The sequence below is a fragment of the Streptococcus sp. oral taxon 431 genome, from assembly GCF_023110115.1.
In the GTDB taxonomy this organism is placed as follows: domain Bacteria; phylum Bacillota; class Bacilli; order Lactobacillales; family Streptococcaceae; genus Streptococcus.
In genome coordinates, this window is the sequence record NZ_JALDVP010000001.1 from 1 (window position 1) to 230,686 (window position 230,686).

Genomic DNA, 230,686 nt, shown 5'->3' on the forward strand with positions numbered 1-230,686 from the left:
GTGTGGTAATCATGTCAGGAACAGTTGTTATGAAACGTAAATTTACTAAATAATAATTTTTAGAAAATCTACACTATATTAAAGAGAGCCGAAAGGCTCTCTTTTCAATTTAATGAGTGTATATAAATCTCCTTACTTAATTAATTATTTTTATAAAAAAGTGATAATAGCAAGTTTGAAATTAATAGTTAAAATTCATGGAATAAAGCATTTTAGTCTTGACAAATAGCTCTTATCCATGTAAAATAGAATAAATCTTGAACTTGAAGGGAGTGAAAAAAATGTCTAAAACAGTAGTACGTAAGAATGAATCTCTTGACGATGCACTTCGTCGTTTCAAACGTGCGGTTACTAAAGCTGGTACTCTTCAAGAAACACGCAAACGTGAATTCTATGAAAAACCTTCTGTAAAACGTAAACGTAAATCAGAAGCAGCTCGTAAACGTAAAAAATTCTAATTTGAAATGAAAGGCTAGACTTGTCTAGTCTTTTTTTGCACATTGTTTTAGAGATATAAGGAACTTATGAAAGAGTATATAAAAGAATATCAAAAGATGCGCGAAGAACGTTTTAAGGATTGGGGTTATTATTCAACTCCTATAAACTGGCAGGAATTTGAAGAGTCTAATCAGAGGATTTTTCAAAAGTATTTGAAGGATTCGAAAGTATTGTCCGATAATGTTTTAAGGACAAAGTTGTACAGTAGCTTATTGCTAGATGATATCAAGTATTTTGCATACTATATAGCTTTTTTAGACGGGGATTATAAACAATTAAATAATGCTCTGTGGCAAACAGGAAGAGAAGAATTGATTAGAGGAGGTTTGCTTGCAAGTGGAACAATCTATACTGATGGTATTTTGAGGGGCTTATTTACCTCTTTTGCATGTAACGATTTTTCAGTCATTTCATCTTATATACCAAAAGACTTGCCTTTACTGAAAGGAACCTATTATCCCCAAAATGTCATCAATCTTTTGCACGCTCTTTATTATCAGGATGAAGACAGATTATCAGAGTCTATCATATTGGCACAACAGTTTCTAGAGAAGAAAAAACGAACAGGTATGGAAGAATTTTCTGTTCGTTACTTTATAAACTTGGCAAGAAAAGAAGCAGCTGGGATAAGCCAAAACTTACAAAACCTATGCCTAGCTTATCAGAGACGGGGTTATCCCTTTGAGAAGATAGATAAATGCTTCGCTGATGAAGTTCATGGTCTTTATCGCTTGGTGAAATATTTTGATGATTACATGTTTGAAGAGGTTAGTATGCCATCTCATAAGACTTTTCTGCAGAAATTTGAAAAATGGCAAGTTCAAAATCAGTTTCCACAAGGAAAACAGTTCTATATCTATCCAAAAGATATGGCTGATGCAAACAAAATACTAAAAAATGAACTTCCGAGAATTCATATAGAAAAATCAGGAAGGGATTTGGTAATAGATATTGATCGGTTTGCAGTAGATTTGTCTCAACTGATTTGAGAAAGTACGAGAAGACTCACATGCTAAATCATTTTTAAGGCAACTTTAAATAAATACTGTAAATCTTGCAAAAAAAGGAAACTTCCAGCTACAATCTGATATAATAGTAAGAGAACTCGATTTAAGGAGAAATATATGTCGGTTTCAGTAAAAGAAGTTATTGAGAAGCTTAGATTAGACATTGTCTATGGGGAGCCTGAATTACTTGAAAAGGAAATTAATACTGCGGATATTACGCGACCTGGTCTTGAAATGACAGGCTATTTTGATTACTATACTCCAGAGCGTATTCAATTGTTGGGGATGAAGGAATGGTCTTACCTAGTTTCTATGCCTTCTCAAAATCGTTACGATGTCTTGAAAAAAATGTTTCAACCGGAGACACCTGCGGTCATTGTTGCCCGTGGTTTGGTAGTTCCAGAGGAAATGTTAAAGGCTGCTAGAGAATGTAAAATTGCAATTTTAACTAGTCGTACAGCAACCAGTCGTTTGTCTGGAGAACTTTCTAGCTATCTTGATTCTCGTCTAGCAGAACGTACTAGTGTACACGGTGTCCTAATGGATATCTATGGTATGGGTGTTTTGATTCAAGGTGATAGTGGAATCGGTAAGAGTGAGACAGGTTTAGAACTAGTTAAACGTGGTCACCGTTTGGTAGCAGACGATCGGGTAGATATCTATTCTAAGGATGAAATGACTCTCTGGGGTGAACCTGCTGAAATCTTGAAACATCTGATCGAAATTCGTGGAGTAGGGATCATTGATGTCATGAGTCTATACGGTGCTAGTGCAGTTAAGGATTCTTCACAAGTTCAGCTAGCTGTTTATTTGGAAAATTACGATACACATAAGACCTTTGACCGCTTGGGGAACAATGCTGAAGAGTTGGAAATTTCAGGTGTTTCTATTCCGCGTATTCGGATTCCTGTAAAAACAGGTCGCAATATTTCTGTGGTCATCGAAGCTGCTGCCATGAACTATCGCGCTAAGGAAATGGGCTTTGATGCGACACGTCTCTTTGAAGAAAGATTGACGAAATTAATTGAAAAGAACGAGGTGCAAAATGATTGATCCAGTTGCTTTTCAAATAGGTCCATTTGCTGTTCGCTGGTATGCTATCTGCATTGTATCTGGATTAATACTAGCAGTTCTTCTTGCAATGAGAGAAGCACCCAAAAAGAAGATTTTATCTGATGATATTATTGACTTTATACTAGTAGCCTTTCCTCTGTCCATTATTGGTGCAAGACTCTACTATGTCATCTTTAAGTTTGACTATTATAGTCAACATATTGGAGAAATCTTTGCTATATGGAATGGTGGTCTCGCTATTTATGGTGGTTTAATTACAGGTGCTATTGTTCTATACATCTTTGCGGATCGCAAGCTGATTAATACCTGGGATTTCTTGGATATTGCAGCTCCGAGTGTAATGATTGCTCAGAGTCTAGGACGTTGGGGGAACTTCTTTAACCAAGAAGCTTACGGAGCAGTTGTAGAAAACCTTGATTATTTACCTGGTTTTATTAAGAATCAGATGTATATTGATGGTTCTTATCGTCAACCAACCTTCTTATACGAATCTATCTGGAATCTGATTGGGTTTGCTTTAATTGTTATTTTTAGACGTCGATTAAAAGGTATTCGTCGTGGTCATATCACAGCTTTTTATCTAATTTGGTATGGATTTGGGCGTATGATTATTGAGGGTATGCGTACAGATAGTCTCATGTTCTTTGGACTTCGAGTATCTCAGTGGTTGTCTGTTCTATTAATTGGACTTGGTATTTATATTATTGTTTATCAAAATCGGAAAAAAGCACCATTTTATAATGTAAAAAAGGAGAATTAAAATGTTAGAAGTTGCTTATATTTTTGTGGCTATTGCCTTGATTGTATTTATTGTTTATTTGATTATTACCCTTCAAAAAGTTGGACGTGTAATTGATGAAACAGAAAATACTGTTAAAACGCTAACTTCAGATGTAAATGTTACTCTACATCACACAAACGAACTTCTTGCCAAGGTCAATGTTCTTGCTGATGATATCAATATCAAAGTTGCAACCATTGATCCACTCTTTACAGCAGTTGCAGACCTTTCTGTTTCTGTTTCTGATTTAAATGAGCAGGCTCGTGTCTTGAGTAAAAAAGCATCATCTGCAGGTTCAAAAACATTAAAGACTAGTGCAGGCTTATCTGCCGTTCGTATTGCAAGTAAATTTTTAAAAAAATAAAAAGGAGATAACTCATGGGTAAATTATCATCAATCCTTTTAGGAACTGTTTCAGGTGTGGCTGTTGCCTTGTTTCTAACAAGTGAAAAAGGAAAACGCGTTACTAGTCAGGCACAAGACTTTATTGAAGATTTGAGAGAAGATCCAGAATATGCTAAGGAACAAGCTCTTGAAAAATTGACAGAAGTCAAAGAACAAACCAGAGATTTTGTTCTAAAGACAAAAGAACAAGTAGAATCTGGTGAAATTACCTTGGATTCAGTTCTTGAAAAATCTAAATCTTTAGCTCAACAAGCGACTGAAGCTTCAAAAGAGACCTTGAACAGTCTCAAGGAACAATTGGAAGAAAAAGTAGTTGTTGAAGACCCAGAAGACGGTCAAGAAATCATCATCGAAATCGAAGAAGATTAAAATAGAAATCACCATTTTTGATTCCATTAGAGTCGGAGATGGTGATTTTTTTCTTGAGTGAAGTCTTTGTGGTATAATAAATACTATGCAGAAGAAACCAACATCAGCTTACGTGCACATTCCATTTTGCACACAAATCTGTTATTATTGTGACTTTTCTAAGGTCTTTATTAAAAATCAACCAGTAGACAGCTATCTAGAACATCTACTGCAAGAATTTCATTCTTATGACATTCAGAAGTTGCGTACTCTCTATATTGGTGGAGGAACACCGACAGCCTTGTCTGCGCCACAGTTAGAGGGGCTTCTGGATGGATTGACTAAAAACTTAGATTTGTCAGTCTTAGAAGAATTAACCATTGAGGCTAATCCTGGTGATTTGGATGAGGATAAGATTGCAGTTTTAAAGAATTCAGCTGTCAATCGTGTTTCGTTGGGTGTCCAAACCTTTGATGATAAAATGCTGAAGAAAATTGGTCGAAGTCACTTGGAGAAGGATATTTATGAAAACATTGATCGTCTAAAGTCAGCAGGGTTTGATAATATTTCCATTGACTTGATCTACGCTCTTCCAGGTCAAACCATGGAACAAGTCAAGGATAATGTTGCCAAGGCCATCGCTTTGGACATTCCCCACATGAGTCTCTATAGCTTGATTTTGGAAAACCATACGGTCTTTATGAATCGTATGCGTCGTGGGAAGTTACCACTTCCTAAAGAAGAAGTAGAAGCTGAAATGTTCGAATATATCATTGCTGAATTAGAGCGTGCTGGTTTTGAGCATTATGAAATTTCAAATTTTTCAAAACCTGGCTTTGAAAGTCGTCACAATCTTATGTACTGGGATAATGCTGAGTATTATGGTATAGGAGCAGGTGCGTCTGGTTATGTAAACGGTGTTCGCTATAAAAACCATGGCCCCATCCGCCATTATCTAAAGGCAGTAGAAGAAGGCAATGCTCGCATCAATGAGGAACACCTGAGTCTAAGGGAACAAATGGAAGAAGAGATGTTTCTTGGACTTCGCAAGAAGACAGGAGTTTCAAAAGCAAGATTCGAAGAAAAATTTGGCACATCTTTTGAAAATTTATATGGTCAAGTTGTAAGAGATTTATGTCATCAAGGTCTTTTACAAGTAGAAGGTCAACAAATACGAATGACAAAAAGAGGTCTCTTTTTAGGAGATACAGTAGCAGAACGATTTATATTGGAGTAGAATTATGGGCTTAACTTATCAAATGAAGATGAAAATTCCTTTTGATATGGCTGATATGAATGGCCATATCAAGTTGCCGGATGTTATTTTGTTGTCCCTGCAAGTATCAGGAATGCAATCAATTAATCTAGGAGTGAGTGACAAGGATGTTTTAGAACAGTATAATCTAGTCTGGATTATCACTGATTATGATATCGATGTTGTACGTTTACCTCAATTTGCTGAGGAAATTACCATCGAAACAGAGGCATTGACCTACAATCGTCTATTTTGCTACCGCCGATTTACTATTTATGATGAAGATGGTCAAGAAATCATTCGCATGGTGGCTACCTTTGTCCTTATGGATCGTGAGACTCGTAAGGTTCATCCTGTAGAACCTGAAATTGTCGCTCCTTATCAATCTGAGTTTTCTAAGAAACTCCTTCGCGGGCCAAAATACGCAGAGCTGGAAGAAGCGATTAGCAAAGATTACCATGTTCGTTTTTATGACTTGGATATGAATGGCCACGTCAATAACAGCAAATATCTGGATTGGGTTTTTGAAGTTATGGGGGCAGATTTCCTAACCAATCATATCCCTAAAAAAATCAACCTTAAGTATGTCAAGGAAGTTAGACCAGGTGGTATGATTACTTCTAGTTACGAATTGAATCAACTAGAAAGCAATCACCAAGTCACAAGTGATGGCGATATCAATGCTCAGGCAAAGATAATTTGGCAAGAAATTAACACAGATTAGAAAGTAATATATGACTTATAAAGGCTATTTAATTGATTTAGACGGTACAATTTATAAAGGAAAAGATAGAATTCCAGCGGGAGAAACTTTTGTACATGAGCTGCAGAAAAGGGATATTCCTTATCTTTTTGTAACAAACAACACTACTCGTACACCTGAAAGTGTTCAAGAGATGTTGGCAAATCAGTTTAATATTGACACGCCTGTATCGACAATCTATACTGCAACCTTAGCGACCATTGATTACATGAATGACCTGGGACTAGAAAAGACCGTTTATGTGATTGGAGAAGCAGGGCTCAAGGAAGCTATTCAAGCAGCTGGTTATGTTGAAGATAAAGAAAACCCAGCCTATGTGGTTGTAGGTTTGGACTGGCAAGTTGACTATGAAAAATTTGCTACTGCAACCCTAGCTATCCATAAAGGTGCTCATTTTATCGGTACCAATCCAGATTTAAATATTCCAACAGAACGTGGACTTTTACCTGGTGCTGGTTCTCTGATTACTCTTCTTGAGGCAGCAACTCGCGTAAAACCAGTTTATATTGGAAAACCAAACGCGATTATTATGGATAAGGCTGTTGAACACCTAGGACTTGAACGCCAAGAAATCGTCATGGTGGGAGATAATTACCTGACTGATATTCGCGCTGGTATTGACAATGGGATCCCTAGTCTTTTGGTGACGACAGGATTTACAAAACCTGAAGAAGTAGCAGACCTACCAATTGCGCCCACCCATGTCCTCTCAAGTCTAGCGGAGTGGAATTTCGATGAAAACTAAATTTACTTTTGTAGGAAGTCTTCTCTTTCTCCTCTCGCTTGCGATTTTATTGACTATCTACCTGGCTTGGTTGGTTTACCCTCTGGAGATTTCTTGGTTAAATCTGACAAATCGTGTTCATGTCCAACCTCAGACCATCCAACATAACTTTAATGTTTTGATGGATTATTTGACCAATCCATTGAGTCAAGTATTAGCAATGCCAGATTTTCCTTCGTCTGCCTCTGGAATTCACCACTTTGTGGTTGTAAAGGGACTCTTTCACCTAGCGCAAGGAGTAGCAATTGTAACTCTTCCGATTTTCTACCTTTTTTGGAAGCAAGTCATTAAGAAGGGTTTTCTGTCTCTATATCGCAGAGGTCTCTTGATTATGCTGTCTTTACCTTTGGTTCTTGGTTTAGTTGGCGTCTTCGTTGGTTTTGAACAATTCTTTACCTTGTTTCATCAAATTCTATTTGTAGGTGATGATACCTGGCTTTTTGATCCCGCTAAAGATCCAGTCATTCTCATCCTACCAGAGGATTTTTTCCTGCATGCTTTTCTCCTATTTTTCTGCTTGTATGAACTGCTTTTTGGCTTTATTTATCTACTAAGTTGGAAAAAATTACCAAAAATATCATAAATGCATAAAAATGTTTTAAAAATTGTACTAAAAACCTATTTTTCTTTAAAAAGTAGGTTTTTTTTACGGAAATAACTAGTCAAGCGCTTTATTTTTTTGTATAATAGAGTTAGAAAAGTATGCAAAGAAGAGAATAGCATGATTACACTATTTTTATCACCGAGTTGTACATCATGTCGTAAGGCAAAGGCCTGGCTTGATAATCATAAAGTGCCTTTCCAAGAGCACAACATTATGACCAGTCCTTTATCAAGAAAAGAATTGCAACACATTCTTTCCTTGACCGAAAACGGTACCGATGACATTATTTCAACTCGTTCAAAAATTTTCCAAAAGTTAAATATCGATGTGGAAAGTATCTCGGTGACAGAGTTGCTTAATTTAATTGAGCAATATCCTAGTCTTTTGCGTCGTCCAATCATCATTGATGATAAACGTATGCAGATTGGCTTTAATGAAGATGAGATTCGTGCATTTCTTCCTCGTAGTTATCGTAAGCAAGAATTGAAAGAAGCTACATTAAGAGCTGGTATTAATTAGATGAATAAACAGTATAGTTACCCACTAGATTTGTCGTGGAGCACTGAAGAACTTGCTTCAGTGCTTTCTTTTTTTAATGATGTTGAAGCTGCCTATGAAACACAGGTAGATGCTAAGAAACTATTAGATTCCTACAAGGTATTCAAGTCAGTTGTGCCTAGCAAGAGCGAAGAAAAACGTTTGGGACGTGAGTTTGAATCAGTTAGTGGATACTCTTTCTACCGTGCAGTACAGTTGGCCAAAGAAAAAGGAGAAGGGAAGATTTCACTTGGAAAATAAATTTACATTTGCCAAAGAAATTGTCAGGGAAGCTGGGAAATACATTCTCCAGCATATGAAAGAAGATCTCCATGTTGAGAGAAAGTCTTCCCCTACAGATTTGGTAACTAAGTTAGATAAAGAAGTTCAAGACTTACTTATTAAAAAAATCCGTTCTCGCTATCCAGATGATCTATTTTGTGCAGAAGAAGGCTGCATGCGTGCAGCAGTAGGACAAGGTTCTGTATGGATTATTGATCCTATTGATGGAACCAACAACTTCGTAGCACAAGGTGAAGATTTTGCTGTTATGCTGGCCTATTTTGAGGATGGTATTGGCAAGTTTGGTATTATTTATGATGTCATGAAAGGTGATTGTTACCATGGTGGAGGAGACTTCCCGCCCTGTCGCAATGACGAACCTTTGCCACTCTTTAAAAAGAGACCCTTGAGAGAATTTTTGGTAGCTGGTAATTCTGGAATGTTAGCGACTAACGAATGGGGCTTAGCGGATTTGGGAAATGCTGCACTTGGGACACGAGTTTATGGCAGTGCCGCTATTAGTTTTGCCAAGGTGCTATCAGGTCGACTTTTAACTTATATCACTTATTTACAACCTTGGGATTATGCGGCTGCAAGTATCCTAGGTGAGAGTTTAGGTTATAAGGTTTTTACGATTGCTGGTGAGGAAGTCGATTTTCAAACACGGCAGGCCGTTATGATGGTGCCAGTCGAGATGAAAGATGTGATTCAATCCTATATCTATGAAAGGAAATAAACCTACATGCAATTTCCAGATGGATTTGTAAAAAAATACGAAACAATATTGGGAGATGAGGCAAGAGCTTTTCTTGCCTCTTTTGATGATGAGGCCATCTCAGCCTTTCGCAGCAATCCCTTAAAAGAAGCTCAAGGCACTTTCTCTGACCCTATTCCTAACACACCCTGGGGCTACTATGGCAAGGTTTCAGGGAAATCACCAGAACATGTAACTGGCTTGGTCTATTCCCAAGAACCAGCTGCACAAATGGTCGCTCAAGTAGCTCAGCCAAAGCCAGGTATGAAGATCTTAGACTTGGCAGCGGCTCCCGGTGGGAAATCCACTCAACTGGCAGCTTATCTAGCTGGTGAGGGTATTTTAATTTCTAACGAAATTTCAAACAAACGAGCGAAAGTCTTGGTTGAAAATATGGAACGTTTTGGTGCGACTAATGTCGTTGTAACCAATGAATCTGCAGACCGTTTAGCAAAGGTTTTTAAAGGCTATTTTGACCTGATCGTTTTAGATGCACCTTGCTCAGGAGAAGGGATGTTTCGTAAACAACCTGACGCTATGGATTATTGGAGTGTCGATTATCCTAGTCAGTGCGCTAGTTTACAACGTGAAATTTTATCAGATGCTGTTACCATGCTGGCTGATGGTGGTCGACTAGTCTATTCAACCTGTACCTGGGCGCCAGAAGAAAACGAAGAAATCGTCCAATGGTTACTGGATAGCTATCATTTTGAATTGATTCCAATCCAACATATCAATGGAATGGTACCTGGAATTGAGTTACCTGAAACAGCTAGAATGTACCCTCACCACTTTAAGGGAGAAGGTCAGTTCGTGGCCCATCTTCAGTTTAAAGGTCAAAACAAGGCTGGGAAGTTCAAACCTTCTAAATCCAACCTATCTCGTGAACAGATTTCCTTATGGCAGGATTTTGAGAAAAAACACCTTAAAGAAAAACTGACCGGTGTCCTACAAGTTTTTGGAGACCAGCTTTATCTCTTGCCAGAAGTCCTACCCGATATAGGAAAACTCAAGATAGCTCGTAATGGTCTTCATCTTGGAACTTTTAAGAAAAAACGTTTTGAACCAAGTTTTGCTCTTGGCTTAGCTTTAAAACCAAGCCAAGTCAAGCAAGGAATCGAAATTCATCAAGAAGACTTTGTCAAATATGTGGCTGGTGAAACGGTCCAATTAGCTGAAACTCTTCCAAATGGTTGGTACCAAGTTTTGCTTGGTGGAAATGGTCTAGGTTTTGCAAAAGTAACCGGAAATACCTTGAAGAATTATTTTCCCAAGGGCTTGAGGTTTCAGGTGAAAAACTAGTCAAAAACTGTATTCTATGTTATAGTGGAAGTATGGATTTTCCCTGAAAACAATAGAAAATATGGGCAAAGATTCAAACTATTCATCATTATTTTCAAGGAGACAAATAGTGAAAAAATTTAAAAAACTCACCATCTCTCTTGCAACTCTTTTACTTGCTGGTTCGCTAGCAGGATGTGCAAGTTGGATTGATCGTGGGGAATCTATGACAGCTGTAGGTTCAACTGCCCTTCAACCTTTAGTCGAGGCGGCAGCAGATGAATTTGCGTCCGCACACGTTGGTAAAACAGTCAATGTTCAAGGTGGTGGATCTGGTACTGGACTATCTCAAGTTCAGTCAGGTGCAGTTGATGTTGGGAACTCTGATGTGTTCGCTGAAGAGAAAGATGGTATCGATGCGTCCGCGCTAGTTGACCATAAGGTTGCTGTTGCTGGATTAGCTGTCATTATTAATAAAGAAGTAGATGTCGATAATCTTACGACAGACCAGCTCCGACAAATCTTTACAGGAGAAATTACCAACTGGAAAGAAGTTGGTGGTAAAGATTTAGCTATTTCTATTATCAACCGTGCTGCGAGCTCAGGTTCTCGTGCGACTTTTGACAGTGTGATTATGAATGGTCAGTCAGCGGTTCAAAGTCAGGAGCAGGACTCTAACGGTATGGTGAAGTCCATTGTTTCCCAAACACCGGGTGCTATTTCTTACCTAGCTTTCGCCTATGTTGATGATTCGGTTGGGACTATTAAACTTAATGGTTATGAGCCAATCTCAGAGAATGTAACCACGAATAACTGGCCCTTGTGGTCTTATGAACATATGTATACACTTGGTGAGCCAAATGAATTGGTTGCCGAATTCTTAAACTTTGTCCTTTCAGATGAAGCTCAGAATGGAATCGTAAAAGGAATGGGCTATATTTCTGTCAAGGAAATGAAGGTCGAAAAAGATGCTGCAGGTACTGTGACAGCCATAGAAGGGAGCCAATAATGAATCAAGAAGAATTATCAAAAAAATTGCTCTCTCCTTCAAAAAACTCTCGTCTTGAGAAATTAGGAAAAGGGCTAACCTTTGCCTGCCTATCTTTGATTGTTATCATTGTTGCTATGATTTTGATTTTCGTGGCTCAGAAAGGCTTATCGACCTTCTTTGTTAATGGTGTGAATATCTTTGATTTTCTTTTTGGTGCAACCTGGAATCCGTCAGGTAAACAATTTGGTGCCCTTCCAATGATTTTAGGCTCCTTTATTGTTACCATCCTGTCAGCTCTTATTGCAACACCATTTGCCATTGGTGCAGCAGTCTTTATGACAGAGGTGTCTCCAAAAGGAGCTAAGATTTTGCAACCTGCTATTGAACTCTTAGTTGGGATTCCTTCAGTAGTTTATGGATTTATTGGTTTGCAGGTCGTTGTACCATTTGTACGTACTGTCTTTGGTGGAACAGGTTTCGGTATTTTATCAGGAATTTTCGTTCTCTTTGTTATGATTTTGCCGACTGTAACCTTCATGACAACAGATAGCCTACGTGCGGTTCCTCGTCACTACCGTGAAGCAAGTTTAGCCATGGGAGCGACTCGTTGGCAAACCATCTGGCGTGTAACCTTGAAGGCTGCTCGTTCAGGTATTTTTACGGCAGTAGTCTTCGGAATGGCGCGTGCCTTTGGTGAAGCCCTGGCTATTCAGATGGTTGTAGGTAACTCAGCAGTTGTTCCAACTTCATTGACGACACCAGCAGCGACTCTCACATCTGTATTGACCATGGGAATCGGTAATACCGTTATGGGAACTGTTGATAACAATGTTCTTTGGTCACTGGCCTTAGTATTGCTTTTGATGAGCTTGGCCTTTAACAGTGTTATTAAATTGATTACAAAAGAGAGAGGAAAGAAAAACTATGCACGCTAAGAAATTAGATAAACTTGCAACAGCTGTTCTCTACACCATCGCAGGAATCATTGTGACCATTCTAGCTTCCTTGATTCTTTATATCTTGGTTCGAGGCTTGCCACATGTTTCTTGGTCTTTCTTGACAGGAAAATCATCCTCCTATCAAGCAGGTGGTGGTATTGGGATTCAGCTCTATAATTCCTTTTTCCTTTTGGTGATTACCTTATTCATCTCAGTACCTCTATCAATGGGAGCTGGAATTTTCCTAGCAGAGTATGCTAAAAAAGGTCGTGTTACCAATTTCGTTCGTACTTGTATTGAAATCTTGTCTTCTCTACCATCCGTAGTTGTGGGTCTCTTTGGTTACCTCATCTTTGTAGTCCAGTTTGAGTATGGATTTTCTATTATTTCTGGTGCCTTGGCTTTGACCGTCTTTAACCTACCTCAGATGACTCGTAACGTTGAAGACAGTTTGAAGCACGTTCACCATACGCAACGTGAAGCTGGTTTGGCGCTTGGAATCTCTCGTTGGGAAACTGTCCTTCATGTCGTGATTCCTGAAGCCCTTCCAGGTATTGTAACTGGGATCGTGCTTGCATCAGGTCGTATCTTTGGTGAAGCTGCAGCCCTTATCTACACAGCAGGTCAATCTGCGCCAGCTCTTGACTGGTCTAACTGGAATGTTCTCAGCGTAAGTAGTCCAATCTCAATCTTCCGTCAAGCAGAAACCTTGGCTGTTCATATCTGGAAAGTCAACAGTGAAGGAACTATTCCTGATGGAACTTTAGTTTCAGCAGGTTCTGCAGCGGTGCTCCTCATCTTTATCTTGATCTTTAACTTCGGAGCACGTAAACTCGGAAGCTACCTACATAAGAAATTAACCGCTGCCTAAAGGAGAAGCCATGTCAAAATATAATTGGGATGAAAGGCATATCATTACTTTTCCAGAAGAAAAAGTGGCCCTCTCTACGAAGGATTTACATGTTTACTATGGTAAGAATGAATCCATCAAGGGCGTGGATATGCAATTCGAAAAAAATAAAATTACTGCCTTGATCGGTCCATCAGGATCTGGAAAATCAACCTACCTACGCAGTCTCAATCGTATGAATGATACTATTGACATTGCTAAGGTTACAGGACAAATTCTCTATCAAGGAATTGATGTTAACCGTCCTGAAATCAATGTTTATGAAATGCGTAAACACATCGGAATGGTTTTTCAACGTCCAAACCCATTTGCTAAATCAATCTACCGCAACATCACCTTTGCACATGAACGTGCAGGAGTTAAGGACAAGAAAGTTCTTGATGAAATTGTAGAAACCTCTCTTCGTCAGGCCGCTCTCTGGGATCAGGTCAAAGATGACCTTCACAAGTCAGCCTTGATGCTTTCAGGTGGTCAACAGCAACGTCTCTGTATCGCTCGTGCTATTTCTGTAAAACCAGACATCCTCTTAATGGATGAGCCGGCATCAGCCTTGGATCCGATTGCGACAGCTCAGCTAGAGGAAACTATGCTTGAGTTAAAGAAGGATTTTACCATTATTATCGTGACCCACAGTATGCAACAGGCTGCACGTGCAAGTGACTACACTGGATTTTTCTACTTGGGTGATTTAATCGAGTATGATAAAACTGCTAATATTTTCCAAAATGCTAAGCTACAGTCAACCAATGACTATGTAACTGGACACTTTGGTTAGAAAGGAAACAGTATGACAGAACCGATTTTGCAGGTTAAAGACCTGTCTGTTTATTACAATAAAAAGAAGGCTTTGAATAGTGTTTCCTTATCCTTCCAACCCAAGGAAATCACAGCTCTTATTGGACCATCAGGATCAGGGAAGTCAACCCTACTCAAGGCTATTAACCGTATGGGTGACCTTAATCCTGAAGTGACCACTACTGGATCAGTGGTTTATAATGGGCACAATATCTATAGTCCACGCACTGATACAGTTGAATTACGTAAGGAAATCGGAATGGTCTTCCAACAACCTAATCCATTCCCAATGTCAATCTACGAAAATGTTGTTTATGGTCTCCGCATTAATGGGGAGAAAGATAAGAACGTTTTGGATGAAGCTGTAGAGAAATCTCTACAGGGTGCTTCTATTTGGGATGAGGTCAAGGACCGCTTGCATGATTCAGCAATTGGTCTGTCGGGTGGTCAGCAACAACGTGTTTGTGTAGCCCGTGTTTTAGCAACCAGTCCAAAGATTATCCTCTTGGATGAGCCGACCTCAGCCTTAGACCCTATCTCGGCTGGAAAAATCGAAGAAACCCTATATAGTCTCAAGGACAAGTACACCATGCTATTGGTTACTCGTTCCATGCAGCAAGCATCTCGAATCTCTGATAAAACAGGCTTTTTCCTTAATGGAGATTTGATTGAATTTAACGATACCAAGGAAATGTTCCTCTATCCACAACATAAGGAAACAGAAGATTACATTTCAGGTAAATTTGGATAAGGAGAAAAAGATGTTACGATCTCAATTTGAAGAAGATTTAGAGAAATTGCACAACCAATTCTACGCCATGGGACAGGAAGTTCTTTCCCAAATCAATCGTACTGTACGTGCTTTTGTCACCCATGACCGTGACTTGGCAAAAGAAGTCATCGAAGAAGACGCAGAAGTCAATGAATACGAAGTGAAACTTGAAAAGAAATCATTTGAAATCATTGCCCTTCAACAGCCTGTTTCACAAGACTTGCGTACAGTTTTGACAGTACTTAAGGCTGTTTCAGACTTGGAACGTATGGGGGACCACGCAGTATCCATTGCTGAGGCAACCATTCGTATGAAGGGGGAACAACGTATCCCAGCAGTTGAGGAAGAAATCAAAAACATGGGACGTGATGTGAAAGCCTTCGTGGAAACAACTCTCGAACTTTACCTTAACGGATCAGTTGATAAGGCATACGAAGTTGCAACCATGGATGAAAAAATCAACCATTATTTCGAAAATATTCGTGATTTGGCAACTGAAGAAATTAGAAAGAATCCAGATGCTATTGTCACAGGTCGTGATTACTTCCAAGTGATTTCATACTTGGAGCGCATCGGTGACTATGCAAAAAATATCTGTGAATGGGTTGTTTACTTTGAAACAGGTAAGATTGTCGAATTGTAAAATTGATTAAATATACAAAAAAGGAGCAGAATAATGAATAAAAGCTTCTTTTTTTGTTTAAGAAAATAAATAAATATTAAATTTATACTTGACAAACAAGGTTTGCTGAGTTATAATTATACAAAATTGACAGAGAGGTTGTTTATTTATGAAATTAAAAAAATGGATATTTGTCTTATGTAGTTTTCTTGCAAGTTTCTTTTTAGTTGCTTGCCAATCGTCTAGCTCAAGTTCACAGTCTGCAGTAGAGGCAATCAAACAAAAAGCTAAATTAGTGGTCGCAACTAGTCCTGACTATGCCCCCTTTGAGTTTCAAGCACTTGTAGATGGGAAAAATCAAGTTGTAGGTGCTGATATTGATATGGCTCAAGCAATAGCAGATGAACTTGGAGTGAAATTGGAAGTTTCCAGCATGAGTTTTGATAATGTCTTGACCAGTCTTCAAACAGGGAAAGCTGATTTGGCTATTGCGGGAATCAGTGCCACTGAAGAAAGAAAAGAAGTTTTTGATTTCTCAATTCCTTACTATGAAAATAAAATTAGCTTCCTAATCAGAAAATCTGACCTTGAAAAATACAAGGATTTGGATTCTCTAGCAAGTGCTAATATTGCAGCTCAAAAAGGAACTGTTCCAGAATCAATGGTTAAAGAACAACTTCCAAAAGCCCAGTTGACTTCTTTGACAAATATGGGAGAAGCAGTTAATGAGCTTCAATCAGGTAAAGTTGATGCAGTTCATATGGACGAGCCAGTAGCCCTAAGTTATGCAACTAAAAACTCTGATTTAGCTGTTGCTACAGTCAGCTTGACCATGAAAGAGGGCGAAGAAAATGCAGTAGCTATCAAGAAAGGAAATTCTGACTTGAAGGAAGTGGTTGATAAGGTCATTAAAAAACTCAAAGATGACGGTACTTATCAAACATATCTTGAAAAAGCTGCCAAGCTAACAGAAGTAGAGCAATAAAAAATAACAGAGGCTGGGACAAAAGTCCTAGCCTCTCAATTGTCATTGGATTATCAAGCAAGACGCAGTGGTTGAGTGGGCTCTACTACGCTGATTTCATCAGCTTTTACAGCCTTACTCAACTGTGCGGAGGTGGGATGACGAAATCGAATTCTAACGAATTACCGATTTCTGTCCCACTCTCTGTTTTTAAGTAATTTAATGTTGCTTCAAGATTTTCTAAAGGAACCTTAGCAAATTGATAAGGGCAACTCTCAATGTAGGACGATTCGAAAAAGTCTAGATTTAAAGAGCTATGTTTGAGGCTTGCAATCTTAGGATAGTTCCTGAGATCAAGCAAAAGCCCATCATGGAGAGGATAGTTTGGTAGGGAAAGGGGATAAGATTTTAATAGCTTATGAATGAAGTCTTGACTTTTCTCTTGCAGTACCAATCTCGCTACTCTATTTTTTTCAAAGAGTTGACTATCAATATAGAGTGATAAAGCCTTTTGCATAATGAGGTTGTTATCATAGTCCAGAATGTTTTTATAAGAGACAAAAGCTTCTTTCATAACATTTGGAAGTATGAGAGCAGTGATTCGAAGTGCAGGGAAAATACTTGTTGAAAAAGACTTGATGTAGATGACCAAATCATTTTGGTCCAAATAATGAAAGGTTTGTCCCATTTTAGGATCTAGATCTCCCAGATAATCATCTTCAACGATATAAATTTGATATTTGGCTGCTAGATCAAGGATAGCGCGTTTCTCCTCTTCAGAATATGAATGACCCAGCGGATAGTGGAATCGAGGAATGGTGTAGAAAAATTTAATGTTACCACTTTTAAAATGTTTCTCAAGTTCTTTCAGGTCAATGCCATCCACCCGACGTTCAATGGTTTGATAGGGAATATTTTGAGCCAGCAGAAGTTGGTTCATTCGGTGATAGGTTGGTTGTTCGACCAGTATTTCTTGGCCCTTACCTGGAAAGTCAATTTGAGAAAGAATAAACAGTGCTTGCTGGGTTCCAGTTGTCATGACTAATTGATCGGGTTTACTATAGATAGCTTGGTCAAACAGTAGTTTCTGAACAGACTTTCGTAATTCTTCTAACCCCTCTTGGTGTTCATAGTAGTTGTAGAGATAGTTTTCTCGACCAATCAAACTTTCGTTTACACAAAGGCGAAAATCATCATAGGCAGCAGCATGTTCGTCATTGACCGAGATAACGAGGTCTTCGTGGCTAGCTTGTTGTTCTAAAACATAATAGCCACTTTGAGGTTTGGAGTAAATGTATTTCTCGTATCGGAGTTCCAAAAGTGCACGCTGCACAGTATCTTTACTGCAGTGGAAGTCTTGACTGAGTTTTCGGATAGAAGGTAGACGACTTCCTGTTTGAAGTTTTCCTGATTCAATCTCTTCTTTTAGATAGTGAACAACTTGTTCGTACTTACTTTCTTGCTTCATTCCAGACCTCTCTTGATTTTGTTACATTGTACCTTTTTTTTAGACGTTTGGCAATGTTATACTCTTCGAAAATCTCTTCAAACCGCGTCAACGTCGCCTTGCCGTATATATGTTACTGACTTCGTCAGTTCTATCCACAACCTCAAAACAGTGTTTTGAGCTGACTTCGTCTGTTCCATCTACAACCTCAAAACGGTGTTTTGAGCAAACTGCGGCTGATTTCCTAGTTTGCTCTTTGATTTTCATTGAGTTTTAAACGGCAGTCTAGCGTTCAATTCTAAGAAGAAATGTGATATACTTAGTAAGTAAAATTTTCAAAGAATAGTGAGATGATGAAGGTGCAAGAACCAGTGAAATTATTCCAATACAATACTTTGGGAGCTTTGATGGCAGGACTTTACGGCGGGACCATGACAGTTGGTGAGTTACTTGAACATGGAGATTTAGGGCTAGGAACCTTGGACTCTATTGATGGGGAGTTAATTGTCTTAGATGGTAAAGCCTATCAAGCTAAGGGTTCAGGTGAGAAGCCTGAAATCGTTGAAGTATCAACAAATGCCTTGATTCCTTATGCGGCAGTCGTACCCCATCAGGCAGAAGTTATTTTTCGCCAGCGTTTTGAAATGACTGATCAGGAACTAGAAAAACGTATCGAGTCCTATTATGATGGAGAAAATCTCTTCCGCTCTATCAAAATTCATGGTGACTTTAAACACATGCATGTTCGCATGATTCCAAAATCGACAAGCGAAACAAAATTTGCTGAGGTTGCGACTCATCAGCCTGAATATAGTTGCGAAAATGTCTCTGGAACTATCGTTGGATTCTGGACACCTGAAATTTTCCATGGCGTCAGTGTCGCAGGCTATCATTTGCACTTTATTTCAGATGACCTAACCTTTGGTGGTCACGTCATGGACTTTGTCATCAAGGAAGGAATCGTAGAGGTTGGAGCTGTCGATCAGTTGGATCAACGTTTCCCTGTCCAGGATCGTCAGTACCTCTTTGCTAAGTTCAATGTTGATGAGATGAAAAAAGATATCGATCAGGCTGAATAAAAGGAGAAAAGTATGAAAATTCATGTAATAATCACAATGATAGCTTTATTTGTAATTCTCATAGCTGCCATTTGGTTCTCAAAAAAGAAGTACAAGATTAACCTTTCAGTTTTAGGACTTGGGGCAGTTGCATTTTTTGTCTCATCTCAAGTACTGGAGAAAATTGTTCACCTTATAGTTCTTCATCCACAAAAGGATGGGACAGTTCCACTCATGACGGAAAGTCCCCTTCTCTATGTGATTTATGGGATCTGTATGACTGCTTTGTTTGAAGAAACAGCTCGCCTTGTCTTCTTTAAATGGTTGGAGAAGAAGAGAGCTTTGGAAGATTCGGATGCCCTCGCCTATGGACTTGGTCATGGTGGCTTGGAATTGCTCTACCTCGGAATGGGAAGCTTGATTAGTCTTTTGATCCTCTTTTCATTATTAGAGTCTTCAAATCCAGATTTGGCAAATCTCCTTCCCAAAAATACACTTGAAACAGTACAATCTCTATCTGGATGGCAGGTTTATTTACTTGGTGTTGAGCGTGTGCTTGCTCTTGTTATGCAAATTGGTCTCTCTTTCTGGGTTTATCAAGCAGTCCGTCAAAAGAATTGGATTTATCTAGTAACTGCTTATGGTTTACATGCCTTCTTTGATCTGGCTCCGAGTCTATCACAGGTTGGATGGATTTCAAATCCGCTTCTTGTTGAAGGATTGTTAGCAGTGGAAGTTGTTCTATTTGTATACTTTACAAAAACTATCTTGTATAAAAAATAATCATGCAAAAGAGGTCTGACCTCTTTTTTACTTGTGTGAATAAAAAAGCTTTTCAAATCGTCGAAAAAAATCGCTAAAAATGGTATAATGGAATGAATTTTATAAAAGGATAAGAAAGATGACTGTATTAGATAAATTAAAAGAAACCTTAGAAGGAATTGATATTCGATTCGATGAGCCATTAAAAACTTATACCTATACCAAAGTCGGAGGGAAGGCGGATTACTTAGCTTTTCCTCGCAATTATTATGAGATGGCCCGTGTGGTTAAGTTTGCTAATCAAGAAAATATCCCATGGATGGTTCTTGGAAATGCCAGTAATATTATCGTCCGAGAAGGCGGAATTCGTGGCTTTGTCATTATGTGTGACAAGCTCAACAATGTTTCAGTCGATGGTTACACCATTGAAGCAGAAGCGGGAGCTAACTTGATTGAGACAACTCGAATCGCTCTACGCCATAGTTTGACAGGATTTGAATTTGCCTGTGGAATTCCAGGAAACGTCGGTGGAGCTGTCTTTATGAATGCTGGAGCCTATGGAGGTGAGATTGCTCATATTTTGCAGTCTTGCAAAGTATTGACCAAGGATGGGGAAATCGAGACTTTATCAGCCAAGGACTTAGCCTTTGGTTACCGTCATTCAGCTATTCAAGATTCTGGAGCAGTAGTCTTATCAGCTAAATTTGCACTATCTCCAGGGAATTATGAGACTATTAATCAAGAAATGGATCGCTTAACTCATTTGCGTGAACTTAAGCAACCTTTGGAATATCCTTCATGTGGTTCTGTCTTTAAACGTCCAGTCGGGCATTTTGCAGGACAATTGATCTCAGAAGCTGGTTTAAAAGGTTACCGTATCGGTGGTGTAGAAGTCTCAGAAAAACATGCAGGCTTTATGATTAATGTAGCCGATGGGACTGCTCGAGATTATGAAGACTTAATTGAGTCTGTTATCGAAAAAGTTAAAGAACATTCAGGTGTTACCCTAGAGCGAGAAGTTCGTATCTTGGGTGAACACGAATAACATTATTATTAAACATTATACAAAGATTGGGATTTTATCGCTAGATATGGTTTGGGTCAATTCCTTACAGTTATTGCTAGCATTTAACAAGGTCCCAATCTGTTAATTTACGAAGAAAAAGGAATTTAGAGGAATTGAAAAAACCAATTATCGAATTCAGAAACGTTTCTAAAGTTTTTGAAGATAGTGACACTAAGGTTCTCAAGGATATTAACTTTGAGTTGGAAGAAGGAAAATTTTATACACTGTTAGGAGCTTCTGGTTCAGGAAAATCAACCATCCTAAATATCATTGCAGGTTTGCTAGACGCAACGACGGGTGATATTTTGCTAGACGGTGTTCGTATCAATGACATCCCGACCAATAAGCGCGATGTTCACACGGTCTTTCAATCTTATGCCTTGTTCCCGCACATGAATGTCTTTGAAAATGTTGCCTTTCCATTGCGATTACGCAAGGTCGATAAAAAAGAAATCGAAAAACGTGTCTTAGAAGTTCTCAAGATGGTACAGCTTGAAGGCTATGAAAAACGTTCTATCCGTAGGTTATCTGGAGGACAACGTCAGCGTGTAGCTATTGCGCGTGCGATTATCAACCAGCCACGTGTGGTACTTTTGGATGAGCCCTTGTCAGCCCTTGACTTGAAGTTGCGAACAGACATGCAGTACGAACTACGTGAACTGCAACAACGCTTGGGCGTCACCTTTGTCTTTGTTACTCACGATCAGGAAGAAGCCTTGGCCATGAGTGACTGGATTTTTGTCATGAATGACGGTGAGATTGTTCAGTCTGGGACACCAGTTGATATCTATGATGAGCCCATTAATCACTTTGTTGCAACCTTCATCGGTGAGTCAAATATCTTGCCAGGAACTATGATTGAAGACTACTTGGTCGAGTTCAACGGCAAACGATTTGAAGCGGTCGACGGTGGGATGAAGCCAAATGAACCGGTCGAAGTCGTCATTCGTCCAGAGGACTTGCGCATTACTCTGCCAGAAGAAGGAAAACTTCAAGTGAAGGTCGATACGCAGCTCTTCCGTGGGGTTCACTATGAGATTATCGCCTATGACGAACTTGGTAATGAATGGATGATCCACTCAACTCGTAAGGCCATCGTTGGTGAGGAAATCGGTCTGGACTTTGAGCCAGAAGACATCCACATCATGCGTCTCAATGAAACAGAAGAAGAGTTCGATGCTCGTATCGAAGAGTACGTAGAAATCGAAGAGCATGAAGCAGGTTTAATTAACGCTATCGAGGAGGAAAGAGATGAAGAAAACAACCTCTAAACTCTTTGTAGTGCCCTACATGCTTTGGATTGCACTCTTTGTATTGGCACCCCTGGTCTTGATTTTTGGACAATCATTTTTCAACATCGAAGGCCAGTTCAGTTTAGAAAACTATAAATCCTATTTTGCGTCGCAAAACTTAACCTATCTCAAAATGAGCTTCAACTCTGTTCTCTATGCAGGGATTGTAACTCTAGTGACGCTTCTTGTCAGTTATCCAACAGCCCTCTTTTTGACTCGTCTCAAACACCGTCAACTCTGGCTCATGCTGATTATCTTGCCAACCTGGATCAATCTTCTCCTTAAGGCCTATGCCTTTATCGGGATTTTTGGTCAAAATGGCTCTATTAATCAATTTCTAGAATTTATCGGAATTGGTTCTCAGCAGTTGCTATTTACAGATTTCTCGTTTATCTTTGTTGCAAGCTACATCGAGCTTCCATTTATGATTTTGCCCATCTTCAATGTCTTGGATGATATGGATAATAATCTCATCAATGCCAGCTATGACCTCGGTGCAACCAAGTGGGAAACCTTCCGCCATGTCATCTTCCCTCTGTCTATGAACGGGGTGCGAAGCGGAGTTCAATCTGTCTTTATCCCAAGTTTGAGTCTTTTCATGTTGACCCGTTTAATTGGGGGGAACCGAGTGATTACCTTGGGAACTGCCATCGAGCAGAACTTCTTGACCAATGACAACTACGGTATGGGTTCAACTATCGGTGTTGTTCTTATCCTGACTATGTTTATCACTATGTGGGTGACTAAGGAAAGGAGAGAACGATGAAAAAAATTGCCAATCTCTACCTAGCCTTTGTCTTTATCGTCCTTTATTTGCCAATCTTTTACTTGATCGGCTATGCCTTTAATGCAGGCGATGATATGAATAGCTTTACAGGCTTTAGTTTGTCTCACTTTGAAACCATGTTTGGTGATGGAAGGCTCATGCTTATCTTGGTTCAAACCTTTTTACTAGCTTTTTTATCAGCCTTGATTGCGACAGTGATTGGTACCTTTGGTGCTATCTACATCTATCAATCACGTAAAAAGTACCAAGAAGCCTTTCTATCTCTCAATAACATTTTGATGGTTGCACCCGACGTTATGATTGGTGCTAGCTTCTTGATTCTCTTTACCCAACTCAAGTTTTCACTTGGTTTTCTGACAGTCTTGTCCAGTCACGTGGCCTTCTCGATTCCTATCGTAGTACTCATGGTTTTACCTCGATTGAAAGAGATGAATGGAGATATGATCCATGCGGCCTATGACCTTGGAGCTAGCCAGTTCCAAATGTTCAAGGAAATTATGCTTCCTTACTTAACGCCGTCTATCATTGCAGGTTACTTTATGGCTTTTACCTATTCCCTAGATGACTTTGCCGTGACCTTCTTTGTAACGGGGAATGGTTTTTCAACCCTCTCAGTCGAGATTTACTCTCGGGCTCGTAAGGGAATTTCGCTTGAAATCAATGCTCTTTCAGCCTTGGTCTTTCTCTTTAGTATTATCCTAGTTGTCGGATATTACTTCATTTCACGTGAGAAGGAGGAGAAAGCATGAAACGACTCTATTCATTTTTAGCAGGAATTTTAGCCATTATCCTTGTCTTGTGGGGAATTTCCTATCATCTCGATAGTAAAATTAATAGTCGGGATAGTCAAAAACTGGTCATCTACAACTGGGGAGACTATATCGATCCTGAACTTCTGGAGAAATTTACAGAAGAAACAGGAATCCAAGTTCAATATGAGACCTTTGACTCCAACGAAGCTATGTACACCAAAATCAAGCAGGGTGGGACAACCTATGATATTGCCATCCCAAGTGAGTACATGATCAACAAGATGAAGGACGAAGACCTCTTAGTTCCATTAGATTATAGTAAGATTGAGGGAATTGAGAATATTGGTCCAGAATTTCTCAACCAGTCCTTTGACCCAAACAATCAGTACTCTATCCCATACTTCTGGGGAACTTTGGGTATTGTCTACAATGAAACCATGGTGGAAGAAGCGCCTGAACATTGGGACGACCTCTGGAAACCAGAATACAAGGATTCTATCATGCTCTTTGATGGGGCGCGTGAAGTGCTTGGTTTAGGTCTTAACTCACTAGGCTATAGCCTCAACTCAAAAGATCCACAGCAACTATCACAAACGGTTGATAAACTGTATGAGCTTACTCTTAATATCAAGGCTATTGTAGCCGATGAGATGAAGGGTTACATGATTCAGAACAATGCTGCTATTGGTGTGACCTTCTCAGGGGAAGCTAGCCAGATGTTGGAAAAGAATCCTAACCTCAAATATGTTGTGCCGACAGAAGCAAGTAACCTCTGGTTTGACAACATGGTTATTCCTAAAACTGTCAAGAACCAGGATGCGGCCTATGCCTTTATCAACTTCATGTTGAAGCCTGAAAATGCTCTCAAGAATGCAGAGTATGTCGGCTATTCAACACCAAACAATGCTGCTAAGGAAATGCTCCCAGAGGAGACAAAAGAGGACAAGTCTTTCTATCCAGATGCAGACACTATGAAACACCTAGAAGTTTATGAAAAATTTGACCATAAATGGACAGGAATCTACAGCGACCTCTTCCTACAATTTAAGATGTATCGGAAGTAGTGGCTTTCCAACTGTCGTAAATAATTTCAATTAAAACAAAACAAAACCTAGCTATGAGTAACTAGTAAAGTTTCTATAGCTAGGTTTTATTATTGTTCCAAGTGCTAAGTAGTAATAATTTGTGAATCGTGTTATAATTTTTCTAATTATAAGGAATTTATCTTTTCATAAAAAAGTGATTTGGAAAGTATTTGTAGGAGTATTATGTCTATTTCGTTTACTTATTGTGGAGTTGCTTGCGGAGTCATTTCTTTAGATGATAAATTTTATATCGGAATCGATCCAGATTTATCGCCAAAAGGTACTTTGGTCCAGTTCAAAGGTTTTCTATCTGAGAAAAAAACCGATGTTTATCATGATATGACTCTTTTTAACAAAGTTGATTTATGGTTAATAACTCATGGTCACCAAGATCATTTAGATGAAGTTGGCAAAGGATACCTGAAGTATAAAACTGTAATTTCTCCTAACAGAAAAATCACAAAAGGTTTATCATGTTTAAATAGTATAGTTTTAAATTGGGGAGAAGAGCAGTTGTTTTCAGTTGATGAATATCAAATTGCTATTAAAGCTGTACCGGCTTATCATGCTAGTAATTATATAATGCAAAAAATAGTTGGAAGGGTTAATGGATATCAAATAACTATCACAAGTCCTTTGCAAACTAAAATAATCTACTTTACAGGTGACACGATTTTATATCCAAGGGTAACAGATTTTGTTCCCCAAAAAATTGATGCTATTTTTGCAAATCTTGGAGCCGTTAAATCTGATTCATTTGGTGGTCCATTTACAATGAATTTAAAGATGTTACAGCAATTGGAATCTATACTTCAGCCCCAAAATATCTATCCAATTCATATTGATGATTATAGTCATTACCAGACGACAAAAACAGAAGTTGAAGTTTCCAATTATACAGTCCTATCTGTAGGAGAAACGATTAGTATTTAATTTTCAGAATTTATTACTTGATGTAGTATTAGTAAAATTATAAACCTTGACTAATTTCTATCAAAACGATATAATACTAGAGTTGAGAATTGATTTTCTCCCCATCTTAGTCCAGAGAAATGGCGGTGCTGCGAGCCATCTAAGATAGAAGATCATGCTACTCGATTGTAACAATTGCATAAGAATCAAGAATGACAAGTTCATTGAATGAAGGTGGTACCGCGGTTTTTCGCCCTTCGTGATATGGATTTGTCTTTTATTTTTGGAGGTGCTTATGAGAAGTTTTCTTGTCAAACAAAAATTTCGCCTAGGTGGTGAACGCTTTGATATCAAGGATGAGATTGGTAATGTCGCCTATCAGGTTGAAGGTTCATTTTTTAAGATTCCTAAGACCTTTACCATTTTTGATAATTCTGGTGAACAGGTTAGTGAGATTAGTAAAGAAATGTTGACCTTCATGCCACGCTTTGAGATTCAACTCAGTAATGGAGATAGTTTTTATATCCGAAAGAAGTTGACTTTCTTTAGAGATAAGTATGAATTTGACAACCTCGGTCTGCGCATTGAGGGAAATATCTGGGATTTAAACTTTAAACTTCTGTATGACCGTGATCAAGTGATTGCGGAAATCGCCAAGGAACTCTTCCATTTAACCTCCACCTATACCGTAACCGTCTATGACGAATCTTATGCAGACCTAGTCATTTCCCTCTGTGTCGCTATCGACTATGTAGAGATGCTAGAAAGCCAATCAAATTAAAAAAGGAGATTTTTATGAAACAATTATCTAGTGCACAAGTCCGCCAAATGTGGCTTGATTTCTGGGCAAGTAAAGGCCACTCTGTAGAACCATCTGTTAGCTTAGTTCCTGTCAATGACCCAACCCTTTTGTGGATTAACTCAGGGGTTGCCACTCTTAAAAAATACTTTGACGGAACTATTATTCCTGAGAACCCACGTATTACCAATGCGCAAAAGGCTATCCGTACCAACGATATTGAAAACGTAGGGAAGACGGCGCGTCACCATACCATGTTTGAAATGTTGGGAAACTTCTCCATCGGGGATTACTTCCGTGACGAAGCCATTACTTGGGCTTATGAACTTTTGACAAGTCCTGAATGGTTTGACTTCCCAGCTGAAAAACTTTACATGACCTACTACCCAGCTGATACAGATTCTTACAACCGCTGGATTGAAGTGGGCGTGGATCCAAGTCACTTGATTCCAATCGAAGACAACTTCTGGGAAATTGGTGCAGGACCTTCTGGACCAGATACAGAAATCTTCTTTGATCGTGGGGAAGCTTTTGACCCGGAAAATATCGGTATTCGACTTCTCGCAGAAGATATCGAAAACGACCGTTATATCGAGATCTGGAACATCGTTTTGTCACAATTTAACGCTGACCCTGCTGTCCCTCGTAGCGAGTACAAGGAATTGCCACACAAAAACATTGATACGGGCGCCGGTTTGGAACGTTTGGTAGCGGTGATTCAAGGGGCTAAGACTAACTTTGAAACAGATCTCTTCATGCCAATTATCCGTGAAGTTGAGAAATTGTCTGGTAAAGTTTACGACCAAGATGGAGACAACATGAGCTTCAAGGTTATTGCCGACCATATCCGTTCTCTTTCATTCGCTATCGGTGATGGTGCCCTTCCAGGAAATGAAGGTCGTGGTTATGTCCTTCGTCGTCTCCTCCGTCGTGCTTCAATGCACGGTCAAAAATTGGGTATCAACGAGCCTTTCCTTTTCAAACTGGTTCCAACTGTTGGAAAAATCATGGAAAGCTACTACCCAGAAGTTCTTGAAAAACGTGACTTTATTGAAAAGATCGTTAAAAGCGAGGAAGAGTCATTTGCCCGTACTCTTCACTCAGGTCAGCACTTTGCCCAGGGTATCGTAGCAGACTTGAAAGAAAAAGGCCAAACGGTTATCGCTGGACAAGATGTCTTCAAACTCTACGATACTTATGGATTCCCAGTAGAGTTGACAGAAGAAATCGCTGAAGAAGCTGGTATGACTGTAGACCGTGAAGGCTTCGAAGCAGCCATGAAGGAACAACAAGAACGTGCGCGTGCATCTGCTGTCAAAGGTGGATCTATGGGTATGCAAAACGAAACCCTTCAAAACATCACTGTTGAGAGTGTCTTCAACTACAATGCTAGTCAATTGTCTTCTAAGTTGGTTGCTATCGTAGCTGACAATGCCGAAGTAGAAGCTGTATCAGAAGGAACTGCGTCACTTATCTTTGCAGAAACTCCATTCTACGCTGAAATGGGTGGACAAGTTGCGGACCATGGTCAAATCTTGGATGCTGCAGGAAATGTCGTAGCTACAGTAACAGACGTTCAAAAAGCACCAAACGGACAAGCATTGCATACCGTTGAAGTTCTTGCTCCTCTTGCTTTGAACCAAGAATACACTTTGACCATCGATAGAAATCGTCGTCACCGTGTCATGAAGAACCACACAGCCACTCACTTGCTCCATGCAGCTCTTCACAATATTCTTGGCCACCATGCCACTCAAGCAGGATCACTTAATGAAGTGGAATTCCTTCGCTTTGACTTCACTCACTTCCAAGCTGTCACTCCTGAAGAATTGCGTGCTATTGAGCAACAAGTCAATGAGAAGATTTGGGAAGCCATTGCAGTGGAAACAGTTGAGACTGATATTGACACAGCTAAAGAAATGGGAGCTATGGCCCTCTTTGGTGAGAAATACGGTAAGGAAGTTCGCGTAGTCACTATCGGGGACTATTCAGTAGAGCTTTGTGGTGGTACTCACGTAGGTAACACTTCTGAAATCGGTCTCTTCAAGATTGTCAAGGAAGAAGGGATCGGATCAGGAACTCGTCGTATCTTAGCAGTGACTGGTAAGGAAGCCTTTGAAGCTTATCGTGAGCAAGAAGATGCTCTGAAAGCAGTCGCAGCAACCTTGAAAGCGCCTCAACTCAAGGAAGTACCTCACAAGGTGGAAGGACTTCAAGAACAACTCCGTCAATTACAAAAAGAAAATGCAGAATTGAAGGAAAAAGCTGCAGCAGCAGCGGCAGGTGATGTCTTCAAAGACGTTAAGGAAGCAAATGGCCACCGTTACATTGCGAGTCAAGTTTCTGTTTCAGATGCAGGTGCTCTTCGTACCTTTGCAGATAACTGGAAGCAAAAAGACTACTCTGATGTGCTTGTTCTTGTCGCAGCCATCGGTGACAAGGTTAACCTTCTTGTAGCCAGCAAGACAAAAGATATCCACGCAGGTAACTTGGTTAAAGAATTAGCTCCAATCGTTGATGGACGTGGTGGTGGAAAACCAGATATGGCCATGGCAGGAGGAAGCAACCAAGCGAAAATCCAAGAATTATTGGATGCAGTAGCAGGTAAATTGTAATATATAGAATCTACCAAAATTGGTAGATTCTTTTATTTGTTAGAGGTTATTAGAAATATTCTCTTCATAACTATTTAGAAAATAACGGTTATTTCTTTAGTAGTAGACGAATCCAATCTATCCTATGGTGAAACAATTACTAAAAATATGATGATTCCAAAACACAGAAATATAAAAAAAATGTACATAGGGAGAAAAAATGTATAAATTCGTAGATTATTTTTATAAGTTGTGATAAAATTAATTTGAGCCATTGTGTTTCAATTAATATAAAGGAGAAGAAAAATGAAAAGGAGAACGTCCTTATGGAAAACCTTTTTGAGGAAAGGTTTTGCCCTATTCACCATATTGATGATGCTAGGACAAATGAGCCAAGGAACTGTATCGGTTCTGGCTAAAGAGCTAGCAGTAGGAGATAATGGTGCCTTAGATGTTAGCCTCTTGTATGGTGATAAACAAGACCATCCTGGTGGGATGGCCTATAGTACGGGTGACACTATGTCTGGGTACATCCAGATTACACCTAAAAATTTGACAACAGACCTTGATGATGTTGCTGTGAATCTAGTGTTACCAGGGAAATACTTGGATGATGTTAATATTCCCGATTTTAATAGTAGCTCACAACATGATGCACCAGTTGTGACCAAAGTAGGTGATGATTACCATGTAACTCTGCATTTTACGAACTACCAAAAATCTGAGGTCTTGACCCTACCATTCATCGCCAAGTTTAAGTTAGGATTTCCTCCGACCAACTACTCGATGGATATTACAGGGACGCTCAATATCAACGGTGCTGAGACTGCTTTAAATAGTATCACATGGAAACCTCAATACAAGGATTATATCTTAACCAAGTTTGTCAATCAGAACTATGATGCGACCATGTCCAGAGACTATGCGGAAGCATCTCCAGGGATTGTAACTGGAGCAGATGGCAAAAAGTACATCGAAAAAGCTACTTCCGTTCCTTTCGCCTTCTTGTTAGATGGGATGCGTGGACAGTACAACGGTAGCTATCGTCAATTGGAATCTGCAACGATCACAGATAAACTACCAACCTATACAGACAAAGATGGAAAAACTCGTACAGCGGTTCTAGATACAGAAAAATCAGAAGGCTGGGTTGATAACGGAGACGGGACTGTATCTAAAACTTTTGTAGCTGATGAAAATAAAAATGTTCAAAGTTATCACTCAGATTTGATGCAAAAGATTCAAGACAAGAGCTTCTTGTACTTGAAATTCCCAGATTTGGTCATGGAAAAAGACCAAACTTTAGAGGATGTCTTGGTTAAAGATTTGACCAACACTGCGTCTGTCGTGGGGATTCCTGCAGAACGTGGGGAGGGAGAACCGGATGTAACGGCTGAAGATTCTCTCATCTTCCGACTCACTTCACGTGATTTGGAAGGTAAAGGAGCTTTTGCCAAACAAGCAGATGGCAATGTCTACGATTCGACAGACTACAAGTCAGCCAACTATAAGTGGCTCTTGAAATACAATAACATTACACCATTTGCTCAAAAGAATGTTGTCTTTTATGATGAGCAAGTAGACTCTCGCTTGAAGTTTACTAAGATAGAATATACTCGTATGATGATTGGGAACTATGGAAATGGACCACTGATCAATCAATACGTGAAACGCATCATCCTTACAATGGAAGATGGCTCGACTAAAGAAATCCAACCAGAGGCAGACAAGGATGGATTTGGAAGCACTGATTTGACCAAATATGGTACTGTTGTCGGCTGGATACTGGAGATGAAAGACGACTTCGAGCTTCCATCGGGTCAAGGGATTTATATTTCTACCTATACAGCCTTCAAGGATCCAGAAAAGACTCATATTGATGAGAACGATGAGGCTAAGAATGCCTATGAAAATACTGGACGGATTACATACAAAACTCAATCAGGGGCAGACAGAGACCAATCTGCTAAATGGCAGTTCAAACTTCTTCCATTGACAGAAAATGTTAATCTGACCAAGAACACAGATTACAACAATGTCCAATTCACAGATGGAAGAACCATTCGTTTTGCCCTATCTACCGATAATGTTCGCTTGGATCCAGGTAAGGACTACAAGGATTTGCGGGTCATTGACCTCTTTGATCCAAATACCTTGGACATTGACTTCAATTACCTAGATCAATATTTTGATAAGAATAACACTCGTCTTTATGCCCCTTGGTACAAATCCTATGAGGTCATCGAAAACTACCACAACTCTGGACGTTCTGCCTTGATTATTCACTTGGATCAAAAGGAATTCATCAAACGCTCTTTAGAGACTGGTGGTCAAGTTCGTTTGCCATTTATCTATACCAAACTAAAAGGGAAGGCAGATGGCGGAACCTTTACCAACCATATCTATATGGCGGGAGAAGGACTTTGGGATTTAGAAACTGCTAACCCGAATAAGGTTGCAGTAGATAGCTATGATTTAAATAACAATGGTTCTACAACGGATAAAATCCCTCATGCGGAATCCAACTATACCATTGTTGCTGCTGAAGGTGTTTATTCTCGTAAGTTCATTGCTAAGAATGACGACTTATCTGATGCATCAACAGTAACTCGTACCTTCAAACCTGGTGAAACCTTTAATTACAAGTTAACGATTAAGAACAACACAGATAAACCAGTTGAAAATACAGTTATCTATGATGTCCTTCCTAAAGTAGGAGATGTCAATACACTTGATGCTTCAGCCCGTAAGACAGAATACACTGTAAGTCTTCGCGGTCCTATCACTGCGCCAGAAGGATGGACAGCATACTACACAACAGATACCACAGTTACAGCTAGCACTATGGCACAAGCTGCAGATAAAGATATTTGGTCAGCAGATATCACAGACTTTAGTAAAGTAACAGGAATTAAGATTGTTGCTAACGAAGGAACCACTATTGGTGCTCGTAGTCAAGTAGATATTGCTGTACCTGTTGTCAATCCAAGTGAATTGACAGACCAAGTTAAGCAATTGATGCTAGACCGTACAGAAGATAACAAGGATAATGGTGGTCGTTCAGGTGTCGTACAAGCTCATAACCAATTTGGTTACAAGGCTAAAGGCCATGAAGGAAACCGTGAGTCAAATACAGTAACTTCTCAAATTTTTGGCGCTAGCTTCCATGTGAAGAAGGTTGATAAAGACGATACTAGCAAAGGATTAGCTGGTGCTGAGTTCAATTTATTGGATGCTAGTGGTGCAGTCCTTGCGACCCAAGTTTCTGATAAGGATGGAAATGTTGCTTTTACAACCTTAACAGAAGGAACTTATACTCTTAAAGAAACTAAAGCACCAACTAATTATAAGTTGGATGAGACTGAACATGCAGTCGTGGTGACCTACGATGCAGATCAACAAATATATCATGTCACAATTGACGGAGAAGCTATTGGTTCAAAAGCTTCACCAAAACTAATCACAAATGAGAATGATATCAAATATCTCAATCTAGAAGCGACTAAAGTTTGGGATGACCAAGACAACGTAGAAGGTCTTCGTCCTGAATCCATTGAGTTCCAATTGTACAAAAATGGAAAAGCAGAAGGGAAACCAGTAGCACTTTCAGCAGGAAGTGACTGGAAAGTAACCTTTAGCAATCTTCCAGATAAAGATAGCAATGGTAACCTTATCAGCTATACAGTAAAAGAAGTTAAAGTACCAACTTATTACACAGTTGATAAAGAAGAAGCTCAGTTTGTAGATGGAAAAGCAACAATTACCAATAAGCGTACTCCTGAAACAACAGAAGTAACTGTGAAAAAAGTTTGGGATGATGCTAAAAATCAAGACGGTCTCCGTCCTGCTAGCATTACAGTTCATCTATTAGCTAATGGTGAGAAAGTTCAAACAGCAACAGTTTCTGGTGAGAGTGAAACATGGAGTCATACCTTCACAAACCTACCAGTCTATAAAAACGGTCAGAAAATCATCTACACTGTGACAGAAGATACTGTAGCAAACTACACAACAACTATCGACGCTACAACTATCACAAACACTTACAAACCAGGTAAAACTAGTTTAACAGTGACTAAGAAATGGGATGATGCAGAAAACCAAGACGGCCTTCGTCCAAAGACTATCAAGGTTCAACTCTATGCAGATGGTCAAGAATTAGGTAAAGTAGTAGAGCTTTCTGAAGATAATAAATGGACTTACACCTTCTCTGAGTTGGATGAGAAAAAAGATGACAAAGCTGTTCAATATACAGTGAAAGAAACAGAAGTGCCAGAAGGTTATACTCAAACGGTTGAAGCAACCAATCCAGGTCAGGTAGTGATTACGAATAGCCACACTCCTTCTAAGACTAAAGTTCAAGTAACTAAGAAATGGGATGACGCCAATAACCAAGATGGCCTACGTCCAAAAGAAATTCGCGTCCAATTGTATGCGGGTGATCAAAAGCTAGGCAAGGAAGTTGTCTTGTCTGCAGACAATAAATGGACTCATACCTTTGAGAAACTTGCTGAAAAAGCAAACGGACAAGACATTCACTATTCTGTGAAAGAAGTGGACGTTCCGGAAGGTTACACCGTAACAGAAGAGAGCAAGGAGAAGGGCGATGTCGTCTTGACCAACACGCACACTCCAAGTACGGTGGATATTCCAGTCACTAAGATCTGGGTGGACAATGACAACCAAGATGGTCTTCGTCCGGCTAAAATCACTGTGAAGCTTCTGGCTAATGGTGGAGAAGTGGCTCGCAAAGATATTACAAGCGAGACCGATTGGAAAGATACCTTTACTGGCCTTCCTAAGTTTAAGGATGGCAAGGAAATAGTCTACACCCTTCAAGAAGAAAAGGTTGAAAATTATTCACCAAGCATTGACCAAGAAAGCTATACTATTACCAATACGCACACTCCAGGTAAGACTACCCTCTCTGTAACCAAACAGTGGGATGACCAAGAGGACAAAGATGGCCTTCGTCCGAAGAGTGTGAAAGTGCAACTTTATGCGGATGGTAAGAAATCTGGTGAAGTCATTGAGTTGTCAGCTGAGAACAAGTGGACTCATACCTTTGCGGATTCGGACAAAAATGTCAAGGGCAAAGCTATCACCTACACGGTGGAAGAAGTCGATGTTCCAACAGGTTACCAAGTGACGAAAACCGATGACGGTCAAGGTAATGTTGTTCTGACAAATAAACATGAACCAAGTATTCCTCCAACTACAACAACTGAAGAACCGAAAAAGAAAGTTGAGTTGCCAAATACTGGTTCAACTGAATCTATTCTTAGCCTAATCTTAGCTCTTACTGGAGTTAGCCTTGCAGCTTATCTGCTTAAAAAGAAGAAAAATTAAGAGTAGGCTTCAATAAAATCTTGTTTAAGAATCCAAAAAAATAAGAGGTCCATAGGGCCTTTTATTTTTATTATGTAAAGCTCTTAAATGCGAAACTAAAAACCCCAGTCGGAGTGATTGGGGTTTTTAGTTATTCATTTTAAACGATACCTTGGGCAATCATAGCATTTGCTACGTTTTCAAAGGCTGCAATATTTGCACCTGCAAGGTAATCAGTACCAAGACCGTATGTTTCTGCAGTTGTTTTAGCTGTGTTGAAGATGTTAGTCATAATATCTTTCAAGCGACCGTCAACTTCTTCACGTGTCCATGAAAGGCGAAGGCTGTTTTGGCTCATTTCAAGCGCTGATACAGCTACACCACCAGCATTAGCAGCTTTAGCGGGTCCGTAAAGGATTCCGTTTTCTTTGTAGACTTTGATAGCTTCAAGGTCGCTAGGCATGTTAGCACCTTCAGACACACAGATAACACCTTGAGCAACCAAGCGTTTTGCAGCTTCACCGTTGATCTCGTTTTGAGTCGCACATGGAAGAGCGATATCGTAGTTACCAGTGTAAGTCCATACAGAACCTTCATAGTAAGTAGCAGTAGCTTTTTCTGCAGCGTACTCAGTTAAACGAGCACGACGGTTGTTTTTAACATCTGACAAAAGGTCGAAGTCGATACCATTTTCATCAATGACATAACCATTTGAGTCAGATACAGAAATAACTGTAGCACCAAGTTCAGTTGCTTTTTGAAGCGCGTATTGAGCTACGTTACCAGAACCTGAAATCACCACTTTCTTACCAGCAAAGCTGTTTCCGTTAGCTTTAAGCATTTCTTCAGTGTAGTAAACCAAACCGTAACCAGTTGCTTCTGGACGAATCAGGCTACCACCAAATCCAAGAGGTTTACCAGTCAAGACACCAGCATCAAATTGGTTGAGGCGTTTGTATTGTCCGTAAAGGTAACCAATTTCACGTCCACCGACACCGATATCACCAGCAGGTACGTCAAGAGATGGTCCGATGTATTTTTGCAATTCAGTCATGAAGCTTTGGCAGAAGCGCATCACTTCAGCATCAGTTTTGCCTTTAGGATCGAAGTCTGATCCACCTTTACCTCCACCGATTGGAAGTCCAGTCAAAACGTTTTTAAAGATTTGTTCGAAGCCGAGGAATTTCAAGATCCCTTGATTTACAGTTGGGTGGAAACGAAGTCCGCCTTTATATGGTCCAACAGCAGAGTTAAATTGAACACGGTAACCACGGTTAACTTGAACTTTTCCATCACGGTCAACCCAAGGAACACGGAAAGAAATTACGCGCTCAGGTTCAGTGATACGTGCCAAGATGTTTTCTTCAATATACTCAGGGTGTTTTTCAAAGACAGGTTCCAAAGTACTGAAGAATTCTTCAACCGCCTGGAGAAATTCAGCCTCATGCCCGTTACGAGCTTTTACAGTTTCAAACACGCTTTGGATATATTCTTTAGCAGATGTCATATCGTTCTCCTTTTTTTGTTGTCATATTTTATTACATGAGACATTATAGCAGAAAAAATTTTCAGTGTAAAGAAAAAAACATAAATTTTCTAAAAATTCTTTCAATTTGAATAAGCTAGTTTTATTAGCTGAATTAGAAACCTTTTTATAGGGTTAGTTTTATTAAAAGGCTCCTTGCAAAGTATGGTATAATATAATAAAGAAATAATGGATTTTGGAGGAATAGAATCATGGTATCAACGAAAACGCAGATTGCTGGTTTTGAGTTTGATAATTGCTTGATGAATGCAGCAGGTGTTGCTTGTATGACAATTGAGGAATTGGAAGGTGTCAAAAATTCAGCAGCTGGAACCTTTGTCACTAAGACTGCAACCTTGGAATTTCGTCAGGGAAATCCTGAACCACGCTATCAAGATGTTCCACTTGGTTCTATTAACTCTATGGGTCTACCGAATAATGGTTTAGACTATTATTTGAACTACCTTTTGGAATTGCAAGAAAAGGAACCAAATCGTACCTTCTTCCTATCTTTAGTTGGAATGTCTCCAGAGGAAACTCATACTATCTTAAAAAAGGTGCAAGAAAGTGATTTTCGTGGTTTAACCGAACTCAATCTCTCATGCCCAAATGTTCCAGGTAAGCCTCAGATTGCCTATGATTTTGAAACAACAGACCGTATCTTGTCAGAAGTTTTTGAGTATTTTACAAAACCCCTAGGGATTAAGCTTCCACCTTATTTTGATATTGTACATTTTGATCAAGCTGCAGAAATTTTCAACAAATACCCACTCAAGTTTGTCAATTGTGTCAACTCTATTGGAAATGGTCTTTATATAGAAGACGAGTCTGTCGTGATTCGTCCTAAGAACGGCTTTGGTGGAATTGGTGGAGAATACATTAAACCAACTGCCCTTGCCAACGTTCATGCCTTTTATCAACGCTTAAATCCTCAGATTCAAATCATCGGAACTGGTGGAGTATTAACGGGGCGTGATGCCTTTGAACATATCCTATGTGGTGCCAGCATGGTACAAGTAGGAACTACCCTACACAAAGAAGGTGTGGGTGCTTTTGAGCGTATTACAAAGGAACTCAAAGAAATTATGACGGAAAAAGGATACCAAAGCCTAGAGGATTTCCGTGGAAAATTGAATTATATGGATTAAACAGAAGCTAAATTAAAAAGAAAGGAGAATAAATGCTAGCCATAGAAGAAAGTCGAAAGCTATCCTTAGCGAACCTTCCTAGTTTGACCCTGTTTACAGGGGCTGATCAAGGACAGTACGACATCATGAAAACTCAGGTTCTAAAGCAAATCGGATACGATCCTGCAGATTTGAATTTTGCTTATTTTGACATGAAAGAAGTAGACTACAAAAGCTTTGAGCTAGAGTTGGTCAGTCTTCCTTTCTTTGCGGATGAAAAAATTGTTATTTTAGATCATTTTCTCGATATTACAACTGCTAAAAAACGCTATCTAACTGATGATGAGCTAAAGGCCTTTGAAGACTATCTGGAAAATCCTGTACCCTCAAGTAAATTAGTAATCTTTGCTGAAGGCAAGTTAGATAGCAAGAGACGTTTGGTCAAATTACTTAAGCGTGATGCGACAGTATTTGAGGCTCTTGAACCTAAAGAGCAAGAGTTGCGAGCCTATTTTCAAAAGTGGGCTCAGGAACAGGGACTTACTTTTGATGGAAATTCCTTTGAACAGTTGCTTATCAAATCTAGTTTTCAATTCAGTGAAATTCAGAAAAACTTGCTCTTCTTACGGTCTTATAAGGATAGTGGTCTGATAACAGAAGAGGATATTGTTGAAGCAATTCCAAAGACTTTGCAGGATAATATTTTTGATTTGACCCAATTAATATTAACTAAGAAAATTGATCAAGCACGAGATTTAGTTAAAGATTTGACCTTACAGGGTGAAGATGAGATTAAACTGATTGCCATCATGTTGGGGCAGTTTAGACTCTATACACAGGTAAAAATATTGCAAGAGTCTGGTCAGACAGAATCACAGATGGTTAGCAGTTTGGGTCATTATCTTGGTCGCAATCCGAATCCCTATCAAATCAAATTTGCTCTTCGTGACACGCGAGGATTGTCCCTGAAGTTCCTGCAAGATTCTATTCGTTATCTCATTCAGGCAGATTATCAAATTAAGACTGGTGTTTACGAAAAAGGGTACTTGTTTGAGAAAGCTTTATTGCAGATTGCGAGCCAGTCAAATTGAGCAAATAACTTGAAAAAACAGGTTGTTTGCGTTATAATTTTTATATAAAAAGAAAAAGAGGTATTACAGATGGCTATTATCTTACCAGATCTTCCATACGCTTACGATGCATTGGAACCATACATCGATGCTGAAACAATGCACTTGCACCATGACAAACATCACCAAACATATGTCAACAACGCAAACGCAGCTCTTGAAAAACACCCTGAAATTGGTGAAAACCTTGAAGCATTGCTTGCTGACGTAGAATCTATCCCGGCTGATATCCGTCAAGCGCTTATCAACAACGGTGGTGGACACTTGAACCATGCTCTTTTCTGGGAATTAATGACTCCTGAAAAAACAGCTCCTTCAGCAGAACTTGCAGCAGCAATCGATGCAACATTTGGTTCATTCGAAGAATTCCAAGCAGCATTCACTGCAGCAGCAACAACTCGTTTCGGTTCTGGATGGGCATGGTTGGTTGTTAACAAAGAAGGTAAGCTTGAAGTGACTTCAACAGCAAACCAAGATACACCAATCTCAGAAGGTAAAAAACCAATCTTGGGCTTGGACGTTTGGGAACATGCCTACTACGTGAAATACCGCAACGTTCGTCCTGACTACATCAAAGCTTTCTTCTCAGTTATCAACTGGAACAAAGTAGACGAGCTTTACGCAGCAGCTAAATAATCGCATTTGATAACACCCCTTTTTAGTTGGATTTTGGGTCTAGCTTTAAAGGTGTTTTTTTGTTTCCTTTTTTAGAAGTAACTGTCTCATGATTTTCCTTTGTTGGATAGGCTTTATTTATGGTATAATGATAAGATAGAAAACGAAGGAGAAATCATGAATATTCAACAATTACGCTACGTTGTTGCTATTGCAAATAGTGGTACTTTTCGTGAAGCTGCTGAGAAAATGTACGTTAGCCAACCCAGTCTATCTATTTCTGTAAGAGATCTGGAGAAAGAGCTAGGATTCAAGATTTTCCGCAGAACTAGTTCGGGTACCTTTCTTACTCGCCGAGGAATGGAATTTTATGAAAAGGCACAAGAGTTAGTAAAAGGGTTTGATGTATTTCAAAATCAGTATGCTAATCCTGAAGAGGAGAAGGATGAGTTTTCAATAGCCAGCCAGCACTATGATTTCTTGCCACCGACTATCACAACTTTTTCTCAAAGGTATCCAGACTATAAAAATTTCCGTATTTTTGAATCTACAACTGTTCAGATTTTGGATGAAGTAGCCCAAGGTCATAGTGAGATTGGGATTATTTACCTTAACAATCAAAACCAAAAGGGTATCATGCAACGGGTTGAAAAATTAGGCCTTGAAGTGATTGAGTTGATCTCTTTCCAGACGCATATCTATCTGCGTGAAGGACATCCTTTAGCCAAGAAAAAAGAGTTGGTTATGGAGGATTTGGCAGATTTACCAACAGTTCGATTCACACAGGAGAAGGATGAATATCTCTATTACTCAGAAAACTTTGTGGATACCAGTGCTAGCTCTCAAATGTTTAATGTAACTGACCGTGCTACCTTAAATGGGATTCTTGAAAGAACAAATGCTTATGCGACTGGTTCTGGGTTCTTAGATAGCGATAGCGTCAACGGAATCACCGTTATTCCACTAAATGATAATCTCAATAATCGCATGGTTTATGTGAAACGTGAAGAAGTAGACTTGAGTCAAGCAGGGACTTTATTTGTAGAGGTCATGCAAGAGTATTTTGATCAGAAGAGGAAAGCATGAAAAAAAGAGGAATAGTAGCAGGGATTATAGCAGCCTTGATTGTATTAGATCAATTGGTAAAGGCTTATGTCGTTCAGAATATTGCTCTTGGTGAAATCAAATCATGGATCCCAAATCTAGTTAGTTTAACCTATCTGCAAAATAGGGGGGCAGCTTTTTCTATGCTTCAAGATCAACAGTGGTTTTTTGCGGTGATTACTTTAGTGGTCATGGTAGGAGCTATCTGGTATTTACATAAGCATATAGAGGATTCCATCTGGACAGTCTTTGGATTGGTTCTGATTATTGCAGGTGGTCTGGGAAACTTCATTGATCGCATTAGCCAAGGATTTGTCGTGGATATGTTTCACTTAGACTTTATCAATTTTGCCATTTTTAATGTGGCTGATAGTTATCTGACAGTAGGGGTCGTTGTGTTATTGCTTGCAATGCTAAAAGAGGAAATGAATGGAAATTAAAATTGAAAGAGGCGGGGTACGTTTAGATAAGGCTTTGTCAGATTTGACAGAATTGTCTCGTAGTCTCGCCAATGAACAAATCAAGTCAGGTCAAGTCTTGGTTAACGGCCGGGTCAAGAAAGCCAAGTATACGGTCCAAGAGGGGGATGTCATCACTTACCAAATTCCCGAACCAGAGGTTTTGGAGTATGTAGCTGAGAACATTCCTTTAGAAATCATTTATCAAGATGAGGATGTAGCAGTAGTCAACAAACCTCAAGGTATGGTTGTTCATCCAAGCGCTGGCCATACCAGTGGTACCTTGGTGAATGCCCTCATGTATCATATCAAAGACTTATCAGGGATCAATGGTGTGCTGCGTCCAGGGATTGTCCATCGTATTGACAAAGATACATCTGGACTCTTGATGATTGCTAAAAACGATGAAGCTCACATGGCACTGGCTCAAGAATTGAAAGACAAGAAATCTCTTCGAAAATATTGGGCTATTGTTCATGGTAATCTTCCAAATGACCGAGGTGTCATTGAGGCGCCGATTGGTCGTAGTGAAAAAGACCGTAAGAAACAAGCTGTGACTGCTAAAGGAAAACCAGCAGTGACACGTTTCCAAGTCTTGGAACGCTTTGGTGACTATTCTTTATTAGAGTTGCAACTGGAAACAGGACGAACTCATCAAATCCGTGTGCACATGGCTTATATCGGTCATCCTGTCGCTGGTGATGAGGTATACGGTCCTCGTAAAACCCTAAAGGGACATGGGCAATTTCTCCATGCCAAGACGCTAGGTTTTACCCATCCAAGAACTGATGAAACTATGGAATTTACTGCTGATATTCCCGCTATCTTTAAAGAGACTTTAGAGAAACTTAGAAATGAACAATAAAAAGGACTCAATTGAGTCCTTTTTATTTGCGTTTTTTCTTAGCTTTTTTCATTTTGTTGGCCATACGTTTCATGGATTGCTTCATAGCAAATTCACCGATTTTACCTTTGAGACCTCCACCGAGCATCTGGCTCATATCAGGCATTCCGGCTCCTCCAAGAGCAGACATATCCGGCATACCACCTTGTCCCATCATACCTTCAAGGGCTGACATATCCATGCCGCCAGGCATGTTTTTAGGAAGGTTATTAGGGTTGATGCCCATTTGCTTCATCATCTTGTTCATGTCACCAGACATGACACCTTGCATGAGTTGTTTGGCTTGGTTAAAGTCTTTGATGAACTTGTTGACATCGATAAAGGTATTACCAGAACCAGCAGCGATACGACGACGACGGCTTGGAGTAAGCAAATCTGGATTTTCACGTTCTTCTGGAGTCATAGAAGACACGATAGCGCGTTTGCGAGCGATTTGTTTTTCATCCACCTTCATATTTTGAAGGGCAGGATTGTTGGCCATACCAGGAATCATCTTGAGCAAATCTTCCATCGGCCCCATATTTTGCACCTGATCCAACTGATCGATGAAATCGTTGAAATCAAAGGTGTTTTCCCGCATCTTTTCAGCCATTTCAAGGGCTTTTTGCTCATCGTACTCTTGGGAAGCTTTCTCAATCAGAGTCAGCATATCTCCCATACCGAGAATACGGCTGGCCATACGGTCAGGGTGGAAGGTTTCAATGTCGGTAATCTTTTCACCAGTACCAGTGAACTTGATTGGTTTTCCTGTGATATGACGAACAGAAAGTGCCGCACCACCACGAGTATCCCCATCAATCTTGGTAAGGATGACACCGGTAACTTCTAATTGAGCGTTAAATTCTCTCGCAACGTTAGCAGCTTCTTGACCAATCATGGCATCGATGACGAGAAGGATTTCATTTGGTTGAGCAAGAGCTTTAACATCACGGAGCTCGTTCATGAGGAGTTCATCGATTTGTAAACGACCGGCCGTATCAATCAAAACATAGTCGTTATGGTTGGCTTTAGCTTGCTCCAAACCTTGGCGAACAATCTCAACCGCAGGAACTTCAGTCCCAAGAGCAAAGACAGGAACATCAATTTGTTGTCCTAGTGTTTTAAGCTGGTCAATAGCTGCAGGACGATAGATGTCGGCCGCAATCATCAGAGGACGAGCATCCTCTTCCTTTTTGAGTTTGTTAGCAAGTTTTCCAGCGAAGGTTGTTTTACCAGCCCCTTGCAAACCGACCATCATGATAATGGTTGGGATTTTTGGAGACTTGATAATCTCAGCTGTATCAGAACCAAGAACTTCCGTCAACTCTTCATTAACAATCTTGATGATTTGTTGAGCTGGGTTGAGGGTATCAATGACTTCGTGCCCAATGGCACGTTCACGAACTTTCTTGATAAAGTCCTTAACCACTGGCAAAGCAACGTCGGCTTCTAAAAGAGCCAGACGAATTTCCTTGGTTGCTTCTTGGATATCGCTCTCGGTAATTTTTCCTTTTTTACGTAGATTTTTAAAGACGTTCTGCAAACGTTCTGTTAAATTTTCAAATGCCATATTTATTCCTCTTATTCTCTATTGTCAATACTTGTTAAAATCTCAACTTGCTCTTGTAGAAAAGTATCCTCTGGATAGCGCTCAATGATCTGGTCAAAAATCTGACTGCGGACAATGTAGTCAGAGTACATATGAAGCTTCATCTCATAATCTTCCAGAATTTTTTCCGTTCGTTTGATATTATCATAAACAGCCTGACGACTGACACCGAACTCTTCAGCGATTTCAGCTAAACTATAGTCGTCTGCATAGTAGAGTTCGATATAGTTCATCTGCTTATCAGTCAAAAGGGCTGCATAAAATTCAAACAGAGCATTCATTCGATTGGTTTTTTCAATTTCCATAAGATTTATTATACCAAAAAATAGCTTGAACTGCTAGTAATGGATTGATTTTAAACACAAGTCAGAAAAAGGACTTTTAACGGTTATTTTCTGACTATGACTCTATTTTTTGGTATAATGGAGTGTATTATGATGTTTTAGAAAGAGGTTCTTATGAAAGAATTAGAAACCGTGTTAGAGCAACGTTTTGGGCTTGTTTTTTCAGATAAACAATTACTTGAAACTGCTTTTACTCACACTAGTTACGCCAATGAGCACCGCCTCTTAAAAATTTCACACAATGAACGCTTGGAATTTTTAGGAGACGCTGTTCTGCAATTATTGATTTCAGAATATCTGTACCAAAAATATCCAAAAAAACCAGAAGGTGACCTGTCTAAACTCCGTGCCATGATTGTACGTGAAGAGAGTTTGGCTGGTTTTGCCCGTGACTGCCAGTTTGACCAGTTTATCAAGCTAGGAAAGGGAGAGGAAAAATCTGGAGGCCGTAATCGAGATACCATCTTGGGAGATGCTTTCGAAGCCTTCTTGGGTGCCCTGCTTTTAGATAAGGATCTACTTACAGTAAAAGAGTTTATCTACCAGGTCATGATACCGAAGGTTGAGGCTGGTGATTTTGAGATGATTAAAGACTACAAGACCCACCTCCAAGAATTACTCCAAGTCAATGGTGATGTTGATATTCGTTATCAGGTCATTTCAGAAATCGGACCTGCCCACGATAAGATGTTCGAGGTTGAAGTCCTTGTAGAGGGTCAAAGTTTAGGTAGGGGTCAAGGACGATCTAAAAAATTGGCCGAACAAGAAGCCGCTAAAAATGCAGTTGAGGAAGGACTGGATTCATGTATTTAAAAGAAATTGAGATTCAGGGGTTTAAGTCCTTTGCTGATAAGACCAAGGTTGTTTTTGACCAAGGAGTAACAGCAGTTGTAGGACCCAATGGTTCTGGAAAATCTAACATCACAGAAAGTTTACGCTGGGCTCTTGGGGAATCCAGTGTCAAAAGTCTTCGTGGTGGGAAGATGCCTGATGTTATCTTTGCAGGAACAGAAAGTAGAAAACCATTAAACTATGCTTCTGTAGTTGTTACTCTAGATAATCAGGACGGTTTCATCAAGGATGCAGGACAGGAAATCAAGGTGGAGCGTCATATCTATCGTACCGGGGATAGTGAATACAAGATTGATGGGAAAAAAGTCCGTCTTCGTGATATTCATGATCTTTTCTTAGATACCGGACTTGGACGTGATTCCTTCTCCATTATTTCCCAAGGGAAGGTCGAAGAAATCTTTAACTCCAAACCTGAGGAACGTCGCGCTATTTTTGAAGAAGCGGCGGGAGTCTTGAAATATAAAACTCGTCGCAAAGAAACAGAAAGTAAGCTGCAACAAACTCAAGACAATTTAGACCGCTTGGAAGATATCATCTATGAGTTAGATAATCAAATCAAGCCTTTAGAAAAGCAAGCAGCAACAGCTCGTAAATTTATGGACTTAGACAGTCAGCGTAAAGGCATCTACTTGGACGTTTTGGTTGCACAAATTCAAGCCAATAAGGCTGAATTGGATCTAACAGAAGAAGAATTAAACCAAGTCCAAGAACTGTTGACTAGTTATTATCAAAAACGCGAGTCACTAGAACTTGAAAATCAATCTCTCAAGAAGCAGAGACAAGATTTACAAGCGGAGATGGCTAAAGATCAAACTAGTTTGATGGATTTGACTGCTCTAATCAGTGATTTAGAACGGAAATTGGCCTTGTCTAAACTGGAGACAGAGCAGGTTGCTCTCAATCAACAAGAGGCTCAAGCTCGTTTATCTAGTTTGGATGAAAAGAGAAATGCTCTTATTCAAGAGAAGGAAGAAAAAGAAGCAAATCTCAGTCAGTTAGAAGAAAATCTAGCAGTCAATACCAAGGAGCTCAATCGTTTAGAAGCTGAGTTGTTAGCTTTTTCTGATGATCCTGATCAGATGATTGAGCAACTGCGTGAGCGCTTTGTTGCTTTCTTGCAGGAAGAAGCGGATGTCTCTAACCAGTTGACACGGATTGAAAATGATCTTGATAATAGTCGCCAACAGACTCAAAAGCAAGAAGAACAATTGGAGTCCTTGAAGGAACAATTAGCTTCTGCCAAATCTAAGGCAAGTGAGCAAGAAACTGCTCTTAAATCAGCAAAAGAAAAAGTACAGACCTTGCTTGCTGACTATCAGACGCATGCTAAACAGGAAGAAGAACAAAAGCAGGCTTATCAAAGTCAGCAAATTCAACTCTTTGACCGTTTGGATAGTCTGAAAAACAAGCAGGCCAAGGCGCAAAGTCTGGAAAACATTCTTAAAAATCATAGTAATTTCTATGCGGGTGTTAAGAGTGTTCTACAAGAAAAAAATTGCATGGGTGGTATTATCGGAGCAGTCAGTGAACATTTAACCTTTGATGTTCGTTATCAAACAGCTCTTGAAATTGCTCTTGGTGCAAGTAGCCAACACATCATCGTTGAAGATGAACAGGCTGCGACTAAGGCTATCGACTTCCTTAAACGAAATCGAGCTGGTCGTGCGACCTTCCTACCTTTGACAACCATTAAGGCTCGTAGTATTTCTGGTCAGAATCAAGATGTGATTGCTTCAAGTCCAGGTTTTCTTGGTATGGCAGATGAACTGGTTACTTTTGATGCCAAGCTTGAAGCTATCTTTAAAAATCTGCTAGCTACCACAGCTATCTTTGATACTGTCGAGCATGCGCGTGATGCTGCTCGTAAGGTGCACTATCAAGTTCGAATGGTAACGCTAGATGGTACAGAATTGCGAACAGGTGGTTCTTATGCTGGTGGTGCCAATCGTCAAAATAACAGTATTTTCATCAAGCCTGAATTGGAGCAATTGCAAAAAGAAATTGCTCAAGAAGAAAAGCTTCTTCGTCAAGAGGAAGAAAATCTGAAATCACTTCAAGAAAACTTGACTGTTCTCGCTCAAACTTTGGAGACTATTAAGTCTCAAGGAGAGCAAGCTCGTATAGAGGAGCAGGGCTTATATCTGGCTTATCAACAAACTTGCCAACAAGTCGAAGAACTCGAAACACTGTTAGAACTTCAGGAAAAAGAATTAAACAATCTCAGAGGTGGAGATTGGCAAATTGAAAAAGAAAAATGCCAAGAACGTCTTGCAGTTATTTCAACTGAAAAGCAAAAGCTGGAGTCTGAGATTGAAGAAATCAAGTCCAATAAAAATGTGATTCAAGAACGTTACCAAAACTTACAGGAAAAACTGTCCCAAGAACGTCTTCTCAAAACAGAAATGATAGGGCGAAAACGTTACGAAGTTGCAGATATTGAACGGATTAACAAAGAGCTTGAATATCTTGATATGGAGCAAGATGAAATCGAACGCCTCCTCCAAGAAAAGGTAGACAATCTTGAAAAGGTTGATACGGAACTTTTGGCCAAGCAGGAAGCAGAAGCCAAGAGTCAGAAGGAAGAAATTCAACAAGGACTCATTCGTAAGCAGTTTGAACTGGATGATATTGAAGGTCAATTGGATGATATTGCCAGTCATTTGGATCAAGCTCGTCAGCAAAATGAAGAATGGATTCGTAAGCAAACACGTGCAGAAGCAACAAAAGAGAAGATTACGGACCGCCTTCGCTATCTTCAAGGCCAACTGACAGAAGAATATCAGATTAGTTATACAGAAGCTTTAGAACAAGCCAATCCATTAGAAGATTTGGCTGTCGCTGAACAAGAGGTCAAGGATTTAGAAAAATCTATCCGTTCACTTGGTCCAGTCAATTTGGATGCTATTGAACAGTTTGACGAAGTTCACGAACGCTTGGAATTCTTAAATAGTCAGCGTGATGACATTCTTTCTGCCAAAAATCTTCTTCTTGAAACCATTACAGAGATGAACGATGAAGTGAAGGAACGATTTAAATCAACCTTTGAAGCTATTCGTGAATCCTTCAAAGTAACCTTTAAGCAGATGTTTGGTGGTGGTCAAGCGGACCTAATCCTGACCGAGGGAGATTTATTGACAGCGGGTGTTGAAATCTCTGTTCAACCACCGGGCAAGAAAATCCAATCTCTCAACCTCATGAGTGGTGGAGAGAAGGCCTTGTCAGCTCTTGCTTTGCTCTTCTCAATCATTCGTGTCAAGACCATTCCATTTGTTATTTTGGATGAAGTAGAAGCTGCACTCGATGAAGCTAACGTTAAACGCTTTGGGGATTATCTTAACCGATTTGACAAGGATAGCCAGTTTATCGTTGTTACCCACCGTAAGGGAACCATGGCAGCCGCAGACTCTATTTATGGAGTAACCATGCAAGAATCTGGTGTTTCTAAGATTGTCTCTGTTAAACTAAAAGATTTAGAAAATATGGATGCTTAGTTTGTTTTCAATATAACATTTCAAACTAGAGCATGTAGAATGACCTTCAAGAAGTCAGAAAGGTTACAAAAATAAATTGAGGAGCATACATGGATTTTGACCTATTCCTAATGATTTGTAATTATATTGGGACTATAGCCTTTGCGGCGTCAGGAGCCATCAAAGGATTTGGTAAACGTTTAGATATTTTTGGAATTAGTTTATTGGCAATTGTAACAGCAGTAGGCGGGGGTATTTTAAGAGATTCTATTATCAGTCGTTTTCCCTCCGCTCTCGCAGATCCTGGACCGATTTATGTCTCTATTCTTGTAGCTGTTATTATGTATGCCTTTGTGACATCAAAACAAGCCAATGCTAGTCAAGAAAAAAAATTCTATAAGTGGCTGAGAGAAGCCTATCTCATCTTTGATTCGATTGGCTTAATCATCTTTTCCTTGATTGGAGCTACCGCCTTAGCTGATAGTAAATTGAACTTAATGTCTGCAGGGATTTTGGCCTGTTTAACGGGAGCAGGTGGTGGTATTATCCGAGATCTCTTGATTAATGAAGTTCCAAGTGTTCTAAAAGAGGACATCTATGCCCTTCTATCTTTTGTAATTGGCGTTATTTATTACTGGTTGGCCTTTGTCCTTCACTTTCCAAGAATCACTGCTTTTATCATTCTCTCAATTGTCGGTTTTGTGATTCGACTCTGTATTATTAAGTTTAAGCTCTCTTTGCCAAATATGGATAAAAAGACTTGGAATTGATTGATGGTAGGAAAGTTCAATCACTCGATTGATAAATATTTTTAAATTACAAGTTTAATCAAGCGTCTAATCTCATATGGATTAGGCGCTGTTTCCTTTTTCTATGGTATAATAGAAGATAGATTTACAACTGGAGAATAGAAGTATTTATGATTAAACTAGTCGCAACTGATATGGACGGGACTTTTTTGGATGAAGCTGGCCAATTTGATATGGAGCGCTTAAAAGCTCTTCTCTCATCCTACAAAGAGAGAGGAATCTATTTTGCTGTAGCTTCTGGCCGTGGTCTCTTGTCGCTTGAAAAGCATTTTTCGGATGTCAAAGATGAGATTATTTTTATCGCCGAAAATGGGAGTCTCGTTCGTTTTCATGGACAAGACCTCTATGAAGCAACCATGCCACGCGATTTTTACTTATCAACATTTGAAAAGCTAAAGACTTCACCCTATTTCGATGAGAAGAAGATGCTCTTGACTGGTAAGAAAGCTTGCTATGTTTTAGATACTGTAGATGAAACATATCTCATGTTTAGTCATCATTACAATGAAAACATCCAAAAAGTAGCCAGTCTAGAAGATATCACCGATGAAATTTTCAAATTCACAACCAACTTTACAGAAGAGACAGTAGAAGCTGGCGAAGCTTGGGTCAATGAACATGTTCCTGGTGTTAAGGCAATGACGACAGGTTTTGAATCCATTGATATTGTTCTTGATTATGTGGACAAGGGAGTTGCGATTGTCGAATTAGCTAAGAAGTTAAATCTGAATATGGATCAAGTGATGGCCTTCGGTGACAATCTCAATGACCTTCACATGATGCAAGTTGTAGGGCACCCAGTCGCACCTGAAAATGCTCGCCCAGAGATTTTGGAACTAGCCGAAACAGTTATCGGTTACCATAAGGACCAATCAGTTATCGCTTATATGGAGGGATTATAATGGCAGATATTAAATTAATTGCCCTAGATTTAGATGGAACCTTGCTGACGACAGACAAGAAATTGACTGATCGTACCAAGGCAACTTTAAAGGCTGCGCGTGAACAGGGAGTCAAAGTGGTACTGACAACTGGACGTCCCCTTAAGGCTATGGATTTCTTCCTTAAAGAGCTTGGAACAGACGGCCATGATGACGAATATACTATCACATTCAACGGTGGATTGGTTCAGAAAAATACAGGTAAGATTCTTGATAAGACAGTCTTTTCAATTGATGATGTGACACGTATTTATGAAGAAACTGAAAAATTAGGAATCCCCTTAGATGCAATTTCAGAAGGAACAGTATACCAGATTCAGTCTGACCAAGAAAGTTTATATGCTCAGTTTAACCCGGCTCTAACTTTTGTTCCAACTGCTTTTGAAGATTTGTCTAGTCAGGTAACGTACAATAAATGTGTGTCTGCCTTTCCTCAGGAACCTTTGGATGCGGCTATTCAAAAGATTTCACCAGAATTATACGACCAGTATGAGATTTTTAAATCACGTGAACTCTTGCTAGAATGGTCACCAAAGAATGTTCATAAGGCGACAGGATTATCTAAACTAATTGAACACCTGGGAATTGACCGAAGTCAAGTTATGGCCTGCGGAGATGAAGCTAATGATCTTTCGATGATTGAGTGGGCCGGTCTCGGTGTCGCTATGCAAAATGCTGTGCCAGCAGTTAAGGCTGTGGCAAATGTAGTAACACCAATGACCAATGACGAAGAAGCAGTCGCCTGGGCAATTGAAAAATATGTACTGAAGGAGAACTAAAGAATGGGATTATTTGACCGTTTATTTGGAAAAATAGAAGAACCGAAAATTGAAGATGTTGTCAAAGAAGCATTAGAAAACATTGACTTATCGGATGATAGCGAGCAAACTGAGGCGCTAAAATCTGAAAATATCGAAGTCAAAGAGCAAGATGGGACTGTCGTAGCCGAAGAAAATGGTGAAGACTTATTTGAAGCAGATTTTGAAGAAGAAACTATTGTCGAATCAGTTGACGAAGTTGAGATTTCTCAAGAAGAGTTAAATCAAGTACAAGAGGCAGATAGTCCTCAAGAGAAAGCGACTCATGTTGAAGAAGCAACTTCAAATGATAGTGACGAGGAAGAAATTGTTCAGCCTCAATCAGACGAAGCAGAAACAGAGTTTTTTGAAGAAGAGGAAGCAAAACAAACAATCGAAGAAACTCCTCAAGTCCAAGAGACTGTACAAGATAAATATGACCGTAGTCTTAAGAAAACGCGTACTGGATTCGGTGCCCGTTTGAATGCTTTCTTTGCAAATTTCCGCTCTGTAGATGAAGATTTCTTTGAGGAACTAGAAGAACTGCTTATCATGAGTGACGTTGGTGTGCAGGTGGCTTCAAATCTTACGGAAGAATTGCGTTATGAAGCCAAGCTTGAGAATGCTAAGAAACCTGATGCCCTTCGCCGTGTTATCATCGAAAAATTGGTGGAGCTATACGAAAAGGATGGCATTTATAATGAAAATATTAACTTCCAAGATGGATTAACAGTTATGCTTTTTGTTGGAGTTAATGGGGTCGGGAAAACAACTTCAATTGGTAAATTAGCTAATCGATACAAACAAGCTGGTAAAAAGGTTATGCTTGTTGCTGCTGATACCTTCCGTGCGGGTGCGGTTGCTCAGTTAGCAGAATGGGGACGTCGTGTGGATGTTCCTGTCGTTACTGGTCCTGAGAAAGCAGATCCAGCTAGCGTTGTCTTTGATGGGATGGAACGAGCAGTAGCAGAAGGTATTGATATTCTCATGATTGATACAGCTGGTCGTCTGCAAAACAAAGAAAACTTGATGGCAGAGTTGGAAAAGATTGGTCGTATCATTAAACGTGTTGTACCAGAAGCACCACATGAAACTTTCCTAGCTCTTGATGCGTCAACAGGTCAAAATGCTCTTGTACAAGCAAAAGAGTTTTCAAAAATCACTCCATTGACAGGTATTGTATTGACCAAGATTGATGGAACAGCTCGAGGTGGTGTCGTTCTTGCTATTCGTGAAGAGCTGAATATCCCTGTTAAGTTGATTGGTTTTGGTGAAAAAATCGATGATATCGGTGAGTTCAATTCTGAGAACTTTATGAAAGGCCTTCTAGAAGGTTTGCTATAAAAGAAAATCCTGCAAGAATTCTTGCAGGATTGTTTTTGATTATTCTAGACGACCATCTTTACGATAGGCGATATCCGGTTGCCAGGTCCACTCAGCTCCGTATTTTTCAAGTAAATCAAAGCTAGCTTGAGGTCCCATGCTACCAGCCTTATAGTCATGGAGTGGAGCACCGTTTTCAGCCCAAAGCTTCTCAATACGGTCAATCAATTTCCATGAGGCACTCACTTCATCCCAGTGGCTAAAGTTTGTTGAGTTATTGTTCAAAACATCATAGATCAGTTTTTCATATGGGTCTGGTGAAGCACCTGTAGCAGTCGCATCTGTTCGATAGTCAAGAGAATTTGGCGCAAGGCTAAACTCTTCTCCTACCTTTTTACCGTTAAGACTGAGAGAGAAACCTTCAGTTGGTTGGATGTAGATGGTAAGCACATTCGGTGCTAGGGGTTCACCGAAAATGGAATCCATTTGTTTGAAGACGATGTTTACGTGTGTTCCTTTTTCAGTTAGGCGTTTACCTGTACGGAAGAAGAAAGGTACACCACGGAAGCGATCAGTATCTACAAAGAAGGCACCTGAAGCAAATGTTTCTGTCATAGATTCAGGGTTGACATTTGGTTCGCTACGGTAAGAGATGTATTTCATGCCATCGACTTTACCCGAACGATATTGACCACGGATGAATTGTTCCTTGAGTTCCTCATCTGTAGGTTGGTAGAGGTTCTTGAAGACCTTGATTTTTTCAGCTCGAATATCATCCTTTGTAAAGCTTGCAGGTTTGTCCATAGCAAGGAGTGATAGAAGCTGTAGGGTATGGTTTTGAACCATATCACGAAGGGCACCAGACTCATCATAGTAGCCACCACGTTCTTCAACACCTAGACGCTCTGCAAAGGTAATCTGAACATTATCGATGTGCTCACGATTCCAAACATTTTCAAAAATCATATTGGCAAAGCGAATGGCAAAAATGCTTTGAATCATTTCCTTACCAAGATAATGGTCGATACGATAGATTTGCTCTTCGTTAAAAGTAGCAAGGAGTTCTTCGTTTAGTTTGCTTGCAGTTTCATAGTCTGTTCCAAAAGGTTTCTCAACAATCAAACGTTCAAAGCCTTTACCGTCAACGATTTGCTCTGACTTGAGGTGTTTGGCGATGGTACCAAAGAACTGAGGTGCCATTGAGAGGAAGAAGAGTTTGTTGTGCTTAGTCTGATATTTTTCGTTTAATTCAGCCTGAAGCTTACGTAATTCAATATAGTGCTCAGTGTCATTAACATCGTGACTTTGGTAGTAAAAATGACTAGCAAATGCTTGAGCCTCTTCTGCGCTATCTGCCAAGTCCAAAATAGATTCGACAACAACAGATTCGAAATACTCTTTACTCCAAGGACGACGAGCAGTTCCAATCACTGCAAAATGATCAGATAGATTACCACATTTGTAAAGTCTAAAAAGTGAAGGGTAGAGCTTGCGTTTAGCCAAATCTCCACTTGCACCGAAAATTGTAACAATAACTTTAGATGACATCCAGCTACCTAATTTCTATTTACTTTCCTAGATATCCTAGGCATGAGGAATCCCCATTTTCATACCCTTTATTTTATCATAATTTTCTAAAAAATCCAAAATTCAAATACAAGTGAGAAAAAAACTGCAAGGTTTACCTTGCAGTTTTTTAAGCATTGAGGACCTTGTCCAAAAATTCTTTTAGACGAGGGTGTTGTGGGTTATCAAAGATTTGATCAGGTGTCCCATCTTCTAGGAATTCACCGTCGGCTGTAAAGATAACTCGATTGGCAACCTTACGAGCAAATCCCATTTCGTGGGTTACAATAATCATGGTCATGCCTTGTTCAGCCAACTCTTTCATAACGTTTAGAACGTCACCAACCATCTCAGGGTCAAGGGCGGAAGTTGGTTCGTCAAAGAGCATAATATCAGGGTTCATTGCTAAACCTCGAGCGATAGCCACACGTTGTTTTTGACCACCGGATAGACTTTCAGGATTGGCATTGGCCTTGTCAGCAAGCCCAACTTTTTCAAGGAGTTCCATACCCAATTTTTCAGCTTCAGCCTTGGTCATTAACTTGTGCTCTACAGGAGCAAATGTAATATTTTCCAAAACTGTCATATGAGGAAAGAGATTGAAGTGCTGGAACACCATTCCGATATTTTCACGAACATGGTCTACGTTGGTAGATTTATCCGTCAAATCATAGCCATTAACTGTGATGCTTCCTTTTGTTCCTTCTTCGAGGAGATTTAAGCTACGCAAGAAAGTTGACTTACCTGAACCAGAAGGTCCAATGATACAAACAACATCTCCTTCATAGAATTTCGCTGAAATTCCTTTAAGGACTTTGTTTTTACCATATTGTTTATGTAAGTTATGAACGTCAATTTTTAATTTTGCCATTATTGAATCCTCTTTTCTAAGCGTTTGGCTAATCTAGTTAGAAGAGTGATAATCACAAGGTAGAAGACTGCGAGAATTGCATACATTTTGAAACTTTGATAGTTACGAGCAATGATAATCTTACCAGTCTGGAAGAGTTCTACCAAACCGATTGCAGATACGATTGTTGTATCTTTAAGAGCGATAACAAATTGGTTGACGAAGTTTGGAAGCATGAGCTTGGTCGCTTGTGGCAAGACAATCTTACGCATGGTTTTTCCATATGAGATACCAAGACTTCGACTGGCTTCCATTTGTCCAACAGGAACGGCCTTGATACCACCACGAACAATCTCAGCAATGTAGGCAGCTGAGTTTAGGGAGAGGGCAATTGTACCAGCGACAAAGTCGTTGATTGGACTTTGTTGACCTGTGAGGGATTCGATAAAGTTAGGAATACCCCAGAAAATAAATGCTGCAAGAATCATTAGTGGAATACCACGGATAACGTCAACGAAAATCTCTGAAATCAAACGGAGTGATTTATAAGGGCTGACACTAAAAATACCGAAGATAATTCCGATGAAAATCGCAATTACAAATGAAATCAGTGCTAATGAGAGAGTAATTCCGAGTCCGCTGAGAAGTTGTTTGTAGTTGTTTTTCAACAATCCCCAAATAGTTGTTTCATCAGCGCTTGAACTTGTAGTAGTAGAATCGCTAGCTAGATACTTATCCAGGATTTTTTGGAATTCTCCATTTGCCTTAAGGTTTGCTAGCCCTTTGTTGAATTTCTCTAGCAATTCTGGATTGCTTCCTTTTTTTACAGCAAAGGCAGTTTCACCAATTGGTGTACCTGCGATTGGGGTTTTTAACTTTTGTCCTTGACTAATAGAGTATTTAATAACAGGTTCGTCGTCCATAACGGCATCAATTGAACCAGTGTTTAAACTATCATACATAGATGCAGCATCGGAAAAAGTTTTGATCTTGTAACCGTACTTACTTTGATTTTCTGTTAGGAAGGTTTGTGAAGCAGTACCATTTTTCACACCTACAGTCTTACCGTTCAAATCTTCATAAGAAGAAATGGTACTTGATTCTTTAACACCAAGAATAGTATTTGCTGTATAGTAAGAATCAGAGAAATCAAAAGTTTCTTTACGAGCATCAGTTACTGACATACCTGCAATGATACCGTCTGCTTGTCCAGATTGGACTGCGTTAATAGCAGCATCAAAACCTGGATTGGTAATCTCGATTTCAAAACCTTGGTCTTCAGCGATTGCCTTGATTAGATCCATATCGATACCAGTGTATTGATTGCTTGAGTCCTGGAAAACAAATGGCGCAAAAGATGAGTCACTGGCGATAACATACTTTGTTTTCTCAGTATCAGCTTTTACTAATCCTAATGAAAAAATAGGAAATAAAATAAGCAAACAAGCTAGAATTTTTTTCTTCATGTTATGTCTCCTTTCAAGATATTTTCAAATTATACCAAAAAAGTTGAAGTAAGGCAAATATTTTGTATATCTATGTTATAAGATATAACATAAAGTTTCTTATGATACTGTTTTTTTGATGTGAAAATTAAAAGAAGCCGAACACATATTGATGAGTTCGGTTTGTTCTATATAATGGGAATGATTAGTTTGACTTGTGCACCATTATTACTATTTTCTAAGTGCATAGTTCCATTATGAAGTTTCATGACGCGTTTGACGAAAGATAAACCAAGTCCATAGTGGCTTTCTTGAGAGGGGGTTCTTGCTTGGTCATCTTTATAGAAAAGATTTCCAGCATTTTGTAATATATTTTTTGAAAAACTAGATTGGTTATTCCATATAGTTAGAACTAATTGACTATTTACTTGTGAAATTGTTAGGTGGATTTGTGCATCATCTTCTTTTTGATGTTGTATAGCATTGTTAATAATATTTGTGATTGCTCGGAAAAATAGATTGGAATGAATTGCAATTTGTGTCGATGGATTTATTGTGTTTGTAAAAATAAAGTGTGTATTTTTAGGAACTAAAGGTCTGATATGTTCCTTTAATTGACGAGTTAATTGTTGAATTGATATCTTTTCAAGTTGAATATCTTGGTCATAAAAAGTTTTGGAGTATTGGATGAAGTGATTAAAATAATCGTTTAACTGAATACTTGCTTGCTCCAGATCTTTTAGACATTCCATTACTTGGGGTGTTTGTTTGGTAGATTGTAGGAATTCAGCATTTCCTCTTATGACAGTTAGAGGAGTTCGAAGATCATGGGCAGCACTTGATACTTGAAACATGAGTTCTTTTTTTTGTTCCTTTTCATTTTCAATTCTATTTTTTATATCAGATTGCATTTTTTCTATTAGATCATTTGTTTCAATAAACTCTTTAATCTGTAAATGATGATCTTCATTTTTTGTGAAATATATACCACTATGATAAACCATGTTCATTTCTTTTTGAATCTTGGTCAATAATTGTCTAATATTTGTCACAATGATAAGAATTAAAATGATGCAAAGATAAATCCAAGAACTAACGCTAAAAAATAAAGCAAAGAGATTGGCATTTTTCTCATTGATTCCAGATACAGAAGATAGAAGAGCAGGAACTATGTAAAAAAGTAAAAGACATAAAAGAAATTGCCAAATGATTTTAAGGTAGGTATGCTGAATGAGTTGCTTGATTGTCATTTCTTTTGCCATTTGTACCCTCCTCCCCAAACCGTTTTGATAGGATCAATTTGATGAGCCTTAAATTTTTGTCTGATTTGATAGATGTATTCGGTGATTGAACGTAGCTGTACATCAGAGCTTACAGGATAGAGGTAATCGTAAAGTTCCTCTGCGCTAAATACTCGGTTCTCATTTTTAGCTAAAAGATAAAGTAAATCAAATTCACGCTTAGTTAGAGAAATGCTCTTTGATTGATAATAAACTTCTTGACTATCTCGATAAAAAGTTATATCTGAAATCAATTCTTCTTTAGAGGTTTGGTATAATCTTTCCTCTCTACGAAGATGCATTTGAATTCTTGCAATCAATTCCTTAATGCTAAATGGTTTTGTGATGTAGTCATCTGCTCCAGCTTGTATCCCCTTTAGTAAATCTTCTTCAAAATCTTTAGCGGTTAGAAACAGGATTGGAGTAGTAATTTGTGAACGAATGGAGCGACAAATCTCTAAACCAGAAATAGGCATCATGACGTCAAGTAAAATCAGATCGAATCCAGTAAAGTCACAGATATCGATCTCTTCTATATTTGACCGAGTTTCTACGTTAAAGTTGTTTGCTTCTAATGCATTCCCTATTAATCGTAAGATTTTTTCATCATCGTCAATTGCTAAAATTTTATACTTCATAATCCCTCCAATTACTTGTGTATATTATAGCAAACATAGAAAGTAATTTGTTAGAAATGAAAAAATAATTATAAAAATATTTATTCTGATTTTTTACTGATATTCTCCTGATATACTTGCTCCAAGTGAAGGTGAAATTTCACAAAAAGTCAGAAGGGAAAAAGAATGAATGATAACAATTCAAAATCTACATAAGAAATATAATAATAAAATTGTTCTACAAAATGTAACTTTCAAAGCTAAGAAAGGTGAGGTCACTGGATTGATTGGACCAAATGGTTCTGGGAAATCAACTCTAATCAGAATTTTACTCGGTCTAGAAAATAGTCAAATAGGAATGGCATTGATAAATGGCAAAAAATACTCTCAATTGGGAGATAATCCTTTTTGTGTTGTTGGATCATTCCTTGACAGTTGCCAACCTTACCCAACAAGAACAGGATTCCAGCATCTTCGGTGGATTGGCTTGGCTTGTGGTGTTAACAGAAATAGGTGCAACGAATGTTTAGACTTGGTGGGGTTAAGTGAAGCTAGAAATAAAAAGGTAAAGGACTATTCATTAGGGATGAAGCAACGTCTTGGTTTAGCAACAGCCTTATTAGCAAATCCTGACATTTTAATTTTAGATGAGCCAATCAATGGACTAGATCCAGAAGGAATACGCTGGGTACGTAATTTTTTACAATCTTTTGTCAGTGAAGGTAAAACAGTCTTAATGACAAGTCATTATATGAGTGAGTTAGAATTAACTGTAGATCATTTGGTCGGGATTTCTAATGGGAAGATTGTTATTGATGGTCCTACCAAAGACATTTTGAAACAGTTTGGATCTTTTGAGGAAGCATATTTTAAGGCGCTCGAAGGGAAAGAAGGTGAATAATATGTTAAAGCGTTCCTTTTTTAGTGACCTTTATAAATATAGTAGTTTACCTACTTTTAAAATTACTTTTTTTCTTATTTTGGGAGTCAGCATATTTTTTACAATTCAAAATATCCAGGTGATAAATGCCTTAGTAGAAGGAAATGGCCAAGCAGTTAATCTTGATCCGTCTATGTTATCATCGAATCCAGTCTATACAATCAGGGATGCTCTCTTATCTTCACCCTACCAAGCAAGTGTTATTTTCTTGCCAATCTTGGTTTCACTAGTTTATTCAACCCATTATCAATTTGGTGATGATTATTTTAGCCAATTATTGATTCCTAGCTGGAAAGCTCGTCTTACTGGTTTTATTGCAAGTTCGATTGTCTTATCATTACTTGCTACTGTAATATTTTCGATAGTAAATGCTATTGTCTTACTCATTTTTCTAGATTCAACTTTAAAAAACTATTTAGAATTCACATTGTTTGTAGATGTTACGGCAAGAGTTGTGATATTTGCAATCGTCCTCACTTTATTAGCTATATTTTTAGTAAGAGTCACAAAAAAATCAATTTCTTCATTAATTGCAATCTTTTTATTATTAGTAATCACTTTATCAGGTATTCTAAGAGGACTTTCTTCTAACATAGAGAATCTATTACCTTTGATTGGAGCAAAGTCATTTGCTTTTGGCCGAATTGAAGGGATTCAAACGAGCCAATTGTATGGATTTACTCTTTTAGTAGTTGAAGGTGTTGTATTCTTAGTATTAATAATTATTGTAGAAAAGGTACGAATGGGGAGGAAGAATGGCAAGAATATTTATCAGTCTTATCGTTAAAAAATATAGCTTAAAACCCGTAAAGTACCAGATAGCTATACAGTCGCTTCTGATAGGTTTTGTGTGCCTACTAAGTGTGTTACCAGTTGCAATCAATGGTAGAATTGTAGAATTATCTTTAAAGCAAGCTCTTGTTTTTACATCAATGCTCTCTGTTGCTATTGGGTGTGTTAATGCATTTGTAGACTTACAATCACACGAAACAAAATTAGTTTATTTGGTTAGTGGAAAAAGGACCTTAAGTTCAATGAGTATCCTGTTCGTAGAGTTATGTGATGTAGTACTACAATCAACTTTATATTGCATTGTACTGCATATATGGTTCCATTTTTTAAGTAGCGAAAATGTTGTCAGTTTAGCAGTTTTCAGTTTCTATTTGATTGGCTCCATCCAATACTTTTTAGTTTCTTATTTTTTAAGTTATTTTTTCAAAAGTCCCATGGGGAGTTTAGCTATTTTGTTGCTATTTCCTATTTTGTTACAACCGTTCATAGAAAGAGTAGCAGAACCAATGACTAGTTATCTATTTTATAATATTATTACGGATACAATACTAGGGAGAGCATCCTACTTGCAACTCTGTGTTTACCCTATGGAATTGGTGTTTTCACTTGGAGCCACTCTTTACCTTTTGATAAGAAATCAAGAAGTTCAGTAGTAAATAAAAATGATACTAATGAGCAAGCCATGCTAATTTTGTAAATCAATGACGTTGATGTTTATTACGTATTGCATTGTTTCAAATAAAAGACAAGACTTTCGAAGTAATATCGAGAGTCTTGTTTAGTCTTCACTTCTAATATGAGTCCATTTAATTATATTGTCATTTAAACATGTACTGATTTACGGGATTATTTTGTTACATCTTGTATTTCCCTTTTATTCCTCAACTCAGAGAATTCTGGCGATTTATGGTAAAATAAGGTCTATATATGTGAGGACAAAGAGATGATCAATAGAATTACAGACAACAAATTTAAACTTGTATCTAAATACCAACCTTCTGGGGATCAACCGCAGGCTATTGAGCAGTTGGTAGATAACATCGAGGGTGGTGAGAAGGCGCAAATCCTGATGGGAGCGACTGGTACAGGGAAAACCTATACCATGAGTCAGGTGATTTCCAAAGTTAATAAACCAACTCTAGTCATTGCCCATAATAAGACACTGGCAGGTCAGCTTTATGGGGAGTTCAAAGAATTTTTCCCAGAGAATGCTGTTGAGTACTTCGTTTCTTACTATGATTACTACCAGCCAGAAGCTTATGTGCCCTCTAGCGATACCTATATCGAAAAAGATAGCTCGGTCAATGACGAGATTGATAAACTACGTCACTCCGCTACATCAGCTTTGTTGGAGCGTAATGATGTCATCATTGTGGCATCAGTTTCTTGTATCTATGGTTTGGGTTCTCCTAAGGAATATGCTGATAGTGTAGTAAGTCTGCGCCCAGGACTTGAAATTTCTCGTGATAAACTTTTGAATGACTTAGTTGACATTCAGTTTGAACGCAATGATATCGACTTTCAACGGGGGAGATTCCGAGTCCGTGGGGATGTGGTGGAGATTTTCCCAGCCTCTCGGGATGAGCATGCTTTTCGGGTAGAGTTTTTCGGCGATGAGATCGATCGCATCCGTGAAGTCGAAGCTCTAACTGGTCAAGTTCTGGGCGAAGTGGATCATTTGGCGATTTTCCCAGCCACTCACTTTATGACCAATGACGACCACATGGAAGTAGCTATTGCTAAGATTGAGGCTGAGTTGGAGGAGCAGTTAGCTCTCTTTGAGAAGGAAGGTAAGCTCCTTGAAGCCCAGCGTTTGAAACAGCGTACGGAGTATGATATTGAGATGCTCCGTGAAATGGGTTATACAAATGGTGTCGAAAACTACTCACGCCACATGGATGGACGAAGCGAAGGAGAGCCTCCGTACACGCTTCTTGATTTTTTCCCTGATGATTTTTTGATTATGATTGATGAGAGCCACATGACCATGGGACAAATCAAGGGGATGTATAATGGAGACCGTTCGCGCAAGGAAATGTTAGTTAACTACGGTTTCCGTTTGCCGTCTGCCTTGGATAACCGTCCTCTTCGTCGTGAAGAATTTGAAAGTCATGTTCATCAGATTGTCTACGTTTCAGCGACGCCAGGTGATTACGAGATGGAGCAAACAGACACTGTGATTGAACAAATCATCCGTCCCACTGGTCTTTTGGATCCAGAAGTGGAAGTTCGCCCAACAATGGGACAGATTGATGACCTCTTAGGTGAAATCAATGCCCGTGTTGAAAAGAACGAGCGTACCTTTATTACAACCTTGACCAAGAAAATGGCAGAAGACTTGACGGATTACTTCAAGGAAATGGGGATCAAAGTCAAGTACATGCACTCGGATATCAAGACTTTAGAGCGGACAGAGATTATTAGAGATTTACGATTAGGAGTCTTTGATGTCTTGGTTGGAATCAACCTCCTTCGCGAAGGGATTGACGTACCAGAGGTAAGTTTGGTTGCCATTCTTGATGCTGACAAGGAAGGTTTCCTCCGTAATGAACGTGGTCTGATCCAAACCATTGGTCGTGCAGCCCGTAATAGTGAAGGGCATGTCATTATGTATGCTGATACTATGACTCAATCTATGCAAAAAGCCATCGATGAAACGGCTCGTCGTCGTAAGATTCAAATGGCCTATAATGAAGAGCATGGTATTGTTCCCCAAACCATCAAGAAGGAAATCCGTGACCTGATTTCTGTTACAAAAGCTGTGGCTAAGGAAGAAGATAAAGAAGTCGACATCAATAGCCTTAACAAACAAGAACGCAAAGAATTGGTTAAGAAACTAGAAAAACAAATGCAAGAAGCCGTCGAAGTGCTTGATTTCGAGTTGGCAGCGCAAATACGTGATATGATGTTGGAAGTCAAGGCGTTAGATTAGGGGAAATGAATTTTAAATATGTTTAACTAGGAGAATTTAGTAATGAAAAAAGCATTAGTGTTGAATTTCAGTTTTATCGCGATTATCCTCTCAGCCTGTTTTATAAGTTTTATAGTCATTTTAGTAGTTATTTTTAATAATACTTTTTCTGGACCAAATCAAAAAGATATTGAGGTGGCAGCAAGCAGAACACTGAATTTATATGGTTTTAAAGGTGATGTGAAGGTTACGAAGTTTTCTAGACATAGATGGCCTTCTGAAGATTATGAAATTGAATATGATTACACTGAAGAGGTTAATGGTAGGAAAATCACTGTAAGTGACAGTCTAATTTATTTTCCTAAATCTCCAGGAAGGTCTAAACGGACGAGTGAAGAACTAGCCTACGACGGAACTACTAAAACGATGTTACGAGAATTCTCTGGGATAGCTGATCAATTACTCAATCAACATCCATATAGTGTGTCTAACAAAGAAAAGGTAGAGAGTTTTTTCGAGCAATATGAAAATCCCAACTTGGAATTCGTAAATAGTTACTGGAGTGTCGATGAGAGTGCCCAAAATATAGAAGAATATTACGCTCTAATAGAAAAGAATCGTAAAGATGGGAAAGCTTTTCAGGGGTTATATGATATTCCTATTGATGAATTTCTAGAAAAAGGAATTATTAAAGGAAGTATTAGATACAAAGACACGGTTTTAGAAGAGGGTGAAAAAGATTATTTTGATAGTGAAGGTGGACTGACAGAATTTATTTCAAATGGGATTGATAGTGCAGAGTTGCCAGATGCCATTTATACTGTCTCTTACTACTATGGTGCTAAAGGTTATCGTTCAGGAAGCAGTGTCTCTTTAAAAATTCAGAATCATAAACTTATAAGTTACGAAAAAAACAGAACTGGTAGGATTTAGCTGATAAAATTAAACTTATCAGATTGTATCTCAAAAATGAGATTATAATATAAATATCTTTGAACTGTTATTAACACGAAAGATTAAGAAACGATGAGTAAGAATGACAGTACACAGAAAACATCAAAAAAATACCATAAGCAAAATCAAAAAATAAGCTGGCTGGATAAAGTTAAATTGTGGTTGCTACAGCATTCAAAAATAGCTTTTCTATTAGATAGTAGTATATTTTTCTTATCAGCTTGTGGGATAATCTATTTGTTACTTGGGACAACTATTCTTCCAAAACCATATCAAAACCTCAATTATGTCTTTCCACTTTATATGAATCTTGTATTTTTAGTAAATATACTTTATCAGGGTATTTTTAGAGATAATTTCGATGGAATGACTAGAGTCCAAGATTTTGCAAATCCATTCTTGTACCTAAATGGAGTAGGTTTGTTGTTTCACTTATTTTTTGGAATAATGGGTCGAAATAGAAAGCCTATTCCTCCCTTGCTTTCGTTAGATCCCCGTTATATCTGGTTTCCAATAGTTACCTATTTAATCTTTTTCCTAGTGCCTGCTTTAATCATTTTAATTTGCAAGCATCTTGATAACAAAAAGAGAGAAGAAGAAAATGGGGAAAATCCACACAAATGAAAAAGAATAAAAGAAATTCAAATACAAAAAAGAATCTATCAAGGAAAGAAAGTTTTCAGTCCTGGCTAGATTCTCATAAAATTATAGGCTTTTTCCTGATCCTTGGTCTCATCTTAGGAATAGGAATAGGTATCAATCTTATTTTTAATAGTCTTCCTATTCCGTCGCCCTATAGAGATATCAACTATAGTTTTCCAATATATATAAATATTTTTTGTCTGGTATATCAATTATTTGACTATTGGTTCCTAGACTTATCTGGGTCAAGGATGACAATAAAAAGATATGCAGATTTATTTATTTATCTTAATAGTATCGGTTTAGTGGCCCATCTCTTTATCGGGGTTGGTGGAAAAAATAGTAAAGGGATTTTGCCATCTCTCTTATCCCTAGATCACCGCTATATTTGGTTTCCTATTGCAACCTATCTGATCTTTTTCAGTTTGGCATTTATTATAACTCTAGTAATGAAATATATTGAAAAGAAAAGGAGTTAATCATGACGAAACATCTAACTGTTTTTAGAATTATTTACCTTTTGTTCCTGGTATTTGTACTGATTCATTTTATCTTAGGTTTGTTCGGTTTAGCTTTTACACCTATCGTGTGGAATATCTGGTTTTTTGCCCTTGGCTTAACCTTGTTTATTCATCCCTGGACAATCTTCTATAAAACTAGAATTTTTCAATGGCATCATCTTATTTTTCAGGCTCTCAGTGGTTTTTTTGCACTTTTAATCTGGTTTGTGATATTTTTCTTTTTTTCCATGGTTCCAGATTCATCTATGCCTATCAATATAGATTATCAGGTGAATAGTAAAGATAAGGAAATTAGAATCATCAGAGGTTCCTTACTCCATGAAATTCATGAATATCATGACTTAGTTAACCCTTTGATTATGAAGTCTAAAGCTAAGTATATAGAAAATTAAACATTAGAAAGTGAATCCTATGTCTCGAGCACAATTAACCATTCTTACCAATATTTGTATGATTGAAGATCTTGAAAAGCAGCGCGTGGTCATGCAGTATCGTTCACCCGAAAGCAATCGCTGGTCTGGCTATGCCTTTCCAGGAGGACATGTCGAAGACGGAGAGGCTTTTGCCGAGTCAGTTATTCGTGAAATATACGAGGAAACAGGTCTGACGATTCAAAAACCTCAACTTGTCGGCATTAAAAATTGGCCACTGGATACAGGTGAGCGTTATATTGTCTTTTGTTACAAGGCGACTGAGTTTACTGGTACTCTACAATCATCTGAAGAAGGAGAAGTGTCCTGGGTACAAAAAGACCAGATTCCAAATTTGGATCTGGCTTATGATATGTTACCTTTGATGGAGATGATGGAAGCTCCAGACAAGTCTGAATTTTTCTACCGTCACCGTACAGAGGACGGGTGGGAAAAGAAGATCTTTTAATCTTTTACTAAATAACCAAGCTGGTCCAAGGCCTTCTCAATATAGAGGAGGTCTTGTTCGTTTTCAGCTTCGACTAGGTGATAATGGACGCCATCTGTTAATTCAGAAAGTGGTCTAAAGTCAGACCGTTCGACTTGCTCTAAAAAATGCTGAACGTCACGGCGACAAGAGAGTTTGAGCAAGGTTTCAATTTCCCCGTAGACAGGATGATCAATTAAGGTATTCTGAACACGTCCCCCATTATCGACGATAGCTAGAAGTTCTTGACCTATTTCTTCCATCTCGTGCTTTACTTTAAACAGCTTGTGAACATACGGATTGGTTTTGCTTTCTTTATAAATATAGCCACGATTGGTTGATAAGATAGGAGCACCGTCTGCACGAAGAACTGCAATGTCCTGAACGATAATCTGGCGAGTGACATGAAAATGTTCTGCTAAGCTTTTTCCGTTTTGAGGTTTTTGAGCTTCTTTTAAGAGTTGTAGAAGTGCTTCTTTTCGATTTTTTGTCATATTCTTCTTTCTTAACGCTTAACGACGTTTTTTCAATGCTTTATAAACAGCTAATGCTAAGTAATAGTCTACCATACTATGAACAATAGTTCCAAAACCAACCAATACAAAGAGAACATAGAACATATTTTTTAGGTCTGTTCCTGTACTAGCATAGAAGATAATACAAGCAAAGACTTCGGCAATAGCGTGTACTAAACCAAGTACAAAGTTAAAAATCAAAGAAGATTTTGGATTATCTAAGATTTGAGGATGTTTTTGCAAATAGAAGGCTCCCAAAGTGCCGAAAAAGATATGGGAGAAAGCTCGAAGTACAATGACAATTGGATAACCAGCCATGAGGAATCCTAGGCTAGAAGCTATAATGACAAAGATTGCCATCCAAGGAGAAAGGAACATAGCAATAAAGATTGCAACGTGGCTTCCTAGAGTGTAAGAAGCGGGCGGAATAACAATCTTGAAGGGCATTGCCAAGGGAATCAAAATAGCGATAGCGGTTAGCAATGCGGTTAAAGTCATGAATTGGGTTTTCTTTTGTGTATTCATAATAACTCCTTTTTAAGTGTATATACAGTTGTATAGTACACTAAATAATATTATCCGTCAAGAGAGAAATTGAATTTTGAAGGAAAAATAGGTAAAATAAATTAGAGTAAAGTATCTTAGAAAGAGGAGAGAGTCAAGATGATAGATATTCTTTATCCGATTTTTATCATTCATTATTTATCCAAGCAGAAAAAAACAGGATTCCAAGTATCAAAATTTACCACATTTTCAGCCTATAGTTTCTTAATGATTTCGATAATAAGAATCGCATTTGGTTCCTTAGCTCTGATTGTTTTCTCGACACCCATATTCGGTTTCCTCTATTTCAGTATCATAGGGCTCATTCTTTATCACATTAGCATTATTTATGGCATAATCCTACTTTTCTTGTCATTAACTTTTTTCTTAGACAGTCAAAAATCTAATCAGGATATCCAAATAACGGAAAATACTCCATTTATATTACATGTGTTAATGTTAGTCTTTCATGCGCTCTTAATCTATAATACCTTGGTACCAATCTTTTCCATTTACTGAGAAAATATTTAAATATTCTTCTCTAAGTGGCAGTAGAATTGAGAAAAAACTCAATTTTTTTTAAAAAATACTTGCTTTGATAGAATTCTTGTGATATACTTATAAACGGTTTGAAAAAACTGCCTAAGACAGTAGGGGAGCAAGACTCATAAATATCCTACCGAGGACAAAACGTATCATGTAAAAAGAAGCGTATTGTACTTTCGTGTCTAGGTTTGGGCGCGTTTTTCTTTTGGAAAAATTCCCCAAGCAAAATAATTACGGAGGTGAACACACTAATGAGTGAAGCAATTATTGCTAAGAAAGCGGAACTAGTTGACGTAGTAGCTGAGAAAATGAAAGCTGCTGCATCAATCGTCGTTGTAGACGCTCGTGGTTTGACAGTTGAACAAGATACAGTTCTTCGTCGTGAGCTTCGTGGAAGCGAAGTTGAGTATAAAGTTATCAAAAACTCAATCTTACGTCGTGCAGCTGAAAAAGCTGGTCTTGAAGATCTTGCATCTGTTTTTGTTGGACCATCTGCAGTAGCATTTTCTAACGAAGATGTTATCGCACCAGCGAAAATCTTGAACGACTTTGCTAAAAACGCTGACGCACTTGAAATCAAAGGTGGTGCAATCGAAGGCGCTGTCGCATCAAAAGAAGAAATCGTTGCTCTTGCAACTCTTCCAAGTCGCGAAGGACTTCTTTCTATGCTCCTTTCTGTACTTCAAGCGCCAGTGCGCAACGTTGCTCTTGCAGTCAAAGCGGTTGCAGACAACAAAGAAGACGCAGCTTAATTATAAGCTACGCAGCGTAGCCTAGCTACAAAAAAATAACAAAATTAAATTTAAACTTATTTGGAGGAAATAACAATGGCATTGAACATTGAAAACATTATTGCTGAAATTAAAGAAGCTTCAATCCTTGAATTGAACGACCTTGTAAAAGCTATCGAAGAAGAATTTGGTGTAACTGCAGCTGCTCCTGTAGCTGTTGCTGCAGCTGGTGCTGCTGACGCTGGTGCTGCTAAAGACTCATTTGACGTTGAATTGACAGCTGCTGGTGACAAAAAAGTTGGCGTTATCAAAGTTGTACGTGAAATCACTGGTCTTGGACTTAAAGAAGCTAAAGAACTTGTTGATGGTGCACCAGGTGTTATCAAAGAAGGCGTTCCAACTGCAGAAGCTGAAGAAATCAAAGCTAAATTGGAAGAAGCTGGAGCTTCAGTTACTCTTAAATAAGAGGCATATACCAATTAGAATTCGGAATACTATAGTATCAGCCTTTTAGAATCGTGAACACATTTTAGAAACTGATAAATTAATTTAGTTTCCTGCCAAAAACCCTACCAAAAATTAATTTGGCAGGGTTTTTCTTTTTAATAAAATTATTTTGGAGAACAGTTGAATATTGTTCTCCTTTTTTTATTTTCTGGAGGGAAAATGACAAAAGAATTACAATCATCACGCTATATTGTCATTTCATTTTTAGTACGTGAAATGGGAATTGACATTGTTGAAGCCATATCTCTTATGGCTGAATTAGAAAAAAGTGGCTTGGTTCGATTGGAATCAAGTGGAGATTTAATACTCAAAGAACTTGGAGGAGCGCTATGAAACGAATTACCGCAAATCAATACCAAACTTCAGAACGGTATTATAAATTACCTAAAATTCTTTTTGAGGATGAGAAATATATGGATATGAAACTAGAAGTAAAGGTGGCTTATTCTATTTTAAAAGATCGTTTAGAATTATCTCTCAATCGTGGTTGGATAGATGAAGAAGGCGCGGTTTATTTAGTATTTTCTAATTCTAAACTGATGAGGCTGTTAGGTTGTTCGAAGTCAAAATTACTGTCCATCAAAAAAACTCTTAAAGAATATGACTTAATTGATGAAGTTCAACAGTCTTCAAGTGAGAAAGGAAGACTAGCTAATAAGATTTATTTAGGAGAATTATCTTCTACCCCAGTAGATAATTCAAACAGGCCTAGTGTTAATAAAAGACTAGGGCAGGTTGAAAATGAAACGGCCCCCGTCTCATATTCAGCCCCTAGTGAGACTGAAGTTAGTGAGACTAAATATAGTGAGACTGATTCTTTATTTACTGAGGATGAGGAGGATAGGAATACTCATCCTATCTTGAAAAGAAAAGTAGAAAAGGTCACAAAATATGATCGAGATTATATTTGGGGATTGGTACAAGATCAATTTAGACGAGAAGGTTTTTCTGAAACAGCCAGTGAAATTGCTATGACTGATTTTGAGAGAATCTATCAGTATGCTCTTGACAATGTTCGCTTTGTTAGACGAGCGGAAGCACTTGCTGAATTTGTGTTTAACGGCTTGTATTCTGTTTGGAATAACCGTGTTAGAAAAGGAGGTGGTTAAATGTCGCAAATCGAGTGGATTTTAGTTATGCTCATTTTAATTTCAAGTGGTATAACTCTTTGGACATTGATTGTGGATCAGAAAGGGGTGATCAAGAAATGAGATTTATTGATTTATTTTCAGGTATAGGTGGATTTCGGCTTGGAATGGAAAGTGTTGGACACGAGTGTATTGGATTTTGTGAGATTGATAAATTTGCTAGAGAATCTTATAAGTCCATTTTTCAAACGGAAGGAGAAATTGAATTTCATGACATACGAGATGTTTCAGATGACGAATTTAAAAAACTTAGAGGGAAAGTCGATATCATCTGTGGGGGATTCCCTTGTCAAGCATTTTCAATCGCAGGAAGACGATTGGGATTTGAAGATACTAGAGGAACTTTGTTCTTTGAAATTGCTCGGGCGGCCAAACAAATCCAACCACGTTTTCTTTTTCTTGAAAATGTTAAAGGCCTACTCAATCACGATAAGGGACGGACGTTCACCACAATCCTTACCACACTTGATGAGTTGGGGTTTGATGTTGAGTGGCAGGTGCTTAACAGTAAGAATTTTGGCGTTCCCCAAAACAGAGAGAGGGTGTTTATTATCGGACATTCTAGAAAGAAAGGTACCCGACTCTTATTTCCTTTCAGACGAGAAGGTCAAGCAACTAACTCTGAGATTTTAAAAACATTAGGGAATTTGAATCCATCAAAAAGTGGAATGAGCGGTAAAGTCTATTATTCAGAAGGTCTTGCGCCAACCTTAGTTCGTGGAAAAGGAGAAGGATTTAAGATTGCGATTCCTTGCATTACACCAGATAGATTAGACAAGAGACAAAATGGTAGACGCTTTAAGGATAATCAAGAGCCAATGTTTACTTTAAATACTCAGGATCGCCATGGTATTGTCGTTGTTGGAGATTTACCAACTAGCTTTAAGGAAACTGGTCGAGTTTATGGAAGTGAGGGCTTATCTCCAACACTGACTACAATGCAAGGTGGAGATAAAATTCCCAAAATACTAATTCCAGAACCAATCAAATTTCTAAAAGTACGGGAAGCAACGAAAAAAGGATACGCTCAAGCAGAAATAGGAGATTCAATCAATTTGGAAAGACCAAATTCTCAGTATCGTCGTGGTAGAGTTGGAAAGGGTATAGCTAATACGTTAACAACTAGTGGACAAATGGGAGTAGTAGTTGCTAGTTATGAAGGAGAAGATAAACAAGTTTATCATGTAGCCGGTGTATTAATAGATGGACAATTTTACCGTCTGAGGATACGACGAATCACTCCTAAAGAGTGTTTTCGCTTGCAGGGCTTTCCTGATTGGGCTTTTGAAGCTGCTAGAAAAGTCTCTAGTAATAGTCAGCTCTATAAACAAGCTGGTAATAGTGTAACCGTTCCTGTGATTGCCGCAATCGCAAAGAAATTAAAAGAAATAGAGGAAAAAGATGAAAGCATTAAATAAAGAATCAATACTAGATTGTGATGAATTAGAAACAGAATTACATGATGCAGAAATCAAACAGCTGGATGAACAATTATTTTTGATACCCAATTATCCATGTGAGTTTGAAGTAACATTTTTAGATGATTACCATAAAAAACACAACTACCCACTATTTTACGAGTCCTATCTTCAAAACGTGATGGAATTCCTTGAAAGTCAAGACATAAAGAATGGGGTTGATGCCTTTGTAGATGATCATCAAAATCTTGTTTTTGTTTTATATGGACAAGGCTATCGAGCCGAGGGAAAAGAGGGAATACTTACAACCCAAGTAACTGTAAAAGCTTATGATGAAGAGAAGAAACCGATTAACTTCTCAAATTTATTAGATTCCTTAATCGTCTCAGAATATCAAATGGAACCGAATCTTTGGGAGGTCTCCCATGATTGATCTCTATCTAAGTAAAAATTGTCATAGAAATCAACTTCTTTTGGATTTCTTTCAAAAGTATGGCATAGAGGTCACTCCTCATTCTATTTCTGAAATGACAAAGGATAAATTAATTGAGATGATGAGCTATTCTTCAGATTGTTTCGAGTTTTTATCTCCCAATTTATTACGTTTTAAGAATCGAGATAACCTAAAATTAACAGATTTCATCGAAATGATATTAAAAAATCCTGAACTAACCATCAGACTTCCTCTTGCGGTTTCAAATAAGCGAGTTTATCCAAATTTGAATCTGGAGGAGGCTAGAGCTTTATTGCCAAGAGATACGAAACAATTGATTTACATGGCACAAACACATTATTTATCTAACTAAAGGAGAATCAATATGGCAGAACGATTTTGGGAGAACTTGTCCATTATTTTGGCTGAAAGGAATATCAGCTGGATTGAGTTAACCAGAAAAATGTTTGCGGGAGAGTTTCACTATCCAAGTGAATTGAATCGTTTGTATCAAAAGATACGCCACTACAAGATGGAACAACGAATGCCTCAAAGTCCATGGGTAGAAAGGATTGTGCAGGTATTAGATTTAGATTATGAAGATTTATTTCGGAGGTAACTATGAAAAGAATAATTCCAGTTTATATATTCCAACAAGTAAATGTCTTATTGGTATCCCTATACTTACTGAAATTGCTTTGTATTAGTGAGTTAACCATACTACAGATTCTCTATTGTGCGTCGCTCATTTCTTTTTTATGGATGTATGGTCAACGAAAACAAGTTGTCAAGGTCAATATCAAAACTAGGATGAAATGGCTTGGTATTGGATTCGTTATCCTACTGATTATAAATCTATGTTTTAGCCTAATCCATGCTCAAGGAACTACGAATCAAGCAAACTTAATTGGCCTTCAACATCAAGTCCCTTGGTTTTCATTTTTATTGTTATTAATCAATGCGAGTATGGTAGAAGAATTTCTGTATCGAGAAATTTTATGGAACTTGGTTAGAAAATTAGATATTCGAGTTGCTTTGACAAGTATTTTATTTGCCTTAGCTCATCATCCAGGAACCATTTTAGCTTGGTGTTTGTATGTTTCACTTGGGATGTTTTTAGGGCTTGTGCGATACAAATCGGACTTATGGGGCAGTATGGGGCTACATTTGGTGTGGAACCTATCAGTCTATGTCTTATTTTTTCTTTAATAATAGCTGGTCTGTCTTAAGCATGGATTAATTTTGAAATAAGAAAAATAAATGAATTGATTTTAAAGAAATAAAATGCTAACATATATAGTAGGTGTTAGCATTTTATTTCTAAGAAAGGAGAATGATATGGTTGATAAAAGAGAGAAACTGATGAACTCTTTCAATCAGTATGGTTTTTTAACTTTTAAACAAGTAATAGATGAAAATTTACACTACAAAACCTTATTAAAAATGGTTGCAGAAGGAAAAATCGATGCTGAAGAAAAAGGGTTATATCGCTTACCTGATATTTATTTAGATGAGTGGTTTGTCCTTCAGTATCGATTTCCAAAGGGAATCTTTTCTTTGGAGACAGCACTTTGGTTACATGGTTTATCTTTGACTATCCCTTTTAATATGACGATGAGTTTTCCTTATGGTACGAATACCAAAAACATTAAGGAAGCAGATATATGTCCTATTATTTTACGCTCTCACTATAGTGAAGGAATTATTGAAATAGAGCGCCTTCCTGGTCAATTTATTAAAGTTTATGAAGTTGAACGAGTTTTGGTTGAATGTCTAAGACCAGTTCATCAGGTGGATCTTCAAATTATTGCACCAGCGTTTAAAAAATATTTTCAACAAAATAAAATTCATTTACACAAATTATTTTATTATGCCCAGCTATTTAAAGTAACTGATAAGTTACAATCTTATACGGAGGTACTATCTTAATGTTTTCAAATGCGAATAGCTTTAAAGCAAAAATCAAAAACATTTCAAAAGATAAGGGAATTCCAGCTCAACAAGTACAACAACATTATTTAATTGAGCAAGTATTAAAGCTGATTTCTACTAGTTCTTATAGAGATTCCTTCATTGTAAAAGGAGGGTATCTAATAGGTCAAATGATTGGACTAGATAAGCGAACCACAATGGATTTAGATGTCACTCTGAAGGGAACCGAAATGAGCAGAGAAAATTTGATTCATATCTTTGAAGAGATTCTTTGTTCTAAAACTGATGGATTTTCATTTTCAGTAGATAAGCTAGAACCTATTCGCCAAGATGATGAATATGGAGGATTTTCATTAAAATTAAATGCAACTTTTGATACATTAAAGGAAGTTGTTTTTATTGATATTACTACTGGTGATAAGATCACACCAAGAGAAATTACATATTCAATGACTTCTATCTTTACTAATGAAAGCATCAAGATATGGACATATAATCTAGAGACTGTACTTGCTGAAAAGTTAGAAACGATCATCAGTAGGGGATTAGCTTCGACACGCCCACGTGATCGATATGATCTTTTCACCTTGTATAAACTTAGAAAAGAAGAGATTAATCTAGAAGTATTAAAAAATGCACTTGAGAATACGGCAGAAAAACGTAAAAGTAAAGATACTATTTATAATTGGGAAGAACAAGTGAGAGGAATTGAAATTTCTGATTATCAGAAAGAGCTATGGATTCGTTATCAACGCCAATTTAAGTATGCTAAAGATATCTCATTTGATAACTCTGTTCAGGTCATTAGGGAAATTATGCAACAAATATTTTAGTACAAAAGCAACTCATTCGTAAAGCAGTGAGTTGCTTTTTTTATTCCAACAACCCCAAAAATGTGATAAAAATTTCAACTACTCTTATCTATAATAAAGCTACCTGTTCTTTGAAAATTGAATCCACTCCGTCTTGATTAGCGTGCCTGTGTAAGTAGGGACTGAGAGTATTTCCCTGTGAAGGGCAACTGGCACAAGACGTGTGTGAGAATTTTCTAACAGACACGGAGTTTATCGTTACCAGACTTAAACGATGCGACAAACTAGATAAAGGAGTTAATCATGAAGGTAGTAAACTTGTATGATTTGAAACAAATGGGAAATAAAGGTGGTTGTACCATCCAATTGATTCATCACTTTCCTTTTGGTATGGGCTTAGGACATCTCAAAAAAGACTACATTGAATTTAAACGTGTTGGTATCGTTGATGGGAAAGCAGTAGAAGTTACTCTTCGAGAACCTTATTCTAGAGATCTACTGCAGGTTGTCAAGTCGATTAAGCAACGTCAGAAATTGATAGCTTATCGTTATAAAGAAGGAAAGCTGCTATTTGTTAAGGAGGAGGCATCAGATGTCCTCTGAACAACAGGAACGAATGGCGGTTCAATATGCAGAGCGTAGTCTTTTATTTACTGTAAAAAGTCTCTTAAAGATTCTAGAATGGTCTAGACGACAGGCTTTAGAACAGGATTTCGCCTATAAGATAGGGGTGCAGAAATTAGAAGAATTGCTACAATCTCCCTATGCGATTGATACGATTAATCTGAAAAAAGATTTTTTAGACAAACCAATTGATATAGAGAAATTTAAAGCTTTTTTAGAAAAAGAAGAGATTCCTTTAGCCATCGCTTGGCAAGGGGATTCTCTGCATTTCTACACGAAAGACCGTTCGATTTTAGACAATCATTTAGACCATCTGTTAGAAAAAATGGTCAATGATCCGGAGAAATTAGCTGATTTTACCATGGATAAGTCATTAGACGATGCAATTGATGAGGCTAAATCTCAAATTACCTTTAGACAAGAAGGGGCCGTCAAACAGAAAGAGATGGTGAGATGATGTACAGTGGAAAGAAATTCCTACTATTCTCACTGTTAGGTATCTTACTAGGCTATCTTTTTCATCGTTTGACGCTTTTGTATGATTCCTATGCTGGAAATACCTTAGATAAATGGACTCATCTTCTGATGGAAGGTCAAGATGAAGTTCTTCAGTCGCCATGGAATGTTTCCTTTACTGGAAAATCAAGTGCTTTTTTTCTACTAGGCTTTGTGATGATGTTACTAGTTTATCTCTATCTAGAGACTGGTAAAAAACAATACCGAGAAGGGGTAGAATACGGGAGCGCCCGTTTTGGAACTCTAAAAGAAAAGAAGCTCTTTTACGGTAAGGAATTTTCTCATGATACGATTTTAGCACAAGATGTTCGTTTGACATTATTAGATAAAAAACCACCTCAATATGATAGAAATAAGAATATTGCGGTGATCGGTGGTTCAGGAAGTGGGAAGACATTTCGCTTTGTGAAACCCAATCTGATTCAAATGAATAGTTCTAATATTGTAGTGGATCCTAAAGATCACTTGGCCGAAAAAACAGGCAAACTCTTTTTAGAACATGGCTACCAAGTAAAGGTGCTAGATTTAGTCAATATGAAGAACTCAGATGGCTTCAATCCTTTTCGCTATATAGAGACAGAAAATGATTTGAATCGCATGCTGACGGTTTATTTCAATAACACTAAAGGCTCTGGCTCCCGTAGTGACCCATTTTGGGATGAAGCTTCTATGACTTTGGTACGAGCTTTAGCCTCTTACTTGGTCGATTTCTATAACCCACCTAAAACAAGAGAACAGCTCATAGAAGAAAGTCGTTTAAGTCAAAAGGAATATCAAAACTTGTTGAAACGTCAAAAAAAAGAAGTGGAAGAGCGAAAAAAACGAGGGCGTTATCCAAGTTTTGCTGAAATCTCAAAACTCATTAAACACTTATCCAAGGGTGAAAACCAAGAAAAAAGTGTCTTAGAAATTCTATTTGAAAATTATGCTAAAAAGTATGGCAATGAAAATTTTACCATGCGAAATTGGGCAGATTTCCAAAATTATAAGGATAAGACTCTGGATTCTGTTATAGCTGTAACCACTGCTAAATTTGCCCTCTTCAATATTCAAAGTGTCATGGATTTGACCAAAAGAGATACCCTTGATATGAAGACATGGGGCAAGGAAAAATCAATGGTTTACTTAGTTATCCCAGATAACGATAGTACCTTTCGCTTTCTTTCAGCCCTCTTTTTTTCAACCGTATTTCAAACCCTAACAAGACAAGCAGATATTGATTTTAAGGGTCAATTGCCTCTTCATGTGAGAGTTTATTTAGATGAGTTCGCAAATATCGGAGAAATTCCAGATTTTGCTGAACAAACCTCAACAGTCCGTTCTCGGAATATGAGTCTCGTTCCTATTCTACAAAATATTGCCCAACTTCAAGGGCTCTATAAAGAAAAAGAAGCTTGGAAAACCATTTTGGGGAACTGTGATAGCTTAGTCTACTTAGGTGGTAATGATGAAGATACCTTTAAATTTATGAGTGGCTTACTCGGTAAACAAACCATTGATGTTCGAAATACTAGTCGTTCTTTTGGCCAGACAGGTTCAGGATCCCTTTCTCATCAAAAGATTGCTCGTGATTTAATGACACCTGATGAAGTCGGAAATATGAAACGGCATGAATGCTTGATCCGAATTGCCAATATGCCTGTCTTTAAAAGCAAAAAATACAATTCCACTAAGCATCCAAACTGGAAGTACCTAGCCAATCAAGAAACCGATGAACGGTGGTGGAACTATCAAATCAATCCTTTAAATCAAAGACAAGAAAATCATCTTGAAGGCCTTAGAATTCGTGATTTAACTTTTGAATCTAGTTTAAAATAAAAATAGAAAAGAGGAAATAGATGATTACGCATTTTAAAGGTTTTGTTTATGGAGTAGACGCAAGCGCTATGTTTGCACAAGCTATGTCTTTGTTACAGAAGGGATTGATTGCAGTTGGTGCCTTTCTCGTTGTTGTGGGGATTGTCAACCTTGCAACCAATATTAAAGATGGTGGACCAGGTGTTCGGAATGCTATTCTTGAAATTGTCGGTGGTGTTATGGTAGGGGCTGCTGGAGCCTTTGTAACCCAGATTTCAATTTAGGAGGATAAACAATGACATGAATCTTAGTTTAGTCTCACCCTTTGTTTACCTTGCATCTGAAAAAATATCAGCTGAAAATTTATTTGAAGGATTTAATGTGGATTTACAATCTACGGTAGATCTGATTAAATCTCTATCTAGCTACAATCCAACAGTTTGGACTTATATGTCTAGTATTACTAAAAGTGTCATGCAGCCTCTTGGAGTTGCGATTTTATCAGTTGTTCTCATCTTAGAATTTTCGAAGATGGCAAAGAAAATTGCTAACTCTGGTGGAGCGATGACCTTTGAAGCATTAGCGCCGATGTTGATTAGTTATATTATGGTCGCAGTTGTAATTACCAACACTACCGTGATTGTAGAAGCCATCATCGGGATTGCGAGTCATGCCATTGAACAAGTGGCATCTATTGTGGCTCACGGTGGGGCAAAGTATGATACCATCTCTGGATTAAAAGGGTCAGGATTTATTGGCCGGATGATTGTGGGATTTTTCGCCCTCCTCATTTGGCTTGTTCGGATAGTAAGTGCAGCCATGGTTAATCTTTTGGTATCTATTCGATTTATTCAACTCTACCTTATGATCCCATTTGCCCCTCTTACGATTCCAACATTTTTAAGTGATGAATGGAAGTCTATTGGTATTGGCTATTTAAAAAATATTATGGTCTATGCGGTACAAGGGGTTCTTATTTTTCTGATTGTTTCTCTTGTTCCTTTGTTTGAATCTGCTGGGAAAATAGCTGTTTCAAATGGTGCAGGAGTCCTGCAATCTCTTGCGATTATGTTTGGTGGTTTAATACAAGCTATCTTACTGATTATTGCCCTCGTTGGTTCTCAACGTACGGCTCGCTCAATCTTAGGTATGTAATTAGATAAAGGCTAGGAAGTGATTGCTTCTTAGCCTTTTTAGAAAGGAAAGTCATGAATACACGTGTCTTTAAAGACATCTCAAAATACCAACACAGGGCTTGGTTAGGTTTCACCACAAGACAAATCATCTTTGTTTTACCAGCCTTTATTGTCACAATTATTGTTTTGGGCTTGAATCTCTTTTTCTGGCAATTTGGAGATTGGTTTGTTTACGGTTTTGTGTTTGCCTTTACCATTCCCCTCATGCTTTTTGGAGTCTATAAACCCAATGATTTATATTTTGAACATTATTTGAAATACCGTCTTCATTTTGAATTAACGGTTCCCCTACGCACAATTACAGGAAAGAAAGGACCTGAACATGAAAAGAAAATCAAATACATTAAAGAAACAAAAAACTTCAATGACTAATAAAAAGGAAAAAGTTAAAGGAAAAAAAGAGGAAGTGTTACCTTCTACGGCTAATACTCTTTCCTATCAAGCCCTGTATCAAAATGGTCTGATGCAGGTAAAAGAAGATTATTTCTCACAAAGCTATTTACTTGGTGATGTCAATTATCAGACCGTTGGTTTGGAAGATAAGGGCGCAATCATTGAGAAGTATTCTGATTTGATTAACTCCTTAGATGACCAAACCAACTTCCAATTGACTATCTTTAATAAAAGATTGAATTTAGAAAAGTTTAGACAGAGTGTTCTGTATGAGGAAAAGGAGGATGGGTATGATAGCTATCGTAAAGAATTGAATCGGATTATGAATCAGAATTTAGACAGTGGGGAAAATAATTTTTCAGCTGTGAAACTGATTAGCTTTGGAAGAAAGGATACTAATCCCAAACAAGCCTATCGTTCCTTGTCTCAAATTGGAGAATATTTCAAGAGTGGTTTCTCAGAAATTGATGCACGATTTGAATCCTTGGCTGGAGAAGAACGGGTGAACTTGTTGGCAGATATGCTTAGAGGAGAACACCATCTTCCTTTTTCTTACCGTGATTTAACGAGATCTGGTCAGACAACTCGCCACTTCATAGCGCCTAATCTCTTGGATTTTAAAAACAAGAATTACCTTCAAATCAATGACCGCTTATTGCAGATTGTCTATGTGAGAGACTACGGTATGGAATTAGGTGATCAGTTTATCCGAGACCTCATGCAAGGAGATTTGGAATTGATTGTGAGCCTCCATGCCCAAAGTTCGACTAAGGCAGATGCCATGAAGAAACTACGAACGAAGAAAACCTTGATGGAATCTCAAAAGATTGGGGAACAACAAAAACTAGCTCGTACAGGTATCTATTTGGAAAAAGTAGGTCATGTATTAGAAAGCAATATCGATGAAGCTGAGGAACTATTAAAAACCATGACCGAGACAGGAGATAAACTATTTCAAACGGTCTTCTTGATTGGTGTTTTTGGTCAGGATGAAGAAGAACTCAAACAAGCTCTAGACACTATCCAACAAGTGGCCGGTTCAAATGATCTAATGATTGATAAACTTCCATATATGCAAGAAGCAGCCTTTAATAGTTTGCTACCATTTGGTTGTGATTTTGTAGAGGGAGTATCACGGAGTTTATTAACGTCCAATATAGCAGTGAACTCTCCATGGACTTCAGTAGATTTACAAGACCGTAGTGGGAAATATTACGGTATCAATCAAATCTCAAGCAATATTATTACCATTGATCGCAGCCTATTAAATACACCGTCTGGTCTGATTTTAGGAACATCTGGAGCTGGGAAAGGGATGGCAACCAAGCATGAAATTATCACGACCAAAATCAAGGAATCTGGTGAAAATACTGAAATTATCATCGTGGATCCAGAAGCAGAATACAGTGTCATTGGACGAGCTTTTGGGGGAGAAATGATTGATATTGCGCCCGATTCCCAAACTTATCTCAATGTCCTTGACTTGTCTGAGGAAAATATGGATGAGGATCCTGTAAAGGTAAAATCAGAATTTCTTTTATCCTTTATCGGCAAATTATTGGATAGGAAAATGGATGGGAGAGAAAAATCGATTATCGACCGAGTTACCAGACTCACCTATCAGTCATTTAAAGAGCCTTCTTTGGAAGAATGGGTTTTTGTCTTGAGTCAACAACCAGAAGAAGAAGCGCAGAATTTGGCACTTGATATGGAACTGTATGTCGAAGGTTCTCTTGATATTTTTTCTCATAAGACCAATATTCAGACAGGATCTAATTTCTTGATTTATAACGTTAAGAAGTTAGGAGATGAGCTGAAACAAATCGCTCTTATGGTAGTGTTTGATCAGATATGGAATCGTGTTGTTCGGAACCAAAAATTAGGGAAGAAGACCTGGATTTATTTTGATGAAATGCAGCTTCTCTTATTAGATAAATATGCCAGTGACTTCTTCTTTAAATTGTGGAGTCGTGTCAGAAAATATGGAGCCAGTCCGACTGGAATAACACAAAATGTCGAAACTTTATTGTTAGATCCAAATGGTAGACGGATTATTGCCAATAGTGAATTTATGATTCTCCTCAAGCAAGCAAAAAATGACCGAGAAGAACTGGTTCAACTCTTAGGCTTGTCAAAAGAACTCGAAAAATACCTTGTCAATCCAGAAAAAGGGGCAGGACTGATAAAAGCTGGTTCAGTTGTCGTACCCTTTAAAAATAAGATTCCTCAAGGTACTCAATTGTTTGATATTATGAGTACGGATCCTGATAAAATGGCTTCTAACTAAGGGGAAGGTAAATGAAGGATAAAAGAGAAATCATACGTGCACGAAAGGCATTTAGAAGAAGTCTAAAAGATGAGAAGAAATTGTTGAAACAAGGAAAGAAGGAGGTGAGGAAACAGAAAAAAGATTCCTCTGTACTGGATGAAAAAGCTTGGAAAAAAGAGATAAAAGAAAAGCTAGAGGAGATGAGAGAAGCTTCAAAGGAGAGAGTAAAACAAGCAAATGAAGACTACAATCATATTCTTCAAAATAGTCCTCCATCTCTTTTGAATCGCAAAGAATTAAGAGACAGACGGTTGCCTCATGCTAGGAAACGAATGAAAATAGCCAAGAAGCAATTTAAGGAAGCAAAAGTAGAAGCAAAAGAAGAAAGAAAAGAGAGTCGTAAAGAAAGAAAAACCAATCAAAAATTTCTCTACGGTCAGGAATCGAAACAAAAATCTAATTTTTCCTTTCAAGGGAAGAGTTTAGAAGAATTAAAAGCTAAGAAAGAAGTCAAGGCCGCCAAAGAAAATTTAAAATCTACTAAACAAGCCTATAAATCCAAAAAGGTTAATAGGAAAGCCAAAACTTTCCTTTATGTCCTTGGACGTGAAGGTGGAGAGTTAGCTTCAGAAAATGAAGATTTAGAAGGCTATCGCACACTTCAAGAGACCATTAGAAAAGGAAAACGCTACAGTCGGCTTTCTTATAATCTTGGAAAAGCTAGTGTCAAAACAGGACAAGCAACAGGTCGTTTTACCAAGAAAAGACTGACCAACACAAAAGAGCGATACCATCATTTTAAGGATGGGAAAGGATGGAAACTAGCGAAAGATAATCCAAGTTCCTTTAAAAATCGGTATCGAAAATTAAAGAAACAAGGCCTTACAAGTGTTCGAAACATCTATCAAAAACTAAAAGCAGCCTTTTCCTTCTTTACATTTGCGGCTGGAAATCCTGTAACCTGGATAGTTGGAGGAATAGTCTTTCTTCTTTTACTTATGATGAGCTTCTTTTTAGGATTTTCATCTGCTAGTTTGATTCAACAAGATGAATTTGAATTAACAAAAGCTTATACCCACCTAACTTGGGAAGACGCAGAACATACCCGAACCAATGACAAAGGCATTACCTATTACACAAAAGTTGATGATGTGATGGGGTATATGAACTTTAAATTCCATGACTATGAGTTACACAAACCAGTTCACTTATTTAGTTCAGAAACTTACAAGGATTATCTATCTACTTTGTGGCATGATTTAAACGATGGGGAAGATTTGAAATCCATGCAAGACCTTTATGAAACTCCTAAGTATAAACTCTCGAAAGACGATCAAGAGGAAATGAAGGAACTAAAAGAAGAAGGTGTGTATGCTTCCATGCAGGAATTAGACAATCCATTTGAGGGACAAAGCAACGAAGATAGTCTAACCATGACTTATCGTTATGGATACTATGATTTAGACGGAAAACCTACCCTTCAGGAGTACATTCTACTAGAAGCGAAGGCTCACCAAACGATTGTCGCACCAATGGATGGAGTTGTATCTCTAGATGGTGACAATGTTATTCTCACTAACGGAAAAGGAGAGAATGAGAGTCGATTGACCTTGTATTCTATTCATAATGGCCGTGCGATTGAGGGGACAAAAGTCCTAACGGGTGATATTATTGGTGAAACACCAGACGATACAGGCTTGAAAGTTTCCTATCAAAAGTATAAGAACAAGAAAGAAAAATTGGTGTATGTCAATCCGCAATTTTATTTCCCAAAAGTCATTCAACTTCAGACTACTATCTTACCTGCCATTGGTCAGTTTGGTGGGGATGAGTTTGAACGAGCGAAACATATTTATGAGTTTTTGAAATCTCAAGGGGCAAGTCCCCAAGCCATTGCGGCAATTTTAGGAAATTGGTCGGTAGAGTCTTCTATCAATCCTAAACGAGCTGAAGGAGATTATTTATCTCCTCCTGTTGGCGCTACCGATTCCTCATGGGATGATGAAACCTGGTTAGCGATAGGAGGGCCAGCCATTTATAGTGGTGCTTATCCTAATATCCTTCATAGAGGTTTGGGGTTAGGTCAATGGACGGATACTGCAGATGGTTCAACACGTCATACAGCTTTGTTAAATTATGCACGTAGCAAAAATAAGAAGTGGTATGATTTAGACCTCCAACTTGATTTTATGCTTCATGGGGATAGTCCTTACTATCAAAGTTGGTTAAAGGATTTCTTTAAAAATACGGGCAGTGCAGCCAATCTCGCCCAACTCTTCCTTACCTATTGGGAGGGAAATTCTGGTGACAAACTACTGGAAAGACAAACTAGAGCAACGGAATGGTATTACCAAATTGAAAAAGGCTTTAGTCAAACAAATGGAGGACAGGCAAAAAGTGACCCACAATCCCTTGAAGGGGTTCGTGGGGACTTGTATGATCATTCTGTTCCTGGTGGTGGAGATGGTATGGCCTATGCCTATGGACAATGTACATGGGGTGTTGCGGCTCGTATGAATCAGTTAGGATTAAAGCTAAAAGGTAGAAATGGAGAGAAGATTTCAATCATTAATACCATGGGAAATGGTCAGGACTGGGTTGCGACAGCTTCAAGTCTTGGTGGGGAAACTGGCTCTACACCAAGAGCAGGTGCCATTGTTTCTTTTGTGGGAGGTACACATGGTACACCAGCCATCTACGGTCATGTGGCTTTTGTCGAGAAAGTATATGATGACGGTTCTTTCCTTGTGTCTGAAACTAACTATGGTGGCAACCCTAACTATACCTTTAGAAAAATCTCTCAAGCAGATAGTGCCATCAGTTTTGCCTATACGGTGAAATAAAAGAATCATGTCATCAGTTTAGGTGACATGATTCTTATTTTTTATAGAGTGACATATTTAATGCCATAGGCTGATAACTTACTTGATTATCGTCTTTAATCAATTGACTGTAAGTAACAAATCCGAACTGTTCATAAAATTGAATGACTTTAGGATGATTGATACTATCTAAAAATACCATCTGAGTTCCTACAATTGCTCGAAATTCTTCAATTTTTTGAATTACAATTTCAAATAATTCTTGTCCTGATAGTTTATTTAGCTTTGTGTTTTTGCCGAATTGACCGATAAGTAACACAGGGAGATAATCAATATTTTTGGGACTTTTCCCTTTTAGGACGAGTTTCTTTTTTAAGGATTCCTCTAAATCAGAAATATCAACAACTTTGAGAGATAAACTAAAGAATCCTATGATGTTATTTGTTTCAGTTTCTTCAACGATAAAATTACGAGAACGATGTTGTTTTTCAAAATTGGGAGCTTTATCAGATAGATAAGTCAACATCTCTTCATTATCTTTGAAATTAACATTTTCTAAAATGATAGTTTTAAATAGCTCCTGAACTTGTTTCTCAGTTTTATCAGGAGCCAGCACTTGAATATTTTCAAGATATTGCTTAAGTGGTGTTACTTGAATTGTCATCTTACAGATACTTTAAAATGAGTTTATTTTTCGTTGGAGCGGTAGCGTCTTGTGATTCAATAGATTTCAAGACTGCTTGTAGCTTTTTAGATGGTTCATGATTAAGAATTTTTAGAGCATCTTCGTTTGTTAGTTTTATATCACGTGTTAAACTGATTGTAGCCATTTGTTCTACCTCCTGTTTCTACTTAAATTCATTATAGCTTATTTTGAACAAAAGTTCAATCTAAAGATAGTGTATGTTTTCTATAGTGTATAAATCCAAAATAAGTTTTTCTCTTGCGTTTGTAGCTCATATTCGTTAGAATAATGGTGTAGATGAGTGGTCGGCTCATGGTCAATCTGATAGTAATCTTGGACATAAGGGCCAAGCGGTGGCGGACACCAGAACAAAATCCGATAGCAATCTTGGACGTAAGGGCCAAGCGGTGGCAGACACCAGAATAAACCGACTGACTAGGTGGCTTACAGGTTCAGTAAGTCATCTTTTTACTTTGATAATAATGTTTTATCATTTTAAGGAGAACGTAGTTTTGGCTCGTTCTCTTTTTTTGTTGTGATACTTCTTTCAAGGAATATTTGGTAGGATTGGAGTGAAAAAAGATTAACTAGGAAAGAAGGAAGTATATGGAAGCCATTTATCAACGTGATTCGGATCAAGATGGATTAACTGATGCTCAAGAATTGGCGCTAGGAACCAATCCTCTTAGCGCAGATTCTGATGGTGATGGACGTTCAGATTTAGTGGAAATAGAAGAAGGAACCAATCCCTTAGAAAAGGATTTACAAGACATAGACCAAACAAGTATCACTGAACCGTCCTCAGTATTTATGGAAATGAAACAAAAGATTTCAGATATGATGGAGAGTCACTACAAGGAATTTATACAGGCTCTGATTAGTATTGAAACAGGGATTGAAAACGAACAAGACCTTGAAGACTTATATACTTACTACATGAGAACAGATGCCGTTTCTCTTTTGTCTAGTGATTTAGAAACCAGTTCTCAAGAGGTGGAAATGGAGATAGAGTTGTAGGGGAATCATATGATTCTCCTATTTTCGTATAGATGAAAGGAGCAATAATGGAAGTAATACAATTATTGGCTATGTTTCGTGGAACAATTCCAAAAGATAGAGAGAAAATGGACTTATTTCTTCGTTATCAAGCACAACATTTTGATGAGAAATGGCAGGACTTAGTAGAGAGTTTTTTGACTGAAGAGGGAAAGATAAAAGAGATACCTCATGTCTATTCTTTTCATCAAGATATTGTTTCTTTCCTAGAGGCCAGTTCTGAAAATAATGACCAAGATTTAGAAAGTTACACAAGAAATTTTGGACAAGCAGGTCTAAGTAAATTATCTCAATTAAGCAATTGGGAGAAAAACTTGGTTCTAGAAGTCGCAACCTATAACCTTTCCACTCGATTTCACATTCAATCTGAAAAAGAAGAACTAGAACAACTAAGTGAGCTTGTATTTTATCAGAATCAGGATGTCAATTTAGTCAATGTCTATCGGGTTGCGAATAATCTATCTGATCGCATTAGTAGAGATATAGAGAAGTTTCTTCTAATGGTTGATTCCAAAGAACTAAAAAAAGAGGTTCTTGAGATTCATTTTGAAGAAAAAGAGGGAGATGTTCTAGCCTATTTGGGTTCAGAATTGATGGCTACTTTAGATACCGTTACGGATCTTGTCCATCATGAAGAAAACTACACACAACTCCCACTGACACAAAAGCTGAAGATTATTACTCATTTTGATGAAGTGAAAGCTATAAGAGAAAAGTCTAATCAAGTAGAGGAATCTTTATCTCCTTCAAGTGATATTGAACAGGAAACGGAAGAAACGAACTCTTTTTCTAATGTCGATAAAATTGTAGAAGAAGCTTTGAGGGAATATCCAATTGGTTCACAAGTAAGTTATAAAGGACAAGTATTTCAGTTGGTTTCGATTGAAAATGCTCAGTTAAATGACTTGGTTCGCCTAGAACTATTCAGTGATTCCAACCAGTTATTTGAAGAGAATCCTATCTTATACTTGAACAGTTTGGAAGAGTTTGAACAAGTGTTGTCTCATGTAGAATTTGAAAAAGAAGATTCAGAGATTGAGATTGATCCATCAAGTGAAAGTCAGGAAATAGATTTGTTTTCCTACCTGGAAGAAGATAATGAAAAGGAAAAGGACAAGGAAACAAAACCTTTAATTTCAGGTATAGAAGAGACGGATGTTACTGTTCAAGATTTTGTTTTTCCAGATGACTTAGAGGACTTTTATCCTAAGACAAATCGAGAAAAGATTGAAACGAATATCGCCGCAATTGAACTTGTTAAAAGATTAGAAAAAGAGGGACGACAAGCGAATCCAGAAGAACAAGAACTACTAGCCAAGTATGTCGGCTGGGGCGGTCTTGCCAATGAATTTTTCGATGAACTCAATCCAAAGTATGAAACAGAACGTTTAACTCTTAAGAGTTTAGTAAGTAAATCAGAATACTCCACTATGAAACAAAGTTCTCTCACAGCCTATTATACAGACCCAATGATTATTCGCCAGATTTGGCAAAAGTTACTAGATGATGGTTTTGAGGGAGGAAGGATATTAGATCCTTCTATGGGGACTGGGAACTTCTTTGCGGCTATGCCTAGAAGTATACGAGAGAGGTCAGAACTCTATGGAGTTGAATTAGACAGTGTGACAGGCGCAATCACAAAACAACTACATCCTAATGCTTATATTGAAGTTCGAGGATTTGAAGAAGTTCCCTTTCAAAATAATAGTTTTGATTTAGTCTTAACGAATGTTCCTTTTGGAAATTTTCGCATTGCCGATAAAAACTATGATAAACCTTATATGATTCATGACTACTTTGTCAAACACTCACTTGATTTAGTAAGAGACGGGGGACAAGTTTCGATTATCTCATCTATCGGGACAATGGATAAGCGGACAGATAATGTCTTACAAGAGATTAAAACCAACACTCATTTTTTAGGGGGAGTTCGTTTGCCGGATACGGCTTTTAAAAAGATTGCAGGTACTCGAGTGACCACAGATCTCCTATTCTTTCAAAAGGATCAATCAAAGAATCTTAATGAGGAGGAACTTGTCTTTAGTGGCTCTATTCCCTTTGAGGAGGATAAGCGTGTCTGGATCAATCCTTATTTTGATGGGAAATACAATACACAAGTTTTGGGTGAATATGAGGTACGTAATTTTAATGGAGGAACCCTCAATGTTAAGGGGGAATCAGAAACATTAGCTACTGACATAATGAAAGCATTAGAGAATGTAGAAGCACCTAAACAAATTGACAATTCTTTGAAAGCACCTGTTTTTATCCAAGAAGAAGTGGATAATTCTATCCCAAGTCATATACGTGAGAACTTAGCGCTATATTCTTTTGGATATGAGGGAAATCAAATTTATTATCGAGATACGCATGGCATTCGGAAAAGTTCAAAAGTAGACGAAATTAGTTATTATGTAGATGAGAAGGGAGATTTTAAAGCTTGGGACAGTTCCTTGTCTGAACATAAAATAGATCGATTCGTTCAACTTCATTTGACAGATGAGGAAGCACTAGATGTATACAAGTCAGAAGAAGCGAGTAAAAGAGGGAAATATAAGGGCTTGTTCAAAAAAACGGTCTTTTATGAAAGCCCCTTATCGGATAAGGATATTAGTCGCATTAAGGGTATGGTTGATTTGAGAGAGACATATCAAGCCTTAATTGAAATTCAACGCCATCCAGATTATAGTCGGACAGATTTTCAGGTATTACTTAGTAAACTCAATCGTGACTATGATCGGTTTGTAAGCCAATTTGGATACTTGAATGTCTCAGTCAATCGGAACTTATTTGATAGTGACGATAAGTATTCTTTACTAGCAAGTTTAGAAGATGAATACATTGATTCTAAAGATCAGAAAGTAAAATATAAAAAATCTTTAGCCTTTGAGAAAGCATTGGTTAGGCCGGAGAGAGTGATTACAAGAGTTTCAACGGCTTTAGATGCCTTAAACTCCAGTTTATCAGATGGTAGAGGGGTTGATATAGACTATATGGTATCAATTTACCCTGAACATAGCCAAGCAGCTATTTTAGATGAGTTGGGTGACCAGATCTTAATGGATCCAGAAAGCTATTTAAGAGGGGAAAGAAAATATCTTTCTAAGAACCAGTTTTTGTCAGGAGATATTCTCAACAAGATAGAAGTAGTTCAACTATTAGTAGAGGAAAACAATCAAGAATGTGACTGGTCTCATGCTTTAGATTTGTTAGAATCTGTTCGCCCTCCAAGGATTCATCTGGCAGATATTGAGTTTAAAATAGGGTCACGTTGGATTCCTCAATCCGTTTATGGTAAATTTGCCTTTGAATGTTTTACCAACCGTGAATTTGAATTGTCTTCGCCTGATGTTGAACAAGTCATTGAAGTGAATCCTGTCGATGGGCAGGTTCATTTAAGGACATCATTTGCTTATCGCTATCCAAGTGCCAAAGATAGTAGTCTTGGAGTCAGTGGCTCACGTTATGATACAGGAAGAAAGATTTTTGAGAATTTACTTAATTCGAACCAACCGACTATTACTATGACTGTTACGGAAGGGGAAAAGAAAAAGACCATCACAGATTTGGAAAAAACCTCTGTTCTAAGAGCAAAAGAGCAGCATTTACAAGACCTCTTTCAAGAATTTGTCTCACGGTATCCAGAAGTCCAACAAGTCATTGAAGAAAGTTACAATCGTCTTTATAATCGAACGGTTAGTCGAGAGTATGATGGTAGCCATCTAGTCATTGATGGCTTGGCACAAAACATCAGTCTTCGCCCTCATCAAGAGAATGCCATTCAAAGAATCGTAGAAGAAAAAAGAGCTTTATTAGCTCATGAGGTAGGTTCAGGAAAGACCTTGACCATGCTTGGTGCTGGGTTTAAATTAAAAGAGTTGGGGATGGTTCATAAGCCCTTGTATGTGGTGCCCTCTAGTTTGTCTGCTCAATTTGGCCAAGAAATCATGAAATTTTTCCCTACTAAAAAAGTCTTTGTGACCACTAAGAAAGATTTTGTGAAGGCGAGAAGAAAACAATTTGTGTCACGTATTATTACAGGAGATTACGATGCCATTGTCATTGGGGATTCTCAATTTGAAAAAATCCCTGTCAGTAAAGAAAGACAGATGAATTATATCGAGGATAAACTCAATGAACTACGAGAGATTAAAACACATTCTGAAAATAAGTATACCGTTAAAGAAGCAGAACAATCAATAAGTGGTCTAGAGAAACAATTGGAAGAACTCCAACGTTTCAATCGTGATAGTTTTATTGATTTTGAGAACTTAGGAATTGATTTTCTCTTTGTGGATGAAGCACATCACTTTAAAAATATTCGTCCAATTACTGGACTTGGAAATGTAGCAGGGATTACCAATACAACCTCTAAGAAGAACGTGGATATGGAAATGAAGGTTCGACAGATTCAGGAAGAACATGATTTTAAAAATATTGTCTTTGCGACAGGAACACCTGTTTCCAATTCTATTAGTGAGTTGTATACTATGATGAACTACATTCAACCGGATATCTTAAAACGCTATCAAGTTGATTATTTTGACTCTTGGGTAGGTGCTTTTGGAGAAATTCAAAACTCTATGGAATTAGCTCCTACAGGGGATAAGTACCAACCTAAGAAACGATTTAAAAAGTTTGTCAATCTACCTGAGTTGATGAAAATCTATAAAGAAACAGCCGACATTCAAACACAAGATATGTTGGATTTACCTGTTCCAGAAGCTCGTATTATACCTATTGAGAGTGAGTTAACTGAAAACCAGAAACTCTATTTAGAAGAATTAGTTATGAGGTCAGATGCGGTTAAATGTGGAACAGTTGATCCAAGCCAGGATAACATGTTAAAGATAACAGGTGAGGCACGGAAACTAGCTATTGATATGCGTTTATTAGACTCTAGTTATAGTCTAGCAGACAATCATAAACTGCTTCAGGTAGTGGATAATGTTGAAAGAATTTATCGTGAAGGAATGGAAAATAAGGCTACTCAGATGATTTTTTCAGATATTGGAACACCTAAGAAAAAGGACAATGGCTTTGATGTTTATTCTGAGATTAAGGCTTTATTAGTTGATAGAGGAGTCCCTAGTAAGGAAATTGCCTTTGTACATGATGCCAATAGTGATGAAAAGAAGAATAGTTTGTCTCGAAAGGTCAATGCAGGAGAGGTGCGGATCTTACTTGCCTCAACTGAAAAAGGAGGAACAGGTTTAAATGTTCAGAGCAAGATGAAAGCAGTTCATCACCTGGATGTACCGTGGAGACCAAGTGACATTCAGCAACGCAATGGACGGATTATCCGACAGGGAAATGAAAACAAGGAAGTGGATATTTACCACTACATTACCAAAGGTTCATTTGATAATTATCTATGGGCAACTCAGGAGAACAAACTTCGTTATATTAAGCAGATTATGACTTCTAAGGAGCCGATTCGTGCTGCGGAAGACATTGATGAACAGACCATGACAGCTTCTGATTTTAAAGCACTAGCAACAGGTAATCCATATCTCAAATATAAGATGGAACTAGAGAATGATCTAACTCTATTAGAAAATCAAAGACGCGCCTTTCAACGCAGCAAGGATCACTATCGTCATACAATCTCTTACTGTGAAGAAAATATTCCCATTCTTGAGAAACGATTAAGCAAGTATGAAGGCGACATTCAACAGTCTGAAATGTCGAAAGACCAATCATTTTCTATGACAGTAGGTAAGCAAGCTTTTGAGCAACGAGCTGAAGCAGGTGAATCCCTACACCGTCTTATCCGTCATAATCAATCTGACAGCAAAGAATTTCGTACCCTAGCAAGTTATCGAGGATTTGACATTAAAATGCTTAGTCTTCCAACAAATCAACCTCTTCCTGAAACCTTCTCTGTTAAGATTGTAGGAGAAAATCAATATTCTGTCAGTTTAGATTTGTACTCTCCTTTGGGGACAATTCAAAGGCTTCAGCATACGATTGATCACATTAAAGAGGACCAAGTGAAAACTCAGAACTTATTGGATGAATTAAAGGATAAATGGAATACTGCTAAGGTAGAAATTGAGAAAAACTTTCCAAAGGAAGAGGATTATCAAACTAAAAAGGCCGAATACGATGTACTCGCGCCATTGATTGAAACGGAAACGGATTTAGATATTATTGATCAGGCCTTAAGACAATTCCATGAAAAAGGAAAAGAAAAGCAAGAACAACTTTCTTTTGAATTGGAGTAAAAAATAGATACAAATAGCGGACAAGAAAAGAAAAGCGCGGTAGAATAAAGATAGAAAGAAACGAGGTAACAATTATGATGGAAGATACCTATTATCAATTAGAAGAGGCTTTGGTACAGGGATTTCAAACACCTGAAGAATACCATGCCTACAAGGAACTAAAGGAACATTTTGAGGAAGTGACGGGGGATTACAGTTTTTCTAAACGAGAGCTCACTAGTCAATTGGAAATCGCTCTTCAGAATCATCGAGGTGTGGACTTTGAAGAACATGAGAAAGAGGAGTATTTGGACTTAGTTCAAAAGCTAGAGGTATTTGATTCCTCTCTTGCCACCCATTATTGTCAATTGATTGACTAGAAAGGAGAAAGTCATGAATGATTTACTCCTTATCCCAGTAATTTTTTTATCAGTAGGAGGAATTCTCATTCTTTTATGGAGACTCTTTCTTATTGCCAGTGGACTTTTCCTTATTGGTTTTGTCAGTTTTCTTATTTTCGTGGAGGGATATGGAATTTATCTGTTCTTTACAGAGACTGAACTTTACACGGAAGATTTGGCACAGAATGGATTATTTAGTTTTACGATTTTCTTTATCATCTTTAATTTAGTTTTACTTGTATTAGTAAGTTTGGCGGGATACAAATGGAAGAGGGGATATTAACAAAAGTGGAGAAAACTATATTAGTTCCTCTCCACTTTTACGTTTCTAGCTAATTGGTAATTATAACTTATTACGATTGAAGTCACCTATCCTTATCTTTTAAAAAATGATCAATCTTAGCCATCATGAGCTTGTGCTCGTATATTTTACAGATATCACGAGCCTGTAAATAATAGTCAAGAATTTCATCGTGCTTTAAAAAATCTTTTCCGGCATTTGCAACGATAGTTAAAAGAGGCGCCAGCTGATAGCTGGTCTCTTTTTGTTTACAAAAGTCAATGGTTTCTAAGGCTTCTTGGACGGCTTCTAATTCCTTACCTTTAGAGTGTAAATAATAGGCGAAATTATGTTTAACTCGAATATAACCAAATAAATACTCTTGGTGGTTTAAATCTTTTTCCTGATACAAACTGATAAGAAGTGAGTTATTTTCTTCGTATTCTGCATCACGCCCTACAGAAAAATAAAAATTAGATAAAGTATTGAGGAGTTTAAAATACACAGATGAGCTGACCGAAAGCTTTGGCAAAGTGTTTTCTAGACTGGCGATAGCTTCATCTTTGGAACTATGTAAGTAGAAAAGGATAATCGCTTGAATCCATAGAAGATAAAATTCATCCTCAGTAGACAGATACTGATACTTTTCTTTTTCTAAGTTTAAGAGGTATTTTAAATCCTCGTAATTACGATCTTCAAGTAATTTTTCTGCTAATTTCTTAAACGGTGCTATATTGGAAGTCATTTCAATCTGTTCATCGAAAAAATAATCTAAGGGAACTTGAAGCCGATTTGCAAGTTTATAGAGTAAATCAGCAGCAGGCATATAGTTACCACGTTCTATTTTGCTGATTTGGCTTTGCTCACAAATTTCTTCGGAAAGTGTTTTTTGTGAGAATCCTTTTTCTTTTCTCTTGGCTTTTAGTTTATCAGATAATATGCTCATCTTTAAACCTTCTTTAAATAAATTTACGATTAATTATATACTTTAAAAACTAAAAGTTTATGTACAATTGACTTAACATGAGCTAAACCATTGATAAAACTGAATTAGAAGGATAAAGTACACTCATTAAGCAGTGTACTTTATTTTTGTTTTGTACATTATTTGTTGATTGCTTAATCAATACTACATCTCTATCAGGCAATTCAGACTTCATTTAGTCCTCTAAAACCCACGTTGAGGCGGTATCACTGCTTGTAAAAGATTAGAAACCTTTGAACGAAAGGGAGAATGAAAAGCGTGAAGGTAGCTTCTCTAATCGAATAGAGGGTAAGAATCAGAGTAATAGTTCAAGTATGGCTTCTGGATACTATAGTCTGACATGCTATCAATCTATTTCAGAAACTGGACAAATTGTAGTAACTTTCCTTGAAGGAACTGAAGTGGATTTATAAGAGACTGTGACCGAGAAGTTCCAGTCTTTTTTTGGGTTTTAATGATATAATGAGATTATAAATGTGGATATTGTTTAAATTCTCTGGAGGACACATAATGTTGAATTTAGTAAAAGGTCACCGAGTTAGCTTGGTAGAAAACCTGTTTGAATCATTTACAAAGTTAACTGAACATCATTTGACGGCGAATGTACATGCAGAAAAAATATTAGAGGTTTTTCAACACTTTATTGCGATTCATGACGAGCCCTTGTTTTTTATTTTGGAATTGCCTGTCAGTATTGATAGAGAAAAAGTGATAGCAAAGAATATTATGAAGGAATCCCATAAGGATGTTTATTATATTGATGGTTGTTCAAGAGAGGAATGCCTAGCACTGTTGAGTAGATACGGTGATTTGCTTGTTAATGATGGACTAAGTAAGTTTGGTTTTGGTGGGCATAAAAGTCATGATGAGATCATGCTTGATAGCTATAATGTTGTGACAATTTATAGTAAAGAACTTTCGAAATTTAATGACTTTTTTGAATCTCATAATATTCAATTTGTAGAAGAACTAGTGACAGCTTGGAAAACTTTTTCTAAGACCTCACCAGGAATCTCTGAAATCTATGAAAGTAACGGAAAAACTGTTTATAATTTGCCCGAAGAATTAGCTGAATGGGGAATATATTTAGCTGAAACTCGAACAGAATAGGCATATCTATAGGATTAGAAAGAGAATATTTCTATTCCTCTAATACCCCAAATTTAACTTTAGTAAATTTATAGAAGGAAAAGCTAGATGTAAGCACACGTTGATGTGTGAGTATTTCTCGTGAATGATAAAGGATAGGGTATAATTCATTACACTGTTTTTGGATAAATATTGTTAGACTGTAACTTTTATGTTGCAGTTTTTCAATTTATACATGGTATAATTAAAATAATAAAATAAAGAGGATTTTTTATGAGTAAAGAACTAGTATTTCAAAGTGTAGAATCACTACAACAAGTTGTAAACGTAATTAATGAGGCTGCGGCAGCTCTTAATGATAAAACACGTACAATAAGAGAGAGTCCAATCCCAGAAGTGTTAGCTGGAGCATTGGGAGCAGGTATTGGTGGCAAATGACTAAATTTATATCAACAGGTAGTACTTATTGGATTTCAGATGAAGAAATTCAAATTCTCGAAAAGAACGCCACTAATGGAGATAAAAACTCAGCATTCAAATTATATCAATACCATATGTTTGTATCTTTAGATCAAGATTTGGAATTTAAATGGCTAGAGATAGCGGCAAAAAATGGACATCCAATTGCCCAATCCAATTTAGCCGATTTATTTTTCACACTAGGCAATAAAGAAAAAGCCATATTTTGGGCTACAAAGGCATATAGAAATGGTGCCAAACTACCAGACGAATTAAAAATATTGATAAATATCAATTAATTAATAAGATTTAGCGGATTATCGTTACAAACCTAAAACTTCTGGAGGGAAATCAGTAACATTAGTTGCTTGTCAAACAGGGAAAGGGGACGATTCATTTGCTCAAAAATTGGCTAATGAATTAAAAGTACCTGTACGTGGTGCAACAGAAAATATTAGTGCAGTTATAGGAGAAGGATTAAATGAAGGTAAATATGTTACAATTAAGCCATAAAATCCTTAAATTTATTTTTTAAGTATTTTTCTAACGTCTTATAATAACTCATACAGTAAGGATAGAGACATGAAATCTAATGCCAACATTTCAATAAATGACAGTATGTATATTTCTAAAACTGAACTGGAAAAGTTAAAAATTGATGCTTCCTCTGGCAATAGTCAAGCAGCATCAAAATTAGCTAATTATTTTGCTTTTTATGAATTTAACAATGATAAATTTATATTTTGGTTAATTCGATCAGCCGAATTAGGTAATACTCGAGCACAATATGATTTGGCCTATATATTCTTTGATCATTACCAAGACAGTAACGACAAAAACAAATTAGACGAGGCGGAAAAATGGGCTCTACTTGCTCAAAAAAATGGGATGTCTATTACTAACCTACTCACTGATATACATAATGAAAAGCAGAATTCCAAACATAAACATGAAAACAAATAGTTAAAATAAAAAACTAACCAAGCTAGCGTATAAATCCCTGAGTAAACATGGGGTGAATCAAGCACGCCGTAGCCTGCATCAAATTTTTAAGTAGAAAGGATTTAAATAATGGACCTGCCAAAACAAGCAATTGATTCAATTATTAAATTATCAGCTAGAGAAAGATTGGATTATTCTATTAAAACTATATGCGGTATTGAAACTTTATACCTACTAGATGGAAAGGATGACTGGATATATTTGCAAGATGATGAAGGAAAAGAATATCTAATGATCTTTCCAGAATCTGAGTTTGCGGAGTTAGCTCTCCAATGGAATCCTCAAGCATTGAGAATAGATGAAATGGAACTAGAGAACTTCTTAGAAGATACCGTTCCTTTAATGTCTGAAAGTAATATTAGATTAGCTATTTTTCCTATTGATGAAAAAACAGAAACTATTATTTTTGATCCAATTGAATTTGCTAAGATGATTAATGATTATTTTTATGAGTGGTATGGGGAAGAATTTGATTTACCTTATTTATTAGGAGGTTAACAATGGGTTTACATAAAAAAGCAATAAATGCAATTCTTAATTTGTCCAGTCAAGAACGTTATGAGCATACTTTAAAAAGGATAACTGACTCTGGAGTTTTATATGTTTTAGCAGACAAAGACGGAGATTGGATATTATGGGGAGATGAGAAAAATTCATCTTTAGCCATATGGCCTGAATTAGAATTCGCAAGAATTATGGCACAGTCTGAGGATAAGAATTCTGATATTTATGAAATTGAGATAGAAGAATTTTTAGAGGATGGGATACCATGGTTAATAGAAAATAATATAGGTATAGCTGTCTTTCCGATTCCTAATAATCCTGAAACTATTGATATGAAAGCTATTCAGTTTGCTGCCTCAGTCAATAAAATCTTAGATGAAAGTTATGATGAGGCCTTAGATTTGCCTTATCTTTAAACGAATAGTCAGTTCAAGATCTAACCAAACCGTAAGGTCGCCTGAAAAAGGACGAGCGGGTTTACAATAACTCGCATCAACCGTTCAGACTGCAAAACCAATACTTCGATGAAGAGACGGGACTGCATTACAACTTCTTCAGGTATTATGAGCCTGTTGCGGGTCGGTTTGTGAATCAGGATCCGATTCGGCTGGTGGGGGGGATAATCTGTATGAGTTTGCACCAAATGCTCAAGATTGGCTTTATCTATTAGGTCTTTGCTCTAATTTGAAATTACCTAATGCAGATAAGGCTATCATTGACCCTAGAAAAATCACGGGATATGCCTTAAATACAGAACACCCTGTAGGTGGAAAAAGCAAAGGTTTTTCAATCTGCATTAGGATTTAATCAATCAAATGTAGATGAGTTGATTAAAAAAAATCAACAAGGTATTTGTGAAAACCCAGAAACTTCAGGTAAATGTGATGAACATGGGCAACGCTATACTGTTGATATTCCAATGACTGGTCCAATTGGACAGACCGCCACAGTTAGAACTGGTTGGATAATCGATAGCGGACAATCAATTCCACGATTGGCAACTACATATGTTTTATGGTTAATTATTAAGGAGTTTATAGTGAAATATTCACTTTTAGAAGTAGTCAAATTGCAACAAGATCTTCCTGGTTTTAATTTACAAAAGGGAGACATCGGTGCTATTGTAGAAGTTTATTCAAATCCTTATGAAGCATATGAGGTTGAATTCTGCGATACTAAAGGAAAAACAATCGCACTACTAACTTTAAAGCCAGAACAATTAATGCTATTTCTTGATACATAATATTATTCTTATGAATCTTATAAGCAAGCCGTAGCCTACATGAAACTTTCAATTCCGCCGTAGCATGGGAGCGGTAATCATGCTGTTTCTGCCTTTCAGACAACCTCAATTCTTTTTCGAGGTCGTCTGAAATATTTGTTCTTTAACAATCTCATTACCATTAGCAATGGCATTCTATCTAGAGGTCATTTTTCCTGATGGCTGAGAAGCTAATTGACATAGACAAATACAGGAAAGGATATGTATTATGTTGAAAATATTAAATAATTCTTTGGATGGAATTGTATTGGGTCAAAAAAAGGCTGACTTTGATGATGTTATTTTAAATAATCCTAATTATTCATTAGAGTTTGATAGAAAACACAAGACACAATCTGATTCAGAATTGATTACTGTATCCTCCTTGAGGAATTGTGATGAATTTTGCTTAAATGGAAAAGTTATTAACTTTTCAAATCTTGAAAAATTTTTAGAAGAGGAGGATCCTCTAATAGAAGTTTCAGATGAAGAAAATTATTTTTATTTTTTTCCAAAATATAATTTAGTTTTATATGTTGACTATAAGGATAATTTGTTTCTGCAGATATTAATTTACGATGAGAGTATAAGAGATTTATATGATAATAAAGGTAAAAAGTACTCAGACTTTCAAAAAAGTAAACTTAAAAACCCAACTTTAAATCATGATAAATTAATATTTATTCCTTATAAGAGTATAGGCGATTTTGAATTAAATTGTTCTCTATCAGATGTTATAAGAAAATATGACATATCAAACAATGTTATCCCGAAGGTAAAAAATATTATAGAGATAAACAATTTTGTACTAAGGTTTGATAATGAAAAGTTAACTGAGGTTACAATTTTCAATGATAAGAAAGTAGAGCTTGCAATATACTATAATGAAATAGATATATCATCAAAAAAAGGGCTTACTGAGTTATTAAGTCGATATGATGTTATCGAGAGAACGAAATCTAAATATCTTTTCAAAGAATTAGGTCTAGTTGTAGAAAAAGATCTGTCCGAATTTCGTTTTTTTGAACAATCATTATTAAAATTTTGGGTAAATTTGCATAGACCTATTACTAGCTGGTAATCACAAGTAAGCCATAGCAAACCGTAGCCCACACAAAACCTTTAGTCCTGACGTAGGGTGTGTGCAGTACGCATGCGGTTTCTGTTTTTCAGACGACCTCTGTCAAATCGCCTAACCCGAATGCGACGCACAGCCTCACTTCAGTCACCTTCAGATGAATTATTTGAAATTATTCGATTACCTTAGGAGATTATCATGGATATAACACTATTTAATTTTCGGACATTTTGGGAAGCAAATGCTGATGAAGATTATCGTGAAGATACTATCAAAATGTCTATTGCACTTATGACGTTTCTCAAAAACCATAACTTACTTGTTGATATTGACCCATTTAATGAGGATGGCTCTATCAAAGAAGATTTGATCATCCGAAAATCCAATGTAACCGATGAAGGATTCCAATTATTTGTTAAACCAGTAAATAACTGGTGGAATGCTTTGGATAGGGGAACTCATCCCGAGAAAGTTACTATTTTGGAGAATGGGTTGAAAAAAATTCGTGCTGCGAAAAAGTAATTTTATATTCTCAGACGGCCTCAATATCTTCTTTGAGGTCTTCTAAAAATAAGGAATGCACATATGAGACATAATCCTGAAGATGCCGTTTCTTATTGGAATCGTTGCGGTCGTTATTATGGAGCCAAGTCTCAGGCAGTACGAAAAAGGATGCTTGATTCTAATAATTATCGATTAGAATATGGACCATGAAACTGTTCCCGTGGAGCAAAGAGCAAAGAACGTTATAAGAAACCCCGCAAGCCTAAAAATGGAAAATTACCTAAAGGCTGTTAATCTAAGAAGGATAAATTATGTATTTAGATCAAGTAAATTATGAATTAAATAAGAAAATCAATGATTTTGTATGTAACTCAAATGACGCGCCCACACCGGAGGAAAGAATTGATATTCTAAAGCAGGCATGGGAACTTTTGCCTAAACCAGCCACTCAATTCGTCGAGCCAACTTCGGCAATCGCCTGTGGTATTTCAGAAAATTATAAAAAATTAGGCGATTATCAAAAAGCCCTTGAGTGGATGTTAATTGCACTTGAGGCACGAAAAGATGAACCTGCAGCAGGTGTGTTCATATGGACAGGAATCGTTTATTATGAATTGGGCGATATGGAGAATGCCTATAAATATTTTGACCTAACTTATAATGAGTTACGCTACACGCCGTTCTCTATGGAGGATAAAAAATATTGGCAATTTTATAAACAACGTAAAGAAGAATTATATCCTAAGAAAAAAACCAAAAAGTAAGATTCGATATTTTCAGACGACCTCTACCAAATTGCCGCCCCCGACAGCGGTGCACGGCTGCTGTTTGCCAAAGTCGATTCTGGCAAACCGAAATCTGATTATGGTCATGATTGACATAGAAAATTTACATTTAATATCGTTTAACTTTATTGAGGAGTTGTATGCTATGAATTTAGATGCAGTTAACCCAGAATTAGAATCAAAAATTAATGATTTAGTTTGCGAAGCTTATAATAAATCTTTTTTGGAACAAGAAAAATTACTAAAAGAAGCATTTGAGCTAATACCTAAGCCAGTAACTCAATGGGCGCATCCAACTACAATGGTTGCGATTGCCCTATTCGACTTTTATTATAAAAATCAGAAATATGAACAGGCTGAAGAATGGCTGACTATTGCTTTAAGTGTTGCTGATTTAGGAACAACTAATGCAGGAACATATCTATTAGGCGGTCTTTTTTATTATGATATTGAAAAATATGATGATGCTTATAAATATTTCGATATTGCTTATAATGATGCCGGGTATTATCCATTTAGCATAGAAGACAAAAAATATTGGCAATTTTATAAGCAACGTAAAGAAGAATTAAATCCTAAGAAAAAAACCAAAAAGTAAGATTCGATATTTTCAGACGACCTTTTTTGTACCGTACTTAACCGCCGCTACGCCTACGACCCGTTCGGCATCTCAAGAGAGATGATCGACATCCACGGAAACCTCTTGTGGTTTGGCAACTACACCGGCTGGGGGCGTCTGAAAGATGAAACCAAGGTAACGGATAGCTCGTACCAGCACTTCTGCCTGCAAAACCAGTACGCTGACCGTGAGACGGGGCTGCATTACAATTTATTCAGGTATTACGCGCCGGATGCAGGGCGGTTTGTGAATTAGGAAAAGATTATGCTATGGGTAAAGCAACAGGATGTTGAAAAGGACATGATGATCCACAAGGAAAAGGACATGAAAAGTACCCGCACATAAGTATTAGACATCTGGATGGAAAAAAAGTGCGTATTGATATTATAGGAAAATAGATATGTTAAATTTAACTAATTTACAAACAAAAGGATATGATGAACTTATTGAAATTGATGGAGAAGTTGTTTATCAAGTATTTGCTATTAAGAAAAATAATGGAACTTATAGCACATATTACTATACAGTACCAAAAAATAAATTGGATCAGGCTGAAGATTATGAGATAGAAGAATTTAATGAATTTAATGAACTTGAATTAGCTATAAAACATATTCAATCAAAAGGAGCTAATCTATCAAGATTTAATATATTTAAAGGTAACAAGCCTCTTTAAGACCTTTTTTAGATCATAGGTTGGTCGAGATCCAACAAAATATCAAAGTCCTCTGAAATAACCTTCAGACGACCTTCCCTATGATTTTTATCCAAAAAATACTGACAAAGGTATGCCTGGGAAAATCTATTTTATTGAGGTAAAATATAATACAGGACGATTAACGAAAGGTCAAAAGAGATCAGGGTTATTCAATTTGAAAAAACCGCACAATGCTGGAGGAAAATATCCGAAGGCTGCATATATGGTTTCAACAAAAAATAAGGATAAGCAAACGGATGTGGGTTCCTCCAAAGGCGTTGCTCGCTTTATGACTTTAGTATTCAAAGATTGATTTTAAGGACGATAATTATGAAAAGTAAAGAATTTATTCAAGGTCTTATTGAATATTTAAAAAATAATTTAAATATTCCTGATGCTAATTTTCTAAAAGATAGGATTAAATTTAAAAAAGGAAAATATGTTTATGGTGAAATATCCTTTAGCAATTCTCGTACTTTCGAGGGGGTCATACTTCACCTATATGCATACAATTCTGAAATGGGAAATTTTTTCTCCCAAAATGTTCCTCCTTATGATAAATCGTCAAACCCATATGATTTAGTATTTGTACAACCATCTATCTCGCAGGCGCATTTTTTTAAAGCTCCCCCTATTACCTCATTTCCTTATGGAGATACCATTAAATTACCTGAATCTGAGAATGATGCAAAAAACATCTATCCAGATGTATTAAAGCATTTGCAGCAAAATCATATTCCAATCATTATGGCCTTCCATTCTGGTAGCAAAGAAGTTTTAAAATATTTAGCACTTTATCCAGAGGCTTTTCGTTTTAAAGCATTAACCGCTATTTTTATTATAAATAAGAATGAATTACCACTAAATGATCCTTTAATACAGAATATTTTATTGTTTGATAAAAAAGTATTAGAAAATGATAATGGATTGTTTAGCAAGCATGATTTGATCTTCCTGGAAAATTCTTTTGACCAAAAATTAAAACAACAAATTATGCAATAATTAGTCCTTGTAACAAGCCGTAGCCTGCACAAAACCTCCAATCTCGACGTAGGGTGTGTGCAGCTCGCACGCACGCGGTTTCTGCTTTTCAGGCGGCCTCACAATCTCCTTTGAGGTCGTCTGAAAGAAGAAACTAGAGTAACGGATAGCGCATACTAGCCCTTCCGCCTGCAAAACCAGTACGCCGACCGTGAAACCGGGCTGCACTACAACCTGATGCGTTATTACGATTCTGATGCCGGTTGGTTTGTGAACCAAGATCCGATTAGATATTTGGGGGATGCAAATTTTTATACTTATGCATTTAATATGACGAGTTGGTAGATTATTTAGGATCAAATCCCTTTAAAATTTATTCTCGTTTACGACAAATATTTAACAAAGCAAATAAAAAAGTAAATAAATGATTGGAAAAACAGATTAAATGTTTTAAAAGAAAAAGCAAAAGCTGAATGTTCTAGATAGAATTGTTTGGAGAGTAAATATGAATAATCTTTTAACAAAACTTTTTTTGAAATACCAAGACTACCCTAGTTTTTTTAGTAGTAATCCAATCACTTCAGTACATGACTTAGGTTCTATGGGAGAAACATTATTAAATTTAGCCGTTAATTCTCAAGCTAAAAAAGATGTTATCTTACTAATAGAAAATGGTGCTAATATCAATCAACAAGGCGAATTAAATTTTGCTCCTATTCAAAATGCTTGCCTTCACGGAAATATTGATATTATTAAAATTCTTTTAGAGAATGGTGCTAAAACAAATATAAAAAATGAGTTCGGATATGATGCAAAGCATTATGCAACGGAAGAATATCATGATAAAAAAAAGTCTAAAGAGATAATGAATTTATTGAGAAATTATAAGTAATTGAATCATATTATTGGCTAGCCAACAAAACTGTAATAAGGTCGCTGCATTACAACTTCTCCAGGTATTATGAGCCTGATGTAGGTCGGTTTGTGAATCAGGATCCGATCAAATTAAAGGGTGGGCTGGGGAGTTGCACTTACTTTAGCAGTCGTATCTGATGCAGGAATATGGGTATAATTAATGGAAAAAGAATTATTATGTATTTTAAAAAAATATGAAACGCATCCTGACTTTTTGGGTGACATTATTGAAGATGTAAATCAAGTAGGAGGTATGGATGATACAGTTTTACATATTGCAGCCAGAAATAATTCTTTAAATGATGCTCTTGTATTTCTTCAAAATGGGGCATTGATTGATCTTAAAGGGGACTTAGGATATACCCCCCTACATTATGCATGCATGTTTGGAAATATAGAAATGGTGAAATTACTCCTTGATAATGGATCTGATAAAAATATACAAAATGAATTTGGAGAAAATGCCGTTAGTATTGCAATTAACTCATCCAGCGAAAATAAAGAGAAGATAGTAAAACTATTAAATAATTTTAAAAAACGTAAATAAAAAATAGATAATAAATCAATCAAATGCTGCCATATCTTAAAATGGAGAAAGTAAGACATGATAAAAAACAATCTAATTTTATTAATTAAAAATCAAATGTCAGATAAACAAAAAAATGAAGATGCCTTACATTTAAATAGACTTTTACTAAGCTCAATAGAAAACCCTAGTATAGCTAATGATTGTTTCATAGAATTATTTAGCTATTATTCTAATATATCCCAAGGAGAAGTAAGTGAACTATTTAATATACTGCAATCTTTAACAAAAGATGAAATCAATATCATTTATGATTTTTTAGAATATATTTCAAAGTTTGTCAAAGACTTAGGAGTATATTGTGAATTTGAAAAATTCCTTATGGAGGTAAAATATATACAAGAACGAAATTATCTAGAGGAAAAAATCGAGTCTACTTTTCCAGTTTTCAAGGTTGATAAAAACAACATCATAAGTTTTGATGATAGTGATGACTCTTATATATATTCTATAATGCAACTATCTACTAAAACTTGGATTGAGATAACATACGACGATTTTCTCTCAATACTGGAATCACTAGAGTGGCAAGCCTTTACTAATAAGGCTATATTATATTTTACTCCTTGCTGTTTAAAATATATTTTTTCTAATTTGTCTAAATTTCATTTATATGGTTACGTTGTTGAATTTTTATATATTGCCCTAAGAAACCAAAGTACGATATTTAACACTACTCAATTCAACTTAATTATTGATTTTTTAAAATTAATCCAAAATTTTAACCAGGAAATTAGTGTTGAAACACAAAAAAGAATAACAAGTACGATTCAACTTTATTTATAACTTCCCAGTCGCAAAGGGGTATAGAGCCGTAACTATTATTCCGACCAAGACCCGATTAGGTTGCTAGGGGGCTTTAACCTTTATCAACTTACATCGATTACGCATTGAACATTTTACATAATTAAGAGAAACTCAAGCTTCAAATGATAAAATTCTTAAAGCGGATTTAGAGTTTTATTTAAAACAATCTATTTTAAAAATTGTATTCAGCCTACTTTTAAAGTAAAATATTCTTGTATACGATAATAACGATAAAATAGTTTTAGAGTTATTTATAAATCGAGAGAATTCAAAAGGAATGGTTGACATATCTGAGTCAAAAGGATATTCTTTCTTCAAAGACAAAGAAATAAATATTAGTTATTTCGAAGAATTAAAATGCGAGTTGTTAAATTAAGTTCCTACAGTAGGTAGCAAGGTTATTTAAGGTAATTAAAATGAAAAAACTTTTTTTAAATCTAGAAGTAATTGATGGTTATCCTCCAGTATCTATGGAAAGTATTTGGGCAGAAGTGACTGAAGAAGGCTATCTTAAAGTTAATAATATTCCTTTTTATAGCAAAGAAATCTCTTTAGGTGATATTGTTAGTGGAATACAAACGGAAGAAAATTACTTATTATATGATAAAACGATAATTCATAGTAAAAATAGTACGTTGCGGATTGTTTTCTTTAATGAACATCAGAAATTTAAAGATAAAATATTAACGAAACTAAAAGATCTTGGATGTGAGTTTGAAGCATTTAATGTAAATTTCTATGCAATCAACATACCCATTCAAGTAGATATAGAAGAAATATATCTTTTCTTAGATGAGTTTGTGGAAACTGACGATTTAGATTATGACACAGGGTATTTGGCACAATAGCTATAACTTGCGTAATATCGCAATATGTAGAAAATTCTAGCATTGTTTACGTAGTAGAAATTTTAAGGCTATGTGAAGGCAGACATCTATTACAGGAGACCCAATATGAAAAAAAATGATTATTTTTGGTTTAAAGAATGTCCTATATGTGATGGACAAGGAAGATTAATTATTAAAAAAAACATTAACTTTAATAAGTTATTTTTCTGTTGCGATGAGTGTATGAGTTGCTGGGAAAATGAAAATGACTTAAATCAACAAAGAAATAAATTTATGGAATATTCTATTGGATCAAAGATAGTTAATGCTTCAGAAGAGGATATTATCAATCTGCATTGGGAAAAATATAAATTACATAAAATTTCTGATGCAGTAGTCTCATTTTAAACAAAATAGGAAATTAACTATACTATGGCGATTTGACTGCCGTTTATGGACGTGACAGCAAAGAACTAGCGGTTTCGCCTACCGCAACCATATCATGGTCGAACACAGCCAGCCCAACGGCGTGTACGAGATTTACAAGAAAGGTTAAAAAAACGTTTGAGTAAGTCCATATCTGTTGGAGGATGTACCTCTACCAACTCACCAAAACGATTAGATTAGGAGGATATTATGAAAAAATTACTAGTATGGGGATATGCCCTGCAAAGCATGGATAAAGCAGCAAAAATGGGGTTGCCACGTGTAAGTAGTGGTGTTCTAGGTATATCAGAGAAGTTTAACCCTAAAAAAACGCATCCTGATTTTGACTTTCCATGGAGTTGGTTCGTAAAGGGACAAGAAATTCCTCCAATGCCTGAAAAGGTTTATGTCTGCTTAAAGAAAGCAAGAGGTGTTACTTTTGATTTTCTTCCATATAATGATTTCTTTATCATGTCAGCGCATTTTTTGGAATTTATTAAAAAATACGGATTTGATCATGATTATGGAATGAGTAAAGCAATTATTGTCAATACAAAAGGGGAGTTATTGACGAACGAAGCCTATTATTTAGTAAGAATAGTTGATTGGGAAATTCAGGATGAAATTGTTTACCCAGATTTAGCATTAGATGAAGATAATTTTTCACTGGAGGCATTTACTAATTCAGATAAGGATATTTTATTGTCTACCAATTATAATTATTCAGGAGCATTCATGGTGTCAGAAAATTTAAAAGAAAAAATATTGGAAAACTTTTCTTTGCCTTTTCTTTATTCTTTAGAAGAGTGGAAGGAATTAAATAATTCAGACTTTTTTTGGGATTAATATAAATTAAAGAAGTGTTGGATATACTTTTTCCATCCCAACATCTACTCCCTCTCCCGTTGGAGAAGGCTGATAAGAGGGTAACAAGATGGATGAAATTATGTCTAATGAACAAAGCTCAAGCAGATAGATATATGAGCAAGCAATTAACTAGAATTGGTGGTAAGTTTTTTGGAAAATACAGGTCACGTAGAAAATGTTAATAGAGAATGATTGATGTCAAAAATGTCTATGAAAGGAAAATCAAAATGAATATTTTAAGTAATTCTATAATTCAAGATTTAATTCAAAATGTATATAAAGGAGTTACAGATACATTTAACTATGTATTAGAGAGATATAATTCTAATGATGTTTTTGCTTACTCATTATATGTTGATGACTATTGCTCATATCTAGGTTGGGCTGCAAATACTATTTCTCACTATGACAAAGAAAAATTAAACTATCCGAGAGAGGAATATCCTTTTATTAAATGGTATTATCCTCAATTTGCAATAGGACTTGGAGAGGTTCCTGAGAAAATAGATAGTGTATTCAATAATGAGATTCAAAATATTCTTAATGATGCAAATACATTAATATCAGAAGATAATTTTGAGCAATATCAGGCGGAAGTATATGATTCAATTATAGAAGGATTTAAAAAAGCAATAGAAAATATAGATAAGAAAAAAACAAAGAATGTCATATTTTTTGTTTCTATTGTAGATAGTGATAATGCTGAAATTATGGAAAATTATTCTGCTGAACAACTAAATTCATATGATAAATTTCTTACGTTCAAAAATAGATTTCAAAGCAAGCCGTAGCCCGTATGAAACCTCCAATCTCGATGTAAAGTGTGCGCGGAACGTACGCACGAATGCGGTTTAGCTGTCTAAACTACATCAACGAAGAAGGCGAAAGCCACCAACAAACCCACCACTTCCACTGCGACCAAATCATCATCCCGAGGGAGATGACGGACATCCACAGTAATCTCTTATGGTACGGCGAATACACCGCATGGAAAAATCACTATAAATGTAAAAGTTATCTAACATAATGGAGATAAATATGCCCTTCATGAATATTCCCTATAGAGATTTTCCTAAAGAAGGATTGTTCAAAAAACTTTATCGAGAAAACATCTATAGAATAGAGGAATTTAAGGATGAATTTAATTATTACGAATATACCCCAATAGAGAAAATTATTATTGATGAACATAATTTAGTACCATTCATCTTTTTTTCACCAGAAGGAATAAATTATTTAATGCCTAAAATTTTTGATAGTATCAGCAATGGCATTAGAAATGATGATATTCCAGTAAATATAGAAGAATTTATTATAAATATACCTACAGCAGAAAACATCACTCATGCTTTAAATCTCTTAAAAAAAGATGAGCTTATAATTCTAAAAAAGTATTTAGAAAAAATATTATTTGGGGACTCATCAAATTTGATACAGCAAATAGGTGAACATTATTTATTCAGAAGTATTGAATATCTCGAAAAATTAATAAATAATTCCTAAATCTACTTATTATTTTGTTAATCGAATACATAAGCCAAGGTTTCTAGAAAAGTAGCCGTAGCCCGTACGAAATCTCCAATCCTGACGTAGGGTGTGCGCAGTACTGCATTACCTACACAAGCACAATCGATTTTTAAATTTTGGTATTAAGAAAATAATGATGAACAAAATCCGTCTCATTACTATATTAGTATTTCTTTGTTTTACTTCAGCTTTTGCAAAAGGTTTTTTAGACAAAAAGGAGAGCAATATGTTAGTCAGTTCAAAAAATATGGCGCTTGAGCTTGCTGAAATATACATAAAAAACGTATATGGAAATACCGTTTCAATAAATCAAAAACCATACCGTATTATTGAAGAGAAAGATGTCTGGATCATTAATGGAACCCCTCCAAAAGCACTAGGTGGTAATTTCCATATAGTTATTTCTAAAAAAGATGGGAGAATAGAAAAAATAACCCATTCAAAATAGCAAGCTGTAGCCCTCATGAAACCTTCAATATTAAAGTGAGGGTGTGTGCGTTATGCACGCGGTTTTTGCTTTTCAGACGGCCTCGAAGAAGAAACCGGATTCGTTTGGTACGGTAGCCACCTCTTGCAAGAAGTCCAACCGGACGGCAGGTATACATATATCCACACCGATACCGCGCGAGAAGACCGACATACTCGGCAATCTGTTGTGGTACGGCGAATACACCGCTTGGGGTCGTCTAAAAAAAGATGATCGGCTTTACAAGAATGCGCACCAGCCCTTCCGATTGCAAAACATCCTTGTCCACACTGGCATGTAGCTACTTCCAAAATGGATGGAATTCTTATTCAAAAAAGAAATAATGGGAATGGTGCATTTTCTTGGAAGTCCTACAAAGATAATGTAACCGTACCACATAGGAAATAGTATCATGACAACTTTAGAAGATAAGATCTTTACTTTAAAACAGAATCATTTAATGAAAAAAATGAAAGAAATTCATTTTTTAAATAATTTAATTTCAGATTCTGAAAAAATTATTCCATATCCACTCTCATGTGAAATAATAAATCGTACTTTTACCCCATATAGAAATATAGAATTATTAAAAGAGAATTTTAGTTTATCGATAAAAAATGAAATATTAAATTTTTTTTCACCAGAGGAAAATGATATTGCTTATGTATACTTTTATGGAGGAATAAATGATTCGGCCGAAACACCAATAGAATTATTCCCATTGTTTATGATCAAAATAAAAAATATTAGCAATTGGCTAGAATTAATAAACAAACCTAATTTTTATTGTTTAAAATTATTTAGTAATAAAATAGATAAAGTTATCGATATATCTCTACTCGACAATGAGGAAGATGTGTTATCTATTTCTATTGGACTGAATGCTTAACTTTAAAAATAAATAAACTATTCCAGAAGAAGCAATTCTTTGCTTTGTATAACTTAAAGGAGTTTGCCATGCTCAATTTTTATGATTGTGATAAAAATTTATCTGAAAACGATTTTAATGAAGTTGAAAAAAAACTAGAAGTATCTTTTCCATCTTCATTCAAGTCACATTACTTCAAATGGAATGGAGGTACTCCCAATCTTTCTTGTTTTGTCAATGATAATATTGATTATGACTATATTGAAATTCGCGACTTCATTCCAATGAAATATTCTAAGCAGTTTGAGGATGATCCAGATTTTACATTAGAAGGAAGAGCGATAAATGAATGGGAACTTAATGAGTTACCTATAAATCTGATTCCTTTTGCTTTTGATTGGGGAGGGAATTACCTCTGTTTAGAAAAAAATAGTTGGCAAATTATTTATTATGTAAGGGACGTATGGAGTGAAAATATATCAAGGGAAGCTAATTTTAAAAAAAATTCAATTATTATTGCGAAATCATTTGAGGAATTTTTAAATTATTTAGAAGAAAATCCTGATGATTAATAAACTGGCGTAGCGTCGTGTATATATAGTAAGCGTAGCAAGCCGTAGTAAGTATGAAATCTTCAATCCTGACGTGGGCTGCGGTACGCACGTACACGGTTTCCGCTTTTTAGACGGCCTCGAATAAGAAAAAAGTCAATAAACGGAGAAGAGAAAGTTTAAAATGCCATATGGAAGTGTATTTATGAATAAATTAATTAGTATTTATATTAATAATGGAGTCAGTTTACTTGAACAAGGAGAAAATACTGTAATTATACCTATAGAATTATCTAATGATATTATAGATATTTTAGAAAATTTAAATTTCTTTATTTTAGGAGGAGATTTATATAAAAAAAATAATAATAAATTTGAACATACCTATGATAATTGGTATTACGAAGGAAATATTCAAAGTGATAGTATTATAAAAACTAGAGAATATCTAGATAACTTTAAAAATAATCAAAATTTATATGTATCATTTGTTTTCAAATAAAACTGTCAGCAAGCGTAGGTTGGATCGAGACCCAAAAACAAGTCGTGGCAAGCCGTAGCCTTGGCAAAACCTCCAATCCCGACGCTGTGTGGTCAATTGCTACCCCCGCACCCTTCAGGCAACCTGACCCACAGCACCGACAAACTGGGCAGGATTACCCAAGCGGGCAACGAAGTGTTCGCCTTCGCCCCCGCGCACAACATCCAGAAAGGGATAAGAAAATGACTAATTGCATATCAACAGGTAGTATTTATTGGATTTCAGATGAAGAGATTCATATTCTCGAAGAGAAGGCCACTAATGGAGATAAAAACTCAGCATTCAAATTATATCAATATCATATGTTTGTATCTTTAGATCAAGATTTGGAATTTAAATGGCTAAAGATCGCGGCAAAAAATGGACATCCAATTGCCCAATTCAATTTAGCTGATTTATTTTTCAAACAAGACAATAAAGAAAAAGCCATATTTTGGGCTAAGAAGGCACATAGAAATGGTGCAAAACTACCAGAAGAATTAAAAATACTAATAAATATCGATTAATTAATAAGTTTGAGCAGATTATCGTTACGAACCTGCTGTGGGTCAATTTGTGAATCAGGATTCGATTAGGTCGTTATTTATTTGAAACATTCCATGCTACCAGAAGTAGCTTCGCAGTCAAACCAAAATGAAACCACATGACTAATATTGCTCAATTTATAGTGAAACCAGGAACAACTATTATTGAAGGCAAAGCTGCACCTCAAGGTTTGGGTTTTCTTGGCGGATAAACACAAATATATTAATGCCTTAGAAAGGTTAATACGACAATGAATCAGGAGCAATTTATAAAAAAGACTAATATAGTTTTAGTCGAAATTGATAAAATGATTAATAATTGTGATGAATATAGTTATACAAATAAACAGCAGTTGATTTCTATAAAAAATGAACTATATGACATGATTAATTATCTAAATTCAGAAACTATTTTTCAACAAAAAAAAGGAAAAGAATTTTTATTGTCTCGAATAGTAATTGATTCTTGGCCATTTAACAATGAGGTTGGTAAACTCCTTGTAGAAATAGAAGAAGATTTCAATTCTTTGACTATAAAAATGTCTAAGTTAAAAATTTTGAATGAAACTCCTTTAGACTTTCAAGAAAAAAATATTTTTGACCAATGGGAAGTCAGTTACCTTGATTTGATGGAAGTTAATCAAGGTTCTCCCTTAGTTGGAAGTCTATCCATAAACGGTCAAGTTATTATTAAAGAACAGGGATTTGGAGGGCCTTTGTTGTATTCCAATAGAAAAATATATATTCCAGTTTTCATTAGACGATTTTGGGTTGTTGGATTTAGGCTTGCAACATTAAATTTAGATGATTTATCAATTGAGTATATTGGGGGTATCGAAGACTTAGTTTATCTGAAAGAGATAAAAGGTAATAGAATTTATTTCTATACAGACATATATAAAAGCACAGAAAAGAATTTAACATTATATGAACAAATATAACTCAAGAATATGCTGTAAACATCATAGCCTAAGGAGGACTTCCATGTTAATTAAAGTCAAAGAATTTATTCAAAAGTATTGGATTAGTATTCTAATTTCATGGATTTGTTTTTGGTTATGGATGGCCTATTATGGAGATAACACAATAGTTAAGTTGGTCGTGTTTCCGATCATCTCTTTCTTTCTAGTTATTTTATTTCATTTAGAATTAGAAAGAAAAAATATTAAACATCTATCTATAATTCAAATGTTAATTGGGATGCTGCTGGGATTAGCTATACAAATCGAAAGTGAGAGTTTTATGCTCCTTGAAGGATTGATATTCGGAGGAATTTTGGGATTAACAACACCCTTTTGGATTAAAATATTTTTATTTTTAAGAAAAAAGATAGGAAATTATGTATAACAAAGCATAAGTTAGGGTAGTTATCAACAAACAACCTAAAGGCCGTCTGAAAAACGAAGAAGCTTCATACGGCCTAGAAGATGCCACCAGATTCGTTTGGGATGGCAAGTATACCTATATCTACACCCCCGGATTCCTACGAGTCTTTGGCACGAATTCGAGACTGGAGCAACGATTAGAAAGATTGGCTACCATTGCTAAAAATAAAAATGGAGTAAAAAGAAAATCTCAGAAAAAATATTAAAAATGCAAAACGAATTAGGAGAAGCTTTTAGAACTGGCAAATATATTTGTGCTGCACCAATTTCTAAAAGTAATAGTAAGAAAGGAAAAAATGATGACTCTTTATCAAATATACTCTGCTGTTGATAATGAAGAAGCGTATGTGGACTTAAAACAGGATGATAGAAAGATTGTAGAATTTATTAATTACAATAAAGGTAATTATACAGATGAAGCAGTTTTTATAGCTCAGAGTGGATATACCTCCAAAAATATTTCTAATACAGATTATATTCAAACAATTCCTAAGATGTTATTGTTCTCTGAAACTTTCATTAATAAATTGGCTGATAAATTAAAAGATGAATTAGATTTTTTTCCGGCTAAACTTAGAATCAAGAATGATGAATTTAAATTTTTCCTTGGAAAAATTAAATTAACTGCTAAATTAGTAGATATGGAAAAATCAAATTTTTATGAAATAGATGGAGAGAAGTTTATTGATTATCCACCTGTATTTTTAGGAAATATATCTGGTTTTGAGTTTTGTGCAAAAGATATAAATGATGATTTAATTTGGGCTTTTTCTGATAAATTCAAAGAATTAGTTATTAGTAATAATTTGAAGATGGAATTTCTTCCTCTAACATGAAATACTCTGTAAGTAAGTTATAGCAAACCGTAGCCCGCACAAAACCTTCAGTTTTGACGTAGGGTATGTGCAGTACGCACGTACGCGGTTTCGCCTATCTACACCACATCATCGAAGACGGAGAAAGCCACCAACAAACCCACTACTTCCACTGCGACCAAATCGGTATCCCGAGAGAGATGACCGATAAGGACGGGAATCTGTTGTGGTACGGAGAATACACCGGCAAGGGTCGTCTGAAAGAGGAAACCAAGGTTGCGGATAGCGCATACCAGCCCTTCCGCTTACAGAACCAACCGCAAAAAATATAAAGGAAAATAACCCTTCCCAATGGAAAAAAATCGTAGAAGCTGTTGATGATTTAGTACAAAATCCAAAAAATAAAACCAAATTGAAAGATGTTACTGAAGCAGCTGTCCAAAATTTTCCAAATAACACGAGAGATTTCTCTACTACTTTAAAAGCATTAGGAGGATAAGATGACAGCTAAAATTTTTAAAATAAGAGATTTTTTAAAAAACGGTAGTTTTTTAAAGAATTTCTTAACTGAAAATATATCATGCTTCCTAAAAGAGAACAGTAATGAGTCATTCGGAAAGGATATTGTAATGTATTACTTTTATTTTAAGGGATATGATATATCTTTTATATACGATGAAAGTTAAGGAATACTTAAGGGAGAGCAAATAGAAATCTCTAACTATAAAAAAATTAAGAGTAAAAGAATATCTTCTATATTGACATTTGAAAAATTAAGATTAAGTGAATTAAATGGGGTTATACATTCTATCTATCAAGATGATGATGAGCTTGTTGTTTTTCTTCAAAATGGATTAAATCTTTACTACAACAAATTTAATAAGAAAAAATTTCTACTCACAAAAATAATTAGCCCAGACGAAAATTCTAGAAAGTTAGTAAAATCTACTATGAATATATATTCTGAATATGAAACGTTATAAACTAAGCGTAGCAAGCCATCTACGTATGAATGCAGCTTATGTTCGGCATGCACATACTTTCTACTTTTCAGGCGACCTAAATCATTTTTTCTAGGTCGTCTGAAAAAAGAAAAAGTTTCAGGCAGCCTCGAAAACCAAACCTACTTCGTCTGGGACGGTAGCACCCTCTTATGGTTCAGCAACTACACCAGCTGGGGCCGTCTGAAAAAGGACGGGCGGGTTTATAAGGATGCGCATCAGCCGTTTAGATTGCAGAACCAATACTTCGATGAAGAGACTGGGCTGCACTATAACCCGATACGCTATTACGAGCCTAATTCGGGTCGGTTTGTGAATCAGGAGCCGATTGGATTGTGGGGAGGGGAGAATTTATATGCTTTTGCGCCGAATACGCAGAAGTAGTTTGATCCGCTCGGATTATCTAATGCTCCAGGTGCCTGTAATAATCCATGTGATAATGATTCCTTAGATTGGACTTCTCATGGAGGAAAACATGTTCCCTCCAAAAATTCTGGTCTAAAATCCGAAAAGCTACAAAAAATGGTGAACCTGCAAAATATAAACCTAAAATTCATAGTGAATCATTAGAAAGAATAGCTTGAACAAAAGGAACTCCAGTTTCACCATTTGGAAAAAACGTACATTATAAAGTATATGATTCCGGAAAAATTATTGGTGCATCAGAAGGGTTAGATACAACATACATACGAGTTGAATGCTCTCAAAAAAGAAAAGTTGAAAAGATTAGGAGCAATTTGAAATGGTACCTAAAATTGATTTTAAAGATGGCATTATTACTTATGATAATTTATTTTGGTTATTCAATAACACTAATGGATTAATCAATAAACTTGAATTTGAAGAAGATTTATTACAAGTACAGTTCTTTAATGAAAAATATATTTTAGATGTTGGGTGGTATCCCCATATCGGTAGAAATGGAAAATTCAAAGTTTACGTAGTTAAAAATTGTGATTGGCAAAATCCATTATTTATAAAATCTGATAACACAATTAATGATTTAATTACCACTATAAAACAAGGAATTAAATGTATATATGCTCATGAGCATATACAACAATAATGGCAGGTGAGGTAGGAAGTCTCAACAATTCCACAAAGTTATCCAACCTGATCCACCGCGAACTGGCCGACTGCAGAGTGCTGAACTATTTCTACGATTTGCACGACCAACTGGTTAAAGCGAAAATCTTCAAAAAAGAACTCGTAAAGCACCTCGCCCAGCTGGAAAAAAACGACAAACACCTCCACCTGGAAAATGTTAAGAAACAATATGATAAGGAATTGTTTATGGAAATTATTTCAATAAATACGTATTACAAAATAGAAGATGATATTCTTACTATTGCATTTGCAGATAGTGACAAACCTAACCCTGATAATTACTTAATCTTGCAAAGAGAAGTTGATGACTTAGAATACTATTATTATGAAATTAATAGTCAACAATATTCAGGGGTAGGTGGTTTTAAAAGGGTAGAAATTTATTCCAATAAATTAGTTATTTATTTTCAAGAGAAACAAAAAATTTATCAAAATAGTATTGAAAATCTAATTATTACTTATAAACCTGATAAAAGATTAAATGAATTTATTGAGTATATTTTTGGAGAATCAGATTGTGAGGTTGTAGTTTGCTAATGAAAAATAAATCTATGTGGAACCCAGTAGCAATTTCATTTGATGAGTCCGATGATGAAGGTTTGTCATATATCTACTTTGATTTGGGAAATTTTCATTATTTCACCCTAACCTTCAATCAAGATGAAGATGATCAAATATACCTTGAATTCAATGAACAAACGTTTTCAATTGAAAGCAATAACGTTGCTTATGATTTAAAAGGTAATATCTTATCATTCGATTTCGGAGAAGATATTCAGAAATCTTTGAAAATCGAGAAACATATTGATATTGAAATAAATATAGACACTGATATGGTTTCGTTTAGGAAAACACTAGAAAATATTTTTTTAGCAAAAAACAGAATATAACTTGTATAGGTAAGCTAGCTGTAGCCTAAACAAAAACTTTCAGTCCTAAGGAGTATTTTATGAAAATCAAAGAATTAATTGAAAAATTAGAACAAAAAGGTAGCCATCAATTTTTGAAGGCAGTATCAAAACCAAAATTTGCTTTTCCTTTGCCAAAAGATTTAGAATTCTTTTATGAAAATTATGAATATGCTATTCTCAATATTGATACTTCTTGTGAAATAAGAATCAGTTCACTTTCAGAATTGCAACCAACAAACCAAATTCTATATCCAGCTGATGATGTTATTTGGGAGGAGTTGGCAGATGATATCAGTAATGATTGGTTCATGATTGCATCTTCTCAAGAGCTTGGTCAATTTATCAGTATAGACTTAAACAAAAAAAGATTTGGTTTTTGTTATGATAGTTTTATAGAAACTCATGCCACACCTGATGAGTCTCCCATTATTGCTAAGTCATTTACAGAACTACTGGAAAAATTGGTTTCAAATGAAAAAGAATGGTTTTGGTTAGATTCTTCTTTTCAAAGCTATGGTGATGCTTATGAAAATGAATGAGTAGGTTGTAGCCCTTATGTAACTCTCTATCACAACGGAGAGTATGTTTGGAGCGCACGTAAGTAGTTTCTAAATTTCAACCCTAGGAAGGATTTAATCCATGATTAAAAATTTAAAAATTAATGACGGTAAAGCTACTGCTTTAATATCTTTATCGCCTAGTGATATGCAACTGTATGATATACCCATTTTTATTGATGATGAATCAGGAGATATACAAAGAGAAAGCCAAATTTATCCAATTCTTGATAGGGTAGAGAGCTTTTTTAAACGAATAAACATTGATGATTTAATAAGAGACATTTCAATAGAGATTAATCAAGCTTGTTATGAGCAAAGTGATTATGAACCAATAGAATTAGATAATAAAGAATTAGCAAATGATTTAAAAATTGTCAATACTACAGCATATTTTGATGATTTAGTATTTATATACTATTCTGGTTCGTTTCTTCCTGATATGGAAATATCTGCTCAAATAACTTATGAAGGTGAATTAGAAAATTTGGAAATATATGATAAATAGCAAGCCGTAGCCCGCATGAAACCTCAAATCCCGACGTAGGGAAGCACGCGGTTTCTGTTTTCAGACGGCCTCTGTAATGAAATAAATTTTAAATTAAATTTTCGATAATTGAGAAAGGACGATTAAAATGCTTGATTCAGATACAAAAAATATGATTTCTGTATGGATAGGAACATCAAATAAGACGTTAGATGAATTTAATAAATACACTGAAGGAATGGAAGATTCAGATTCTCAATGTCCAGCATTTGCAGATTTTGGGGTTTCATTTATTGATTCAGACTTTTTTGTAGCTTTTCGTACCAAAAACGGAGAGATTGTTCCAATTGAAATTTTAGCTGAAGAAATTGGTACGCATTCGAAAAAAGCCACAGAAGAAATTATAAGAGCTTCTAAAGAAAAAGGTGTGAATGAAGGGAATTCTTTGTATTATTATGCAAACGCTACTTTTAAACCCGATAATCCAGAAAAACTTTATAATGACTTAAAATTTATAGGAACGTTTAAAGATCCTAGAAAAAAGTTTCGTTAAATTGGTTGCCTAGCCAGCTGTAACTTGCATAAATTTTTAAATTCACAGGTAGAGTGCGTGCCTCAAAGCATGCACGCAGTTTCTGCCTTTCAGACAACCTCAATTCTTTTTCGAGGTCGTCTGAAATATTTGTTCTTTAACAATCTCATTACCATTAGCAATAGCATTCTATCTAGAGGTCATTTTTCCTGATGGCTGATAAACTGGAGATAGCGGGGAAGCTTAGTAAAGAAGAAATTGATTGGATTATATCCAAAGCTGTCTGGATTGACCCAATAGTTTCTTCAACAGACGAATTACTAGGAATTAGAAATCATGAAAATTCTAGAGAACAAAAAGAACAATATCTGAGTGAGAAAAGGTACTATTGGTAATTTTGTGTTTTTAGTTTTACAGAGTGTAGTGTTATTGGAGTAAATTATTAACTAATTTAGTAATAAATTAGTTTACCTTTTTTAAAATAGGAATTTGGTACAAGACAGTATATTCTTTCGTTCTAAAGTGTTATTTAAATGTTGATTCTATCCCTTTCGTTCTATAATATAGATGCTTGCTAGCACCACATGAGGAGAAATCATGAGGGATATTATCAGTTGAATAAGTAAGAGTATAATCTACATCTCCAAAGTAGGAGTGGCTAGTTCCAGCAGAAAGACCTTCATAGGTTTTATAACTGAATAGATCGACTTACTTTGTTGTCGAATTTTTCCTGTTCTTCAAGTAATTCTAAGGAATAGACGACAACTTTAAAATCAAATAAGCTAAAAACGCTCTAAAATCATTAAATTAACATAAAAGTGTTTTTTATTGTCAAAATATACAATTGAAAAAATTTCCAGTTTTTTTAAAATCACTTTCTTAGATGACAATTTAATCAAAATATGATATAATACAGAAAAAGTAAAAATAACAAAAGTAACTTACAGAAGTAAAAGAAAAAAAGTAAATTGATAGCCACGGCGGATATTCCTTGCATCGTTTAGAAGGAGTTGCTGTGGTTATCGTTGTTGCTGAGCTAATTAATTGCTCTTATTACTTAGATGAAGTTACTTTTATTATTGAATTAATTTGAATAATAATAACGATCAATGAAAGTACTCATCGATATTCCCTTTATGCAGTTTAGAGCACAAAGGAAAATAGTACTGATTTGATCGTTTTTTTGTGTATTGACATCATAAAACACAGTAAGAACCTTCAGTCATAATAAACAAGGAGATAACATGAGATTTGTTGTCAAAAGACTTTATCTGAATCTAAATTCGGATAAGGTTTTTATTAGCCTTGATTCTTTCATATACTTCATAACTAAATTGGAGTAATAATTTATGAAAATCGTTATCCTCACTATTATTACTTGTATTTATGGCTTGTTTATGTCGTTCAATATGAGAAAGAGCTCTTCTCAAATTTTCTTCTTTTAATTTGTTCATATTTATATTATAAACTGAAGACAGCTAATTTTGATATTTTTCTCTGAACTGTACGATTTTGCGCCTGAAATGTAGGAATTACCTTTCGTTGTGATGTGATAAAACTTACAAGTTCTTTTTGTTATTCTTGACCTAGTTTTTATAGAAAGAAGGTCTAAGATGTTAAATAAAGTCAAAACTAAAGCCTTAATTAGTTTTGGAGCAGTGGCTGCGACTAGCTTTATTCTCATGATGGGATATACTGCTGGTCAACATTCTACTGCTAAACAAAGTCGCAAAGAAATCGAATTGGCTGCAGCTAAACTTGTAGAGGACAAACAAGCAGAAGATAAAGCCAGCATTTTGTCATCAGATACTGTAAAAGAATTTTTGACACAGTACTATACGAAAGAAAAGCTCGGAGAAAATAATACACGTATTCAACCTTATATGACTGAATCAGCTTATTCTCAAGAATTGTCAAGTCAAAATGATGCCATGAACCAAGTTTATAAGGACTATATTTTGGATTATCATTTTGAAAAAGCAGATATCTTTGTCAATCAGACTACGAATCAAGCCATTGCTATGGTCTCTTATAATGTAACCTATGTATCTGATTTAAAGAATGCCAACCAATCAAAGACAAATCAAACAGAAACCAGAACTGTTAAATTGTCCTATTCTAAACTACCTGGTAAGTTATTGGTCAACCAAGTACAGGTTTGGAAATCTGGGTTAGATGATTTAGATAAGGCAACTCCCAAAACTTTAGAAGAATCCTCATCTGTTCCATCATTACCAAATACTACAACAAAATGATGATATTGCATGGAAATAGAAGAATGTAAGCAAATTTCAATTCTTGATGTAGCCAATCGTTTAGGTATCTCCTTTAAACAAGTTTCGAGCAGTGTCTATGAACATCCTGAACACGATTCATTTCGGATTTTTTCAACTACCAATACTTTTAAATGGTTTTCAAGAGATATTCAAGGTGATGTCATTGATTTTGTTCGACTTGTTCAGGGAATTTCCTTTAAAGAAGCTCTAGCCTTTCTTTCTGAAGAACCTTTTCAAAAAGAAGCTGTTCAAGAAAAAAGAGAGAGACCTTTTTATTATCCTTTAAAGAGAATAGAAGATTCTAACTGTAGTCTGGCCAGATATTACTTAACAGAATGTAGAGGAATTTCAGAAGAAATCGTACAAAGGATGATTCAACAAGGTTTAATAGCACAAGCCAGCTGGAAAACAAATGAAACAGTTGAACCTGTTATTGTTTTTAAAATCTTTGATCATCGTCACAAGCTGCAGGCAGCAAGCTTACAGGGGATTTATAAGAATCACTCTCTTCCTAGAGAGAGGCTGAAAACGATTCTAAAAGGAAGCCATGGATATATTGGAATATCCTTTGATATTGGTAAACCAAATAGACTGGTCTTTTGTGAATCGTTCGTCGATTTGATGAGCTATTACGAACTTCATCAACAAAATCTATCTGATGTTCGTTTGGTATCTATGGAGGGATTAAAAAGGTCTGTTGTCGCTTATCAAACTTTACGACTGATAGCTGAAGAAAATCAGAAGTTGGAATTCTTGGATACAATAACACCTTCAAAGTTATTGCCTTTGATCAATACAATTCGTGATACCACTACCTATTTTGATAATCATCCTGATTTACTGACACTGGCGGTAGATTGTGATGATGCAGGAAAAGCTTTTTCTGATAAGTTATCTCAATCAGGATTGCCTGTTTTACTGGATTTACCTAATAATGAATCTAGGAAAGAAAAAATAGACTGGAACGATATTCTTAGAGAAAAGAAATCAGATTTTCAATCTATGATTGAGAATTCAAAAGAGACATTTGGAAATCCACCAGTAAGACAAACCTCTCAATGTTTAGAATTGTGATAACAAAATCAAGATGTTTTAGCTAATATTAGAATGAAGGAGGATCGTATATGACCATAATCGAACGCTTAGAAGAAAAGGTCACTAGGCAAGAAAGCAAGGTAGCAAGAGAGTCAGAAAAACTCGCTGCTTACAAAGAGCAACTGGAGACAGCGATGTTTGCGACGTTCAAAAGGCGTCAAAGCATTAGTCACATGAGTTTTGAAGAAGCTCTTGACCATGCCTTTGGTAAAGAAAGACAATTCGATGATTCTGAATTTAGAAAGGATGAAATGAGTGAATGACAAAAGATTGGAATTTTAATCAACCATTAGAAAGTAAATCAGAAAATCAAGAAGATCCAGATAAAATTGCGGCCTTATTTGGAAATCATCAAGGAGGTAATGATGTAAATTATGAGGCAGCTTTTCAAAAGCGCAAACAAGCACCTGTGACGGAATCAAATTCTAGTTCTAAACCCAAAGTTACAGAGGTTAGAACAGGAAAAGAGACAGATATCACTACAAGTTATCAGCAACATCTTAAAAGACTGATTGCGGATAACAATAGCGATATTGAAAGTAGTCAAAAGAAAATTGAAGAGCTACATACGCTGATTGACACAAAGAATAAAGACAATAAGAAATTGCAGTCAATTTATGATGCGATTTCCGAATTACACTAAGCAGTCCTGATAGGCTGCTTTTTTTGAGAGGTTATAGATGTTTACAAAACTTTTTAAGAAAAATCACGACAATAGTGATGTATTTAAAAAGCTGATTCATAGACTATCTGATATGTCTGTCCAAGATCTTGAAAAAATAGACCGACTGCTAGATATCATTTTCACTCCAGATCAAGGATCAGAACAACTAAAAACAGAAGCAACTTATAGAGAAGAAACTTTGGACGACACATTAAAGGAAGCTAAGAATCAACTTCATAAGGAACAATTGGAGAAGAATTTAGAGAGATTTAGGAAAAATAGTCAATAATGCACCAAATTTGGTGCATTATTCTTTTTTATGCTATAATTGAATTATAAAAATAAAGGAGTTTGCCATGATTGGAAAGAACATAAAATCCTTACGTAAAACACATGACTTAACACAAACCGAATTTGCACGGATTGTAGGTATTTCACGAAATAGTCTTAGTCGTTATGAAAATGGAACGAGTTCAGTCTCTACGGAACTAATAGACATCATTTGTCAGAAGTTTAATGTATCTTATGTCGATATTGTAGGAGAAGATAAAATGCTCAATCCTGTTGAAGATTATGAATTGACTTTAAAAATTGAAATTGTGAAAGAAAGAGGTGCTAATCTATTATCTCGACTCTATCGTTATCAAGATAGTCAGGGAATTAGCATTGATGATGAATCTAATCCTTGGATTTTAATGAGTGATGATCTTTCTGATTTGATTCATACGAATATCTATCTAGTTGAAACTTTTGATGAAATAGAGAGGTATAGCGGCTATTTGGATGGAATTGAACGTATGTTAGAGATATCTGAAAAACGGATGGTAGCCTAATGGGAATCCAAGATTATACTGATAGTGAATTCAAACATGCTCTAGCACGGAATCTTCGTTCACTGACAAGAGGAAAAAAGTCCAGTAAGCAACCTATAGCGATTTTGCTTGGAGGGCAAAGTGGTGCCGGTAAGACTACAATTCATCGTATTAAACAGAAAGAATTTCAAGGAAATATTGTTATCATAGATGGTGATAGTTTTCGTTCTCAGCATCCACGCTATATAGAACTGCAGCAAGAATATGGCAAAGATAGTGTAGAATACACCAAAGATTTTGCAGGTAAAATGGTAGAGTCTTTAGTAACAGAATTGAGTCATTTGGGATACAATCTTTTGATAGAGGGAACTTTACGAACGATTGATGTTCCAAAGAAAACAGCACAACTCTTGAAAAGTAGGGGATATGAAGTACAATTAGCCTTGATTGCGACAAAGCCTAAGCTGTCCTATCTGAGCACCCTTATCCGATACGAAGAACTATACGCTATCAATCCAAATCAAGCACGTGCAACTCCAAAAGAACATCATGATTTCATTGTAAATCATCTAGTTGATAATACACGGCAATTGGAAGAACTAGCTATCTTTGAAAGAATTCAAATTTACCAACGAGATAGAAGTTGTGTATATGATTCAAAAGAAAATACAACTTCAGCAGCAACCGTTCTACATGATTTACTATTTGGAGAATGGAATCAAGTTGAGAAAGAGATGCTTAAATCTGGAGAAGAAAGATTGAAAGATTTAACTAATCGAAAAGGTTTGTAGAGTTAGATTTTTAAAATAAAGTCTATTGGATCGTTAATTAAAAAATAACGATCCTTTTTTATATTCTCTATTTTCTTCTTCATATTTTTTCAAAAGTTTTAGCATTTTTCAGTGATGATTTCTTAACAATATAAGTACGAATAAAGCATAGTTTATGATTAATTTAAATATTGGTGCTTATTAAACACTTGATTTTTTCAATTAGCTATGGTATTCTTTTTGTTAGTTAATAAACTTACAAAGGAGAAAAGATGTTTTCACCTACTAAATTAAAAGAAAAAAGAGAAAGCCAGGGCTTGTCTCAATCTCAACTTGCCTCTAGTTTGGGAATTAGTAGAGCTTCGTACTTTAATTGGGAATCAGGTAAAACAAAACCGAATCAAAATAATCTAAGCAAATTGAGTGAGATTTTGAATGTAGACCCTCGATATTTTGAATCAGAGTATGAAATAGTAGAAACCTATCTCAAGCTAACTAAAAAGAATCAAAAAGCAACACTTCATTATGCTACAGAACTGTTGAACAAACAGAATGCGAAGGTTGTAGAAATTCCTGAGCGTTTTGCTTATAAAGTTTACGAAAAATTATCAGCTGGTACAGGAACAGCTTATTTTGATGATGGTAATTACGATACAGTTTATTTTAATCATCAATTTGATTATGACTTCGCATCATGGGTGTTTGGTAATTCAATGGAACCGACATATGAAAATGGTTCTGTAGCCCTTATTAAGCAAACGGGATTTGATTATGACGGGGCTATCTATGCCATAGATTGGGATGGTCAAACCTATATTAAGAAAGTGTATCGTGAAGAAAATGGGCTTCGTTTAGTTTCACTCAATCGGAACTATTCAGATAAGTTTGCGCCTTATGATGAGAATCCTCGCATTATAGGGAAAATAGTTGGGAACTTTATGCCTTTAGAGGACTAAGTATGAGTTGGTTTGATTATAGTCTCGAACCTAAAAGTGACATTGCCTTTATTGATATGAAATCTTTTTACGCAAGTGTAGAATGTGTAGATAGAGGATTACACCCACTTAAGACTTCGCTTTGTGTTATGAGTCGTGCAGATAATTCTGCGGGTTTAATTCTTGCTTCCTCTCCTATGTTTAAAAAGGTCTTTGGAAAATCAAACGTTGGACGTTCCTATGATTTACCATTTGATGTAAAAACTAGGAAGTTCTCTTACTATAATGCTAAGAAGCAAGGTTTACCGACAACGATAGATTATGTTCGTTATATTGAGGAATGGGCAAAATCAACCGTGATTGTTCCTCCGAGAATGGATATTTATATAGCAGTCAATATGGAAATTCAAAAAATCTTTCAAGATTTTGCGGCACTAGGCGATATTTATCCTTACTCAATTGATGAAGGATTTATTGATTTAACAAGTTCGTTAAATTATTTTGTGCCAGATAAAAGTATTAGTAGGAAAGATAAATTAGATATTATCTCGGCTGCTATTCAAAAAAAGATTTGGAGAAAAACAGGAATTTATTCAACGGTAGGTATGTCTAATGCCAATCCTTTATTAGCTAAGTTAGCACTAGATAATGAGGCTAAAAAAAATCCGACAATGAGAGCTAATTGGTCCTATGAGGATGTAGAAAAGAAAGTATGGGCTATTCCTAAAATGACAGATTTCTGGGGAATTGGAAATCGAATGGAGAAGAGATTACATAATCTAAGTATCTTTTCGATTAAAGAATTGGCACAGGCTAATCCAGACTTGATTAAAAAAGAGCTTGGGATTATGGGACTAGAGTTATGGTTTCACGCTAATGGTATTGACGAAAGTAATGTTCATAAACCTTATAAGCCGAAGTCAAAAGGGATAGGGAACTCACAAGTTTTACCTAGAGATTATGTCAAACAAAGAGATATTGAAATTATACTTCGTGAAATGGCAGAACAAGTAGCGGTTAGATTGAGAAGAGCTGGTAAAAAAGCAACAGTAGTTTATATACACTTAGGTTATTCGAAAGTGGAACAGAAACGATCTATTCATACTCAAATGAAGATTGAGCCGACCAATCAAACAGCACAACTGACAAACTACGTTTTAAAGTTATTTCATACTAAATATACTTCAGGTGCTATCAGGAATGTTGCAGTTAACTATTCAGGTTTAGTAGACGAATCTTTTGGATTGATTTCATTGTTTGATGATATTGAGAAAATAGAAAAAGAAGAAAGGCTCCAGTCCGCAATCGATGCTATTCGAACAGAATTTGGTTTTACTTCATTATTGAAAGGAAATGCCCTAGACCAGGCTTCTAGAACAATTGCAAGGAGTAAACTCATCGGAGGACATTCAGCTGGAGGATTAGATGGGCTAAAATGATAAATCGTTCTTATTTACCTTTTTTGTCTGCAAGAGAGTATCAAGATCGTGGAATGGCTAAGTGGATGGGATTCTTTTTGTCAGAGCATTCAAGTTCTCTTTGGGAAGAAAAAAATAAAGATGATATCTCCATTTCCCTATCAATGGAAGAGAAAGTTCTATTTGTTCGTCAACTTTATACGAATGTATTCCCTGCAACTTTTGTTTTTAAGCATTCAAATAGAAGAAAAGTAGTATCAGGTATTGTAAAAGAAATTAGAAAAGAGTCTATATCTATTAAAACAGACACTGGTTTTCTACGATTAAAATGGGAAGATATACTCGATATTCAGATAGAAGGAGAGAGTCTAGATGAATCGGAAAGAATTATATGATGATAAATTGCAACTAGATTATTTTTCGGATTCTTATTTACGGTTTGAATCAGATTTTTACAAGTATTCAGCTTTAGATATACCATTAACATTTATCACTGATGACATTTTACGCACAATGGCTATGTCTCAAAAACATTATTTTAAACTTAATAAAAGCAAATCTTTAGACGGTCGTGATCATTACTTTGTTTTTTCTATCAAGATGAACAAAGACAGTAGTGGCATTAGACAGTATGAATATCAGAGACATTGTTTTAATTTGTAAGAGTCCGACAGGGCTCTTTTTCTGTGATAATTTTATCAAAAAGTATTTGTTATACTTTTTTTTAATTTAGATTTATCTTGGGGGTTTGGGGGCGTGCCACCACATTGTCATATCGTTTGTTTTTTTTGAACCGTGAGGTTTGAAATGGCAGGCGATATGATATTTGGGATATTGTGGACACAATATCTGAGCTCGCAAAGCCTTACAAAAATGTTGAATCTATTTTGTAAAACGTACTGACAGTGTCTGTAAGCTTACATTGTCAGTACAGGTATCAATGAAGGAGGAAAAATCATATGAAAAGAGATATACGTAGTATTCGGAAACAATTTCGCTTAACAGAAACGGAAGAAAAACAAATACTAGATTTAATGAGAGAGAAAGGAGAGGATAATTTTTCTGATTTTCTCCGTAAAAGCTTACTATTGTCTAATGGACAAAAACAGATAGAAAAATGGTTCAACCTTTGGAAAAAACAAAAGTTGGAACAAATTAGCCGTGATGTTCATGAAGTATTCATAATTGCTAAAACAAATCATCAGGTTACTCACGAACATGTTTCTATTTTGTTAACTTGTATTCAGGAATTAATTAAAGAGGTAGAAAAAACAGGTCCTCTTAGTGAAGATTTTCGTAACAAATACATGAGGTAGTAGAGTGGAGCACCGATATAGAACAAATTTAAAAAAAGTCTTTTTATCTGACCTAGAATTAGTCAAATTAAATGAAAATATCTCAAAAAGTAACTGCTTATCATTCTCAGAATATGCTAGACGAACTCTACTAGATCCTGGTATAAATTTTATCACCATTGATACAAATAGTTATCAAGATTTGATTTTTGAATTAAAACGAATCGGAAATAATATTAATCAAATAGCTAGAAGCATAAATTATTCGAATTTAATAACGGAAGTTGAATTAAATGAGTTGAGAAAAGGTATAGAAGAGTTAATAGTAGAAGTGGAGAAAGATTTTCTTATTCGATCTGAAAAATTGAGGAAATTTTATGGTCATCACTAAACACTTTGCGATTCATGGAAAAAATTATCGTAGTAAACTAATCAAATATATTTTGAATCCAAGTAAAACAAAAAATCTAACACTAGTTTCAGATTTTGGTATGAGAAATTATTTAGTTTTTCCTAGTTATAAAGAACTAGTGAAGATGTACAATGATAATTTTTTAAGTAATGATACTCTTTATGAATTTCGTCATGATAGGCAAGAAGTAAATCAACGAAAAATTCATTCTCATCACATCATTCAGTCCTTTTCTCCAGATGACCATCTCACTCCTGAACAAATCAATCGAATTGGTTATGAGACAGCTAAAGAGTTGACAGCAGGTAGATTTCGTTTTATTGTAGCAACTCATGTCGATAAAGATCATATCCACAATCACATCATCCTAAATTCAATTGATCAGAATTCTGATAAAAAATTTCTATGGGATTATAAAGCAGAACGTAATCTAAGAATGGTTTCAGATCGTCTTTCAAAAATTGTAGGCGCAAAAATTATAGAAAATCGTTATTCTCATCATCAGTATGAAGTTTATCGCAAAACAAATTACAAATATGAAATAAAACAGCGAGTATATTTTCTAATCGAGAACTCGAAAAATTTTGAAGATTTCAAGAAAAAAGCAAAAGCTTTACATTTAAAAATTGATTTTAGACACAAGCATGTTACTTTTTTTATGACTGATTCAAATATGAAACAAGTCGTACGTGATAATAAATTGAATAGAAAACAACCTTATAATGAAACATATTTTAAGAAAAAGTTTGTTCAAAGGGAAATCATAAACATCTTAGAATTTTTGCTTCCAAAAATGAAGAATATGAATGAATTGATTCAACAAGCAGAATTTTTTGGCTTAAAAATAATTCCGAAAGCAAAACATGTTCTATTTGAGTTTGATGGGATTAAGCTTTCAGAGCAGGAATTGGTAAAATCGAATCAGTATAGTGTTAGTTATTTTCAAGACTATTTTAATAACAAAAATGAAACTTTTGTCTTAGATAATAAAAATTTAGTTGAGCTTTACAATGAAGAAAAGCTAATTAAAGAAAAAAAGTTGCCGACAGAAAAGGTGGTATGGAAATCCTATCAAGATTTCAAGAGAAATAGGGATGCTGTTCATGAGTTTGAAGTAGAGTTGAATCTTAATCAAATAGAAGAAGTAGTAGACGATGGAATTTACATTAAGGTACAGTTTGGTATCCGACAAGAAGGATTTATTTTTGTACCAAATATTCAAATCACTATGGAAGAAGAAAAAGTTAAAGTATTTCTCAGAGAAACTAGTTCTTACTATGTATATCATAAAGATTCAGCAGAAAAAAATCGCTTTATGAAAGGTAAAACTTTGATTAGACAATTTAATCTTCAGTATGAAACGCAGTATATGTATAGAAGAATTTCTCTTAGCAAAATTAAAGAAAAAATAGAACAATTAGATTTTCTTATATCTGCGGAAAATAGTTCGAATGATTTTGAAGATATAACAAATGATTTCATTGCCCAAATATCATATCTAGAGAATATGATTGAACAAGTCCAAAATAAAATTGATGATTTAACTAATTTAGAGGAAGTATTGTTGAATAATACGACAAATAGTTCTAGCAATTTAGAAAATAGTATTCAAGGTAAAAGTTCAGTAGATACAATAGAGAAGGATTTATGCATATATAAAGGAAAGATTGAAACACTGAAGGAACAACATAGAGAAGCAATAAATTTATTTGAAATGTTTAATAAAACAATAAAGAAATATAAGAAAAAACAAAATATGAAATCTAACAAGGAAAAAGAGATACATATAGAGTAAATACTTTCCTAATAAGTATGTATAAAAGACTTTCGTGTGCCAATTTGTCACATTTCATAAAATAAGAAATCAACTATACTATACTTATTTTAGGAGACATTAGATGTTGAAAAGGATTAGAGATTTACGCGAGGATACTGATTTGACACAAGAGTATGTTGCAAAAACAATCTTAAATTGTACAAGATCAGCGTATTCTAAAATGGAATCAGGTACCAGATTAATCTCTATAGATGACCTTATCAAACTTGCAGATTTTTATAATGTAAGTTTAGATTACCTTGTAGGTCGAGTGGATAATAAAGAAGACCATTACTCCAAAAAGTATTAGGTTAAGAAAGCACATTGACAATTAAATAGTCCAAAATGGTACTTTCCTCATTTGTGGAGCAGTTTTGAATGGCTCGCCATGATAAGAGCGACATTAAAACCATCAATAAAATAGAGCGATACTTTATATGCCATGATACAAATGATATACAATGATACTTCTGACCGTTCAGGCTGCCACCGTAAAAGAGCAGCAAGTGAAATTCTTATGATGACTTCATCAGTCATGCCATGGAGGTGAAAAAATCTAAGAAAGGAAGTAGTAAAATCATGGAAACAGTAAACTATAAAGATTTAGTTGCGATTGGTTTTCCAGAGCACACATCGAGGAATATTATTAGACAAGCAAAAAAGATTGCTGTAAAAAAGTTTGAAGAAGCTAGAAAAAATGATAAGAATGCGGTACAATTAGGATGTTCACCTTTCGATAATAAAAGGTTAGGTATTGCTCCTAAAAATATTGTAGAAAATTTAATTGGTATTTCTTTTTCAGATATAGAAGGTGAGAAAAATGGTTATATCAAAGACAAAGAAATATAAAGGTGTATACAAAGATTCAAAAGGAAAAATTTATTTTCAAATTGAATTAGGAGTTGATCCAATAACTGGGAAAAGAATTCAAAAGAAAGGAAGGAAAAATCAACAAGGACTACCGTTTAATTCTTTTAAGGAAGCATATGAAGAGATACTTCGTTTAAAACATGAATTTGTGAACTCTACTATTAATAATAGTTTTCTAACTTTTAGAGAGTTTATGGAAGAGATTTATTTAAAATATTATCAACAAAAAGTTCAATTTGTAACTTATCAGACCGCTTTACCACATCATCAGTTTTTTATTAAGCAATTTGGTAGTAAAAAATTATCAGATATTAGTACTATTGACTGTGAAAGATTTCGCTTAGCTATTATAGACAAGTATTCTAGTAACTATGCTAAAAATATGTGGTCTAGATTTAAAGCATGTCTGGGCTATGCAGAAAGATTGGGTTATATTGATAGAGTTCCTTTTAAAGGATTAGATAATCCTAGAGGAAAACACCCTGATACAAAATTTTGGACATTTGATGAATTTAAGAAGGTAATAAACTCTTTTGATATTAGTGAGTATGAGGGACTCCATAATTACATGACGATCTGGTTATATTTTATGACTGGTTTAAGAGTTAGTGAGGGTATTGCTCTTAAATGGGAAGATATTGATTTTGAACGTAAATGGATTCATGTTCATTCTACAATTGAGAAAGACAAAAACGGTGTATGGTATGCTAAACAACAAACAAAGACAGTAGCAGGGAATCGTAAAATTGATTTAGATGATTTTACGATTACAATACTTAAAAAATGGCGAGAAGTTCAAATCAAGAATGATGATAAAGATTATGTAATATCACGTTTTGGTGCCCCCTTGTGTAAGTCTACAATTTCTAGGATAATAAAAAGGCATGCTAAGATTACTGGTGTACCAGAAATTACGGGGAAAGGATTAAGACATAGTCATGCATCTTATCTTATAAATGTGTTACATAAGGATACTTTATATGTTTCATATCGATTAGGACACGCTGATAAGTCAACCACGTTGAATACATATAGTCATTGGTATTATTCAGGTGATTCAACAATTTCAGAAGAGATTACAAACAGTTTAGATAATCTTGGATTATCAATTTACCTACCAAATTCCTGCCAGAGTTGAAAATTGAGGAATTAACCCACTAATACTGGGAGAAAATAGGATTTGCAAATTGTTACTCTTAAATAATAGAGCGACTACATTTGTAGCTTAAAAACATGATTAAACCGCTATTCTTAGGAGTAGCGGTTTTTCTTTTTGTTCTAGAAGGGGCAAAAAAGGGAATGACGTTAGATTAGTATTTCTATTTTAGGTGAATTATTGGAGATTCCTTATGAAAAAAATTTACTTTTTAATTGCATTTTGTTATAATAGACGAAAGAAAGAATATCTTATCGGTAGATCTTAAGCGAGCCTGAGATAGTGAGAGTCAGGTGATTGAGTGATAAGTGTGGCGCTTTTGGTATTTTAATAAAGATAATGAAGTAATAAATTAGGGTGGAACCGCGTTTTTGACGCCCCTAGGTCACTTGACTTAGGAGCAAAGACACGGTTTTTTTGTATCCTGAGTCAGACTCAATCATATAGAAAAAAGGAGAAAACAATGTCTAAAAAATTGACTTTCCAGGAAATCATCCTTACTTTGCAACAATACTGGAATGATCAGGGTTGTATGCTTATGCAGGCTTATGATAACGAAAAAGGTGCGGGAACCATGAGTCCTTATACTTTCCTTCGTGCCATTGGTCCTGAGCCATGGAATGCGGCTTATGTAGAACCATCTCGTCGTCCTGCTGACGGTCGTTACGGAGAAAACCCAAATCGTCTCTACCAACACCACCAATTCCAAGTAGTTATGAAACCATCTCCATCAAATATCCAAGAACTCTACCTTGAGTCTTTGGAAAAATTGGGCATCAACCCATTGGAACACGATATTCGTTTCGTTGAAGACAACTGGGAAAACCCATCAACTGGTTCAGCTGGTCTTGGATGGGAAGTGTGGCTTGATGGGATGGAAATCACTCAGTTCACTTACTTCCAACAAGTCGGTGGTTTAGCAACTGGTCCTGTTACTGCTGAGGTTACCTACGGATTGGAACGCTTAGCTTCCTATATCCAGGAAGTAGACTCAGTTTATGATATCGAATGGGCTCCAGGAGTTAAATACGGAGAAATCTTCCTTCAGCCAGAATATGAGCATTCAAAATACAGCTTTGAAGTTTCTGACCAAGATATGCTTCTTGAAAACTTCGAAAAATTTGAAAAAGAAGCTGGACGTGCTTTGGAATTGGGTCTTGTACACCCAGCCTATGACTATGTTTTGAAATGTTCACATACCTTCAATTTGCTTGATGCTCGTGGAGCGGTATCCGTTACAGAACGTGCTGGTTACATTGCCCGCATCCGTAACTTGGCCCGTGTAGTAGCCAAAACTTTCGTTGCAGAACGTAAGAAACTCGGATACCCACTTCTCGACGAAGCAACCCGTGCCAAACTCCTCGCAGAAGAGGAAGAATAGACAGAATTACGGGAATAAATGACTGAAAGTCGACCGTAGGTCGCTAAATAAAACAAGACCGCTGTAGTGAAAGTCGGATAAGAAGTTTCTTATCCGATTGGGGAACTGACGAGACTTAAGGCTTGGCAGTTAGCAATGAAACCGAAGGTTTGCTTGCGTCCCCCACTACTAAAGGTCTTGTTGAAGAAAATTAATTGATTGTGTAAAGGAAAAAACATGACAAAAAACTTATTAGTAGAACTAGGACTCGAAGAGTTACCAGCCTACGTTGTCACACCAAGTGAAAAACAACTCGGCGAAAAAATGGCAGCCTTCTTGGATGACAACCGCCTTTCATATGAAGGGATTCAAACATTTTCAACTCCACGTCGTTTAGCTGTTCGTGTACTTGGGTTAGCAGACCAACAAACAGATTTGACTGAAGATTTTAAAGGACCTTCTAAGAAAATTGCTTTGGATGCAGAAGGAAATTTCTCTAAAGCAGCACAAGGTTTTGTCCGTGGGAAAGGCTTGACTGTAGATGACATTGAATTCCGTGAAATCAAAGGTGAAGAATACGTCTATGTAACTAAGCATGAAGCTGGAAAACCAGCGGAAGAAGTTCTGACTGGAATTCCAGAAGTCTTGGCTAGCTTAAATTTCCCTGTTAGCATGCGTTGGGCAAACAATACTTTTGAATATATCCGTCCAGTCCACACTTTGACAGTGCTTTTGGATGATGAAGCTCTTGAACTAGATTTCTTAGATATTCATTCAGGCAGAGTGAGTCGAGGACATCGCTTCCTTGGACATGAAGTTGAAATCCGTCATGCTGATAGTTACGAAGAAGACTTACGAAAAGTCTATGTCATTGCTGATAGTATTGAACGTGAAAATATGATTCGTGAACAAATTAAGGAAATTGAAGCAGAACAAGGCGTTCAAGTACAGATTGATGAAGGACTTTTAAACGAAGTCTTAAACTTGGTCGAATATCCAACCGCTTTTATGGGTAATTTTGATCCTAAATACCTAGAAGTTCCAGAAGAAGTTTTGGTTACTTCAATGGAAACTCATCAACGTTATTTTGTTGTCCGTGATCTTGATGGAAACCTAAGACCAAACTTCATTTCAGTTCGTAACGGAAATGCTGAACACTTGGAAAATGTCATTCGAGGAAATGAGAAAGTTTTGGTTGCCCGCTTGGAAGATGGAGAATTCTTCTGGCGTGAAGACCAAAAACTCAAGATTGAAGATTTAGTTGCTAAACTTTCACACGTTACCTTCCATGAAAAGATTGGATCACTTCGTGAACACATGATTCGTACAGGGCAAATTGCTATCCTGCTGGCAGAAAAAGCTGGTCTATCAGTTGATGAATCTATTGATCTTGCTCGTGCTGCAGCCATTTATAAATTTGACCTCTTAACCGGTATGGTTGGTGAATTTGATGAGCTTCAAGGAATCATGGGTGAGAAGTATGCGCTTCTTGCAGGTGAAAATGCTGCAGTGGCACAAGCAATCCGTGAACACTACCTTCCAGACTCAGCAGACGGTGCTCTTCCTGAATCTAAAGTTGGAGCAATACTTGCATTAGCCGATAAATTAGATACTCTCTTATCTTTCTTCTCTGTTGGTTTGATTCCATCTGGTTCAAACGACCCTTATGCCCTTCGTCGTGCAACACAAGGGATTGTTCGAATCTTAGAAGACTTTGGATGGAATATTCCAATGGATGAGTTGATTGCCAGTCTTTATGCTTTATCGTTTGATAGTTTAACCTACGATAACCAAGAAGAAGTGCTTAACTTCATCAAAGCTCGTGTTGATAAGATGATGGGTTCTACTGCAAAAGATATTAAAGAGGCTGTTCTAGCAAGTTCAAACTTTGTTGTCTCTGATATGATTGAAGCAACAGAAGCTCTTTCAGAAGCTGCGAAAACTGAAGATTACAAATCATCAGTTGAGTCATTATCTCGCGCCTTTAACCTAGCAGAAAAGGCAGAAGGTTCAGTCAAAGTTGATGCAAGTCTCTTTGAAAATGAACAGGAAAAAGAACTAGCTCAAGCTGTAGAAAGCTTAGAATTGAAAGGTTCAGCTAGTGATAAATTAACGCAACTATTTGCTCTTAGTCCTGTAATTGATGCATTCTTTGACAATACCATGGTTATGGCAGAGGATGTTGATGTGAAGAACAACCGTTTAGCTATCCTTACTGAACTTGTTAATAAAGCAAAAACAGTGGCTGCTTTCAATCTCCTCAATACAAAATAAAAAATAATTGGAGGTCTTAATATGACACCAGAAAAAATTGCTCGTATTAATGAGCTTGCTAAAAAGAAAAAAACAGAAGGTTTGACTGCGGAAGAAAAAGTAGAACAAGCCAAACTTCGTGAAGAGTATATCGAAGGCTATCGTCGTGCGGTTCGTCACCACGTTGAAGGAATTAAAATCGTGGATGAGGAAGGAAATGATGTGACACCGGAAAAGCTTCGTCAAGTGCAACGCGAAAAAGGTTTACATGGCCGTAGTCTTGATGATCCGAATTCATAAATAAAAAGATTCTCGGTTTGTGTGTGCGAACCGAGATTTCTATTATAAAAAAAGGAACCCAAAATGGTTCCTTTTTGTTAGTTATTAGTTACTTGCACCAGAAGTAGCATCAGCAGCTCCGTGGCCACCATCACCATGTCCTCCAGCGTCAGATGCACCAGAAGTAGCATCGGCATCTCCGTGACCTCCAGCAGCAGGAGCAAAAGGTCCGCTACCGCCTACCAAACGTTGACCAGTTTCTTTCAAATACCAGTCAAGCCATGGTTGGAAGTTAAAGACAATTTCATTAATACCAGCATATGATCCATCAGGATAGTACATAGCTTGGTAGTTGTGAGTATTGATAACACCTGCTGGAGAACCAGGAACAATTGTACGTACGTATTCTTGGTTTCCATTACGAAGCGTACCGATAACCCACTCAACGTTCTTCATACGTGCAGGTGGAAGTGATCCGTGAACTGTTGACATACGGCTACCAGATTGAGGTGGTACACGTTTCGCAAACATTGTTTCTGGATCTTGATGAGCGTTGTTGTAGTATAGGAATTGGTTGTTATCGTCAGCATATGTCAATTCAAAAGGCATAGCTTTCAAGAACATATCGATTTGGTTAACTGTAAGGATACCATGGTCAAGTTTAACGTATGTATCACCAGATACAGCTCCTGTGATTTCTGCAACTTTTTCTACCCATTCTGGATCGTCAGGGTCAACTTCTGTAATAGTTGTGGCAATTGGTTTTCCACAATCCAAGTCTTCTGGTTCAATTGGTTTTGGTTTTTTCAAATTAGATACGACTCCTACGTATTTGACAAAGTTATCTAAGCAAGTTTCAAGGAATTTAACAGTTCCTTCATTAATAATATTTCCGTTTGCATCAAAAGCTTCTTTGGCTTTTCCAAGAAGGAATTCATTACCTGGTAATGTGTAGGCATTTACTCCTGGTGCATCAAGAATTTTACGAAGGTGAACTTGAGCACGTGAAGTACCTTGGTCATAGTATGACGCACCCACAATCATAACTGGTTTGTTTTCAAATGGATGAACTTCAAATGAAAGCCATTCAAGGACTGACTTAAGTGAAGCAGAAATAGTGTGGTTGTGCTCTGGAGTAGCAATAATCACACCATCAGCTCGAGTAATTTTGTTGTAAAGAAGGCGCAACTGGAAGCTCTCGTCCCATTTTTCGTCTTGGTTAAACATTGGAACTTCATCGATTTCCAAAACTTCTAGTTCAAATTTAAATTTAAACTGACGGCGGATGAACTCCAAGAGTTTGCGGTTATATGATTGATCATAGTTTGATCCAACAAGTCCAACAAATTTCATTCTTTCGATCTCCTATCTTACAAATTTTCCCAATCAAAATCTTCAGCATCTTTGCGAAGAAGTTCTTGTGCGTTACGCAATTTCTCAGTAACTTTAACAAAGATACGGAAGTCATCAAAGATGGCATCCAATTTCTTGATGACATCAAGATCTACCAAGTCACCATTTTGATCAAATGCTTGAAGAGAATGTGAAAGCAAGAATTCATCTGGGAGAACATTAGCTTTGATTTCAGGAGCATTAAGAATTTGACGAAGTTGCAATTGAGCACGTGATGAACCGAGTGTACCATATGAAGCACCTGTAATCATGACAGGTTTGTTCAAAAGCGGGAATACACCATATGAAATCCAAGCAAGAGCGCTCATAAGAACAGCTGGGATTGAGTGATCGTATTCAGGTGTACCGATAATAACTCCATCAGCAGCTTCGATTTTAGCAGCGATTTCCGTAGCTTCAGCTGGGATTTGTTTGTCAGCTGGTTTGTTAAATACAGGCAGATCTTTAATTTCTACCAATTCGATTTCTGCTTTGTCAGCAAAGTGTTTCTGCATATATTGAAGCAGTTGGCGGTTTGTGGAACGTTTTGAGTTTGTTCCTACAATAGCAATAAGTTTAAGCATGGGCTTTCCTTTCTCTTTTGCATTATTAATTAATTACCGTTGGATACCAGATGAACAAGCGACATGTCCATCTTTGTCAATGAGGATGGCTTCGATACCATCAATATTTTCGACTTGCCACATAATAGAGGCGCTACGTTCGCCAAATAATCGTGTGGTCCATATCTCGCCGTCAACAGAGCGGTCAGATATTATGGTTAAACTAGCTAAATCCGTTTCAATAGGATAGCCTGTTTCACTATCGAAAATGTGGTGATAATCCTTGCCATTGATTTCAAGATGCCGTTCATAAATCCCAGATGTAACCACTGATTTTCCAGTAATGGATAAGGTCATCAGGTGATTACCGCGTGGATTACTTGGATCTTGAATACCAATTTGCCACGGACGTCCATCTTTTGCTTGGTTGTTCCCAATTGTGAGGATGTTTCCTCCAAGATTGATAAGAGCAGAAGTGACGCCGTTTTCTTTTAAGAAAGCTGCAACCTTATCTGCACTGTACCCCTTTGCTAAACACCCTAAGTCAATTTTCATTCCCTTTTTTTCTAGGAAAACCGTAGAATTGACTGAATCGAGTTTAATAAAATGAGGGTCTATTAGTGGTAAAGCTTGAGCAATTTCTTCAGAGCTTGCAACCTTTGCATCGGAAAAACCAATACGCCAGGTTTGAACCAAAGGCCCTATACTAATATTGAGATGACTTTTAGGTGCTAGACTGTGTTCTAGACCTAATGAAATCAGCTCAAACAAATCAGGGTGGACTTTAACTGGGGCAATACCTGCCTGATAGTTAATTTCCATTAATTCAGATTCAGTACTGTTAGCATTGAAGCGGAATTCAAGTTCCTTGAGCAAATCAAAAGCTTGACGGAGAAGATTATCGGCTTGTTCATGTACTAAGGAAATAGTAATCGTAGTTCCCATTAATCGCTCAGATGATGAACTAAGAGGCAAAGAATCAACTCCCTTCGAATCACTCAGAAATAGCTACAAATCTTGAATTAATAAGAAATTTAAAATTCATAATCTATTTCCATATAAATAGAATATCATAAAGTCAGCGTTTTCACAAATCATTTTTTACAAAAAGTCAAGAAATATGCTTAAAAAATTAAAAACAGCTCCAAATAAATAAGAACTCTTTGAAAACAAATTGATATATCTTTCAAAAACTTTCTTAAATAACATCAAACGGGTCAAAAGTCTTGAAAACGTTAACAGATAATGGTATACTTGAGAGGTAAATAAAAAAATAAAGGTAGGATTTATCTTATGAGTAAAATCGTAGTCGTGGGTGCTAACCACGCTGGAACTGCATGTATCAACACTATGTTGGACAACTTTGGAAACGAAAACGAAATCGTTGTATTTGACCAAAACTCAAACATTTCATTCCTTGGATGTGGAATGGCTCTTTGGATTGGTGAACAAATCGACGGCGCTGAAGGATTGTTCTACTCTGATAAAGAAAAATTGGAAGCAAAAGGTGCTAAAGTTTACATGAACTCACCTGTTCTTTCAATCGACTATGACAATAAAGTTGTGACAGCAGAAGTTGAAGGTCAAGAACACAAAGAGTCTTATGACAAATTGATCTTTGCGACTGGTTCAACTCCAATCTTGCCACCGATTGAAGGCGTTGAAATTGTTAAAGGTAACCGTGAGTTCAAAGCAACTCTTGAAAACGTACAATTCGTTAAATTGTACCAAAACGCAGAAGAAGTTATCAACAAACTTGCTGACAAGAGCAAACACCTTGAGCGTATCGCTGTTGTAGGTGGTGGTTACATCGGTGTTGAGCTTGCTGAAGCTTTCGAACGTCTTGGAAAAGAAGTTGTCCTTGTTGATATCGTTGACACTGTATTGAACGGATACTATGACAAAGACTTCACACAAATGATGGCTAAAAACTTGGAAGACCACAACATCCGTTTGGCACTTGGTCAAACTGTTAAAGCTATCGAAGGTGAAGGAAAAGTTGAACGCTTGATCACTGACAAAGAAACATTTGATGTGGATATGGTTGTTCTTGCAGTTGGTTTCCGTCCAAATACTGCACTTGCTGATGGTAAGATCGAACTCTTCCGTAACGGTGCTTTCCTTGTTGACAAGAAACAAGAAACATCTATCCCAGGTGTATATGCTGTTGGTGACTGTGCAACTGTTTATGACAACGCTCGTAAAGACACTAGCTACATCGCTCTTGCATCAAACGCTGTTCGTACTGGTATCGTTGGTGCTTACAACGCTTGTGGACATGAGCTTGAAGGAATCGGTGTTCAAGGATCAAACGGTATCTCAATCTATGGTCTTCACATGGTTTCAACTGGTTTGACACTTGAAAAAGCAAAAGCTGCAGGTTACAATGCAACTGAAACTGGATTCAACGATCTTCAAAAACCAGAATTTATGAAACATGACAACTATGAAGTAGCTATCAAGATCGTCTTTGATAAAGATAGCCGTGAAATCCTTGGTGCTCAAATGGTATCTCGTGATTCAGCAATTAGCATGGGAATTCACATGTTCTCACTTGCTATTCAAGAACACGTTACAATTGATAAATTAGCATTGACAGACCTATTCTTCTTGCCACACTTCAATAAACCATACAACTACATCACAATGGCTGCACTTACAGCAGAAAAATAATTGATGATATGACAAAAAAAGGTAACTTCAACTATTGAAGTTACTTTTTTATTTTAAGGTTAAGAAACCTCGTCTCTTGCTGGGAAAGTAAACCCTTCTCCAAGGATTTCGTGAGCTTCCGTGATAGTGATAAAGGCCATCGGATCAACTGTATGAATCATTTCTTTCATCTTCACGATTTCATTTCTTGCGACAATACAGTAAATAATCTTTAAGTCCTTTTGGCTATAGTAGCCTTGTCCTGAGATAAAGGTAACACCACGACCGAGTTCTTCGTTAATTCTATCGGCTAATTCCATCGGTTTTTGAGTGATAATCATAAATCCTTTTCCAGCATATCCACCCTCACCGATTAAGTCAATAACTCTTGAAACGATGAAGTCAAATAAGAGAGTATAGGTTACAAGACGTAGGTCTTGGAAGATGATTAAAATCAACATTAGAATCAGAAAATCAAGTCCGAAAAGCAATTTTCCAACAGAGATATTGGTGTATTTATTAAGGATACGAGCTACGATATCAGTACCACCGGTTGTTCCACCCGCGTTTAAAATAACACCGAGTCCAACACCTAGGAGGACACCAGCTACTAGAGCGACAACAACCAAATCACCTTCAAGGTTAAACTGAAGAGGAATCTTCTCAAAGATAGCTAACCAGACGGAGACGGCAATGGTTCCAAGTAGACTGGAATACAGTGATCTTAGTCCAAATATTTTCCAAGCTAGTAGGAAGAGAGGGATATTAATTAAGATATTCATCAGCGAAATAGGGATATTAAAGAGATAGTAGGTAATCAAGGTTATCCCTGTTGCTCCACCTTCGAACAAGTGATGTGGAACAACAAAATAAGTAAGTCCGAAGGCGAAGATAGCAGCTCCGAATATAATAGTTATAGTTGGTTTAATATGCCGTAGCATTGAGCTCCCCTCCTATTTTTGTGTAAAAGTGAAGTAATAATATTATTAAAATAAGACTGATATTACAACTTCATGGATTCAATTTTCTCGGAATCAGGTGTAACACGAAGAGTTTTTTGACCGGTATAGGTAACAAAACCAGGTTTTCCACCAGTCGGTTTATTGAGTTTTTTAACCTCAATCATATCCACTTGAACGAGATTAGAAAGACGTCCTTTCGAATAGTAGGCTGCGAGTTCTGCAGCATCCGTCTTGACTTCGTCAGAAGGATTGAGGTTTCCTGAGATGACCACGTGGCTTCCTGGGATATCCTTAGCATGGAACCAAAGTTCCTCTTTGCGTGCAATCTTAAAGGTTAATTCCTCGTTTTGAAGATTGTTTCGTCCAACGAGAATAATGGTTTTACCATCGCTAGCCAGATATTTCTCTGGCTTTTTACGCTTTTGAATTTTTTCGCGTTGGCGTCTTCTAATAAAACCAGTTTGAATTAATTCTTCACGAATTTCAGCAATTTCATCTAGCCCAGCTTGGTTGAGGACTGTTTCGACGCTTTCCAGATAGAGAATAGTAGCCTTTGTTTCTTCGATTAATTCAGTCAGATATTTAACAGCCTCTTTTAACTTCTGATAACGTTTAAAGTATTTTTGAGCATTTTGACTAGGTGTTAAGGCCTTATCAAGCGCGATTGTAATTGGCTGATTGGTGTAATAATTGTCTAAGACAACTTGGTCTTGGTCATTTGGAACTTGATGAAGAAAAGTCGTTAGTAACTCACCTTTTTGTCGGAATTCCTCAGCATTTTCAGTAGCAAGCAGTTCTTTTTCTTGCTTCTTGAGCTTTTGACGATTTTTTTGAAGTTCATTTTCAACTCGGCGAATGAGTTCGCTAGCCTGTTGCTTCACACGATCGCGTTCAGCTTTGTCTTTATAATAGACATCAAGTAGTTGAGAAAGGCTTGAAAAATGATCGTCTAATTTATTGGAAAATGGCACACAAGAGAAAGATTTATCAGTTAAGCATGGGTTGGTTTCTTGCTTAAAAAAGTCACGAAAATTAGAAAGCCTATCATCAGTTAATAAATTCTCTAATTCAATTGCTGTATCACGGCCTAAACCTTGAAAGAGGCTTTGAAGGTTTTTAGCAGACAATTCTTGTGTTTGTAGGATTTCAAACAATTTTTCATCCTTGGTGGTAAAAGGATTGAGAGACTCTGTATTTGGTGGTGCGATGTAAGTAGCTCCCGGTAATAAGGTCCTATAGCTATTTTGAGAAAAACCAATGTGCTTGATAACTTCAAGAACTTTGTTGCTAGACTTATCTACGAGGAGGATATTACTATGTTTACCCATAATCTCAATGATGAGGGTGGCTTGAATATCGTCTCCAATCTCATTCTTGTTAGAAACAGTGATTTCAACGATTCGATCGTTTTCAATCTGCTCGATAGACTCGATAACAGCACCCTGTAAATATTTCCTTAAAACCATGATAAAGGTAGAAGGTTGAGCAGGGTTTTCAAAGGTCGTTTCTGTCAACTGGATGCGTCCAAAAACAGGATGAGCAGAAAGGAGCAGACGATGACTTTGGCGATTGCTACGGATTTGTAAGACCAATTCTTGATCAAAAGGTTGATTAATTTTTTGAATGCGACCGTTTAGTAGTTCAGCTCGCAATTCCTCAACCATGTGGTGTAAAAAAAATCCATCAAATGACATGGTTCTCTCCTTATGAATGTATTCCATAGTATTATATCAAAAAGGTAGAATAAAATCATAGAAATATGGTATAATAAAGCCAAGTAAAGAGAATCGAGAAACGCATGTATATTGAAATGGTAGATGAAACTGGTCAGGTTTCTAAAGAAATTCTACAACAAACTCAAGAAATTTTAGAGTTTGCTGCCAAAAAGTTAGGAAAAGAAGACAAGGAGATGGCAGTCACTTTTGTGACCAATGAACGCAGTCATGAACTCAATTTAGAGTTTCGTGCTACTGACCGTCCAACAGATGTTATTAGCCTTGAATATAAACCTGAATTAGAGATTACCTTTGACGAAGAGGATTTGGCAGAAGATCCTGACTTAGCAGAAATGATGTCAGAATTTGATTCTTATATCGGCGAGTTATTCATTTCAATTGATAAAGCGCATGAGCAAGCTGAAGAGTACGGTCATAGTTTTGAACGTGAAATGGGCTTTTTAGCTGTGCACGGTTTTTTACACATAAACGGTTATGATCACTACACTCCGGAAGAAGAAGCGGAGATGTTCGGTTTACAAGAAGAAATTTTAACAGCCTATGGACTCACAAGACAATAAACGAAAATGGAAGAATCGCGACTTGCTTTCAAGTTTAGATTTTGCCCTGACAGGTATTTTTACTGCCATAAAAGAAGAGCGTAATATGAGAAAGCATGCAGTGACTTCTCTCTTAGTTCTAATTGCAGGCATTGTTTTTCAAGTTTCCAGAATTGAATGGCTCTTTCTCCTATTAAGCATTTTTTTAGTAATTGCTTTTGAGATTTTGAATTCTGCTATTGAAAATGTAGTGGATTTGGCTAGCCATTATCACTTCGATATGCTTGCAAAGAAGGCTAAAGACATGGCTGCAGGTGCAGTTCTTGTTGTGTCTTTATTTGCTGCAGTGACTGGACTTATCATTTTCATCCCTAGGATTTGGGATTTGCTATTTTAAACATTATAGAGGTAACTATGACATTTAAATCAGGCTTCGTAGCCATTTTAGGACGTCCTAACGTCGGGAAGTCAACTTTTTTGAATCATGTCATGGGGCAAAAGATTGCCATCATGAGTGATAAGGCGCAAACAACGCGTAATAAAATCATGGGAATTTATACCACTGATAAAGAACAAATTGTCTTTATCGATACTCCAGGAATTCACAAACCAAAGACAGCCCTTGGAGACTTCATGGTGGAGTCAGCCTATAGCACTCTTCGTGAAGTGGATACCGTGCTTTTTATGGTTCCTGCAGATGAGCCACGTGGCAAGGGTGACGATATGATCATCGAACGTCTCAAGGCCGCTAAAGTACCAGTCATTCTCGTGGTAAACAAGATTGACAAGGTGCACCCAGACCAACTTTTGGCTCAAATCGATGATTTCCGTAATCAGATGGACTTTAAGGAAATTGTACCGATTTCAGCTCTACAAGGAAATAATGTTTCGCATTTGATCGATATTTTGAGCGAAAACTTAGAAGAAGGTTTCCAATATTTCCCGTCAGATCAAATCACCGATCACCCAGAACGTTTTCTAGTATCAGAGATGATTCGTGAAAAAGTGTTACACTTAACGCGTGAGGAAATTCCACACTCAGTTGCAGTAGTGGTTGATTCTATGAAACGAGACGAAGAGACCGACAAGGTTCATATCCGAGCAACCATTATGGTCGAGCGTGACAGCCAAAAAGGGATTATCATCGGTAAAGGCGGTGCCATGCTCAAGAAAATTGGAACCATGGCTCGTAAAGATATCGAACTCATGTTAGGAGACAAGGTCTTCCTAGAAACATGGGTCAAGGTTAAGAAAAATTGGCGCGATAAGAAATTAGATCTTGCCGATTTTGGTTACAACGAAAAAGAATATTAAGAAGAGGTGGGCAGGAGCCTGCTTCTTGTTTTTAGAGAAGGAGAAGCTATGCCTGAATTACCAGAAGTTGAGACTGTCCGACGTGGTCTGGAAAAATTAATTCTGGGGAAGAAGATTTCAAACATTGACATTCGTTACTCCAAGATGATTAAAACTGATTTGGATGAATTTCAAAAGGAAATGCCTGGTCAAGTCATTCAAACAATGGGACGTCGTGGCAAGTATCTGCTTTTCTATTTATCCGACAAAGTTCTAATCTCTCATTTGAGAATGGAAGGTAAGTATTTTTATTACCCAGACCAAGTTCCAGAACGTAAACACGCCCATGTGTTGATTCATTTTGAGGATGGCGGGACTTTAGTCTATGAGGATGTCCGTAAATTTGGTACCTTGGAACTGTTAGCACCCGAACTCTTGGATTCTTACTTTATTTCAAAAAAACTTGGTCCGGAACCGACTGAGAAGGATTTTGATTTAGGGAGTTTTAAACTAGCCTTGAAAAAATCTAAAAAACCAATCAAATCGCATCTTCTCGACCAGACTTTGGTTGCAGGATTGGGAAATATCTATGTTGATGAAGTTCTTTGGAGAGCGAAAGTCCATCCTTCTAGAACCTCTAATAGTTTAACAGCACAAGAGGCTAGAAAAGTACATGATGAAACGATCAATGTTTTAGGTCAGGCGGTTGAAAAGGGTGGTTCAACAATTCGCACTTATACCAATGCATTTGGAGAAGATGGCACCATGCAGGAATTCCATCAGGTATACGACAAGGCAGGTCAAGCTTGTTCGCGTTGTGAAACCATCATCGAAAAAATTCAATTAGGTGGTCGTGGGACCCACTTTTGTCCTAAGTGTCAAAGGAGGAAGTGATGGGAAAAATAATCGGAATCACTGGGGGTATTGCGTCAGGTAAGTCCACTGTCACAGAATTTTTAAGACAAAAAGGGTTTCAAGTTGTAGATGCAGATGCAGTCGTCCACCAACTACAAAAACCTGGTGGACGATTATTTCAGATTTTAGTGGAGCATTTTGGGGAGAAAATCCTTCTTGAAAATGGTGAACTGAATCGCCCCTTACTTGCTAGCCTTATTTTCTCAAATCTTGAAGAGCAAGAATGGTCTAAGAGAACCCAAGGTGAGATTATTCGTGAGGAGTTAGCTGCATTACGAAATCAGTTTGCTCAGACAGAAGCTCTCTTTTTCATGGATATTCCCCTGCTTTTTGAGCAGAACTATGCTTCATGGTTCGACGAAACTTGGCTAATCTATGTAAATCGCGATATTCAATTAGAGCGATTAATGAAACGGGACCAAATTTCAAAAGAAGCAGCCGAATCCCGTTTAAACTCTCAATGGCCTTTAGAAAGAAAAATTAGTCTGGCTAGTCACAGTCTAGACAATAATGGAAATCAAGAACAGTTGATAGCTCAAGTAGTTCAGTTGTTTGAAGAAATGTGTCTATAAATTAACATTGTTAGGAAGGAGAATTTTGGTATTGTTTGCTCAAATCATCTTAGATTGAAATAGTATCAAATACAAAAAATCTAGTGCGTGTAAAAATTAATCTAAAATGCTCCTCTTGTGGCAGCATGAATTATCTAACCAGTAAGAACTCCAAAACACATCCAGATAAGATTGAAGTCTTAAAGTATTGTCCCAAAGAAAGAAAAGTGACTCTACATCTTGAATCTAAGTAGAAATTATGGTAGAATAATAGGGATTTTAAGGAGTTTGATATGTATAACCTATTATTAACCATTTTATTAGTATTATCTGTTGTGATTGTGATTGCAATTTTTATGCAACCAACTAAAAATCAATCTAGCAATGTATTCGATGCCAGTTCAGGTGATTTGTTTGAACGTAGCAAAGCGCGTGGTTTTGAAGCCGTAATGCAACGTTTGACAGGAATCTTGGTCTTTTTCTGGCTAGCTATTGCCTTAGCATTGACGGTATTATCAAGTAGATAAGAAAATAATGGGCGAGACTAGGTCTTAGCCTATTTTTGTTTTTAAAGACATAAGGTTTTACACCGAAAATAATTTAACAATGTAGAAAGAAAACATGAAAGATAGAATAAAAGAATATTTAAAAGAAAAGGGACGAGTCACTGTAAATGACTTGGCTCAAGCTCTTGGAAAGGATGGTTCCAAGGACTTTCGAGAGCTCATTAAAACCTTGTCCCTAATGGAGAGAAAGCACCAAATTCGCTTTGAAGAAGATGGTAGTCTCACCTTGGACCAAAAGAAGAAACACGAGATTACTCTTAAAGGAACTTTTCATGCCCATAAAAATGGCTTCGGCTTTGTTAGTCTCGAAGGTGAGGAAGACGATCTTTTTGTAGGAAAAAATGATGTGAACTATGCCATTGATGGCGATACTGTTGAAATTGTAATCAAGAAGGTTGCGGATCGCCAAAGAGGAACTGCAGCTGAAGCAAAGATTATCGATATTTTAGAACACAGTTTGACGACGGTTGTTGGTCAAATCGTTCTTGATGAGGAAAAACCCAAGTATGCAGGTTACATCCGTTCAAAAAATCAAAAGATTAGTCAACCAATCTACGTTAAGAAGCCAGCTATTCAATTAGACGGTACAGAAGTTCTCAAGGTCTTTATCGATAAGTACCCAAGTAAGAAACACGATTTTTTTGTCGCTAGTGTGCTAGATGTGGTTGGACATTCTACAGATGCAGGGATTGATGTTCTTGAGGTCTTGGAATCAATGGACATTGTATCTGAGTTTCCAGAGACTGTTCTCAAAGAGGCAGAAAATGTGCCAGACGCTCCATCAGAGAAAGATCTGGAAGGTCGTCTAGACTTAAGAGATGAAATTACCTTTACCATTGATGGGGCTGATGCCAAGGACTTGGACGACGCTGTTCACATCAAACCATTGAAAAATGGAAATATCGAACTAGGTGTTCATATTGCCGATGTCTCCTACTATGTGACCGAGGGATCTGCTCTAGACAAGGAAGCTCTTAATCGTGCGACCTCTGTCTATGTGACAGACCGTGTAGTTCCAATGCTACCAGAGCGCCTCTCAAACGGTATCTGTTCTCTTAACCCTCAAGTGGACCGCTTGACTCAATCTGCTATTATGGAGATTGATAAAAATGGTCGTGTTCGTAATTATACGATTACTCAGACTGTTATCAAGACAAGTTTCCGTATGACCTATAGTGATGTCAATGACATTCTAGCTGGTGACGAGGAGAAGAGTCAAGACTATAAGAAAATTGTTCCTAGTATCGAACTTATGGCCAAGCTCCATGAGACTTTGGAAAGTATGCGAATCAAGCGTGGTGCTTTAAATTTTGATACCAATGAAGCTAAGATTTTGGTAGATAAAAAAGGGAAACCTGTCGATATCGTACTTCGTCATCGTGGTGTTGCTGAACGTATGATTGAGTCCTTTATGTTGATTGCCAACGAAACAGTTGCCGAGCACTTCAGCAAGCTTGATTTACCTTTTATCTATCGTATCCATGAGGAACCTAAAGCTGAAAAAGTTCAGAAATTTATTGATTACGCTTCAAGTTTTGGATTGCGTATCTATGGAACTGCCAGTGAGATAAGCCAGGAAGCCCTTCAAGACATCATGAGTGCTGTTGAAGGCGAGCCATATGCGGATGTATTGTCCATGATGCTTCTGCGTTCGATGCAGCAGGCTCGTTATTCTGAGCATAATCACGGTCACTATGGATTAGCTGCAGACTACTACACTCACTTTACCAGCCCCATTCGTCGTTATCCTGACCTTCTTGTTCATCGTATGATTCGTGACTATGGACGTTCTAAGGATGTAGCAGAGCATTTTGAACAGGTCATTCCTGAGATTGCCACCCAGTCTTCCAACCGGGAGCGCCGTGCTATCGAGGCAGAGCGTGAAGTCGAAGCCATGAAAAAAGCTGAATACATGGAAGAGTACGTTGGTGAAGAATATGATGCAGTTGTTTCAAGTATTGTTAAATTTGGTCTTTTTGTTGAATTGCCAAATACAGTCGAAGGGTTAATTCACATCACAAATCTGCCTGAGTTTTATCATTTTAACGAACGTGATTTAACTCTTCGTGGGGAGAAATCAGGAATTACTTTCCGAGTGGGACAACAGATACGTATTCGTGTCGAAAGAGCCGATAAGATGACTGGTGAGATCGATTTCTCCTTTATTCCAAGTGAATTTGATGTCATTGAAAAAGGTTTGAAAGACTCTGGTCGTAAGGATAGAGGGCGTCGTTCGGATAAGAAAGAAGATAAGAGAAAATCTAGTCGCTTAGGTGATAAGCGCAAGCATTCTCTAAAAGACAAGAAGAAAAAGAGCAAGAAACCTTTTTATAAGGAAGTAGCAAAGAAAGGAGCTAAGCATGGCAAAGGGCGAGGGAAAGGTCGTCGCGCAAAATAAAAAAGCGCACCACGACTATACAATCGTAGATACGCTAGAAGCAGGAATGGTACTGACAGGAACTGAAATTAAAAGTGTTCGAGCTGCTCGCATCAATCTTAAGGATGGATTTGCCCAAGTAAAAAATGGGGAAGTTTGGCTGAGCAACGTGCATATTGCACCCTATGAAGAAGGAAATATCTGGAATCAGGAACCCGAACGTCGTCGTAAACTTCTCCTTCATAAAAAACAAATCCAGAAATTGGAGCAAGAAACCAAAGGGACAGGGATGACCTTGGTTCCTCTTAAAGTTTATATTAAAGATGGCTATGCCAAGTTACTTTTAGGATTAGCAAAAGGGAAACACGACTATGACAAACGTGAATCAATTAAACGTCGTGAGCAAGATCGTGATATTGCGCGTGTTATGAAAGCTGTTAACCATCGATAGAAAGAGTGAAGAATATGGAAAAACTAGTTGCCTACAAACGCATGCCTGTCTGGAATAAAGACACCATGCCAGAGGCTGTTCAAAGAAAACACAATACTAAGGTCGGAACCTGGGGCAAGATTACCGTATTAAAAGGGACTCTAAAGTTTATTGAGTTGACTGAAGACGGGGAAGTTTTAGCCGAGCACTTTTTTGAAGCAGGTGCTGATAATCCTATGGCACAACCTCAAGCTTGGCACAGAGTAGAAGCTGCCACAGAAGATGTGGAATGGTACTTGGAATTTTATTGTAAAGCAGAGGATTATTTTCCAAAGAAATACAATACTAATCCAGTCCATTCGGAAGTTTTAGAAGCTATGGATACAGTAAAACCATGTAAGACACTAGACCTAGGATGTGGTCAAGGAAGAAATGCACTCTTTCTAGCTCAACATGGCTTTGATGTCACAGCTGTAGATCAAAATGAGCTATCTCTTGAAATCTTGCAAAGCATTGTGGAGCAAGAAGACCTAGAAATGCCTGTAGGTCTCTACGATATCAATTCAGCTAGCATTGGACAAACTTACGATTTTATCGTATCAACGGTTGTTCTGATGTTTTTACAAGCAGATCGCATTCCAGCTATTATCCGAAACATGCAAGAACAAACCTCAATTGGAGGTTACAATTTGATTGTGTGTGCTATGGATACAGAGGATTATCCTTGCTCAGTGAACTTCCCATTTACCTTTAAAGAAGGGGAATTGGCAGACTACTACAAGGATTGGGAGTTGGTCAAGTACAATGAAAATACTGGCCATCTCCACCGTCGTGATGAGAATGGCAATCGTATCCAACTACGTTTTGCGACCATGTTGGCTAAAAAAGTAAAATAAATGAATAAAAGGGATAGAGAGCAGTCGTTTTCTATTCCTTATTTGTTACCCTAATAAGAAAGGAAAATCTCAATTTATGCTATACTAGAAGTAGGAGAAGTCGATGAAATTAAACAGAATTGTGATAATTTTAAAACGATTCTGATCGACCACTATTCTTTCAGACTTTTTTGTCTAGGAGGTCTTAAGATGACTAGTCTTTTAATTGAACTATACGACCGTCAAACCATTGAGAAAAATGTCTACCAAGCTTTTGTCAGTGATTGTGATGAGATTTTATACCTTTCTACAAGAAAAATTGCTGAGGAAGAAAAGCTATCCTTGAAGCATTTTCTAATGGAACAAGTTCTACACTTAAAACAAGTACATTTTCGACAATTTCACCTAGAAAAAATCTGCCAGGAATTAGACGTGTTTACCAATGATTTTGAGTCAGTGACCATCGATGTTTTTGGTGGAGATAATCTATTAGCAATAGTTCTATATCAGTATGGTTTGGAGAAAGGTATTCCCATTATTGCTATGGATGTTGAACAAGGAAGGCGGTATTCCTGGGATAAGGGTAACATAAAGGATAAAGATTTAGCTATCCCAAGTTTATCCATTGAACAATTGATAGCTTTACGTGGTGGAAAAGTCCTTAAATCAAGAAGGCCTCAGCATTCTAATAAGCAAGTGCTAGCTATAAAAAAATTGGCCAAATATGCTATCGAAAATCCTGAAAAATGGTATCAGATTACCCAATTCTTTGCACTGGCAAAAACAAATGATTTTCACGCTGAAACAGCAAAAATTTTGGAGAGTAATGGAAAAATTTATTCTTACCCCAGTAGCTTAATTCCTTTGTTCACAAAAGCTAATTTATTGAAAGTAGAAGAGGAAACAACAGATACTGTCACTTATACATTCCCAACACCAGAAGCACATCTGTTATGTCGGACTAAAGGGCATATTTTAGAATTGTTTATCTATTTACTAGCCCTTGAGTCGGAGTATTTTGATGAATGTATGATTGGTACTGAAATTGACTGGAATGGGATTTTCCCTGAGGCTGACAATGTTCAAAATGAGATTGATGTTATTCTTCGTAAAGGTCACTCTGTAGTTTTCATTTCTTGTAAAATGACGGATCTAGCAGTTGAAGCTATTAACGAACTTGAAGTATATGCCAATCATTTTGCAGGTGATAATTGTTTGAAAATGATTGTTTGCTCTGGAAAAATCAATCCTGTTTATAGTCATCGTTGTCAGGAATATGGTGTAATGGTGATAAAGCAGGATCAAATACAGAATCTTATTCCCATTTTACGGAAATATATGAAGAACAAACGTAAATGATACTAGATGTTATAGTGAAGAAGAGTCTGGGATAATAGTTCTAGCCTCTCAATTGTCTTTGGATTGTCGAGCAAGACGCAGTGGTTGAGTGGGCTCTACTACGCTGATTTCATCAGCTTTTACAGCCCTACTCAACTGTGCGGAGGTGGGACGACGAAATCGAATTCTAACAAATTACTGATTTCTGTCCCACTCTCTTTTCTTATCCTTTTCGAATGAATTAGAAAAGGAGAGTTTATGTTTTTAGCTAGAGATAAAAAAGGTCATTTAATCAACGCGTTAGAGAATGAAGTAAAGAAACAAGCTTATTATTGTCCAGCTTGCGGAACGAGTGTTCGCTTGAAAAAAGGAAAAAATGTAAGAACTCATTTTGCGCATGAAAGTTTAAAAAGTTGTGATTTTTATCATGAGAACGAAGGTCCAGAGCATTTGGAGAATAAGGTGGCACTTTTTAATTGGGCTAAGAAAGATGCTGAAGTAGAAATGGAATATCCGATTCCTGAACTTAAGCAAATCGCAGATATCCTCATCAACAAACAATTAGCACTAGAAGTTCAGTGTAGTCCTATTTCTTGCGAACTTTTACGGGAGAGAAGCAATGGTTATCGAAGTTTGGGAATTCAAGTTCTTTGGCTACTGGGAGAAAAGCTCTGGCCTAAAGATCGACTAACTAAACTTCAAAGAGATTTTCTTTACTTTAGTAATAATATGGGATTTTATTTTTGGGAGTTAGACCATAAAAGACAAGTTTTGAGGCTCAAGTACCTCATTCACCAAGATTTGAAAGGGAAACTCCATTATCAGCTCAAGGAATTTTCTTATGGCAAAGGAAATCTCCTAGAAATTTTACGTAGTCCTTATCAGCAACAAGAGCTAACTGCTTTTTCGGTCGAACAGGACAAGAATATTTGTCATTACATTCAAAAACAACTCTATTATCAAAATCCCTATTGGATGAAACAACAAGCCCAAGCTTATTTAAGAGGAGAAAATCTTTTAAATCTAAAAATACAGGACTGGTATCCCCAAGTAAGGCCGATAGAACATGGTCATTTTTGTCAGATAAGTCAAAATCTATATGATTATTACCGCAACTTTCAGGCTTATTATGAACTGAATCCACAAAATCAGCAACAAAAGCTCTATCCACCTGCCTTTTATCAGCATTATTTCTCGAAAAATATGGTAAAATAGAAAGGATGGAGGAAATTTATGGTATTACAACGAAATGAAATCAATGAAAAAGATACATGGGATCTATCAACGATCTTTGAAACAGACCAAAAATGGGAAGAAGAATTAGCCCTATTAACTGAGGATACAAAAGAAGCAGCTAGTCTTGAGGGACATCTTTTGGATAGCGCAAAAAGCCTTCTTAATATTACAGAGCGTTATTTGGATTTGAGTCGTCGTCTTGAAAAACTCTATGTCTACGCTCATATGAAAAACGACCAGGATACACGAGTTGCTAAATATCAAGAATACTATGCAAAAGCAATGACTCTTTATAGTCAACTCGACCAGGTATTCTCTTTCTATGAGCCAGAATTTATGGCAATTACTGAAGAGCAGTATCAAAACTTTTTAGCAGAAGAACCAAAACTCCAGCCTTATAAACACTTCTTTGATAAACTCTTGCAAAATAAGGAACATGTCCTTTCACAACGTGAAGAAGAGTTGTTAGCAGGTGCTGGTGAAATCTTCGGGGCAGCTAGTGAAACCTTTGCTATCTTAGATAATGCAGATATCGTCTTTCCATTTGTTAAAGATGAAGATGGAAATGAAGTGCAGTTGTCACATGGTGTCTATATGCGCTTAGTAGAATCTAAGAACCGTGAAGTTCGTCGTGGTGCATATGAAGCACTATACTCTACCTATGAGCAATATCAACATACCTACGCTAAAACCTTGCAGACAAATGTAAAAGTACAAAACTACCGTGCAAAAGTTCGGAACTACAAGAGTGCGCGTGAAGCTGCTCTTGCGGCCAACTTTGTTCCAGAAAGTGTCTATGACAACTTAGTATCTGCTGTTCGTAAGCATTTGCCATTATTGCATCGTTATCTCTCACTTCGTTCAAAAATATTGGGTATTCCAGACCTTAAAATGTACGATGTCTATACACCACTGTCTTCAGTAGAATACAGCTTTACTTATGAGGAAGCCTTGAAGAAGGCAGAGGAAGCTTTGGCTGTTCTTGGTGAGGATTACTTGAGTCGTGTTAAACGCGCCTTTAGCGAACGTTGGATTGATGTGTATGAAAACCAAGGCAAGCGTTCAGGTGCATACTCTGGTGGTTCTTATGATACCAACGCCTTCATGCTTCTTAACTGGCAAGATAACTTAGACAATCTCTTTACTCTTGTACATGAGACAGGTCATAGTATGCATTCTAGCTACACGCGTGAAACCCAGCCTTATGTATATGGAGATTACTCAATCTTCTTGGCAGAAATTGCTTCAACAACCAATGAAAATATCCTAACTGAAAAATTATTGCAAGAAGTTCAAGATGACGCAACACGCTTCGCTATTCTCAATAACTTCTTGGATGGTTTCCGTGGAACAGTGTTCCGCCAAACTCAATTTGCTGAATTTGAACATGCTATTCATCAAGCCGATCAAAATGGTGAAGTCTTGACAAGCGAGTTCTTAAACAATCTCTATGCTGACTTGAACCAAGAATATTATGGTTTGAGCAAGGAAGACAATCCTCAAATTCAGTACGAGTGGACTCGTATCCCTCATTTCTACTATAATTACTATGTATATCAATATTCAACAGGCTTTGCAGCAGCTTCGGCCTTGGCTGAAAAGATTGTTCACGGTAGTCAAGATGATCGTGACCGTTATATTGATTACCTCAAGGCTGGGAAGTCAGACTATCCTCTAAATATCATGCGAAAAGCTGGTGTTGATATGGAAAAAGAAGACTATCTTAATGATGCCTTTGCAGTCTTTGAACGCCGTTTGGATGAGTTCGAAGCCCTTGTTGAAAAATTAGGATTAGCATAAAATGGTTGAGTCATACAGTAAAAATGCTAACCATAACATGCGACGGCCTGTTGTTAAGGACGAGATTGTGGAATTTATGCGCCACAGACAAGAGCAGGTGACTGGTTCTTTAAAAGAACTAGAAAACTTTGCTCGCAAGGAGAATATTCCTATCATTCCTCATGAAACAGTCGCTTATTTCCGTTTCCTAATGGAAACAATTCAACCAAAGAATATTTTAGAAATTGGAACGGCAATTGGATTTTCAGCTCTTTTAATGGCAAATCATGCTCCAAATGCAAAAATAACAACCATTGACAGAAATCCTGAAATGATTGGTTTTGCCAAGGAAAATTTCGCCAAGTTTGATAATCGCCAACAAATCACTCTTTTGGAAGGCGATGCGGTAGACGTTTTGTCAATATTGACAGAGACCTATGATTTTGTTTTTATGGATTCTGCTAAGTCCAAATACATCATCTTTCTACCAGAAATACTCAAACACCTTGAGGTTGGTGGAGTAGTTGTCTTGGATGATATTTTCCAAGGTGGAGATATTGCTAAGGATATTATGGAAGTCCGACGTGGACAACGGACGATTTATCGGGGCTTGCAACGACTCTTTGATGCGACTTTGGACAATCCAGGATTAACAGCTAGTCTAGTTCCTCTTGGAGATGGAATCTTGATGCTAAGAAAGAATCAAGCAGAAATAGAACTGCCTGATGTTGATTAATTTCAGATATTTTTAAGACAATTTAGTAAAATAGATAAGGTAAACATTTATCTAGTGTATAAAAAGGAGTAAACATGAAGAAAAAATTATTGGCTGGTGCCATCACTTTGTTATCAGTAGCTACATTGGCTGCTTGTTCAAATAGCTCTCAAGGAGCTGACCTCATCAGTATGAAGGGTGATGTCATCACTGAGCACCAATTTTATGAAGAAGTGAAAAACAACCCAACTGCTCAACAAATTTTGCTCAATATGACAATCCAAAAAGTTTTTGAAAAACAATATGGATCTGAAGTAAGTGACAAAGAAGTAGAAGATGCGGTAGCAGAAGAGCAAAAAAGATATGGTGATAGCTATCAAATCGTTCTTTCTCGTGCTGGTATGACAGCAGAAAGCCGTAAAGCTCAAATTCGTACAAGTAAACTAGTTGAATATGCTGTTAAGAAAGCTGCAGAAGCTGAATTGACAGATGAGAACTACAAAAAAGCTTACGATGAGTACACACCAGAAGTAACTGCTCAAGTGATTAAACTTGACAGTGAAGATAAGGCTAAAGAAGTACTTGCTAAAGCACAAGAATCTGGAGCTGATTTTGCACAATTGGCTAAGGATAATTCAACTGACGAAAAGACAAAAGCAAATGGTGGTGAAATCACCTTCGACTCTGCATCAACAGAATTGCCAGACGTTGTTAAAAAAGCAGCCTTTGCCCTTAATGTTGATGGAATCTCAGATGTGATCACAGCTCCAGGTACACAAGCTTATTCAAACAGTTTCTATATTGTGAAATTGATCAAGAAAACAGAAAAATCTTCTAACTGGGAAGATTATAAAGAAAAATTGAAGACAGTTATCTTGACTCAAAAACAAAATGATGCTACTTTTGTTCAAGGTGTAATTAGTAAAGAGTTGCAGGCGGCAAATATCAAGGTTAAAGATCAAGCCTTCCAAAATATCTTTACTCAGTACATTCAAAGTGATACAACAACTCAAACGACAACTACATCAGCAGCAACTGAAACGACCACAACTGCAGCTGAAACGACAACAACATCTTCAAACTAAAGATGAAAACTCTATCTTTCTACTCTTGAAAGGTAGAGTTTTTTTGGAGTTTTCTTAGCTAAAAGCCCAAAATATAAATAAATGTTTGTGAATTCTAAAAGCTTAAATTCTAGGCTTTAACGGATAAGAGTTTTTTTCTAGTCTAAAAAGTGGTATAATAGCATGTAAAACTAGAATTAATAGAAAATTAAAAATTTAGTAGATGGTGAAATATGAAAATTAGTAAAAGGCACCTGTTGAATTACTCTATTTTAGTGCCCTATATTCTCTTATCCGTTCTGGGATTGATAGTGGTATATTCGACAACGAGTGCATCCTTGATTCAGGAGGGTAAGAGCGCCTTTCAATTGGTTCGAAATCAGGGCTTATTTTGGATCGTTAGTTTGTTGCTTATTGCAGTAATCTATAAGCTGAAACTTGGTTTTCTTCGAAACGAACGTTTGTTATTTATCGTTATGTTTGCTGAGTTAGTGTTACTAGCTTTAGCACGTTTGATTGGGATTCCCATCAATGGTGCTTACGGTTGGATCAAAGTAGGACCTATTACTGTTCAGCCTGCGGAATACTTGAAAATTATCATCATTTGGTACTTGGCTCAACGCTTTTCAAAACAACAAGAAGAAATTGCCGTTTATGATTTCCAAGTATTAACTCAAAACCAATGGTTTCCTAGAGCGTTTAACGATTGGCGATTTGTCCTTCTAGTCATGATTGGTAGTTTGGCTATTTTCCCTGACCTTGGAAATGCTACAATTCTCTTTTTGGTAGCATTGTTGATGTACTCAATTAGTGGGATAGCTCACCGATGGTTTGCAACTATTCTTGGAGTATTGACCAGTTTATCCTTTGTTTCTCTAACAACCATTAAGCTTGTTGGTGTTGATAAGTTTTCTAAGATTCCAGTATTTGGATACGTAGCTAAACGATTCAGTGCTTTCTTTAATCCATTTGATGATGTCGCTGGTGCAGGACACCAGTTGGCAAATTCATACTATGCTATGGTAAATGGAGGATGGTTTGGGCTAGGATTAGGAAACTCTATCGAAAAACGAGGCTATCTACCTGAGGCACACACGGACTTTGTTTTCTCTATTGTGATTGAAGAGTTTGGATTTGTCGGTGCCAGTCTTATTTTAGCTCTATTATTCTTCCTAATTCTTCGTATTATTTTAGTGGGGGTACGAGCAAAAGATCCGTTCAACTCTATGGTAGCAATCGGTATTGGTGGAATGATTTTAATTCAGGTATTCGTTAATATCGGAGGGATTTCAGGATTGATCCCTTCAACAGGTGTAACCTTCCCATTCCTTTCACAAGGGGGGAATAGTCTCCTGGTTCTATCAGTAGCTATCGCCTTTGTGTTAAATATCGATGCTAGTGAAAAACGTGCAAAACTCTACAGCGAATATGAAGCACAACTCTAAGAAAATGTGACAAGGAGAAAAATATGTCTCTTCAAAAACTAGAAAATAACAGAAACAAAACTGTAGTCCAAGAAGAAGTTCAAATCTTGACAGATTTACTTGAAGATATCACGAAAAATATGCTTCCTGCTGAGACTTTTGACAAGATTATGCAGTTGAAGAAGCTATCATCAAATCTAGACTATCAAGGACTAGATAAGGTAGTGAGAAGTCTTTCAAATGATGAAATGGTCTACATCTCCAGATATTTCTCTATTTTACCACTTTTGATTAACATCTCCGAAGACGTAGACTTAGCTTATGAGATTAACCATCTAAACAATATTGATCAAGATTATCTTGGTAAATTGTCAACAACCATTGAAATGGTTGCTGAAAAAGAAAATGCGGCTGAAATTCTAGAACATCTGAACGTGGTGCCAGTATTAACAGCCCATCCAACTCAGGTTCAACGTAAGAGTATGCTGGACTTGACTAATCATATCCATAATCTCTTGCGTAAATACCGTGACGTGAGAATGGGGCTTATTAACAAAGAAAAATGGCACAATGATCTTCGTCGCTACATTGAGATTATCATGCAGACGGATATGATTCGTGAGAAGAAACTAAAAGTAACGAATGAAATCACAAACGTGATGGAATATTACAATAGTTCTTTCCTACAAGCTGTACCAAATCTAATGTTAGAGTATAAGCGTCTTGCAAAAGAGCAGGGAATTGACCTAAAACAAGCAAAACCTATCACCATGGGAATGTGGATTGGTGGAGACCGTGATGGCAATCCATTTGTAACTGCTGAAACACTCATGCGTTCGGCTACCATTCAAAGTGAAGTGATCTTAAACTACTACATCAGTAAGATTTCTAGTCTCTACCGTACTTTCTCTCTTTCTACTAATTTATCTAAGACAAGCAAGGCTGTTGAAGAAATGGCTGCTCAATCTAGTGATACATCTGTTTTCCGTGAGAAAGAACCTTATCGTCGGGCTTTTCACTTTATTCAATCAAAATTAATTCAAACTCTCTTAAATTTGAAAGAGTGGGCTCTTGTCGGCTCATCAGCAGATGAACGCCATCATATTGAACGACTCTTTGGAACTCAAGGACATCAACAAGGAGTGGTTACTGACTATATTAGTAATCGTCTCTCAGGAGCCATTCAAGAATTGGCTGAAGATCGTCCTCCTTACTACGAAACAATTGAAGAATTTAAACAAGACTTAGCTATCATTAAAGATTCATTGCTTGAAAATAAGGCAGAAGCCTTGCTTACTGGAGAGTTTGCTGAGCTTTTGGAGGCTGTTGAAGTCTTTGGTTTCTTCTTGGCATCTATCGATATGCGCCAAGACTCAAGTGTTCATGAAGCCTGTGTTGCTGAATTGTTAGCATCTGCTGGAATTAATGACCATTATAGCGATCTTTCAGAAGATGAGAAGTGCGAGTTGCTTTTACATGAACTATTAGAAGACCCTCGAATCTTGTCAGCTACTCATGCTGAAAAGTCTGAACTTCTTGAAAAAGAATTAGCCATTTTCCAAACTGCACGTGAATTAAAAGATCGTTTGGGAGAAGACGTCATTCGTCAAACGATTATTTCTCATGCCACCAGCGTGTCTGATATGTTAGAATTGGCGATTATGCTGAAAGAAGTCGGTCTTGTAGATGCTGAAAAAGCACGTGTTCAAATCGTTCCTCTCTTTGAAACAATTGAGGATTTGGATCATTCCGAAGAGACTATGAGAAAGTATTTCTCTTTACCGCTTGCTAAGAAGTGGATTACTTCAAAAGATAATTATCAAGAAATCATGCTAGGTTACTCTGATAGTAACAAGGATGGTGGTTATCTATCATCTTGTTGGACTCTATACAAAGCTCAACAACAATTAACCGCTATCGGTGATGAATTTGGAGTCAAAGTAACCTTCTTCCACGGTCGTGGTGGGACTGTTGGTCGTGGTGGTGGCCCTACTTATGACGCCATTGCTTCTCAACCACTCAAATCAATCAAGGACCGGATTCGATTAACTGAACAAGGTGAAGTTATCGGAAATAAATACGGAAACAAGGATGCAGCCTACTATAACTTGGAAATGTTGGTATCAGCGGCTATCAACCGTATGATTACACAGAAGAAGAGTGACACTAATACTTCAAACCGTTACGAAGCCATCATGGACCATGTAGTCAGTCGTAGCTATAATATCTACCGTGAACTAGTATTTGGAAATGATCATTTCTACGATTATTTCTTTGAATCTAGTCCAATCAAGAATATCTCAAGCTTTAATATTGGTTCTCGTCCAGCAGCACGTAAAACAATCACTGAAATTGGTGGTCTACGTGCCATTCCTTGGGTATTCTCATGGTCACAAAGTCGTGTCATGTTCCCAGGTTGGTATGGTGTTGGTTCAAGCTTCAAGGAATTTATTGATCAAGATCCAAAAAATATTGAATACCTTCGTGACATGTATCAGAACTGGCCTTTCTTCCAGTCGCTACTATCAAACGTTGACATGGTTCTATCAAAATCAAATATGAATATTGCTTTTGAATATGCTAAACTTTGTGAAAGTGAAGAAGTACAAGCAATCTACTATACTATTTTGGATGAATGGCAATTGACTAAGAATGTTATCCTGGCTATCGAAGGTCATGAAGAACTCTTGGCAGAAAACACTTATTTGAAAGATAGTCTGAATTACCGCATGCCTTATTTCAATGTTCTTAACTATATTCAGTTAGAGTTGATTAAGCGTCAACGTCGCGGAGAGTTGTCCTCACATGAGGAAAGATTGATTCATACGACCATTAACGGAATTGCTACAGGATTACGTAATTCAGGTTAATACAAGCAATATTTTCCAAAAACCGTAGGAATTTTCATAATTTTTTAAAAGAATTCATGAAAATCCTTGACAAGTTTTAGTAAAATGATATAATTTAAGCATTCAGAAAGTAATCATCGAATTTTTTTAGCGAGTCTGTGGTTGGTGGAAACAGATAGAAGAAGATGATGAAATTGGGCTGGATGTTATTAAGAATTTGAAATCATAAGAATTCGGTGAGCACACCTTATAGTGCAACTCGTGAAGCGAGTAAGAGCGATAGGAAAATTCCTATAATTGAGGTGGCACCGCGCATCGACGTCCTCACACAAGTTTTTTGTGTGAGGACTTTTTCTATGGGGAGGAAAAAATGATGGAAATCAAACGATGGCGACGCTTGGTAAAGTTATATTGAAAGTGACATGAACATTACGAAGTTTAAGTGAAATAAGGAGAAATAGATATGAATAAACGTTTAATTGGTATTATTGCAGCACTAGCACTTGTAGTTGGAGGAAGCTTGGTCTACTCTAACTTAACGAAACAAGATACTAAAACCGAGACAGCTAACAAAACAGCTAAGGTTGGTGTTCTACAGTTCGTCAGTCACCCATCACTCGACTTGATTTACCAAGGTATCCAAGATGGACTTGCTGAAGAAGGCTATAAAGGTGATCAAGTTAAAATCGACTTTATGAACTCAGAAGGTGACCAAAGTAAGGTTGCCACAATGAGTAAACAATTGGTGTCAAATGGAAATGATGTTGTTGTCGGAATTGCGACACCTGCAGCTCAGGGTCTAGCAAGTGCAACAAAAGACCTTCCTGTTATCATGGCAGCTATTACAGACCCAGTTGGAGCTAACCTTGTACAAAACTTGGAAAAACCAGGTGGAAACATCACAGGGGTATCTGACCATAACCCTGCTGAACAACAGGTTGAATTGATTAAAACATTGACTCCTGATGTCAAGACAGTTGGAGCTCTTTACTCAAGTAGCGAAGATAACTCAAAATCACAAGTCGAAGAATTCAAAGCTTACGCTGAAAAAGCTGGTTTGAAAGTAGAGACTTTTGCAGTTCCTTCAACTAACGAAATTGCTTCTACAGTAAACGTTATGACTGGTAAAGTAGATGCAATCTGGGTTCCAATTGACAACACAATCGCATCTGCGTTCTCAACTGTAGTATCAAGCAACCAAACAGCTAAAAAACCAATCTACCCAAGTGCGACTGCCATGGTAGAAGCAGGTGGTTTGGCATCAGTGGTTGTTGATCAACACGATCTTGGTGTTGCTACCGGTAAGATGATTGCCAAAGTCTTGAAGGGTGAAAAACCTGCAGATACACCAGTTAATGTCTTCTCAACTGGTAAATCAGTTATCAATAAAAAAGTGGCTCAAGAACTTGGAATCACTATACCTGAATCAGTTCTTAAAGAAGCTGGTCAAGTAATCGAATAAGAATAAAGGAGGAGTTGGAGACATCTCCTCCAATTTTTAAAAGAAGGAAATGAATGTAACATGATAGTATCGATTATTTCACAAGGATTTGTCTGGGCTATTCTAGGTTTGGGAATCTTTATGACCTTTCGAATCCTCAACTTTCCAGATATGACAACCGAGGGTTCCTTCCCGCTTGGAGGAGCGGTAGCAGTAACTCTAATTACACAAGGTGTCAATCCTTTTCTTGCTACCTTAGTAGCTGTTGGAGCAGGCTGTCTTGCAGGTTTAGCGACTGGTCTTCTTTATACGAAAGGAAAGATTCCAACACTCTTGTCTGGTATTTTGGTGATGACTTCTTGCCATTCTATCATGCTCATGATTATGGGACGGGCAAACCTTGGGCTCTTAGGAACTAAACAAATCCAGGACGTTCTTCCTTTCTCATCTGAGGTTAATCAATTATTTACAGGTTTGATTTTTGTGACTTTGGTTATCCTTCTTATGCTTTTCTTCCTAGATACTAAATTGGGACAAGCTTATATCGCAACAGGAGATAATCCAGATATGGCTCGTAGTTTTGGTATCAATACTGGACGTATGGAGTTGATGGGCTTGGTCTTGTCAAATGGTGTGATTGCACTAGCTGGCGCTCTTATCGCTCAACAAGAAGGCTATGCAGATGTTTCTCGTGGTATCGGGGTTATCGTAGTTGGGCTTGCTAGCTTGATTATCGGTGAAGTACTCTTTAAGAGTCTTACATTAGCAGAACGTCTGGTTACTATTGTTGTTGGTTCTATTAGTTACCAATTCTTGGTATGGGGAGTCATTGCTCTTGGCTTTAATACTAGCTACCTCCGTCTATACAGTGCTCTTATCCTAGCAACTTGTCTAGTCATTCCAACCCTTAAGGATAAATACTTGAAAGGAGTCAAGTTAAGCAAATGACAGCGATTGTAGAATTAAAAAATGCCACAAAAATTGTGAAAAATGGATTTGATGAAGAAAAGATTATCCTAAACGATGTTTCGCTTGATATTTATGAACATGACTTCATCACAATCTTGGGTGGAAATGGTGCAGGAAAATCAACACTCTTTAATAGCATTGCAGGAACTTTACCTTTAACTAGTGGGACTATCCGTATTATGGGAGAAGATGTGACTCATTTCAGCCCTGAAAAACGTGCTAAGTACCTTTCTCGTGTCTTTCAGGATCCTAAGATGGGAACTGCCCCTCGTATGACGGTTGCAGAAAATCTCTTGATTGCTAAGTTTCGTGGTGAAAAACGTGGACTTTTTCCAAGAAGACTCTCAGCTTACAAGGAAGAATTTCAAGCAACCATTGAGAAAGTCGGAAATGGTCTAGAAAAACACTTGGATACACCGATTGAATTCTTGTCAGGTGGACAAAGACAGGCCTTGAGCCTCTTGATGGCAACCTTGAAACGTCCTGAACTCCTTTTGTTGGATGAACATACGGCAGCCCTTGACCCTAAGACAAGTGTAGCCTTGATGGAATTGACAGATGACTTTGTCAGCAAGGACCATCTAACAGCATTGATGATTACCCACCACATGGAAGATGCTCTCAAGTATGGAAATCGTCTCATTGTTATGAAGGAAGGACGAATCATCCAAGATTTGAACAAGGATGAAAAAGCTAAGATGAAGATTTCAGATTACTATCAGTTGTTTGAATAAGATTACTCATTTACAAAAAACTTAGAGATAAAATTTTATCTCTAAGTTTTTTGTTGAAGCAAAGAGAGATTTTTTATTTATATATTTTTTTCAATTTTAAGTAAATGTGTAATTTCCTAAAATTTTACTCTCGAAAATACCTATTTTCTATGAAATAGAAGCATGTAAAAGGTGTGAAATGGTTTACTTTTTTTCAGAAATAAGCTATACTATATAAAGTAAACTGTGATAAAATGGAGGTATTGTCTATGGTTGACAAGAGAGTCATCGAAGAAATCAAAAACAATACCAATATTGTCGAAATCATAGGAGAAGTGATTTCTTTACAAAAATCTGGACGGAACTTTTTGGGGCTCTGTCCTTTTCATGGTGAAAAGACCCCTTCCTTTAACGTGGTCGAAGATAAGCAATTTTATCACTGCTTTGGTTGCGGTCGTTCCGGAGACGTCTTTAAGTTTATAGAGGAGTATCAACAAGTAACTTTTGCGGATGCGGTAAGGATGTTGGGCGAACGTCTCGGAATGCACCTTGAAGCTCCTGCACATAACCCTGTTCCACACACGTCACCCCATCAAAATCTCTACGATATGCATGACAAGGCTGCACGTTTTTATCATGCAATCCTCATGACGACTAAAATGGGTGAGGAGGCGAGAAACTATCTCTATAAACGTGGCTTGACTGATGATGTCATTAAACACTTTATGATTGGTCTAGCTCCAGCAGAACGCTCTTATCTTTATCAGCGTTTAGCAGACGATTATAGTGAGAAGGACTTGCTGGATTCAGGTCTATTTTATCTATCTGAGAGTAACCAATTTTTTGATACTTTCCATAACCGGATTATATTTCCACTCTCAAACGACCAAGGAAAGGTAATTGCTTTCTCTGGACGGATTTGGCAAGAGACAGATTCTCAAACTGCCAAGTATAAAAATAGTCGAGCGACGGCGATTTTTAACAAGAGTTACGAATTATATCATTTGGATAGGGTAAAAAAAGGATCTGGAAAAGCTCCTGAAATGTATCTGATGGAAGGCTTTATGGATGTCATTGCTGCCTACCGTGCTGGTATTGAAAATGCAGTAGCTTCCATGGGAACGGCCTTGACTGCTGAACACGTCGAACATCTCAAACGCTTTACAAAAAAAGTGATTATCACTTATGACGGTGATAAGGCAGGACAAGCTGCAACTGCTAAAGCTTTGGACGAGCTTAAAGATCTACCTGTACAAGTAGTCCAGATTCCTGATGCAATGGATCCTGATGAGTATTTACAAAAGAATTCTCCAGAGGATTTGGCTTATCTTTTATCCAATACTCGAATCAGTCCGATTGAGTTTTATATCCATCATTACAAACCTAGTAATGGTGAAAATCTCCAAGCACAGATTGAGTTCATTGAGAAAATTGCACCTCTTATCGTCAAAGAACCTTCTATCACAGCCCAGAACACCTATATTCATTTGTTGACGGATCATTTACCATCTTTTGATTATCAACAAGTCGAGCACATTATCAATGAAAGTCGTGTCAGACAAAGACAAGAAAAAGTGAAGCAGGTTGTTAATCCGACACCAATTACTATGTCGGTTTCTAAACAATTGACGGCAGTCATGAGAGCTGAAGCACATATTCTTTATCGTATGATGGAGCACCCCCTTGTGTTGAATGATTATCGTTTGAGAGATGATTTTGTATTTGAAACTCCAGAGTTTCAGACCTTGTATGGACTCTTGATTGATAATGGTTCGATTTCTTCTGAAGACTTGGCAAATCAGACTAGAGAAGTGGAAAATGCTTGGTACCAAGTGTTAGCCTTGGATCTACCTTCTGAAATGTCTCCAGAAGAACTAAAGGAAGTGGAAGAGTCTCGTAATCGTGCTCTTCTAAATCAACAAAACTTGCAAATTAAAAAGAAAGTTCAGGAAGCTAGTCATGTAGGCGACACAGATACTGCTTTAGAAGAGCTTGAACGCTTAATTGCCCAAAAAAGAAGAATGGAGTAAGAATGGCAAAAAAACAAAAAGAAGTAACAACTTTTGATGTCCAAGTTGCAGAATTTATTCGTAACCATAAGAAAACTGGTACTGCGACAGATGATGAAATTAACAATGTCCTTGTAATTCCTTTTGCTCTTGATGTAGAAGGTATTGAGAACCTTTTGCAACGGATTCAAGATGCAGGTATTGCAATCACTGATAACGAAGGAAATCCGAGTGAACGTGTCTTAAGTACAGAGGAAGAACCAGAACTTAGCGATGAAGACTTAATTGGTTCAACATCTGCCAAAGTCAATGACCCTGTTCGTATGTACTTGAAGGAAATTGGTGTCGTACCTCTTCTTACTAACGAAGAAGAAAAAGAATTGGCTCTCGCTGTTGAAGCAGGAGATGTTGAAGCGAAACAACGTCTAGCAGAGGCTAACCTTCGTTTGGTAGTTTCTATTGCGAAACGTTATGTTGGACGCGGTATGCAATTCCTTGATTTAATCCAAGAAGGAAATATGGGATTAATGAAGGCCGTTGATAAGTTCGACTATTCAAAAGGATTCAAATTCTCAACTTATGCAACTTGGTGGATTCGTCAGGCTATTACGCGTGCCATTGCTGACCAAGCTCGTACCATCCGTATCCCAGTTCACATGGTAGAAACAATCAACAAGCTTGTTCGTGAGCAGCGTAACCTTCTTCAAGAATTGGGACAAGATCCTACTCCTGAGCAAATCGCTGAACGTATGGATATGACACCTGATAAGGTTCGTGAAATTTTAAAGATTGCGCAAGAACCAGTTTCTCTTGAAACACCTATTGGTGAAGAGGACGATAGTCATCTTGGTGACTTTATCGAAGATGAAGTGATTGAAAATCCGGTTGACTACACAACTCGTATTGTCTTGCGTGAGCAGTTGGATGAAGTTCTTGACACCTTGACTGACCGTGAAGAAAATGTTTTGCGTCTTCGTTTCGGTCTTGATGATGGTAAAATGCGTACTCTAGAAGATGTAGGTAAAGTCTTCAATGTCACTCGTGAGCGTATCCGTCAGATTGAGGCAAAAGCATTGAGAAAACTTCGCCAACCAAGTAGAAGCAAACCGCTTCGTGACTTTATCGAGGATTAAGATAGAGGAGACTGAATATGGCTTACACAGAAGAGCAAATTGAAAACATCAAAACACGGATTTTGACAGCTCTAGAAGAAGTTATCGACCCAGAATTAGGAATCGATATCGTCAACCTAGGTCTAATTTATGAGATTCGATTTGATGGTGATACCGGTGATACTGAGATTGATATGACCTTAACGACTATGGGTTGTCCATTAGCAGACCTCTTGACCGATCAAATTTATGATGCTATGACAGATGTACCAGAGGTTACTAACGTTGAAGTGAAATTAGTTTGGTATCCAGCTTGGACGGTTGAAAAAATGAGTCGCTATGCACGTATCGCTTTAGGTATTAAATAGAATGATATAAAAAAAGAAATAGTATAAGTGTTAGGAAATTCCCTAGCTTTTATGCTATCTCTTTTTTAATTTGCTGATTTTCTTTCAATAAAATGATATAATGGATAGTATGGAAAAAGAGAAATTACGCATCAACATGCTAAGTTCGAGTGAAAAGGTAGCAGGACAAGGTGTTTCTGGAGCTTACCGTGAACTTGTGCAACTTTTGAAACGTGATGCGAAAGACCAACTAATTGTAACGGAGAATCTTCCTGTAGAAGCTGATGTTACTCATTTTCATACAATCGACCTTCCTTATTATCTGTCAACTTTTCAAAAGAAGCGTTCAGGTCGTAGAATTGGTTATGTCCACTTCTTGCCTGACACCTTAGAAGGTAGTTTGAAGATTCCATTCTTTCTAAAAGGGATTGTTAAGCGCTACGTATTTTCTTTTTATGACCGTATGGAACACTTGGTTGTGGTTAATCCTACTTTTATCGAAGATTTGGTTGCAGCTGGTATTCCTCGTGAAAAGGTGACCTATATTCCTAACTTTGTTAACAAAGAAAAATGGCACCCACTTTCTGCAGAAAAAGTAAGTCAACTTCGACAAGATATGGGGTTGAGTGAAAATCAATTTGTAGTAGTAGGAGCTGGGCAGGTTCAGAAGCGCAAGGGAATCGATGATTTCATCACTCTTGCTGAGGAACTACCGGACATCACCTTTATTTGGGCTGGAGGCTTCTCATTTGGTGGGATTACAGATGGTTATGAACGCTATAAAAAAATCATGGATAATCCTCCAGAGAATCTGATTTTCCCTGGAATTGTTGAGCCAGAACGGATGAAAGAACTGTATGCTTTGGCAGATTTGTTCTTACTTCCTAGCTATAATGAGCTCTTTCCGATGACTATTCTAGAAGCTGCGAGTTGTGAAGCTCCCATTATGCTTCGGGACTTAGATCTTTATAAGGTTATTCTAGAAGGCAATTACAGACCAACCACCGATGTGGAAGAGATGAAACAAGCTATTATGGAATATAGAGAGCATCCAGAAGCTTTGAAAGAGTTAAAAGAAAAGGCCAAGGCTATTTCAAGAGAATACTCAGAGGAGCATCTCCTTGAAATATGGCTAAAATTCTATCGGGAGCAAGCGGCTTTAGGAAAAAAATGAGGTAGTATATGCGAATTGGATTATTTACAGATACTTATTTCCCACAGGTTTCGGGTGTTGCAACCAGTATTCGAACCTTAAAAACAGAGCTTGAAAAGCAAGGGCATGCAGTCTTTATCTTTACGACAACCGATAAGGATGTCAATCGTTATGAAGACTGGCAGATTATTCGTATCCCTAGTGTTCCTTTCTTTGCCTTTAAAGACCGTCGTTTCGCTTACCGTGGATTTACCAAAGCTCTTGAGATTGCAAAACAATACAAACTCGATATTATTCATACCCAAACCGAGTTTTCTCTTGGTTTATTGGGAATTTGGATTGCTCGAGAACTGAAAATTCCAGTCATTCATACATATCATACCCAGTACGAGGATTATGTTCACTATATTGCTAAGGGGATGTTGATTCGTCCAAGTATGGTCAAATATCTTGTTCGAGGTTTTTTGCATGACGTTGATGGAGTCATTTGTCCGAGTGAAATTGTACGCGATCTTTTATCTGACTATAAGGTAAAAGTTGAAAAGCGTGTTATTCCTACTGGGATTGAACTTGCCAAATTTGAACGCCCTGAGATTGGTCCTGAACACATTAGTGACTTAAGGGATAAACTAGGGATCCAACAAGACGAAAAGATGCTTCTAAGTCTTTCTCGAGTCTCTTATGAGAAGAATATTCAAGCAGTTCTTAAAGCTTTACCAGATGTCCTAAAAGAAGAACCAAATGTTAAACTGGTTGTAGCTGGAGATGGACCTTATTTAGACAATCTTAAGGAGCAAGCAGAAGATTTAAAAATTCAAGATTCTGTTATCTTTACAGGTATGATTCCGCCAAATGAGACGGCACTCTATTATAAGGCAGCTGATTTCTTCATATCGGCTTCTACAAGTGAGACTCAGGGATTGACTTATCTGGAAAGTTTAGCTAGTAAGACACCTGTTATTGCCCATGGGAATCCTTATTTGGATAATCTCATCAATGATAAAATGTTCGGAACCCTTTATTATGAGGAAAGGGACTTGGCAGGAGCGATTCTTGAGGCTTTACTTGCTACACCGTCAATGGATGAAAAACACTTGGCTGAAAAATTATATGAAATTTCTGCTGAGAATTTTGGTAGAAGAGTCCATGAATTTTATCTAGACGTCATTATTTCAAATAATTTTGCCAAAGAAACAGGGGCTGACGAACCTGTTACAAAACGTATTTTAAAGACAGTCTTCTATATTCCGCAACAGGCTGTTACTATGCCAGTTAAAGGTTCGAAGCGTATGCTTAAGGCATCTAGAAAACAATTAAGAAATTTAAGAAAATATTTAAATGATTAATCAAATCAAAGAAAGGAAATAAAAATATGCAAAAGAAATTTATGAGAAGTGGTAAAGATCAAAAAATCGGTGGTGTATGCGCTGGTTTAGCACATTATTTTGATATTGACCCTACAATCGTACGTGTTATTTGGGGAGTTTTGGCTTTCTGTTATGGCGCAGGACTTATTGCTTACTTGATCTTGTGGGCAATCGCTCCTGTATCTGATGAGTATTAATATTAGAGTATTAGAGTAAAGGAGAAAACATGGCATTCGGTGATAATGGTAAACGTAAAAAAACATTCTTTGAAAAACTTACAATGTTTGTCGTATTAATCATGTTGTTTGTTACTTTAGCCGGTATTTTTGCGACTGCAATTGGTGTATTTAGTAGATTCTAAATTGCTAGTTGTAGGATTTATTTCAAATAGTTGGTGACTGGGATTTCCCAGCCCTTTTTAAAGTGAGAAAAGAATATGAGTATGTTTTTAGACACAGCCAAGATTAAAGTAAAGGCTGGTAATGGTGGCGATGGCATGGTTGCCTTTCGTCGTGAAAAATACGTCCCTAATGGTGGACCATGGGGCGGTGATGGAGGACGTGGTGGTAACGTTGTTTTCGTTGTAGACGAAGGTTTACGTACCCTTATGGACTTCCGTTACAATCGTCATTTCAAGGCCCAATCAGGTGAAAAGGGGATGACAAAAGGAATGCATGGCCGAGGAGCAGAAGACTTGATTGTCCGTGTACCTCAAGGGACAACTGTGCGTGATGCGGAGACTGGGAAAGTTCTCACTGATTTGATAGAGAACGGACAAGAGTTCATCGTGGCTCACGGTGGTCGTGGTGGTCGCGGAAATATCCGTTTTGCAACACCTAAAAATCCTGCACCAGAAATCTCAGAAAATGGAGAACCTGGTCAAGAACGTGAATTACAGTTAGAACTTAAAATCCTTGCGGATGTTGGTTTAGTTGGTTTCCCATCTGTCGGAAAATCAACACTTCTTAGCGTGATTACCTCTGCTAAGCCAAAAATTGGGGCCTACCACTTTACAACAATCGTTCCTAATCTTGGTATGGTACGTACTCAATCAGGTGAGTCCTTTGCAGTAGCAGACCTTCCTGGATTGATTGAAGGTGCTAGTCAAGGTGTTGGTCTAGGTACTCAGTTCTTGCGTCATATCGAACGTACACGCGTTATCTTGCATATCATTGACATGTCAGCTAGTGAAGGACGTGATCCTTATGAGGACTATCTAGCAATCAATAAGGAACTTGAATCTTATAACCTTCGTCTTATGGAGCGTCCACAGATTATTGTTGCCAATAAAATGGATATGCGTGAGAGTCAAGAAAACCTTGAAGAGTTCAAGAAAAAATTGGCTGCTAATTATGATGAGTTTGAGGAGTTACCGCCAATCTTCCCAATTTCAGGTTTGACTAAGCAAGGACTTGCACCTTTATTAGATGCAACAGCTGAGCTTCTTGATAAAACGCCAGAATTCCTTCTTTATGATGAGTCAGAGATGGAAGAAGAGGCTTACTATGGCTTCGATGAGGAAGAAAAACCATTTGAGATTGGTCGTGACGATGATGCAACTTGGGTTCTTTCAGGTGAAAAACTCATGAGACTCTTTAATATGACTAACTTTGACCGTGATGAGTCTGTCATGAAATTTGCACGTCAGTTGCGTGGTATGGGAGTTGATGAAGCTCTTCGTGCTCGTGGTGCTAAGGACGGCGACCTTGTCCGTATTGGAAAATTTGAGTTTGAATTTGTAGACTAGGAGATAGCTATGGGTGATAAACCAATATCTTTCCGAGATGCTGATGGAAATTTTGTTTCTGCAGCAGACGTCTGGAATGAAAAGAAATTAGAAGAACTTTTTAATCGTCTCAATCCCAATCGTTCATTGAGACTTGCGAGAATGAAGAAACAAGCTGAAGAAAAAAAATAAGAATAAAAGAACCCGTGATATTTGTATCACGGGTTTTCTGTTTTACTAACTATTTTTGATATGGGATTTCCAGACTAGATTGCGCAAGGTCTACTGTTAATTGATAATCAGTATTGTCACGAACAGTAATTTCAAAGTCAGTAGTATAAAGAACGAGTCGGGTTGTATCGCCTTTTCTTAGTTTATAAATAGTTGGTTGGAGTTCAAATTGGAATTCCATCCATTTATCTGGTTTAACTTCTTCAATTTTTAATAAATCATGACGATTTTGGAGGTTGAGGTAGCCTTTGGTGATAACACGTTGGGCATTTGGGCTAAATGGTAGTTCGCAAAGGTTTTCCAGCATATGGTAACGACCATTATCAATAGTACGAGCAGCTAAGACTCCAGGATAAGGTTGAAGGTATTTCTTTTGACCGAGTTCGAGAAGTTGAGCAGAGAGAAGACCTTTATTGGTACTTGACTTGAGACGAAGGTTTAGTTTAACACGACCATTGATATGAAGATCTTCAGTCACTGGAAGATCAATGGTAATCTGATTCACCTTACCTTGATAAAGTTCATTGTTAAAGGTTTGGTAGGTCTTTCCAAATCGTTCGAAGTCAGAATCTTGGTAATGATTTTCAATGACAGCTTCCTCAGTACCTAAAGAGAAAGTTTTATGGTCAGTTTGATTTCCAAAATCTTCAAGTGACAGCCAAGTTTGAGGAGCAGTATTATCTTGCCAAACGACTTTTGGAAGTTGGTAGTCAGTGTTTTGACCCAATAATTTCTGCGTCAAAAGGGCATTCATGGATTCACGGAAATCAATAGACTGCCAGTTGTTCATATAAACGTGGGCGCCATTATGATAAAAGAGATGCTTCTTAATATTGCTTGGAAGAGCATTGAACATTTGATAGACATGAAGAGGTTTTACATTCCAGTCTTGTGAACCGTGGGTAAAGACAACTTCAGCTTTAACCTTTTTAGTATTAAGAAGGTAGTTTCTGTCATGCCAAAATTGATTATAATCTCCAGTTTTACGGTCTAGATTCTTCTTGAGTTCTTCTATGGATGCTTTATGAGCCTCGTTTCCACGAATAAAGTCACCAGCTAAGAGATTACGAGAATAAGTTAATTCATCTAATGAATCGAAGTCCTCTCCAGGATAGCCGCCTGGGCTTGTCACAAGACCATTTTCACGGTAGTAGTTGTACCAAGAAGAAATACCAGCTTCTGCAATAATAACCTCTAAACCATCGACTCCTGTGCTAGCAAGACCATTAGACATTGTTCCTAGGTAAGAAAGACCTGTAGTTGCCACTTTACCGTTTGACCAATCAGCTTTTACATGACGTTTACGACTATGATCCGTAAAGGCACGACAACGACCATTTAGCCAATCGATAACATTCTTATAAGCTTCAACTTGACGGTAATCTCCATTGGTCATTAAACCTTGTGAATCTTTGGTACCAAGACCTGATACGTAGATATTGGCAAATCCTCTTGGAAGGAAGTAGTCGTTAAGTGTGTAGCTGCTATTGATATGAGTGAGTTTTTCTTCAGCTTCAGAAACAAGTCCAGCATCCCCAACGGGTTCAACCAAGTCTAGGGTTGGATTTTCTAACGTAATTTCATGTGGTTCCTTGACTTCTAGTTCAGCTTCCATCTTATAGAGAGCCTTATCGCTTGCTTTGTCATTGGTTCCTTGATGGTATGGACTTGCTGTCATGACAGCTGGAATCTTTCCATTATAGGCTGGACGAATGATATTTACCTTGATGAGGTCAGGTAGACCATCTTTATCAGAATCAACACAAGTCTCTACATAAACTACTTCACGAATGACATTATTAGTATTGAAGGTTGCTAAACTCTTGCCATTGAAGTAGTGATAGTTATTGTCCTCAGGAATAAGACCATCACTAACTAACTGATCGATAAGGGTGTTCCCTTTTTTAGTGCGTGTATTTAAAAGCTGGTAGAAATTGTCGATTAAATCTCCGTAAACGATCGGAAACGCTGTTTCTTTGTGAAAAGCAAGAGCGTCTTCAAAGTCAATAAAGTAACTGAATCCAAGCAATTGAAAGGCAACAGTGTAGAAAATTTCTGCTGTCAATTCACGGTCTGAATTGAAGAAAGTAAGTAAATCTGTTTCTTTATCAACTGCTAAAGTAGTGAGGGGATAATCCGTATTTTTATAATTGAAAAAACAAGTCCTAACAAAAGTCTCAAACTGTTCTTTATGTGAAGCTGAAAAATCAAGCTTGAATCCAAGCTCAGATAATTCCTGTAAAGCTTGTTGGTTTGTAACGGGATAATAACTAAATTGATTAAAACGCATGGACATCTCCTTTAAAGATTCATTCAAAAGTCATTATATCAAAAAATCATAGAAAATAACAGAAAGAGTAGAGATATGACTTATAGTCAGCTATGATAAGAGAGCTGATACCAAAACAAGGACAATTTTCATTTTTTGAGTATCCTATAAGGATATGCTATACTAGATATATGTTAGATTTGGAGAAATATGGTGTGATCATGTGGGAAGAGGACAAGATTCTCTCTTTCCGTCAAAAATTATTAGACTGGTATGATGAAAACAAGCGGGATTTACCTTGGAGACGGAGCAAAAATCCTTACCATATCTGGGTGTCTGAAATCATGTTGCAGCAGACTCGAGTTGATACCGTCATTCCCTATTATGAACGTTTTTTAGACTGGTTTCCGACCGTAGAAAGCTTAGCAAACGCTCCTGAGGAACGCTTACTAAAAGCCTGGGAAGGACTTGGCTATTATTCTCGTGTCCGCAATATGCAAACAGCCGCTCAACAGATTATAAATGATTTTAATGGAGATTTTCCTTCAACTTACGAAGGTATTTCAAGCTTGAAAGGGATAGGTCCCTATACAGCTGGAGCTATTTCAAGTATTGCATTTAATCTAGCACAGCCTGCAGTTGATGGGAATGTCATGCGTGTTTTGGCTCGTTTATTTGAAGTCAATCACGACATTGGTAATCCAAGTAATCGCAAGATATTTCAAGCCATGATGGAAATTTTGATTGATCCAGAACGTCCAGGTGATTTCAATCAAGCCTTGATGGATTTGGGTTCAGATATTGAGGCACCCGTTAATCCGAGTCCAGAAGATAGTCCAGTTAAAGATTTTAGTGCTGCCTATCAAAATGGAACAATGGATCGCTATCCTATAAAAGCGCCAAAGAAAAAGCCAGTTCCTGTCTATTTTAATGCTTTAGTTGTTCAAAATGCTAAAGGACAGTTTTTACTAGAAAAGAATGAAAGTGAAAAGTTACTTGCTGGATTTTGGCATTTTCCCTTAATAGAGGTCGATGAATTTTCTAAGATTGAAGAACTAAATCTCTTTAATCAGGTAGCTGAACCATCTATTCAACTTGGGCCATCACCGCAAGAAAGTTTTGAGCAGGATTATGATTTAGAAGTTGAGTGGCAGGATATTCATTTCGAAGAAGTCAAACATATCTTTAGCCATCGAAAGTGGCATGTACGAATCTTATCCGGGAAAGTAGTTGATAGCAAAGAATATAGTGATAAAGAGGTAGTTTGGTTAACTCCTGAAGAGTTTGACCTCTATCCACTAGCAAAACCTCAACAAAAAATTTGGCAAGCATATTTAAAAAGATAGGATAATACCAGTCTTTCGTGTCTTCTTTGCATTTTTTTGGTATAATTGATATAAGGAAAAAGGTGACTATATGAAAAAAATATTGATTGTAGATGATGAAAAACCAATCTCAGATATTATTAAGTTTAATATGACCAAGGAAGGTTATGAGGTTGTTACAGCCTTTAATGGACGCGAAGCCATCGAATTGTTTGAAGCTGAGAAACCAGATATTATTATCTTGGACCTGATGCTTCCAGAAATTGATGGTCTGGAAGTGGCTAAAACGATTCGCAAGACAAGTAGTGTTCCAATTATCATGCTTTCAGCAAAAGATAGCGAGTTTGATAAGGTTATCGGTCTTGAGCTTGGAGCTGATGATTATGTAACAAAACCATTTTCAAACCGTGAGCTACAAGCGCGTGTTAAGGCTTTGCTTCGACGTACTGATTTAATAGCAGTGGAGAACCAAGAAGAAGATACAAAATTACAAAGTCTTCAAATTGGGGATTTAGAGATTCTTCCGGATGCTTATGTGGCGAAAAAATATGGTGAAGAATTGGATTTAACTCATAGAGAGTTTGAGTTATTGCATCACTTAGCTTCTCACCTTGGTCAAGTTATTACCCGTGAACACCTTCTTGAAACTGTTTGGGGTTATGATTATTTCGGTGATGTTCGTACTGTTGATGTTACCATTAGACGTCTACGTGAGAAAATTGAAGACACACCAAGCAGACCTGAGTATATCTTGACTCGTCGTGGTGTGGGTTATTACATGAGAAATAATGATTAATATAATTAAACAAACGATTCTGACAAGAGATTTTATCTTTGTTCTCATTTTAATTGGATTTATCATGCTCGTGAGTTTTCTTTTGCTTGAAGGTCGAAGGGATAATATCCGTCTCAAACAGTTAAATCAAAAGGTTAAAGATTTAATTGCCGGTGATTATTCCCAAGTACTGGATATGCAGGGGAATAGTGAAATCACTAATATCACGAATAACTTAAATGATTTGTCAGAAGTTATTCGTCTGACGCAGGAAAACTTAGAGCAGGAAAGCAAAAGGTTGCATAGTATCTTGTCATACATGACTGATGGTGTCCTTGCAACTAACCGTCGAGGCCAAATCACTATGATTAATGATATGGCTAAAAGACAACTTGGGGTAGAAAGTGATGAAGCTCTAAATCAGAATATACTTGAGTTACTTAAGATTGAGGATGAGTACGAACTTAGAGACTTGATTACACAGAGTCCAGAATTGATGATTTATTCTCAAAATGTCAATGGAGAGTATATCAGTTTACGTGTTCGTTTTGCCCTCATACGAAGAGAATCAGGCTTCATTTCAGGGCTTGTAGCTGTGCTTCATGATACGACTGAGCAAGAAAAAGAAGAGCGTGAGAGAAGACTCTTCGTTTCAAACGTTAGTCATGAGTTACGGACTCCATTGACTAGTGTAAAATCTTACCTGGAAGCCTTGGATGAAGGAGCTCTTTCAGAACCAGTTGCACCAGACTTTATTAAGGTCTCGCTTGATGAGACCAATCGTATGATGCGTATGGTGACAGACCTCTTACATCTATCACGTATTGATAATGCAACCAGTCATTTAGATGTTGAATTGATTAACTTTACAGCTTTTATTACTTTCATCCTGAACCGTTTTGACAAGATTCGAGCCCAGGATGAGGAAAAGAAATATGAGATTGTTCGAGATTATCCGATTACATCTGTCTGGATTGAAATTGACACTGATAAGATGACTCAGGTTATTGATAATATTCTTAACAATGCTATCAAGTATTCTCCAGATGGTGGGAAAATTACGGTTAGCATGAAAACCACTGATGACCAGATGATTTTATCTATTTCAGACCAAGGTCTAGGAATTCCTAAAGAAGATTTACCAAAGATTTTTGACCGTTTTTATAGGGTTGATAAGGCTAGAAGCCGTGCCCAAGGTGGTACTGGTTTAGGGCTTGCTATCGCTAAAGAAATCGTCAAACAACATAATGGATTTATTTGGGCTAAGAGTGAATACGGTAAGGGTTCAACCTTTACCATTGTACTTCCTTATGATAGAGATGCTGTGAAGGAAGAAGTATGGGAGGATGACGTAGAAGACTAGAATGAGTGAAACAGGCTTTAAATATAGTATTTTAGCATCGGGTTCTAGTGGGAATTCCTTCTATCTAGAAACCCCTAAGAAAAAGATTTTAGTAGATGCCGGCTTATCCGGTAAAAAAATCACAAGTTTATTAGGTGAAATCAATCGTAAACCAGAAGATTTGGATGCGATATTAATCACGCATGAACACACGGATCACATACATGGTGTTGGAGTTTTAGCGCGTAAATATGGCATGGACCTCTATGCCAATGAGAAAACTTGGCAAGCTATGGAAAATAGTAAGTACTTAGGTAAAGTTGATTCTTCTCAAAAGCATATTTTTGAAATGGGAAAAACCAAAACATTTGGAGATATTGATATCGAGAGTTTTGGTGTTAGTCACGATGCAGCGGCTCCACAGTTTTATCGATTTATGAAGGACGATAAGAGTTTCGTCATGCTGACAGATACAGGTTATGTCAGTGACCGTATGGCTGGTATCGTTGAAAATGCAGATGGCTACCTTATCGAGTCAAATCATGATGTAGAAATTTTGCGAGCTGGATCTTATGCTTGGCGACTCAAACAACGGATTCTTTCTGACCTCGGTCACCTTTCGAATGAAGATGGTGCAGATGCAATGATACGTACACTTGGTAATCGTACCAAAAAAATCTACTTGGGACATTTATCAAAGGAAAACAATATCAAGGAGCTTGCCCACATGACCATGGTCAATCAGCTAGCTCAAGCGGATCTCGGTGTAGGAGTAGATTTTCAAGTTTATGATACGTCTCCTGATACCGCAACACCATTGACAGATATATAAAAAAAGAAGGCAAATGCCTTCTTTTTATTATGCTTTTTACAAACCAGCAAATTCTTTGATTTCTTGTGCAGACATAGAAGAATCACAACGAACCTTGATTTCTCCGTTAGCAACATGTACGAATCCAGGTACTGTAGGGATTTCATAACGTGAGCGGAAGTCTTGCAATGCATCGAGCTGGCTTGGTTCTTCGCTGTTGATGAAGTAGATGTGTGCTTTTGTTTCGGCAACGACACCAGCCAAAGTTCCGGCAAATTTACGGCAGTAAGGACAAGTTTTACGTCCAACAAAGAAAGTTGCAGTTTCTTTGTTATCAAGGGCTTCTTGAGCACGCGCTACAGTTGTAACTTCAAGATCTTTAATATCTTCTAAGAATTGTTCCATGAGTTTACCTCGCTTTCATTGATAAATCTAGTATGCCATAAAGTTTTTAAAAATGCTTAGATTTGATACGAAAAAAGATGAGATGGTCTATCTCATCTTTTTAAGTTGTTATTTTACAAAAGCGTTGATTTCAGCTTCAATGTTTGCAATTTTGGTTTGTGAATCTTCATTGCTTTCACCAACCACTGCAATATAGAATTTAATTTTTGGTTCAGTACCTGAAGGACGAACAGCAATCCAAGAACCATCCGCAAGTGTGTATTTCAAGACATCACTTGGAGGAGTAGTCAAAGCAGTAACAGTACCATCTGTAGCAGTAGATGTTTGCGCTTTGAAATCTTCAACAACAGTAATTGCTGTATTATTGAATTCTTTTGGACCATTGTCACGGAACTTAGCCATGATTGCCTTGATCTGCTCAGCACCATCAACACCTGAAAGGGTAACAGAAATTGTCTTTTCAGCATAGTAGCCGTACTCTTTGTAGATTTCTTCGATACCATCTGCAAGAGTCAAACCACGTGAACGGTAGTAAGCTGCAAGTTCAGCAACGACAAGAACTGCTTGGATGGCATCTTTATCACGTACGAATGGCTTAATCAAGTAACCGAAGCTTTCTTCAAATCCCATCATGTAAGTGTGATTGTGTTTTTCTTCGAATTCTTGAATTTTTTCAGCGATAAATTTGAAACCAGTCAAAACGTTGAACATAGTTGCGCCGTAGCTTTCAGCAATCTTCGTTACCAAGTCAGTTGAAACGATAGATTTACATAGGGCTGCATTTTCAGGAAGAGTTCCAGCGTTTTTGTGAGCTTCCAAGATGTATTTAGCCATGATAGCACCGATTTGGTTACCTGAAAGGTTGAGGTAGCTACTATCTTTTTGAAGAACTTCAACACCAACACGGTCAGCGTCTGGGTCAGTTGCAACAAGCACATCAGCCCCTACTTGGCGACCAAGTTCTTCTGCAAGTGCAAAGGCTGCTTGGCTCTCTGGGTTTGGAGATTTTACAGTTGAGAAGTCTGGGTCTGGAGTTGCTTGAGCTTCAACGACCTGAACAGAGTCAAATCCTGCTTGAGCAAGAGCGCGACGAGCCAACATTTCACCAGTACCATGGAGTGGAGTGTAGACAATTTTCATGTCCTTACCAAATTCTTCAATTAAGGCAGGGTTGATGTTGACATCTTTTACTTCTTTGAGGTATTCAGCATCAATAGCTTCACCGATAACTTCAATCAAACCAGATGCTTTTTCAGCTTCAACATCAGCAACTTCAACTGCAAATGGATTGTCGATAGCACGGATGTAGGTTGTCAAAGCATCCGCATCGTGTGGAGGCATTTGTCCACCATCTTCACCGTAAACCTTGTATCCGTTAAACGGAGCAGGGTTGTGGCTAGCTGTAATCATGATCCCTGCAAAACAGTTGAGGTGACGAACAGCAAATGAAAGTTCTGGAGTTGGACGGAGACTTTCAAAGACATACGATTTAATACCGTGTTTTGCAAGAACTGCAGCAGATTCAAAGGCGAATTCTGGAGAGAAGTGACGGCTATCGTAGGCGATGGCTACACCACGTTCTTTTTCATTTCCACCTTTAGATTCAATCAAACGAGCCAAACCTTCAGTTGCTTGGCGAACCACATAAATGTTAATGCGATTGGTACCTGCACCAATCAATCCACGCATACCAGCAGTACCGAATTCAAGGTTTGTGTAAAAGGCATCTTCTTTTGTTTTTTCATCCATGCTTTCCAAATCACGACGAAGGTAATCTGGTAGATCAGCAAAATCAGCCCATTTTTGGAAGTTTTCTTGATAAGTCATTGAAATTCTCCTTATTTGTTATTAGTATTAACCGTTTACATTATAGCATTTTTTAAAGTTTTAGTAAAACGTTAGCATGACCTATATATATGAATTTTAAAAATTTAATCAAACAAATGTAATAGATGAAAATTCTCCTTATTATAAAAATTTACAATATTTTTAAAGCGATTTCCTGTTTCTAGTTTGAAATTTTTTAAGTGTATGGTACAATAAAATAAATAATAAAAGGAGTTTTCTATTATGAAAAAAGTTCTTAAGCACTCAGCTTTAGTTTTAACTGCTTTAGCATTGGTAGCTTGTGGAAATAGTAAAAAAGCAAGTGACAATGGTACTGCATCTAATTCAAACTTTGAAGTTTCTGTTAAAGACGGTATGTATGTTCTTCCTAAAGATGAAGATTCAAATTCACACTACCTTGCTCTTCAAGTAGAAATTAAAAATAATCGTGATAAACAGTTTAGCTTTACTAGCCATGATATCACGCTTTATAACGAAAAAGACGAAAAAGTTGAACCAATTAATATTTATGAGTCAGACAGTAAAACTAAATTTATGTCATACGGAGATAGCATCTCTAAAGGCAAGAGTGTTGCTGGTTATGTAGTTTATGAAGTTGATAAAGATGCAAAATATGAACTTCACTTTGCCCCAAGCTTTTACGATGATGTAAAAGAAAATCAAAAAGGTAAAAATGACGTAGCTATCAAGGTTGATCCAAGTCAATACGAAGACACTATTGATGAAGCCAAAGAAGCTATGAAAAAATATGTTGATGCTGTTTACCTAGATGGAGAAAACACTGGTGGTGCATCAAACGTAAGCTTTACTAATGATAAAACTCAAATCGTCGCACTTGAAGATAAAAAATCGGACAACAAGAAATCAGACGATAAGAAATCTGAAGAAAAGAAAGATGATAAAAAGTCTGAAGACAAAAAATCAGATGACAAAAAATCTTCAAACGATTCTGATGTGATCACAAATGACGTGAAGGCTGATAGAGAAGAATTTATCAAGAAATTCATCGAGTCATTCGGTAAAGGATTCTACAACTACAAACCTTCTGATTCTGAACTTCGTACATTTGCAGAAGCATATATCAAAGCAAATGCAAAACGAGCAAAAGTTGATTACAAAGTAAAAACTTACTTGCCAGACTATGCAGTTATCTATGTAAGACCTGAAACAATCGACTTGGATAACTTGAATGTCCATGAATTGAGCCGTAAATTCTATGAAGAAAACAAAGGTAAATACAGTAGCTACTCAGAAGCTATGAAAGCTGGTGAGAAGTACATTTTAGAAAACGCACCAAGTCAATTTGATTCAACTCCTCTTGATACTAGCGATAATATGCAAAAAGAAGGATACGAAATCAAGATGACTAAGAAAGACGGTAAGTGGACAATCGACACATCTTCTAAGAACTATAACTTAAAAGATATGGCACGTACATTCCGTGGTGGTATCGGTTATTAATATCTAAAAGTTCGAGTTTAAAGCTCGAACTTTTTTTTGAATTGTTAAAAACACAAAAAGATAGTAAAATAGTTACATGATTATTTTACAAGCTAATAAAATCGAACGTTCTTTCGCAGGCGATGTTCTATTTGAAAATATTAATCTACAAGTAGATGAAAGAGATCGTATTGCTCTCGTTGGGAAAAATGGAGCAGGTAAGTCGACGCTATTAAAGATATTAGTCGGGGAAGAAGAGCCAACTTCAGGTGAGATTAATAAGAAAAAAGATATTTCCCTTTCTTACTTAGCACAGGATAGTCGATTTGAATCCCAAAATACTATCTATGACGAGATGCTTCACGTCTTTGACGACTTACGTACTACAGAGAAACAACTTCGCCAGATGGAGCTAGAGATGGGGGAAAAGACTGGTGCAGAACTTGATAAGCTCATGTCTGACTACGATCGTTTATCAGAAGAATTCCGTCAGGCTGGAGGTTTTACCTACGAAGCTGATATTCGCTCTATTTTAAATGGTTTCAATTTTGACGAGTCTATGTGGCAGATGAAAATTGCCGAGCTTTCTGGAGGTCAAAATACACGTTTAGCTCTGGCAAAAATGTTACTTGAAAAACCAAACCTTTTAGTTTTAGATGAACCAACTAACCACCTGGATATTGAAACCATTGCCTGGTTAGAAAACTATCTGGTTAATTACAGCGGTGCCCTCATTATCGTCAGTCACGACCGTTATTTCCTCGATAAAGTAGCAACCATAACGCTCGACTTAACCAAACATTCTTTAGATAGATACGTAGGGAACTACTCAAGCTTTGTGGAGCAGAAAGAGCAGAAGTTACTGACTGAAGCTAAGAACTACGAAAAGCAACAGAAGGAAATTGCTGCTTTAGAAGACTTTGTTAACCGAAATCTCGTTCGAGCATCGACAACCAAACGTGCCCAATCTCGACGTAAACAACTGGAAAAGATGGAGCGTTTAGATAAGCCTGAAGCTGGGAATAAATCAGCCAATATGACCTTTCACTCTGATAAAACATCTGGTAATATTGTGCTGACAGTTGAGAATGCTGCTATTGGATATGATGGAGAAATATTATCAGAGCCTATCAACCTCGACCTTCGTAAGATGAATACCGTAGCAGTTGTAGGTCCGAATGGGATTGGAAAGACAACCTTTATCAAGTCTATTGTTGATCAGATTCCTTTTATAAAGGGTGAGAAGCGTTTCGGTGCAAATGTTGAAGTTGGCTACTATGACCAAACTCAAAGTAAGTTGACACCAAGCAATACAGTTTTAGATGAACTTTGGAATGATTTTAGATTGACGCCAGAAGTGGAAATCCGAAATCGTTTAGGCGCCTTCCTTTTTTCAGGTGATGATGTCAAGAAATCAGTTGGCATGCTTTCAGGTGGAGAGAAAGCTCGCTTGTTACTGGCTAAACTATCAATGGAAAATAATAACTTCCTGATTCTTGACGAGCCTACCAACCATTTGGATATTGATAGTAAGGAAGTTCTGGAAAATGCACTGATTGACTTTGATGGTACTCTTCTATTTGTCAGCCATGACCGTTATTTTATCAATCGTGTCGCTACACATGTTCTGGAATTGTCCGAAAATGGTTCGACCGTCTATTTGGGTGATTATGACTATTATGTTGAGAAAAAAGCAGAGTTGGCAGCTAGTCAAGAGGAAGAAGCGGTAGCTTATAGCCAAGAAAAAGAGGCTTCTCCAGTTAATGACTATCAAGCCCAAAAAGAGAGTCAAAAAGAAGTTCGTAAGCTAATGAGACAAATTGAAAGTCTTGAGATAGAAATCGAAGAATTAGAAAATCAAGCCCAAGCTATTTCTGAACAAATGCACACTACTAATGATGCGGATGAACTCATGCAATTGCAGGCAGAACTAGATAAGATTAGTCAGCGCCAGGAAGAAGCTATGCTTGAGTGGGAAGAATTGTCGGAAAAAGTTTAATAACAAAAAAGCAACGGCACCGTTGCTTTTTCGTTTATATCTATCCACCCTGAGGGAATCGAACCCCCATCTCAAGAACCGGAATCTTACGTGATATCCATTACACTAAGGGTGGAAACTCTCATCATTATATCAAAAATAGGAGTTTTACTCAAGACTAAAACCAATATAAAAAGAGGAAGAAAAAAGGATTTAGACAATATCTAAATCCTTTTACATTTTTATTTTTTTTCAAGAAGTGCTTTGATTTCTTGAAGAACTTCCAATTCAGTTGGAGCTGCTGGACCTTCTTCAACAACTTCCTCTTTCTTACGAAGGTTTTGAGCTTTTTCAATAGCTTTAATCATGAAGAAGAGAACAGTACCAATTACAACGAAGTTTATAACAGCGCTCAAGAATTTACCATATGTAACACCATTCCATGCAAGCTCAGCAATGTTTTTTACATTCGCAGCTTCCAAGGCTGGGTTCAATAGAAGTGGAGTGATGATATCATTAACAAATGAATTGATGATAGCACCAAAAGCAGTGGCGATGATCACACCGACAGCAAGGTCAACGACGTTACCACGGAGCAAGAAATCTTTAAGATCCTTTAACATAATCTTTTTCCTTTCGAAATTTTTCAGTCTAAATTATATCGTAAATTTATATTAAATGCAAGAAAAGTGCTTATTTATTTTTAAAAACAAAAAGCTTACTAAAAACGTAGTTGAGAACCACCATCGTAACCTGCGCAATGAAGATTTCAACTGTATTAATTGTATTAATATCATTTCCAACAAAGTAACCAATAATTTGTGGGAAGCTAGTTACAAAAATAAAAGTTAGTAGAAGATCTAATAAAAAGGTGATAAGTCTTGCAGAGGTAAATTTGATTAATCGATTAAACCAGTTTTTTCTTTGTTGCTTAAATACAAATGTGTCATTTGTAAAAAAGGCAAATAGGATTCCAGCAATATTTCCCAAGGCAGTCGCAACTAACTCTTGGTGAGTAAGATAAAAAATGACGATGCGGACAAATATTGATACTACGGTAGTTGCAACTCCGAAAAATAGATAGGATAAAATCTCGTTATCAAAGAATTTTTTTATATATGTTTTCATAAGATTAGTATAGCATAAAGCTGAAAAATGTTCTATACTTGTAAAGTTTACTTGTTCAACTCTTGGTGCTTAGCTCTTTCACCAAGCATATTAGACGCGGGATAGCCACTAAAGGAGAAAACAAGAAAAAACTTACTGTCCGTGATTTGGCTGACATTGCCATTGTCGCAGCAGTATTAAAAGAGCTATGACTGACTGTTAGTGATTTATATCGAGGATCAACTCTTGTCTTCCTAAGCTTAGGAGTTTGGTTGTTCAGTAAATATAGTAAAGACTATCTTTTTAATGGATTGATTCGTAAAGATCATTTCTTCTTTTCAATTCTATTTTTAATTTCAATGATCACCATTGCTGCTGAATTGAACATTGTAGCAGAAGCACCATTCTTCTTTACATGGTTCACTACTGGTATCGGAGAATTCGCTTCACTAATTGTCGGTGCAATTATCATTGGTAAAATTGGTCAACGTATTGATTTGACTAGATAAAGATATCTTATCAACCATTCGTAAAAAGGGCTGAACTTTGTTCAGTCTTTTTCTTTGCCTATACAGTAGATGCCCATTAAAAGTGGTATAATAGGGGAGAAAAGGCGGTTTAATTATGATAGATTATTTTTTGATTGGGATAAAATCGATGATGAAAAGCTCGGTTTTGGTTTTTGCTATTTCCTTTGTATCCTTCCTTCTTTTATTGATTCTTTGGCGTCGTTATGTCATTGTGCGTCAAAGTGGTGGAAACTATTTTGCCCCGTTTCATATTGCTAAGGGAAGATTTTATATCCATAATGCTTATGTTTTTAGAAAGCGCATTATACCACTCAATAATATTAAAAAGATTGAGGTCCATTTTATTCCAAGTGTTAAATTGAATGGAGCTAGATATTTTTTGACTATCGAACAAAAGAGCGGAAAATCTCTAGCCTTTTTCTTTGGAAAATCAAAAGAGAATGATCAACTAGTCAATAACTTAAAGAATGAAACAAAAAAATACAATATCAAGATCCGTATTTTAGAATAATAGGTTTTAATTTTTTAAAATTTCAGAAAGCCTTTCCATAAAGTTGATTTTATGTTATAATATTCACAAATAAAAGTTTTAGGAGTTTATATGGTCTCATCAGAATTTATTTCAAAAATCGAATTTGCTTGTAAGAAAAAGGAAAGTCTTTACAGTCAAAGTAAATTCAAATATGCAATTCGCTCAATGTTTGCTGGTGCTTTCTTAACTTTCAGTACAGCTGCTGGAGCTGTTGGTGCTGACTTGATCAATAAAATCGCTCCTGGTAGCGGACGCTTTCTTTTCCCGTTTGTTTTTGCTTGGGGATTGGCTTATATTGTCTTCTTGAATGCTGAATTGGTAACGTCAAACATGATGTTCTTAACAGCAGGTAGTTTTTTGAAAAAAATTAGCTGGAGAAAAACAGCTGAAAATCTTCTATATTGTACTTTTTTTAACTTAATCGGTGCCCTTATCGCTGGTTGGGGATTTGCTCATTCAGCAGCGTACGCTAATCTAACACATGATAGCTTTATTTCTGGAGTTGTAGAAATGAAGTTGGGTCGCTCTAATGAACTAGTTTTACTTGAAGGTATTCTAGCTAATATCTTTGTAAACATCGCCATTCTTTCATTTGTTTTAGTTAAGGATGGTGGAGCAAAACTTTGGTTGGTTCTATCAGCTATTTACATGTTTGTATTCTTAACAAATGAGCACATCGCCGCAAACTTTGCTTCATTTGCGATTGTGAAGTTCAGTGTTGCTGCTGATTCAATCGCGAACTTCGGTATTGGAAATATTCTTCGTCACTGGGGTGTAACCTTTATTGGTAACTTTATCGGTGGTGGTTTACTGATGGGATTGCCTTATGCCTTCTTAAACAAGAACGAAGATACATACGTAGATTAAAAGTTGGATTGATTCCAACTTTTTCTTTTTGTTTTTCCATGCTATAATGAATGTAGTAATGTTAAATACAGAGGAAAATCATGAACGAAATTAAATGTCCAAATTGTGGGGAAGTTTTTACAGTTAATGAAAGCCAATACGCTGAGCTGATTTCTCAAGTTCGAACAGCAGAGTTTGATAAAGAATTGCATGACAGAATGAAGCAAGAGTTGACATTGGTGGAGCAAAAGGCCTTGAATGAACAACAGGCAAAACTCGCTCAAAAGGATCAAGAAATTGCCCAGCTACAAAGTCAAATCCAAAACTTCGATACAGAAAAAGAATTGGCCAAAAAAGAAGTAGAGCAAAGTGCTAGTCAAAGTCTGTTAGAGAAAGAAAAAGAAGTTCAAGCTCTTGAGAATCAATTGGCTACCTTGCGCTTAGAGCATGAAAATCAACTACAAAAAACTCTTTCTGATCTTGAAAAAGAACGCGATCAGGTTAAAAATCAGCTTCTTTTACAAGAAAAAGAAAACGAGCTTTCTCTTGCTTCGGTGAAACAAAACTATGAAGCGCAACTTAAGGCAGCTAGTGAGCAAGTTGAGTTTTACAAGAATTTTAAGGCACAACAATCTACAAAAGCTATTGGTGAAAGTCTAGAACAGTATGCAGAGAGCGAGTTTAACAAGGTTCGTAGTTTTGCCTTTCCAAATGCTTATTTTGAAAAGGACAACAAGATTTCAGCGCGTGGTTCTAAAGGAGATTTTATCTTTCGTGATTTTGATGAAAATGGGCTAGAATACATTTCTATCATGTTTGAGATGAAAAATGAAGCAGACGGAACTGAGAAGAAGCACAAGAATGCAGACTTCTACAAGGAGTTGGACAAGGATCGTCTTGAGAAGAACTGTGAGTATGCCGTATTAGTGACTATGCTTGAGGCTGATAATGATTACTTCAATACTGGAATTGTTGATGTCAGCCACGAGTATGAGAAGATGTATGTCGTGCGTCCTCAGTTCTTTATCCAACTGATTGGTCTCTTGCGTAATGCGGCTCTTAACTCTCTAAAATACAAGCAGGAGTTAGCACTTATCCGAGAACAAAACATTGATATTACCCATTTCGAGGAAGACTTGGAAGCTTTCAAGGTAGCCTTTGCCAAGAACTACAATTCAGCATCTGTAAACTTCGGTAAGGCTATTGACGAGATCGACAAGGCTATCAAACGGATGGAAGAAGTCAAGAAATTCCTAACAACATCAGAAAACCAACTCCGCCTCGCAAACAATAAGTTGGACGATGTTTCTGTTAAAAAATTGACTCGGAAGAATCCAACTATGAAAGCAAAATTTGAATCACTGAGGGGGGAATAGGAGGATCCTATGCAGATACGAAAAGTAACCATGAAAGATGCTGAAGCTCTACTGTCTTTATACGATGACTTGGGCTATCCAACGACCGCTTCTAGGCTGTCTCGACGTTTAGAAAAGATTCTTTCTCAACCACATTATGGCTGTCTTCTAGCTGAAAGAAACGGAGAAATTTTAGGTTTCTTAGGTTATGCAAAGCTCTTCTTTTTTGAAGCAGATGGATCTTACTATCGTATTTTAGCTTTGTCAGTTGCAAAAGAAACAAGACGACAAGGAATTGCTAGTAGGCTAATCGATGAATTGAAAAAACAAGCGGTAAAAGAAGGAGTTAATGCGCTGGCTCTAAATAGTGGATTAACTGCTGAACGAAATGCTGCACATCAGTTTTATCAGGCGGTTGGATTTGAAAAAGTGACTGCTGGCTTTGCTCTGCATTTAAAAAGTCAACATGAATAGATCATGAAAAAATAGTAGAGGGAACGAAGTAATGTCTTCAACAAAAGGGAAAACCTTATATTTTAATGATAAGAGCATGGATTATGTGACCTTTGGTAAAGGAAAGCAACCATTAGTCATCATACCAGGTTTGGGGGATGGAGTGCAGACAGTCAAGGGCATGGCTCAAATGCTAGCTTTAACTTACCGAGAATTTGCCAAGGTTTATAAAGTTTATGTTTTAAGTCGCATTAATGAGTTACGAGAAAACTATACAACACGAAATATGGCAGCCGATGTAGCACAAGCTATGGATTTATTGAAATTAAAAAGTTCTGCCGTCATGGGGATTTCACAAGGTGGAATGATTGCCCAATGGCTAGCTGTAGATTTTCCAAAAAAAGTTGAAAGATTGATTTTGACTGTTACAACTGCGAAACTGAATAGTTTTGGTAGGGAGCGAATTACTCACTGGCTTGAGTTGAATCAGACAGATAGCTATAAGGAACTAATGTTGGATATTGCTAGTCACTCTTACACAACTAAATCCTCCAGAAAAATCAAATATCTTTATCGAATAATGGGAATCTTTGGTCGTATTAAAGATAAACAACGTATTGATATTCAGTCTGTATCTTGTTTGAAACATGATAGTCTAGATTTTTTGGAAAAAATCAACTGTCCTACGTTAATCATTGGAGCAGAAAAAGATGATGTTCTTGGCGTAGATGGTTCGCTTGGATTGCATCAGCATATCAAAGATAGCCAGCTCACCATTTTGCCAGAGTATGGGCATGCACTCTATGAACAGAATAAGGATTTCCAAAAAAGAGTTTTAGTATTTTTAGAAAGTTAATAAATGAACGGTATTATCAACTTAAAAAAAGAAGCAGGGATGACCTCGCATGATGCGGTTTTTAAGCTGCGTAAGATTTTAGGAACTAAAAAAATCGGTCATGGTGGGACCTTGGATCCGGATGTTGTGGGTGTTTTACCTATTGCGGTTGGTAAGGCGACTCGTATGGTAGAGTTCATGCAGGATGAGGGTAAGGTCTACGAGGGGGAAATCACTCTGGGATATTCTACAACGACCGAGGATGCTAGTGGGGAAGTTGTCGCAGAGACTCCTGTTTTGTCGCCACTGGATGAAAAGCTTGTCGATGAAGCCATTGCCAGTCTGACAGGGCCGATTACTCAGATTCCACCAATGTTCTCGGCTGTCAAGGTCAATGGTCGCAAGCTCTATGAGTATGCGCGTGCTGGTCAGGAAGTTGATCGTCCAGAACGTCAGGTGACCATTTATAGTTTTGAAAGAACCAGTCCCATTTGCTACGAGGATAAACTTGCTCGTTTTACCTTCCGTGTAAAATGTAGCAAGGGAACCTATATCCGTACCTTATCGGTTGACTTGGGAGAGAAGCTTGGTTATGCAGCTCACATGTCTCATCTTACACGGACTAGTGCGGCTGGTTTACAATTAGAAGATTCCTTGACCTTAGAAGAGATTGCAGAAAAAGTAGAGGCTGGTGAATTAGACTTTCTCCATCCGCTTGAGATTGGTACAGGGGATTTAGTAAAAGTAAACTTGACTCCTGAACAGGCAGATGAAGTCCGTTATGGTCGTTTTATTGAGTTAGAGTGTAGCGAGAAGGAAGTTGCCGCTTTCGAAGGTGAGAAGTTACTTGCTATTATGGAGAAACGTGATCATCTCTACAAACCAAGAAAGGTTTTCTCTTAAAATTATACTGAATAAACGATTTTTATCTACTAGTCTAAAGATGAGATATTCTCATCTTTTTAAAATATTAGCCGATAAATAGTTTTTACATTTTATGTCTTAAAAAACCATTGAAAATACAGTGTTATTTGACAGTTTTGCTTACTTATGATAAGATTTAATTTAAGAAAAGCTAGAGAAAAATAGAGGATATTATGAGTATTGAAATGACTGTCAGTGAGATTGCTGAGGTCTTGGGACTATCCCGACAAGCAATCAATAATCGTGTCAAAGAATTACCAGAAGAAGACATTACAAAAAACGACAAGGGTGTTACTGTTGTTACTCGCAGTGGATTGATCAAACTTGAAGAAATCTACAAAAAGACTATCTTTGAAGATGAACCGGTTAGTGATGAAGTTAAGCAACGAGAACTCATGGAAATTCTTGTTGATGAAAAGAACGCTGAAATTATTCGTCTTTATGAGCAATTGAAAGCTAAAGATAAGCAACTGGCTGAAAAAGATGAACAGATGCGTGTCAAAGACCGCCAAATCGCTGAAAAAGATAAGCAATTGGACCAACAACAACAGTTAACTCTTCAAGCTATGAAGGATCAAGAAACACTTCAGTTGGAGTTGGATCAAGCTAAGCAAGAAGTTCAAGCATCGAAGAAAGGCTTCTTTGCTCGCTTATTTGGCAAATAAGAAAAAACTGCTTGGTTTCTAGGACTAGACCAGGTGGTTTCTTTTTACAAATCAATAAGGATTGATAAAATGGAAACATTACGAGAATATATCTCATTTGATTTAGAATTCAATAAACACCAGGATAAGACTCATTTGATTCAAGTATCAGCAGTGCATTTTAAAGAAGGTGAAGAAGTAGGAGTATTTGACTCTTATGTCTACACTGATGTTCCTTTGAAGAGTTTTATTAATGGTTTGACGGGGATTACTTCAGAGACATTGAAAGGCGCACCAAAGGTAGAAGAAGTCCTGCAAAAATTTCAAGATTTTGTTGGTAACTTGCCTCTAATTGGTTATAATGCAGCAAAAAGTGATTTACCAATTCTACTAGAGAATGGATTTGACTATAGACATCAATATCAAGTTGATGTCTATAATGAAGCACTGGAGAGACGTAGTTCTGATCTTCATGGAATTGCTAATCTAAAATTACAAACTGTGGCTAATTTTCTGGGTTTTAAAGGGCAATCTCATAATAGTCTAGAGGATGCTCGTATGACTGCTCGAGTGTATGAAGCTTTTCTGGAGTCAGATGAGAGTAGACTGTTACTCAATTCTCAGACTAGTCTCAATTCGAATCCATTTGGTGCCTTAGATTTATCACAACTTTTTGATTAGGAGTTTTTATGAAACCTGAAAAACCGAAAAAATTGGGTTTTAAAAAGATTTACCTTAATCTAGATAAAATCCTCTTTCTATTCTTTCTAATCTTTATGTTGGTCGACTATATCTGGTTGCCACTAAACTCAGTGATAGCTGGATTTTTACTAAGTCAGACTGGATATTTGTTTATTTCCTACAACAATATTTTTGAGATTATAAAAAACGCACCCATAGTCAGTCTTGGCTTCGTAATCTTAATAGCCATCAATTTACTGGTAGCCTATTTTCAACTTAGTATTCTCTTTATTGGAGCTCGCCACCTCCTATATCACGAAAAAAGGACTCTTATAGAATATAGTCGAAAAGTATTTCGTGAAAGCCTTGCTTTTATGAAGAAGATGACTATTTCAAAAGCTTTGTTTATCTTTTTATTTGTAGCAATGCTATTTCCTTTTATCAGGAAGATATTTAAGATTTATTATTTCAATAAAATCGTTATACCAGAGTTTATTCAAACCTACATGGAAGATAAGTACTGGATGTGGTGGGTAGCCATTATTATCTTATCACTCTTATTCTTCTATGTTTCTGTTCGCTTGATGTTCACTCTACCTAAGGTCTTTTATGAAAAGATGACGGTCAAGGAAGCGATCATTTATAGTTTGGATAAAACTAAGAATTTCTTTTGGTTTTATGCTTGGCATTTATTCTTAATTATTGTAAAAACCAATCTATTCTTCTATCTTCCTCTCATCCCTTTACTGTCAATTCAGTATATAGTGGATAGCCTTACTCAGAGAGAATCTCTACTCCTTGCTATTTGCAACTTCGTTCTTATCAAGAATTTCCACTATATGGCACTGACCTATTTCCTTGTGAAATTTACGTCCTTCTTAACGGGAGAAGAACTTGACATTATGCCAAGGCGAGAGAAGGACCATATCATGAGATGGGGGGTCATGGTTTGTGCAAGTATTTTCTTTGCGATTGAAGGCTATAATTATCTGGAAGCTCCTGTAGTCAATCCACCGCTTGTGATTTCACACCGTGGTGTATCGAATGGAAATGGTGTCCAAAATACAGTAGAATCCTTAGAAAAGACAGCGCAGTTAAAACCAGATTTAATCGAGATGGATATTCAGGAGACTAAAGATGGTCAATTTGTTATGATGCACGATGCTAATCTTAAAGGCTTAGCTGGTATTAATAAAACACCACAGGATTTTACTTTAGAAGAGTTAAAGCAGATTGACATTCATGAGAATGGTTATGAGACAAAGATTTCAAGTTTCGATGATTATCTGACTCGTGCAAATGAATTACATCAGAAACTTCTCATTGAGATTAAGACCAGCCACAAAGATAGCCCGCAGATGATGGAACATTTTCTTGAAAAATACGGTGCAAAAATTAAGGTTTATGGTCATCAAATGCAATCCTTGGATTATAAAGTTATTGAAAAAGTGAGAGAGTATGACACAGATATTCCTGTATACTTTATTCTTCCCTATAATTCTGTATTTCCTAGAACGGTTGCTACAGGCTACACAATGGAGTATTCTACTTTAGATGAATACTTTGTGACGAAACTATGGAATACTGAGCAAAAACTCTATGTATGGACAATCAATAGTTCGGAATCATTTAATAAGTCTTTTCACCTAGGAGTTGACGGAATGATTACGGATGACTTGGAAAGAATAAAAGAAGAACTAGTAACGGCTCAGGAAGACCCTGAATATAGTGACTTATTGCTAAATAAAGCAACTGAGTTCTTTGCTTATTAACATAAATTAAAAGAGGCTGTAAACCAGCCTCTTTTTGAGAATATAATTAAAATGGTAACTTACCAGCAAATGCTCCAAGTTTCTTTTTAGTAGTTTCATCAATTTGTTCAAGAGCAGCATTGAGCGCTTGAACAGTCATATCTGAAAGTGTTTCAATATCTTCAGCATCCACAACTGCAGGATCAAAATCAATTTTTACGACTTTTTTATCACCTGTTAAGGTAGCAGTTACAAGGTTTTGAGCAGAAGTCCCAACAAATTCTGTGGCAGCCAATTCTGCTTGGCTTTGTTCCATTTGTTTTTGAAGTTTTTGAGCTTGACGCATCATGTTTTGCATATTCATCATGGCGGTAGTTAGCTTCCTTTTCTTTTATTTTCCATTTTATTTTAACAATTTTAATTGGAAAAGTCTAATTAAAATTTCAGGATCTCTATTCATATCAACCATTAATTTAAGGTTTCTTTAAGCTTTCTATATTATTCTGAAGAACTCTATTTTAATCGAGAAATAAAAATGCAAGGATTAAATTTTTTTATGTTCAAAGCCTAAAGTGCTCTCGCCATCAGTTTCTAAATGGAGAGAACTAGTATTTATTTCAAGATAATGCTAGATTATGATATAATAGTAAAGAATGAGTTTTTAAAACAAACCAAAGGAGTATCAAAATGATTTACGCTGGAATTTTAGCAGGTGGAACCGGCACGCGCATGGGTATTAGTAACCTACCCAAACAATTTCTTGAGTTGGGAGATCGCCCAATCTTAATTCATACAATTGAAAAATTTGTCTTAGAGCCAAGTATCGAAAAGATTGTGGTTGGAGTTCACGGAGACTGGGTGACACACGCAGAAGATTTAGTTGAAAAATTCCTTCCACTCCACAAGGACCGTATCATCATCACAAAAGGTGGGGCGGACCGTAATTCTAGTATTGAAAAAATTATTGAAGCTATCGATACTTATCGTCCAATCACTGAAGATGATATCGTGGTCACACATGACTCAGTTCGTCCTTTTATCACACTTCGAATGATTCAAGATAACATTGCTCTCGCGCAAAATCATGATGCTGTTGACACAGTAGTTGAAGCCGTAGATACCATTGTTGAAAGTACAAACGGTCAGTTTATCACAGATATTCCAAATCGCGCTCATCTATACCAAGGACAGACTCCACAAACCTTCCGTTGTAAAGACTTTATTGATTTGTATGGTTCTTTATCAGCAGAAGAAAAAGAAATTTTAACAGATGCATGTAAAATCTTTGTCATTAAGGGTAAAGATGTAGCCTTAGCAAAAGGTGAATATTCAAACCTTAAAATTACGACAGTTACAGACTTGAAGATTGCTAAAAGCATGATTGAGAAAGACTAAAGACATGATTAATCAAATTTATCAACTGACAAAACCAAAGTTTATCAATATTAAATATCAGGAAGAAGAAATTGATCAAGAGAATCATATCCTCATCCGACCAAATTACATGGCGGTTTGTCACGCAGATCAACGTTACTACCAAGGTAAACGCGATCCAAAAATTTTAGCGAAAAAACTACCAATGGCTATGATTCACGAGTCTTGTGGTACAGTCATTTCTGATCCAACAGGTACTTACAAAGTTGGTCAGAAGGTTGTTATGATTCCAAATCAACCACCTATGCAAAGTGATGAGGAATTCTACGAAAATTACATGACTGGAACATATTTCTTATCAAGTGGTTATGATGGGTTTATGCGAGAATTCGTTTCTCTACCTAAGGATCGTGTGGTAGCTTACGAAGATATCGAAGACACAGTTGCTGCCATTACAGAGTTTGTCAGTGTTGGCATGCATGCTATGAATCGTTTCATGACGGTATCTCACAGCAGACGTCAACGCATCGCTGTCATTGGTGATGGAAGTTTAGCTTTTGTCATGGCCAATATTATCAACTACACCTTGCCTGAAGCTGAGATTATTGTTATCGGACGTCACTGGGAGAAATTAGAACTCTTTTCGTTTGCTAAAGAGCTATACATTACTGATAATATTCCAGAGGATCTTAGTTTTGACCATGGTTTCGAATGCTGTGGTGGTGACGGTAGTGGACCTGCTATCAATGACTTGATTCGCTACATTAAACCACAAGGTACCATTTTGATGATGGGTGTTAGTGAGTATAAAGTTAATATCAATACTCGTGATTCATTGGAAAAAGGCTTGTTATTAGTTGGATCTTCTCGTTCTGGAAGAGTTGACTTTGAAAATGCCATCCAAATGTTGGAGATTAAAAAGTTTGCCAATCGTTTGAAGAATATCATTTATCTAGAAGAACCAGTAAGAGAGATTAAGGATATTCATCGAGTTTTTGCAACAGACCTTAATACTGCCTTCAAGACAGTATTTAAGTGGGAAGTCTAATGGAGGATGATTGTGAAGGAAATCGTTAAAGCAAAGATTGCTTCCTTATTGTCAGCTGACGAAGAAATTCAGAGCGTTGAACAATTGGGGGGGATGACCAATCAAAACTATTTGGTTAAGACAACCTCAAACCAGTACATCGTTAAGTTTTTCGGTAAAGGTACGGATAAATTAATCGACCGCCAGAATGAAAAGTACAATCTTGAGTTGTTGAAAGATTTGAAATTAGATGTAGAGAATTATCTTTTTGATATCGAAGCAGGTATCAAGGTCAATCAATACATTGAAAATGCTGAGACACTTGATTCAACTACCATTAAAACTAAATTTGAGAAGATAGCTCCAATTTTACAAACGATTCATGCTTCGGGTAAAGAATTAAAAGGAGAGTTTGCTCCTTTTGAGGAAATCAAAAAATATGAATCCTTGATTCAAGGGGAGATTTCTTATCCTAATTATGAAGCTGTCAGAAAGTCTGTATTTTCTCTGAAAGAAGAGCTTGAACAAATTGGAGTTGATAAGAAATCATGTCATATTGATTTGGTTCCAGAAAACTTTATTGAAGGTCCAGACGGACATCTTTATCTAATTGATTGGGAATATTCATCTATGAATGATTCTATGTGGGATTTGGCAGCCCTCTTCCTAGAATCTGAATTTACAAGTGCAGAAGAAGAAGACTTTTTAAGTCATTACGAGAGTGACAAGACTCCAGTTTCAAGGGAGAAAATTCGTATTTACAAAATCTTACAAGATATCATTTGGAGTCTTTGGACTATTTACAAAGAAGAAAATGGTGCAGATTTTGGAGATTATGGAATCTCTCGTTACAATAGAGCAGTAAAAGAATTAGAGTCTGAAGGAGATTTAAATGAAAACTAAAAATGGAGTTTCTTTTGGGCTACTATCAGGTGTGTTCTGGGGATTAGGATTAACTATTAGTGCTTATATCTTTTCAATATTCACGGATTTATCGCCCTTTGTAGTAGCAGCAGCACACGATTTCCTAAGTATTTTTATCTTGCTAGGATATCTTCTAGTTAAGGAAGGCAGAGTTCGTTTTTCAATCTTCTTGAACATTCGAAATGTCAGTGTTATCATCGGAGCTTTACTAGCCGGTCCGATTGGTATGCAGGCCAATCTCTATGCGGTTAAGTATATTGGAAGTTCATTAGCTTCGTCAGTCTCAGCTATTTATCCGGCAGTATCTGTCATTCTTGCTTTCTTTTTCTTAAAGCATAAGGTTTCGAAGAATACGGTATTTGGAATTTTATTAATCATTGCAGGAATTATTGCTCAGACCTACAAGGTTGAACAGGTCAATTCATTCTATATTGGTATCCTCTGTGCCTTGATCTGTGCCCTTGCTTGGGGAAGTGAAAGTGTTCTGAGCTCATTTGCTATGGAAAGTGAACTCAGTGAACTCGAAGCACTCTTGATACGACAAGTCACATCTTTTTTGTCCTACCTTGTCATTGTTCTCTTCTCGCATCATTCATTTGCAGAAGTGGCAAATGGACAATTATTGGGACTTTTGATTATCTTTGCGGCATTTAATATGATTTCTTATCTTGCCTACTATATGGCTATCAATCGATTGCAACCAGCAAAAGCAACTGGTTTAAATGTCAGTTATGTAGTTTGGACTGTCCTGTTTGCAGCGATGTTCTTGGGGACACCTCTGACTGTCTTGACCATTATAACTTCATTTGTTGTAATGGCAGGTGTTTATATTATCATTAAAGAATAAAGGAGAAAACGCGTGAAAGCGATCATCTTAGCAGCGGGATTGGGAACTCGTTTACGTCCTATGACAGAAAATACTCCCAAAGCCTTGGTTAAAGTCAATCAAAAACCTTTGGTTGAATATCAAATTGAATATTTAAAAGAACGAGGAATTGATGACATTATCATCGTCGTAGGTTATTTGAAAGAACAGTTCGACTATCTCAAAGAGAAATACGGTGTGCGTTTGGTCTTCAATGATAAGTATGCTGATTACAACAACTTTTACTCTCTTTACTTGGTAAAAGAAGAGTTGGCTAATAGCTACGTTATCGATGCGGATAACTATCTTTTCAAGAATATGTTCCGCAATGATATTGAACGTTCAACTTACTTTAGTGTTTATCGCGAAGACTGTGATAATGAGTGGTTCCTAGTTTATGGGGATGACTTCAAAGTTCAAGATATCATTGTTGATAGTAAAAACGGACGCATCTTGAGCGGTGTTTCATTCTGGGACGCTCCAACAGCTGAGAAGATTGTAGGATTTATTAATCAAGCTTATGAGAGTGGCGAGTTTGTTGACCTCTACTGGGATAACATGGTTAAAGATAATATCAAAGAACTAGATGTTTACGTAGAGGAGTTAGAAGAAAATTCTATCTATGAAATTGACAGTGTTAAAGATTATCAAAAACTAGAAAAAATTCTTTCTTCGCAAAAATAAGCAACTTTTATGAACTGATACCTTACCTATTTTTACTTGACTTTTCATGTTTGATACAGTATACTAGTGAAAATTTAACCTTTAAGGGAAGTCCAGAGAGACTCACAAGGTGTCAGAGAAAAGAAGCTACAATGGAAACAAGTAAGCAAGGCTTATTTGCTACTTTTGTGTAAATATCTTAACTGAAACCTTGCAATAGCAAGGTTTTTCTTTATCTGATCCCCTTAAAATTTAAGGAGGAAAAGTTATGAATCCAAATTGTAGAAAACGCATGGGTGCTATTCGCTTGGAAAATATGAAAGTGATTGTTCAAGAGGAAATCGCACCAGCAATCTTTGAGCTAGTACTTGAAGGAGACATGGTTGAAGCTATGAAAGCTGGACAATTTCTTCATTTACGTGTACCTGATGATGCCCATCTCTTACGTCGTCCAATTTCGATTTCATCAATTGATAAGATGACTAAGCAATGCAAACTTATCTATCGAGTTGAAGGAGCAGGGACAGCAATTTTTTCAAGCTTAAAAACAGGTGATAGCATAGATGTTATGGGACCTCAAGGAAATGGCTTTGATTTATCTGATCTAGACAAGAAGAATCGTGTTCTTATAGTTGGTGGTGGAATAGGAGTGCCGCCCTTACTCGAAGTAGCTAAACAACTGAATGAGCGTGGTGTTGAAATAACAACTGTTTTAGGATTTGCTACTAAAGATGCTGTTATTTTGGAAGATGAATTATCCAAATTTAGTCAGGTCTTTGTAACGACTGATGATGGATCTTATGGTATTAAAGGAAATGTATCGGTAGTGATTAATGAATTTGACACAGAATTTGATGCCATCTACTCATGCGGTGCGCCTGGTATGATGAAATACATTAATCAAACATTTTACGACCATCCAAGAGCTTACCTATCCCTAGAATCCCGTATGGCCTGTGGCATGGGGGCTTGCTACGCTTGCGTATTGAAAGTACCAGATAGTGATACAGTTAGTCAACGTGTGTGTGAAGATGGGCCTGTATTTAAAACAGGAACTGTTGTTTTATAAGGAGAGTGTCATGACTACAAATCGATTACAAGTCTCTCTACCAGGCTTAGAACTAAAGAATCCTATCATTCCTGCTTCAGGCTGTTTTGGTTTTGGACAAGAGTATGCCAAATACTATGATTTGGACCTCTTGGGCTCTATCATGATTAAGGCTACTACACTTGAACCACGTTTTGGTAATCGTACTCCACGAGTGGCAGAAACACCTGCTGGTATGCTGAATGCTATTGGTCTACAAAATCCAGGACTAGATGCCGTTCTCTCCGAAAAATTACCTTGGTTGCAAAGAGAGTATCCTAATCTCCCTATAATCGCCAATGTTGCTGGATTCTCAAAGCAAGAATACGCAGCAGTTTCTAGTGGTATTTCCAAGGCACCTAACGTGAAAGCCATTGAGCTCAATATTTCTTGTCCAAACGTCGATCATGGGAATCACGGCCTTTTAATTGGGCAAGACCCAGATTTAGCTTATGATGTGGTAAAAGCAGCCGTAGGGGCATCAGATGTGCCAGTTTACGTTAAATTGACACCAAGTGTAACTGATATCGTGACTATCGCAAAAGCAGTAGAGGACGCAGGTGCTAGTGGTCTCACTATGATCAATACCCTTGTTGGTATGCGCTTTGATCTCAAAACTAGAAAACCAATCATTGCCAATGGTACTGGTGGAATGTCTGGGCCTGCAGTCTTTCCGGTAGCTCTGAAACTAATCCGTCAAGTAGCTCAAACAACTAATCTTCCAATCATTGGTATGGGAGGAGTTGATTCGGCTGAAGCTGCAATAGAAATGTACTTAGCTGGTGCGTCAGCAATAGGAGTCGGTACAGCAAACTTTACCAATCCTTATGCCTGTCCTGATATCATTGATAACCTACCAAAAGTCATGGACAAATATAATATCGAAACTCTGGAGCAATTGAGAAAAGAAGTAAAAAGTAGCTTATAGTTTTTTAAATTCGTAATATTTTGAATGCCTTCTTCTTTCTGGTATAATATGACTATGATTGTAACAATACCTATAAAAACTGAAAAAGACATTGCAACACCAGGTCCAACAGTCCTCGTTTTAGGATATTTTGATGGTATTCATCTAGGACATCAAAAATTATTTAGCATTGCTGGTGAAATTGCTGCTAAGAAGAGATTAAGCGTTGCTTTAATTACCTTTCATGAATCACCAAAATTAACCTTAAAACCCTATTCACCAGAAAATTTACTTCATATCCTGAATGCAGAAGAACGTGAACGTAAGTTTAAACGAGCTGGTGTTGAAAATCTTTATTTAATGGACTTTTCAAGTCGTATCGCTAATATGACCGCTCAAGAGTTTGTAGATACCTTTGTCAAAGAAGTCAAAGCAGATACCATTGTGGTTGGATTTGACTATAGTTTAGGTGCTGATAGAAAATCAGCTGAAGATTTAAAAGAAATTTTTGATGGAGAAGTAGTTGTAGTACCTCCTGTAGAAGATGAAAAAGGAAAGATTAGCTCTACTCGTATTCGTCAAGCTATCCTTGAAGGGAATGTGAAAGAAGCTGGTCAGTTACTAGGAAGTCCACTTCCTACAAGAGGAATAGTCGTACACGGCAATGCTCGTGGTCGAACAATCGGTTATCCAACTGCCAATCTCGTGCTCTTAGATCGTACCTATATGCCGGCAGATGGTGTCTATGCCGTTGATATCGAAATCAAGAGAAAACTCTATCGAGGAATGGCCAGTGTCGGGAAGAACGTTACTTTTGATGGAGAAGAAGAGCGTTTTGAAGTGAATATCTTTGATTTTGATGAAGATATTTATGGTGAAACAGTGACCGTCTATTGGTTAGATCGTATCCGAGATATGGTGAAATTTGACGGCATTGAACAACTGGTAAAACAGCTTGAAGAAGATGAAAAAGCTGCAAGAAAATAAAAATGAAGTTCGAATGAAAATTCGAGCTTTTTATTTTGTTAAAATCTTAGAAAAACAAGGATTAGAGATGAGATATAAACTTAAGTCTGGTATAATTCTAATAAGTGATTAAGGGAGATTATGATGTTTAAAGAAAAAAGAAATAAAGGTTTTATTTCTGTACTGATACTTTCGCTAGTATTCTTTGCGATTGCTACAATTTCAGGATTCTTAGGTCAAATGCACAAGAAACCTACAGAGAGGTTTGCAGATACGACTGATACTGGAAAAGAAGTTACTATGTCAGTCTACGGTATCTATCCTGAACCTGTTGGTGAAGTTGATGGTGGAACTGTTATTTATATTGTGCAATATAGCAAGGAAGGTGAAGGGAAGTTTGCTGTAGTTGAGTCAAAAGTGAAAGATGAGTCAATTAATGAACTTCTTGAGAACGCTGACAGTCTTGCTGATAATCCTGCAACTCTCACAGGTATACAGTTAGAACCCCTTACTGATACCAATTTTGTCAATACTTCTAAGAACACTAAGATTATCAATCTTGATGAATTTATTAGCTCTATTCTTCCTGCTAAATCGGTTGTCGCTCGTAATATGAATACAAGAATTTATCTCAGTCTCAGTGAATATTCACGAGACAGCCTGAGCTATATTTTTGGTATTGTGATTTTTTCCGGCATGGGACTAATGACTTTAATCGGAGCCTTTATCATACGAAAGAAAACAGTTGCTTCATTCAAAGAGCTCTATCGTCTGTACCCTGAATTAGAAGGAAATCTTGAGCTCCTTGATACTCAAGCTGATTTTTATAACCAGGACTTGAAAGTTATTTTGTATAGAAACCATCTCATTACTTATTACAAAGGGACCCAAGCTCTAGATCTTAGAGATGTGTGGAGGATCTATTTAGTACGTACAAGTTATAGTCGTTTTACAAAAGTTTATCAGTTTGTATATACTCGAAAAGATAGTTCTAAGAAGTATAGCTTAACTATTCGAAATACTAATAGAGTAGAAGAACAATTAGAAGATTTCTGGAATCTTCTTCCAAAAAAATTTCCTGAGATCAACATTGGTAGTTTATAAGAAAGCATCTTTTTGGGTGCTTTTCCTTTTGGGTAAAATTTTGGAAAAAAGTGAATTTATAACTTGACATCTTAAATGTTAAGGAGTAGAATATTTACTGGTTAATTAAATGGTTAAGTTTATGAATCCAATATATCTAACTAAACAATACTAGAAACCTATAAAAAGGATTAGAACATTTAAATTGTTTTTATAAATATTTCTATTTATAAACTTAACTGGTTAATGACACAGAACTTATAGTGTTGCCTAAATCTTATATTTAGTAGTAAAAATAGAAAGTGTGTTTAGATGAAAATCAATAAAAAATATGTTCTTGGTTCCGTAGCTCTTATGGTAATAAGTCTTTCAAGTTATGAATTGGGTCGTTATCAATCAAGGCAGACTGACAAAGTGTCTAATCGTGTGGCTTACATAGATGGGAATCAGGCTAGTACTAAGACCGAAAATTTGACGCCAGATGAAGTTAGTCAGCGAGAAGGAATCAATGCGGAACAGATAGTCATTAAGATTACCGATCAAGGCTACGTAACTTCACATGGAGACCATTATCATTACTTTAATGGTAAGGTTCCTTATGACGCTATTATTAGTGAAGAACTCTTGATGAAAGATTCGAATTATCAACTTCGAAATGAGGATATTGTCAACGAAGTCAAGGGTGGCTATGTCATTAAGGTTGATGGTCGCTATTATGTATACCTCAAAGATGCTTCACATTCCGAAAATATTCGTAGTAAGGATGAGATTAATCGTCAGAAGCAGGAACATGGACATGGTGGGGGAGTAAAGGTTAGTAATGAAGTCGCTGTAGCAAGAACTCAGGGACGTTATACGACGGATGATGGTTATATTTTTAATGCTAGTGATATTATTGAGGACACGGGTGATGCTTACATCGTTCCACATGGCAATCACTTTCATTATATTCCCAAAAGTGATTTATCAGCTAGCGAACTAGCTGCTGCTCAGGCCTTCTTATCCGCTAAAGGTGGTCAAACAAGCTCAGTTGGGTATCGACCGTCAACAAATTCTTCTAGCAGCTCATCAGATGCTTCGAATAGTAGTACATATAGACAAACGAATCAAAGCAATGTTGAGGCAAATACTAGAAGATGGACCCCAAGTGTTAGCCCACAAGTGGATAATAGTTATCAAGCAAGTTCAAGTGAAGATGTATCTAGTCTTTTAAAACAACTTTACGCCTTGCCACTCAGCCAACGTCATGTGGAATCCGATGGTTTACTCTTTGACCCTGCCCAAATCACGAAAAGAACAGCAAATGGGGTAGCAGTACCACATGGGGATCACTATCATTTTATCCCTTATAGTCAAATGTCAGCTTTGGAAGAAAAGATTTCACGGATAATTCCAGTAAAAGGACAAAATAATGGGAACAACAAGCCAGTAAATACCCAAAAGCCAACAAACAGTACAGTTGAGCATATGTTTTTAGGAAATTCAATTAAAGCTTATGGTAAGGGGCTGGATGGCAAACCATACGATACTAGTGATGGATATGTATTCAGTAAAGATTCTATCTATTCAGTTGATAAATCAGGCATTATAGCGAGACATGGAAATCATTTCCATTATGTGGGATTTGGAGAGTTAGAACAATTTGAATTAGATGAAGTTAGCAAGTGGATGAAGGAAAAAGGTCAAGCTAATGATAGTGTTATTCCTTCAGAGAAAATGAATAACGAAGATAAACCAAAATTTAATTCAAAAAGAGTGAATAGTAAAGTTACCAAAGATGGTAAAGTTGGTTATGTTCTTAAAGAAAACGGAAAAGAATACTTCTATTCTCGAGACGAACTTGATCTTACTCAAATTGCTTTTTCTGAACAAGAACTCATGCTTAAGGATCGAAATCATTATCGTTATGATATAGTAGACACAGGGATTAAACCAAGATTAGCTGTAGATGTCTCAAGTTTGCCGATGCATGCAGCGAATACTACTTATGATACTGGAAGTTCATTCATTATTCCACACATTGATCATATTCACGTTGTGCCTTACTCATGGTTAGAGCCTGATCAAATTGCGACTATTAAATATGTCATGCAACACCCTGAGGTTCGTCCTGAAGTTTGGTCTAAGCCGGGTCACGAGGACTCAGGTTCCGTTATTGCTAATGTGACTCCTCTTGAAAAACGCGCTGGAATGCAGAATTGGCAAATTATCCATTCTGCTGAAGAAGTTCAGAAAGCTCTTGCAGAAGGTCGTTTTGCAACTCCAGATGGTTATATTTTTGATCCGAAAGATGTATTGGCAAAAGAAACTTTTGTATGGGAAGACAAATCATTTAGTATTCCAAGAGCGGGAGGTGGTTCATTGAGAAGTATCACTAAATCTGACTTATCAGAAGTAGAATGGAAACAAGCACAAGACTTAATAGTAAAAAGAATAAAAGAAAAAGAATCCCAAAATGGGACGTTTACGAATAATAATGAAGAATTAAAACCTGATTCAAACAATACTGAAAATAGTGATAAAAATAAGACTGTTGTAGATAAAACTGAGGAACAACCGAAGAGTAATATAGGCGTCAATGAGACTGGTACGACCGATAAAATTCCTTCAGAAAACAAGGTTGAAGATAAAGAAAACTCCAAAGAAGAAAGTGACGATGATTTACCAGACTACGGATTGGATAAAGTAACTTTAAATGAACATATAGAAAAGTTATCAAAAATTGCTCAAATCGATCCTAAGTTTCTAATTTTTCAGCCAGAAGGTGTTCAGTTTTACAATAAAAATGGTGAATTAGTGATGTATGACATTAAGACACTAAAACAAGTAAAGCCTTAAAATATTTTTATCAATTATAATCTACTCGAAAGGATATTGTTCGATTTTTGATTGAATAATGTCCTTTTATTTGTTAAAAAACTGAAATTTGCTGTCTTAAAAAATGAAACAAGGAGTTCTAAAACAATAATTTTATTTTTTACGACAAAAAATCTTGACTTAACAAATAAAAAAAGATAAACTATTTACTAGTTAATTAAATGGTTAAATACTAGTTAAGGAGTTGTTATGAAAAAAAGAAGCATTCTATGGGTCATGATTACCTTCTTTGTTCTTATTTTAGGGGCATGTGGACAAAAGGCTAGTCAAGACAATCGTAATGAAACTAAGGGAATGAAGATTGTGACTAGTTTTTACCCTGTCTATGCTATGGTTAAAGAAATTTCGGGTGACCTAAATGATGTTCGGATGATTCAGTCGAGTTCAGGTATCCATTCATTTGAACCTTCTGCAAATGACATTGCAGCCATTTATGATGCCGATGTTTTCGTTTATCATTCTCATACCTTGGAATCATGGGCGGGAAGTTTGGATCCAAGCCTGCAAAAGTCTAAGGTAAAGGTCTTAGAAGCATCAGAAGGTATGACCTTGGAACGCGTGCCTGGATTAGAAGATATGAAAGTTGGAGACGGGATTGATGAGAAGACCTTGTATGATCCTCATACTTGGCTTGATCCTGAAAAGGTTGCTGAAGAAGCTCAGATTATCGCTGATAAGTTATCCGAACTAGACAGCGCTAACAAGGATACTTATCAGAAAAACGCACAAAGTTTTAGTGCCAAAGCTCATAATTTGACCAAGAAATACCAACCCATTTTTGAAAAAGTCAATCAAAGAAATTTTGTAACTCAACATACAGCTTTTTCATATTTAGCTAAACGCTTTGGATTAAATCAACTTGGAATAGCTGGTATTTCACCAGACCAAGAACCAAGCCCGAGACAGTTAACCGAAATTCAAGAATTTGTAAAAAATTATAAGGTCAAAACTATCTTTACAGAGAGCAATGCTTCGTCTAAAGTTGCTGATACACTTGTCAAATCAACAGGTGTGACTCTTAAAACACTCAATCCTTTAGAGGCCGACCCACAAAATGATAAGTCCTACTTGGAAAATTTAGAAGACAATATAGCTATTTTAGCTGAAGAATTGAAATGAGGAGTTTATGAAAATTAATAAAAAATATTTAGCAGGATCTGCAGTGGTCCTTGCCTTGAGTGTCTGTGCTTACGCTTTAAATCAACATCAAGCGCCTGAGAACAAAGAAAATAACCGTGTATCCTATGTTGATGGGAAAGAGTCTGATGCTAAAAAGAATGAAAATCTGACACCTGATCAAGTTAACCAAAAAGAAGGAATAGAAGCTGAACAGATTGTTACTAAGATTACAGATCAAGGCTATGTGACTTCCCACGGTGACCATTTTCATTTCTACAATGGTAAGGTGCCTTTTGATGCCATCTTTAGTGAAGAATTGGTCATGAAAGATCCAAACTATCAGCTAAGTGATGGAGATATTGTCAGTGAGATTAAAGGTGGCTATATCATCAAGGTGGATGGCAAATATTATGTCTATCTGAAGGATGCTAGTCACGCAGATAATATTCGTACCAAAGACCAAATCGAGAAACAAAAACAAGAACACACATCAGATAGTAGCAGTACAAGTAATGAAGTTATTGCTGCCAGAGCACAAGGTCGATATACAACTGATGACGGTTACGTCTTTAATGCTGCAGATATTATTGAAGATACAGGTGACGCTTATATCGTTCCTCATGGTGGCCATTATCATTACGTTCCTAAGAGTGCTCTATCTTCAAGTGAATTGGCTGCCGCTCAAGCTTACCTTGCTGGAAGAGGAAGTCAACAAAGTCCAACAGACTACAAACCGATTCCAAGTGTTGAACCAAGTCATCAAGTAGAAAAACCAGCTACAAGCAATCCAGTACAAGAAGAAAATAATCTTCAAAAACTTCTAGAACAGCTTTACGCTTTACCAGTTAGTCAACGCTATAAAGAATCTGATGGTTTGGTATTTGACCCGGCTAAAATTACCAGTCGTACGGCTAATGGAGTTGCTATCCCTCATGGAAATCATTACCATTTCATTCCTTATAGTAGTTTATCTGCTTTGGAGCAAAAGATTGCACGCTTGATACCACTTTCAGGTCTAGTAACACCATCAAATCCTGTAGAAACTCCAAGTAAACCAAACGAAGACCATGGCCACGAAGATGTTGATCATCAACACGAAGAAGACCATGACCACGATCATGCTAATCATCGACACGGTGAAGACCACGATCATGGCTTTGCTATTGATAGAGTGATTAGCGAGGACGACCAAGGTTTCGTAGTTTCACATGGAGACCACAATCATTATTTTTACAAGAAAGATTTGACGGCTCAACAAATTAAAGAAGCTCAGGAACACTTGAAAGGTAAAATCGAAGTTAAACCTAATCCATCAGATGATCACCATGATGAAGACGGGCATGATCACCACCATGGTGAAGACCACGATCACGGTTTCGATGCTGACCGAGTGATAAGTGAAGATGAACAAGGTTTTGTAGTTTCACATGGAGACCATGCCCATTATTTCTTTAAGAAAGATTTATCAGCAGAGCAGATTAAGGCTGCACAAGACCATCTTCATGGCCATCAGCAGACAGAACCTGTTAAACCTCTTGCCAAGACGGTTGAAAGTTTCTCTCGAGATGCCAGCGATGAAGAAAAAATAGCTTATATTTCTAAAACATATGGCGTTCCTCTTGAGGCTATCAGAATTTCAAATGGATTCTTTGTATTTGGTAATCCAGACCAGGCTTATGACCCAACTCACATTCACCCTTACGCTGTTCGTAAGGAACACGTTCGTATTCCGCTTCAAACAGGTGATGCAGAGCTTGATTTCCTAAACGAACTCTATACAACTGCTCTACGTGATGGTGTTTCTCCTTATAGCTTGCAGGTTGAAAATGGTAGCTTTGTTATCCCTCATGGTGATCACAACCACTACATCAAGGTTCAAACCAAAGGTTATGAAATCGCTTTGAAAAACAAAATTCCTGCATTACAGTCAACTTACCAACCTGGTGCTTTTGATGAAAAAGCAGTCCAGTATAAGATTGATCAACTCTTGGCAGAGAGTCGTGAAGTCTATAAAGATAAACCAATTCTTCAAAGACAGATTGAACTTGCTTTGGGGCAATTTTCTGAGAATATGAAGAAGCTATCAACCAACTCTACTGCAGGTTATTTGGCAGCTTTGGATTTGTTTGATAAGCAGTATATTCACATTGACTCAAGTGTCAAACCAACAGAAATCAGTCCTTTAGACAAGAAATATCAAGCTTTAGTAGATAAGATTAATACCTTAGATACAGATGCTTATGGACTTCCTAAGAAGGATTTATTGACTCAACTTCAAGAAAATAAACTTGCCCAAGATGAAGCAGGTTTAGATGCAGTTGAAGCTAAACTACAAGCTCTGCAAGATTTTAATGACCGTACTGGTGTTACGACAGTAGAATACATCAAGTATTTCTACCAACATCTATCTGATGGTCGCTTAAATGACACTCTTAGAAATAAAGTTGCTAACTTAACTTGGACACTTTATAAATCACAATCCTTCCTTAAGGCGACTGACTTGAACAAACTATTCCCAGAAATCTATCAAACAAAACTGGAAGTTGAAGAAGCTCTGAAGAATGAACCTGTTACAAGTAAGCCTTCTGAAACGATTTTAGATACTGAAAAAGTGGATGGACACAGTGCTAAAACTGCAGTTTATGAGTTCTTAAAAGGTTTGTATGATGATCTCAAACCTGAGGAACAAAGTAACCATGTCTTAAAAGGGCAAGTAGAAGAGTTACTAACAAAAGCTGAAGAATTAGTTCATCAAGTCAATGAGGAGGGGGTTAAAGCTTCACTCTCTGACGAAGTGAAAAATCTGAAGACAGCTTTGGAGAAAGAAGACGCAGACCTTGATGAATTAAATACACAGGTCCAAGATCTTTTGAAACGTATTTCACTAACAATCCAAAATGAACGTGATAATTCGAAACAAGACCCAGAGGTTTTAGTTCTTTACCAAAAACTCTATAACGGTGTCATTGCTCTCCATACTTATTTGGAAATGAATAATGGTTCAGATGCTGACTTTGAAAAAGTAGATGCTCTATTTGATAAACTAGCAGCAGCAAGTAAGGATAAGCAGGCTCTTCTAGCAGTTGCCCAAGAAATAGTCTTGTTAAATCAAGAGCTTAGATCTAAAGCAACACCAAGTCAAGAAACACCTGTTGAATCAAAACAAGAAACACCAGGTCAAGCAGGCACTGATAAGCAAGTAGAAGCTAGCTCAGTGCAGACAACAACAGAGAAAACTTCTGAAACAACAACTGAACTAAATCCTGAATCAACAGAAAAAGTCGCAGACTAAAAAAAGACGAAGTAGCTAAGCTACCTCGTCTTTTTTAGTCTTTATAAGCTACAATTCCAATAATAGTATCAACTGCACGTTCCATGGTTTGAAGGCTAACGTATTCGAAACGACCATGCATGTTTTCACCGCCAGCGAAGATATTCGGCGTTGGAATTCCCATAAAGGAAATCTTAGAACCATCTGTTCCTCCACGGATAGGCTCGATAATAGGTGTGATACCAAGGTCTTCCATAACCGCTTTGGCAATGGTTACTGGTGTCATATCCTTTTCAATGACTTCTTTCATGTTGTAATACTGGTCTGTCAAAGTCAAGGTTACACGATTGCTAGCAAGTTCTTGGTTCATCTTATCAGCGATAGCTTGCATAGTAGCTTTACGCGCTTCAAAGGTTTCTTTTTCGAAGTCACGAATGATATAGCTAGCACGCGCTTCCTCAACACTACCAGATACATCCATGAGATGGTAGAAACCTTGGTAGCCCTCAGTAAATTCTGGGCGGTCACCAGCTGGGAGTTGGTTGTGGAAGTCAATGGCTAATTGAAGGGCATTGACCATTTGTCCTTTTGCTGTTCCTGGGTGGACATTACGTCCTTGGAAGTGAAGTTCCGCACCTGCAGCAGAGAAGGTTTCGTATTGCAATTCACCAAGAGGTCCACCGTCAACTGTATAAGCAAAGTCGACATCGAAATCTTCTGCATCAAATTTATTGGCACCGACACCAATCTCTTCATCAGGTCCAAAGCCGACACGGATTTCGCAGTGTTTAATCTCAGGATGAGCAGTTAAGTATTCGATAGCTGTCATGATTTCGGCGATACCTGATTTATCATCGGCACCGAGAAGGGTAGTGCCATCAGTAGTAATCAATGTTTGCCCATGATATTTCTCTAAGCTCTTGAAATCTGCAGGATCAAGTTTGAAACCAGAATTCCCAAGCTCGATAACTCCCCCATCGTAGTTTTCAATAACTTGCGGGTTAACACCTTCAGCATTAAAATCAGCCGTATCCATGTGGGAGATAAAACCAATCTTGCGAGTTAAACTTGGATCGTTAGCTGGAAGAGTACCGATAGCAAAACCGTTTGGCAAATAATAGACATTTTGCAAACCGACACGTTTCATTTCTGGGATAAGGATATTAGTCGCAAAGTCTACCTGACTCTGAGTGCTTGGTGTAGTAGTTGAATTTTCGTCTGAACGTGTGTTAACTTTAACATAAGTCAAAAAACGCTCTAGTAATGTTGGATATTTCATTATAACTCCTTTTTATAATTTTTTATTTACCTAAACAGAATTGGCTAAACAACTGTGTAATAAGTTCATCTGGAGCAGCATCTCCGGTGATTTCCCCAAGAATTTCCCAAGTGCGTGTCAAATCAACTTGAAGCAAATCAACTGGCATACCCAGTTCAAGACCTTCGTTAACTGCTTGTAAGCTTTCAACAGCCTTTTCGATTAATGAAATATGACGGGCGTTAGATAGATAAGTAGCATCTTGCTCGACCAAGCCAGCATTTTCAAAGAAGAGGTTATTGATACGTTCTTCAATCTTATCAATGTTTTGATTTTTAAGGACTGAAATACGGATGACATTATCTGGAAGATCAGCAGTTTCAATCGCTTCTGGTAAATCTGTCTTGTTGAGAAGAATAATACGGTTGGTATCTTGACTAATTTCAAGAAGTTGTCGGTCTTGGGCAGTTAGAGGTTCGCTGGCGTTTAGGACTAGTAGAACTAAGTCAGCTTCCTTGAGGGCTTTTTTGGAACGTTCAACACCGATCTGTTCCACGATATCATCTGTTTCACGAATACCAGCTGTATCAATCAATTTGAGAGGAACACCGTTGATATTGACGTATTCTTCAATGACATCTCGAGTAGTACCCTCAATATCCGTTACAATGGCCTTGTCTTCACGCAGGAGGTTGTTGAGAAGGCTTGATTTCCCAACGTTGGGACGACCAATGATGGCCGTTGAAATTCCTTCACGGAGGATTTTACCTCGGCGTGCCGTTTTTAGAAGATTGGTCAAGAGTTGTTCAAACTCCATAGTTTTTTCGCGAACAACAGCAGTAGTGGCTTCTTCAACGTCGTCATACTCAGGGTAATCGATATTAACCTCAACCTGAGCCAAGGTATTGAGAATTTCCTGACGAGTATTGTTAATGAGGTCAGACAGGGATCCATCAAGTTGTTTGACTGCTATATTCATAGCCTTGTCAGTCTTAGCACGAATGATATCCATAACAGCTTCAGCCTGAGTCAAGTCCACACGACCATTGAGGAAGGCACGTTTGGTAAACTCACCAGGTTCTGCCATGCGAGCCCCTTCACGGATAGCCAATTGCAGGATTTCATTGGTCACGGCAATCCCTCCGTGGGTGTTAATCTCGATAATATCCTCACGAGTAAAGGTCTTCGGAGACTTCATAGCCCCAACCATGACCTCGTCCATAACCTTACCAGTCAAAGGGTCAACAATGTGGCCGTAGTTAAGTGTGTGGCTAGCAACTTTGCTCAAGTCTTTGCCTTTAAAAATCTTTTGCGCAATGGCAAAACTGTCTGTTCCGCTCAAGCGGACAATACCAATAGCTCCTTCTCCAAGAGGTGTGGAGATTGCTGCAATGGTATCAAATTCACGTGTAATCATGTTAATTCCTTTTTAAAAATTGAAGCCTTTTATTTACTAATATCTCTTAAAATTGTAACAAAATAAAGTTTTTTATTCAACGAATGCCACTTATAAAGAAAAGCCTAAGCGTTTTGCTTAAGCTCTCTTACTTAGTGCGCATTTCCCCTTGTGGGAAGTAAGTTCCTTCAGGCATATCATTGATGATGACATGAACAGCAGATTGTGGTGCACCAGTGTTACGAACCACAGCTTCGGTTACTTCCTTTGCTAGGGCTTTCTTTTGCTCGAGCGTGCGACCTTCAAATAAATCGATACGTACAAATGGCATAATAGCTTCCTCCACTAGTTTTTGATTTCTTCTATTTTACCACATTTTGCCATTTAAAGCTTTTGGAAAATATGATATACTAGAATGTAGCAGAAAATTAGAAATGGACGTGAAATAGAAACATGGCACAGTTGTATTATCGTTATGGGACCATGAATTCAGGAAAGACCATCGAGATTCTCAAGGTAGCCTATAACTATGAGGAGCAAGGAAAGGGAGTTGTGATTATGACTTCGGCTCTGGATACAAGAGATGGTATAGGCTATGTTTCGAGTCGGATTGGCATGAAGCGACCAGCCATAGCTATCGATGATAATACGGATATTTTTGGGTTTATTCGAGACTTACCTGAAAAGCCCTACTGTGTTCTTGTCGATGAAGCCCAGTTTTTGAAACGTCATCATGTTTACGACCTAGCGCGTGTTGTCGATGAGTTAGACATACCTGTTATGGCATTCGGTTTGAAGAATGACTTTCGCAATGAGCTGTTCGAAGGATCTAAACATCTATTGTTATTAGCAGATAAAATTGATGAGATCAAAACCATTTGTCAGTATTGTAAGAAAAAGGCGACCATGGTCTTGCGTACGCAGGACGGACTGCCTGTTTATGATGGTGAACAAATCCAGATAGGTGGGAATGAAACCTATATCTCTGTTTGCCGTAAACATTATTTTGCCCCCGAAATCAATAAGGAGAATCAATAAGAATGAATATCTATGATCAACTACAAGCTGTAGAAGACCGTTATGAAGAATTAGGAGAATTGCTGAGCGACCCTGATGTCGTTTCAGACACCAAGCGTTTCATGGAGCTTTCAAAAGAGGAAGCTTCAACTCGTGATACAGTAACAGCCTACCGTGAATACAAACAAGTCCTTCAAAATATTGTCGACGCTGAGGAAATGATTAAAGAATCTGGCGGAGATGCTGACTTGGAAGAAATGGCGAAGCAAGAACTCAAGGATGCTAAAGCAGAAAAAGAAGAGTATGAAGAAAAATTGAAAATATTGCTCCTTCCTAAAGATCCAAACGATGACAAGAACATCATCCTTGAAATCCGTGGAGCTGCTGGTGGAGATGAGGCAGCGCTTTTTGCTGGTGACCTTCTAACCATGTATCAAAAGTATGCTGAGGCCCAAGGCTGGCGATTTGAAGTTATGGAAGCATCTATGAACGGTGTCGGCGGTTTCAAAGAAGTGGTTGCCATGGTTTCAGGTCAATCAGTTTACTCTAAGCTTAAGTACGAGTCAGGTGCCCACCGTGTGCAACGTGTCCCTGTGACAGAAAGCCAAGGACGTGTCCATACTTCTACAGCAACTGTCCTTGTCATGCCTGAGGTAGAAGAAGTAGAGTACGATATTGATCCAAAAGACCTTCGTGTTGATATTTACCACGCATCAGGTGCTGGTGGACAGAACGTCAACAAGGTTGCGACTGCCGTTCGTATCGTTCACTTGCCAACCAATATCAAGGTTGAGATGCAGGAAGAACGTACCCAGCAGAAAAACCGTGAGAAGGCTATGAAAATCATCCGTGCGCGTGTGGCAGACCACTTTGCTCAGATTGCTCAAGATGAGCAAGATGCTGAGCGTAAGTCTACTATCGGTACTGGTGACCGTTCAGAACGTATCCGTACTTATAACTTCCCACAAAACCGTGTAACAGACCATCGTATCGGCTTGACTCTACAAAAACTTGATACAATACTAGCTGGTAAATTGGATGAAGTTGTAGATGCCTTGGTTCTTTATGACCAAACACAAAAATTGGAAGAATTAAACAAATAATGAAATTAGCTCAAATTTTTAAAGATTTTGAGGAAAAGTTGATAGAACAAGGAGAGGAAGCAGAAAGCCTCTCCTTTGTCTATCGTAGCCTAAAAAATCTATCTTTTACAGACTTCATCTTTGCCCTTCAGGAAGAAGTCACTGATGAAGATTACAAATTTGTAGAGAACATTTTCATCAAGCTAGCTAGCCACATACCTGCCCAGCACATTATTGGTCATACTGACTTTTTGGGGATGCAGTTAAAGGTAGATGAGCGCGTCTTAATTCCCCGTCCAGAGACAGAAGAGCTAGTAGATCTCATCTTGACTGAAAATCCTAAGAAAAATCTCAAAGTACTAGATATCGGAACAGGAAGCGGAGCCATTGCCCTTGCTTTAGCGAAAAATAGACCAGATTGGTCGGTCACAGCTACGGATATTTCACAGGATGCATTAGAGCTTGCAACAGAGAATTCCAAGAGGCAGGATCTAAATCTCTCTTTTATCAAATCTGACTGTTTCTCCGAAATTTCTTCAAAATATGATATAATTGTATCCAATCCACCCTACATTTCTCGAGCAGATGAGGTAGAAGTTGGCTTGAATGTTTTGCATTCAGAACCACATTTGGCACTCTTTGCTGACGAGGATGGCCTAGCTATCTACCGTAGAATCGCGGAAGACTCCAAGGACTATCTAAATGATGGTGGTAAGATTTATCTTGAAATTGGCTACAAACAAGGTCAAAGTGTGCCCGCTCTCTTTATGGAAAATTTTCCAGAGAAACGAGTTCGAACCCTTAAAGACCGATTTGGCCAAGATAGGATGGTAGTCATTGATGATGGAGAAAATTAAGCAAGAGTTGGAAAAGGGCGGAGCAGTAGTTTTGCCGACCGAAACAGTTTATGGCCTCTTTGCGAAAGCTTTGAATGAGAAGGCTGTTGACCACGTTTATCAGCTCAAACGTCGTCCAAGAGACAAGGCACTTAATCTCAATGTCGCTCATCTAGACGATATCTTGAACTTTTCAAAGAATCAGCCACCTTATTTACAAAAACTTGTTGATAGTTTTCTTCCTGGTCCATTGACCATTATCCTAGAAGCTAGTGACAAGGTTCCCTACTGGGTCAATTCAGGATTACCGACTGTTGGATTTCGGATGCCCAGTCACCCTATAACTCTAGAACTGATTCGTGAGTTTGGTCCCTTAATCGGCCCGTCTGCAAATATTTCAGGACATACAAGCGGTGTTAGCTTTAAAGAAATTTTAAAAGACTTCGGACAAGAGGTTCTGGGTTTAGAAGATGATGCTTTTTTAACAGGTCAAGATTCGACTATTTTAGACTTATCTAGCGACAAGGTTAAGATACTACGCCAAGGTTCGATAACTCGAGAAGATATCCTTGCCAAGATACCTGAAATTCCTTTTGAGGAGGTATGATATGCTACGTGCTTTGAAAGCAACAGATGTTGCATCGATTCATGAGATTAACAAAGATACTTTAGGTTATGATTTTAGCCCTGAGGAAACGGCTAGTCAACTAGCTAAGTTGTCTCAAGACCCCCATCACTTCCTACTGGGGTTTGAGGAACCGACCAGCCATGACTTACTTGGGTATGTACATGCTGAGGTTTATGAATCCCTTTATTCAAAACCAGGTTTTAACATCCTAGCTTTAGCTGTTTTGCCTCAAACACAAGGTAAAGGCATCGGGAAAACTTTGCTCCAAGGATTAGAGCAAGAAGCAGAAAAACGTGGCTACAAATTTATACGATTAAACTCTGCAGACCATCGTCTTGGTGCTCATGCATTTTATGAAAGAGTGGGTTATACTTGTGATAAAGTGCAGAAACGATTTATTAAGTTAATTAAAGGAGAAAAGCTATGATTTTTGATAAAGATGATTTTAAAGCTTATGACGCAGAACTTTGGAATGCTATTGCTAAAGAAGAAGAACGCCAACAAAATAATATTGAATTAATTGCTTCAGAGAACGTTGTATCTAAGGCTGTAATGGCAGCGCAAGGTTCTATCTTGACTAATAAATATGCTGAAGGATATCCTGGACGTCGTTACTATGGTGGTACTGATGTAGTGGATGTTATCGAAAGTCTAGCTATTGAACGTGCGAAAGAAATCTTTGGTGCTAAATTTGCCAATGTCCAACCTCACTCAGGAAGTCAAGCTAACTGTGCAGCATACATGGCCTTGATTGAACCAGGTGATACAGTTATGGGGATGGATTTAGCTGCGGGTGGGCACTTGACTCACGGAGCTCCTGTAAGTTTCTCAGGTCAAACCTATAACTTTGTTTCATATAGCGTCGATCCGGAGACAGAGCTATTGGACTTTGACGCCATCTTGAAACAAGCTCAAGAAGTGCAACCAAAACTTATCGTTGCTGGTGCCTCAGCCTATTCTCACATTATTGATTTCTCAAAATTCCGTGAAATTGCAGATGCTGTGGGCGCAAAACTCATGGTCGACATGGCCCACATTGCTGGCTTGGTTGCAGCTGGTCTTCACCCAAATCCAGTTCCATACGCACATGTCACAACAACAACAACTCACAAAACTCTTCGTGGACCACGTGGTGGGTTGATTTTGACTAACGACGAAGATCTTGCTAAGAAAATCAATTCCGCTATTTTCCCAGGTATCCAAGGTGGACCATTAGAGCATGTTGTTGCTGCTAAGGCTGTAGCCTTTAAAGAAGTATTGGATCCTGCTTTTAAAGAATATGCTGCTAATGTCATCAAGAACAGCAAGGCTATGGCAGATGTCTTCTTGCAAGATTCTGATTTCCGTATTATCTCTGGTGGTACTGAAAACCACCTCTTCTTAGTGGATGTCACAAAGGTTGTAGAAAGTGGAAAAGTAGCCCAAAACTTATTGGATGAGGTCAACATTACCCTTAATAAAAACTCAATCCCTTACGAAACATTGTCACCATTCAAGACAAGTGGTATTCGTATCGGAGCGGCAGCAATTACTGCTCGTGGTTTTGGTGAAAAAGAAAGCCGTCAAGTTGCTGAACTTATTATTAAAGCCCTTAAGAATGCAGAAAACGAAGCTGTCTTAGAAGAAGTGAGAAGTGCAGTCAAGTCCTTGACAGATGCCTTCCCATTATATGAGGACTAATATTTTATGGATATTTATATTAAGAAAGCCATTATCCATCAGTTCAGTCCTGATGACACAGAGTTGTTCTTGGCGGATAAGTTTCTCAATATCACTCCTAAAATCGAGGAATACTTGCGTAAAAAAGTGGAGCGTGTGTATTCGGACGATGCCAAAACTGGGATTTTTGAAGAAGATAATCCATTTTTCAACCATATCACAGAAGATCTAATGGCAACATCTGTGACAATAGCAAACCTTTGGAAAGAGGAATTCTCTGTATCTGAAAACCAAAAGACTAATGACTTGGTTTTTGTCCAGTTTTCAAAAGAGGGAGTAGACCACTTTGCCTTTCTACGAATTGCATTGCGTGAAACCTTGACACACTTGGGTGGCGAGGTTGACAATCCAATCAAACTGACTCAAAATAACTTACCTGGTTTTGGTACTGGAGCTGATGAAGCCCTTGTGGTTAATCTTCAAAGTCGTAAGTATCACTTGATTGAAAAACGCATCAAGTACAATGGAGCTTTTTTAAACTATTTTTCTGAGAATCTCATTCAAGCTCAACCAAAGATTTCACCTAAGAAATCAATCAAGGAACTTGAAAAAACGGCTCAAAAAATTGCCGAAACCTTTAATGCGGATGATTTTCAATTTCAATCCAAGGTTAAATCAGCAATCTTCAATAATATCGAAGAAAACAATGAACTCTCTCCAGAAAAATTAGCTAATGATCTCTTTGACAACAATCTTACTGCCCGTCTAAGCTTTATTGACAGAGTCAAAGAAGCAGTACCTGAGCCAGTTCAGTTTGATGAGATTGATGCTAGTCGTCAGTTAAAGAGATTTGAAAATCAGAAACTTTCCTTGTCTAACGGAATTGAACTCATCGTACCAAACAATGTCTATCAAGACGCAGAATCGGTTGAGTTCATCCAAAATGATAATGGAACTTATTCTATCTTAATCAAAAACATCGAGGATATTCAAAATAAATAATGTTTAAACTTATACGAAGAGTGCTGGTACTAGCAGTCTTCCTTTTCGCTGGCTATAAATCCTATCTCATTCGTCAGGATGTCAAACAAGTCATGACCTATCAACCGATGGTTCGTGAAATCTTGAATGAAAGAGATACTCCAGCAAACGAAGAGCTTGTGCTCGCCATGATCTATACAGAAACCAAGGGTAAAGAAGGAGACGTGATGCAGTCTAGTGAGTCTGCTACCGGTTCTACTGATACCATAAACGATAATGCAAGTAGTATTCGTCAAGGTGTTCAAACTTTGACAGAAAATCTCTATCTGGCTCAAGAAAAAGGAGTGGATGTCTGGACAGCCATTCAAGCTTATAACTTTGGGCCTGCTTATATTGATTTTATTGCCCAAAATGGGAAAAAGAATACGATTGCTCTAGCTAAACAATATTCTAGAGATACAGTTGCGCCGACATTAGGGAATACAACAGGAAAAACCTATCGTTACATCAATCCTATTTCCATTTTTCAGGGTGGAGAACTTTATGTCGATGGGGGAAACTATTATTACTCTAGACAAGTTCAAGTAAATCTCTATATCATGAAAATTTTTAATCTATTTTAAGCATCTAGAAATTCTAGGTGCTTTTATAAGTTTTCTTTAAGGATACTTTAATATGCTAGAGTGGAAAAGGAGGAACGTCTCATGCGAAAGAAATTCTTTCTGACTAGTGCTGCAGTACTTTTAGCAGTTGCAACACTGCAAAGCGCTCAGGCAGCTACTGATGTTCAAAAAGTCATTGATGAAACCTATGTTCAACCTGAGTACGTCTTAGGTTCTTCATTAACAGAAAATCAAAAGAATCAAACACTTAAAAAACTAGGCTATGATGCCTCTAAAGATACTAAAGACTTGAAGACCATGACACCAGATGTCTACTCAAAAATTATGAATGTCGCAAACGACTCTAGTCTTCAACTTTATTCATCAGCGAAAATTCAAAAACTAGGTGAAAAATCTCCACTTGAAGTCAAGATTGAAACACCAGAAAATATCACAAAAGTGACCCAAGACATGTACCGTAATGCGGCTGTTACCTTGGGTGTCGAGCACGCACGTATCACCGTTGCAGCGCCAATCCCAGTTACTGGGGAAAGTGCCCTAGCAGGTATTTACTATTCCCTTGAGTCAAATGGTGTAAAATTACCTCAAGAAAATAAAGACTTGGCTCAGGAAGAGCTTAAGGCCTTGTCTGATATTAATGATGAAAACAAGGACAAATCAGGCTTCGATGCTAACAAGCTGAACGTAGCTCTTGCTGATATCAAGGCTGCAGTCGCTAAGGCTAAAGAGTCCAAAGGTGAACTTACAGAAGATGATGTTCGTAAAATAGTCGAAGATACTTTGAAGAACTACAAACTTGATCAAGTGGTTACAGGCAACCAGGTCAATGTCATCATCAACTTTGCCTTTAATCTTTCAAAGAGCGATATTCTTAATAACGAAGACTTTACAAAGACTCTAAAAGATTTGAAACAAAGTATCGTTGCGCAAGCTGGTGACAGTTTCAGCAATATCGACCTTAACTTTGACGCCAATAAAGCTATTCAAGACAGTGGGAACATCCTTAGCTCTATTTGGCAAGCGATCCTTGATTTCTTCAAGAGTTTTGGTGCTTAGGTCAATTCATGGTATAATAGATGGTAACAGGATTGTTGCTGTCTTTTTTTGTCGGCTCATAGAAAGAGAAAAATATGTTGAAAAAAAATGATATTGTAGAAGTAGAGATTGTCGATTTGACACATGAAGGTTCAGGAGTGGCCAAGGTAGATGGTCTGGTCTTTTTTGTTGAGAATGCTTTACCAACTGAAAAAATCCTTATGCGTGTCCTTAAAGTCAACAAAAAGATTGGCTTTGGTAAGGTCGAGGAATATCTCACACAATCTCCACATCGTAATCAAGACTTAGATTTGGCTTACCTGCGTTCAGGCATTGCTGACTTAGGACATCTAGCTTATCCAGAGCAACTCAAGTTTAAAACCAAGCAAGTAAAAGACAGTCTTTATAAAATTGCTGGAATCATGGATATAGAGGTTTCAGATACTCTTGGCATGGAAAATCCCGTCAAGTATCGTAACAAGGCTCAGGTTCCTGTTCGTCGCGTTAATGGTGTTCTGGAAACTGGTTTCTTCCGTAAGAATTCTCATGATCTTATGCCTCTTGAAGATTTTTATATCCAAGATCCAGTCATTGACCAAGTTATTGTGGCTTTACGTGATTTGCTTCGTCGCTATGACTTAAAACCCTATGATGAAAAGGAACAGTCTGGCTTGATTCGTAACCTCGTTGTACGTCGTGGCCATCATTCAGGTCAAATCATGGTCATTTTGGTCACTACTCGTCCTAAAGTTTTCCGTGTGGACCAGTTGATTGAGCAGTTGATCAAGCAATTCCCAGCTATTAAATCCGTCATGCAAAATATCAACGACCAGAATACCAATGCTATTTTTGGGAAAGAATGGCGTACTCTCTATGGCCAGGATTACATTACTGACCAAATGTTGGGAAATAGCTTCCAAATCTCTGGACCAGCCTTTTACCAGGTCAATACAGAAATGGCAGAGAAGCTCTATCAGACAGCCATTGACTTTGCGGAGCTAAGAGAAGATGATGTCGTGATTGATGCCTACTCAGGAATCGGGACTATTGGATTATCTGTCGCTAAACATGTCAAGGAAGTCTACGGAGTGGAAGTTATCCCAGAAGCAGTAGAAAATAGCCAGAAGAATGCTAGCTTAAATGGCATCACCAATGCCCACTATGAATGTGATACAGCAGAAAATGCTATGAAGAATTGGCTCAAGGAAGGCATCCAACCAACCGCCATTCTGGTTGACCCACCACGCAAGGGCTTGACCGAAAGCTTTATCAAAGCAAGTGCCCAAACAGGAGCTGACCGTATCGCCTATATCTCCTGTAATGTCGCAACCATGGCGCGTGATATCAAACTTTATCAAGAGTTAGGATATGAATTGAAGAAAGTCCAGCCAGTGGATCTTTTTCCGCAAACGCATCATGTTGAGGCGGTAAGTTTGCTAGTCAAGGAGTAAAACGACGAAGATTAGCATTTACTTCCGCCCATGCGATAGCTGTCCGTGATTGACAAGTGCTAGCACGCAGACAGAACGGAGATAGCGAACCGCTGAGTGTGTCGCTCTGCTCGTAAAAGCTTAGAAACCTTTGAACGAAAGGGATAATGAAAGCCTTGATTGCAAGGCTTTTTGCTTTATGGTGGGTAAGTATCAGAGTGAGAAAATTTTTGGAATGAGTAGAAGTGATAGCTAGAAATTATCAGTTTCTATTTCCATTTACCCTGTGGGTACGTGTTTGTTTCCATTGACAAGGAGTTTGTGGGAATAGAAATGTACCCACCTTGTTTGAATCAAGTGAAGTGTAGTTGAAGGAAATCTGTTGAAAGCAATACTTCATTTTACCGAATAAGTAATAATTTAGGCAACTTCAAATCGATTAAAAAAAACTATTTTAAAGGTTAAGAGTAGACAAAAATTGTCCACTCTTTTTTGCAAACTCAATTTATCAATAAATGAAATGAGGGAATGTAAAATGAAATATTTTGAGGTTGAGTTAGAAAATCCTGATGAATTTTTAAAACTACAAACAGAAGATTTTGTGAAAGCTAATCGCTTGCTACTAAGGAAGATAATCCAGAGCGTTACAGTCTATGAAGAAAACTTCGTCATATCCTTTAAATCTGGCATCGAATTGGAAGTATGAGTCTCATTCCATAACTTTTATATTGAACATATCATCTTGTTGTGTTATACTATAAATTGATATAAACAAAGATGTAGGAGGAACCGAAACTATGACAGCCTCAATGCGTTTAAGATAAGCTGGCAATAAAAAAAGCAGAATCTATACCCGATGATAGGCTTTTTTGTTGTGCTTATTTATACGATATTGAGCATTCATTAGTTACGGTGAGGATATTGGTTATTTAACTATACCTTTATTTAACTATGTCTTTAATATGAATGTTTCCAAATTGTATGTATGCAGACCAAAAGCCACATTGTGGGGTTTGGCCTGCATTTTTTATTGCCTAGAATGCTATTCAAAATAGAAATTCAAGCAAAATAATATGCAGGAGATAATATAAATGGAAAAATACAACAATTGGAAACGAAAATTTTATGCAATATGGGCAGGGCAAGCAGTATCATTAATCACTAGTGCCATCCTGCAAATGGCGATTATTTTTTACCTTACAGAAAAAACAGGATCTGCGATGGTCTTGTCTATGGCTTCATTAGTAGGTTTTTTACCCTATGCGATTTTGGGACCTGCCATTGGTGTGCTAGTGGATCGTCATGATAGGAAGAAGATAATGATTGGTGCCGATTTAATTATCGCAGCAGCTGGTGCAGTGCTTGCTATTGTTGCATTCTGTATGGAGCTACCTGTCTGGATGATTATGATAGTATTGTTTATCCGTAGCATTGGAACAGCTTTTCATACCCCAGCACTCAATGCGGTTACACCACTTTTAGTACCAGAAGAACAGCTAACGAAATGCGCAGGCTATAGTCAGTCTTTGCAGTCTATAAGCTATATTGTTAGTCCGGCAGTTGCAGCACTCTTATACTCCGTTTGGGATTTAAATGCTATTATTGCCATCGACGTATTGGGTGCTGTGATTGCATCTATTACGGTAGCAATTGTACGTATACCTAAGCTGGGTAATCAAGTGCAAAGTTTAGAACCAAATTTCATAAGGGAGATGAAAGAAGGAGTTGTGGTTCTGAGACAAAACAAAGGATTGTTTGCCTTATTACTCTTAGGAACACTATATACTTTTGTTTATATGCCAATCAATGCACTATTTCCTTTAATAAGCATGGAACACTTTAATGGAACGCCTGTGCATATTTCTATTACGGAAATTTCCTTTGCATTTGGGATGCTAGCAGGAGGCTTATTATTAGGAAGATTAGGGGGCTTCGAAAAGCATGTATTACTAATAACAAGTTCATTTTTTATAATGGGGACCAGTTTAGCCGTTTCGGGAATACTTCCTCCAAATGGATTTGTAATATTCGTAGTTTGCTGTGCAATAATGGGGCTTTCGGTGCCATTTTATAGCGGTGTGCAAACAGCTCTTTTTCAGGAGAAAATTAAGCCTGAATATTTAGGACGTGTATTTTCTTTGATCGGAAGTATCATGTCACTTGCTATGCCAATTGGGTTAATTCTTTCTGGATTCTTTGCTGATAAAATCGGTGTAAATCATTGGTTTTTACTATCAGGTATTTTAATTATTGGCATTGCTATAGTTTGCCAAATGATAACTGAGGTTAGAAAATTAGATTTAAAATAAACAATATTGGAGGAATATTTATGTATCTTATTTTCATGTAACTCTTCCTGCTAAAATCGCAGGGTTTTCCCTGCATACAAGCAAATGAAAGCATGCGATTATAGACAGGAGGAAATGTTATGGAATTAATATTAAAAGCAAAAGACATTCGTGTGGAATTCAAAGGACGCGATGTTTTAGATATAAATGAATTAGAAGTATATGATTATGACCGTATTGGTTTAGTAGGAGCAAATGGTGCTGGAAAAAGCACTTTACTCAGGGTACTTTTAGGAGAATTAACTCCCCCAGGATGTAAAATGAATCGTCTGGGTGAACTTGCCTATATTCCCCAGTTGGACGAAGTAACTCTGCAGGAGGAAAAAGATTTTGCACTTGTAGGCAAGCTAGGTGTTGAGCAATTAAATATACAGACTATGAGCGGTGGTGAAGAAACAAGGCTTAAAATAGCACAGGCCTTATCGGCACAGGTTCATGGTATTTTAGCGGATGAACCTACGAGCCATTTAGACCGTGAAGGAATTGATTTTCTAATAGGACAGCTAAAATATTTTACAGGTGCACTGTTAGTTATTAGCCATGACCGCTATTTTCTTGATGAAATAGTAGATAAAATATGGGAACTGAAAGATGGCAAAATCACTGAGTATTGGGGAAACTATTCTGATTATCTTCGTCAGAAAGAGGAAGAACGTAAGAGCCAAGCTGCAGAATACGAACAATTTATTGCGGAACGTGCCCGATTGGAAAGGGCTGCGGAGGAAAAGCGAAAACAGGCTCGTAAAATAGAACAGAAGGCAAAAGGTTCTTCAAAGAAAAAAAGTACTGAAGACGGAGGGCGTTTAGCTCATCAAAAATCAATAGGAAGTAAGGAAAAAAAGATGTATAATGCTGCTAAAACCCTAGAGCACAGGATTGCGGCCTTAGGAAAAGTAGAAGCTCCGGAAGGCATTCGCAGAATTCGTTTCAGGCAAAGTAAAGCATTGGAGCTCCATAATCCATACCCTATAGTCGGTGCAGAAATTAATAAAGTATTTGGGGATAAGGCTCTGTTTGAAAATGCATCTTTTCAAATTCCGTTAGGAGCAAAAGTGGCGTTAACTGGTGGTAATGGAATCGGAAAAACAACTTTAATCCAAATGATCTTAAACCATGAAGAAGGAATTTCTATTTCGCCTAAGGCAAAAATAGGTTACTTTGCACAGAATGGTTACAAGTACAACAGTAATCAGAATGTTATGGAGTTTATGCAGAAGGATTGTGACTACAATATATCAGAAATTCGTTCAGTGCTAGCATCTATGGGGTTCAAACAGAACGATATTGGAAAAAGTTTATCTGTTTTAAGCGGTGGAGAAATTATAAAATTGTTGCTTGCTAAAATGCTCATGGGTAGATATAACATCCTAATAATGGATGAACCCAGTAACTTCCTTGACATACCAAGTTTAGAGGCTTTGGAAATACTAATGAAGGAGTACACCGGAACTATCGTGTTTATCACCCACGATAAACGATTACTCGAAAATGTAGCAGATGTAGTTTATGAAATTAGAGATAAGAAAATAAATCTGAAACATTAAATTTAAGGTAGTCGCTGGTCAGTATAGTCTGTTCTGGTTGGCGACTCCATTGTTAAAGAGTATAAAGACTTTAGATTTTATGAATATTAAAAATAGGAACAGTCAATTGAACTGCTCCTATTTTTCTGCTAAATATATTGTAGTTTTCTTATATGTATAATGATAGATTAGCGGATTCTCATCTACGGTACTTACTTCAAATATGAAGAAGTGATCGCGGTTATCTCTGGACTTTTCCTTATTGAGGACAAAGTAATTCTTACGTGAAGTCGCCATTGTTTTTAGGATATCATCAGTTAGGAAGGTCAATGGAATATTCATGTTAGAGTAGCGGTAGAAGTCACGTTCAAAATCTTGGTAGCTCTCGCTATAATAGTCCATTTGTAGGTGATTACGCTGAAACTCAAGCTGATTCATAGAGCACCTCCTCGACAAGTTCAATACTAATAATGTCTTTTAATTTCAAATTGATGTGACCTGTTGTAGTTTTTATCAAAATGAAATCTTTGGTCAGACTTGGTATTGTTCCAGTGTAGGAAACACGCTTGTTTTTTTCAATCACTTGAATGCGTGTGCGTAGCTGCCCGGCGTATACTTGACTGAGGAGTAATAATTTCTTCTCTAGTGATAAGTCAGACATGTACGTTACTTTGTTTGTATCATCAGAGAGTGCTGATGCATGTTCAGATAGGAAAAAGCCCATCCATTTTTGCATCTTTGTATCCTGGTACTCTCTTGCTGATTGAAATGGTAAATATGAACGGTCAATCATATCAAATCCTTTCTATGCAGAGGCAAGGGTATTTTTATCAAATTGAATCGTAAAACCTTGAATTCCCCCACCTGTGTAACATTCTTTAAAGCGATTGATTACCTCAGTATAGATTATCACAGATGAGCTTGTTGGCTTAATGCTAAATGTAAATTCCAATGGTAATCGGTTTTCAGATTTAGCATGTACTAGTCGTATCGATATTTCAGTTGTTTTGAGTTTTCTCTGACGAAGTTTTGAAGTTGCTGTTTCAACGATTCCATGTAAAAATCTTTCAAGCATTTCAATATCATTACATCCTTTGCTACGGATTTCTGAAAATTGTACTGTATTTTTTTCTTGTTTCATTTTAATCCCTCCAATCCACCCGCGGAATGACCACCGATAAGTTTACTGCGTTCAATATTTCTGGAACCTTCAGTTAGGACGGTTCCTTTTTGTATGGCTAAAAAACCAAACTGTTCTCTGACAACATCAATAGCTGTCTGAAGTCTATTATCTTTTTCAATTTGTTCTACATCATCAAAGAGTGATAGTAGAGTATAGCTTTCATCTACGAAGCCACTATAAGATACACCAATTTGTCTCACTGCACCAGAGGTGTATTTTTTCGGAATAATACAAGTACATGACTCACCATTGTTTTGGGGAGATTTGCGGGTTCAATTTTATTCTGAGCATTTATAGATTTTTTCATCTCAGTCCTAGAATAGCCAATATGAATAGAAACGACAGTAGTCAATACTAGGGCTACTGTTCCGTTCCACAGTATCATTTAAAAATCATTTTCACACCCTTTCGTCTATTAGTATAGAAGAAAGCTCTCAGCACATGTTGAGTGTGTATCTTTGCTCGTAAAAGCGTAAAAACCTTGGAACGAAAGGGGTTAAGAAAAGCCTTGATTTGCAAGGATTTTTCTTATGTGCTAGGGAAGTATCAGAGTGAGAAAATTTTTGGAGCGAGTAGAAGTGATAGGTAGAAATTATCTAATCCCATTTTCATTCATCCTGTGAGTATGTGTTTACTTTCATTGAAAAGGAGTTTTAAGGGAAATAAACATAGCTAACGGCCACGAATAAATTATTGAAATGCTTCTTTTACTACCATGATTTTCTGTTCCGAATGTGGTTTAGCATTTGGTAGAAAAAATTGGACTACAAGTCGAGGTAAACGTAAAGTCTGGCAGTGTAACAATCGTTAGGACAGATTGACTGTCAGAATAACCATATTGATGAAGAAACGCTAGAGAAAGCCGTAGTAATGGCTGTAGTACTATTGAGTGAGAACGTGGATCTATTGCATGGAAAGTGGAATAAGATTCTGGAAGAAAATCGTCCACTAGAAAAGTATTAAAGTATGAAGTTGGCTGATATTATAAACAAGATTTTATGGGAATTCAATTCGTATGAGATGTGTCAGGTGGTGGACAACATAACAATTGCGGAGGATGGGGAGATAAGCGTAAAATTTTTAGAAGGAACTGAGGTAGACTTATAGAAAATATAGAAGGCTGTAATGGATGTGTGAAAACACTGTGGTGACAGTCTTCTTTTCGTTTTTTGTAAAATAATAATACTAATAGAATAGATTAACTATATTTAGAAACTTTTAAAAATGATGAATACTCAGAGAACAATTGATGTTTTATATATTTTAGTTGACAAGTATCATAAGAAGTAATGAAGGTAGTAATAAAGTAAATATTGCTATCCGAACCAGGAGTTTTATGTTATAATTAGGTTGAGGAATTTCGATAGATTATAGAGAGGAATGCTTATGACAGATTATTATTTTGAAAATGTTGATGATTTAGTACAGCATTTGTTGTATAAATTTAATGAACTATCTCCATTGAAGTTACAAAAAGGTTTATATTTTTTATTTGCATTTTACTCTGGAAATTATCAGAATTCAGAGGAAGATGGTGTTAGTGAGTCAAATTATGAATATCCGAAATATTTGTTTGATGCAAACTTTGAGGCATGGACATATGGCCCAGTAATTAGGGAAGTGTATTCAAAAAATAAAGCAGAACAATATGTTCCAACAGAGTATGATTTTGGAGTAAGTTCTGTAGATAAAGAAATAAAGAATTTTATTGATGATGTGTTCGAAATGATATTAGAAAAATCAGATTTTGCTCTGGTTGATAGAAGTCATGAAGACAAAGTTTGGAAAGATGCTATTTCTAAAGGAAAATCTTCAATTATGTTGAAAGAAGATATTGCAAATGAGTACCAAGAAATTTTCCAATGTGTGGGGTAACAGTTCCACCAAAACTAGTGCTAAAAAATTTAATAAGGCTTTGAAGTCTAGCAAGGCCTTGAGGAGCAACAGGATATCATCATCTACTGCACTTACCGCAAGTACTAGTTCTAACTTTAGTTTTTATAGTTCACAAACTTTAACCTCTAAGAAATGTCATGAGGAAGAGTTTACTAATTTTTTGAACGAGGATGAACTTAGTAATTATAAATTAAGGATGTTTCCAATACTAGATGAACCTAATAAAATGGCTTCTGCAAATTTTAGAGAGTATTCCGTAACATTAGATTCACGTATAAAAAAGATTATGCTTGAATATATGACAGATGTCGATTTTGAAAATCATAAGGACGATTTTATTAAATTTAGTGTTTTAGATTATTTTGATCAAGTAACACAATACAGGATATTTTTGTATAAAGATTTAGCTAAAGATAAGTATATTGTCTTTTTGGTTGATCCACTTCACTTAGTTATTCCTGACAAAGTTACCAGAGATGCAAATACTTATAATAGAAATGAGAGCAATACTATTTGTATAAGTACTTTACACAATAAATGACTTATTATTAGTAATGATTCTAAGTTTTGATGTCTAAACCTAATATTTTAAAATGCTATTGCAAGTGCCGTAGCATTTTATTTTATGAATCGTTTCAAAGTATCATATTAAATCTAACCAGATTTATTTCGTTCCATAATATAGGTAAGATCTATCAGCACATGTTGAGGCAGTATCACTGCTTGTACGAGCTGAGGCATCAGCGAAGTAGAAGCAGATGTTCTGCCCATGGGATAGCTGTCGTAGAGTAAGGAGTTTACGACGAAACGATACGGTTACAGCGAACCGCAAAGTGTGTATCTTTGCTGTTAAAAGCCTAGAAACCTGTAACAAAAGGGATAATCAAAAGCCTTGATTGTAAGGCTTTTTTGCATTTTCCAATAAAGAACTTGACATTATTAGTTACTTCCACTACAATAGAACTACATACCATCGGTATGATAGAAAGGGACTAAAATGGCAAGGAATAGAAACTCACATGAAACTAGAAAAAAAATACTAGAGGTCTCTAAAAACTTATTTTTAGAAAAAGGATTTGATAATACGTCAATACAAGATATCATAGATGGCTTAGGAGGATTAACGAAAGGTGTCATTTATCATCATTTTGAGTCCAAATATGATATACTGCAAACGATTATTAGCGAAAATAATCAAGAAATTTTAAATTATAATTGGAGAGGAAATACTGGATTAGAAAAGATACAAAATTCTTTGATGGACTCTTTCTCTAATTTTGAACACCAAAGGCTCGTATACTCTGCCTCAATCATGCTAAGAAGTCCACGTTTGTTAGGGGAGCAGTATCTAGGTCTATTTTCTGATTTTTTACCCGAAATTAGAGAAAAAGTTTACGAAGGAGTTGAAGATGGGTCTATTAAAACAGAATATCCAGAAGAGCTAGCAGATTTAATTGTTTTAACTCTAAATATTTGGATTGGTTTTCAAATTTCCGTTTTTTCATTAGTAGAATTAAAGAGCAAAATGAATTTCATTAAACTTACTTTTGAAGGTCTAGGGGTACAGTTAATTTCTGATAAAATGATGGAGGTGATTTTCAACTTATTCGATCACTTAAAAAAATAGTAAATAAGTCGTCGCATGACATTCTTGTTAATACTCATTTCTATTTATGTATTATCAATTGAATGAATTATCTTACATAATTTATAATTAAAAAATAACATACTTTAAGTGTGTTATTAAAAATCTATTATACATACCGTAGGTATGTTTGTTTTTAACATATCCATACCGGTAGTATGTATATTGACATTGTCTGAAGAATAAGCTTATTTTTAAATATTTGTCGAGATTAGTCTGAATAGTTTATTCTTTATTTACGCTTTGGAGGAAATAATCTATGTTGTCGCTTATTAAAATTGAATTAAATAAAGTTTCTAAATCTAAATTATTTTTAGCCTGGTTGTGTACTATATTTATAGTGTTAGGTATTACAGCAATCATTATTATGGGTTTAGGTACTGACAATAAACTAGGAGAATTCATTGGACAGGATTCTAATGTTATTAGAATTACTGGTAAATGGGAAGGTTGGGCAATTGTAACTTCATTGTTTTCATCTTTATTTACAAAAGCAGCATTTTTGATTTTCGAATCTTATTTATTATCTACGATTATTATTGATGAATTTAAACGAAGAACAATTTTTCAGTTGTTTTCTTACCCTATTTCTAAAATAAAGTTACTTTGGGGAAAAATTATTTCAGTCATCCTAGTAGCAATTATTGCCCATTTTTCTGCACATTTAGTGATTCAATTATTCATTAGATTCATGGCTGTTGTAACTGAATCTAGTTATATCCCTGTAGCTAGTCAATTAATTAACTTAGCTGGAATAACGTTTGCGGCAGTACTAATAGGGTTACTACCATTTGTTTTAGGTATGATTAAGCATTCAACAGCTATAACAATGCTTACAGGACTTGGTTTAGCAACATTACTTTCAAATGTAAGTCCAGGAAGTTTATCTAATAATATTGCTGATAACTTATTCTTTTTGATATTTGCAAGTTTCATAAGTTTAATGATTACTTCATTTTCAATTTTTAATATTTCAAGACAAGATTTTAGTACCAAGTAGCATACCTGAGTTTAATTGAAGGAAAGTGAGAATTCCTTGATGATTTCTATAAAAAAAGAGACTGTATAAGTTAGTATTTATGCTCCGGGAGAAAAATTCTTGCGTTTAAAGCTGGATATAGAAAGAGAGATAGAAATGAGAAATATTGTTGAAATAAAAGAAGTTTTTAAAACAATTGATAAAGAAGAAATTTTAAGTGGTATCAACCTTCAAATTGCTGAAGGAGAAATCTATGGTTTTTTAGGACCGAATGG

General features: G+C 37.0%; 249 protein-coding genes, 1 tRNA gene, 3 pseudogenes, 1 riboswitch and 2 other annotated features (1 of these 256 cut by a window edge). Of the genes and pseudogenes, 219 read left to right on the plus strand and 34 right to left on the minus strand.

Annotated features, from left to right (window positions below):
- Positions 1-281 precede the first annotated feature (281 nt).
- From rpsU to M1F91_RS00105, 21 genes are all read left to right on the plus strand, one after another.
- On the plus strand, positions 282-458 hold the full coding sequence (rpsU, locus tag M1F91_RS00005; protein WP_000048054.1) for a 30S ribosomal protein S21: 177 nt from the start codon (positions 282-284) through the stop codon (positions 456-458).
- 66 nt (positions 459-524) lie between these two features.
- Positions 525-1,487, plus strand: a complete 963-nt coding sequence (locus tag M1F91_RS00010) for a hypothetical protein (protein WP_247912108.1) — start codon at positions 525-527, stop codon at positions 1,485-1,487.
- Positions 1,488-1,622: 135 nt separating this feature from the next.
- A complete protein-coding gene (gene hprK, locus M1F91_RS00015) occupies positions 1,623-2,558 on the plus strand; it encodes an HPr(Ser) kinase/phosphatase (RefSeq protein WP_247912109.1) in 936 nt (311 codons plus the stop codon).
- Positions 2,551-3,339, plus strand: coding sequence for a prolipoprotein diacylglyceryl transferase (lgt, locus tag M1F91_RS00020; protein WP_247912110.1), 789 nt, complete (start codon positions 2,551-2,553; stop codon positions 3,337-3,339). Before hprK ends, lgt begins: the two co-directional genes overlap by 8 nt.
- A 1-nt stretch (position 3,340) precedes the next feature.
- Positions 3,341-3,724 (plus strand): DUF948 domain-containing protein, encoded by a 384-nt coding sequence (locus M1F91_RS00025; RefSeq protein WP_247912111.1) that lies wholly within the window; start codon positions 3,341-3,343, stop codon positions 3,722-3,724.
- A 14-nt stretch (positions 3,725-3,738) separates the two neighbouring features.
- Positions 3,739-4,134: a YtxH domain-containing protein gene (locus M1F91_RS00030; protein ID WP_247912112.1), complete on the plus strand. Its 396-nt coding sequence runs from the start codon at positions 3,739-3,741 to the stop codon at positions 4,132-4,134.
- 85 nt (positions 4,135-4,219) lie between these two features.
- On the plus strand, positions 4,220-5,350 hold the full coding sequence (hemW, locus tag M1F91_RS00035; protein WP_247912113.1) for a radical SAM family heme chaperone HemW: 1,131 nt from the start codon (positions 4,220-4,222) through the stop codon (positions 5,348-5,350).
- A 4-nt stretch (positions 5,351-5,354) separates the two neighbouring features.
- On the plus strand, positions 5,355-6,092 hold the full coding sequence (locus M1F91_RS00040) for an acyl-[acyl-carrier-protein] thioesterase (RefSeq protein ID WP_247912114.1): 738 nt from the start codon (positions 5,355-5,357) through the stop codon (positions 6,090-6,092).
- Positions 6,093-6,102: 10 nt separating this feature from the next.
- The gene (locus M1F91_RS00045; RefSeq protein WP_247912115.1) at positions 6,103-6,876 is read left to right on the plus strand and encodes a TIGR01457 family HAD-type hydrolase; all 774 of its coding nucleotides are present in this window, start codon (positions 6,103-6,105) and stop codon (positions 6,874-6,876) included.
- On the plus strand, positions 6,866-7,498 hold the full coding sequence (locus M1F91_RS00050; protein ID WP_247912116.1) for a TIGR01906 family membrane protein: 633 nt from the start codon (positions 6,866-6,868) through the stop codon (positions 7,496-7,498). Before M1F91_RS00045 ends, M1F91_RS00050 begins: the two co-directional genes overlap by 11 nt.
- 138 nt (positions 7,499-7,636) lie before the next feature.
- Positions 7,637-8,038, plus strand: coding sequence for a Spx/MgsR family RNA polymerase-binding regulatory protein (locus M1F91_RS00055; protein ID WP_006148218.1), 402 nt, complete (start codon positions 7,637-7,639; stop codon positions 8,036-8,038).
- A complete protein-coding gene (locus M1F91_RS00060) occupies positions 8,039-8,317 on the plus strand; it encodes a UPF0223 family protein (RefSeq protein ID WP_004252549.1) in 279 nt (92 codons plus the stop codon).
- Complete coding sequence (locus tag M1F91_RS00065) at positions 8,307-9,074, plus strand: inositol monophosphatase family protein (protein WP_247912117.1); 768 nt, start codon at positions 8,307-8,309, stop codon at positions 9,072-9,074. The genes M1F91_RS00060 and M1F91_RS00065 overlap by 11 nt, the downstream gene beginning before the upstream one ends.
- A gap of 6 nt (positions 9,075-9,080) precedes the next feature.
- Positions 9,081-10,394 carry an RsmF rRNA methyltransferase first C-terminal domain-containing protein gene (locus M1F91_RS00070; protein WP_247912118.1) on the plus strand — a complete coding sequence of 438 codons (1,314 nt, stop codon included), beginning with the start codon at positions 9,081-9,083 and terminating at the stop codon, positions 10,392-10,394.
- 109 nt (positions 10,395-10,503) lie between these two features.
- Positions 10,504-11,382: a phosphate ABC transporter substrate-binding protein PstS gene (locus M1F91_RS00075; RefSeq protein WP_247912120.1), complete on the plus strand. Its 879-nt coding sequence runs from the start codon at positions 10,504-10,506 to the stop codon at positions 11,380-11,382.
- Positions 11,382-12,299 carry a phosphate ABC transporter permease subunit PstC gene (gene pstC / locus M1F91_RS00080; protein WP_006148223.1) on the plus strand — a complete coding sequence of 306 codons (918 nt, stop codon included), beginning with the start codon at positions 11,382-11,384 and terminating at the stop codon, positions 12,297-12,299. The genes M1F91_RS00075 and pstC overlap by 1 nt, the downstream gene beginning before the upstream one ends.
- Positions 12,289-13,173 carry a phosphate ABC transporter permease PstA gene (gene pstA, locus M1F91_RS00085; protein WP_247912126.1) on the plus strand — a complete coding sequence of 295 codons (885 nt, stop codon included), beginning with the start codon at positions 12,289-12,291 and terminating at the stop codon, positions 13,171-13,173. The genes pstC and pstA overlap by 11 nt, the downstream gene beginning before the upstream one ends.
- 10 nt (positions 13,174-13,183) lie before the next feature.
- The gene (gene pstB / locus M1F91_RS00090) at positions 13,184-13,987 is read left to right on the plus strand and encodes a phosphate ABC transporter ATP-binding protein PstB (RefSeq protein ID WP_214262089.1); all 804 of its coding nucleotides are present in this window, start codon (positions 13,184-13,186) and stop codon (positions 13,985-13,987) included.
- 12 nt (positions 13,988-13,999) lie between these two features.
- The gene (gene pstB, locus M1F91_RS00095; RefSeq protein WP_247912127.1) at positions 14,000-14,758 is read left to right on the plus strand and encodes a phosphate ABC transporter ATP-binding protein PstB; all 759 of its coding nucleotides are present in this window, start codon (positions 14,000-14,002) and stop codon (positions 14,756-14,758) included.
- 10 nt (positions 14,759-14,768) lie between these two features.
- Positions 14,769-15,422, plus strand: a complete 654-nt coding sequence (phoU, locus tag M1F91_RS00100) for a phosphate signaling complex protein PhoU (protein ID WP_006150750.1) — start codon at positions 14,769-14,771, stop codon at positions 15,420-15,422.
- Between the two features lie 148 nt (positions 15,423-15,570).
- Positions 15,571-16,386, plus strand: coding sequence for an ABC transporter substrate-binding protein (locus M1F91_RS00105; protein WP_247912128.1), 816 nt, complete (start codon positions 15,571-15,573; stop codon positions 16,384-16,386).
- Positions 16,387-16,504: 118 nt separating this feature from the next.
- Here the strand turns inward: M1F91_RS00105 and M1F91_RS00110 are convergent, their stop codons facing one another.
- Positions 16,505-17,833 carry a PLP-dependent aminotransferase family protein gene (locus M1F91_RS00110; RefSeq protein ID WP_247912130.1) on the minus strand — a complete coding sequence of 443 codons (1,329 nt, stop codon included), beginning with the start codon at positions 17,831-17,833 and terminating at the stop codon, positions 16,505-16,507.
- Between the two features lie 329 nt (positions 17,834-18,162).
- Between M1F91_RS00110 and budA the strand changes: the two genes are divergently transcribed.
- From budA to M1F91_RS00165, 11 genes are all read left to right on the plus strand, one after another.
- Positions 18,163-18,891: an acetolactate decarboxylase gene (budA, locus tag M1F91_RS00115; RefSeq protein ID WP_247912131.1), complete on the plus strand. Its 729-nt coding sequence runs from the start codon at positions 18,163-18,165 to the stop codon at positions 18,889-18,891.
- A gap of 12 nt (positions 18,892-18,903) precedes the next feature.
- The gene (locus M1F91_RS00120) at positions 18,904-19,653 is read left to right on the plus strand and encodes a YhfC family glutamic-type intramembrane protease (RefSeq protein WP_247912132.1); all 750 of its coding nucleotides are present in this window, start codon (positions 18,904-18,906) and stop codon (positions 19,651-19,653) included.
- A gap of 118 nt (positions 19,654-19,771) precedes the next feature.
- Positions 19,772-20,677, plus strand: coding sequence for a UDP-N-acetylmuramate dehydrogenase (gene murB / locus M1F91_RS00125; RefSeq protein WP_247912133.1), 906 nt, complete (start codon positions 19,772-19,774; stop codon positions 20,675-20,677).
- 134 nt (positions 20,678-20,811) lie between these two features.
- Complete coding sequence (locus M1F91_RS00130) at positions 20,812-21,969, plus strand: ABC transporter ATP-binding protein (protein ID WP_247912134.1); 1,158 nt, start codon at positions 20,812-20,814, stop codon at positions 21,967-21,969.
- Entirely contained in the window at positions 21,950-22,756 is an 807-nt protein-coding gene (locus tag M1F91_RS00135) for an ABC transporter permease (protein WP_247912135.1), read from the plus strand. The genes M1F91_RS00130 and M1F91_RS00135 overlap by 20 nt, the downstream gene beginning before the upstream one ends.
- Positions 22,753-23,526, plus strand: coding sequence for an ABC transporter permease (locus M1F91_RS00140; RefSeq protein WP_247912136.1), 774 nt, complete (start codon positions 22,753-22,755; stop codon positions 23,524-23,526). Before M1F91_RS00135 ends, M1F91_RS00140 begins: the two co-directional genes overlap by 4 nt.
- Positions 23,523-24,593, plus strand: coding sequence for an ABC transporter substrate-binding protein (locus M1F91_RS00145; protein WP_247912137.1), 1,071 nt, complete (start codon positions 23,523-23,525; stop codon positions 24,591-24,593). The genes M1F91_RS00140 and M1F91_RS00145 overlap by 4 nt, the downstream gene beginning before the upstream one ends.
- A gap of 204 nt (positions 24,594-24,797) precedes the next feature.
- Positions 24,798-25,547, plus strand: coding sequence for an MBL fold metallo-hydrolase (locus M1F91_RS00150; RefSeq protein WP_247912138.1), 750 nt, complete (start codon positions 24,798-24,800; stop codon positions 25,545-25,547).
- Positions 25,548-25,821: 274 nt separating this feature from the next.
- Positions 25,822-26,307 (plus strand): LURP-one-related family protein, encoded by a 486-nt coding sequence (locus M1F91_RS00155; RefSeq protein ID WP_247912139.1) that lies wholly within the window; start codon positions 25,822-25,824, stop codon positions 26,305-26,307.
- Positions 26,308-26,321: 14 nt separating this feature from the next.
- Entirely contained in the window at positions 26,322-28,940 is a 2,619-nt protein-coding gene (gene alaS, locus M1F91_RS00160) for an alanine--tRNA ligase (RefSeq protein ID WP_247912141.1), read from the plus strand.
- Positions 28,941-29,225: 285 nt separating this feature from the next.
- Complete coding sequence (locus M1F91_RS00165; RefSeq protein WP_247912142.1) at positions 29,226-34,268, plus strand: Cna B-type domain-containing protein; 5,043 nt, start codon at positions 29,226-29,228, stop codon at positions 34,266-34,268.
- A 139-nt stretch (positions 34,269-34,407) separates the two neighbouring features.
- Here the strand turns inward: M1F91_RS00165 and gdhA are convergent, their stop codons facing one another.
- Positions 34,408-35,754, minus strand: coding sequence for an NADP-specific glutamate dehydrogenase (gdhA, locus tag M1F91_RS00170; RefSeq protein WP_247912143.1), 1,347 nt, complete (start codon positions 35,752-35,754; stop codon positions 34,408-34,410).
- A gap of 230 nt (positions 35,755-35,984) precedes the next feature.
- Here gdhA and M1F91_RS00175 point away from each other — a divergent pair, with 230 nt between their 5' ends.
- The 6 genes from M1F91_RS00175 (at position 35,985) to M1F91_RS00200 (ending at position 41,071) form a co-directional block, all read left to right on the plus strand.
- Complete coding sequence (locus M1F91_RS00175) at positions 35,985-36,920, plus strand: dihydroorotate oxidase (protein ID WP_247912146.1); 936 nt, start codon at positions 35,985-35,987, stop codon at positions 36,918-36,920.
- Between the two features lie 32 nt (positions 36,921-36,952).
- On the plus strand, positions 36,953-37,990 hold the full coding sequence (gene holA / locus M1F91_RS00180; RefSeq protein WP_247912147.1) for a DNA polymerase III subunit delta: 1,038 nt from the start codon (positions 36,953-36,955) through the stop codon (positions 37,988-37,990).
- A gap of 69 nt (positions 37,991-38,059) precedes the next feature.
- Complete coding sequence (gene sodA, locus M1F91_RS00185; RefSeq protein WP_140833659.1) at positions 38,060-38,665, plus strand: superoxide dismutase SodA; 606 nt, start codon at positions 38,060-38,062, stop codon at positions 38,663-38,665.
- A gap of 156 nt (positions 38,666-38,821) precedes the next feature.
- On the plus strand, positions 38,822-39,730 hold the full coding sequence (locus tag M1F91_RS00190; RefSeq protein WP_247912149.1) for a LysR family transcriptional regulator: 909 nt from the start codon (positions 38,822-38,824) through the stop codon (positions 39,728-39,730).
- Positions 39,727-40,188, plus strand: a complete 462-nt coding sequence (gene lspA / locus M1F91_RS00195) for a signal peptidase II (protein ID WP_247912151.1) — start codon at positions 39,727-39,729, stop codon at positions 40,186-40,188. Before M1F91_RS00190 ends, lspA begins: the two co-directional genes overlap by 4 nt.
- Positions 40,178-41,071, plus strand: coding sequence for an RluA family pseudouridine synthase (locus M1F91_RS00200; protein WP_247912153.1), 894 nt, complete (start codon positions 40,178-40,180; stop codon positions 41,069-41,071). The genes lspA and M1F91_RS00200 overlap by 11 nt, the downstream gene beginning before the upstream one ends.
- Positions 41,072-41,093: 22 nt before the next feature.
- Here M1F91_RS00200 and ffh read toward each other — a convergent pair whose 3' ends face one another.
- Together ffh and M1F91_RS00210 are read right to left on the minus strand one after the other, a co-directional pair.
- A complete protein-coding gene (gene ffh / locus M1F91_RS00205) occupies positions 41,094-42,659 on the minus strand; it encodes a signal recognition particle protein (protein WP_075231685.1) in 1,566 nt (521 codons plus the stop codon).
- An 11-nt stretch (positions 42,660-42,670) separates the two neighbouring features.
- The gene (locus tag M1F91_RS00210; protein WP_070678085.1) at positions 42,671-43,003 is read right to left on the minus strand and encodes a putative DNA-binding protein; all 333 of its coding nucleotides are present in this window, start codon (positions 43,001-43,003) and stop codon (positions 42,671-42,673) included.
- Between the two features lie 153 nt (positions 43,004-43,156).
- On the opposite strand from M1F91_RS00210, the gene rnc reads away from it, so the two are divergent.
- From rnc to ftsY, 6 genes are all read left to right on the plus strand, one after another.
- Positions 43,157-43,855 carry a ribonuclease III gene (gene rnc, locus M1F91_RS00215; RefSeq protein ID WP_004252602.1) on the plus strand — a complete coding sequence of 233 codons (699 nt, stop codon included), beginning with the start codon at positions 43,157-43,159 and terminating at the stop codon, positions 43,853-43,855.
- Complete coding sequence (gene smc, locus M1F91_RS00220; protein ID WP_247912154.1) at positions 43,846-47,385, plus strand: chromosome segregation protein SMC; 3,540 nt, start codon at positions 43,846-43,848, stop codon at positions 47,383-47,385. Before rnc ends, smc begins: the two co-directional genes overlap by 10 nt.
- A gap of 89 nt (positions 47,386-47,474) precedes the next feature.
- The gene (locus M1F91_RS00225; RefSeq protein WP_006148259.1) at positions 47,475-48,134 is read left to right on the plus strand and encodes a trimeric intracellular cation channel family protein; all 660 of its coding nucleotides are present in this window, start codon (positions 47,475-47,477) and stop codon (positions 48,132-48,134) included.
- A gap of 149 nt (positions 48,135-48,283) precedes the next feature.
- A complete protein-coding gene (locus tag M1F91_RS00230) occupies positions 48,284-49,075 on the plus strand; it encodes an HAD family hydrolase (protein ID WP_247912155.1) in 792 nt (263 codons plus the stop codon).
- Positions 49,075-49,893 (plus strand): Cof-type HAD-IIB family hydrolase, encoded by an 819-nt coding sequence (locus M1F91_RS00235; protein WP_247912157.1) that lies wholly within the window; start codon positions 49,075-49,077, stop codon positions 49,891-49,893. The genes M1F91_RS00230 and M1F91_RS00235 overlap by 1 nt, the downstream gene beginning before the upstream one ends.
- Positions 49,894-49,896: 3 nt before the next feature.
- Positions 49,897-51,255, plus strand: a complete 1,359-nt coding sequence (ftsY, locus tag M1F91_RS00240) for a signal recognition particle-docking protein FtsY (protein WP_247912160.1) — start codon at positions 49,897-49,899, stop codon at positions 51,253-51,255.
- Positions 51,256-51,294: 39 nt separating this feature from the next.
- Here ftsY and zwf read toward each other — a convergent pair whose 3' ends face one another.
- The 5 genes from zwf to M1F91_RS00265 all read right to left on the minus strand — a co-directional run bounded on the left by zwf (position 51,295) and on the right by M1F91_RS00265 (position 57,013).
- The gene (zwf, locus tag M1F91_RS00245; protein ID WP_247912161.1) at positions 51,295-52,782 is read right to left on the minus strand and encodes a glucose-6-phosphate dehydrogenase; all 1,488 of its coding nucleotides are present in this window, start codon (positions 52,780-52,782) and stop codon (positions 51,295-51,297) included.
- Positions 52,783-52,930: 148 nt separating this feature from the next.
- Positions 52,931-53,671, minus strand: coding sequence for an amino acid ABC transporter ATP-binding protein (locus M1F91_RS00250; RefSeq protein WP_049494477.1), 741 nt, complete (start codon positions 53,669-53,671; stop codon positions 52,931-52,933).
- A complete protein-coding gene (locus M1F91_RS00255) occupies positions 53,671-55,116 on the minus strand; it encodes an amino acid ABC transporter substrate-binding protein/permease (protein WP_247912163.1) in 1,446 nt (481 codons plus the stop codon). Before M1F91_RS00255 ends, M1F91_RS00250 begins: the two co-directional genes overlap by 1 nt.
- A 167-nt stretch (positions 55,117-55,283) precedes the next feature.
- Positions 55,284-56,357, minus strand: a complete 1,074-nt coding sequence (locus tag M1F91_RS00260) for a HAMP domain-containing sensor histidine kinase (protein WP_247912165.1) — start codon at positions 56,355-56,357, stop codon at positions 55,284-55,286.
- Positions 56,342-57,013: a response regulator transcription factor gene (locus M1F91_RS00265; RefSeq protein ID WP_247912166.1), complete on the minus strand. Its 672-nt coding sequence runs from the start codon at positions 57,011-57,013 to the stop codon at positions 56,342-56,344. The genes M1F91_RS00260 and M1F91_RS00265 overlap by 16 nt, the downstream gene beginning before the upstream one ends.
- Positions 57,014-57,182: 169 nt before the next feature.
- Here M1F91_RS00265 and M1F91_RS00270 point away from each other — a divergent pair, with 169 nt between their 5' ends.
- The 9 genes from M1F91_RS00270 (at position 57,183) to M1F91_RS00310 (ending at position 64,631) form a co-directional block, all read left to right on the plus strand.
- Positions 57,183-57,893, plus strand: coding sequence for an ATP-binding cassette domain-containing protein (locus M1F91_RS00270; protein ID WP_247912167.1), 711 nt, complete (start codon positions 57,183-57,185; stop codon positions 57,891-57,893).
- A 1-nt stretch (position 57,894) separates the two neighbouring features.
- Positions 57,895-58,719 carry a hypothetical protein gene (locus M1F91_RS00275; protein ID WP_247912168.1) on the plus strand — a complete coding sequence of 275 codons (825 nt, stop codon included), beginning with the start codon at positions 57,895-57,897 and terminating at the stop codon, positions 58,717-58,719.
- Positions 58,688-59,377, plus strand: coding sequence for a hypothetical protein (locus M1F91_RS00280; protein ID WP_247912169.1), 690 nt, complete (start codon positions 58,688-58,690; stop codon positions 59,375-59,377). Before M1F91_RS00275 ends, M1F91_RS00280 begins: the two co-directional genes overlap by 32 nt.
- Positions 59,378-59,667: 290 nt before the next feature.
- The gene (uvrB, locus tag M1F91_RS00285) at positions 59,668-61,656 is read left to right on the plus strand and encodes an excinuclease ABC subunit UvrB (protein WP_247912170.1); all 1,989 of its coding nucleotides are present in this window, start codon (positions 59,668-59,670) and stop codon (positions 61,654-61,656) included.
- Positions 61,657-61,698: 42 nt separating this feature from the next.
- Positions 61,699-62,568 carry a hypothetical protein gene (locus M1F91_RS00290; protein ID WP_247912171.1) on the plus strand — a complete coding sequence of 290 codons (870 nt, stop codon included), beginning with the start codon at positions 61,699-61,701 and terminating at the stop codon, positions 62,566-62,568.
- A 93-nt stretch (positions 62,569-62,661) separates the two neighbouring features.
- Positions 62,662-63,213, plus strand: a complete 552-nt coding sequence (locus M1F91_RS00295; protein WP_247912172.1) for a hypothetical protein — start codon at positions 62,662-62,664, stop codon at positions 63,211-63,213.
- On the plus strand, positions 63,210-63,710 hold the full coding sequence (locus M1F91_RS00300) for a hypothetical protein (protein ID WP_247912173.1): 501 nt from the start codon (positions 63,210-63,212) through the stop codon (positions 63,708-63,710). Before M1F91_RS00295 ends, M1F91_RS00300 begins: the two co-directional genes overlap by 4 nt.
- Positions 63,711-63,712: 2 nt before the next feature.
- Positions 63,713-64,144 (plus strand): hypothetical protein, encoded by a 432-nt coding sequence (locus tag M1F91_RS00305; RefSeq protein WP_247912174.1) that lies wholly within the window; start codon positions 63,713-63,715, stop codon positions 64,142-64,144.
- A gap of 19 nt (positions 64,145-64,163) precedes the next feature.
- Positions 64,164-64,631: an 8-oxo-dGTP diphosphatase gene (locus tag M1F91_RS00310; RefSeq protein ID WP_247912175.1), complete on the plus strand. Its 468-nt coding sequence runs from the start codon at positions 64,164-64,166 to the stop codon at positions 64,629-64,631.
- Here M1F91_RS00310 and M1F91_RS00315 read toward each other — a convergent pair.
- Together M1F91_RS00315 and M1F91_RS00320 are read right to left on the minus strand one after the other, a co-directional pair.
- On the minus strand, positions 64,628-65,143 hold the full coding sequence (locus M1F91_RS00315) for a transcription repressor NadR (RefSeq protein ID WP_006148386.1): 516 nt from the start codon (positions 65,141-65,143) through the stop codon (positions 64,628-64,630). The genes M1F91_RS00310 and M1F91_RS00315 overlap by 4 nt on opposite strands.
- Before the next feature lie 18 nt (positions 65,144-65,161).
- Complete coding sequence (locus tag M1F91_RS00320; RefSeq protein WP_006148387.1) at positions 65,162-65,689, minus strand: ECF transporter S component; 528 nt, start codon at positions 65,687-65,689, stop codon at positions 65,162-65,164.
- A 641-nt stretch (positions 65,690-66,330) separates the two neighbouring features.
- Positions 66,331-66,466, plus strand: a sequence feature (ribosomal protein L10 leader region).
- Between the two features lie 38 nt (positions 66,467-66,504).
- On the opposite strand from M1F91_RS00320, the gene rplJ reads away from it, so the two are divergent.
- From rplJ to M1F91_RS00415, 19 genes are all read left to right on the plus strand, one after another.
- Positions 66,505-67,005, plus strand: a complete 501-nt coding sequence (rplJ, locus tag M1F91_RS00325) for a 50S ribosomal protein L10 (protein ID WP_004252632.1) — start codon at positions 66,505-66,507, stop codon at positions 67,003-67,005.
- A 75-nt stretch (positions 67,006-67,080) separates the two neighbouring features.
- On the plus strand, positions 67,081-67,449 hold the full coding sequence (gene rplL / locus M1F91_RS00330) for a 50S ribosomal protein L7/L12 (protein ID WP_001196964.1): 369 nt from the start codon (positions 67,081-67,083) through the stop codon (positions 67,447-67,449).
- Between the two features lie 201 nt (positions 67,450-67,650).
- Complete coding sequence (locus M1F91_RS00335) at positions 67,651-67,824, plus strand: hypothetical protein (RefSeq protein ID WP_000159607.1); 174 nt, start codon at positions 67,651-67,653, stop codon at positions 67,822-67,824.
- Complete coding sequence (locus M1F91_RS00340) at positions 67,821-68,600, plus strand: replication initiator protein A (RefSeq protein WP_050305944.1); 780 nt, start codon at positions 67,821-67,823, stop codon at positions 68,598-68,600. Before M1F91_RS00335 ends, M1F91_RS00340 begins: the two co-directional genes overlap by 4 nt.
- A gap of 98 nt (positions 68,601-68,698) precedes the next feature.
- A complete protein-coding gene (gene dcm, locus M1F91_RS00345) occupies positions 68,699-70,057 on the plus strand; it encodes a DNA (cytosine-5-)-methyltransferase (protein ID WP_084367379.1) in 1,359 nt (452 codons plus the stop codon).
- Positions 70,041-70,490, plus strand: a complete 450-nt coding sequence (locus tag M1F91_RS00350) for a hypothetical protein (RefSeq protein WP_084367377.1) — start codon at positions 70,041-70,043, stop codon at positions 70,488-70,490. Before dcm ends, M1F91_RS00350 begins: the two co-directional genes overlap by 17 nt.
- The gene (locus M1F91_RS00355) at positions 70,483-70,863 is read left to right on the plus strand and encodes an arsenate reductase family protein (protein WP_000566524.1); all 381 of its coding nucleotides are present in this window, start codon (positions 70,483-70,485) and stop codon (positions 70,861-70,863) included. Before M1F91_RS00350 ends, M1F91_RS00355 begins: the two co-directional genes overlap by 8 nt.
- Before the next feature lie 12 nt (positions 70,864-70,875).
- Positions 70,876-71,109 carry a hypothetical protein gene (locus M1F91_RS00360; RefSeq protein ID WP_000840776.1) on the plus strand — a complete coding sequence of 78 codons (234 nt, stop codon included), beginning with the start codon at positions 70,876-70,878 and terminating at the stop codon, positions 71,107-71,109.
- A gap of 2 nt (positions 71,110-71,111) precedes the next feature.
- Positions 71,112-71,699, plus strand: a complete 588-nt coding sequence (locus tag M1F91_RS00365; RefSeq protein WP_247912176.1) for a CPBP family intramembrane glutamic endopeptidase — start codon at positions 71,112-71,114, stop codon at positions 71,697-71,699.
- Positions 71,700-71,828: 129 nt separating this feature from the next.
- A complete protein-coding gene (locus M1F91_RS00370) occupies positions 71,829-72,419 on the plus strand; it encodes a type IV toxin-antitoxin system AbiEi family antitoxin domain-containing protein (RefSeq protein ID WP_000227919.1) in 591 nt (196 codons plus the stop codon).
- Positions 72,419-73,255 carry a nucleotidyl transferase AbiEii/AbiGii toxin family protein gene (locus M1F91_RS00375; protein WP_000492399.1) on the plus strand — a complete coding sequence of 279 codons (837 nt, stop codon included), beginning with the start codon at positions 72,419-72,421 and terminating at the stop codon, positions 73,253-73,255. The genes M1F91_RS00370 and M1F91_RS00375 overlap by 1 nt, the downstream gene beginning before the upstream one ends.
- 282 nt (positions 73,256-73,537) lie before the next feature.
- Positions 73,538-73,837: a hypothetical protein gene (locus M1F91_RS00380; protein WP_000869762.1), complete on the plus strand. Its 300-nt coding sequence runs from the start codon at positions 73,538-73,540 to the stop codon at positions 73,835-73,837.
- Positions 73,827-74,315: a hypothetical protein gene (locus M1F91_RS00385; protein WP_247912177.1), complete on the plus strand. Its 489-nt coding sequence runs from the start codon at positions 73,827-73,829 to the stop codon at positions 74,313-74,315. The genes M1F91_RS00380 and M1F91_RS00385 overlap by 11 nt, the downstream gene beginning before the upstream one ends.
- Positions 74,315-76,192 carry a VirD4-like conjugal transfer protein, CD1115 family gene (locus M1F91_RS00390; RefSeq protein ID WP_247912565.1) on the plus strand — a complete coding sequence of 626 codons (1,878 nt, stop codon included), beginning with the start codon at positions 74,315-74,317 and terminating at the stop codon, positions 76,190-76,192. The genes M1F91_RS00385 and M1F91_RS00390 overlap by 1 nt, the downstream gene beginning before the upstream one ends.
- A 20-nt stretch (positions 76,193-76,212) precedes the next feature.
- Positions 76,213-76,455, plus strand: coding sequence for a hypothetical protein (locus M1F91_RS00395; RefSeq protein ID WP_000627865.1), 243 nt, complete (start codon positions 76,213-76,215; stop codon positions 76,453-76,455).
- 16 nt (positions 76,456-76,471) lie between these two features.
- Positions 76,472-77,326 (plus strand): conjugal transfer protein TrbL, encoded by an 855-nt coding sequence (locus tag M1F91_RS00400; RefSeq protein WP_247912178.1) that lies wholly within the window; start codon positions 76,472-76,474, stop codon positions 77,324-77,326.
- 53 nt (positions 77,327-77,379) lie between these two features.
- The gene (locus tag M1F91_RS00405) at positions 77,380-77,739 is read left to right on the plus strand and encodes a PrgI family protein (protein ID WP_001097589.1); all 360 of its coding nucleotides are present in this window, start codon (positions 77,380-77,382) and stop codon (positions 77,737-77,739) included.
- Positions 77,690-80,047, plus strand: a complete 2,358-nt coding sequence (locus M1F91_RS00410) for a VirB4-like conjugal transfer ATPase, CD1110 family (protein WP_247912179.1) — start codon at positions 77,690-77,692, stop codon at positions 80,045-80,047. The genes M1F91_RS00405 and M1F91_RS00410 overlap by 50 nt, the downstream gene beginning before the upstream one ends.
- A gap of 11 nt (positions 80,048-80,058) precedes the next feature.
- Positions 80,059-82,872, plus strand: a complete 2,814-nt coding sequence (locus M1F91_RS00415) for a phage tail tip lysozyme (RefSeq protein WP_247912180.1) — start codon at positions 80,059-80,061, stop codon at positions 82,870-82,872.
- A gap of 34 nt (positions 82,873-82,906) precedes the next feature.
- Here the strand turns inward: M1F91_RS00415 and M1F91_RS00420 are convergent, their stop codons facing one another.
- Positions 82,907-83,515 carry a hypothetical protein gene (locus tag M1F91_RS00420; RefSeq protein WP_247912181.1) on the minus strand — a complete coding sequence of 203 codons (609 nt, stop codon included), beginning with the start codon at positions 83,513-83,515 and terminating at the stop codon, positions 82,907-82,909.
- Between the two features lies 1 nt (position 83,516).
- Complete coding sequence (locus M1F91_RS00425; RefSeq protein WP_167350217.1) at positions 83,517-83,681, minus strand: hypothetical protein; 165 nt, start codon at positions 83,679-83,681, stop codon at positions 83,517-83,519.
- Between the two features lie 461 nt (positions 83,682-84,142).
- Here M1F91_RS00425 and M1F91_RS00430 point away from each other — a divergent pair, with 461 nt between their 5' ends.
- The 4 genes from M1F91_RS00430 (at position 84,143) to M1F91_RS00445 (ending at position 91,482) form a co-directional block, all read left to right on the plus strand.
- Entirely contained in the window at positions 84,143-84,553 is a 411-nt protein-coding gene (locus M1F91_RS00430; protein WP_074324868.1) for a thrombospondin type 3 repeat-containing protein, read from the plus strand.
- 47 nt (positions 84,554-84,600) lie between these two features.
- Complete coding sequence (locus tag M1F91_RS00435; protein WP_247912182.1) at positions 84,601-90,819, plus strand: DEAD/DEAH box helicase family protein; 6,219 nt, start codon at positions 84,601-84,603, stop codon at positions 90,817-90,819.
- Positions 90,820-90,893: 74 nt separating this feature from the next.
- Positions 90,894-91,178 (plus strand): DUF5962 family protein, encoded by a 285-nt coding sequence (locus M1F91_RS00440; RefSeq protein WP_037606821.1) that lies wholly within the window; start codon positions 90,894-90,896, stop codon positions 91,176-91,178.
- A gap of 13 nt (positions 91,179-91,191) precedes the next feature.
- Positions 91,192-91,482 (plus strand): DUF5966 family protein, encoded by a 291-nt coding sequence (locus M1F91_RS00445; RefSeq protein ID WP_037606819.1) that lies wholly within the window; start codon positions 91,192-91,194, stop codon positions 91,480-91,482.
- 82 nt (positions 91,483-91,564) lie between these two features.
- Here the strand turns inward: M1F91_RS00445 and M1F91_RS00450 are convergent, their stop codons facing one another.
- Positions 91,565-92,425 (minus strand): helix-turn-helix domain-containing protein, encoded by an 861-nt coding sequence (locus M1F91_RS00450; protein WP_247912183.1) that lies wholly within the window; start codon positions 92,423-92,425, stop codon positions 91,565-91,567.
- A gap of 549 nt (positions 92,426-92,974) precedes the next feature.
- On the opposite strand from M1F91_RS00450, the gene M1F91_RS00455 reads away from it, so the two are divergent.
- The 46 genes from M1F91_RS00455 to M1F91_RS00680 all read left to right on the plus strand — a co-directional run bounded on the left by M1F91_RS00455 (position 92,975) and on the right by M1F91_RS00680 (position 117,538).
- A complete protein-coding gene (locus M1F91_RS00455) occupies positions 92,975-93,574 on the plus strand; it encodes a hypothetical protein (protein ID WP_247912184.1) in 600 nt (199 codons plus the stop codon).
- A gap of 252 nt (positions 93,575-93,826) precedes the next feature.
- Positions 93,827-93,991 (plus strand): hypothetical protein, encoded by a 165-nt coding sequence (locus tag M1F91_RS00460; protein ID WP_247912185.1) that lies wholly within the window; start codon positions 93,827-93,829, stop codon positions 93,989-93,991.
- The gene (locus tag M1F91_RS00465; RefSeq protein ID WP_247912186.1) at positions 93,988-94,311 is read left to right on the plus strand and encodes a sel1 repeat family protein; all 324 of its coding nucleotides are present in this window, start codon (positions 93,988-93,990) and stop codon (positions 94,309-94,311) included. The genes M1F91_RS00460 and M1F91_RS00465 overlap by 4 nt, the downstream gene beginning before the upstream one ends.
- A gap of 283 nt (positions 94,312-94,594) precedes the next feature.
- Positions 94,595-94,975: a hypothetical protein gene (locus tag M1F91_RS00470; RefSeq protein ID WP_247912187.1), complete on the plus strand. Its 381-nt coding sequence runs from the start codon at positions 94,595-94,597 to the stop codon at positions 94,973-94,975.
- Positions 94,976-95,083: 108 nt separating this feature from the next.
- A complete protein-coding gene (locus M1F91_RS00475; RefSeq protein ID WP_247912188.1) occupies positions 95,084-95,512 on the plus strand; it encodes a DUF2750 domain-containing protein in 429 nt (142 codons plus the stop codon).
- Positions 95,513-95,514: 2 nt separating this feature from the next.
- On the plus strand, positions 95,515-95,934 hold the full coding sequence (locus M1F91_RS00480; protein WP_247912189.1) for a DUF2750 domain-containing protein: 420 nt from the start codon (positions 95,515-95,517) through the stop codon (positions 95,932-95,934).
- A gap of 122 nt (positions 95,935-96,056) precedes the next feature.
- On the plus strand, positions 96,057-96,188 hold the full coding sequence (locus tag M1F91_RS00485) for a hypothetical protein (RefSeq protein ID WP_247912566.1): 132 nt from the start codon (positions 96,057-96,059) through the stop codon (positions 96,186-96,188).
- Between the two features lie 96 nt (positions 96,189-96,284).
- Positions 96,285-96,761 (plus strand): DUF4926 domain-containing protein, encoded by a 477-nt coding sequence (locus M1F91_RS00490; RefSeq protein ID WP_247912190.1) that lies wholly within the window; start codon positions 96,285-96,287, stop codon positions 96,759-96,761.
- A 247-nt stretch (positions 96,762-97,008) separates the two neighbouring features.
- Positions 97,009-97,860: a hypothetical protein gene (locus M1F91_RS00495; RefSeq protein ID WP_247912191.1), complete on the plus strand. Its 852-nt coding sequence runs from the start codon at positions 97,009-97,011 to the stop codon at positions 97,858-97,860.
- A 195-nt stretch (positions 97,861-98,055) separates the two neighbouring features.
- Entirely contained in the window at positions 98,056-98,379 is a 324-nt protein-coding gene (locus M1F91_RS00500) for a DNA polymerase III (protein ID WP_247912192.1), read from the plus strand.
- A gap of 293 nt (positions 98,380-98,672) precedes the next feature.
- Complete coding sequence (locus tag M1F91_RS00505; RefSeq protein WP_247912193.1) at positions 98,673-99,125, plus strand: tetratricopeptide repeat protein; 453 nt, start codon at positions 98,673-98,675, stop codon at positions 99,123-99,125.
- Positions 99,126-99,291: 166 nt separating this feature from the next.
- Entirely contained in the window at positions 99,292-99,744 is a 453-nt protein-coding gene (locus M1F91_RS00510; protein ID WP_247912194.1) for a hypothetical protein, read from the plus strand.
- An 81-nt stretch (positions 99,745-99,825) separates the two neighbouring features.
- Positions 99,826-100,020 carry an RHS repeat-associated core domain-containing protein gene (locus tag M1F91_RS00515; RefSeq protein ID WP_247912195.1) on the plus strand — a complete coding sequence of 65 codons (195 nt, stop codon included), beginning with the start codon at positions 99,826-99,828 and terminating at the stop codon, positions 100,018-100,020.
- A 145-nt stretch (positions 100,021-100,165) separates the two neighbouring features.
- Complete coding sequence (locus M1F91_RS00520; RefSeq protein WP_070608479.1) at positions 100,166-100,441, plus strand: hypothetical protein; 276 nt, start codon at positions 100,166-100,168, stop codon at positions 100,439-100,441.
- A 112-nt stretch (positions 100,442-100,553) separates the two neighbouring features.
- Positions 100,554-100,775, plus strand: a complete 222-nt coding sequence (locus tag M1F91_RS00525; protein ID WP_006148297.1) for a hypothetical protein — start codon at positions 100,554-100,556, stop codon at positions 100,773-100,775.
- A gap of 17 nt (positions 100,776-100,792) precedes the next feature.
- Positions 100,793-101,464 (plus strand): growth inhibitor PemK, encoded by a 672-nt coding sequence (locus tag M1F91_RS00530; RefSeq protein WP_070625031.1) that lies wholly within the window; start codon positions 100,793-100,795, stop codon positions 101,462-101,464.
- Positions 101,465-101,632: 168 nt separating this feature from the next.
- Complete coding sequence (locus M1F91_RS00535) at positions 101,633-101,788, plus strand: RHS repeat-associated core domain-containing protein (RefSeq protein ID WP_282185005.1); 156 nt, start codon at positions 101,633-101,635, stop codon at positions 101,786-101,788.
- Between the two features lie 160 nt (positions 101,789-101,948).
- Complete coding sequence (locus tag M1F91_RS00540) at positions 101,949-102,335, plus strand: ankyrin repeat domain-containing protein (protein WP_247912197.1); 387 nt, start codon at positions 101,949-101,951, stop codon at positions 102,333-102,335.
- Positions 102,336-102,379: 44 nt separating this feature from the next.
- Complete coding sequence (locus tag M1F91_RS09110) at positions 102,380-102,496, plus strand: RHS repeat-associated core domain-containing protein (protein WP_282185006.1); 117 nt, start codon at positions 102,380-102,382, stop codon at positions 102,494-102,496.
- Positions 102,497-102,518: 22 nt separating this feature from the next.
- A complete protein-coding gene (locus tag M1F91_RS00550) occupies positions 102,519-102,905 on the plus strand; it encodes an ankyrin repeat domain-containing protein (protein WP_247912198.1) in 387 nt (128 codons plus the stop codon).
- A 57-nt stretch (positions 102,906-102,962) separates the two neighbouring features.
- Positions 102,963-103,730 (plus strand): hypothetical protein, encoded by a 768-nt coding sequence (locus tag M1F91_RS00555; protein ID WP_247912199.1) that lies wholly within the window; start codon positions 102,963-102,965, stop codon positions 103,728-103,730.
- Positions 103,731-104,167: 437 nt separating this feature from the next.
- Positions 104,168-104,599, plus strand: coding sequence for a DUF4265 domain-containing protein (locus M1F91_RS00560; RefSeq protein WP_247912200.1), 432 nt, complete (start codon positions 104,168-104,170; stop codon positions 104,597-104,599).
- A gap of 105 nt (positions 104,600-104,704) precedes the next feature.
- The gene (locus M1F91_RS00565) at positions 104,705-104,986 is read left to right on the plus strand and encodes a hypothetical protein (RefSeq protein ID WP_247912201.1); all 282 of its coding nucleotides are present in this window, start codon (positions 104,705-104,707) and stop codon (positions 104,984-104,986) included.
- 228 nt (positions 104,987-105,214) lie between these two features.
- Complete coding sequence (locus M1F91_RS00570) at positions 105,215-105,850, plus strand: Imm43 family immunity protein (protein WP_247912202.1); 636 nt, start codon at positions 105,215-105,217, stop codon at positions 105,848-105,850.
- Positions 105,851-106,098: 248 nt separating this feature from the next.
- A complete protein-coding gene (locus M1F91_RS00575) occupies positions 106,099-106,662 on the plus strand; it encodes a DUF4303 domain-containing protein (protein WP_247912203.1) in 564 nt (187 codons plus the stop codon).
- Positions 106,663-106,715: 53 nt separating this feature from the next.
- Positions 106,716-106,898, plus strand: coding sequence for an RHS domain-containing protein (locus M1F91_RS00580; RefSeq protein WP_247912204.1), 183 nt, complete (start codon positions 106,716-106,718; stop codon positions 106,896-106,898).
- A gap of 11 nt (positions 106,899-106,909) precedes the next feature.
- Complete coding sequence (locus M1F91_RS00585) at positions 106,910-107,374, plus strand: hypothetical protein (RefSeq protein WP_247912205.1); 465 nt, start codon at positions 106,910-106,912, stop codon at positions 107,372-107,374.
- 250 nt (positions 107,375-107,624) lie between these two features.
- The gene (locus M1F91_RS00590; RefSeq protein ID WP_247912206.1) at positions 107,625-107,846 is read left to right on the plus strand and encodes an NTF2 fold immunity protein; all 222 of its coding nucleotides are present in this window, start codon (positions 107,625-107,627) and stop codon (positions 107,844-107,846) included.
- A gap of 430 nt (positions 107,847-108,276) precedes the next feature.
- Positions 108,277-108,753, plus strand: coding sequence for a hypothetical protein (locus M1F91_RS00595; protein ID WP_247912207.1), 477 nt, complete (start codon positions 108,277-108,279; stop codon positions 108,751-108,753).
- A gap of 68 nt (positions 108,754-108,821) precedes the next feature.
- Complete coding sequence (locus M1F91_RS00600) at positions 108,822-109,304, plus strand: SMI1/KNR4 family protein (RefSeq protein WP_247912208.1); 483 nt, start codon at positions 108,822-108,824, stop codon at positions 109,302-109,304.
- 184 nt (positions 109,305-109,488) lie between these two features.
- Positions 109,489-109,785, plus strand: a complete 297-nt coding sequence (gene imm40 / locus M1F91_RS00605; RefSeq protein WP_247912209.1) for an Imm40 family immunity protein — start codon at positions 109,489-109,491, stop codon at positions 109,783-109,785.
- 44 nt (positions 109,786-109,829) lie between these two features.
- Positions 109,830-110,330 carry a hypothetical protein gene (locus M1F91_RS00610; RefSeq protein WP_247912210.1) on the plus strand — a complete coding sequence of 167 codons (501 nt, stop codon included), beginning with the start codon at positions 109,830-109,832 and terminating at the stop codon, positions 110,328-110,330.
- Positions 110,331-110,599: 269 nt separating this feature from the next.
- Positions 110,600-111,289, plus strand: coding sequence for a hypothetical protein (locus M1F91_RS00615; protein ID WP_074324581.1), 690 nt, complete (start codon positions 110,600-110,602; stop codon positions 111,287-111,289).
- Positions 111,290-111,332: 43 nt separating this feature from the next.
- Positions 111,333-111,695: a hypothetical protein gene (locus M1F91_RS00620; RefSeq protein WP_006148331.1), complete on the plus strand. Its 363-nt coding sequence runs from the start codon at positions 111,333-111,335 to the stop codon at positions 111,693-111,695.
- Positions 111,696-112,032: 337 nt separating this feature from the next.
- Positions 112,033-112,569, plus strand: coding sequence for a hypothetical protein (locus M1F91_RS00625; RefSeq protein ID WP_247912211.1), 537 nt, complete (start codon positions 112,033-112,035; stop codon positions 112,567-112,569).
- 179 nt (positions 112,570-112,748) lie between these two features.
- Complete coding sequence (locus tag M1F91_RS00630; RefSeq protein WP_006155648.1) at positions 112,749-112,880, plus strand: hypothetical protein; 132 nt, start codon at positions 112,749-112,751, stop codon at positions 112,878-112,880.
- Between the two features lie 168 nt (positions 112,881-113,048).
- Entirely contained in the window at positions 113,049-113,234 is a 186-nt protein-coding gene (locus M1F91_RS00635) for a hypothetical protein (RefSeq protein WP_247912212.1), read from the plus strand.
- Between the two features lie 72 nt (positions 113,235-113,306).
- The gene (locus M1F91_RS00640; RefSeq protein WP_247912213.1) at positions 113,307-113,531 is read left to right on the plus strand and encodes a hypothetical protein; all 225 of its coding nucleotides are present in this window, start codon (positions 113,307-113,309) and stop codon (positions 113,529-113,531) included.
- Between the two features lie 99 nt (positions 113,532-113,630).
- Positions 113,631-113,933 carry an RHS repeat-associated core domain-containing protein gene (locus tag M1F91_RS00645; RefSeq protein ID WP_282185007.1) on the plus strand — a complete coding sequence of 101 codons (303 nt, stop codon included), beginning with the start codon at positions 113,631-113,633 and terminating at the stop codon, positions 113,931-113,933.
- Between the two features lie 358 nt (positions 113,934-114,291).
- Positions 114,292-114,615, plus strand: a complete 324-nt coding sequence (locus tag M1F91_RS00650; RefSeq protein WP_247912214.1) for a hypothetical protein — start codon at positions 114,292-114,294, stop codon at positions 114,613-114,615.
- 227 nt (positions 114,616-114,842) lie between these two features.
- Positions 114,843-115,193, plus strand: a complete 351-nt coding sequence (locus M1F91_RS00655) for an Imm10 family immunity protein (protein WP_247912215.1) — start codon at positions 114,843-114,845, stop codon at positions 115,191-115,193.
- Positions 115,193-115,546: a hypothetical protein gene (locus tag M1F91_RS00660; protein WP_247912216.1), complete on the plus strand. Its 354-nt coding sequence runs from the start codon at positions 115,193-115,195 to the stop codon at positions 115,544-115,546. The genes M1F91_RS00655 and M1F91_RS00660 overlap by 1 nt, the downstream gene beginning before the upstream one ends.
- A 59-nt stretch (positions 115,547-115,605) precedes the next feature.
- Entirely contained in the window at positions 115,606-116,106 is a 501-nt protein-coding gene (locus tag M1F91_RS00665) for an SMI1/KNR4 family protein (protein WP_045615700.1), read from the plus strand.
- A gap of 100 nt (positions 116,107-116,206) precedes the next feature.
- A complete protein-coding gene (locus M1F91_RS00670; protein ID WP_247912217.1) occupies positions 116,207-116,632 on the plus strand; it encodes a hypothetical protein in 426 nt (141 codons plus the stop codon).
- 127 nt (positions 116,633-116,759) lie between these two features.
- Positions 116,760-117,164 (plus strand): immunity 22 family protein, encoded by a 405-nt coding sequence (locus tag M1F91_RS00675; RefSeq protein WP_247912218.1) that lies wholly within the window; start codon positions 116,760-116,762, stop codon positions 117,162-117,164.
- A gap of 191 nt (positions 117,165-117,355) precedes the next feature.
- On the plus strand, positions 117,356-117,538 hold the full coding sequence (locus M1F91_RS00680) for a hypothetical protein (protein WP_247912219.1): 183 nt from the start codon (positions 117,356-117,358) through the stop codon (positions 117,536-117,538).
- An 862-nt stretch (positions 117,539-118,400) separates the two neighbouring features.
- Here the strand turns inward: M1F91_RS00680 and M1F91_RS00685 are convergent.
- Positions 118,401-118,597 (minus strand): annotated as a pseudogene (locus tag M1F91_RS00685) (hypothetical protein).
- 159 nt (positions 118,598-118,756) lie between these two features.
- Between M1F91_RS00685 and M1F91_RS00690 the strand changes: the two are divergent.
- The 20 genes from M1F91_RS00690 (at position 118,757) to M1F91_RS00785 (ending at position 134,575) form a co-directional block, all read left to right on the plus strand.
- Complete coding sequence (locus M1F91_RS00690) at positions 118,757-119,398, plus strand: peptidylprolyl isomerase (RefSeq protein ID WP_247912220.1); 642 nt, start codon at positions 118,757-118,759, stop codon at positions 119,396-119,398.
- A gap of 9 nt (positions 119,399-119,407) precedes the next feature.
- Positions 119,408-120,493: a toprim domain-containing protein gene (locus tag M1F91_RS00695; RefSeq protein WP_247912221.1), complete on the plus strand. Its 1,086-nt coding sequence runs from the start codon at positions 119,408-119,410 to the stop codon at positions 120,491-120,493.
- Between the two features lie 50 nt (positions 120,494-120,543).
- Positions 120,544-120,777 carry a DUF5965 family protein gene (locus M1F91_RS00700; RefSeq protein ID WP_002933293.1) on the plus strand — a complete coding sequence of 78 codons (234 nt, stop codon included), beginning with the start codon at positions 120,544-120,546 and terminating at the stop codon, positions 120,775-120,777.
- Entirely contained in the window at positions 120,774-121,157 is a 384-nt protein-coding gene (locus M1F91_RS00705) for a DUF5945 family protein (RefSeq protein WP_001845547.1), read from the plus strand. Before M1F91_RS00700 ends, M1F91_RS00705 begins: the two co-directional genes overlap by 4 nt.
- 37 nt (positions 121,158-121,194) lie before the next feature.
- Positions 121,195-121,467, plus strand: coding sequence for a hypothetical protein (locus M1F91_RS00710; protein ID WP_037606804.1), 273 nt, complete (start codon positions 121,195-121,197; stop codon positions 121,465-121,467).
- Positions 121,468-121,534: 67 nt separating this feature from the next.
- Positions 121,535-122,011 carry a type II toxin-antitoxin system antitoxin PezA gene (gene pezA, locus M1F91_RS00715; protein ID WP_000579622.1) on the plus strand — a complete coding sequence of 159 codons (477 nt, stop codon included), beginning with the start codon at positions 121,535-121,537 and terminating at the stop codon, positions 122,009-122,011.
- Positions 122,011-122,781 (plus strand): type II toxin-antitoxin system toxin PezT, encoded by a 771-nt coding sequence (gene pezT, locus M1F91_RS00720; RefSeq protein WP_247912222.1) that lies wholly within the window; start codon positions 122,011-122,013, stop codon positions 122,779-122,781. Before pezA ends, pezT begins: the two co-directional genes overlap by 1 nt.
- 251 nt (positions 122,782-123,032) lie before the next feature.
- Positions 123,033-123,716 (plus strand): LexA family transcriptional regulator, encoded by a 684-nt coding sequence (locus tag M1F91_RS00725; RefSeq protein ID WP_102210748.1) that lies wholly within the window; start codon positions 123,033-123,035, stop codon positions 123,714-123,716.
- 2 nt (positions 123,717-123,718) lie between these two features.
- Positions 123,719-125,134 (plus strand): Y-family DNA polymerase, encoded by a 1,416-nt coding sequence (locus M1F91_RS00730; RefSeq protein ID WP_247912223.1) that lies wholly within the window; start codon positions 123,719-123,721, stop codon positions 125,132-125,134.
- A complete protein-coding gene (locus tag M1F91_RS00735; RefSeq protein WP_037606795.1) occupies positions 125,131-125,508 on the plus strand; it encodes a hypothetical protein in 378 nt (125 codons plus the stop codon). The genes M1F91_RS00730 and M1F91_RS00735 overlap by 4 nt, the downstream gene beginning before the upstream one ends.
- Positions 125,486-125,776, plus strand: coding sequence for a DUF5960 family protein (locus M1F91_RS00740; RefSeq protein WP_037606793.1), 291 nt, complete (start codon positions 125,486-125,488; stop codon positions 125,774-125,776). Before M1F91_RS00735 ends, M1F91_RS00740 begins: the two co-directional genes overlap by 23 nt.
- A 296-nt stretch (positions 125,777-126,072) precedes the next feature.
- On the plus strand, positions 126,073-126,429 hold the full coding sequence (locus tag M1F91_RS00745) for an SAG1252 family conjugative relaxosome accessory protein (RefSeq protein ID WP_125394036.1): 357 nt from the start codon (positions 126,073-126,075) through the stop codon (positions 126,427-126,429).
- 4 nt (positions 126,430-126,433) lie between these two features.
- Positions 126,434-126,799 carry a MobC family plasmid mobilization relaxosome protein gene (locus M1F91_RS00750; RefSeq protein ID WP_037606789.1) on the plus strand — a complete coding sequence of 122 codons (366 nt, stop codon included), beginning with the start codon at positions 126,434-126,436 and terminating at the stop codon, positions 126,797-126,799.
- The gene (locus M1F91_RS00755; protein WP_247912224.1) at positions 126,786-128,615 is read left to right on the plus strand and encodes an SAG1250 family conjugative relaxase; all 1,830 of its coding nucleotides are present in this window, start codon (positions 126,786-126,788) and stop codon (positions 128,613-128,615) included. Before M1F91_RS00750 ends, M1F91_RS00755 begins: the two co-directional genes overlap by 14 nt.
- 103 nt (positions 128,616-128,718) lie before the next feature.
- Positions 128,719-128,946 (plus strand): helix-turn-helix transcriptional regulator, encoded by a 228-nt coding sequence (locus M1F91_RS00760; protein ID WP_037606785.1) that lies wholly within the window; start codon positions 128,719-128,721, stop codon positions 128,944-128,946.
- A gap of 269 nt (positions 128,947-129,215) precedes the next feature.
- On the plus strand, positions 129,216-129,485 hold the full coding sequence (locus tag M1F91_RS00765; protein ID WP_000450956.1) for a DUF3173 family protein: 270 nt from the start codon (positions 129,216-129,218) through the stop codon (positions 129,483-129,485).
- Complete coding sequence (locus tag M1F91_RS00770) at positions 129,457-130,644, plus strand: site-specific integrase (protein ID WP_247912225.1); 1,188 nt, start codon at positions 129,457-129,459, stop codon at positions 130,642-130,644. Before M1F91_RS00765 ends, M1F91_RS00770 begins: the two co-directional genes overlap by 29 nt.
- A gap of 481 nt (positions 130,645-131,125) precedes the next feature.
- The gene (gene glyQ, locus M1F91_RS00775; protein ID WP_000038760.1) at positions 131,126-132,043 is read left to right on the plus strand and encodes a glycine--tRNA ligase subunit alpha; all 918 of its coding nucleotides are present in this window, start codon (positions 131,126-131,128) and stop codon (positions 132,041-132,043) included.
- Positions 132,044-132,259: 216 nt separating this feature from the next.
- Entirely contained in the window at positions 132,260-134,296 is a 2,037-nt protein-coding gene (gene glyS, locus M1F91_RS00780; RefSeq protein WP_247912226.1) for a glycine--tRNA ligase subunit beta, read from the plus strand.
- Positions 134,297-134,317: 21 nt separating this feature from the next.
- The gene (locus M1F91_RS00785) at positions 134,318-134,575 is read left to right on the plus strand and encodes a DUF896 family protein (RefSeq protein ID WP_016465955.1); all 258 of its coding nucleotides are present in this window, start codon (positions 134,318-134,320) and stop codon (positions 134,573-134,575) included.
- Positions 134,576-134,659: 84 nt separating this feature from the next.
- On the opposite strand, the gene M1F91_RS00790 is transcribed toward M1F91_RS00785, so the two are convergent.
- From M1F91_RS00790 to M1F91_RS00800, 3 genes are read right to left on the minus strand one after another with little or no spacing between them, the layout of a single operon-like run.
- On the minus strand, positions 134,660-135,907 hold the full coding sequence (locus tag M1F91_RS00790) for an NAD(P)H-dependent oxidoreductase (protein ID WP_247912227.1): 1,248 nt from the start codon (positions 135,905-135,907) through the stop codon (positions 134,660-134,662).
- Positions 135,908-135,924: 17 nt separating this feature from the next.
- Positions 135,925-136,530 carry an NADPH-dependent FMN reductase gene (locus M1F91_RS00795; protein WP_004252640.1) on the minus strand — a complete coding sequence of 202 codons (606 nt, stop codon included), beginning with the start codon at positions 136,528-136,530 and terminating at the stop codon, positions 135,925-135,927.
- Between the two features lie 33 nt (positions 136,531-136,563).
- Positions 136,564-137,484: an FAD:protein FMN transferase gene (locus M1F91_RS00800; protein ID WP_247912228.1), complete on the minus strand. Its 921-nt coding sequence runs from the start codon at positions 137,482-137,484 to the stop codon at positions 136,564-136,566.
- Between the two features lie 318 nt (positions 137,485-137,802).
- On the opposite strand from M1F91_RS00800, the gene M1F91_RS00805 reads away from it, so the two are divergent.
- Positions 137,803-139,182 (plus strand): FAD-dependent oxidoreductase, encoded by a 1,380-nt coding sequence (locus M1F91_RS00805; protein WP_004252642.1) that lies wholly within the window; start codon positions 137,803-137,805, stop codon positions 139,180-139,182.
- A 59-nt stretch (positions 139,183-139,241) separates the two neighbouring features.
- On the opposite strand, the gene M1F91_RS00810 is transcribed toward M1F91_RS00805, so the two are convergent.
- Positions 139,242-140,102: a YitT family protein gene (locus M1F91_RS00810; protein WP_247912229.1), complete on the minus strand. Its 861-nt coding sequence runs from the start codon at positions 140,100-140,102 to the stop codon at positions 139,242-139,244.
- A gap of 62 nt (positions 140,103-140,164) precedes the next feature.
- Positions 140,165-141,817, minus strand: a complete 1,653-nt coding sequence (locus M1F91_RS00815) for an NFACT RNA binding domain-containing protein (RefSeq protein WP_247912230.1) — start codon at positions 141,815-141,817, stop codon at positions 140,165-140,167.
- A 104-nt stretch (positions 141,818-141,921) separates the two neighbouring features.
- Here M1F91_RS00815 and ybeY point away from each other — a divergent pair, with 104 nt between their 5' ends.
- The 29 genes from ybeY to M1F91_RS00960 all read left to right on the plus strand — a co-directional run bounded on the left by ybeY (position 141,922) and on the right by M1F91_RS00960 (position 170,839).
- Positions 141,922-142,419: an rRNA maturation RNase YbeY gene (gene ybeY, locus M1F91_RS00820; RefSeq protein WP_247912231.1), complete on the plus strand. Its 498-nt coding sequence runs from the start codon at positions 141,922-141,924 to the stop codon at positions 142,417-142,419.
- Positions 142,400-142,795, plus strand: a complete 396-nt coding sequence (locus M1F91_RS00825; protein ID WP_247912232.1) for a diacylglycerol kinase — start codon at positions 142,400-142,402, stop codon at positions 142,793-142,795. The genes ybeY and M1F91_RS00825 overlap by 20 nt, the downstream gene beginning before the upstream one ends.
- A gap of 17 nt (positions 142,796-142,812) precedes the next feature.
- Positions 142,813-143,712: a GTPase Era gene (gene era / locus M1F91_RS00830; protein WP_006155820.1), complete on the plus strand. Its 900-nt coding sequence runs from the start codon at positions 142,813-142,815 to the stop codon at positions 143,710-143,712.
- A gap of 48 nt (positions 143,713-143,760) precedes the next feature.
- On the plus strand, positions 143,761-144,585 hold the full coding sequence (gene mutM, locus M1F91_RS00835) for a DNA-formamidopyrimidine glycosylase (RefSeq protein ID WP_247912233.1): 825 nt from the start codon (positions 143,761-143,763) through the stop codon (positions 144,583-144,585).
- Positions 144,585-145,178, plus strand: a complete 594-nt coding sequence (gene coaE / locus M1F91_RS00840) for a dephospho-CoA kinase (RefSeq protein WP_247912234.1) — start codon at positions 144,585-144,587, stop codon at positions 145,176-145,178. Before mutM ends, coaE begins: the two co-directional genes overlap by 1 nt.
- An 83-nt stretch (positions 145,179-145,261) precedes the next feature.
- Complete coding sequence (gene rpmG, locus M1F91_RS00845; RefSeq protein ID WP_007519517.1) at positions 145,262-145,411, plus strand: 50S ribosomal protein L33; 150 nt, start codon at positions 145,262-145,264, stop codon at positions 145,409-145,411.
- 39 nt (positions 145,412-145,450) lie between these two features.
- Positions 145,451-145,684 carry a preprotein translocase subunit SecG gene (secG, locus tag M1F91_RS00850; protein WP_000282517.1) on the plus strand — a complete coding sequence of 78 codons (234 nt, stop codon included), beginning with the start codon at positions 145,451-145,453 and terminating at the stop codon, positions 145,682-145,684.
- Between the two features lie 94 nt (positions 145,685-145,778).
- Complete coding sequence (gene rnr / locus M1F91_RS00855) at positions 145,779-148,121, plus strand: ribonuclease R (RefSeq protein ID WP_247912235.1); 2,343 nt, start codon at positions 145,779-145,781, stop codon at positions 148,119-148,121.
- A complete protein-coding gene (gene smpB / locus M1F91_RS00860; RefSeq protein WP_001051741.1) occupies positions 148,084-148,551 on the plus strand; it encodes an SsrA-binding protein SmpB in 468 nt (155 codons plus the stop codon). The genes rnr and smpB overlap by 38 nt, the downstream gene beginning before the upstream one ends.
- Before the next feature lie 14 nt (positions 148,552-148,565).
- Positions 148,566-149,426 carry an SAM-dependent methyltransferase TehB gene (gene tehB / locus M1F91_RS00865; protein WP_247912236.1) on the plus strand — a complete coding sequence of 287 codons (861 nt, stop codon included), beginning with the start codon at positions 148,566-148,568 and terminating at the stop codon, positions 149,424-149,426.
- A gap of 189 nt (positions 149,427-149,615) precedes the next feature.
- Positions 149,616-150,764 (plus strand): hypothetical protein, encoded by a 1,149-nt coding sequence (locus M1F91_RS00870; RefSeq protein ID WP_247912237.1) that lies wholly within the window; start codon positions 149,616-149,618, stop codon positions 150,762-150,764.
- Between the two features lie 237 nt (positions 150,765-151,001).
- Positions 151,002-151,958 (plus strand): competence protein CoiA family protein, encoded by a 957-nt coding sequence (locus M1F91_RS00875; protein WP_247912238.1) that lies wholly within the window; start codon positions 151,002-151,004, stop codon positions 151,956-151,958.
- Between the two features lie 18 nt (positions 151,959-151,976).
- On the plus strand, positions 151,977-153,779 hold the full coding sequence (gene pepF, locus M1F91_RS00880; RefSeq protein ID WP_247912239.1) for an oligoendopeptidase F: 1,803 nt from the start codon (positions 151,977-151,979) through the stop codon (positions 153,777-153,779).
- A gap of 1 nt (position 153,780) precedes the next feature.
- Positions 153,781-154,494, plus strand: coding sequence for an O-methyltransferase (locus tag M1F91_RS00885; protein ID WP_247912240.1), 714 nt, complete (start codon positions 153,781-153,783; stop codon positions 154,492-154,494).
- Between the two features lie 74 nt (positions 154,495-154,568).
- Entirely contained in the window at positions 154,569-155,558 is a 990-nt protein-coding gene (gene prsA / locus M1F91_RS00890) for a peptidylprolyl isomerase PrsA (RefSeq protein WP_070678155.1), read from the plus strand.
- Positions 155,559-155,770: 212 nt separating this feature from the next.
- On the plus strand, positions 155,771-156,982 hold the full coding sequence (locus tag M1F91_RS00895) for an FtsW/RodA/SpoVE family cell cycle protein (protein ID WP_016465935.1): 1,212 nt from the start codon (positions 155,771-155,773) through the stop codon (positions 156,980-156,982).
- Positions 156,983-157,005: 23 nt separating this feature from the next.
- Entirely contained in the window at positions 157,006-159,831 is a 2,826-nt protein-coding gene (ppc, locus tag M1F91_RS00900; protein WP_247912241.1) for a phosphoenolpyruvate carboxylase, read from the plus strand.
- A 94-nt stretch (positions 159,832-159,925) separates the two neighbouring features.
- Positions 159,926-160,139 (plus strand) — a binding site (T-box leader).
- Positions 160,140-160,273: 134 nt separating this feature from the next.
- Entirely contained in the window at positions 160,274-161,272 is a 999-nt protein-coding gene (trpX, locus tag M1F91_RS00905) for a tryptophan ABC transporter substrate-binding protein (protein ID WP_195184166.1), read from the plus strand.
- Positions 161,273-161,332: 60 nt separating this feature from the next.
- Positions 161,333-162,199 carry an ABC transporter permease gene (locus M1F91_RS00910; RefSeq protein ID WP_036752806.1) on the plus strand — a complete coding sequence of 289 codons (867 nt, stop codon included), beginning with the start codon at positions 161,333-161,335 and terminating at the stop codon, positions 162,197-162,199.
- On the plus strand, positions 162,196-162,954 hold the full coding sequence (locus M1F91_RS00915) for an ABC transporter ATP-binding protein (protein ID WP_006148413.1): 759 nt from the start codon (positions 162,196-162,198) through the stop codon (positions 162,952-162,954). Before M1F91_RS00910 ends, M1F91_RS00915 begins: the two co-directional genes overlap by 4 nt.
- 248 nt (positions 162,955-163,202) lie before the next feature.
- Entirely contained in the window at positions 163,203-164,963 is a 1,761-nt protein-coding gene (gene dnaG / locus M1F91_RS00920) for a DNA primase (protein ID WP_247912242.1), read from the plus strand.
- Positions 164,964-164,965: 2 nt separating this feature from the next.
- Entirely contained in the window at positions 164,966-166,075 is a 1,110-nt protein-coding gene (gene rpoD, locus M1F91_RS00925; RefSeq protein ID WP_004252673.1) for an RNA polymerase sigma factor RpoD, read from the plus strand.
- 17 nt (positions 166,076-166,092) lie between these two features.
- Complete coding sequence (locus M1F91_RS00930; protein WP_006145447.1) at positions 166,093-166,422, plus strand: metal-sulfur cluster assembly factor; 330 nt, start codon at positions 166,093-166,095, stop codon at positions 166,420-166,422.
- A 109-nt stretch (positions 166,423-166,531) separates the two neighbouring features.
- Positions 166,532-167,575: a glycosyltransferase family 4 protein gene (locus M1F91_RS00935; RefSeq protein ID WP_016465929.1), complete on the plus strand. Its 1,044-nt coding sequence runs from the start codon at positions 166,532-166,534 to the stop codon at positions 167,573-167,575.
- A gap of 8 nt (positions 167,576-167,583) precedes the next feature.
- The gene (locus M1F91_RS00940) at positions 167,584-168,900 is read left to right on the plus strand and encodes a glycosyltransferase family 4 protein (RefSeq protein ID WP_247912243.1); all 1,317 of its coding nucleotides are present in this window, start codon (positions 167,584-167,586) and stop codon (positions 168,898-168,900) included.
- Positions 168,901-168,926: 26 nt separating this feature from the next.
- Positions 168,927-169,118: a PspC domain-containing protein gene (locus tag M1F91_RS00945; RefSeq protein ID WP_247912244.1), complete on the plus strand. Its 192-nt coding sequence runs from the start codon at positions 168,927-168,929 to the stop codon at positions 169,116-169,118.
- 29 nt (positions 169,119-169,147) lie between these two features.
- A complete protein-coding gene (locus M1F91_RS00950; RefSeq protein ID WP_000863850.1) occupies positions 169,148-169,282 on the plus strand; it encodes a DUF4044 domain-containing protein in 135 nt (44 codons plus the stop codon).
- Between the two features lie 75 nt (positions 169,283-169,357).
- A complete protein-coding gene (obgE, locus tag M1F91_RS00955; protein ID WP_247912245.1) occupies positions 169,358-170,668 on the plus strand; it encodes a GTPase ObgE in 1,311 nt (436 codons plus the stop codon).
- A 9-nt stretch (positions 170,669-170,677) separates the two neighbouring features.
- Positions 170,678-170,839, plus strand: a complete 162-nt coding sequence (locus M1F91_RS00960; RefSeq protein ID WP_006148428.1) for a hypothetical protein — start codon at positions 170,678-170,680, stop codon at positions 170,837-170,839.
- A gap of 49 nt (positions 170,840-170,888) precedes the next feature.
- On the opposite strand, the gene M1F91_RS00965 is transcribed toward M1F91_RS00960, so the two are convergent.
- Positions 170,889-173,168 carry a Xaa-Pro dipeptidyl-peptidase gene (locus M1F91_RS00965; protein ID WP_247912246.1) on the minus strand — a complete coding sequence of 760 codons (2,280 nt, stop codon included), beginning with the start codon at positions 173,166-173,168 and terminating at the stop codon, positions 170,889-170,891.
- Positions 173,169-173,338: 170 nt separating this feature from the next.
- On the opposite strand from M1F91_RS00965, the gene mutY reads away from it, so the two are divergent.
- From mutY to M1F91_RS00985, 4 genes are all read left to right on the plus strand, one after another.
- Positions 173,339-174,493 (plus strand): A/G-specific adenine glycosylase, encoded by a 1,155-nt coding sequence (gene mutY / locus M1F91_RS00970; RefSeq protein WP_247912247.1) that lies wholly within the window; start codon positions 173,339-173,341, stop codon positions 174,491-174,493.
- Positions 174,494-174,563: 70 nt separating this feature from the next.
- Complete coding sequence (yycF, locus tag M1F91_RS00975) at positions 174,564-175,268, plus strand: response regulator YycF (RefSeq protein ID WP_235084093.1); 705 nt, start codon at positions 174,564-174,566, stop codon at positions 175,266-175,268.
- Positions 175,261-176,610, plus strand: coding sequence for a cell wall metabolism sensor histidine kinase VicK (gene vicK / locus M1F91_RS00980; RefSeq protein ID WP_006150645.1), 1,350 nt, complete (start codon positions 175,261-175,263; stop codon positions 176,608-176,610). Before yycF ends, vicK begins: the two co-directional genes overlap by 8 nt.
- Before the next feature lies 1 nt (position 176,611).
- On the plus strand, positions 176,612-177,421 hold the full coding sequence (locus tag M1F91_RS00985; protein ID WP_006150622.1) for an MBL fold metallo-hydrolase: 810 nt from the start codon (positions 176,612-176,614) through the stop codon (positions 177,419-177,421).
- 36 nt (positions 177,422-177,457) lie between these two features.
- Here the strand turns inward: M1F91_RS00985 and M1F91_RS00990 are convergent, their stop codons facing one another.
- Positions 177,458-177,805 carry a thiol reductase thioredoxin gene (locus tag M1F91_RS00990; RefSeq protein WP_006150616.1) on the minus strand — a complete coding sequence of 116 codons (348 nt, stop codon included), beginning with the start codon at positions 177,803-177,805 and terminating at the stop codon, positions 177,458-177,460.
- A gap of 108 nt (positions 177,806-177,913) precedes the next feature.
- A complete protein-coding gene (locus M1F91_RS00995) occupies positions 177,914-179,632 on the minus strand; it encodes a phospho-sugar mutase (RefSeq protein WP_247912248.1) in 1,719 nt (572 codons plus the stop codon).
- A 243-nt stretch (positions 179,633-179,875) separates the two neighbouring features.
- On the opposite strand from M1F91_RS00995, the gene M1F91_RS01000 reads away from it, so the two are divergent.
- Together M1F91_RS01000 and abc-f are read left to right on the plus strand one after the other, a co-directional pair.
- Positions 179,876-181,114, plus strand: coding sequence for a DUF4352 domain-containing protein (locus M1F91_RS01000; RefSeq protein WP_247912249.1), 1,239 nt, complete (start codon positions 179,876-179,878; stop codon positions 181,112-181,114).
- A gap of 76 nt (positions 181,115-181,190) precedes the next feature.
- Positions 181,191-183,092: a ribosomal protection-like ABC-F family protein gene (gene abc-f / locus M1F91_RS01005; RefSeq protein ID WP_247912250.1), complete on the plus strand. Its 1,902-nt coding sequence runs from the start codon at positions 181,191-181,193 to the stop codon at positions 183,090-183,092.
- Positions 183,093-183,135: 43 nt separating this feature from the next.
- On the opposite strand, the gene M1F91_RS01010 is transcribed toward abc-f, so the two are convergent.
- The 3 genes from M1F91_RS01010 to M1F91_RS01020 all read right to left on the minus strand — a co-directional run bounded on the left by M1F91_RS01010 (position 183,136) and on the right by M1F91_RS01020 (position 184,199).
- A tRNA-Arg gene (locus M1F91_RS01010) sits at positions 183,136-183,207 on the minus strand.
- 106 nt (positions 183,208-183,313) lie between these two features.
- Positions 183,314-183,694, minus strand: a complete 381-nt coding sequence (mscL, locus tag M1F91_RS01015; RefSeq protein WP_247912251.1) for a large conductance mechanosensitive channel protein MscL — start codon at positions 183,692-183,694, stop codon at positions 183,314-183,316.
- 70 nt (positions 183,695-183,764) lie between these two features.
- Positions 183,765-184,199: a GtrA family protein gene (locus tag M1F91_RS01020; RefSeq protein WP_247912252.1), complete on the minus strand. Its 435-nt coding sequence runs from the start codon at positions 184,197-184,199 to the stop codon at positions 183,765-183,767.
- A gap of 28 nt (positions 184,200-184,227) precedes the next feature.
- Positions 184,228-184,324: riboswitch (PreQ1 riboswitch) on the plus strand.
- Between M1F91_RS01020 and M1F91_RS01025 the strand changes: the two are divergent.
- From M1F91_RS01025 to M1F91_RS01070, 10 genes and pseudogenes are all read left to right on the plus strand, one after another.
- Positions 184,301-184,687: pseudogene (locus tag M1F91_RS01025) on the plus strand (queuosine transporter QueT). It overlaps the preceding riboswitch by 24 nt.
- Positions 184,688-184,802: 115 nt before the next feature.
- Entirely contained in the window at positions 184,803-185,219 is a 417-nt protein-coding gene (locus M1F91_RS01030) for a hypothetical protein (RefSeq protein WP_247912253.1), read from the plus strand.
- A gap of 90 nt (positions 185,220-185,309) precedes the next feature.
- The gene (locus tag M1F91_RS01035) at positions 185,310-186,107 is read left to right on the plus strand and encodes a formate/nitrite transporter family protein (RefSeq protein WP_247912254.1); all 798 of its coding nucleotides are present in this window, start codon (positions 185,310-185,312) and stop codon (positions 186,105-186,107) included.
- A gap of 80 nt (positions 186,108-186,187) precedes the next feature.
- On the plus strand, positions 186,188-187,462 hold the full coding sequence (locus M1F91_RS01040; protein ID WP_247912255.1) for a DUF2130 domain-containing protein: 1,275 nt from the start codon (positions 186,188-186,190) through the stop codon (positions 187,460-187,462).
- A 9-nt stretch (positions 187,463-187,471) separates the two neighbouring features.
- The gene (locus M1F91_RS01045; RefSeq protein ID WP_247912256.1) at positions 187,472-187,915 is read left to right on the plus strand and encodes a GNAT family N-acetyltransferase; all 444 of its coding nucleotides are present in this window, start codon (positions 187,472-187,474) and stop codon (positions 187,913-187,915) included.
- A 31-nt stretch (positions 187,916-187,946) separates the two neighbouring features.
- Positions 187,947-188,750: an alpha/beta hydrolase gene (locus M1F91_RS01050; protein ID WP_247912257.1), complete on the plus strand. Its 804-nt coding sequence runs from the start codon at positions 187,947-187,949 to the stop codon at positions 188,748-188,750.
- 3 nt (positions 188,751-188,753) lie between these two features.
- Positions 188,754-189,632 (plus strand): tRNA pseudouridine(55) synthase TruB, encoded by an 879-nt coding sequence (gene truB / locus M1F91_RS01055; RefSeq protein WP_247912258.1) that lies wholly within the window; start codon positions 188,754-188,756, stop codon positions 189,630-189,632.
- Between the two features lie 194 nt (positions 189,633-189,826).
- Complete coding sequence (locus M1F91_RS01060; protein ID WP_004252719.1) at positions 189,827-190,318, plus strand: DUF536 domain-containing protein; 492 nt, start codon at positions 189,827-189,829, stop codon at positions 190,316-190,318.
- Positions 190,319-190,387: 69 nt separating this feature from the next.
- Complete coding sequence (locus M1F91_RS01065) at positions 190,388-190,978, plus strand: 3'-5' exonuclease (protein WP_247912259.1); 591 nt, start codon at positions 190,388-190,390, stop codon at positions 190,976-190,978.
- Positions 190,979-190,986: 8 nt separating this feature from the next.
- Positions 190,987-192,750 carry a glycerophosphodiester phosphodiesterase gene (locus tag M1F91_RS01070; RefSeq protein ID WP_247912260.1) on the plus strand — a complete coding sequence of 588 codons (1,764 nt, stop codon included), beginning with the start codon at positions 190,987-190,989 and terminating at the stop codon, positions 192,748-192,750.
- 46 nt (positions 192,751-192,796) lie between these two features.
- Here the strand turns inward: M1F91_RS01070 and M1F91_RS01075 are convergent, their stop codons facing one another.
- On the minus strand, positions 192,797-193,096 hold the full coding sequence (locus M1F91_RS01075) for a YbaB/EbfC family nucleoid-associated protein (RefSeq protein WP_142557396.1): 300 nt from the start codon (positions 193,094-193,096) through the stop codon (positions 192,797-192,799).
- 320 nt (positions 193,097-193,416) lie between these two features.
- Between M1F91_RS01075 and M1F91_RS01080 the strand changes: the two genes are divergently transcribed.
- The 12 genes from M1F91_RS01080 to M1F91_RS01135 all read left to right on the plus strand — a co-directional run bounded on the left by M1F91_RS01080 (position 193,417) and on the right by M1F91_RS01135 (position 208,913).
- A complete protein-coding gene (locus tag M1F91_RS01080) occupies positions 193,417-194,124 on the plus strand; it encodes a 2-C-methyl-D-erythritol 4-phosphate cytidylyltransferase (protein ID WP_247912261.1) in 708 nt (235 codons plus the stop codon).
- 4 nt (positions 194,125-194,128) lie between these two features.
- On the plus strand, positions 194,129-195,151 hold the full coding sequence (locus M1F91_RS01085; protein ID WP_247912262.1) for a ribitol-5-phosphate dehydrogenase: 1,023 nt from the start codon (positions 194,129-194,131) through the stop codon (positions 195,149-195,151).
- Positions 195,152-195,163: 12 nt separating this feature from the next.
- Positions 195,164-196,033, plus strand: coding sequence for a phosphotransferase family protein (locus M1F91_RS01090; protein ID WP_247912263.1), 870 nt, complete (start codon positions 195,164-195,166; stop codon positions 196,031-196,033).
- Entirely contained in the window at positions 196,023-196,901 is an 879-nt protein-coding gene (locus tag M1F91_RS01095; RefSeq protein WP_247912264.1) for a DMT family transporter, read from the plus strand. The genes M1F91_RS01090 and M1F91_RS01095 overlap by 11 nt, the downstream gene beginning before the upstream one ends.
- A 12-nt stretch (positions 196,902-196,913) precedes the next feature.
- Entirely contained in the window at positions 196,914-197,603 is a 690-nt protein-coding gene (locus tag M1F91_RS01100; RefSeq protein ID WP_247912265.1) for a sugar phosphate nucleotidyltransferase, read from the plus strand.
- Positions 197,604-197,850: 247 nt separating this feature from the next.
- Positions 197,851-198,651: a dihydroorotate dehydrogenase electron transfer subunit gene (locus tag M1F91_RS01105; protein ID WP_247912266.1), complete on the plus strand. Its 801-nt coding sequence runs from the start codon at positions 197,851-197,853 to the stop codon at positions 198,649-198,651.
- A complete protein-coding gene (locus M1F91_RS01110) occupies positions 198,614-199,597 on the plus strand; it encodes a dihydroorotate dehydrogenase (protein ID WP_247912267.1) in 984 nt (327 codons plus the stop codon). The genes M1F91_RS01105 and M1F91_RS01110 overlap by 38 nt, the downstream gene beginning before the upstream one ends.
- A 54-nt stretch (positions 199,598-199,651) precedes the next feature.
- Entirely contained in the window at positions 199,652-200,563 is a 912-nt protein-coding gene (locus M1F91_RS01115) for a bifunctional riboflavin kinase/FAD synthetase (protein WP_247912268.1), read from the plus strand.
- Positions 200,564-200,686: 123 nt separating this feature from the next.
- Entirely contained in the window at positions 200,687-201,646 is a 960-nt protein-coding gene (locus M1F91_RS01120) for a hypothetical protein (RefSeq protein ID WP_247912269.1), read from the plus strand.
- Positions 201,647-201,937: 291 nt separating this feature from the next.
- Positions 201,938-204,463, plus strand: coding sequence for a pneumococcal-type histidine triad protein (locus tag M1F91_RS01125; RefSeq protein ID WP_247912270.1), 2,526 nt, complete (start codon positions 201,938-201,940; stop codon positions 204,461-204,463).
- Between the two features lie 228 nt (positions 204,464-204,691).
- Positions 204,692-205,621 (plus strand): zinc ABC transporter substrate-binding protein, encoded by a 930-nt coding sequence (locus M1F91_RS01130; RefSeq protein WP_247912271.1) that lies wholly within the window; start codon positions 204,692-204,694, stop codon positions 205,619-205,621.
- Between the two features lie 7 nt (positions 205,622-205,628).
- A complete protein-coding gene (locus tag M1F91_RS01135; protein WP_247912272.1) occupies positions 205,629-208,913 on the plus strand; it encodes a pneumococcal-type histidine triad protein in 3,285 nt (1,094 codons plus the stop codon).
- A 34-nt stretch (positions 208,914-208,947) separates the two neighbouring features.
- Here M1F91_RS01135 and pepT read toward each other — a convergent pair whose 3' ends face one another.
- The 3 genes from pepT to M1F91_RS01150 all read right to left on the minus strand — a co-directional run bounded on the left by pepT (position 208,948) and on the right by M1F91_RS01150 (position 211,877).
- Positions 208,948-210,171 carry a peptidase T gene (gene pepT / locus M1F91_RS01140; protein WP_247912273.1) on the minus strand — a complete coding sequence of 408 codons (1,224 nt, stop codon included), beginning with the start codon at positions 210,169-210,171 and terminating at the stop codon, positions 208,948-208,950.
- A gap of 22 nt (positions 210,172-210,193) precedes the next feature.
- Complete coding sequence (gene mnmE, locus M1F91_RS01145) at positions 210,194-211,567, minus strand: tRNA uridine-5-carboxymethylaminomethyl(34) synthesis GTPase MnmE (RefSeq protein WP_247912274.1); 1,374 nt, start codon at positions 211,565-211,567, stop codon at positions 210,194-210,196.
- 127 nt (positions 211,568-211,694) lie between these two features.
- On the minus strand, positions 211,695-211,877 hold the full coding sequence (locus M1F91_RS01150; RefSeq protein WP_001117401.1) for a 4-oxalocrotonate tautomerase: 183 nt from the start codon (positions 211,875-211,877) through the stop codon (positions 211,695-211,697).
- Positions 211,878-211,999: 122 nt separating this feature from the next.
- On the opposite strand from M1F91_RS01150, the gene M1F91_RS01155 reads away from it, so the two are divergent.
- From M1F91_RS01155 to msr(D), 13 genes are all read left to right on the plus strand, one after another.
- Positions 212,000-212,584, plus strand: a complete 585-nt coding sequence (locus M1F91_RS01155) for a thymidine kinase (protein WP_247912277.1) — start codon at positions 212,000-212,002, stop codon at positions 212,582-212,584.
- A 2-nt stretch (positions 212,585-212,586) separates the two neighbouring features.
- Positions 212,587-213,666, plus strand: coding sequence for a peptide chain release factor 1 (gene prfA, locus M1F91_RS01160; RefSeq protein ID WP_006148466.1), 1,080 nt, complete (start codon positions 212,587-212,589; stop codon positions 213,664-213,666).
- On the plus strand, positions 213,666-214,502 hold the full coding sequence (prmC, locus tag M1F91_RS01165; RefSeq protein ID WP_247912278.1) for a peptide chain release factor N(5)-glutamine methyltransferase: 837 nt from the start codon (positions 213,666-213,668) through the stop codon (positions 214,500-214,502). The genes prfA and prmC overlap by 1 nt, the downstream gene beginning before the upstream one ends.
- Positions 214,486-215,088, plus strand: a complete 603-nt coding sequence (locus M1F91_RS01170) for an L-threonylcarbamoyladenylate synthase (RefSeq protein WP_247912279.1) — start codon at positions 214,486-214,488, stop codon at positions 215,086-215,088. Before prmC ends, M1F91_RS01170 begins: the two co-directional genes overlap by 17 nt.
- Position 215,089: 1 nt before the next feature.
- Positions 215,090-215,536 carry a GNAT family N-acetyltransferase gene (locus M1F91_RS01175; RefSeq protein ID WP_247912280.1) on the plus strand — a complete coding sequence of 149 codons (447 nt, stop codon included), beginning with the start codon at positions 215,090-215,092 and terminating at the stop codon, positions 215,534-215,536.
- Positions 215,533-216,789, plus strand: a complete 1,257-nt coding sequence (gene glyA, locus M1F91_RS01180) for a serine hydroxymethyltransferase (protein WP_247912281.1) — start codon at positions 215,533-215,535, stop codon at positions 216,787-216,789. The genes M1F91_RS01175 and glyA overlap by 4 nt, the downstream gene beginning before the upstream one ends.
- Before the next feature lie 6 nt (positions 216,790-216,795).
- A complete protein-coding gene (locus M1F91_RS01185) occupies positions 216,796-217,770 on the plus strand; it encodes a nucleoid-associated protein (protein ID WP_247912282.1) in 975 nt (324 codons plus the stop codon).
- Positions 217,770-218,372 (plus strand): lysozyme family protein, encoded by a 603-nt coding sequence (locus tag M1F91_RS01190; protein WP_247912283.1) that lies wholly within the window; start codon positions 217,770-217,772, stop codon positions 218,370-218,372. The genes M1F91_RS01185 and M1F91_RS01190 overlap by 1 nt, the downstream gene beginning before the upstream one ends.
- An 81-nt stretch (positions 218,373-218,453) precedes the next feature.
- Positions 218,454-219,428, plus strand: coding sequence for a DUF1002 domain-containing protein (locus tag M1F91_RS01195; RefSeq protein ID WP_247912286.1), 975 nt, complete (start codon positions 218,454-218,456; stop codon positions 219,426-219,428).
- Positions 219,429-219,502: 74 nt separating this feature from the next.
- Positions 219,503-220,858, plus strand: coding sequence for a 23S rRNA (uracil(1939)-C(5))-methyltransferase RlmD (rlmD, locus tag M1F91_RS01200; RefSeq protein ID WP_247912288.1), 1,356 nt, complete (start codon positions 219,503-219,505; stop codon positions 220,856-220,858).
- A 514-nt stretch (positions 220,859-221,372) separates the two neighbouring features.
- A complete protein-coding gene (locus M1F91_RS01205; RefSeq protein WP_000873143.1) occupies positions 221,373-221,543 on the plus strand; it encodes a hypothetical protein in 171 nt (56 codons plus the stop codon).
- 385 nt (positions 221,544-221,928) lie between these two features.
- A complete protein-coding gene (gene mef(A), locus M1F91_RS01210) occupies positions 221,929-223,146 on the plus strand; it encodes a macrolide efflux MFS transporter Mef(A) (protein WP_000417519.1) in 1,218 nt (405 codons plus the stop codon).
- Positions 223,147-223,265: 119 nt separating this feature from the next.
- Positions 223,266-224,729: an ABC-F type ribosomal protection protein Msr(D) gene (gene msr(D), locus M1F91_RS01215; RefSeq protein WP_000420313.1), complete on the plus strand. Its 1,464-nt coding sequence runs from the start codon at positions 223,266-223,268 to the stop codon at positions 224,727-224,729.
- A 117-nt stretch (positions 224,730-224,846) separates the two neighbouring features.
- Here msr(D) and M1F91_RS01220 read toward each other — a convergent pair whose 3' ends face one another.
- Genes M1F91_RS01220 through M1F91_RS01235 form a run of 4 tightly spaced genes read right to left on the minus strand, consistent with a single transcriptional unit; the run spans position 224,847 to position 226,091 of the window.
- Entirely contained in the window at positions 224,847-225,146 is a 300-nt protein-coding gene (locus M1F91_RS01220; RefSeq protein ID WP_001072467.1) for a DUF5960 family protein, read from the minus strand.
- Positions 225,133-225,501 (minus strand): hypothetical protein, encoded by a 369-nt coding sequence (locus tag M1F91_RS01225; RefSeq protein ID WP_000567222.1) that lies wholly within the window; start codon positions 225,499-225,501, stop codon positions 225,133-225,135. The genes M1F91_RS01220 and M1F91_RS01225 overlap by 14 nt, the downstream gene beginning before the upstream one ends.
- 12 nt (positions 225,502-225,513) lie before the next feature.
- A complete protein-coding gene (locus tag M1F91_RS01230) occupies positions 225,514-225,849 on the minus strand; it encodes a hypothetical protein (RefSeq protein WP_000806926.1) in 336 nt (111 codons plus the stop codon).
- Positions 225,846-226,091, minus strand: a complete 246-nt coding sequence (locus M1F91_RS01235) for a hypothetical protein (protein ID WP_001813542.1) — start codon at positions 226,089-226,091, stop codon at positions 225,846-225,848. Before M1F91_RS01235 ends, M1F91_RS01230 begins: the two co-directional genes overlap by 4 nt.
- A gap of 497 nt (positions 226,092-226,588) precedes the next feature.
- On the opposite strand from M1F91_RS01235, the pseudogene M1F91_RS09135 reads away from it, so the two are divergent.
- The 6 genes and pseudogenes from M1F91_RS09135 to M1F91_RS01265 all read left to right on the plus strand — a co-directional run.
- Positions 226,589-226,998: pseudogene (locus tag M1F91_RS09135) on the plus strand (zinc ribbon domain-containing protein); the annotation flags it as partial.
- 279 nt (positions 226,999-227,277) lie between these two features.
- Positions 227,278-227,766 carry a type II toxin-antitoxin system antitoxin SocA domain-containing protein gene (locus M1F91_RS01245; protein WP_247912291.1) on the plus strand — a complete coding sequence of 163 codons (489 nt, stop codon included), beginning with the start codon at positions 227,278-227,280 and terminating at the stop codon, positions 227,764-227,766.
- On the plus strand, positions 227,732-228,328 hold the full coding sequence (locus M1F91_RS01250; protein WP_247912292.1) for a hypothetical protein: 597 nt from the start codon (positions 227,732-227,734) through the stop codon (positions 228,326-228,328). The genes M1F91_RS01245 and M1F91_RS01250 overlap by 35 nt, the downstream gene beginning before the upstream one ends.
- A gap of 456 nt (positions 228,329-228,784) precedes the next feature.
- On the plus strand, positions 228,785-229,414 hold the full coding sequence (locus M1F91_RS01255; protein WP_247912293.1) for a TetR/AcrR family transcriptional regulator: 630 nt from the start codon (positions 228,785-228,787) through the stop codon (positions 229,412-229,414).
- A 277-nt stretch (positions 229,415-229,691) separates the two neighbouring features.
- Positions 229,692-230,432, plus strand: a complete 741-nt coding sequence (locus tag M1F91_RS01260) for an ABC transporter permease (protein ID WP_247912294.1) — start codon at positions 229,692-229,694, stop codon at positions 230,430-230,432.
- A gap of 135 nt (positions 230,433-230,567) precedes the next feature.
- Positions 230,568-230,686, plus strand: partial view of an ATP-binding cassette domain-containing protein gene (locus M1F91_RS01265; RefSeq protein ID WP_247912569.1) — the 5' portion only. Its footprint extends 619 nt past the window's final position; only the first 119 of its 738 coding nucleotides appear in the window; its start codon is at positions 230,568-230,570; its stop codon lies off the right edge, out of view.

Excerpts from the sequence above, each read along its gene's own strand:
- M1F91_RS00650 (WP_247912214.1), top strand. The coding sequence starts at position 114,292 with ATGGTACCTAAAATTGATTTTAAAGATGGCATTATTACTTATGATAAT.
- M1F91_RS00395 (WP_000627865.1), top strand. The coding sequence starts at position 76,213 with ATGATTACGCATTTTAAAGGTTTTGTTTATGGAGTAGACGCAAGCGCT.
- ftsY (WP_247912160.1), top strand. The coding sequence starts at position 49,897 with ATGGGATTATTTGACCGTTTATTTGGAAAAATAGAAGAACCGAAAATT.
- M1F91_RS01075 (WP_142557396.1), bottom strand. The coding sequence starts at position 193,096 with ATGATGAATATGCAAAACATGATGCGTCAAGCTCAAAAACTTCAAAAA.
- M1F91_RS00290 (WP_247912171.1), top strand. The coding sequence starts at position 61,699 with ATGAAAAAAGCATTAGTGTTGAATTTCAGTTTTATCGCGATTATCCTC.
- M1F91_RS00275 (WP_247912168.1), top strand. The coding sequence starts at position 57,895 with ATGTTAAAGCGTTCCTTTTTTAGTGACCTTTATAAATATAGTAGTTTA.
- M1F91_RS00405 (WP_001097589.1), top strand. The coding sequence starts at position 77,380 with ATGAATACACGTGTCTTTAAAGACATCTCAAAATACCAACACAGGGCT.
- M1F91_RS00960 (WP_006148428.1), top strand. The coding sequence starts at position 170,678 with ATGGGTGATAAACCAATATCTTTCCGAGATGCTGATGGAAATTTTGTT.
- M1F91_RS00380 (WP_000869762.1), top strand. The coding sequence starts at position 73,538 with ATGAAGGTAGTAAACTTGTATGATTTGAAACAAATGGGAAATAAAGGT.
- pezA (WP_000579622.1), top strand. The coding sequence starts at position 121,535 with ATGATTGGAAAGAACATAAAATCCTTACGTAAAACACATGACTTAACA.
- ffh (WP_075231685.1), bottom strand. The coding sequence starts at position 42,659 with ATGGCATTTGAAAATTTAACAGAACGTTTGCAGAACGTCTTTAAAAAT.
- M1F91_RS00425 (WP_167350217.1), bottom strand. The coding sequence starts at position 83,681 with ATGGCTACAATCAGTTTAACACGTGATATAAAACTAACAAACGAAGAT.
- M1F91_RS00495 (WP_247912191.1), top strand. The coding sequence starts at position 97,009 with ATGTTGAAAATATTAAATAATTCTTTGGATGGAATTGTATTGGGTCAA.
- M1F91_RS00690 (WP_247912220.1), top strand. The coding sequence starts at position 118,757 with ATGTTAAATAAAGTCAAAACTAAAGCCTTAATTAGTTTTGGAGCAGTG.
- secG (WP_000282517.1), top strand. The coding sequence starts at position 145,451 with ATGTATAACCTATTATTAACCATTTTATTAGTATTATCTGTTGTGATT.
- glyQ (WP_000038760.1), top strand. The coding sequence starts at position 131,126 with ATGTCTAAAAAATTGACTTTCCAGGAAATCATCCTTACTTTGCAACAA.
- M1F91_RS01190 (WP_247912283.1), top strand. The coding sequence starts at position 217,770 with ATGTTTAAACTTATACGAAGAGTGCTGGTACTAGCAGTCTTCCTTTTC.
- M1F91_RS00175 (WP_247912146.1), top strand. The coding sequence starts at position 35,985 with ATGGTATCAACGAAAACGCAGATTGCTGGTTTTGAGTTTGATAATTGC.
- mscL (WP_247912251.1), bottom strand. The coding sequence starts at position 183,694 with ATGTTAAAGGATCTTAAAGATTTCTTGCTCCGTGGTAACGTCGTTGAC.
- smpB (WP_001051741.1), top strand. The coding sequence starts at position 148,084 with ATGGCAAAGGGCGAGGGAAAGGTCGTCGCGCAAAATAAAAAAGCGCAC.
- M1F91_RS01085 (WP_247912262.1), top strand. The coding sequence starts at position 194,129 with ATGATTAATCAAATTTATCAACTGACAAAACCAAAGTTTATCAATATT.
- M1F91_RS00190 (WP_247912149.1), top strand. The coding sequence starts at position 38,822 with ATGAATATTCAACAATTACGCTACGTTGTTGCTATTGCAAATAGTGGT.
- M1F91_RS00550 (WP_247912198.1), top strand. The coding sequence starts at position 102,519 with ATGGAAAAAGAATTATTATGTATTTTAAAAAAATATGAAACGCATCCT.
- M1F91_RS00630 (WP_006155648.1), top strand. The coding sequence starts at position 112,749 with ATGACCGATAAGGACGGGAATCTGTTGTGGTACGGAGAATACACCGGC.
- M1F91_RS00010 (WP_247912108.1), top strand. The coding sequence starts at position 525 with ATGAAAGAGTATATAAAAGAATATCAAAAGATGCGCGAAGAACGTTTT.
- M1F91_RS00390 (WP_247912565.1), top strand. The coding sequence starts at position 74,315 with ATGTACAGTGGAAAGAAATTCCTACTATTCTCACTGTTAGGTATCTTA.
- M1F91_RS00430 (WP_074324868.1), top strand. The coding sequence starts at position 84,143 with ATGGAAGCCATTTATCAACGTGATTCGGATCAAGATGGATTAACTGAT.
- M1F91_RS00565 (WP_247912201.1), top strand. The coding sequence starts at position 104,705 with ATGAAAAAAAATGATTATTTTTGGTTTAAAGAATGTCCTATATGTGAT.
- prfA (WP_006148466.1), top strand. The coding sequence starts at position 212,587 with ATGAATATCTATGATCAACTACAAGCTGTAGAAGACCGTTATGAAGAA.
- vicK (WP_006150645.1), top strand. The coding sequence starts at position 175,261 with ATGATTAATATAATTAAACAAACGATTCTGACAAGAGATTTTATCTTT.
- rnc (WP_004252602.1), top strand. The coding sequence starts at position 43,157 with ATGAAAGAATTAGAAACCGTGTTAGAGCAACGTTTTGGGCTTGTTTTT.
- dcm (WP_084367379.1), top strand. The coding sequence starts at position 68,699 with ATGAGATTTATTGATTTATTTTCAGGTATAGGTGGATTTCGGCTTGGA.
- M1F91_RS00910 (WP_036752806.1), top strand. The coding sequence starts at position 161,333 with ATGATAGTATCGATTATTTCACAAGGATTTGTCTGGGCTATTCTAGGT.
- M1F91_RS00590 (WP_247912206.1), top strand. The coding sequence starts at position 107,625 with ATGTTAGTCAGTTCAAAAAATATGGCGCTTGAGCTTGCTGAAATATAC.
- M1F91_RS00410 (WP_247912179.1), top strand. The coding sequence starts at position 77,690 with ATGAAAAGAAAATCAAATACATTAAAGAAACAAAAAACTTCAATGACT.
- M1F91_RS01170 (WP_247912279.1), top strand. The coding sequence starts at position 214,486 with ATGATGGAGAAAATTAAGCAAGAGTTGGAAAAGGGCGGAGCAGTAGTT.
- M1F91_RS01205 (WP_000873143.1), top strand. The coding sequence starts at position 221,373 with ATGAAATATTTTGAGGTTGAGTTAGAAAATCCTGATGAATTTTTAAAA.
- M1F91_RS00665 (WP_045615700.1), top strand. The coding sequence starts at position 115,606 with ATGAAAATCAAAGAATTAATTGAAAAATTAGAACAAAAAGGTAGCCAT.
- tehB (WP_247912236.1), top strand. The coding sequence starts at position 148,566 with ATGGAAAAACTAGTTGCCTACAAACGCATGCCTGTCTGGAATAAAGAC.
- M1F91_RS00540 (WP_247912197.1), top strand. The coding sequence starts at position 101,949 with ATGAATAATCTTTTAACAAAACTTTTTTTGAAATACCAAGACTACCCT.
- M1F91_RS01120 (WP_247912269.1), top strand. The coding sequence starts at position 200,687 with ATGTTTAAAGAAAAAAGAAATAAAGGTTTTATTTCTGTACTGATACTT.
- M1F91_RS00140 (WP_247912136.1), top strand. The coding sequence starts at position 22,753 with ATGAAAAAAATTGCCAATCTCTACCTAGCCTTTGTCTTTATCGTCCTT.
- rnr (WP_247912235.1), top strand. The coding sequence starts at position 145,779 with ATGAAAGATAGAATAAAAGAATATTTAAAAGAAAAGGGACGAGTCACT.
- M1F91_RS00700 (WP_002933293.1), top strand. The coding sequence starts at position 120,544 with ATGACCATAATCGAACGCTTAGAAGAAAAGGTCACTAGGCAAGAAAGC.
- M1F91_RS00260 (WP_247912165.1), bottom strand. The coding sequence starts at position 56,357 with ATGGCAAAAGAAATGACAATCAAGCAACTCATTCAGCATACCTACCTT.
- M1F91_RS01050 (WP_247912257.1), top strand. The coding sequence starts at position 187,947 with ATGTCTTCAACAAAAGGGAAAACCTTATATTTTAATGATAAGAGCATG.
- M1F91_RS00070 (WP_247912118.1), top strand. The coding sequence starts at position 9,081 with ATGCAATTTCCAGATGGATTTGTAAAAAAATACGAAACAATATTGGGA.
- M1F91_RS00295 (WP_247912172.1), top strand. The coding sequence starts at position 62,662 with ATGAGTAAGAATGACAGTACACAGAAAACATCAAAAAAATACCATAAG.
- M1F91_RS00055 (WP_006148218.1), top strand. The coding sequence starts at position 7,637 with ATGATTACACTATTTTTATCACCGAGTTGTACATCATGTCGTAAGGCA.
- M1F91_RS00770 (WP_247912225.1), top strand. The coding sequence starts at position 129,457 with ATGGTTATATCAAAGACAAAGAAATATAAAGGTGTATACAAAGATTCA.
- prmC (WP_247912278.1), top strand. The coding sequence starts at position 213,666 with ATGAAATTAGCTCAAATTTTTAAAGATTTTGAGGAAAAGTTGATAGAA.
- pezT (WP_247912222.1), top strand. The coding sequence starts at position 122,011 with ATGGGAATCCAAGATTATACTGATAGTGAATTCAAACATGCTCTAGCA.
- M1F91_RS00625 (WP_247912211.1), top strand. The coding sequence starts at position 112,033 with ATGACTCTTTATCAAATATACTCTGCTGTTGATAATGAAGAAGCGTAT.
- M1F91_RS01065 (WP_247912259.1), top strand. The coding sequence starts at position 190,388 with ATGGAAACATTACGAGAATATATCTCATTTGATTTAGAATTCAATAAA.
- M1F91_RS00870 (WP_247912237.1), top strand. The coding sequence starts at position 149,616 with ATGACTAGTCTTTTAATTGAACTATACGACCGTCAAACCATTGAGAAA.
- M1F91_RS00415 (WP_247912180.1), top strand. The coding sequence starts at position 80,059 with ATGAAGGATAAAAGAGAAATCATACGTGCACGAAAGGCATTTAGAAGA.
- M1F91_RS00660 (WP_247912216.1), top strand. The coding sequence starts at position 115,193 with ATGAAAAATAAATCTATGTGGAACCCAGTAGCAATTTCATTTGATGAG.
- M1F91_RS00740 (WP_037606793.1), top strand. The coding sequence starts at position 125,486 with ATGAATCGGAAAGAATTATATGATGATAAATTGCAACTAGATTATTTT.
- M1F91_RS00825 (WP_247912232.1), top strand. The coding sequence starts at position 142,400 with ATGGACTCACAAGACAATAAACGAAAATGGAAGAATCGCGACTTGCTT.
- M1F91_RS00300 (WP_247912173.1), top strand. The coding sequence starts at position 63,210 with ATGAAAAAGAATAAAAGAAATTCAAATACAAAAAAGAATCTATCAAGG.
- prsA (WP_070678155.1), top strand. The coding sequence starts at position 154,569 with ATGAAGAAAAAATTATTGGCTGGTGCCATCACTTTGTTATCAGTAGCT.
- pstA (WP_247912126.1), top strand. The coding sequence starts at position 12,289 with ATGCACGCTAAGAAATTAGATAAACTTGCAACAGCTGTTCTCTACACC.
- M1F91_RS00200 (WP_247912153.1), top strand. The coding sequence starts at position 40,178 with ATGGAAATTAAAATTGAAAGAGGCGGGGTACGTTTAGATAAGGCTTTG.
- glyS (WP_247912226.1), top strand. The coding sequence starts at position 132,260 with ATGACAAAAAACTTATTAGTAGAACTAGGACTCGAAGAGTTACCAGCC.
- M1F91_RS00515 (WP_247912195.1), top strand. The coding sequence starts at position 99,826 with ATGATCGACATCCACGGAAACCTCTTGTGGTTTGGCAACTACACCGGC.
- dnaG (WP_247912242.1), top strand. The coding sequence starts at position 163,203 with ATGGTTGACAAGAGAGTCATCGAAGAAATCAAAAACAATACCAATATT.
- M1F91_RS00595 (WP_247912207.1), top strand. The coding sequence starts at position 108,277 with ATGACAACTTTAGAAGATAAGATCTTTACTTTAAAACAGAATCATTTA.
- yycF (WP_235084093.1), top strand. The coding sequence starts at position 174,564 with ATGAAAAAAATATTGATTGTAGATGATGAAAAACCAATCTCAGATATT.
- M1F91_RS00580 (WP_247912204.1), top strand. The coding sequence starts at position 106,716 with ATGCGGTTTAGCTGTCTAAACTACATCAACGAAGAAGGCGAAAGCCAC.
- M1F91_RS00680 (WP_247912219.1), top strand. The coding sequence starts at position 117,356 with ATGGCTGATAAACTGGAGATAGCGGGGAAGCTTAGTAAAGAAGAAATT.
- M1F91_RS01030 (WP_247912253.1), top strand. The coding sequence starts at position 184,803 with ATGATAGATTATTTTTTGATTGGGATAAAATCGATGATGAAAAGCTCG.
- M1F91_RS00310 (WP_247912175.1), top strand. The coding sequence starts at position 64,164 with ATGTCTCGAGCACAATTAACCATTCTTACCAATATTTGTATGATTGAA.
- rlmD (WP_247912288.1), top strand. The coding sequence starts at position 219,503 with ATGTTGAAAAAAAATGATATTGTAGAAGTAGAGATTGTCGATTTGACA.
- rpsU (WP_000048054.1), top strand. The coding sequence starts at position 282 with ATGTCTAAAACAGTAGTACGTAAGAATGAATCTCTTGACGATGCACTT.
- M1F91_RS00440 (WP_037606821.1), top strand. The coding sequence starts at position 90,894 with ATGATGGAAGATACCTATTATCAATTAGAAGAGGCTTTGGTACAGGGA.
- M1F91_RS01035 (WP_247912254.1), top strand. The coding sequence starts at position 185,310 with ATGGTCTCATCAGAATTTATTTCAAAAATCGAATTTGCTTGTAAGAAA.
- M1F91_RS01130 (WP_247912271.1), top strand. The coding sequence starts at position 204,692 with ATGAAAAAAAGAAGCATTCTATGGGTCATGATTACCTTCTTTGTTCTT.
- M1F91_RS00555 (WP_247912199.1), top strand. The coding sequence starts at position 102,963 with ATGATAAAAAACAATCTAATTTTATTAATTAAAAATCAAATGTCAGAT.
- obgE (WP_247912245.1), top strand. The coding sequence starts at position 169,358 with ATGAGTATGTTTTTAGACACAGCCAAGATTAAAGTAAAGGCTGGTAAT.
- lspA (WP_247912151.1), top strand. The coding sequence starts at position 39,727 with ATGAAAAAAAGAGGAATAGTAGCAGGGATTATAGCAGCCTTGATTGTA.
- rplJ (WP_004252632.1), top strand. The coding sequence starts at position 66,505 with ATGAGTGAAGCAATTATTGCTAAGAAAGCGGAACTAGTTGACGTAGTA.
- M1F91_RS00255 (WP_247912163.1), bottom strand. The coding sequence starts at position 55,116 with ATGAAGAAAAAAATTCTAGCTTGTTTGCTTATTTTATTTCCTATTTTT.
- M1F91_RS00620 (WP_006148331.1), top strand. The coding sequence starts at position 111,333 with ATGTTAATTAAAGTCAAAGAATTTATTCAAAAGTATTGGATTAGTATT.
- M1F91_RS00990 (WP_006150616.1), bottom strand. The coding sequence starts at position 177,805 with ATGGAACAATTCTTAGAAGATATTAAAGATCTTGAAGTTACAACTGTA.
- M1F91_RS00465 (WP_247912186.1), top strand. The coding sequence starts at position 93,988 with ATGACTAAATTTATATCAACAGGTAGTACTTATTGGATTTCAGATGAA.
- M1F91_RS00350 (WP_084367377.1), top strand. The coding sequence starts at position 70,041 with ATGAAAGCATTAAATAAAGAATCAATACTAGATTGTGATGAATTAGAA.
- pepT (WP_247912273.1), bottom strand. The coding sequence starts at position 210,171 with ATGAAATATCCAACATTACTAGAGCGTTTTTTGACTTATGTTAAAGTT.
- M1F91_RS00305 (WP_247912174.1), top strand. The coding sequence starts at position 63,713 with ATGACGAAACATCTAACTGTTTTTAGAATTATTTACCTTTTGTTCCTG.
- M1F91_RS00445 (WP_037606819.1), top strand. The coding sequence starts at position 91,192 with ATGAATGATTTACTCCTTATCCCAGTAATTTTTTTATCAGTAGGAGGA.
- smc (WP_247912154.1), top strand. The coding sequence starts at position 43,846 with ATGTATTTAAAAGAAATTGAGATTCAGGGGTTTAAGTCCTTTGCTGAT.
- M1F91_RS00785 (WP_016465955.1), top strand. The coding sequence starts at position 134,318 with ATGACACCAGAAAAAATTGCTCGTATTAATGAGCTTGCTAAAAAGAAA.
- M1F91_RS00675 (WP_247912218.1), top strand. The coding sequence starts at position 116,760 with ATGCTTGATTCAGATACAAAAAATATGATTTCTGTATGGATAGGAACA.
- M1F91_RS00790 (WP_247912227.1), bottom strand. The coding sequence starts at position 135,907 with ATGAAATTTGTTGGACTTGTTGGATCAAACTATGATCAATCATATAAC.
- M1F91_RS01070 (WP_247912260.1), top strand. The coding sequence starts at position 190,987 with ATGAAACCTGAAAAACCGAAAAAATTGGGTTTTAAAAAGATTTACCTT.
- M1F91_RS00510 (WP_247912194.1), top strand. The coding sequence starts at position 99,292 with ATGAATTTAGATGCAGTTAACCCAGAATTAGAATCAAAAATTAATGAT.
- M1F91_RS00570 (WP_247912202.1), top strand. The coding sequence starts at position 105,215 with ATGAAAAAATTACTAGTATGGGGATATGCCCTGCAAAGCATGGATAAA.
- M1F91_RS01230 (WP_000806926.1), bottom strand. The coding sequence starts at position 225,849 with ATGAAACAAGAAAAAAATACAGTACAATTTTCAGAAATCCGTAGCAAA.
- M1F91_RS00560 (WP_247912200.1), top strand. The coding sequence starts at position 104,168 with ATGAAAAAACTTTTTTTAAATCTAGAAGTAATTGATGGTTATCCTCCA.
- glyA (WP_247912281.1), top strand. The coding sequence starts at position 215,533 with ATGATTTTTGATAAAGATGATTTTAAAGCTTATGACGCAGAACTTTGG.
- M1F91_RS00120 (WP_247912132.1), top strand. The coding sequence starts at position 18,904 with ATGAAAATTCATGTAATAATCACAATGATAGCTTTATTTGTAATTCTC.
- M1F91_RS01175 (WP_247912280.1), top strand. The coding sequence starts at position 215,090 with ATGCTACGTGCTTTGAAAGCAACAGATGTTGCATCGATTCATGAGATT.
- M1F91_RS00155 (WP_247912139.1), top strand. The coding sequence starts at position 25,822 with ATGAGAAGTTTTCTTGTCAAACAAAAATTTCGCCTAGGTGGTGAACGC.
- phoU (WP_006150750.1), top strand. The coding sequence starts at position 14,769 with ATGTTACGATCTCAATTTGAAGAAGATTTAGAGAAATTGCACAACCAA.
- M1F91_RS01155 (WP_247912277.1), top strand. The coding sequence starts at position 212,000 with ATGGCACAGTTGTATTATCGTTATGGGACCATGAATTCAGGAAAGACC.
- M1F91_RS01255 (WP_247912293.1), top strand. The coding sequence starts at position 228,785 with ATGGCAAGGAATAGAAACTCACATGAAACTAGAAAAAAAATACTAGAG.
- M1F91_RS01260 (WP_247912294.1), top strand. The coding sequence starts at position 229,692 with ATGTTGTCGCTTATTAAAATTGAATTAAATAAAGTTTCTAAATCTAAA.
- gdhA (WP_247912143.1), bottom strand. The coding sequence starts at position 35,754 with ATGACATCTGCTAAAGAATATATCCAAAGCGTGTTTGAAACTGTAAAA.
- M1F91_RS00655 (WP_247912215.1), top strand. The coding sequence starts at position 114,843 with ATGGAAATTATTTCAATAAATACGTATTACAAAATAGAAGATGATATT.
- M1F91_RS00280 (WP_247912169.1), top strand. The coding sequence starts at position 58,688 with ATGGCAAGAATATTTATCAGTCTTATCGTTAAAAAATATAGCTTAAAA.
- M1F91_RS00355 (WP_000566524.1), top strand. The coding sequence starts at position 70,483 with ATGATTGATCTCTATCTAAGTAAAAATTGTCATAGAAATCAACTTCTT.
- M1F91_RS00450 (WP_247912183.1), bottom strand. The coding sequence starts at position 92,425 with ATGAGCATATTATCTGATAAACTAAAAGCCAAGAGAAAAGAAAAAGGA.
- pstB (WP_214262089.1), top strand. The coding sequence starts at position 13,184 with ATGTCAAAATATAATTGGGATGAAAGGCATATCATTACTTTTCCAGAA.
- M1F91_RS00165 (WP_247912142.1), top strand. The coding sequence starts at position 29,226 with ATGAAAAGGAGAACGTCCTTATGGAAAACCTTTTTGAGGAAAGGTTTT.
- M1F91_RS00470 (WP_247912187.1), top strand. The coding sequence starts at position 94,595 with ATGAAATCTAATGCCAACATTTCAATAAATGACAGTATGTATATTTCT.
- M1F91_RS00320 (WP_006148387.1), bottom strand. The coding sequence starts at position 65,689 with ATGAATACACAAAAGAAAACCCAATTCATGACTTTAACCGCATTGCTA.
- M1F91_RS00435 (WP_247912182.1), top strand. The coding sequence starts at position 84,601 with ATGGAAGTAATACAATTATTGGCTATGTTTCGTGGAACAATTCCAAAA.
- M1F91_RS00760 (WP_037606785.1), top strand. The coding sequence starts at position 128,719 with ATGTTGAAAAGGATTAGAGATTTACGCGAGGATACTGATTTGACACAA.
- M1F91_RS01185 (WP_247912282.1), top strand. The coding sequence starts at position 216,796 with ATGGATATTTATATTAAGAAAGCCATTATCCATCAGTTCAGTCCTGAT.
- M1F91_RS00810 (WP_247912229.1), bottom strand. The coding sequence starts at position 140,102 with ATGCTACGGCATATTAAACCAACTATAACTATTATATTCGGAGCTGCT.
- M1F91_RS00400 (WP_247912178.1), top strand. The coding sequence starts at position 76,472 with ATGAATCTTAGTTTAGTCTCACCCTTTGTTTACCTTGCATCTGAAAAA.
- M1F91_RS01040 (WP_247912255.1), top strand. The coding sequence starts at position 186,188 with ATGAACGAAATTAAATGTCCAAATTGTGGGGAAGTTTTTACAGTTAAT.
- M1F91_RS00670 (WP_247912217.1), top strand. The coding sequence starts at position 116,207 with ATGATTAAAAATTTAAAAATTAATGACGGTAAAGCTACTGCTTTAATA.
- coaE (WP_247912234.1), top strand. The coding sequence starts at position 144,585 with ATGGGAAAAATAATCGGAATCACTGGGGGTATTGCGTCAGGTAAGTCC.
- M1F91_RS00965 (WP_247912246.1), bottom strand. The coding sequence starts at position 173,168 with ATGCGTTTTAATCAATTTAGTTATTATCCCGTTACAAACCAACAAGCT.
- M1F91_RS00375 (WP_000492399.1), top strand. The coding sequence starts at position 72,419 with ATGTTTTCAAATGCGAATAGCTTTAAAGCAAAAATCAAAAACATTTCA.
- M1F91_RS00600 (WP_247912208.1), top strand. The coding sequence starts at position 108,822 with ATGCTCAATTTTTATGATTGTGATAAAAATTTATCTGAAAACGATTTT.
- M1F91_RS01110 (WP_247912267.1), top strand. The coding sequence starts at position 198,614 with ATGGGCCTGTATTTAAAACAGGAACTGTTGTTTTATAAGGAGAGTGTC.
- holA (WP_247912147.1), top strand. The coding sequence starts at position 36,953 with ATGCTAGCCATAGAAGAAAGTCGAAAGCTATCCTTAGCGAACCTTCCT.
- M1F91_RS00135 (WP_247912135.1), top strand. The coding sequence starts at position 21,950 with ATGAAGAAAACAACCTCTAAACTCTTTGTAGTGCCCTACATGCTTTGG.
- budA (WP_247912131.1), top strand. The coding sequence starts at position 18,163 with ATGATGAAGGTGCAAGAACCAGTGAAATTATTCCAATACAATACTTTG.
- M1F91_RS00250 (WP_049494477.1), bottom strand. The coding sequence starts at position 53,671 with ATGGCAAAATTAAAAATTGACGTTCATAACTTACATAAACAATATGGT.
- M1F91_RS00885 (WP_247912240.1), top strand. The coding sequence starts at position 153,781 with ATGGTTGAGTCATACAGTAAAAATGCTAACCATAACATGCGACGGCCT.
- M1F91_RS01125 (WP_247912270.1), top strand. The coding sequence starts at position 201,938 with ATGAAAATCAATAAAAAATATGTTCTTGGTTCCGTAGCTCTTATGGTA.
- M1F91_RS00935 (WP_016465929.1), top strand. The coding sequence starts at position 166,532 with ATGGAAAAAGAGAAATTACGCATCAACATGCTAAGTTCGAGTGAAAAG.
- M1F91_RS01245 (WP_247912291.1), top strand. The coding sequence starts at position 227,278 with ATGACAGATTATTATTTTGAAAATGTTGATGATTTAGTACAGCATTTG.
- M1F91_RS00420 (WP_247912181.1), bottom strand. The coding sequence starts at position 83,515 with ATGACAATTCAAGTAACACCACTTAAGCAATATCTTGAAAATATTCAA.
- pstB (WP_247912127.1), top strand. The coding sequence starts at position 14,000 with ATGACAGAACCGATTTTGCAGGTTAAAGACCTGTCTGTTTATTACAAT.
- M1F91_RS00460 (WP_247912185.1), top strand. The coding sequence starts at position 93,827 with ATGAGTAAAGAACTAGTATTTCAAAGTGTAGAATCACTACAACAAGTT.
- M1F91_RS00045 (WP_247912115.1), top strand. The coding sequence starts at position 6,103 with ATGACTTATAAAGGCTATTTAATTGATTTAGACGGTACAATTTATAAA.
- M1F91_RS00265 (WP_247912166.1), bottom strand. The coding sequence starts at position 57,013 with ATGAAGTATAAAATTTTAGCAATTGACGATGATGAAAAAATCTTACGA.
- M1F91_RS00360 (WP_000840776.1), top strand. The coding sequence starts at position 70,876 with ATGGCAGAACGATTTTGGGAGAACTTGTCCATTATTTTGGCTGAAAGG.
- M1F91_RS01150 (WP_001117401.1), bottom strand. The coding sequence starts at position 211,877 with ATGCCATTTGTACGTATCGATTTATTTGAAGGTCGCACGCTCGAGCAA.
- M1F91_RS01060 (WP_004252719.1), top strand. The coding sequence starts at position 189,827 with ATGAGTATTGAAATGACTGTCAGTGAGATTGCTGAGGTCTTGGGACTA.
- M1F91_RS01220 (WP_001072467.1), bottom strand. The coding sequence starts at position 225,146 with ATGAATCAGCTTGAGTTTCAGCGTAATCACCTACAAATGGACTATTAT.
- imm40 (WP_247912209.1), top strand. The coding sequence starts at position 109,489 with ATGAATAAATTAATTAGTATTTATATTAATAATGGAGTCAGTTTACTT.
- M1F91_RS00945 (WP_247912244.1), top strand. The coding sequence starts at position 168,927 with ATGCAAAAGAAATTTATGAGAAGTGGTAAAGATCAAAAAATCGGTGGT.
- M1F91_RS01105 (WP_247912266.1), top strand. The coding sequence starts at position 197,851 with ATGAATCCAAATTGTAGAAAACGCATGGGTGCTATTCGCTTGGAAAAT.
- M1F91_RS01045 (WP_247912256.1), top strand. The coding sequence starts at position 187,472 with ATGCAGATACGAAAAGTAACCATGAAAGATGCTGAAGCTCTACTGTCT.
- M1F91_RS00995 (WP_247912248.1), bottom strand. The coding sequence starts at position 179,632 with ATGACTTATCAAGAAAACTTCCAAAAATGGGCTGATTTTGCTGATCTA.
- M1F91_RS00235 (WP_247912157.1), top strand. The coding sequence starts at position 49,075 with ATGGCAGATATTAAATTAATTGCCCTAGATTTAGATGGAACCTTGCTG.
- M1F91_RS00795 (WP_004252640.1), bottom strand. The coding sequence starts at position 136,530 with ATGCTTAAACTTATTGCTATTGTAGGAACAAACTCAAAACGTTCCACA.
- M1F91_RS00505 (WP_247912193.1), top strand. The coding sequence starts at position 98,673 with ATGTATTTAGATCAAGTAAATTATGAATTAAATAAGAAAATCAATGAT.
- M1F91_RS00985 (WP_006150622.1), top strand. The coding sequence starts at position 176,612 with ATGAGTGAAACAGGCTTTAAATATAGTATTTTAGCATCGGGTTCTAGT.
- M1F91_RS00875 (WP_247912238.1), top strand. The coding sequence starts at position 151,002 with ATGTTTTTAGCTAGAGATAAAAAAGGTCATTTAATCAACGCGTTAGAG.
- M1F91_RS00480 (WP_247912189.1), top strand. The coding sequence starts at position 95,515 with ATGGGTTTACATAAAAAAGCAATAAATGCAATTCTTAATTTGTCCAGT.
- M1F91_RS00525 (WP_006148297.1), top strand. The coding sequence starts at position 100,554 with ATGCCTGGGAAAATCTATTTTATTGAGGTAAAATATAATACAGGACGA.
- M1F91_RS00040 (WP_247912114.1), top strand. The coding sequence starts at position 5,355 with ATGGGCTTAACTTATCAAATGAAGATGAAAATTCCTTTTGATATGGCT.
- M1F91_RS00340 (WP_050305944.1), top strand. The coding sequence starts at position 67,821 with ATGAAACGAATTACCGCAAATCAATACCAAACTTCAGAACGGTATTAT.
- lgt (WP_247912110.1), top strand. The coding sequence starts at position 2,551 with ATGATTGATCCAGTTGCTTTTCAAATAGGTCCATTTGCTGTTCGCTGG.
- M1F91_RS00915 (WP_006148413.1), top strand. The coding sequence starts at position 162,196 with ATGACAGCGATTGTAGAATTAAAAAATGCCACAAAAATTGTGAAAAAT.
- M1F91_RS01250 (WP_247912292.1), top strand. The coding sequence starts at position 227,732 with ATGAGTACCAAGAAATTTTCCAATGTGTGGGGTAACAGTTCCACCAAA.
- M1F91_RS01000 (WP_247912249.1), top strand. The coding sequence starts at position 179,876 with ATGAAAAAAGTTCTTAAGCACTCAGCTTTAGTTTTAACTGCTTTAGCA.
- M1F91_RS00060 (WP_004252549.1), top strand. The coding sequence starts at position 8,039 with ATGAATAAACAGTATAGTTACCCACTAGATTTGTCGTGGAGCACTGAA.
- M1F91_RS00520 (WP_070608479.1), top strand. The coding sequence starts at position 100,166 with ATGTTAAATTTAACTAATTTACAAACAAAAGGATATGATGAACTTATT.
- M1F91_RS00335 (WP_000159607.1), top strand. The coding sequence starts at position 67,651 with ATGACAAAAGAATTACAATCATCACGCTATATTGTCATTTCATTTTTA.
- M1F91_RS00940 (WP_247912243.1), top strand. The coding sequence starts at position 167,584 with ATGCGAATTGGATTATTTACAGATACTTATTTCCCACAGGTTTCGGGT.
- M1F91_RS00725 (WP_102210748.1), top strand. The coding sequence starts at position 123,033 with ATGTTTTCACCTACTAAATTAAAAGAAAAAAGAGAAAGCCAGGGCTTG.
- M1F91_RS00030 (WP_247912112.1), top strand. The coding sequence starts at position 3,739 with ATGGGTAAATTATCATCAATCCTTTTAGGAACTGTTTCAGGTGTGGCT.
- M1F91_RS00455 (WP_247912184.1), top strand. The coding sequence starts at position 92,975 with ATGTTGAATTTAGTAAAAGGTCACCGAGTTAGCTTGGTAGAAAACCTG.
- M1F91_RS01115 (WP_247912268.1), top strand. The coding sequence starts at position 199,652 with ATGATTGTAACAATACCTATAAAAACTGAAAAAGACATTGCAACACCA.
- M1F91_RS01195 (WP_247912286.1), top strand. The coding sequence starts at position 218,454 with ATGCGAAAGAAATTCTTTCTGACTAGTGCTGCAGTACTTTTAGCAGTT.
- M1F91_RS00585 (WP_247912205.1), top strand. The coding sequence starts at position 106,910 with ATGCCCTTCATGAATATTCCCTATAGAGATTTTCCTAAAGAAGGATTG.
- M1F91_RS00805 (WP_004252642.1), top strand. The coding sequence starts at position 137,803 with ATGAGTAAAATCGTAGTCGTGGGTGCTAACCACGCTGGAACTGCATGT.
- abc-f (WP_247912250.1), top strand. The coding sequence starts at position 181,191 with ATGATTATTTTACAAGCTAATAAAATCGAACGTTCTTTCGCAGGCGAT.
- M1F91_RS00815 (WP_247912230.1), bottom strand. The coding sequence starts at position 141,817 with ATGTCATTTGATGGATTTTTTTTACACCACATGGTTGAGGAATTGCGA.
- sodA (WP_140833659.1), top strand. The coding sequence starts at position 38,060 with ATGGCTATTATCTTACCAGATCTTCCATACGCTTACGATGCATTGGAA.
- era (WP_006155820.1), top strand. The coding sequence starts at position 142,813 with ATGACATTTAAATCAGGCTTCGTAGCCATTTTAGGACGTCCTAACGTC.
- M1F91_RS00755 (WP_247912224.1), top strand. The coding sequence starts at position 126,786 with ATGGTCATCACTAAACACTTTGCGATTCATGGAAAAAATTATCGTAGT.
- M1F91_RS00635 (WP_247912212.1), top strand. The coding sequence starts at position 113,049 with ATGACAGCTAAAATTTTTAAAATAAGAGATTTTTTAAAAAACGGTAGT.
- M1F91_RS01225 (WP_000567222.1), bottom strand. The coding sequence starts at position 225,501 with ATGATTGACCGTTCATATTTACCATTTCAATCAGCAAGAGAGTACCAG.
- M1F91_RS00105 (WP_247912128.1), top strand. The coding sequence starts at position 15,571 with ATGAAATTAAAAAAATGGATATTTGTCTTATGTAGTTTTCTTGCAAGT.
- M1F91_RS00710 (WP_037606804.1), top strand. The coding sequence starts at position 121,195 with ATGTTTACAAAACTTTTTAAGAAAAATCACGACAATAGTGATGTATTT.
- M1F91_RS01080 (WP_247912261.1), top strand. The coding sequence starts at position 193,417 with ATGATTTACGCTGGAATTTTAGCAGGTGGAACCGGCACGCGCATGGGT.
- hprK (WP_247912109.1), top strand. The coding sequence starts at position 1,623 with ATGTCGGTTTCAGTAAAAGAAGTTATTGAGAAGCTTAGATTAGACATT.
- rpoD (WP_004252673.1), top strand. The coding sequence starts at position 164,966 with ATGGCAAAAAAACAAAAAGAAGTAACAACTTTTGATGTCCAAGTTGCA.
- M1F91_RS00530 (WP_070625031.1), top strand. The coding sequence starts at position 100,793 with ATGAAAAGTAAAGAATTTATTCAAGGTCTTATTGAATATTTAAAAAAT.
- hemW (WP_247912113.1), top strand. The coding sequence starts at position 4,220 with ATGCAGAAGAAACCAACATCAGCTTACGTGCACATTCCATTTTGCACA.
- M1F91_RS00050 (WP_247912116.1), top strand. The coding sequence starts at position 6,866 with ATGAAAACTAAATTTACTTTTGTAGGAAGTCTTCTCTTTCTCCTCTCG.
- rplL (WP_001196964.1), top strand. The coding sequence starts at position 67,081 with ATGGCATTGAACATTGAAAACATTATTGCTGAAATTAAAGAAGCTTCA.
- M1F91_RS00370 (WP_000227919.1), top strand. The coding sequence starts at position 71,829 with ATGGTTGATAAAAGAGAGAAACTGATGAACTCTTTCAATCAGTATGGT.
- M1F91_RS00145 (WP_247912137.1), top strand. The coding sequence starts at position 23,523 with ATGAAACGACTCTATTCATTTTTAGCAGGAATTTTAGCCATTATCCTT.
- M1F91_RS00110 (WP_247912130.1), bottom strand. The coding sequence starts at position 17,833 with ATGAAGCAAGAAAGTAAGTACGAACAAGTTGTTCACTATCTAAAAGAA.
- pstC (WP_006148223.1), top strand. The coding sequence starts at position 11,382 with ATGAATCAAGAAGAATTATCAAAAAAATTGCTCTCTCCTTCAAAAAAC.
- M1F91_RS00950 (WP_000863850.1), top strand. The coding sequence starts at position 169,148 with ATGGCATTCGGTGATAATGGTAAACGTAAAAAAACATTCTTTGAAAAA.
- M1F91_RS00270 (WP_247912167.1), top strand. The coding sequence starts at position 57,183 with ATGATAACAATTCAAAATCTACATAAGAAATATAATAATAAAATTGTT.
- ybeY (WP_247912231.1), top strand. The coding sequence starts at position 141,922 with ATGTATATTGAAATGGTAGATGAAACTGGTCAGGTTTCTAAAGAAATT.
- M1F91_RS00695 (WP_247912221.1), top strand. The coding sequence starts at position 119,408 with ATGGAAATAGAAGAATGTAAGCAAATTTCAATTCTTGATGTAGCCAAT.
- M1F91_RS00225 (WP_006148259.1), top strand. The coding sequence starts at position 47,475 with ATGGATTTTGACCTATTCCTAATGATTTGTAATTATATTGGGACTATA.
- M1F91_RS00315 (WP_006148386.1), bottom strand. The coding sequence starts at position 65,143 with ATGACAAAAAATCGAAAAGAAGCACTTCTACAACTCTTAAAAGAAGCT.
- M1F91_RS00615 (WP_074324581.1), top strand. The coding sequence starts at position 110,600 with ATGAATCAGGAGCAATTTATAAAAAAGACTAATATAGTTTTAGTCGAA.
- M1F91_RS00705 (WP_001845547.1), top strand. The coding sequence starts at position 120,774 with ATGACAAAAGATTGGAATTTTAATCAACCATTAGAAAGTAAATCAGAA.
- M1F91_RS00575 (WP_247912203.1), top strand. The coding sequence starts at position 106,099 with ATGAATATTTTAAGTAATTCTATAATTCAAGATTTAATTCAAAATGTA.
- M1F91_RS00230 (WP_247912155.1), top strand. The coding sequence starts at position 48,284 with ATGATTAAACTAGTCGCAACTGATATGGACGGGACTTTTTTGGATGAA.
- M1F91_RS00025 (WP_247912111.1), top strand. The coding sequence starts at position 3,341 with ATGTTAGAAGTTGCTTATATTTTTGTGGCTATTGCCTTGATTGTATTT.
- M1F91_RS00765 (WP_000450956.1), top strand. The coding sequence starts at position 129,216 with ATGGAAACAGTAAACTATAAAGATTTAGTTGCGATTGGTTTTCCAGAG.
- ppc (WP_247912241.1), top strand. The coding sequence starts at position 157,006 with ATGTCTCTTCAAAAACTAGAAAATAACAGAAACAAAACTGTAGTCCAA.
- pepF (WP_247912239.1), top strand. The coding sequence starts at position 151,977 with ATGGTATTACAACGAAATGAAATCAATGAAAAAGATACATGGGATCTA.
- M1F91_RS00500 (WP_247912192.1), top strand. The coding sequence starts at position 98,056 with ATGGATATAACACTATTTAATTTTCGGACATTTTGGGAAGCAAATGCT.
- M1F91_RS00365 (WP_247912176.1), top strand. The coding sequence starts at position 71,112 with ATGAAAAGAATAATTCCAGTTTATATATTCCAACAAGTAAATGTCTTA.
- uvrB (WP_247912170.1), top strand. The coding sequence starts at position 59,668 with ATGATCAATAGAATTACAGACAACAAATTTAAACTTGTATCTAAATAC.
- murB (WP_247912133.1), top strand. The coding sequence starts at position 19,772 with ATGACTGTATTAGATAAATTAAAAGAAACCTTAGAAGGAATTGATATT.
- M1F91_RS00730 (WP_247912223.1), top strand. The coding sequence starts at position 123,719 with ATGAGTTGGTTTGATTATAGTCTCGAACCTAAAAGTGACATTGCCTTT.
- alaS (WP_247912141.1), top strand. The coding sequence starts at position 26,322 with ATGAAACAATTATCTAGTGCACAAGTCCGCCAAATGTGGCTTGATTTC.
- M1F91_RS00930 (WP_006145447.1), top strand. The coding sequence starts at position 166,093 with ATGGCTTACACAGAAGAGCAAATTGAAAACATCAAAACACGGATTTTG.
- M1F91_RS00895 (WP_016465935.1), top strand. The coding sequence starts at position 155,771 with ATGAAAATTAGTAAAAGGCACCTGTTGAATTACTCTATTTTAGTGCCC.
- M1F91_RS01095 (WP_247912264.1), top strand. The coding sequence starts at position 196,023 with ATGAAAACTAAAAATGGAGTTTCTTTTGGGCTACTATCAGGTGTGTTC.
- M1F91_RS01020 (WP_247912252.1), bottom strand. The coding sequence starts at position 184,199 with ATGAAAACATATATAAAAAAATTCTTTGATAACGAGATTTTATCCTAT.
- mnmE (WP_247912274.1), bottom strand. The coding sequence starts at position 211,567 with ATGATTACACGTGAATTTGATACCATTGCAGCAATCTCCACACCTCTT.
- M1F91_RS00385 (WP_247912177.1), top strand. The coding sequence starts at position 73,827 with ATGTCCTCTGAACAACAGGAACGAATGGCGGTTCAATATGCAGAGCGT.
- M1F91_RS00210 (WP_070678085.1), bottom strand. The coding sequence starts at position 43,003 with ATGGAAATTGAAAAAACCAATCGAATGAATGCTCTGTTTGAATTTTAT.
- M1F91_RS00150 (WP_247912138.1), top strand. The coding sequence starts at position 24,798 with ATGTCTATTTCGTTTACTTATTGTGGAGTTGCTTGCGGAGTCATTTCT.
- M1F91_RS00475 (WP_247912188.1), top strand. The coding sequence starts at position 95,084 with ATGGACCTGCCAAAACAAGCAATTGATTCAATTATTAAATTATCAGCT.
- M1F91_RS00735 (WP_037606795.1), top strand. The coding sequence starts at position 125,131 with ATGATAAATCGTTCTTATTTACCTTTTTTGTCTGCAAGAGAGTATCAA.
- trpX (WP_195184166.1), top strand. The coding sequence starts at position 160,274 with ATGAATAAACGTTTAATTGGTATTATTGCAGCACTAGCACTTGTAGTT.
- M1F91_RS01135 (WP_247912272.1), top strand. The coding sequence starts at position 205,629 with ATGAAAATTAATAAAAAATATTTAGCAGGATCTGCAGTGGTCCTTGCC.
- zwf (WP_247912161.1), bottom strand. The coding sequence starts at position 52,782 with ATGTCATCTAAAGTTATTGTTACAATTTTCGGTGCAAGTGGAGATTTG.
- truB (WP_247912258.1), top strand. The coding sequence starts at position 188,754 with ATGAACGGTATTATCAACTTAAAAAAAGAAGCAGGGATGACCTCGCAT.
- mutM (WP_247912233.1), top strand. The coding sequence starts at position 143,761 with ATGCCTGAATTACCAGAAGTTGAGACTGTCCGACGTGGTCTGGAAAAA.
- M1F91_RS00745 (WP_125394036.1), top strand. The coding sequence starts at position 126,073 with ATGAAAAGAGATATACGTAGTATTCGGAAACAATTTCGCTTAACAGAA.
- mutY (WP_247912247.1), top strand. The coding sequence starts at position 173,339 with ATGTTAGATTTGGAGAAATATGGTGTGATCATGTGGGAAGAGGACAAG.